General features: G+C 62.4%; 202 protein-coding genes and 19 pseudogenes (1 of these 221 running past the window's edge). 113 read left to right on the top strand and 108 right to left on the bottom strand.

Annotated features, from left to right (window positions below):
• The 4 genes and pseudogenes from rpoD to AC0L15_RS01580 form a co-directional block, all read right to left on the bottom strand.
• A protein-coding gene (rpoD, locus tag AC0L15_RS01595; protein ID WP_023799750.1) for an RNA polymerase sigma factor RpoD crosses the window boundary here: on the bottom strand, nt 1–664 show its start. It extends 1,358 nt beyond the left edge of the window; 664 of the gene's 2,022 nt are visible here — the first part of the coding sequence; it begins with the start codon at nt 662–664; the stop codon falls past the left edge of the window.
• A 386-nt stretch (nt 665–1,050) separates the two neighbouring features.
• A pseudogene (locus AC0L15_RS01590) lies at nt 1,051–1,248 on the bottom strand (DNA primase); the annotation flags it as partial.
• A gap of 9 nt (nt 1,249–1,257) precedes the next feature.
• Nucleotides 1,258–3,162, bottom strand: a complete 1,905-nt coding sequence (gene dnaG, locus AC0L15_RS01585; protein ID WP_287246468.1) for a DNA primase — start codon at nt 3,160–3,162, stop codon at nt 1,258–1,260.
• A 231-nt stretch (nt 3,163–3,393) separates the two neighbouring features.
• A complete protein-coding gene (locus AC0L15_RS01580; protein ID WP_473495823.1) occupies nt 3,394–3,759 on the bottom strand; it encodes an RcnB family protein in 366 nt (121 codons plus the stop codon).
• 385 nt (nt 3,760–4,144) lie between these two features.
• Between AC0L15_RS01580 and AC0L15_RS01575 the strand changes: the two genes are divergently transcribed.
• Together AC0L15_RS01575 and AC0L15_RS01570 are read left to right on the top strand one after the other, a co-directional pair.
• Nucleotides 4,145–5,809, top strand: coding sequence for a Na/Pi cotransporter family protein (locus AC0L15_RS01575; RefSeq protein WP_287246467.1), 1,665 nt, complete (start codon nt 4,145–4,147; stop codon nt 5,807–5,809).
• Nucleotides 5,810–5,963: 154 nt separating this feature from the next.
• Entirely contained in the window at nt 5,964–7,145 is a 1,182-nt protein-coding gene (locus AC0L15_RS01570; protein WP_287246466.1) for an MFS transporter, read from the top strand.
• Nucleotides 7,146–7,155: 10 nt separating this feature from the next.
• Here AC0L15_RS01570 and AC0L15_RS01565 read toward each other — a convergent pair.
• Nucleotides 7,156–7,657, bottom strand: a pseudogene (locus AC0L15_RS01565) (GNAT family N-acetyltransferase).
• 109 nt (nt 7,658–7,766) lie between these two features.
• Here AC0L15_RS01565 and AC0L15_RS01560 point away from each other — a divergent pair.
• Both AC0L15_RS01560 and AC0L15_RS01555 read left to right on the top strand, forming a co-directional pair.
• On the top strand, nt 7,767–8,276 hold the full coding sequence (locus AC0L15_RS01560) for a DUF1801 domain-containing protein (protein ID WP_287246465.1): 510 nt from the start codon (nt 7,767–7,769) through the stop codon (nt 8,274–8,276).
• A 310-nt stretch (nt 8,277–8,586) separates the two neighbouring features.
• Nucleotides 8,587–9,039 (top strand): DUF1801 domain-containing protein, encoded by a 453-nt coding sequence (locus AC0L15_RS01555; protein WP_287246464.1) that lies wholly within the window; start codon nt 8,587–8,589, stop codon nt 9,037–9,039.
• A 77-nt stretch (nt 9,040–9,116) separates the two neighbouring features.
• On the opposite strand, the gene AC0L15_RS01550 is transcribed toward AC0L15_RS01555, so the two are convergent.
• Complete coding sequence (locus AC0L15_RS01550; RefSeq protein ID WP_287246463.1) at nt 9,117–9,566, bottom strand: GatB/YqeY domain-containing protein; 450 nt, start codon at nt 9,564–9,566, stop codon at nt 9,117–9,119.
• A gap of 36 nt (nt 9,567–9,602) precedes the next feature.
• On the opposite strand from AC0L15_RS01550, the gene AC0L15_RS01545 reads away from it, so the two are divergent.
• The 3 genes from AC0L15_RS01545 (at nt 9,603) to AC0L15_RS01535 (ending at nt 11,426) form a co-directional block, all read left to right on the top strand.
• Nucleotides 9,603–9,734: a hypothetical protein gene (locus AC0L15_RS01545; protein WP_287223484.1), complete on the top strand. Its 132-nt coding sequence runs from the start codon at nt 9,603–9,605 to the stop codon at nt 9,732–9,734.
• Nucleotides 9,735–9,842: 108 nt separating this feature from the next.
• Nucleotides 9,843–11,060 (top strand): glutamine-hydrolyzing carbamoyl-phosphate synthase small subunit, encoded by a 1,218-nt coding sequence (carA, locus tag AC0L15_RS01540; RefSeq protein ID WP_287246462.1) that lies wholly within the window; start codon nt 9,843–9,845, stop codon nt 11,058–11,060.
• Between the two features lie 42 nt (nt 11,061–11,102).
• The gene (locus tag AC0L15_RS01535; protein WP_287067710.1) at nt 11,103–11,426 is read left to right on the top strand and encodes a helix-turn-helix domain-containing protein; all 324 of its coding nucleotides are present in this window, start codon (nt 11,103–11,105) and stop codon (nt 11,424–11,426) included.
• Between the two features lie 137 nt (nt 11,427–11,563).
• Here the strand turns inward: AC0L15_RS01535 and AC0L15_RS01530 are convergent, their stop codons facing one another.
• The 4 genes and pseudogenes from AC0L15_RS01530 to AC0L15_RS01515 form a co-directional block, all read right to left on the bottom strand.
• Nucleotides 11,564–12,814: a TCR/Tet family MFS transporter gene (locus AC0L15_RS01530; protein WP_287246461.1), complete on the bottom strand. Its 1,251-nt coding sequence runs from the start codon at nt 12,812–12,814 to the stop codon at nt 11,564–11,566.
• A gap of 180 nt (nt 12,815–12,994) precedes the next feature.
• Nucleotides 12,995–13,927, bottom strand: a complete 933-nt coding sequence (ypfJ, locus tag AC0L15_RS01525) for a KPN_02809 family neutral zinc metallopeptidase (protein WP_023799764.1) — start codon at nt 13,925–13,927, stop codon at nt 12,995–12,997.
• A gap of 203 nt (nt 13,928–14,130) precedes the next feature.
• A complete protein-coding gene (locus AC0L15_RS01520) occupies nt 14,131–14,319 on the bottom strand; it encodes a hypothetical protein (protein WP_023799765.1) in 189 nt (62 codons plus the stop codon).
• 81 nt (nt 14,320–14,400) lie between these two features.
• Nucleotides 14,401–14,537: pseudogene (locus tag AC0L15_RS01515) on the bottom strand (manganese-binding transcriptional regulator MntR); the annotation flags it as partial.
• Between the two features lie 93 nt (nt 14,538–14,630).
• Here AC0L15_RS01515 and AC0L15_RS01510 point away from each other — a divergent pair.
• Together AC0L15_RS01510 and AC0L15_RS01505 are read left to right on the top strand one after the other, a co-directional pair.
• A complete protein-coding gene (locus tag AC0L15_RS01510; protein WP_287067725.1) occupies nt 14,631–15,464 on the top strand; it encodes a protein-L-isoaspartate O-methyltransferase family protein in 834 nt (277 codons plus the stop codon).
• 146 nt (nt 15,465–15,610) lie between these two features.
• Complete coding sequence (locus AC0L15_RS01505; RefSeq protein ID WP_473495822.1) at nt 15,611–16,255, top strand: dihydrofolate reductase family protein; 645 nt, start codon at nt 15,611–15,613, stop codon at nt 16,253–16,255.
• 101 nt (nt 16,256–16,356) lie between these two features.
• Here AC0L15_RS01505 and AC0L15_RS01500 read toward each other — a convergent pair whose 3' ends face one another.
• Nucleotides 16,357–17,535, bottom strand: coding sequence for an MFS transporter (locus AC0L15_RS01500; RefSeq protein WP_287195912.1), 1,179 nt, complete (start codon nt 17,533–17,535; stop codon nt 16,357–16,359).
• A gap of 192 nt (nt 17,536–17,727) precedes the next feature.
• On the opposite strand from AC0L15_RS01500, the gene AC0L15_RS01495 reads away from it, so the two are divergent.
• From AC0L15_RS01495 to carB, 4 genes are all read left to right on the top strand, one after another.
• Nucleotides 17,728–18,084: an ArsR/SmtB family transcription factor gene (locus AC0L15_RS01495; protein WP_287067720.1), complete on the top strand. Its 357-nt coding sequence runs from the start codon at nt 17,728–17,730 to the stop codon at nt 18,082–18,084.
• A 357-nt stretch (nt 18,085–18,441) separates the two neighbouring features.
• Nucleotides 18,442–19,200, top strand: coding sequence for a metallophosphoesterase family protein (locus AC0L15_RS01490; protein ID WP_287246459.1), 759 nt, complete (start codon nt 18,442–18,444; stop codon nt 19,198–19,200).
• A 93-nt stretch (nt 19,201–19,293) separates the two neighbouring features.
• Nucleotides 19,294–20,397: an SH3 domain-containing protein gene (locus tag AC0L15_RS01485; RefSeq protein ID WP_473495821.1), complete on the top strand. Its 1,104-nt coding sequence runs from the start codon at nt 19,294–19,296 to the stop codon at nt 20,395–20,397.
• 203 nt (nt 20,398–20,600) lie between these two features.
• Nucleotides 20,601–24,098 (top strand): carbamoyl-phosphate synthase large subunit, encoded by a 3,498-nt coding sequence (gene carB / locus AC0L15_RS01480; protein WP_023799773.1) that lies wholly within the window; start codon nt 20,601–20,603, stop codon nt 24,096–24,098.
• Nucleotides 24,099–24,209: 111 nt separating this feature from the next.
• Here carB and AC0L15_RS01475 read toward each other — a convergent pair whose 3' ends face one another.
• Entirely contained in the window at nt 24,210–24,674 is a 465-nt protein-coding gene (locus tag AC0L15_RS01475) for a hypothetical protein (protein WP_287064133.1), read from the bottom strand.
• Nucleotides 24,675–25,064, bottom strand: coding sequence for a DUF6152 family protein (locus AC0L15_RS01470; protein ID WP_023799775.1), 390 nt, complete (start codon nt 25,062–25,064; stop codon nt 24,675–24,677). It lies immediately after the preceding gene.
• Between the two features lie 374 nt (nt 25,065–25,438).
• Here AC0L15_RS01470 and AC0L15_RS01465 point away from each other — a divergent pair, with 374 nt between their 5' ends.
• Complete coding sequence (locus tag AC0L15_RS01465; protein ID WP_031255188.1) at nt 25,439–25,759, top strand: DUF1476 domain-containing protein; 321 nt, start codon at nt 25,439–25,441, stop codon at nt 25,757–25,759.
• 114 nt (nt 25,760–25,873) lie between these two features.
• Here the strand turns inward: AC0L15_RS01465 and AC0L15_RS01460 are convergent, their stop codons facing one another.
• From AC0L15_RS01460 to AC0L15_RS01440, 5 genes are all read right to left on the bottom strand, one after another.
• Nucleotides 25,874–26,425 (bottom strand): DUF4142 domain-containing protein, encoded by a 552-nt coding sequence (locus AC0L15_RS01460; RefSeq protein ID WP_287239973.1) that lies wholly within the window; start codon nt 26,423–26,425, stop codon nt 25,874–25,876.
• A gap of 263 nt (nt 26,426–26,688) precedes the next feature.
• The gene (locus AC0L15_RS01455) at nt 26,689–27,432 is read right to left on the bottom strand and encodes a DUF899 family protein (protein ID WP_287239974.1); all 744 of its coding nucleotides are present in this window, start codon (nt 27,430–27,432) and stop codon (nt 26,689–26,691) included.
• 154 nt (nt 27,433–27,586) lie between these two features.
• Complete coding sequence (locus AC0L15_RS01450) at nt 27,587–28,033, bottom strand: lysozyme inhibitor LprI family protein (protein WP_287246458.1); 447 nt, start codon at nt 28,031–28,033, stop codon at nt 27,587–27,589.
• Between the two features lie 157 nt (nt 28,034–28,190).
• Nucleotides 28,191–28,679: a GNAT family N-acetyltransferase gene (locus AC0L15_RS01445; RefSeq protein ID WP_287246457.1), complete on the bottom strand. Its 489-nt coding sequence runs from the start codon at nt 28,677–28,679 to the stop codon at nt 28,191–28,193.
• Between the two features lie 5 nt (nt 28,680–28,684).
• Entirely contained in the window at nt 28,685–29,548 is an 864-nt protein-coding gene (locus tag AC0L15_RS01440; RefSeq protein WP_473495820.1) for a transglycosylase SLT domain-containing protein, read from the bottom strand.
• 178 nt (nt 29,549–29,726) lie between these two features.
• On the opposite strand from AC0L15_RS01440, the gene AC0L15_RS01435 reads away from it, so the two are divergent.
• Entirely contained in the window at nt 29,727–30,296 is a 570-nt protein-coding gene (locus tag AC0L15_RS01435; RefSeq protein ID WP_287246455.1) for a methylated-DNA--[protein]-cysteine S-methyltransferase, read from the top strand.
• A gap of 11 nt (nt 30,297–30,307) precedes the next feature.
• On the opposite strand, the gene AC0L15_RS01430 is transcribed toward AC0L15_RS01435, so the two are convergent.
• Entirely contained in the window at nt 30,308–30,634 is a 327-nt protein-coding gene (locus tag AC0L15_RS01430) for a hypothetical protein (protein WP_287064137.1), read from the bottom strand.
• 329 nt (nt 30,635–30,963) lie between these two features.
• Between AC0L15_RS01430 and AC0L15_RS01425 the strand changes: the two genes are divergently transcribed.
• Nucleotides 30,964–31,176 carry a cold-shock protein gene (locus tag AC0L15_RS01425; protein WP_023678332.1) on the top strand — a complete coding sequence of 71 codons (213 nt, stop codon included), beginning with the start codon at nt 30,964–30,966 and terminating at the stop codon, nt 31,174–31,176.
• A 489-nt stretch (nt 31,177–31,665) separates the two neighbouring features.
• Here AC0L15_RS01425 and AC0L15_RS01420 read toward each other — a convergent pair whose 3' ends face one another.
• The 3 genes from AC0L15_RS01420 to AC0L15_RS01410 all read right to left on the bottom strand — a co-directional run bounded on the left by AC0L15_RS01420 (nt 31,666) and on the right by AC0L15_RS01410 (nt 34,178).
• Nucleotides 31,666–32,277 (bottom strand): glutathione S-transferase family protein, encoded by a 612-nt coding sequence (locus AC0L15_RS01420; RefSeq protein WP_287246454.1) that lies wholly within the window; start codon nt 32,275–32,277, stop codon nt 31,666–31,668.
• Between the two features lie 114 nt (nt 32,278–32,391).
• The gene (locus tag AC0L15_RS01415) at nt 32,392–33,246 is read right to left on the bottom strand and encodes an EAL domain-containing protein (RefSeq protein WP_023799788.1); all 855 of its coding nucleotides are present in this window, start codon (nt 33,244–33,246) and stop codon (nt 32,392–32,394) included.
• The gene (locus AC0L15_RS01410; protein ID WP_287064140.1) at nt 33,243–34,178 is read right to left on the bottom strand and encodes an EAL domain-containing protein; all 936 of its coding nucleotides are present in this window, start codon (nt 34,176–34,178) and stop codon (nt 33,243–33,245) included. Before AC0L15_RS01410 ends, AC0L15_RS01415 begins: the two co-directional genes overlap by 4 nt.
• A gap of 205 nt (nt 34,179–34,383) precedes the next feature.
• Between AC0L15_RS01410 and AC0L15_RS01405 the strand changes: the two genes are divergently transcribed.
• Nucleotides 34,384–35,586, top strand: a complete 1,203-nt coding sequence (locus AC0L15_RS01405; RefSeq protein WP_023799790.1) for a pyridoxal phosphate-dependent aminotransferase — start codon at nt 34,384–34,386, stop codon at nt 35,584–35,586.
• A 61-nt stretch (nt 35,587–35,647) separates the two neighbouring features.
• Here AC0L15_RS01405 and AC0L15_RS01400 read toward each other — a convergent pair whose 3' ends face one another.
• Both AC0L15_RS01400 and AC0L15_RS01395 read right to left on the bottom strand, forming a co-directional pair.
• Complete coding sequence (locus AC0L15_RS01400) at nt 35,648–37,171, bottom strand: DHA2 family efflux MFS transporter permease subunit (protein WP_287246453.1); 1,524 nt, start codon at nt 37,169–37,171, stop codon at nt 35,648–35,650.
• Nucleotides 37,172–37,242: 71 nt separating this feature from the next.
• Nucleotides 37,243–37,650, bottom strand: coding sequence for a (R)-mandelonitrile lyase (locus tag AC0L15_RS01395; protein ID WP_287246613.1), 408 nt, complete (start codon nt 37,648–37,650; stop codon nt 37,243–37,245).
• Between the two features lie 349 nt (nt 37,651–37,999).
• Between AC0L15_RS01395 and AC0L15_RS01390 the strand changes: the two genes are divergently transcribed.
• Together AC0L15_RS01390 and AC0L15_RS01385 are read left to right on the top strand one after the other, a co-directional pair.
• On the top strand, nt 38,000–40,051 hold the full coding sequence (locus AC0L15_RS01390) for an elongation factor G (RefSeq protein ID WP_287246452.1): 2,052 nt from the start codon (nt 38,000–38,002) through the stop codon (nt 40,049–40,051).
• 744 nt (nt 40,052–40,795) lie between these two features.
• On the top strand, nt 40,796–41,296 hold the full coding sequence (locus tag AC0L15_RS01385) for a methyltransferase family protein (protein WP_287246451.1): 501 nt from the start codon (nt 40,796–40,798) through the stop codon (nt 41,294–41,296).
• A gap of 45 nt (nt 41,297–41,341) precedes the next feature.
• On the opposite strand, the gene AC0L15_RS01380 is transcribed toward AC0L15_RS01385, so the two are convergent.
• Entirely contained in the window at nt 41,342–42,238 is an 897-nt protein-coding gene (locus AC0L15_RS01380) for a LysR family transcriptional regulator (protein WP_023799796.1), read from the bottom strand.
• 72 nt (nt 42,239–42,310) lie between these two features.
• Nucleotides 42,311–43,285, bottom strand: coding sequence for a thioredoxin-disulfide reductase (trxB, locus tag AC0L15_RS01375; protein ID WP_287246450.1), 975 nt, complete (start codon nt 43,283–43,285; stop codon nt 42,311–42,313).
• Between the two features lie 261 nt (nt 43,286–43,546).
• On the opposite strand from trxB, the gene AC0L15_RS01370 reads away from it, so the two are divergent.
• Nucleotides 43,547–44,032, top strand: coding sequence for an Lrp/AsnC family transcriptional regulator (locus AC0L15_RS01370; RefSeq protein WP_287246449.1), 486 nt, complete (start codon nt 43,547–43,549; stop codon nt 44,030–44,032).
• Here the strand turns inward: AC0L15_RS01370 and AC0L15_RS01365 are convergent.
• The 4 genes and pseudogenes from AC0L15_RS01365 to AC0L15_RS01350 all read right to left on the bottom strand — a co-directional run bounded on the left by AC0L15_RS01365 (nt 44,029) and on the right by AC0L15_RS01350 (nt 47,540).
• Nucleotides 44,029–44,694 (bottom strand): D-glycero-alpha-D-manno-heptose-1,7-bisphosphate 7-phosphatase, encoded by a 666-nt coding sequence (locus AC0L15_RS01365; RefSeq protein WP_287246448.1) that lies wholly within the window; start codon nt 44,692–44,694, stop codon nt 44,029–44,031. The two genes, AC0L15_RS01370 and AC0L15_RS01365, sit on opposite strands and share 4 nt — an antisense overlap.
• Nucleotides 44,687–45,259, bottom strand: a complete 573-nt coding sequence (locus AC0L15_RS01360; protein ID WP_287246447.1) for a D-sedoheptulose-7-phosphate isomerase — start codon at nt 45,257–45,259, stop codon at nt 44,687–44,689. Before AC0L15_RS01360 ends, AC0L15_RS01365 begins: the two co-directional genes overlap by 8 nt.
• Before the next feature lie 7 nt (nt 45,260–45,266).
• The gene (gene rfaE1 / locus AC0L15_RS01355; RefSeq protein ID WP_287246446.1) at nt 45,267–46,757 is read right to left on the bottom strand and encodes a D-glycero-beta-D-manno-heptose-7-phosphate kinase; all 1,491 of its coding nucleotides are present in this window, start codon (nt 46,755–46,757) and stop codon (nt 45,267–45,269) included.
• A 151-nt stretch (nt 46,758–46,908) separates the two neighbouring features.
• A pseudogene (locus tag AC0L15_RS01350) lies at nt 46,909–47,540 on the bottom strand (LysE family translocator).
• Between the two features lie 166 nt (nt 47,541–47,706).
• Here AC0L15_RS01350 and rfaD point away from each other — a divergent pair.
• From rfaD to waaC, 3 genes are read left to right on the top strand one after another with little or no spacing between them, the layout of a single operon-like run.
• Nucleotides 47,707–48,657, top strand: coding sequence for an ADP-glyceromanno-heptose 6-epimerase (gene rfaD, locus AC0L15_RS01345; RefSeq protein ID WP_287246445.1), 951 nt, complete (start codon nt 47,707–47,709; stop codon nt 48,655–48,657).
• Nucleotides 48,630–49,637, top strand: a complete 1,008-nt coding sequence (gene waaF / locus AC0L15_RS01340) for a lipopolysaccharide heptosyltransferase II (protein ID WP_287246444.1) — start codon at nt 48,630–48,632, stop codon at nt 49,635–49,637. The genes rfaD and waaF overlap by 28 nt, the downstream gene beginning before the upstream one ends.
• Nucleotides 49,634–50,608 carry a lipopolysaccharide heptosyltransferase I gene (gene waaC / locus AC0L15_RS01335; protein ID WP_287246443.1) on the top strand — a complete coding sequence of 325 codons (975 nt, stop codon included), beginning with the start codon at nt 49,634–49,636 and terminating at the stop codon, nt 50,606–50,608. Before waaF ends, waaC begins: the two co-directional genes overlap by 4 nt.
• Nucleotides 50,609–50,848: 240 nt before the next feature.
• Here the strand turns inward: waaC and greA are convergent, their stop codons facing one another.
• Both greA and AC0L15_RS01325 read right to left on the bottom strand, forming a co-directional pair.
• Complete coding sequence (greA, locus tag AC0L15_RS01330) at nt 50,849–51,322, bottom strand: transcription elongation factor GreA (RefSeq protein WP_023799806.1); 474 nt, start codon at nt 51,320–51,322, stop codon at nt 50,849–50,851.
• 285 nt (nt 51,323–51,607) lie between these two features.
• The gene (locus AC0L15_RS01325; RefSeq protein ID WP_128247258.1) at nt 51,608–52,147 is read right to left on the bottom strand and encodes a tetratricopeptide repeat protein; all 540 of its coding nucleotides are present in this window, start codon (nt 52,145–52,147) and stop codon (nt 51,608–51,610) included.
• Nucleotides 52,148–52,344: 197 nt separating this feature from the next.
• Here AC0L15_RS01325 and AC0L15_RS01320 point away from each other — a divergent pair, with 197 nt between their 5' ends.
• From AC0L15_RS01320 to AC0L15_RS01295, 6 genes are all read left to right on the top strand, one after another.
• Nucleotides 52,345–52,770, top strand: coding sequence for a DUF3775 domain-containing protein (locus AC0L15_RS01320; protein WP_023799808.1), 426 nt, complete (start codon nt 52,345–52,347; stop codon nt 52,768–52,770).
• 75 nt (nt 52,771–52,845) lie between these two features.
• Nucleotides 52,846–53,838: an extensin family protein gene (locus AC0L15_RS01315; protein WP_287246442.1), complete on the top strand. Its 993-nt coding sequence runs from the start codon at nt 52,846–52,848 to the stop codon at nt 53,836–53,838.
• A gap of 192 nt (nt 53,839–54,030) precedes the next feature.
• The gene (locus AC0L15_RS01310; protein ID WP_287246441.1) at nt 54,031–54,831 is read left to right on the top strand and encodes an extensin-like domain-containing protein; all 801 of its coding nucleotides are present in this window, start codon (nt 54,031–54,033) and stop codon (nt 54,829–54,831) included.
• Nucleotides 54,832–54,920: 89 nt separating this feature from the next.
• Nucleotides 54,921–55,628 (top strand): LssY C-terminal domain-containing protein, encoded by a 708-nt coding sequence (locus AC0L15_RS01305; RefSeq protein ID WP_031255203.1) that lies wholly within the window; start codon nt 54,921–54,923, stop codon nt 55,626–55,628.
• Between the two features lie 231 nt (nt 55,629–55,859).
• Complete coding sequence (locus AC0L15_RS01300) at nt 55,860–57,170, top strand: hemolysin family protein (protein ID WP_287240008.1); 1,311 nt, start codon at nt 55,860–55,862, stop codon at nt 57,168–57,170.
• 5 nt (nt 57,171–57,175) lie between these two features.
• The gene (locus AC0L15_RS01295) at nt 57,176–57,712 is read left to right on the top strand and encodes a methyltransferase (RefSeq protein WP_287246440.1); all 537 of its coding nucleotides are present in this window, start codon (nt 57,176–57,178) and stop codon (nt 57,710–57,712) included.
• On the opposite strand, the gene AC0L15_RS01290 is transcribed toward AC0L15_RS01295, so the two are convergent.
• The 3 genes from AC0L15_RS01290 to AC0L15_RS01280 all read right to left on the bottom strand — a co-directional run bounded on the left by AC0L15_RS01290 (nt 57,702) and on the right by AC0L15_RS01280 (nt 60,544).
• A complete protein-coding gene (locus tag AC0L15_RS01290) occupies nt 57,702–58,592 on the bottom strand; it encodes an alpha/beta fold hydrolase (RefSeq protein ID WP_287246439.1) in 891 nt (296 codons plus the stop codon). The two genes, AC0L15_RS01295 and AC0L15_RS01290, sit on opposite strands and share 11 nt — an antisense overlap.
• 36 nt (nt 58,593–58,628) lie before the next feature.
• Entirely contained in the window at nt 58,629–59,561 is a 933-nt protein-coding gene (locus AC0L15_RS01285) for an alpha/beta fold hydrolase (protein ID WP_287246438.1), read from the bottom strand.
• 110 nt (nt 59,562–59,671) lie between these two features.
• Nucleotides 59,672–60,544, bottom strand: coding sequence for an NmrA family NAD(P)-binding protein (locus AC0L15_RS01280; protein ID WP_287246437.1), 873 nt, complete (start codon nt 60,542–60,544; stop codon nt 59,672–59,674).
• A 115-nt stretch (nt 60,545–60,659) separates the two neighbouring features.
• Between AC0L15_RS01280 and AC0L15_RS01275 the strand changes: the two genes are divergently transcribed.
• Nucleotides 60,660–61,592, top strand: coding sequence for a LysR family transcriptional regulator (locus tag AC0L15_RS01275; protein ID WP_353813036.1), 933 nt, complete (start codon nt 60,660–60,662; stop codon nt 61,590–61,592).
• 123 nt (nt 61,593–61,715) lie between these two features.
• Here AC0L15_RS01275 and AC0L15_RS01270 read toward each other — a convergent pair whose 3' ends face one another.
• The 3 genes and pseudogenes from AC0L15_RS01270 to AC0L15_RS01260 all read right to left on the bottom strand — a co-directional run.
• A complete protein-coding gene (locus tag AC0L15_RS01270; protein WP_128169596.1) occupies nt 61,716–62,093 on the bottom strand; it encodes a VOC family protein in 378 nt (125 codons plus the stop codon).
• Between the two features lie 286 nt (nt 62,094–62,379).
• Nucleotides 62,380–63,256 (bottom strand): annotated as a pseudogene (locus AC0L15_RS01265) (AraC family transcriptional regulator).
• A 121-nt stretch (nt 63,257–63,377) separates the two neighbouring features.
• A pseudogene (locus tag AC0L15_RS01260) lies at nt 63,378–63,818 on the bottom strand (SDR family NAD(P)-dependent oxidoreductase); the annotation flags it as partial.
• 32 nt (nt 63,819–63,850) lie between these two features.
• Between AC0L15_RS01260 and AC0L15_RS01255 the strand changes: the two are divergent.
• The gene (locus AC0L15_RS01255; RefSeq protein WP_473495819.1) at nt 63,851–65,116 is read left to right on the top strand and encodes a tetratricopeptide repeat protein; all 1,266 of its coding nucleotides are present in this window, start codon (nt 63,851–63,853) and stop codon (nt 65,114–65,116) included.
• Nucleotides 65,117–65,493: 377 nt separating this feature from the next.
• Nucleotides 65,494–65,805, top strand: a pseudogene (locus AC0L15_RS01250) (alpha/beta fold hydrolase); the annotation flags it as partial.
• A 7-nt stretch (nt 65,806–65,812) separates the two neighbouring features.
• Here AC0L15_RS01250 and AC0L15_RS01245 read toward each other — a convergent pair.
• The 6 genes from AC0L15_RS01245 to AC0L15_RS01220 form a co-directional block, all read right to left on the bottom strand.
• Nucleotides 65,813–67,057, bottom strand: coding sequence for an adenylate/guanylate cyclase domain-containing protein (locus AC0L15_RS01245; RefSeq protein ID WP_473495818.1), 1,245 nt, complete (start codon nt 67,055–67,057; stop codon nt 65,813–65,815).
• A complete protein-coding gene (locus AC0L15_RS01240) occupies nt 67,054–67,443 on the bottom strand; it encodes a response regulator (RefSeq protein WP_287064162.1) in 390 nt (129 codons plus the stop codon). The genes AC0L15_RS01245 and AC0L15_RS01240 overlap by 4 nt, the downstream gene beginning before the upstream one ends.
• Entirely contained in the window at nt 67,440–71,567 is a 4,128-nt protein-coding gene (locus tag AC0L15_RS01235) for a GAF domain-containing protein (protein WP_473495817.1), read from the bottom strand. The genes AC0L15_RS01240 and AC0L15_RS01235 overlap by 4 nt, the downstream gene beginning before the upstream one ends.
• A 229-nt stretch (nt 71,568–71,796) precedes the next feature.
• Nucleotides 71,797–73,032 (bottom strand): SAM-dependent methyltransferase, encoded by a 1,236-nt coding sequence (locus AC0L15_RS01230; protein WP_287246428.1) that lies wholly within the window; start codon nt 73,030–73,032, stop codon nt 71,797–71,799.
• Nucleotides 73,033–73,187: 155 nt separating this feature from the next.
• Nucleotides 73,188–73,700: an OmpA family protein gene (locus AC0L15_RS01225; protein WP_473495816.1), complete on the bottom strand. Its 513-nt coding sequence runs from the start codon at nt 73,698–73,700 to the stop codon at nt 73,188–73,190.
• 10 nt (nt 73,701–73,710) lie between these two features.
• Complete coding sequence (locus tag AC0L15_RS01220; RefSeq protein ID WP_287246426.1) at nt 73,711–74,370, bottom strand: L,D-transpeptidase; 660 nt, start codon at nt 74,368–74,370, stop codon at nt 73,711–73,713.
• A gap of 388 nt (nt 74,371–74,758) precedes the next feature.
• Here AC0L15_RS01220 and AC0L15_RS01215 point away from each other — a divergent pair, with 388 nt between their 5' ends.
• The 6 genes and pseudogenes from AC0L15_RS01215 to AC0L15_RS01190 form a co-directional block, all read left to right on the top strand.
• Nucleotides 74,759–75,757: a hypothetical protein gene (locus tag AC0L15_RS01215; protein WP_473495815.1), complete on the top strand. Its 999-nt coding sequence runs from the start codon at nt 74,759–74,761 to the stop codon at nt 75,755–75,757.
• Nucleotides 75,690–76,484 carry a hypothetical protein gene (locus tag AC0L15_RS01210; protein ID WP_287246424.1) on the top strand — a complete coding sequence of 265 codons (795 nt, stop codon included), beginning with the start codon at nt 75,690–75,692 and terminating at the stop codon, nt 76,482–76,484. The genes AC0L15_RS01215 and AC0L15_RS01210 overlap by 68 nt, the downstream gene beginning before the upstream one ends.
• A complete protein-coding gene (locus tag AC0L15_RS01205) occupies nt 76,481–76,765 on the top strand; it encodes a hypothetical protein (protein WP_287246423.1) in 285 nt (94 codons plus the stop codon). The genes AC0L15_RS01210 and AC0L15_RS01205 overlap by 4 nt, the downstream gene beginning before the upstream one ends.
• A gap of 214 nt (nt 76,766–76,979) precedes the next feature.
• Nucleotides 76,980–78,275, top strand: a complete 1,296-nt coding sequence (locus tag AC0L15_RS01200) for an FAD-binding oxidoreductase (RefSeq protein ID WP_287246422.1) — start codon at nt 76,980–76,982, stop codon at nt 78,273–78,275.
• A gap of 396 nt (nt 78,276–78,671) precedes the next feature.
• Complete coding sequence (locus AC0L15_RS01195) at nt 78,672–79,733, top strand: alpha/beta fold hydrolase (protein ID WP_473495851.1); 1,062 nt, start codon at nt 78,672–78,674, stop codon at nt 79,731–79,733.
• A gap of 155 nt (nt 79,734–79,888) precedes the next feature.
• Nucleotides 79,889–80,218: pseudogene (locus AC0L15_RS01190) on the top strand (SAM-dependent methyltransferase); the annotation flags it as partial.
• A 261-nt stretch (nt 80,219–80,479) separates the two neighbouring features.
• Here the strand turns inward: AC0L15_RS01190 and AC0L15_RS01185 are convergent.
• Nucleotides 80,480–80,866 carry a YybH family protein gene (locus AC0L15_RS01185; protein WP_287246420.1) on the bottom strand — a complete coding sequence of 129 codons (387 nt, stop codon included), beginning with the start codon at nt 80,864–80,866 and terminating at the stop codon, nt 80,480–80,482.
• Between the two features lie 29 nt (nt 80,867–80,895).
• Entirely contained in the window at nt 80,896–84,300 is a 3,405-nt protein-coding gene (locus AC0L15_RS01180) for an adenylate/guanylate cyclase domain-containing protein (protein WP_473495814.1), read from the bottom strand.
• 92 nt (nt 84,301–84,392) lie between these two features.
• Here AC0L15_RS01180 and AC0L15_RS01175 point away from each other — a divergent pair.
• Nucleotides 84,393–84,512 (top strand): annotated as a pseudogene (locus AC0L15_RS01175) (tyrosine-type recombinase/integrase); the annotation flags it as partial.
• Between the two features lie 292 nt (nt 84,513–84,804).
• Here the strand turns inward: AC0L15_RS01175 and AC0L15_RS01170 are convergent.
• Nucleotides 84,805–89,384 (bottom strand): annotated as a pseudogene (locus AC0L15_RS01170) (RecQ family ATP-dependent DNA helicase).
• Between the two features lie 42 nt (nt 89,385–89,426).
• Here AC0L15_RS01170 and AC0L15_RS01165 point away from each other — a divergent pair.
• Together AC0L15_RS01165 and AC0L15_RS01160 are read left to right on the top strand one after the other, a co-directional pair.
• The gene (locus AC0L15_RS01165) at nt 89,427–89,624 is read left to right on the top strand and encodes a hypothetical protein (protein WP_473495813.1); all 198 of its coding nucleotides are present in this window, start codon (nt 89,427–89,429) and stop codon (nt 89,622–89,624) included.
• Nucleotides 89,625–90,143: 519 nt separating this feature from the next.
• On the top strand, nt 90,144–93,281 hold the full coding sequence (locus AC0L15_RS01160; protein ID WP_287246418.1) for an ATP-binding protein: 3,138 nt from the start codon (nt 90,144–90,146) through the stop codon (nt 93,279–93,281).
• Nucleotides 93,282–93,363: 82 nt separating this feature from the next.
• On the opposite strand, the gene AC0L15_RS01155 is transcribed toward AC0L15_RS01160, so the two are convergent.
• Entirely contained in the window at nt 93,364–93,546 is a 183-nt protein-coding gene (locus tag AC0L15_RS01155) for a hypothetical protein (RefSeq protein WP_287057087.1), read from the bottom strand.
• A 703-nt stretch (nt 93,547–94,249) separates the two neighbouring features.
• Between AC0L15_RS01155 and AC0L15_RS01150 the strand changes: the two genes are divergently transcribed.
• Nucleotides 94,250–94,507 (top strand): terminase small subunit, encoded by a 258-nt coding sequence (locus AC0L15_RS01150; protein ID WP_287246417.1) that lies wholly within the window; start codon nt 94,250–94,252, stop codon nt 94,505–94,507.
• 624 nt (nt 94,508–95,131) lie between these two features.
• Nucleotides 95,132–96,886 (top strand): peroxidase family protein, encoded by a 1,755-nt coding sequence (locus AC0L15_RS01145; RefSeq protein ID WP_287246416.1) that lies wholly within the window; start codon nt 95,132–95,134, stop codon nt 96,884–96,886.
• A gap of 115 nt (nt 96,887–97,001) precedes the next feature.
• On the opposite strand, the gene AC0L15_RS01140 is transcribed toward AC0L15_RS01145, so the two are convergent.
• From AC0L15_RS01140 to AC0L15_RS01125, 4 genes are read right to left on the bottom strand one after another with little or no spacing between them, the layout of a single operon-like run.
• Entirely contained in the window at nt 97,002–98,501 is a 1,500-nt protein-coding gene (locus tag AC0L15_RS01140) for an ABC transporter substrate-binding protein (RefSeq protein WP_287246415.1), read from the bottom strand.
• A 48-nt stretch (nt 98,502–98,549) separates the two neighbouring features.
• Complete coding sequence (locus tag AC0L15_RS01135) at nt 98,550–100,226, bottom strand: dipeptide ABC transporter ATP-binding protein (RefSeq protein WP_287246414.1); 1,677 nt, start codon at nt 100,224–100,226, stop codon at nt 98,550–98,552.
• On the bottom strand, nt 100,223–101,071 hold the full coding sequence (locus tag AC0L15_RS01130; RefSeq protein ID WP_287057094.1) for an ABC transporter permease: 849 nt from the start codon (nt 101,069–101,071) through the stop codon (nt 100,223–100,225). Before AC0L15_RS01130 ends, AC0L15_RS01135 begins: the two co-directional genes overlap by 4 nt.
• Nucleotides 101,068–102,006, bottom strand: a complete 939-nt coding sequence (locus AC0L15_RS01125; protein ID WP_287246413.1) for an ABC transporter permease — start codon at nt 102,004–102,006, stop codon at nt 101,068–101,070. Before AC0L15_RS01125 ends, AC0L15_RS01130 begins: the two co-directional genes overlap by 4 nt.
• Before the next feature lie 392 nt (nt 102,007–102,398).
• Here AC0L15_RS01125 and AC0L15_RS01120 point away from each other — a divergent pair.
• Both AC0L15_RS01120 and AC0L15_RS01115 read left to right on the top strand, forming a co-directional pair.
• Nucleotides 102,399–103,041, top strand: a pseudogene (locus AC0L15_RS01120) (helix-turn-helix transcriptional regulator).
• 55 nt (nt 103,042–103,096) lie between these two features.
• Nucleotides 103,097–104,659 carry a D-aminopeptidase gene (locus AC0L15_RS01115; protein WP_287246412.1) on the top strand — a complete coding sequence of 521 codons (1,563 nt, stop codon included), beginning with the start codon at nt 103,097–103,099 and terminating at the stop codon, nt 104,657–104,659.
• 327 nt (nt 104,660–104,986) lie between these two features.
• On the opposite strand, the gene AC0L15_RS01110 is transcribed toward AC0L15_RS01115, so the two are convergent.
• Entirely contained in the window at nt 104,987–105,967 is a 981-nt protein-coding gene (locus AC0L15_RS01110; RefSeq protein WP_287246411.1) for a quinone oxidoreductase family protein, read from the bottom strand.
• Nucleotides 105,968–106,070: 103 nt separating this feature from the next.
• On the opposite strand from AC0L15_RS01110, the gene AC0L15_RS01105 reads away from it, so the two are divergent.
• Complete coding sequence (locus AC0L15_RS01105) at nt 106,071–106,502, top strand: winged helix-turn-helix transcriptional regulator (RefSeq protein ID WP_287246610.1); 432 nt, start codon at nt 106,071–106,073, stop codon at nt 106,500–106,502.
• 97 nt (nt 106,503–106,599) lie between these two features.
• On the opposite strand, the gene AC0L15_RS01100 is transcribed toward AC0L15_RS01105, so the two are convergent.
• Nucleotides 106,600–107,205 (bottom strand): NADPH-dependent FMN reductase, encoded by a 606-nt coding sequence (locus AC0L15_RS01100; protein WP_128176248.1) that lies wholly within the window; start codon nt 107,203–107,205, stop codon nt 106,600–106,602.
• A 92-nt stretch (nt 107,206–107,297) separates the two neighbouring features.
• On the opposite strand from AC0L15_RS01100, the gene AC0L15_RS01095 reads away from it, so the two are divergent.
• A complete protein-coding gene (locus tag AC0L15_RS01095) occupies nt 107,298–107,666 on the top strand; it encodes a winged helix-turn-helix transcriptional regulator (protein ID WP_031255233.1) in 369 nt (122 codons plus the stop codon).
• Between the two features lie 460 nt (nt 107,667–108,126).
• Here AC0L15_RS01095 and AC0L15_RS01090 read toward each other — a convergent pair whose 3' ends face one another.
• Nucleotides 108,127–108,522, bottom strand: a complete 396-nt coding sequence (locus AC0L15_RS01090) for an acyl-CoA thioesterase (protein WP_027151084.1) — start codon at nt 108,520–108,522, stop codon at nt 108,127–108,129.
• A 112-nt stretch (nt 108,523–108,634) separates the two neighbouring features.
• Here AC0L15_RS01090 and AC0L15_RS01085 point away from each other — a divergent pair, with 112 nt between their 5' ends.
• From AC0L15_RS01085 to AC0L15_RS01075, 3 genes are all read left to right on the top strand, one after another.
• Entirely contained in the window at nt 108,635–109,207 is a 573-nt protein-coding gene (locus AC0L15_RS01085; protein ID WP_473495812.1) for a GNAT family N-acetyltransferase, read from the top strand.
• A gap of 162 nt (nt 109,208–109,369) precedes the next feature.
• Entirely contained in the window at nt 109,370–110,986 is a 1,617-nt protein-coding gene (locus AC0L15_RS01080) for a GMC family oxidoreductase (RefSeq protein ID WP_287246609.1), read from the top strand.
• Nucleotides 110,983–112,194 carry a mandelate racemase/muconate lactonizing enzyme family protein gene (locus tag AC0L15_RS01075; RefSeq protein WP_287246409.1) on the top strand — a complete coding sequence of 404 codons (1,212 nt, stop codon included), beginning with the start codon at nt 110,983–110,985 and terminating at the stop codon, nt 112,192–112,194. Before AC0L15_RS01080 ends, AC0L15_RS01075 begins: the two co-directional genes overlap by 4 nt.
• A gap of 152 nt (nt 112,195–112,346) precedes the next feature.
• On the opposite strand, the gene AC0L15_RS01070 is transcribed toward AC0L15_RS01075, so the two are convergent.
• From AC0L15_RS01070 to AC0L15_RS01060, 3 genes are all read right to left on the bottom strand, one after another.
• Entirely contained in the window at nt 112,347–113,285 is a 939-nt protein-coding gene (locus AC0L15_RS01070) for a diacylglycerol/lipid kinase family protein (protein WP_287246408.1), read from the bottom strand.
• Between the two features lie 710 nt (nt 113,286–113,995).
• Nucleotides 113,996–114,955 (bottom strand): hypothetical protein, encoded by a 960-nt coding sequence (locus AC0L15_RS01065; protein ID WP_473495850.1) that lies wholly within the window; start codon nt 114,953–114,955, stop codon nt 113,996–113,998.
• 133 nt (nt 114,956–115,088) lie between these two features.
• A complete protein-coding gene (locus AC0L15_RS01060; RefSeq protein ID WP_287246407.1) occupies nt 115,089–116,129 on the bottom strand; it encodes a CapA family protein in 1,041 nt (346 codons plus the stop codon).
• A gap of 154 nt (nt 116,130–116,283) precedes the next feature.
• Between AC0L15_RS01060 and AC0L15_RS01055 the strand changes: the two genes are divergently transcribed.
• From AC0L15_RS01055 to AC0L15_RS01030, 6 genes are all read left to right on the top strand, one after another.
• On the top strand, nt 116,284–117,534 hold the full coding sequence (locus tag AC0L15_RS01055) for a hypothetical protein (protein ID WP_473495811.1): 1,251 nt from the start codon (nt 116,284–116,286) through the stop codon (nt 117,532–117,534).
• 111 nt (nt 117,535–117,645) lie between these two features.
• Nucleotides 117,646–120,885: an excinuclease ABC subunit UvrB gene (gene uvrB, locus AC0L15_RS01050; protein ID WP_287246405.1), complete on the top strand. Its 3,240-nt coding sequence runs from the start codon at nt 117,646–117,648 to the stop codon at nt 120,883–120,885.
• Between the two features lie 367 nt (nt 120,886–121,252).
• Nucleotides 121,253–122,782, top strand: a complete 1,530-nt coding sequence (locus AC0L15_RS01045; RefSeq protein ID WP_287246404.1) for an ABC-F family ATP-binding cassette domain-containing protein — start codon at nt 121,253–121,255, stop codon at nt 122,780–122,782.
• A 104-nt stretch (nt 122,783–122,886) separates the two neighbouring features.
• The gene (locus AC0L15_RS01040; RefSeq protein ID WP_023799860.1) at nt 122,887–123,072 is read left to right on the top strand and encodes a hypothetical protein; all 186 of its coding nucleotides are present in this window, start codon (nt 122,887–122,889) and stop codon (nt 123,070–123,072) included.
• A 190-nt stretch (nt 123,073–123,262) separates the two neighbouring features.
• Nucleotides 123,263–123,691, top strand: a complete 429-nt coding sequence (locus AC0L15_RS01035) for a VOC family protein (RefSeq protein WP_287246403.1) — start codon at nt 123,263–123,265, stop codon at nt 123,689–123,691.
• A 186-nt stretch (nt 123,692–123,877) separates the two neighbouring features.
• Nucleotides 123,878–124,231 (top strand): DUF1428 domain-containing protein, encoded by a 354-nt coding sequence (locus AC0L15_RS01030; RefSeq protein WP_287233122.1) that lies wholly within the window; start codon nt 123,878–123,880, stop codon nt 124,229–124,231.
• 7 nt (nt 124,232–124,238) lie between these two features.
• Here AC0L15_RS01030 and AC0L15_RS01025 read toward each other — a convergent pair whose 3' ends face one another.
• Complete coding sequence (locus AC0L15_RS01025) at nt 124,239–125,873, bottom strand: tetratricopeptide repeat-containing sulfotransferase family protein (protein ID WP_473495810.1); 1,635 nt, start codon at nt 125,871–125,873, stop codon at nt 124,239–124,241.
• Between the two features lie 195 nt (nt 125,874–126,068).
• Complete coding sequence (locus AC0L15_RS01020) at nt 126,069–126,263, bottom strand: hypothetical protein (RefSeq protein ID WP_287194311.1); 195 nt, start codon at nt 126,261–126,263, stop codon at nt 126,069–126,071.
• Nucleotides 126,264–126,646: 383 nt separating this feature from the next.
• Between AC0L15_RS01020 and AC0L15_RS01015 the strand changes: the two genes are divergently transcribed.
• The 4 genes from AC0L15_RS01015 to AC0L15_RS01000 all read left to right on the top strand — a co-directional run bounded on the left by AC0L15_RS01015 (nt 126,647) and on the right by AC0L15_RS01000 (nt 129,070).
• Nucleotides 126,647–126,913, top strand: coding sequence for a hypothetical protein (locus AC0L15_RS01015; RefSeq protein ID WP_287246400.1), 267 nt, complete (start codon nt 126,647–126,649; stop codon nt 126,911–126,913).
• A complete protein-coding gene (locus tag AC0L15_RS01010) occupies nt 126,910–127,158 on the top strand; it encodes a hypothetical protein (RefSeq protein WP_128169625.1) in 249 nt (82 codons plus the stop codon). Before AC0L15_RS01015 ends, AC0L15_RS01010 begins: the two co-directional genes overlap by 4 nt.
• A gap of 50 nt (nt 127,159–127,208) precedes the next feature.
• Entirely contained in the window at nt 127,209–127,346 is a 138-nt protein-coding gene (locus AC0L15_RS01005; RefSeq protein WP_023799867.1) for a hypothetical protein, read from the top strand.
• Between the two features lie 170 nt (nt 127,347–127,516).
• Nucleotides 127,517–129,070, top strand: a complete 1,554-nt coding sequence (locus AC0L15_RS01000; RefSeq protein ID WP_473495809.1) for an EAL domain-containing protein — start codon at nt 127,517–127,519, stop codon at nt 129,068–129,070.
• Between the two features lie 87 nt (nt 129,071–129,157).
• On the opposite strand, the gene AC0L15_RS00995 is transcribed toward AC0L15_RS01000, so the two are convergent.
• Nucleotides 129,158–129,559: a Kazal-type serine protease inhibitor family protein gene (locus tag AC0L15_RS00995; protein WP_023799870.1), complete on the bottom strand. Its 402-nt coding sequence runs from the start codon at nt 129,557–129,559 to the stop codon at nt 129,158–129,160.
• Nucleotides 129,560–130,078: 519 nt separating this feature from the next.
• On the opposite strand from AC0L15_RS00995, the gene AC0L15_RS00990 reads away from it, so the two are divergent.
• The 3 genes from AC0L15_RS00990 (at nt 130,079) to AC0L15_RS00980 (ending at nt 131,428) form a co-directional block, all read left to right on the top strand.
• Nucleotides 130,079–130,291 (top strand): cold-shock protein, encoded by a 213-nt coding sequence (locus AC0L15_RS00990; RefSeq protein WP_023799871.1) that lies wholly within the window; start codon nt 130,079–130,081, stop codon nt 130,289–130,291.
• A 267-nt stretch (nt 130,292–130,558) separates the two neighbouring features.
• Entirely contained in the window at nt 130,559–130,771 is a 213-nt protein-coding gene (locus tag AC0L15_RS00985) for a cold-shock protein (RefSeq protein ID WP_006202521.1), read from the top strand.
• 240 nt (nt 130,772–131,011) lie between these two features.
• On the top strand, nt 131,012–131,428 hold the full coding sequence (locus AC0L15_RS00980) for a BA14K family protein (protein WP_287246398.1): 417 nt from the start codon (nt 131,012–131,014) through the stop codon (nt 131,426–131,428).
• 113 nt (nt 131,429–131,541) lie between these two features.
• Here the strand turns inward: AC0L15_RS00980 and AC0L15_RS00975 are convergent, their stop codons facing one another.
• The 3 genes from AC0L15_RS00975 to AC0L15_RS00965 all read right to left on the bottom strand — a co-directional run bounded on the left by AC0L15_RS00975 (nt 131,542) and on the right by AC0L15_RS00965 (nt 133,804).
• Entirely contained in the window at nt 131,542–132,183 is a 642-nt protein-coding gene (locus AC0L15_RS00975) for an MBL fold metallo-hydrolase (RefSeq protein WP_287064193.1), read from the bottom strand.
• Nucleotides 132,184–132,446: 263 nt separating this feature from the next.
• A complete protein-coding gene (locus AC0L15_RS00970; RefSeq protein ID WP_027151066.1) occupies nt 132,447–132,764 on the bottom strand; it encodes a hypothetical protein in 318 nt (105 codons plus the stop codon).
• Between the two features lie 146 nt (nt 132,765–132,910).
• A complete protein-coding gene (locus AC0L15_RS00965; RefSeq protein ID WP_128186640.1) occupies nt 132,911–133,804 on the bottom strand; it encodes a branched-chain amino acid aminotransferase in 894 nt (297 codons plus the stop codon).
• 243 nt (nt 133,805–134,047) lie between these two features.
• On the opposite strand from AC0L15_RS00965, the gene AC0L15_RS00960 reads away from it, so the two are divergent.
• From AC0L15_RS00960 to AC0L15_RS00945, 4 genes are all read left to right on the top strand, one after another.
• A complete protein-coding gene (locus AC0L15_RS00960; protein WP_031255243.1) occupies nt 134,048–134,581 on the top strand; it encodes a MarR family winged helix-turn-helix transcriptional regulator in 534 nt (177 codons plus the stop codon).
• Nucleotides 134,568–135,287, top strand: a complete 720-nt coding sequence (locus AC0L15_RS00955) for a response regulator (protein ID WP_287057208.1) — start codon at nt 134,568–134,570, stop codon at nt 135,285–135,287. Before AC0L15_RS00960 ends, AC0L15_RS00955 begins: the two co-directional genes overlap by 14 nt.
• Before the next feature lie 52 nt (nt 135,288–135,339).
• Nucleotides 135,340–136,752, top strand: a complete 1,413-nt coding sequence (locus tag AC0L15_RS00950; RefSeq protein WP_287246397.1) for an ATP-binding protein — start codon at nt 135,340–135,342, stop codon at nt 136,750–136,752.
• Between the two features lie 218 nt (nt 136,753–136,970).
• Complete coding sequence (locus AC0L15_RS00945) at nt 136,971–138,056, top strand: glycosyltransferase family 4 protein (RefSeq protein ID WP_287246396.1); 1,086 nt, start codon at nt 136,971–136,973, stop codon at nt 138,054–138,056.
• Between the two features lie 239 nt (nt 138,057–138,295).
• On the opposite strand, the gene AC0L15_RS00940 is transcribed toward AC0L15_RS00945, so the two are convergent.
• From AC0L15_RS00940 to AC0L15_RS00925, 4 genes are all read right to left on the bottom strand, one after another.
• On the bottom strand, nt 138,296–138,739 hold the full coding sequence (locus tag AC0L15_RS00940) for a YybH family protein (protein WP_023799881.1): 444 nt from the start codon (nt 138,737–138,739) through the stop codon (nt 138,296–138,298).
• Nucleotides 138,740–139,076: 337 nt separating this feature from the next.
• Complete coding sequence (locus tag AC0L15_RS00935) at nt 139,077–139,436, bottom strand: tRNA-binding protein (RefSeq protein WP_287246395.1); 360 nt, start codon at nt 139,434–139,436, stop codon at nt 139,077–139,079.
• A gap of 17 nt (nt 139,437–139,453) precedes the next feature.
• Nucleotides 139,454–139,954 (bottom strand): type III secretion system chaperone family protein, encoded by a 501-nt coding sequence (locus tag AC0L15_RS00930; RefSeq protein WP_013893499.1) that lies wholly within the window; start codon nt 139,952–139,954, stop codon nt 139,454–139,456.
• Nucleotides 139,955–140,265: 311 nt separating this feature from the next.
• Nucleotides 140,266–140,568, bottom strand: a complete 303-nt coding sequence (locus AC0L15_RS00925; protein WP_287246394.1) for an accessory factor UbiK family protein — start codon at nt 140,566–140,568, stop codon at nt 140,266–140,268.
• Between the two features lie 175 nt (nt 140,569–140,743).
• Between AC0L15_RS00925 and AC0L15_RS00920 the strand changes: the two are divergent.
• The 7 genes and pseudogenes from AC0L15_RS00920 to AC0L15_RS00890 all read left to right on the top strand — a co-directional run.
• Nucleotides 140,744–140,881, top strand: a pseudogene (locus AC0L15_RS00920) (type II toxin-antitoxin system ParD family antitoxin); the annotation flags it as partial.
• Between the two features lie 126 nt (nt 140,882–141,007).
• Nucleotides 141,008–141,862, top strand: a complete 855-nt coding sequence (gene lgt / locus AC0L15_RS00915) for a prolipoprotein diacylglyceryl transferase (RefSeq protein WP_287246393.1) — start codon at nt 141,008–141,010, stop codon at nt 141,860–141,862.
• Entirely contained in the window at nt 141,859–142,947 is a 1,089-nt protein-coding gene (locus AC0L15_RS00910; RefSeq protein WP_287246392.1) for a class I SAM-dependent methyltransferase, read from the top strand. The genes lgt and AC0L15_RS00910 overlap by 4 nt, the downstream gene beginning before the upstream one ends.
• Before the next feature lie 111 nt (nt 142,948–143,058).
• Nucleotides 143,059–143,853 (top strand): peptidoglycan editing factor PgeF, encoded by a 795-nt coding sequence (pgeF, locus tag AC0L15_RS00905; RefSeq protein WP_287246391.1) that lies wholly within the window; start codon nt 143,059–143,061, stop codon nt 143,851–143,853.
• Nucleotides 143,853–145,004 (top strand): M24 family metallopeptidase, encoded by a 1,152-nt coding sequence (locus tag AC0L15_RS00900; RefSeq protein ID WP_287246390.1) that lies wholly within the window; start codon nt 143,853–143,855, stop codon nt 145,002–145,004. Before pgeF ends, AC0L15_RS00900 begins: the two co-directional genes overlap by 1 nt.
• Before the next feature lie 54 nt (nt 145,005–145,058).
• Complete coding sequence (locus tag AC0L15_RS00895; RefSeq protein ID WP_023799889.1) at nt 145,059–145,688, top strand: hypothetical protein; 630 nt, start codon at nt 145,059–145,061, stop codon at nt 145,686–145,688.
• A 167-nt stretch (nt 145,689–145,855) separates the two neighbouring features.
• Nucleotides 145,856–146,791: a ribose-phosphate pyrophosphokinase gene (locus tag AC0L15_RS00890; RefSeq protein WP_023799890.1), complete on the top strand. Its 936-nt coding sequence runs from the start codon at nt 145,856–145,858 to the stop codon at nt 146,789–146,791.
• A 95-nt stretch (nt 146,792–146,886) separates the two neighbouring features.
• On the opposite strand, the gene AC0L15_RS00885 is transcribed toward AC0L15_RS00890, so the two are convergent.
• Nucleotides 146,887–147,753, bottom strand: a complete 867-nt coding sequence (locus AC0L15_RS00885; protein ID WP_023799891.1) for an AraC family transcriptional regulator — start codon at nt 147,751–147,753, stop codon at nt 146,887–146,889.
• A gap of 130 nt (nt 147,754–147,883) precedes the next feature.
• Between AC0L15_RS00885 and AC0L15_RS00880 the strand changes: the two genes are divergently transcribed.
• Nucleotides 147,884–149,134, top strand: a complete 1,251-nt coding sequence (locus AC0L15_RS00880) for an MFS transporter (RefSeq protein ID WP_287246388.1) — start codon at nt 147,884–147,886, stop codon at nt 149,132–149,134.
• Nucleotides 149,135–149,177: 43 nt separating this feature from the next.
• On the opposite strand, the gene AC0L15_RS00875 is transcribed toward AC0L15_RS00880, so the two are convergent.
• A complete protein-coding gene (locus tag AC0L15_RS00875) occupies nt 149,178–149,855 on the bottom strand; it encodes an ArsR/SmtB family transcription factor (RefSeq protein WP_473495808.1) in 678 nt (225 codons plus the stop codon).
• Nucleotides 149,856–149,956: 101 nt separating this feature from the next.
• Here AC0L15_RS00875 and AC0L15_RS00870 point away from each other — a divergent pair, with 101 nt between their 5' ends.
• The 7 genes from AC0L15_RS00870 (at nt 149,957) to AC0L15_RS00840 (ending at nt 155,731) form a co-directional block, all read left to right on the top strand.
• Complete coding sequence (locus AC0L15_RS00870) at nt 149,957–150,460, top strand: DUF2938 domain-containing protein (protein ID WP_287246386.1); 504 nt, start codon at nt 149,957–149,959, stop codon at nt 150,458–150,460.
• A gap of 317 nt (nt 150,461–150,777) precedes the next feature.
• On the top strand, nt 150,778–151,419 hold the full coding sequence (locus AC0L15_RS00865) for a 50S ribosomal protein L25/general stress protein Ctc (RefSeq protein ID WP_287246385.1): 642 nt from the start codon (nt 150,778–150,780) through the stop codon (nt 151,417–151,419).
• Nucleotides 151,420–151,441: 22 nt separating this feature from the next.
• Nucleotides 151,442–152,167, top strand: a complete 726-nt coding sequence (gene pth / locus AC0L15_RS00860) for an aminoacyl-tRNA hydrolase (RefSeq protein WP_128186612.1) — start codon at nt 151,442–151,444, stop codon at nt 152,165–152,167.
• A gap of 97 nt (nt 152,168–152,264) precedes the next feature.
• Nucleotides 152,265–153,368 carry a redox-regulated ATPase YchF gene (gene ychF / locus AC0L15_RS00855; RefSeq protein ID WP_287246384.1) on the top strand — a complete coding sequence of 368 codons (1,104 nt, stop codon included), beginning with the start codon at nt 152,265–152,267 and terminating at the stop codon, nt 153,366–153,368.
• A gap of 316 nt (nt 153,369–153,684) precedes the next feature.
• Nucleotides 153,685–154,659: a magnesium/cobalt transporter CorA gene (gene corA, locus AC0L15_RS00850; protein WP_287246383.1), complete on the top strand. Its 975-nt coding sequence runs from the start codon at nt 153,685–153,687 to the stop codon at nt 154,657–154,659.
• Between the two features lie 125 nt (nt 154,660–154,784).
• Nucleotides 154,785–155,264: a MaoC family dehydratase gene (locus tag AC0L15_RS00845; protein ID WP_287246382.1), complete on the top strand. Its 480-nt coding sequence runs from the start codon at nt 154,785–154,787 to the stop codon at nt 155,262–155,264.
• Nucleotides 155,261–155,731, top strand: coding sequence for a MaoC family dehydratase (locus AC0L15_RS00840; protein ID WP_287246381.1), 471 nt, complete (start codon nt 155,261–155,263; stop codon nt 155,729–155,731). Before AC0L15_RS00845 ends, AC0L15_RS00840 begins: the two co-directional genes overlap by 4 nt.
• 161 nt (nt 155,732–155,892) lie before the next feature.
• Here AC0L15_RS00840 and AC0L15_RS00835 read toward each other — a convergent pair whose 3' ends face one another.
• The 4 genes from AC0L15_RS00835 to petA form a co-directional block, all read right to left on the bottom strand.
• Nucleotides 155,893–156,438 (bottom strand): adenine phosphoribosyltransferase, encoded by a 546-nt coding sequence (locus AC0L15_RS00835; protein ID WP_473495807.1) that lies wholly within the window; start codon nt 156,436–156,438, stop codon nt 155,893–155,895.
• Between the two features lie 225 nt (nt 156,439–156,663).
• Nucleotides 156,664–157,536: a cytochrome c1 gene (locus tag AC0L15_RS00830; protein WP_287137019.1), complete on the bottom strand. Its 873-nt coding sequence runs from the start codon at nt 157,534–157,536 to the stop codon at nt 156,664–156,666.
• A gap of 89 nt (nt 157,537–157,625) precedes the next feature.
• Nucleotides 157,626–158,930, bottom strand: a complete 1,305-nt coding sequence (locus AC0L15_RS00825; protein ID WP_473495806.1) for a cytochrome b — start codon at nt 158,928–158,930, stop codon at nt 157,626–157,628.
• 17 nt (nt 158,931–158,947) lie between these two features.
• Nucleotides 158,948–159,508, bottom strand: coding sequence for a ubiquinol-cytochrome c reductase iron-sulfur subunit (petA, locus tag AC0L15_RS00820; protein WP_027151039.1), 561 nt, complete (start codon nt 159,506–159,508; stop codon nt 158,948–158,950).
• 346 nt (nt 159,509–159,854) lie between these two features.
• Between petA and AC0L15_RS00815 the strand changes: the two are divergent.
• The 6 genes and pseudogenes from AC0L15_RS00815 to AC0L15_RS00790 form a co-directional block, all read left to right on the top strand.
• A pseudogene (locus AC0L15_RS00815) lies at nt 159,855–160,490 on the top strand (DUF2189 domain-containing protein); the annotation flags it as partial.
• A gap of 365 nt (nt 160,491–160,855) precedes the next feature.
• Entirely contained in the window at nt 160,856–161,464 is a 609-nt protein-coding gene (locus AC0L15_RS00810; protein ID WP_287246379.1) for a P-type ATPase actuator domain-containing protein, read from the top strand.
• Nucleotides 161,403–162,260, top strand: a complete 858-nt coding sequence (locus AC0L15_RS00805) for an HAD-IC family P-type ATPase (protein WP_287246378.1) — start codon at nt 161,403–161,405, stop codon at nt 162,258–162,260. Before AC0L15_RS00810 ends, AC0L15_RS00805 begins: the two co-directional genes overlap by 62 nt.
• Before the next feature lie 179 nt (nt 162,261–162,439).
• Nucleotides 162,440–162,553 (top strand): annotated as a pseudogene (gene ccoS / locus AC0L15_RS00800) (cbb3-type cytochrome oxidase assembly protein CcoS); the annotation flags it as partial.
• 402 nt (nt 162,554–162,955) lie between these two features.
• Nucleotides 162,956–163,510, top strand: coding sequence for a hypothetical protein (locus AC0L15_RS00795; protein WP_287064213.1), 555 nt, complete (start codon nt 162,956–162,958; stop codon nt 163,508–163,510).
• Nucleotides 163,507–164,742: an HlyD family secretion protein gene (locus AC0L15_RS00790; protein ID WP_287246377.1), complete on the top strand. Its 1,236-nt coding sequence runs from the start codon at nt 163,507–163,509 to the stop codon at nt 164,740–164,742. Before AC0L15_RS00795 ends, AC0L15_RS00790 begins: the two co-directional genes overlap by 4 nt.
• 145 nt (nt 164,743–164,887) lie before the next feature.
• Here AC0L15_RS00790 and AC0L15_RS00785 read toward each other — a convergent pair whose 3' ends face one another.
• From AC0L15_RS00785 to AC0L15_RS00765, 5 genes are all read right to left on the bottom strand, one after another.
• The gene (locus AC0L15_RS00785; RefSeq protein WP_287246376.1) at nt 164,888–165,241 is read right to left on the bottom strand and encodes a hypothetical protein; all 354 of its coding nucleotides are present in this window, start codon (nt 165,239–165,241) and stop codon (nt 164,888–164,890) included.
• Between the two features lie 147 nt (nt 165,242–165,388).
• The gene (locus AC0L15_RS00780; protein ID WP_473495805.1) at nt 165,389–166,225 is read right to left on the bottom strand and encodes a universal stress protein; all 837 of its coding nucleotides are present in this window, start codon (nt 166,223–166,225) and stop codon (nt 165,389–165,391) included.
• A 79-nt stretch (nt 166,226–166,304) separates the two neighbouring features.
• The gene (locus AC0L15_RS00775; protein WP_287246374.1) at nt 166,305–167,255 is read right to left on the bottom strand and encodes a DUF2950 domain-containing protein; all 951 of its coding nucleotides are present in this window, start codon (nt 167,253–167,255) and stop codon (nt 166,305–166,307) included.
• 48 nt (nt 167,256–167,303) lie between these two features.
• Nucleotides 167,304–168,716 (bottom strand): DUF3300 domain-containing protein, encoded by a 1,413-nt coding sequence (locus tag AC0L15_RS00770; RefSeq protein WP_287246373.1) that lies wholly within the window; start codon nt 168,714–168,716, stop codon nt 167,304–167,306.
• Between the two features lie 30 nt (nt 168,717–168,746).
• On the bottom strand, nt 168,747–168,974 hold the full coding sequence (locus AC0L15_RS00765) for a hypothetical protein (RefSeq protein ID WP_287246372.1): 228 nt from the start codon (nt 168,972–168,974) through the stop codon (nt 168,747–168,749).
• Nucleotides 168,975–169,898: 924 nt separating this feature from the next.
• Here AC0L15_RS00765 and AC0L15_RS00760 point away from each other — a divergent pair.
• The 4 genes from AC0L15_RS00760 to ydiK all read left to right on the top strand — a co-directional run bounded on the left by AC0L15_RS00760 (nt 169,899) and on the right by ydiK (nt 172,799).
• Nucleotides 169,899–170,081, top strand: coding sequence for an aspartate-alanine antiporter-like transporter (locus AC0L15_RS00760; RefSeq protein WP_287246371.1), 183 nt, complete (start codon nt 169,899–169,901; stop codon nt 170,079–170,081).
• Between the two features lie 25 nt (nt 170,082–170,106).
• On the top strand, nt 170,107–170,493 hold the full coding sequence (locus tag AC0L15_RS00755; RefSeq protein WP_287246370.1) for a potassium channel family protein: 387 nt from the start codon (nt 170,107–170,109) through the stop codon (nt 170,491–170,493).
• Complete coding sequence (cax, locus tag AC0L15_RS00750) at nt 170,465–171,553, top strand: calcium/proton exchanger (RefSeq protein ID WP_287246369.1); 1,089 nt, start codon at nt 170,465–170,467, stop codon at nt 171,551–171,553. Before AC0L15_RS00755 ends, cax begins: the two co-directional genes overlap by 29 nt.
• A gap of 145 nt (nt 171,554–171,698) precedes the next feature.
• Nucleotides 171,699–172,799 carry an AI-2E family transporter YdiK gene (gene ydiK, locus AC0L15_RS00745; protein ID WP_287246368.1) on the top strand — a complete coding sequence of 367 codons (1,101 nt, stop codon included), beginning with the start codon at nt 171,699–171,701 and terminating at the stop codon, nt 172,797–172,799.
• 90 nt (nt 172,800–172,889) lie between these two features.
• Here the strand turns inward: ydiK and AC0L15_RS00740 are convergent, their stop codons facing one another.
• From AC0L15_RS00740 to AC0L15_RS00725, 4 genes and pseudogenes are all read right to left on the bottom strand, one after another.
• On the bottom strand, nt 172,890–173,543 hold the full coding sequence (locus tag AC0L15_RS00740; RefSeq protein ID WP_123149732.1) for a VIT1/CCC1 transporter family protein: 654 nt from the start codon (nt 173,541–173,543) through the stop codon (nt 172,890–172,892).
• 269 nt (nt 173,544–173,812) lie between these two features.
• Nucleotides 173,813–173,986 (bottom strand): annotated as a pseudogene (locus AC0L15_RS00735) (protein-S-isoprenylcysteine O-methyltransferase); the annotation flags it as partial.
• A gap of 79 nt (nt 173,987–174,065) precedes the next feature.
• On the bottom strand, nt 174,066–174,737 hold the full coding sequence (locus tag AC0L15_RS00730) for a hypothetical protein (protein WP_287246367.1): 672 nt from the start codon (nt 174,735–174,737) through the stop codon (nt 174,066–174,068).
• Between the two features lie 148 nt (nt 174,738–174,885).
• Nucleotides 174,886–175,032 carry an ABC transporter gene (locus tag AC0L15_RS00725; protein WP_077380058.1) on the bottom strand — a complete coding sequence of 49 codons (147 nt, stop codon included), beginning with the start codon at nt 175,030–175,032 and terminating at the stop codon, nt 174,886–174,888.
• Between the two features lie 221 nt (nt 175,033–175,253).
• Here AC0L15_RS00725 and AC0L15_RS00720 point away from each other — a divergent pair.
• Nucleotides 175,254–175,409, top strand: a pseudogene (locus AC0L15_RS00720) (IS6 family transposase); the annotation flags it as partial.
• Between the two features lie 228 nt (nt 175,410–175,637).
• Here the strand turns inward: AC0L15_RS00720 and eutB are convergent.
• Nucleotides 175,638–177,992: an ethanolamine ammonia-lyase subunit EutB gene (gene eutB / locus AC0L15_RS00715; protein WP_287246366.1), complete on the bottom strand. Its 2,355-nt coding sequence runs from the start codon at nt 177,990–177,992 to the stop codon at nt 175,638–175,640.
• A gap of 399 nt (nt 177,993–178,391) precedes the next feature.
• Here eutB and adhP point away from each other — a divergent pair, with 399 nt between their 5' ends.
• Nucleotides 178,392–179,417 (top strand): alcohol dehydrogenase AdhP, encoded by a 1,026-nt coding sequence (gene adhP / locus AC0L15_RS00710; protein ID WP_077380032.1) that lies wholly within the window; start codon nt 178,392–178,394, stop codon nt 179,415–179,417.
• A gap of 202 nt (nt 179,418–179,619) precedes the next feature.
• Here the strand turns inward: adhP and AC0L15_RS00705 are convergent, their stop codons facing one another.
• The 5 genes from AC0L15_RS00705 to AC0L15_RS00685 all read right to left on the bottom strand — a co-directional run bounded on the left by AC0L15_RS00705 (nt 179,620) and on the right by AC0L15_RS00685 (nt 189,681).
• Complete coding sequence (locus AC0L15_RS00705) at nt 179,620–183,537, bottom strand: GH36-type glycosyl hydrolase domain-containing protein (RefSeq protein ID WP_473495803.1); 3,918 nt, start codon at nt 183,535–183,537, stop codon at nt 179,620–179,622.
• Nucleotides 183,538–183,617: 80 nt separating this feature from the next.
• Nucleotides 183,618–184,187 (bottom strand): histidine phosphatase family protein, encoded by a 570-nt coding sequence (locus AC0L15_RS00700; protein ID WP_287246364.1) that lies wholly within the window; start codon nt 184,185–184,187, stop codon nt 183,618–183,620.
• Between the two features lie 361 nt (nt 184,188–184,548).
• Nucleotides 184,549–185,565 (bottom strand): class I fructose-bisphosphate aldolase, encoded by a 1,017-nt coding sequence (locus AC0L15_RS00695; RefSeq protein WP_287246363.1) that lies wholly within the window; start codon nt 185,563–185,565, stop codon nt 184,549–184,551.
• Between the two features lie 244 nt (nt 185,566–185,809).
• Nucleotides 185,810–187,129 carry a glucoamylase family protein gene (locus AC0L15_RS00690; protein ID WP_287246362.1) on the bottom strand — a complete coding sequence of 440 codons (1,320 nt, stop codon included), beginning with the start codon at nt 187,127–187,129 and terminating at the stop codon, nt 185,810–185,812.
• Nucleotides 187,130–187,212: 83 nt separating this feature from the next.
• Nucleotides 187,213–189,681 carry a phosphoketolase family protein gene (locus AC0L15_RS00685; RefSeq protein ID WP_287246361.1) on the bottom strand — a complete coding sequence of 823 codons (2,469 nt, stop codon included), beginning with the start codon at nt 189,679–189,681 and terminating at the stop codon, nt 187,213–187,215.
• A 240-nt stretch (nt 189,682–189,921) separates the two neighbouring features.
• Between AC0L15_RS00685 and AC0L15_RS00680 the strand changes: the two genes are divergently transcribed.
• From AC0L15_RS00680 to AC0L15_RS00665, 4 genes and pseudogenes are all read left to right on the top strand, one after another.
• Nucleotides 189,922–190,104 (top strand): hypothetical protein, encoded by a 183-nt coding sequence (locus tag AC0L15_RS00680; protein ID WP_287246360.1) that lies wholly within the window; start codon nt 189,922–189,924, stop codon nt 190,102–190,104.
• Nucleotides 190,105–190,147: 43 nt separating this feature from the next.
• Entirely contained in the window at nt 190,148–191,113 is a 966-nt protein-coding gene (locus AC0L15_RS00675; RefSeq protein ID WP_473495802.1) for a phosphate acetyltransferase, read from the top strand.
• A 2-nt stretch (nt 191,114–191,115) separates the two neighbouring features.
• Nucleotides 191,116–192,348, top strand: coding sequence for an acetate/propionate family kinase (locus tag AC0L15_RS00670; protein ID WP_287246359.1), 1,233 nt, complete (start codon nt 191,116–191,118; stop codon nt 192,346–192,348).
• 67 nt (nt 192,349–192,415) lie between these two features.
• Nucleotides 192,416–192,763, top strand: a pseudogene (locus AC0L15_RS00665) (SDR family oxidoreductase); the annotation flags it as partial.
• A 229-nt stretch (nt 192,764–192,992) separates the two neighbouring features.
• Here AC0L15_RS00665 and AC0L15_RS00660 read toward each other — a convergent pair.
• On the bottom strand, nt 192,993–194,069 hold the full coding sequence (locus tag AC0L15_RS00660) for a CHAD domain-containing protein (RefSeq protein WP_473495801.1): 1,077 nt from the start codon (nt 194,067–194,069) through the stop codon (nt 192,993–192,995).
• Nucleotides 193,996–194,544, bottom strand: coding sequence for a CYTH domain-containing protein (locus AC0L15_RS00655; protein ID WP_473495800.1), 549 nt, complete (start codon nt 194,542–194,544; stop codon nt 193,996–193,998). Before AC0L15_RS00655 ends, AC0L15_RS00660 begins: the two co-directional genes overlap by 74 nt.
• A gap of 91 nt (nt 194,545–194,635) precedes the next feature.
• On the opposite strand from AC0L15_RS00655, the gene AC0L15_RS00650 reads away from it, so the two are divergent.
• Both AC0L15_RS00650 and ppk2 read left to right on the top strand, forming a co-directional pair.
• Nucleotides 194,636–196,315, top strand: coding sequence for a SulP family inorganic anion transporter (locus AC0L15_RS00650; protein WP_473495799.1), 1,680 nt, complete (start codon nt 194,636–194,638; stop codon nt 196,313–196,315).
• A gap of 71 nt (nt 196,316–196,386) precedes the next feature.
• Complete coding sequence (gene ppk2, locus AC0L15_RS00645) at nt 196,387–197,220, top strand: polyphosphate kinase 2 (protein ID WP_128247200.1); 834 nt, start codon at nt 196,387–196,389, stop codon at nt 197,218–197,220.
• A 37-nt stretch (nt 197,221–197,257) separates the two neighbouring features.
• On the opposite strand, the gene AC0L15_RS00640 is transcribed toward ppk2, so the two are convergent.
• The 7 genes and pseudogenes from AC0L15_RS00640 to AC0L15_RS00610 form a co-directional block, all read right to left on the bottom strand.
• A complete protein-coding gene (locus AC0L15_RS00640; RefSeq protein ID WP_128178093.1) occupies nt 197,258–197,734 on the bottom strand; it encodes a histidine kinase in 477 nt (158 codons plus the stop codon).
• 275 nt (nt 197,735–198,009) lie between these two features.
• Nucleotides 198,010–198,519 carry a BA14K family protein gene (locus AC0L15_RS00635; RefSeq protein ID WP_473495854.1) on the bottom strand — a complete coding sequence of 170 codons (510 nt, stop codon included), beginning with the start codon at nt 198,517–198,519 and terminating at the stop codon, nt 198,010–198,012.
• A gap of 256 nt (nt 198,520–198,775) precedes the next feature.
• Nucleotides 198,776–199,016: pseudogene (locus tag AC0L15_RS00630) on the bottom strand (calcium/proton exchanger); the annotation flags it as partial.
• 257 nt (nt 199,017–199,273) lie between these two features.
• Nucleotides 199,274–199,588 carry a DUF6665 family protein gene (locus AC0L15_RS00625; protein ID WP_236369102.1) on the bottom strand — a complete coding sequence of 105 codons (315 nt, stop codon included), beginning with the start codon at nt 199,586–199,588 and terminating at the stop codon, nt 199,274–199,276.
• Nucleotides 199,589–199,618: 30 nt separating this feature from the next.
• Nucleotides 199,619–201,502 carry an ABC transporter ATP-binding protein gene (locus AC0L15_RS00620; RefSeq protein WP_287246354.1) on the bottom strand — a complete coding sequence of 628 codons (1,884 nt, stop codon included), beginning with the start codon at nt 201,500–201,502 and terminating at the stop codon, nt 199,619–199,621.
• Between the two features lie 25 nt (nt 201,503–201,527).
• Nucleotides 201,528–203,402, bottom strand: coding sequence for an ABC transporter ATP-binding protein (locus tag AC0L15_RS00615; protein WP_473495849.1), 1,875 nt, complete (start codon nt 203,400–203,402; stop codon nt 201,528–201,530).
• On the bottom strand, nt 203,386–203,856 hold the full coding sequence (locus AC0L15_RS00610; RefSeq protein ID WP_287064227.1) for a hypothetical protein: 471 nt from the start codon (nt 203,854–203,856) through the stop codon (nt 203,386–203,388). Before AC0L15_RS00610 ends, AC0L15_RS00615 begins: the two co-directional genes overlap by 17 nt.
• Nucleotides 203,857–204,273: 417 nt before the next feature.
• On the opposite strand from AC0L15_RS00610, the gene AC0L15_RS00605 reads away from it, so the two are divergent.
• Both AC0L15_RS00605 and soxR read left to right on the top strand, forming a co-directional pair.
• Entirely contained in the window at nt 204,274–204,732 is a 459-nt protein-coding gene (locus AC0L15_RS00605) for a tRNA (cytidine(34)-2'-O)-methyltransferase (protein WP_287064228.1), read from the top strand.
• A 169-nt stretch (nt 204,733–204,901) separates the two neighbouring features.
• Entirely contained in the window at nt 204,902–205,348 is a 447-nt protein-coding gene (gene soxR, locus AC0L15_RS00600; protein WP_287064229.1) for a redox-sensitive transcriptional activator SoxR, read from the top strand.
• Here soxR and AC0L15_RS00595 read toward each other — a convergent pair.
• Nucleotides 205,345–205,602, bottom strand: coding sequence for a hypothetical protein (locus AC0L15_RS00595; RefSeq protein ID WP_006202578.1), 258 nt, complete (start codon nt 205,600–205,602; stop codon nt 205,345–205,347). The genes soxR and AC0L15_RS00595 overlap by 4 nt on opposite strands.
• A 105-nt stretch (nt 205,603–205,707) precedes the next feature.
• On the opposite strand from AC0L15_RS00595, the gene hemF reads away from it, so the two are divergent.
• The 3 genes from hemF to AC0L15_RS00580 all read left to right on the top strand — a co-directional run bounded on the left by hemF (nt 205,708) and on the right by AC0L15_RS00580 (nt 207,560).
• Nucleotides 205,708–206,622, top strand: coding sequence for an oxygen-dependent coproporphyrinogen oxidase (gene hemF / locus AC0L15_RS00590; RefSeq protein WP_287246353.1), 915 nt, complete (start codon nt 205,708–205,710; stop codon nt 206,620–206,622).
• A gap of 245 nt (nt 206,623–206,867) precedes the next feature.
• Nucleotides 206,868–207,128: a DUF1344 domain-containing protein gene (locus AC0L15_RS00585; RefSeq protein WP_287280436.1), complete on the top strand. Its 261-nt coding sequence runs from the start codon at nt 206,868–206,870 to the stop codon at nt 207,126–207,128.
• Nucleotides 207,129–207,374: 246 nt separating this feature from the next.
• Nucleotides 207,375–207,560, top strand: a complete 186-nt coding sequence (locus AC0L15_RS00580; RefSeq protein WP_023799945.1) for a DUF1059 domain-containing protein — start codon at nt 207,375–207,377, stop codon at nt 207,558–207,560.
• Between the two features lie 5 nt (nt 207,561–207,565).
• Here the strand turns inward: AC0L15_RS00580 and AC0L15_RS00575 are convergent, their stop codons facing one another.
• The 3 genes from AC0L15_RS00575 to AC0L15_RS00565 all read right to left on the bottom strand — a co-directional run bounded on the left by AC0L15_RS00575 (nt 207,566) and on the right by AC0L15_RS00565 (nt 210,186).
• Nucleotides 207,566–208,834 carry a CCA tRNA nucleotidyltransferase gene (locus AC0L15_RS00575; RefSeq protein ID WP_473495797.1) on the bottom strand — a complete coding sequence of 423 codons (1,269 nt, stop codon included), beginning with the start codon at nt 208,832–208,834 and terminating at the stop codon, nt 207,566–207,568.
• The gene (locus AC0L15_RS00570; protein WP_128169702.1) at nt 208,831–209,463 is read right to left on the bottom strand and encodes a CoA pyrophosphatase; all 633 of its coding nucleotides are present in this window, start codon (nt 209,461–209,463) and stop codon (nt 208,831–208,833) included. The genes AC0L15_RS00575 and AC0L15_RS00570 overlap by 4 nt, the downstream gene beginning before the upstream one ends.
• A 93-nt stretch (nt 209,464–209,556) precedes the next feature.
• Nucleotides 209,557–210,186 carry a DUF1285 domain-containing protein gene (locus tag AC0L15_RS00565; RefSeq protein ID WP_287064243.1) on the bottom strand — a complete coding sequence of 210 codons (630 nt, stop codon included), beginning with the start codon at nt 210,184–210,186 and terminating at the stop codon, nt 209,557–209,559.
• Nucleotides 210,187–210,331: 145 nt separating this feature from the next.
• Here AC0L15_RS00565 and AC0L15_RS00560 point away from each other — a divergent pair, with 145 nt between their 5' ends.
• From AC0L15_RS00560 to AC0L15_RS00545, 4 genes are read left to right on the top strand one after another with little or no spacing between them, the layout of a single operon-like run.
• On the top strand, nt 210,332–211,336 hold the full coding sequence (locus AC0L15_RS00560) for an AAA family ATPase (RefSeq protein ID WP_023799949.1): 1,005 nt from the start codon (nt 210,332–210,334) through the stop codon (nt 211,334–211,336).
• The gene (locus AC0L15_RS00555) at nt 211,336–212,250 is read left to right on the top strand and encodes a DUF58 domain-containing protein (protein ID WP_473495796.1); all 915 of its coding nucleotides are present in this window, start codon (nt 211,336–211,338) and stop codon (nt 212,248–212,250) included. The genes AC0L15_RS00560 and AC0L15_RS00555 overlap by 1 nt, the downstream gene beginning before the upstream one ends.
• Nucleotides 212,247–215,072, top strand: coding sequence for a DUF4159 domain-containing protein (locus AC0L15_RS00550; protein ID WP_473495795.1), 2,826 nt, complete (start codon nt 212,247–212,249; stop codon nt 215,070–215,072). The genes AC0L15_RS00555 and AC0L15_RS00550 overlap by 4 nt, the downstream gene beginning before the upstream one ends.
• A 3-nt stretch (nt 215,073–215,075) precedes the next feature.
• Nucleotides 215,076–217,163, top strand: coding sequence for a hypothetical protein (locus tag AC0L15_RS00545; protein ID WP_287246348.1), 2,088 nt, complete (start codon nt 215,076–215,078; stop codon nt 217,161–217,163).
• Nucleotides 217,164–217,334: 171 nt separating this feature from the next.
• Here the strand turns inward: AC0L15_RS00545 and clpS (AC0L15_RS00540) are convergent.
• The 6 genes and pseudogenes from clpS (AC0L15_RS00540) to AC0L15_RS00515 form a co-directional block, all read right to left on the bottom strand.
• Nucleotides 217,335–217,451 (bottom strand): annotated as a pseudogene (gene clpS, locus AC0L15_RS00540) (ATP-dependent Clp protease adaptor ClpS); the annotation flags it as partial.
• Between the two features lie 3 nt (nt 217,452–217,454).
• A complete protein-coding gene (locus AC0L15_RS00535) occupies nt 217,455–218,102 on the bottom strand; it encodes a VOC family protein (RefSeq protein ID WP_287246347.1) in 648 nt (215 codons plus the stop codon).
• Nucleotides 218,103–218,296: 194 nt separating this feature from the next.
• Nucleotides 218,297–218,602: an ATP-dependent Clp protease adapter ClpS gene (clpS, locus tag AC0L15_RS00530; RefSeq protein ID WP_023799954.1), complete on the bottom strand. Its 306-nt coding sequence runs from the start codon at nt 218,600–218,602 to the stop codon at nt 218,297–218,299.
• Between the two features lie 194 nt (nt 218,603–218,796).
• Entirely contained in the window at nt 218,797–219,978 is a 1,182-nt protein-coding gene (gene choV, locus AC0L15_RS00525) for a choline ABC transporter ATP-binding protein (RefSeq protein ID WP_287246346.1), read from the bottom strand.
• Nucleotides 219,975–220,829 carry a choline ABC transporter permease subunit gene (gene choW / locus AC0L15_RS00520; RefSeq protein ID WP_023799956.1) on the bottom strand — a complete coding sequence of 285 codons (855 nt, stop codon included), beginning with the start codon at nt 220,827–220,829 and terminating at the stop codon, nt 219,975–219,977. The genes choV and choW overlap by 4 nt, the downstream gene beginning before the upstream one ends.
• A 161-nt stretch (nt 220,830–220,990) precedes the next feature.
• Nucleotides 220,991–221,938, bottom strand: coding sequence for a choline ABC transporter substrate-binding protein (locus AC0L15_RS00515; RefSeq protein WP_287233213.1), 948 nt, complete (start codon nt 221,936–221,938; stop codon nt 220,991–220,993).
• Nucleotides 221,939–222,174: 236 nt separating this feature from the next.
• On the opposite strand from AC0L15_RS00515, the gene AC0L15_RS00510 reads away from it, so the two are divergent.
• The 4 genes from AC0L15_RS00510 to AC0L15_RS00495 all read left to right on the top strand — a co-directional run bounded on the left by AC0L15_RS00510 (nt 222,175) and on the right by AC0L15_RS00495 (nt 227,207).
• Complete coding sequence (locus AC0L15_RS00510) at nt 222,175–222,786, top strand: thymidine kinase (RefSeq protein ID WP_023799958.1); 612 nt, start codon at nt 222,175–222,177, stop codon at nt 222,784–222,786.
• A 222-nt stretch (nt 222,787–223,008) separates the two neighbouring features.
• A complete protein-coding gene (locus tag AC0L15_RS00505; protein ID WP_287068528.1) occupies nt 223,009–224,097 on the top strand; it encodes a hypothetical protein in 1,089 nt (362 codons plus the stop codon).
• 29 nt (nt 224,098–224,126) lie between these two features.
• Complete coding sequence (locus tag AC0L15_RS00500) at nt 224,127–225,272, top strand: hypothetical protein (RefSeq protein ID WP_287246344.1); 1,146 nt, start codon at nt 224,127–224,129, stop codon at nt 225,270–225,272.
• Between the two features lie 24 nt (nt 225,273–225,296).
• Nucleotides 225,297–227,207 (top strand): AAA family ATPase, encoded by a 1,911-nt coding sequence (locus AC0L15_RS00495; protein WP_287246343.1) that lies wholly within the window; start codon nt 225,297–225,299, stop codon nt 227,205–227,207.
• The last annotated feature ends 223 nt before the right edge of the window (nt 227,208–227,430 follow it).

The following is a 227,430-nucleotide window of genomic DNA, read 5'->3' as shown; positions in this document are numbered from 1 at the left end:
AACGGCGCGGCTTGTCGTCGGTCTTGGCTTCCTCGATCCGCTCCACCACCGGCGCCTGCTTGGCCTCCGGTCCGGCATAGGTCGCTTCGAGGTCGATGATCTCGCGCAAGAGGATCTTCGATTCGTTGAGCTCGTCACGCCAGATGATGATGGCCTGGAAGGTCAGCGGGCTTTCGCACAGGCCCGCGATCATCGTCTCGCGGCCAGCCTCGATGCGCTTGGCAATCGCGATTTCGCCCTCGCGCGACAGAAGCTCGACCGAGCCCATCTCGCGCAGATACATGCGAACCGGATCGTCGGTGCGATCGGTCGGCTCTTTCTTGGTGGTCGTCGCAGCAACGGCGGTACCGGTCTGCTCGGCCAGTTCGTTGGCGTCTTCCTCGGCGTCGGCAGCCGCGTCGGCGGCTTCGGGCTCCTCGCCCTGCTCGTCGTCCTCGACCACGTTGATGCCCATGTCGGAGAGCATGGCCATCGTGTCCTCGATCTGCTCGGAGGTGACTTCCTCCGAGGGCAGCACCGAATTCAGTTCGTCCATGGTGACATAGCCGCGCTTCTTGGCGGCCTTGATCATCTTCTTGACAGCATCGTCGGAAAGGTCGAGCAGAGGGCCATCGGTGGCGCCTTCACGTTCGGTCTCGACCTCTTCCTTTTCTTTTGTCGCCATTCTTTATTTTCTCCAAGCGACCAGGTATCTAGCCGCATAAATATCAAGCCGCGTAAGCTGCCGTACCGGTTAAATCAGATGCGCTCTCGCTAGAACGCGTTTCCCCGGGCCAGTAACTGCATCTCTCGTTAAGTCCAGATTAACCCTGGTAACTGTGTCAGGCTGACCGCCTGTCCAGTGACCGGTACCTCACATCGCTGCATTTCCGTCGACGCCGGCGCGGGTTAACGTTTCGAATCGTCCTGATTCCGTCATTCTGCCAGAAGGTCAAGCGCCTCTCGCATGATTCGCATGAAAAAAGCGAATCAATTACCCGACTTAAAGCGCCGCGGCTGATTCGACGCGCAAGCACGGTTCTGCACTTTCACTCTTTCGTAAGCTTCGACCTACACCCACCCGGCCTTGCCCGAAGACACGCCGAACCCTTCACTCAGCGCTTCCGTTGCCTGCACATCACGAAATTGCGCCTGGATCTCGACGAGATGCCGGTAGTTTTCGTCCGTAGGATCGCTGGCGAGCGCTGCTTCTGCCTGTTTCAGCTCCTTATGTAAGGTGCGCGCGCTGCGCTGCAAGTGGAGCGCCTGATAGGACCGCTATGCAGCCAAAAATTGATGCCTGCCAGCCAGTGCTTGATATTCCTGATCTAATTCGAGTTCGGATTCGGCTCTCGCAGCTTCAATCGCATCGAGTTGGCGTTGTATCGATTCGAAACCTGCCTGGTCAAGTTCATGAGCTACCGAAAGACAATGATCGCGGAACTGTCGAACTTCGATTTCCAAAAATAGGTGCTCCAATGTCTGCTTGATGGTTTCATATGGTGGTTCGAAACGCAGCATTGGAAAAAGGGTGCGTAGCTTGTGGCCACGAGTCACCTGATATTCGTAAAAGGTACCGTGGCGATTTTCACGAGTTTTAATGATCTTTTCAGAGCCATGAATAGCCTCAAGAACGAACACAAATCGCTTGTCGATTCGCTCATACACAGCTGCCACAGTTAAATCGCTGTACTCGACGTAGAGCCTATGCAGCTCTTTAGCAAAGAGTTGAAATTCAGAGTTCGAGAATTCAAGTGCAGTGAGCTGCTCGACATAGTCCGTAAGCAACCCAGGAAACTCAACGCACAATCCGAGCAGGATGCGTTGAAGCCTGTTAATCCCAAGCTTATCAAGCGAAAGCCGCGCTCTGGCGTTCACGTCAGCTGGGGGCCGATGCGTGCGGCCAAACATCTCATAGAGACGTAGCCGCAAATGCGAACGATAGTACCGCTTAACTGTCGGGTCGCCAATTTTGTCAACATCGGCGTACAAATCCATTTCGGCTTTCGCCATTTGCTCGGGGGAAATGTCGGACCCCATTTGTCTACGACGGAGAATAAAGAACTCATGTAGAGGAATGGCGGAACCAAGGTGCTTGTAAAATGCGTCTCGCCCGACTGATTTGATGAGATCATCAGGGTCTTTTCCATCCGGCAAAGCAGCGAATTTAAGGCTATAACCAGATTTAAGTTTGGGGAAACATACGTCAATGGCACGGAGAGCAGCCCTACTGCCAGCAGCATCCCCATCAAAACACATAATTGGCTCAGGGCTTATTTTCCAAAGAAGCTCCAACTGATTTTCGGTTAAGGCGGTACCAAGAGGGGCAACCGCATTGTCGACGCCAGCCTGCGCCAAAGAAATTACATCCATATAACCTTCAACAACCACGACGGCACCACCGTTGTTGGCGGAATTTCTTGCTTTCGCAAAATTGTAAAGAAGGTTTCCCTTGTGAAAGAGTTCCGTCTCTGGTGAGTTTAGATACTTCGCCGACACCTCAGATGAAAGCGCGCGCCCTCCGAAGGCAACCACCCGCCCCCTTGTATCCTCAATTGGAAAAATGATGCGGTCGCGGAAGCGATCATAAGACACGGGAATGTCGTCACCAAAAACGACCAAACCGCAGGCTTCCAGTTGAGATTTTTCGACACCTTTTCCGGCCAAATATTCCTTTAATGCGTTTCTATTGTCCGGTGCATAGCCGAGACGAAATTTTTGGATCGTAACGGACGTCAGACCGCGATCCCGCAGATAGGCACGAGCCCTGGCCCCGGAAGCGGCCTGTAGTTGCTCTTGAAAAAATCTCGTTGCCAGTTCCATCACGTCGTGGAGTGTCGCACGTTGTTTTTCGCGTTTCTCCGATTCCGGGTCGCGCGCCGGCATAGGCACGCCAGCCATGTCGGCGATCTTTTCGACCGCTTCGGGAAAGCCTATGCCGTCGAGCTCGGTCAGGAACTTAAAATGATCGCCCGAAACTGAGCAGCCGAAACAATGGTAGCGGCCCTTCCTATCTTCACAGTGGAAAGAGGGTGACTTCTCGCCGTGAAATGGACAGCAGGCCCAATAGTCGCCGCGCGAAGCATTGGTCTTCTTTCGATCCCACGCCACGCGTTGACCGATCACCGATGAAATCGGCACGCGATCGCGTATCTCATCGAGAAAGGAATCTGGAAAACGCATCACTTACTCTGGGGTGGGGCCGATTGAGGACTCGGCAGCATATCATACCTAGGACAAAAAACCTAGGATGTTCGAGGCCCGATTATAGATGTCAGGCTGAACTTGGCCACGCCTGTTTTTCGATGAAAGAGAGGATATCGAGGAAAAGAATGATTTTGGCCATGTACGGGATTGCATTTGGCGGAAGGCGGCCGTTGCAGGCCGCCTTCCTGTGGCGCTAGTCAAGATAGTTCAGTGCGCGGCTATCGCGCCGAAGATGATGCCGGAGACGACGCTGACCAAGAGATAGTCGTTGCCGACGCGGATCCATTCCTGGCCACGGCCCGGACGACGCAGGCCATAATGGCGATAGTCGCGGACCGGCTGGTGGCGCCTCCAGCTCGAATATCTCTGGCCGTTGCGCCAATGGTTCCTCTTCACGACGACTTTTTTCTTCACCACGACACGCGTCTTGACGTGCCTGTCCGGCTTCTTCCAGTCGATCTGGCTGTAGGTCGACTGCGGTGCATTCGGCGCGTTCAGCGGCGCTGCCTGGCCCTGCAGGGACGTCGCAGCCAGCATGGCGACGGCGATTGCGGAAAGGGTGATGCGTTTCATGACGGGTACTCCTTGGTTGTCGATGCCCAAGCAATAGAGCCCGAAGGATGAACCGAAACTGAACACGCGGATTACGTTTTTGTAATGATTTCAGATATTTATAACAGCTAACTCAACACTCGGCTCAAACCTGATCTGAAGCGGTCGTCGGCACTTGAACGCGCGACCCTCAAGAAGCCGGCCGGCGATGCAACCATTTTGCTATCCATCCATTTCCGACACGCCCTGTCGCGCAACAGCCGGCCGAATTGGGCAAAATTTATTAACCGGCTAAAAGTAATCGGAGTAATATCGACCTTTGCAATGTCCTTGATTCGCCCCCTCTTTTGCCTCTTTGCCGTCACGGCTCCCATATTGCTGGTGGCTGGCGGAATGCGAGCCTGACATGAGCGGTTCGGTCGTTTTGCTGCATCTTGCCGGCGCGGTGGCGCTGATGCTGTTTGCCACCCGCTTGGTGAAGACAGGTGTCGAGCGCGCCTATGGCGATCTGCTGCGCCACAAGCTGCGCGCCACCATGCGCAATCCTTTCATGGCGGTTCTGGCCGGCTGCGGCCTGGCGATCGCCCTGCAAAGCTCCACCGCCGTCACCTTGCTGGTCGGGTCCTTCGCCGGCGCCGGCATCGTCAGCGGCATATCGGGCCAGCTTGCCGTGCGCGGCGCCGAGATCGGCTCGGCGCTGGTGGTCAAGCTGCTCACCTTCGACCTGTCGCTGCTGGTGCCGGTCTGTCTTGTCGCCGGCACCGTCATGTTCATGGCCACCGAGCGGCGCGACTGGCGCCAGTTCGGCCGCATCCTGGTCGGCATCGGCCTGCTGGTGTTGTCGCTGGAAATGATCGGCCAGGCCTCGGAGCCGCTGCGCCAGAGCACGCTGATGCCGGTCGTCGTCGACTACTTCTCCAGCGATCCGGTCACCGCCTATCTGCTGGCGGCGCTGGTCACCTGGCTGTTCCATTCCTCGATCGCCGCGGTCCTTTTGATGGTGATGCTCGCCGGCCGCGGCTTCATCCCGCCCGAACTCGGCATCGTGCTGGTGCTCGGCGTCAATCTGGGTTCGTCGATCATCGCGCCGCTGCTCACCCGCAATGCGGAGCCGGGCGTGCGTGTCGTACCGATCGGCAATCTCCTGATGCGCGGCATGGGCTCGCTGGCCACGCTGATCCTGTTCCTGTGGTTGAAGCCGTCGGTCGCCTTTCTCGGCGCCACCGTGCCCGACCAGATCGTCAACGCCCATATCCTCTTCAACATCCTGATCCTGGTTGCCGGCCTGCCATTGGCCGGCCTCGTCTACCGCGTTTCGGAAAAGATCGTGGCGCTCGGCACCAAACCGGCGTCGGCAGAAGCGCTCGACGTCGTCGAGTTGTCCGCGCTCAACGACAGCGCCCTCGATGTGCCGAGCCAGGCGCTGGCCAACGCCACCCGTGAGGTGGTGCGGGTCTGCGAGACGGTCGAGATCATGCTGAAGCGCATCATCGAGCTCTATGAAAGCGCCGACGCCGACAAGATCAAGGCGCTGGCCGCGCTCGACGACCGCGTCGACAAGAAACATGCGTCGATAAAGCTCTATCTGGCCAAGATCACCAGGAACCCGCTGAGCGAGGACGAGGCGCTGCGCTGCCAGGAGTTGATCGGCGCCTGCGTCAAGCTCGAACAGGTCGGCGACATCATCGTGCGCAACATGCTGGTGCATGTCAGGAAGAAGCTCGAGCGCGGGCTGGAGTTCACGCCCGAGGGTTGGCGCGAGCTTAGCGGCTTCCACGCTTCGGTGCTTGCCAACGCGCGGCTTGCCTTCAACGTGCTGGTCTCGCGCGATCCGGAGACCGCCCGCCAGCTGGTGCTGGAAAAGGATCGGCTGCGCGACCGCGAGAAGGAGACCAGCGCCAGCCATTTCGTGCGGCTGCGCGACGGCACCGCCAAGAGCGTCGAGACCAGTTCCATCCATCTCGATACTATCCGCGATCTGAAGCAGATCAATTCGCTGCTTGCCTCGATAGCCTACCCCGTCCTCGAGGAACGCGGCCTGCTCACCGGCTCGCGGCTGAAGGCCGGGTGATCCAGAGCCTTGTCCTTCTCCCCTGGGGGAGAAAGGACAAACCGCCGCGCCAGTCCGATCAAGAAAACCTAAAGCGGCGTCGAGAATTTCTGGATTGCCCGCCGCTCTCGTTCGTGGTTTGAGCCATCTCATTCAAGGATCGCCTTCCCGCGCCATGCTTCCCCTCATCGCCCTGTTCATCGCTGCGTTCGCATTCGGCACCACCGAGTTCGTCATCGCCGGCGTGCTGCCGCAGGTGGCGGACGGCCTTGGCGTCTCCATCCCGACGGCCGGCTATCTCGTCTCCGGCTACGCCGGCGGCATCGCGATCGGCGGACCGCTGTTGACGCTCGCTACCAAGACAATCTCCCGCAAGGCGTTGCTGCTTGGCCTTGCCGCAGCCTTCGCCATCGGCCAGGCCGCCTGCGCCCTTGCGCCGGACTTCGCCTCCATGTTGCTGTTGCGGATTGCAGTGGCCGTGGCGCACGGCGCCTATTTCGGCGTCGCGATGGTGGTTGCGGTCGGCCTGGTCCGCCAGGATCAGCGTGGAATGGCCGTGGCGCTCATCCTGTCGGGCCTCACGGTCTCCAATGTCATCGGCGTGCCGGCCGGCACGGCGATCGGCAATATTTGGGGGTGGCGCGCGACGTTCTGGGTGATGTGCGCGCTTGGTGTGGTTTCCATCGCCGCCATGGCCGCCCTCCTGCCGCGCCGGACGGGATCGTCGCGCCGGCCCGTCAGTTTCGGCAGCGAGGTCCGCGTGCTCGCTCGCCAGCAGGTTTGGACGTCGCTAATCCTCATGCTGATGCTGATGATCGGCCAGTTCGGCCTGTTCACCTACATCACGCCGACGCTGCTTGAAGTCACCGGCCTCGGCGAGGGCCTGGTGCCCTGGGTGCTGCTACTCAACGGTGTCGGCGCGACGATCGGCGTCTTTCTTGGCGGGCGGCTCGCCGACTGGAAACTGATGCCGTCGCTCATCACCATGCTTTTCATGCAGGCGGTGACACTTGCCGTCATTTACGCCGCCAGCCCGTACCCGGTGCCGATGGTCGTGGCGATCACTATCTGGGGTGGTCTCAGCTTTGCCATCGGCACCCCGATCCAGACCCGTATCCTGACCTGGACGGCGGACGCCTCCAATCTCGCCTCATCGCTTATCCCGGCCGGCTTCAATGTCGGCATCGCGCTGGCCGCCTCGCTCGGCGCCGCCATGCTCAATGCCGGTTATGGCTATCGCAGCCTGCCGGTGGTTGGCGCCATGGCCATGCTGGTCGCCGTGGCGGTCGCGCTCGCCTCACATCTCTGGGAGTGGCGCCGAAACACGATGCCGCCGCTGCCGGCCGCTGCCGAATAGTCGGCGGGCGCTACAGGTCGATGCGATAGCGCAGGCTTTCGGCGCCGCCATAGGCAGCGTCCTCGAAGAATCGCCCGACGGTGATCTCGACGAAGGGCATGCCGAGCGCCCTCGCCTCGCCGAGCATAAGCCTCACTGCCTCTGTCGCATGGCCGCGCCGCCGCTTCCATGGCACTACGGCATAGCCGATGTGGCCGAGCACATGTGGCGGCAGCTCGGCGGTGCCGCGCTGCCAGCGAAGGCCGATCGAGCCGGCGACTTCGCCGTCCCAGATCCAGCGCCGGAATCCCGGCAGGCGCGGCACTTTCGTCCCATCAGGCAAGGTGATCGGACCACCCTTGGCATCGGGGTCGTCGAGATCGGCGAGGGAAGGCCGTCGGATTCTTTTCGATGGCCGCAAGCTGCTCGCGCGTCGCCTCCATCAGCCGCACATTGTCCGGCGACCAGCCGCGCTCAAGGGCGGCCTTGTACGACGGCAGATGTTCAAGCGCCGGTTTGACGAGTTCAACCATGGGGTACCATCGCTCCCCTGCCGCCCTCAGATTCTGAAGTTGATCTTCAGGGGCGGCTTTCTAAAATCAAGTGTCATCGATTGGTTCCACCTCCTTTGGAGTGAACACAATGGCCGACCACAGGTCCGAGAAGTCGGCGAAGGCCGCCGCCGAGCGGGTCGCTACGAAACCGACCAAATCGCGCGAGGCGACGCCGAAGTCGCTATCCCGCAAGAAAGCGAAGCCGGCACTCCTCGCATGCGGCAACCCCCAGATCGCCAAGGCCGAAGGTGACGCCCCGGTGCAGGCCTACATCGCGGCCATGCCGGGCTGGAAAAGCGACATCGGACGGCGCCTCGACGCAATCATCATGCGCACCGTCCCCGGCGTGCACAAGGCCGTCAAATGGAACTCGCCGTTTTACGGCATCGAGGGCCAGGGCTGGTTCCTGTCGTTCCATGTCTTCACCCGCTACGTCAAAGTGACCTTCTTCCGGGGCACGTCACTGCGTCCTGTGCCTCTCGGCGAGTCCAAGCACAAGGACGTGCGCTACCTCGACATTTATGAGGACCAGCTCGACGAAGCTCAATTTGCCGCCTGGGTGAAGCAAGCCAGCCAATTGCCCGGCGAGCGAATGTGAGATGCATCGCGAATTAGCCAAGGGCGTCTGCCATCGGGACGGTGCAACATCGCCGTGACCCCTCATGGTTCGGCCTCGGCTCGCGAGCATCTCTGCGAGCCCATGTCGCCGAAAGATCGCCGGCGCCGGTGGCGGCGCCGACAATGTTCAACAAGCGCCGCCAAATCGTAGCTCCATTTTCGTGTGATCCCAATTGCAAATCGGGTCCGGAGGGACGAAGGTTCCTCCGCGATGTTGAGAGTTGTCCCCCGGCATTGGAACGAAGCCCAGACGCCGGACGCCGACGTGCACAAAGCCACTGGGACCAATCATGACCAAAGCGACAACAGCCATGAAGAAGAGCGCCTCGACGGAGGGAGAAGGAGGAGACACTCCCTCTCAGTTGATAGATGCGAGAATCAACGAACTGAGCGATTGGCGGGGCGGGATGCTCGCTCGGATCCGAACCCTCATCAAGCAGGCCGATCCCGAAGTGGTCGAGGCGTGGAAGTGGAGAGGGGTTCCGGTGTGGGAACACGCCGGAATCATCTGCACCGGTGAGACCTACAAGAATGTCGTGAAAATGACTTTCGCCAGGGGCGCCACGCTGGAGGACCCATCTGGCCTCTTCAACTCCAGCCTCGAAGGCAACACCAGGCGCGCCATCGACATCCATGAGGGCGACAAGATCGATGAAGAGGCGTTGAAGGCGCTCATTCGCGCCGCCGTGGCACTGAACCTGTCGGTGCGAGCTACTCGCTCTCGGAAACCAAAGAACGCTTGAGGATCATCCGGCCGGGCTGGCTCCTCGCGCTCGCCTCTTCGAGACCTTTTTGTGTATCGCTGCAGCGGGGAAAATCCCTACTGCAGCAGTCCCTTGACGATGCCGCTCGCCCTGGAGAAATCCATCTGGCCCGCGTATTTCTCCTTGAGCACGGCCATCACCTTGCCCATGTCCTTTACGCCGCTGGCGCCGGTCTCGGCGATGGCGGCGCGGATCGCCGTTTCGGTCTCGGCCTGCCCCAGTTGCGTCGGCAGGAAATCGCGGATGATGGCCATCTCGTCGCGCTCCTGCGCGGCAAGCTCCGGCCGCTTGCCGTCGGCGAAAGCCTTGGCCGACTCTTCGCGCTGCTTCACCATCTTGGCCAGTATCTGCAGGATCTCGTCGTCGCTGGCCGGCTCCTTGCCGGCGCCGCGATTGGCGATGTCGCGGTCGTGAATGGCCGCCTGGATCAGCCGCAATGTCGGCAGCCGACGCTTGTCCTGCGCCTTCATCGCGCTCTTCAGGGATTCGGCGATTTTGCCGCGCATGGTTGCTTTCTCCTTCGAATCCGACGGACAATAGCCGTGCCGAATGCCCAAGGCAAATTCGACGCGCCCGGCAAACCGCTGATATTGCTCGACGAAATAAATCGCGCCTGCGGGCGTCGCATCATTGACCGCTTTGGCGCCTTCCCCTATGTACTGGGCCTTGCATGAACTGATTTTTTGTTGCGCGCGCTGGCTGCGAAATCGCCGCTGCGCGCGGTTTGCTGCGCAGAATGGTCGCCGGACCGATTGAAGGGCGCAGCCTTTAGGAGTGCCGCCATGGCAACGATGACCGCCGCGTCGACCCCCACTTGGGCCACCGAGAAGCCGACCGCCCTGCTGGTGCTGGCCGACGGCACCGTCATCGAGGGCCGCGGCCTTGGCGCCACCGGCTCCGCCGTCGCCGAGGTCTGCTTCAACACCGCGCTGACAGGCTATCAGGAAATCCTCACCGACCCGTCCTATGCCGGCCAGATCGTCACCTTCACCTTTCCGCATATCGGCAATATCGGCACCAATGACGAGGACATCGAGGATCTCAATCCGGTTGCCCGCGCCGGCGCCGTCGGCGCCGTGTTCAAGGCCGACGTCACCAATCCGTCCAGCTATCGCGCCGCTTCTGGTCTCGACCAATGGCTGAAGAAACGCGGCATCGTCGCGCTTTCGGGCATCGACACCCGTGCGCTGACCGCGCTGATCCGTGAAAAGGGCATGCCCAACGCCGTCATCGCGCACGCGCCCGACGGCATGTTCGACATCGACGAGCTGAAGCGCCGCGCCGCCGCCTGGTCCGGCCTGATCGGGCTTGACCTGGCCAAAGACGTCACTTCCGGTCAGTCCTCGGTCTGGCGCGAGACACCCTGGGTCTGGGACGAGGGCTTTGGCGAACAGATCGATCCGTCCATGCATATCGTCGCCATCGACTACGGCGTCAAGCGCAACATATTGCGCCTGCTCGCCGGTCTGGGCGCCAAGGTCACCGTGGTGCCGGCCAACACCGGCGCCGAGGAGATCCTCGCCATGCGGCCCGACGGCATCTTTCTCTCCAACGGTCCCGGCGACCCGGAAGCTACCGGCGACTATGCCGTTCCGGTCATCCGGGACCTGCTGAAGACCGACATCCCGGTCTTCGGCATCTGCCTCGGCCACCAGATGCTGGCGCTGGCGCTCGGCGGCAAGACCGCCAAAATGCATCAGGGCCATCACGGCGCCAATCATCCGGTCAAGGATCACACCACCGGCAAGGTCGAGATCGTCTCGATGAACCACGGCTTTGCCGTCGATGCCGGCTCGTTGCCCACGGGCGTCGAAGAAACCCATGTCTCGCTGTTCGACGGCTCGAACTGCGGCATCACCCTGACCGGCAGGCCGGTGTTTTCGGTCCAGCACCACCCCGAAGCCTCGCCGGGCCCGCAGGACTCGCATTATCTGTTCCGCCGCTTCGTCAATCTCATCCGCGAAAAGCGCGGCGAGCCGGCGCTTGCGGAGCGCGCCTGATGGATCGCGCTCAAAAGCGCGGCGCAGTTTTGGGATAACAACATGCGTGATGACAGAGACCTGCACGCGGCCGAAGAGGCTCTTGAAGACGCTGCCGATGTGGCGATCTACGACGAGCGAAAGGCTGATCTCAAAACGGAAAACCCGCTGCCTGCGGACGTGACCATGGAAATTTTGCGGGGCTCCAGCCGGCTCAAGGCGCTGCGCAACTGGCGGCGGCTGACGCAGGCCGAATTGGCGACCACGATCGGTGTCAGCCAGGGTTTCCTGTCGGATCTTGAGTCCAATCGCCGAAAGCCATCGGCGCAGACCAGGGCGCTGCTGGCGAAGGCACTGGATATTCCGGGGCAATGGATTGAACCCTAGGGCATGCGCCAATGCATAGCGCGCAAAAGCATGGCCTCGGGCCTAACCCGAGAGTGCGCAGCGGTTTTGCGATAACGACAAGCATCAAAACCAGAACTTAAAGCGCGTCGCATGAATCCGTTCAAACGCGACACGCTTTAGGCCACCGTCGCAGTCGTGACGTCTTTCACCGCGGCCGGCCTTTCGACCCTGAGCACGAAAACCACCAGCGACAGAGCGAGAAAGATACCGCCGAGCACGAAGGGCGCGCCGCCGAACGTCACCGGCGCGCTCGGCCCGGTGAACCAGGCGAAGATCCCCGTATAAAGCAGCGGCGTTATGATGCTGGTGATCGAAAATACGCTCGTCATCGCACCTTGCAATTCGCCTTGCGCGGAGGGCGGCACCTTGGCCGCCGTCAGGCTCCGCAGCGGCGGGTCGGCCAGCGCCTCGAGGCAGGTCGCCACGATCACTGCATAGATCATCCAGCCCTTCCACGCCGCGGCATAGCCGAAGGCGGCGAGCGCGGTAAAAGCCAGACCGATGGCGGCGGTCCGCCATTCGCCGAGCCGTGGGATGACGCGCGGCAGGACAAAACCCATCACCAATGCCCCGCCAAGGCCGAAGACGCCGAGTGAGAAGCCGATCTGCTGTTCGCTCCAGCCGTAGCGGTAACTGCCGACGAACGACCACACGGCAGGGTACATCATGTGACCGAGCGTCATCAGGAAGAACACCAGCCCGATCCAGCCGATCCCCTTGTAATTGCGCATCTGCTTCAGGGCGCCGAGAGGATTGGCGCGGCGCCATTCGAAGCGGCGCCGGTGATGCTGCTCCAGCGTTTCCGGCAGGAAGAACCAGCCGACGATGAAGTTGATCAGAGCAAGCACCGCCGCGCCCCAGAACGGCACGCGCGGCCCGAATTCGCCGAGCAACCCGCCCAGCACCGGACCGATGACGAAACCGACGCCGAAGGCGATGCCAAGCAGGCCGAAATTCTTCGCCCTGTTCTCGTCGGTGCTGACATCGGCGATGAAGGCGGAGGCGGTCGAGTAGCTGGCGCCGCTGATGCCGGCCAGCACCCGGCCGATGAACAGGACCCAATACGACCAGGCCACCGCACAGATCAGATTGTCGACGGCGAAGGTCAGCACCGAGGCCAGCAGGATCGGACGGCGGCCGAAGCGGTCGCTGAGATTGCCGACCAGCGGCGCGAACAGGAACTGCATGGCCGCATAGACGAAGAACAGCCAGCCGCCTTCGATCGCCGCTTCGCTGACCCCGACGCCGGTCAGTTCCTGCAGATAGGCCGGCAGCACCGGCATGATGATGCCGATGCCGGTGATGTCGAGCAGCAGCGTGGTGAAAACAAGCGCAAGGCCCCGCCTGGCGGTTTTGGCTTCGATCATGACGGTATCGACTCCTGGAGCCGCCTCGCAGCGAAGGCGGAAGGGCCTTTTATAGGCGAGTCAGCCACACAGAACAATAAGGGAACAGGCCAGGAATTTTCATCCTGACATCAACTGTCGACATGAGCGCGGCTGCATCGCCGCCGCTTTCAACGCCATTTCAACGAGAGCCCAAACACCTCAGATCGGGGTGTTGAACGTATCGCAGTCCGACAGCTTGCCGCTCTTGTAGCCGCGTGCCAGCCAGGTTTGACGCTGCTGCGAGGTGCCATGGTTGAAGCTTTCCGGCACGACATAGCCCTGCATCTTCTTCTGCATCGTGTCGTCGCCGATCTGCTGGGCGGCGTTCAGCGCCTCGTCCATATCGCCCTGTTCCAGAATGCCTTTCTGCCCGGTGAAATGCGCCCAGACGCCGGCGAAGCAATCCGCCTGGAGCTCGACCTGCACCGACATGTGGTTGGCCTCGGCCTCGCCCATCTGCTGCCGCATCTGGTTGAACTTGGGCAGGATGCCGGTGAGGTTCTGGACATGGTGGCCGACCTCATGCGCGATCACATAGGCTTGGGCAAAATCGCCCGAAGCGCCGAATTGCTGATCGAGCTGCTGGAAGAAGGTGGTGTCGAGATAGACCTTGCGGTCGCCGGGGCAGTAGAACGGGCCGGCCGCGGACGAGGCGAAGCCGCAAGCCGAACGGATCTGCCCGCTGAACAGGACCAGCTTGGGGTCCTCGTAGGTCAGGCCCTCGGCCCGGAAAATGCCGGTCCAGGTGTCCTCGGTCTCGGCCAGGACAGTCGAAACGAACTGCTTCATCTCGTCGGAGGCGGGTGCCCCGGTGCCACCGCCCTGTTCTCCGCTGTTGTCGGTGATCTGACCGCCGCCACCCGGCACCAAGCCGCCACCGGCCAGGATCTGAAGCGGGTCGATGCCGATGGCCTTCAGCCCGAAATAGAGGACCACGAGAATGATGATGGTCGACAGCGACATTCCGCCGCCGGAGCGGCCGCCGATCGGGATGCGGAGACGGCCGGGGCCGCCGCGCGGCAGGTTGAGCCCGCCGCCCTGGCCGCGTTGGTCCTCGACATTGTCACTTTGACGACGACCTTTCCAGAGCATGGCAACTCCCCGCGATGCACGTATCGGTACCTTGCCGATCTCATGGCCCGATCCGACCCAACAAACAATTATCCCAATGGTTGCGCCAAGTCACAGTATTTTTCGCATGACGGGGCCGCCGGCTCTGGGGTCAGTCCGTGCACGACACCCGCGGCTGAGAGCCCTGCCGGCGCTTTTTTTGGTCTGGACTTGGTCAGTCACGCTCAGATCTTCTGCTTGGTGCCCGCGCTCTTGCCGTCCGAGCTTTTCGAGCGCTCCTCGAAGCGGGCCCCGCCCTTCTTGAGCGGGCGTCCAGTATCCGCTTCGGTCTTGCGTTCGTCCTTCGCCGCAGCCTGCTTCAATCCCTTGGCCGCTTGCTTGCCCTTCGCTGTCGGTGCCTGTTCAACGCCCATCGTATCCTCCTCGGTCTCGCGCCAATTGCTGGCACGATCTCAAACGCCGCGGCAGCGCGGCGGTTCCGGCAGGACTGTCGGCCGCGTCAGCATCTTGGCCACCGTCGGCTGGGCGACGCCGAGCCGCGCCGCGATGTCGACCGGGCCTCGTTGCCGTTCTCGATCAGGTCGGCGACAAGCTGCATATAATCTTTGAGCAGCGCACGGCGCCGCGCTTCGCCGCGTCGGCTGAGGGTTTTCTCGACTATGCATTGAGTGAGCTCGTGGGGCTGCGCGACAATTCGGTCAATCGCGCTATCTTCTCACGCGACATGACCAGAATTGCCGACGCCAGAAAATTCTACGCGCGACTGATGGCTGCCAATGCAGGTTCGGCCGATCCGCGTCTCGAGGACGTGTTCGCCGCGGTGCCGCGCGAAGCTTTTCTCGGGCCCGGGCCGTGGACGGTCGTCGCCGGCAACGGCAAGGTAGAAACGCCGAGCGCCGATCCTGTTCACATCTATCAGAACGTGCTGGTGTCGCTCGACGCCGAAAAGGGCATCAACAATGGCGAGCCGTTCCTGCATGCCATGTGGTTCGGCAAGGTGGCGCCAAAACCCGGCGAGGCCGTCACTCATGTGGGCGCCGGCACCGGCTATTACACAGCTCTGCTGGCAAAACTGGTTTCGCCGGGCGGCGCAGTCACCGCTTTCGAACTGGATTCCAGTCTCGCCGAACGTGCGATCAAGAATCTCGAAGCCTACGGCAATGTGACCGCCATCCATGGCGATGCGGTCGTCGGCGGCCTGCCACCGTCCGACATCATCTATGTCAATGCCGGCGTTGCGGCACCCCCAGCCGAATGGCTGAAGGCGCTGAAGCCCGGCGGCCGCATGGTCTTTCCGTGGCGTCCGGCCGAGCGCATTGGCCTCGCGGTGATGGTGACACGCACGGATAAGGGGTTTGCCTGCGATCCGTTCATGCGATCATGGTTTATCCCTTGCATCGGCGCCTCGGCGGCCTCGACAAAAATCGACCGCGACAAGGCGGCACGCAGCCGAAAGATCTGGCTGACGGCCGACAAGGCACCGGACCGCACCGCCACCGCCGTCATCGGCGACGTCTGGTTCTCGTCGCAAAGTGTTGGCGGCAGGCGGTCGCAATGACGTCGCCGCGTCGAGGCGTCCCGTGCTTGCCGCTCGACATGCGCCGGAGCCCAGAAATTTTCCGGCCCTGTCGGACAGGCGTCCGCTCGCACGTCCTTTGGCCGAAATCCGGCGGCAACGGCTCGGATGATTAAAGGGAGAATCCAATGAGGAAGATCACCACTGCGACATTCGTCAGCCTCGACGGCGTCATGCAGGCGCCCGGTGGGCCGGAAGAAGACCCGGTCGGCGGCTTCGAATTCGGCGGCTGGACGTTCCATTACTGGGACGACGTGGGGGGCGCCTTTATTGGTGAGACCTTCGCAAAACCCTTCGCGCTGCTCCTCGGCCGCAAGACCTACGACATCTTCGCCGCGCACTGGCCGTACCAGAAAGACGATCCGATCGCCGATCGTTTCAACGCCGTCACCAAATATGTGGCCACCCACCGGCCCGACACGCTGTCCTGGCAAAACAGCCAGTCGCTTGGCGACGACGTCGTGGCCACACTGCGCCAGCTCAAGCAGGAGGACGGCCCCGACCTGCTCATCCAGGGTTCGAGCGAGTTGATCCAGACCTTGCTCGCCAACGACCTGATCGACGAGATCAGCCTGCTGACCTTCCCGCTGGTGCTGGGCAAGGGCAAGCGGCTGTTTGGCAGCGGCGCAATCCCGGCGGCATTCAAGCTGAACCACTCACAGACCGGCGTCATCATAGCGATCTATGAACGCGCCGGTGAGATCAAGACTGGATCCTTCGCCCAGCAACAGCCGTCCGAAGCCGAGATCGAGAGGCGCCGGACCTGGAAGTAATGTGGGTTACAGGACCTGGGTTCCTTGCTCGGCTAGATGTGAGTGGGGGAGGTCTGCCCGGCAGCGCGATGAGGACAGCGCCACGCTTCTGCGATCTTCCTTTACTCCGCCGGCATGGCTACCGCCCGGGCGGCCCGGTGGCCGGCCAGCATGACGCCAAGACCCAGGATCGGGAACACCGCTGCGACCAGGCCGAGATCAGCCGGCGCGCCATAGCGCAGCACCGCGCCGCCAACGACGGCGCCGAGCGCCACGCCGAGATAGAGCGCCGACCCGTTGAGCGACAGCACGATGGGCGCTGCATCGGGCGCCAGCCTGATGATGCGGCTGGCCTGCGCCGGCGGGAAGGCCCAGCCGACGATGCCCCACGGCACCATCATCGCCATCAGCGCCGGCCCGGCGATGCTGTGCGGCAGGAAGGCCGGGATGACCGAAAGCATCACCAGCATGACCGCACTCAGCGCCAGCGACCAGCTGACGGTGCGCGTCGCGCCGAAGCGGTCGGCTGCCTGCCCGCCGGCGATGTTGCCGATGACGGCGCCGACGCCGAAGGCAAGCAGCATGCCGGGCAGCGCGATCGGGCTCAAGCCGCCGCCTTCGATGGCTAGCGGCGCGACAAAGGCAAAGACAGTGAAGGCGCCGGTGAGCGCCAGCAGTGTGGTCAGCAGGATCGATGGCACGCCGGGGCGAAGTGTTGCCGCCAGCCGCTGCCTGAGCGGCAGCTTGGTGCCGACGATGCCGCGCGGCAGCCGGTACCACAGGATTGCGCCGGCCAGTGCGCCGAGCCCGGCGATGGCAAAGAACGTGCCGCGCCAGCCGGCAACGGTCGCGACAAGCGCGCCGAGCGGTGCGCCGACCGCCACCGCCACCGTAGTGCCGCCGACGACGACGGCAATGGCGCGGGCGCGGTGATGATCATCGACAAGCGCCACGGCCGTACCCTGCGCCGTCGCCGCAAACAGGCCGGACGACAGCGCCATGACGATGCGCGCGATCAGCAGCAGTTCGAAGGAGGAACTCAGCGCCGCCGCCAGGTTGCCCAGAACGAAAAACACCAGCGTCCACAAGATGACGCGCCGCCGGTCCCATTCGCCGGTCAGCGTCGCCAGGATCGGCGCGCCGAGCGCATAGGCGAGCGCGAAGGCGGTGATCAGCGTCCCGGCGAGCGGGACCGAGATGCCGGCATCCCCCGCGATGTCGGGCAGCAGGCTGGAGATGACGAAGCCTTCGGTCGCGATCGTGAATGATCCGAGCGCAAGCCAGATGAGGCGCTTGTCCATGAACTCTTCCTTAGTTCAAAAGTTATTGAACAATTGTACATAATGAGGCATGGTGTCAATGAGGCCACCCGAAAATAGCCGAACTCTGCTGACAGCTCTATGTTAGGACAAGGGGGCTGGAGGTGGAAACTGCTTGCATCCACCAGGAGGAGATGCGTTGAAATCGGCCCTGATTGCGCTTAGTTCTCCGGCATGACGCTGCCCCACCCAACCGCCGACCAGATCAGCCTGTCGAATGTGCTTGCCGTGCTCGGCGATCCCACCCGGCTGGCCATCGTGCGCTATCTCGCCAGCAAGGAAGGCGTGCCGCTGAATTGCAGCCAGTTCCTCAACCTCGGCTCAAAGACCAATCTCAGTTACCACCTGGCCAAATTGCGCGAGGCCGGCGTCACCCGCACCGAGGTCGTCGGCACCAGCCGGCTGATCACGCTGCGCCGCGACGATCTCAATGCCCGCTTTCCCGGCCTGCTCGATAGCGTCATTGCCGCGGCCGTCGACGACCCGGCACTGCCCGCGGTCGGCGCCTCCGAGATCGAAGTCCGCGCCTGAGGCCGTAACTCGCCCCCGGTGTAGCAGGCAGGGCAATCGCATTTTGGATTCTTACGAACGTGGACCCCCACCCTAACCCTCCCCACAAGGGGGAGGGAACGCCGCGCGGCGGACACGCCAACGTCACCGCTGAATGCCACGCCAAATTTTTGCAGAACTTGACGCACACAACCAACTATCAGCGCCAGCGGAAGTCTCCCTCCCCCTTGTGGGGAGAGTTAGGGGTGGGGGTACATCGTAGAGCGAAAGCCTCGGCTTTCCAGCTGCGATAGCCCTGGTGTAACAGAGGAGAGCAACCAAAGTCCTGCCAGGTCCGCCCTTCCCGACGCGTCATTCGTCGACCCAACGGAGCTTCCCATGCGCATTGCCGTTCTCGCCGATATCCACGGCAACATCCTCGCCCTGGACGCCGTGCTCGACAATCTGCGGCAGCGCGGTGGTGCTGACCTCATCGTCAATCTGGGCGATTGCGTCTCCGGCCCGCTCTGGCCGCGCGAAACCGTGGAACGGCTTGAAGCGCTCGCCCTGCCGACAGTGCGCGGCAACCACGACCGCCGCGTTGCCCGCGATACCGCGGATGAAGCCATGTGGCCGTCCGACCGCTATGCGCAGGAACGGCTGACATCGGTCCAGCGCGAGGCACTATTGGCCTTGCCGCTCGCGCTGGAGGTCGCCCCAACCGTGACCGCCTTTCATGCCCGACCCGACCATGACGAAAAATACCTGACCGATACGATGGCCGACGGCCGGCTGGTGCGCGCGCCGCTGGGCGCCATCAAGCGGCGGCTGGCCGCGCTCGATCCCGCTTGCCGCATCGTGCTGTGTGGCCACAGCCACCGCAGCGAACTGATCCGTATCCCCGACGGCCCGGTGGTCTTCAATCCGGGCAGCATCGGCTGCCCCGCTTATGGCGACGACACGCCACCGGCGCATGTCTCCGAGCAAGGCTCTCCGCATGCACGCTACGGCATCGTCGAATTGGGTGGGCCGGGCCGCTCCGACCGCTTCGAAGCCATCGCCGTCGACTATGACCATGAGGCGGCAGCGCGGCAGGCCGAACAGGCGGGACGGCCGGAATGGGCCTACGCGCTGCGCACCGGATTTATGTCCGACTGAACGCGCAACGCGTTCATGGCGGATTGAACGAGGGAACGAGTTCATACCCCAGGCTGAACGCAACGCGTTCATGCCGCCCGGCTGAGCTTGCGCATGCCGCGGACCGAACACCATTCCCCGGCCGCATTTTCCGGCTTACATAGCGCCATGTCGTCGCCTATAAAATCGTCCTGGAATGCGGTGGCGATTCGGTGCTTGGCCGCGCCTTCGGAAATGCTTCTATCGCCCACGGCCAAAATGATGAGGCGCACAGTTACGCTCCGAACGACGCTGCTGATTGCCGCCCCTCTCCTGCTGACGGCGCTGCTGCCGGCCAGGGCCGAGGAGGCGCCTTTCGTCTCCATCGTGACCGACCTCGCTCCGGGCGATCTCCTGAACGTCCGCGCCACGGCATCGGCGATGGGCAAGATCAAGGCTCGGCTGCCGAATGGCACGAGCGTCAACAATCTGGGCTGCAACGACGTCAATGGCTATCGTTGGTGCAAGGTCGCAGAAATTGACAACCCGCAACTGGCGGGATGGGCTCCCGCGCGCTACCTGAACCCCGAGAATCCGGCGGCAGTTGCGGAGGTGGATATCGAAGCGACCGGCGAAAGCACGGCCGCTGCAGCCGGCGACTCGAACCCGGCAACTGCAGATCAGCCACCTCCGGACCTGACGGCGCGCCTGGATGCGACCGGTCGCGAACCCACGATGACTGCCGTTGAGGCAATCGGCAGAGTGGCCATCGAGGATGCTTACCGCCTGGCGCTTTTTGCCAGCGAAAATCCTTCGGCCGGCGAGACGCAGGCGCCCGCGGCAGCGGACAAGCCCATCCGCAATCGCGCCGCCAATGCGGCGCCTCCGGCCAACGCGCAAACCGTTGCGCGGCTGCAGCCGCCAGGCAGGCCCGCGCCGGCCCTGGGTGCCCGCAACGAGATTCCTTGCGCGCGCCATGTCGGCCAGCCGATGACCAGTTGCAAGGCAGGCGTTGTCCACACGGGCGACAAAGCCGAGGTCACCGTGACCTGGCCCGATGGCGGCACCCGCGTCATCAGATTCCAGGCCGGTCGGCCCGCCGGCTCGAACGCATCAGGTGAATTCCGCTACACTCGCGAGGGCAGCCTGAACATGATCCGTGTCGGCGTTTCCGAACGCTTCGAGATTACGGATGAGTTGGCGCTGGGGGATGAGTGGCTAAGGGGAATAAGGCAGTAGTGCAGTAGGGCAATTTGTTTACTGCCCTACTGCCCTACTCCCCTACTCCCCTACTCCCCTACTCTCCGCATTTTAGGGGGTTACATCCGGCAAAACTCTTCCCTATAAGGCCCTCCTAGCCTGATACCAGAATCGCGAGCACAACCGGCCGGGTCTTCCCGTCCGGTTTTTCGTGCAAGCCGCCTGCCGAACGGACCCTCGATATGCCAAGACGCACCGACATCAAGTCGATCCTGATCATCGGGGCCGGCCCCATTGTCATCGGTCAGGCCTGCGAATTCGACTATTCCGGCACCCAGGCCTGCAAGGCGCTCAAGGAAGAGGGTTTTCGCGTCATCCTGGTCAATTCCAACCCGGCCACCATCATGACCGACCCGGAACTGGCCGACGCCACCTATATCGAGCCGATCACGCCGGAAGTGGTGGCCAAGATCATCGCCAAGGAGCGGCCGGACGCGCTGCTGCCGACCATGGGCGGCCAGACCGCGCTCAACACCGCCCTGTCGCTGCGCCGCATGGGCGTGCTCGAACGCTACAATGTCGAGATGATCGGTGCCGACGCCACGGCAATAGACAAGGCCGAGGACCGGGCGCTGTTTCGCGAGGCGATGAAGAAGATCGGCCTGGAAACGCCGAAATCGATGCTGGCCAACGCCACCGACGTCAAGAATGCCGACCGCAAGACGCACGAGGCCGAACGCGCCGCGCTGAAGGCCGAGAAGCCCGAAAACCTCGACGCCGCGCTCGACGCGCTCGAAACGCGCTGGAACCTCGGCGAGGGCGACCGCAAGCAGCGCTACATCAGCCATGGCATGGCGATCGCCGCACAGGCGCTCGACCATGTCGGCCTGCCCGCCATCATCCGCCCGTCCTTCACCATGGGCGGCACCGGCGGCGGCATCGCCTACAACCGCGCCGAATTCTACGAGATCGTCCAGTCCGGCCTCGACGCCTCGCCGACCACCGAAGTGCTGATCGAGGAAAGCGTGCTCGGCTGGAAGGAGTACGAGATGGAGGTTGTCCGCGACAAGGCCGACAACTGCATCATCGTCTGCTCGATCGAGAACATCGACCCGATGGGCGTGCACACCGGCGACTCGATCACCGTCGCCCCTGCCCTGACCTTGACCGACAAGGAGTACCAGATGATGCGCAACGCCTCGATCGCGGTGCTGCGCGAGATCGGCGTCGAGACCGGCGGTTCCAACGTCCAGTTCGCCGTCAACCCGGCCGACGGCCGCCTGGTGGTGATCGAGATGAACCCGCGCGTCTCGCGCTCGTCGGCTCTCGCCTCCAAGGCGACCGGCTTTCCGATCGCCAAGATCGCGGCAAAGCTCGCCGTCGGCTACACGCTGGACGAGCTGGAGAACGACATCACCGGCGGCGCAACGCCCGCCTCGTTCGAGCCGTCGATCGATTACGTCGTCACAAAAATCCCGCGCTTTGCCTTCGAGAAATTCCCCGGCGCCGAGCCGGTGCTGACCACCGCGATGAAGTCGGTCGGCGAGGTCATGGCCATCGGCCGCACTTTTCAGGAATCGCTGCAGAAGGCGCTGCGCGGACTGGAAACCGGCCTCACCGGCCTCGACGAGATCGAGATCCCCGGCATCGCGCACGGCGCAGCCAGCCACGCCGACGACCGCAACGCCATTCGCGCTGCCCTCGGCACGCCGACGCCCGACCGGCTGCGCATGGTGGCGCAGGCGATCCGCATGGGCACCTCTCTGGAAGACGTGCACGCCATGTGCAAGATCGACCCGTGGTTCCTCGAACAGATCGCCGGCATCCTCAACATGGAAGCCCGCATTCGCGAGCACGGCATTCCCGAAGACGCCGCCAATCTGCGCATGCTGAAGGCGATGGGTTTCTCCGATGCCCGCCTCGCGTCCCTGGTCAGGAAAGACGTCGAAGAGGTTCAAAAGATACGCGAAAAGCTCGACGTTCATCCGGTTTACAAGCGCATCGATACTTGCGCCGCCGAGTTCGCCTCGCCGACCGCCTACATGTACTCGACCTATGAGGTGCCCTTCGCCGGCGCGCTCGCCAACGAGGCGCAAGTCTCGTCGCGAAAAAAAGTCGTCATCCTCGGCGGCGGCCCGAACCGCATCGGCCAGGGCATCGAGTTCGACTATTGCTGCTGCCACGCCGCATTTGCGCTGCGCGACGCCGGCTTCGAGGCGATCATGGTCAACTGCAACCCGGAGACCGTGTCGACCGACTACGATACCTCGGACCGGCTCTATTTCGAGCCGCTGACGCCGGAGGACGTTTTAGAGATCCTGCGCGCCGAGCAGGCGTCGGGCGAGCTGGTCGGCGTCATCGTCCAATTCGGCGGCCAGACGCCGCTGAAGCTGGCGGATGCGTTGGAGAAGGCCGGCATCCCGATCCTCGGCACTTCGCCCGACATGATCGATCTCGCCGAAGACCGCGACCGCTTCCAGAAGTTGTTGCACAAGCTCGGCCTCAGCCAGCCGAAGAACGGCATCGCCTATTCGGTCGAGCAGGCCCGCCTCGTCGCCGGCGAGCTCGGCTTCCCGCTGGTGGTGCGCCCGTCCTATGTGCTCGGCGGCCGCGCCATGCAGATCATCCACGACGAGAGCATGCTGCAATCCTATCTGCTCGACACCGTGCCCGGCCTGGTGCCGGAGGACATCAAGCAGAAATACCCCAACGACAAGACAGGCCAGATCAACACACTGCTGGGCAAGAACCCGCTGCTGTTCGACACCTATCTCTCGGGCGCCATCGAGGTTGATGTCGACTGCCTGTGCGACGGCAAGTCGACCTTCGTCTCCGGCATATTGGAACACATCGAGGAGGCCGGCATCCATTCGGGCGACAGCGCCTGCTCGCTGCCGGTGCACTCGCTGCCGTCGGAGCTCGTCGACGAATTGGAGCGCCAGACGGCCGCACTTGCCCGCGCGCTCAATGTCGGCGGCCTGATGAACGTGCAGTACGCGATCAAGGACGGCACTGTCTATGTGCTCGAGGTCAACCCGCGCGCGTCGCGCACCGTGCCCTTCGTCGCCAAGACCATCGGCCGGCCCATCGCGAAAATTGCCGCCCGCATCATGGCCGGCGAGAGCCTGGAAGACGCCTTCGCCCATTACGGCGCCATGCCCGACCCCAGAAATCCCGGCCATATCGCGGTCAAGGAAGCAGTGTTCCCCTTCGCCCGCTTCCCCGGCGTCGACATATTGCTCGGGCCGGAAATGCGCTCGACCGGCGAGGTCATGGGCCTCGACCGCGACTTTGCGCTGGCTTTCGCCAAGAGCCAGTTGGGAGCGGGTGTTGATCTCCCCCGCGCCGGCACGCTGTTCGTCTCGGTGCGCGACGAGGACAAGAAGGGCATCCTGCCGGCGGTCAAGCGCCTCGCCGGCCAGGGTTTTAAAGTAATGGCCACCTCAGGCACCGCCCGCTTCCTCGCCGAGAACGGCGTCGCTGCCGAGAAAATAAACAAGGTGCTGGAAGGCCGCCCGCACATCGAGGACGCCATCCGCAACCGCCAGGTGCAGATCGTCTTCAACACCACGGACGGCCAGAAGGCGGTGTCGGACTCAAAATCGCTGCGCCGCGCCACGCTGATGCAGAAGGTGCCGTATTACACGACGCTCTCGGGGGCCGCTGCGGTGGCCGAGGCTATTGCGGCGCTGCGGGCGGGGAGCCTGGAAGTCAGGCCGCTCCAGGAGTATTTTGCCTGAAGCAATTAGCTGATCCCCCCAAGTGGGGAGATGGCCGGCAGGCCAGAGGGGGGCGCGTCCCGCCAACGCTGCGCACCGTGATCCGTCCAAAGCACGCTGTGCCGACGCCGCTCAGTTCAGAAATCCAATAAACCGCCCCGCGAACAGCACCGACGTCCACAGCACCAGCGACAGCAAAGCCAGGATGGTGACGGTCCCGCCGGCCGGCTCGTCGCCGCCTTTTGCGTGGCGCATGAAAATGAGAAAATTGGCGCCGGCGAGGAGTATGAGCGTCATCTTGGTGAGGAAAATCGGCCTCGCCGCATACTCGCTCGCCCTGATTGAAAAGAGCAGCGATCCCGTGATTAGTGCGCCGGCGAACGCGGCCAATGCGGTGCGGCGCAGCAGCGCGATGAACGCCGCCTGCGGCAGCGAGCGGAAGGCGCCCAAGATCCGGAGGTCCATGAGCCAGACGCTGGTCAGCAGCGCGCCGATCGACATGATGTGCAGCGCATTGACTATGGGATAGGCGATGAAGGAGGCCTTCAGCCCCCTTACGATGGCGAGTTGCTCGATGCCGGCGAGGAACTCGTCCATTCAAGCCGGCGGCACGCGGTCGGGATAGACGTCATAAGCCTTGCCGTTGACGATGACGCGGGCTGCTTTCATCCACTTCTCGGTCTCGTCGCGCGAGCGGTGGCCGATCGCGGTCACCTCGTCGCCGACCTTGGCGACTTCCTCGGTGAAGCCGGCGGCCATGGTGCGGGACGGCGGCGCCAAATCCACCCGCCAGGCCTCTCCGTCGGCGTCGACATCCAGCGTGGCGTGCGGATTGCCGATATAGATGGCTGTGATCTTGCCCCGGAGCTCAAAAAACCCATCCTGGGTCCAGGACCAGCCGTGATGGGCGTAAGCTGCGGTGCCAGCGGCAAGGATCACTGCCGCTGCCAGCGTGACGCTCCGAATCCCGTTGAAAGGTGACTGCATCGCTCGCCTCCTCGGCTCATCCCGCCAATCGAGACTAGGTCACGGCGCGGCAACGTCAAATCACATCGGTGCGAAGGCTCTGGGCGAAGCTATCGGTTGTCGATGTCGGCGCCGCCCCTCATCTGCCTGCCGGCATCTTCTCCCCGTCAAGAACGGGGAGAAGGGACCTAGCCGCAACGCTGGCACCCCCTCTCCCCGTCCTTCACGGGGAGAGGGTGAGGGTGAGGGGCAGCGCCAACCAGAAGCGATTGCCCCGCGGAATGAACGGTCCGGTCTTGCTTATGACATCCATGCACGCCATGTTCGGCCCCTACCCGCCGCCCTTCTTCTCCATTGAATGAAGGTCGGAGACTCACATCTGAACGAGGCACACCATGAGCAGTATGAGAGACCGTCAGGAAGGCTTCGAAAAGAAGTTTGCGATGGATGAGGACACGAAGTTCAGGGCCATGGCGCGCCGCAACAAGCTGCTTGGCCTATGGGCCGCCGAAAAGCTCGGCAAGTCAGGTGAGGACGCCGACGCCTATGCGAAAGAGGTGGTGCGCGCAGACTTCGAAGAGGCCGGGGACGACGACGTGTTGCGCAAAATACGCGCCGATTTCGACGCGGCGGGCGTCGCCCAGTCGGATGTTCAGATTCGCGGCGTCATGAACGACCTGCTGGCGACGGCGGTCGAGCAGATCAAAAACAGCTGAGAGAGCGCCAACTTAAAGCGCGACGCGACGCGCTTTACGCTCTCTTTTATGCGTTTCCCAAAACCGCTGCGCATCTCGGGTCAGGCCCGCGGGCATGCGTTTGGGTGACATGCATTAGCTGTGGGCTGCCACCAGATCCTTTAAGCGCTCTTCGTGCATCCGCAGCGTCGGTAGCATCTTCTTGGCGAATTCCTTCAGCGCCGGATCTTCGCCCGACTGCGCATAGGTTGAAAACAGCGCCAACGCCTGCTTGTGCGCCTCGGTCTGCAGGAGGATGAATTTCGCCTGGAATTCATCGCCATCGAGGTTCTTGAGCTGGTCGAGCATCGCCTGGTCTTTCGGCAGCAAAGCCGGGCCGCTCGCTGTCACCGAAGCCGTGATCTGGCTCTGTTCGAGAGCTGCCTTGAAATCCTCGCCAGCCTTGGTGTGATCCCTGATCATCTGCGAGGCGAAATCCTTCACATCGGCGGCGACATTCTTTTGTTCGGCCAGCTTGCTGGTTTCAATCTCGAACCGGTTGGCGCTGGGGACCGTTCTGGAGAAGGTCTCGGTGTCGATCTTGGTTTGGCCGACAGCAGGTATATCGGCCGGCGTGGCGGATTGGGCTAGGGCCGCTGGCGTGCCGGCAAGCAAGGCGACCATGGCAAGCGTGAGATTTGTTTTCACAGGAAATCTCCGGGTTTGTGATCCTCGGAGAGTCCAACGCGACACCAGCGGCGAAGTTGCGCCTTTCCTTCTCCCCTTTGCGGGAGAAGGTGGCCGAGCGAAGCTCGGTCGGATGAGGGGTGTTCCAGCTTGGCGGTACACTTGATGAGCAGCCATCAGCACAGAGACGGTGCACATTTGCCAACGCCTATTTCTTCCAGCACCCCTCATCCGTCTCGGCGCTATGCGCCGATCCACCTTCTCCCACAAGAGAAGGCAAGACCTCAGTGGCAGCACACGCCGTTATACTGCAGCTGCTCGTCCCAGTTCGGCCGGCCCTCCGGTGTGAAATCCATCAGGTTCCACAAGGGCTCGCAAGTGCCGATGGCGCGCGGGTCCTGACCGGGTTCGGACGGCGCGAAGCCAAGCTCCGAGCTCCAGAAATGCCGGATGCCATTGGCGTCGCGATGGAACACCGACAGCATCGGAAGTTGCGCGCCGTCGTCGGCCTCGGCGTGGTAGTCGCGCTTGAAGCTGTTGCCGGCCGAGGAGAGCAGCCGCATGTTCGTCCAGCCGCGATCGCGGCCAAGCGTGATCAGGTTTTCAAGCGCGGTCTTGCCCACAACGGCAAAATTGAAGCCGGCGGCCTCGAGATGGCCGATGGCGCCGTCGAACTGGTCGAGCAGCGCCGTGCAGGACGGGCATGGCTGGTCGGCCCGCGCGAGCTTGGCAGTGCCGCCGCTTGTCGCCACGTCGCGCGTCTCCTGCGGGTGGCGCGGAAACATCATCGAGTAGACGATCAGCGTGTCCTTGCCGGGTGAAAACAGCTCCGACAGTTTTATGCGGGCCGGCTTGCCGTCGGCGCCAGGCCCGTCGAACACATAATCCTGAGGCACCAGCCCGCCCGGCGGCAGTGCACGGCGGGCGACGGCCACATCCTCCATGGCGCGGCGCAGCTCGATTTCCTTTTGCAGCAGCGTTTCGCGGGCGGCGCGATATTCAGCGGATTCGTTGGGAAAGGTGATCATCGTCGTCTCCATCAGCCGTGCTTGTGGCGGCGCGCTCCCTACGCGGCAGCGCACCTTGCCTCTCAAGGACGCATGGCGAGGCAGGGTTCCGACATTTTGCACGCCTGGCCCGGCGATAAGGCCTTAACGGCTCCGCCTTCGCCAGCGACAGAGGCTACTGCGGCGGCACTGGGCAGCTCGTATCGCCCTCCTGGCAGTTGAGATAGCCCTGAAAATCCTTCAGCCGGTCGTTGGTGAGGCTCTCCTTGCAGCCGGCGATAACCATCGGATACATGCTGCCTGCCATATCGGGCGGGCCGCCCTGGAAAGCGCATTCGGCGTCGCGAAAGGCGACCCAGGCGCGCTGCGCGCCGACCAGCAGCTTCTTCGTCGCCGCGTCGTCCTTCAGCCTGCCCTCGATCTGCCTGTAGGCGTGGTTGAGCTTCTTGTCGGCTTCGGTGAACGACTTGCCGGCGCATTTGTTCATGGTCGCCTGGTCCTGTGCGTCGGCGCATTCGTCGGCACGCGCGACGCCCGCAAGAAGCGGAAGGGCGAGGATCACCAGACCCGTTTTGGCCAGACTGGTTTTGGCCAGACCCGGTTTGAAAAGTAAAAGCCGCATCGTGTTTCTCCGGTTTCGGTCGAGACCCCGCCCGCGGCACGAAAGCCGCAGGATCGCAGCTTAACTTCCGAACGGTTGCCGGCAAGATGCAGCCTGCCGCCTTGGTGGACACTTCGTTTCCGCACAATGCTCGCTGATCGGCTTCGCCAACCGCAGCTCACCCCGCCCAGTCGACTTCGAACATCCCCAGCCGCTCGTAAAGCCTGACGGCGGCAGCATTCTCAAACGTGTTGGTTTTGAGATCGACATGCGCAGCGCCGCGTGCGTGAAAGGTGGTGAAGACGTGCCACATCAGCGCTTCGGCGATGCCTCGGCCGCGCGCCTCGGGGTGGACGGCAAGGTCTTTGACGAACGCCCTCGTCCAGCACAATGCCGCGCCTGCCAGCCGACCCTTGCTGTCGATGACCAGGAAACACAAGGCAGGGTCGAATTCCGCGTCGCTTGAAATACGCGGCCACCATTCGTCGAACGGCCCGTCGGCGCCATCGTCGAAGACGGTGGTCAGCAGCGTATGCAAAGCCAGCGCGTCGGCGGCCTCAAAACCGCGCATGACGAAACCTTCCGGCCAGCGCGGCGGGGCGAGCGTGTCGTCGAGGATCTTGCGCAGCCTTATGTCGTTCGGCGCCGGCGGGCGCGGCTCAGGCATGGCGTTCAGGCGTCGGGCTGCAGGCGACGCCGACTGCGGTCGCGGCCCAGGCCGGTTTGTTCCAGCATGCCCTTGCGCTTGGCGTCGTAATAATAGCCGCTCTGGTAGAGCCGGTCGGCGCGCTTGGCGTTGCCGCCGGCCACCAGCCAGGCGCCACGCAGATATTTCACCGCATATTTCAGATTGGTCTCGGCGTCGAACAACCCGCTCGCCGGCCCGTCATAGCCCATGCCGCGCGCCGTCGCATGCTTGATCTGCATCAGCCCCCAGTGGCCGCGATTGTAGGCCTTGGGATTGAAGGTGCTCTCGCGCTTGACGACGCGGCGCACCAGATCGACCGGAACTTGATAGAGGAGGGCATATTTCTCGATCAGCCGCTCGATCTCGCCGCGCGGTCCCGCGGAATACTGTTTGGCAGGGCTGGTCGAAAGCAGGGCGGACGGATTCTCAGGCAGGGTGTAGGCGACCTGCTGGACGCCGGGCATCGTCTTGCCTGTCTCGCCGGTGACCGGCATCGCAACGGCGGCGGTAGCATAGACAGGCGCTGTGCCGGCTGGCGCGGCATCGGCCGTCATGGCTGCAGGCGCAGTTGCGGCCAACGGGGTCGGGCCGGCAAAGGCCGCTGGCTGGACAGGCGTCGCGGCGGGATCGACGGCCAGCGCCGCGGTCTGGACGGGCGTGACGCCGGACGATTCCGGCAGCACCGAAACCGTGTCGGGCAGCGCCAGCGCATAGCCGGCATCGCTACCAGCTGCGGCGGTTTCAGTCAGGGAAGGCACGGCCTTGGTCTGCGCGGTCGAAGTGCAGCCGCTGAGACCGGCCGCAGCGAGCATCACGCCGATCGCGGGAAAGATGATTTTTGCTGGCAAGCCGCGCTCGGGTCCGGTTCGTCTGTTAAGAAGTCCTTACACCACGGCCTTTCCCCCGGCAATCCGCAGCCAGTTGGGATTTCCAATGGTTTTCGGGTGGCAACAGACCCCTGAAAATGCGATATCCGTTCTCGATATGTACTGGATTGCCATTCGTTCCTTCGGAAAGGAGCACATCATGGAAGGCACCTCTCAAGCCATCGCCGGTCACGCCGTCTTCGAAACCGCGATCGGCTTCATCGGCATCGCCTGGAGCGAGGCCGGGCTGACGAGGCTTTGCCTGCCCCAGCGCAGCCGCGACGCCGTGGAACGGCGGCTGCTGCGCCATGCCGGCAACGCCGCTTCGAGCGCCCGACCGCAATGGGTTGCCGAGCTGATCGCGTCGATAAAGGCCTATGCCGCCGGCGAGGACGTGGATTTCTCCGGTGTGCCGGTCGATCTCACCGGTGTCGACGATTTCCGCCTCGCCATCTACGACGCGGCGCGCAAGCTCGTCTATGGCGAGACCACCACCTATGGCGAACTGGCCAGGCGCGCCGGCCATGCCGGGCTGGCGCGAGAGACAGGCGCTGCGCTCGGCGCCAACCCGGTGCCGCTGGTCATTCCTTGCCATCGCATTCTTGCCGCCGGCGGCAAGATCGGCGGTTTTTCAGCGCCAGGCGGCTCGACCACCAAGGAGAAGATGCTGGCGATGGAAGGCGTGCGCGTCGGTCCGCCGCCGCCGGCGCAGGTCTCTTTTGGATTTTGAGGCCGGCATTGCTAGTCCGGAAAGATGCGTCGGCGGAAATGCCGGTCTGTTTCCACGCGCTTGCACTTGTAGACGATGCAGGAGTTGGTATCGGCGCTCGGCACCGTAGCCCGTGCCCTGACCTCGCCCATGTTGCAGAAACTCTGGCTCCGCACATAACGGTCGTAGAGCGGCAGCCCCGGCGTGCGTGTCGACTGATAACGCAGGATGACGGCGCCTTCGCGTGCGATCGTCGCGCGCACCGTGCCGCAGCTCATGCGGCTCGGGTCATAGCGCGAGATCGCCTGCGCCTGGGCGGCGACCAGCGTCAGGCAGGCGGCAAACAGGACAGTTTTCATGGTCCTCTCCCCAAACAGGACCGGACGCTCGGAGGCGGCACGATCCCTTCCCGCAGCGTGCGCCATAGGCCATGCGACCCGGCAACGCCCGACGCTGCAACGCTTTCACGCGATTGGGACGGCCATTGGGCAGCGCCGCATCAGCACCTTTTTTCGTGCAGTCTTGTTTTTTGCGGAGAAGCGGACTATATGGGGTCCATTGATATTTCGGCCGATCGATCCGGGCCTCGCGATATTCGCGTTTGCTGACGTCTATCTCCAAAATCTCGATACAAACCGGCTGGACTTCGGTTCAGTCAAGCTAAAGCAAACGTATAAGGACTATCGAAATGGCAACAGGTACGGTCAAGTGGTTTAATTCCACCAAGGGTTTCGGCTTCATCCAGCCTGACAGCGGCGGCGCGGACGTTTTCGTCCACATCTCCGCAGTCGAGCGCGCTGGGCTGTCGACCCTGGTCGAAGGCCAGAAGATCAACTTCGAGATCGAGCAGGACCGCCGCACTGGCAAGTCGTCCGCTGGATCTCTGAGCAAGGCAGCCTGATTTTGCGAATGGCGCGCGCCGGGCGATAGCTCGGGGCGCGCGGCAAGTCACGGATGTACTGACGGTCGCGCGAGAAGCGCGCCGGAGCGGAAAGAACCCGACAAGCCGAAGCAGCAGATTGCTGCCGGCCCGGCCAAAGCGCTCCCGATCAGGCTACCAAGCATGGGAAGGCGGGATTTTGTCCCGCCTTTTTGCTGTCCGGATTTTAGACACCGACAATTGGCGAAACCGGCGCTGCGGCGTCCTTCTCCCCGTCACTATACGGGGAGAAGTGCCCGGCAGGGCGATGAGGGGCACCGCGACGCATCAGGATTAGCTACCCATCGCAGAGCCAAGCACGACATTGCGATAGAGGCTGGCGCCGCCCCTCATCTGGCTGCCGCCATCTTCTCCCCGTATAGAGACGGGGAGAAGGACGCTTTGTCCGAACCTTTCGCCAATCGCCAATCTTGCTCAGGAGAATCGGCGAGCAGCATCTTCGATGGATAACTACCCCAGCCACTCCATCGGCACATGCCCAGGATCAGTCTCGACCCGTTTCAGCCAGGCCGCCACCGCCGGGTAGGCGTCGAACTGAAAACCGCCCATCTCGGCCGTATGCGTATAGGCGTAGAGCGCGATGTCGGCGACGCTCAAGGCCTCGCCGGCAAAGAACGCACTGTCCGCCAGATGCTTGTTCATCACGCCGAGCGCCTTGTTGCCGCGCTCCAGCGTAACCGCCAGCCGTTCCGGCGTCGCGTCCTTGGCCCGTTCGGGAAAGGTCAGCAGCGCCTTGCGCACCGCGATATAAGGTTCGTGGCTGTACTGCTCGAAGAACAGCCATTGATAGGCCAGTGCCCGCTCGTATCTGTCGGCCGGCAGCAACCGCGTGCCTTCGGCGAGATAGAGCAGAATGGCGTTGGATTCGGCAAGCCGCCGGCCGTCGTCGAGCTCGAGCAGCGGCACCATGGCGTTCGGGTTCTTGGCGACATAGTCTGGCTTGCGCGTGTCGCCGGTGTGCGAGCTGACCTCGACATTGGTGAAAGCGATGCCGAGCTTGGCCATCAACAGACGCGGCTTGTAGCAATTGCCGCTGTCGATCATTCCATAGAGTATGGTCATTCTTGCTCCCATCGCCGCTCCCCTCGGCGGAGCCGCCTTTATCGGCAATTATCCTGGCAGCGACGGCTTCATCCAGTGATTTGTTTTGGCGCAACCATCAGCGCCGGTGATGGATCACCCAAACAACGGCACGACGTTGTTGGCCATGCCAAGCAGCCTGTCGATGGGCAGCGGCTCCTCGTCGAAGACCGTGCCGGCCAGCGCCGGCCGGGCAAGGTAAAATCCTTGCATCAGGTCAACGCCGCCGTCCAGCGCGACGCGCAGATGCGTGGCTTGCTCGATGCCTTCGACCAGCACTTTGGCGCCGCGGTCATGCAGCGCGGAGACCAGCGGCCGGAAAAACCGTTCGGCGGCGGCATGGCGGCAGAATTCCGCGAACCAAGTGCCGTCGATCTTGACGATGTCGGGCTGGACAAGAGCGACCCGTTCTTCCGTCGAATGCCCGGTGCCGAAATCGTCGATGGCGATGCGGATGCCGTCACGCCGCATCTCGCGCGCCAGGCTGACGAGCACCTTGTCTTCAGCCGCCTGCTCGGTGATCTCGCAGACCAGCATGCCGGGGTGGAGGTCGAACTCGGCGAGACGCCTGGTCATCAGCCTGATTTCTGCCAGCGCTCGCCCGGGGTCATCATTGATCAGCGGATTGTAGTTGAAGAACAGGTCGAGCCCGCCGACGCCGATGTTGCGGAAATTCCTGAGATGCAGTACCCGGCACATCGTCTCGACGAACAGGCGATCCGCCACGGGGATGCCCTCGAAGAATACGCGCGGCGCGACCGGCCTGCCGGCGCGGTGCGGCTCGATCAGGCCTTCGACGGCGACGGCCTTCAAAAACCTGCCGCGCGGCGCAAAGATCGGCTGGTAGGCGCTCCTCAGCCGGAACGCGCCATAGACGCCATATTCGATCCCGACTTCGTCGGCAAAGATTGCCTCGCCGACATTGCGCCGCCTGTCGGGCCGCCTGGTCATGGCACCACCTTGCGCCCGAAAGCCCGTTTCGGCCGCGGCGAAGGCGAGACGGTCGCAGGCGCCGCGCCGGCGTCAGGCGCCGTCACCGGCATCTGCCTTTCCTTGCCGAAGACTTGGCTTTCGTTGCCGAAGACTTGGCTCTCCTTGCCGAAGACGTGAAAGCTGGTTGGTGCAAGCTCCGGGCGCGCCAGCGCGAATCCCTGCACCATCGAGGCTCCCGATTTCTCGGCCAGTTCAAGCTGCCAGCCCTCCTCGATGCCCTCGAACACGGTGCGGATGCCTTGTTGTTCGAAACTTGCCACCATGGCGGTCAGCAGCGCGAAGCCGGCGCCGGACTCCATCAGTTGCATGATCCAGTTGGCGTCGAATTTCACGATGTCAGGCCTAAGCTCCTTGATCCGGTTGATATCGGACTCTTCGGCGCCGTAGTCGTCGACGGCGATGCGAAACCCGTTGGCCCTGAGCGCCTCGACGAAATTGTAGAGCGTTTCCTGCGACGCCGACTTTTGCTCGGTCACCTCGCAGACGACGCGGTTCGCATCGATCCCGGCCTCATGCAGCACCAGCCGCATGTCGCGCAGCGCGCTGTCGGCGATGCTGCGATCGGTGAACACCGACGGATCGAAGTTGATGAAAATGAATGCCTCCTGCGGCAGGCAGGCGCCGGCGTTCAAAAGGTGCAGCGTCCTTGTCAGCGCCTCGATATGCAGGCGGTCGACCGTCGGACAGGCGTTGAAAAAAGTCACCGGCGTCTGCGGCTCGGCGTCGCGGAACGGCCGGATCAGGCCCTCGAATCCGGTGATGGACAATTTGCCGTTGCTGAAGGCAAAAATCGGCTGGAACGCGCTTTGCAGCGTATAATTGCCCCAGACACCGCTGGCGGTGCCGTCATCGTGGCGGACGATATGGGCAAGCCCGATGCTGCGCGACACGGTTCCTCCCGTTGCGAGACTGGTGGAATGGGTCGTGATCCAGCCGACCGGAGTTTTACCGCGTGTAAGTGAATTTATTGTTGCCGGATTTGCCGGGGATTTGAGGTCTGGCTCATCCGACAATGCTTGCGCTTGGCGGGATGATGCGACATGAGAGACGCCGCGGTCGGACTCACCGCCAAGCCTACAAGGAGACAACGCCGTCATGGCCTTTCTTGCCGACGCCCTTTCCCGCGTAAAGCCTTCCGCGACCATCGCAGTGACGCAGAAAGCGCGCGAGCTGAAAAACGCCGGCCGTGACGTGATCGGGCTGGGTGCCGGCGAACCGGACTTCGACACGCCGGACAATATCAAGAACGCTGCGATCGAGGCCATCCGCCGCGGCGAAACGAAATATCCTCCGGTGTCCGGCATCGTGCCGCTGCGCGAGGCAATCGCCCAAAAATTCAAGCGAGAGAACAATCTCGATTACCGGCCGGAGCAGACCATCGTCGGCACCGGCGGCAAGCAGATCCTGTTCAATGCCTTCATGGCGACGCTGAACCCCGGCGACGAGGTCATCATTCCGAGGCCGTACTGGGTCAGCTATCCCGAGATGGTAGCGATCTGCGGCGGCACCCCGGCATTTGCCGACACCTCCATCGACAACGGCTTCAAGCTGACGGCGGCGGCGTTGCAAAAGGCGATCACGCCGCGCACCAAATGGCTGTTGATGAACTCACCGTCGAACCCGTCGGGCGCCGCCTACAGCGAGGCTGAATTGCGCGCTCTGGCCGACGTGCTGCTCGAACACCCCAATGTCTGGGTGCTGACCGACGACATGTACGAGCACCTGATCTACGGCGATTTCGTCTTCACGACCATCGCCGAGGTCGAGCCGAAGCTTTATGAGCGCACCCTGACCATGAACGGCGTGTCGAAGGCCTATGCGATGACCGGCTGGCGCATCGGCTATGCGGCCGGGCCGGTGGCGCTTATCAAGGCGATGGACATGATCCAGGGCCAGCAGACCTCCGGCGCCTGCACCATTGCCCAGTGGGCATCGGTGGAGGCGCTGAACGGTCCGCAGGATTTCATTGCGAAAAACAAGGCGATTTTCCAGGCTCGGCGCGATCTCGTCGTGTCGATGCTCAATCAGGCGCGCGGCATCACATGTCCGTCTCCCGAAGGTGCTTTCTACGTCTATCCGTCCTGCTCCCAGTTGATCGGCAAGAAGACCAAAGCCGGCAAGCTGATCGACAGCGACGAAGCCTTCTGCTCGGAACTGCTCGAGGCCGAGGGCGTGGCGGTCGTGTTCGGTTCGGCATTCGGCCTCGGCCCGAACTTCCGCATCTCCTATGCCACGTCGGAGGCGTTGCTCGAAGAGGCCTGCGCCCGCATCCAGCGCTTCACCGCCTCGCTGACCTGATCAAGCGCATCTCGAACACCAAACCCGGCTCGCAATCGGGTTTTGGCGGTCGGCGCCAGTCTCATCCCTGGCGACTGTGATTGGTTTCGCGCGCCGAACGAGCCTCGGCCGGCGCCAGAATAGCGGCCACAAACCCGGCCGTGACGAACGAAACGATGGCGGCCGTCAGCATCGCCGCATGGAAGCCCCCGGCATAGGCGGCTGCGAACAGATCGCGCAGGCCGTCCTTGCCCATAGCCGCATCGGCTGCGAAATCGTGCCTTGAAACCGCGGCGCGGGCCACCGCTCCGGCATTGGCGACACCGGCATTTTCAAGATGCGCCGTCAGCAGGGCTGTTGCCCGCATGCTCATCAAGGCGCCGAGCAGGGCGATGCCGATGGCGGTGCCGCCCTGGCGGGTTGCGTTGATCACCGCCGACACCACGCCCGAACGCTCGCGCGGCGCAAACGACATCGCGGCAGCGCTGCCGGTCGGGATGGACAGCGCGTTGCCGAGACCGCCGACGGCAAACAGCAGGCCGATCGTCACATAGGGTGTCGAGGGTCCAACCCAGCACATGCCCAGCATGGAAAAACCGCTCGCAAGATAGCCCGATGTCATCAGCGCCGAGTGTCCGTAGCGCTGACTGAGCCTGCCGATCGCCGGCGACACGACCATTTGGACGAGGAACAGCGGTGCCATGTGCAGGCCGGTCTGTGTCGGCGACCAGCCCTGTGCCTGCTGCAGGAACATCGAATAGAGGAAGACGCTGGTGTAGGAGGTGAGGCCGAGCGCGAACGAGGCGACATTGGCGACGGCGAAGCGAACGTCGCGGAACAGGCCAAGCGGCAGCATCGGCCGCGGCGTGCGTGCCTCGAAGACAAGGAATGCCACTAGGCCGGCGAAGCCGACGACAAGGGCGATAACAGCCTCTCGATCGCCCCAACCGTTTTCGCCCGCCGAGATCAGACCGAAGGTCAGCGCGCCCAGCCACAGAATGCTGAGTGCCAGGCCGACAAGATCGAGATGGGCATGCTCGGGGTGTGAAGTCTCTACGATCGAAGCCGCACCGAGCGCGATCGTGGCCAGGCCGAGCGGCAGGTTGATCAGGAAAATGCTCTGCCATCCGGCGGTTTCGACCAGGATGCCGCCGACGACCGGGCCGGTGAGCAGCGAGACGGCTGCGAACGACGCCCAGCCTCCGATAACGCCGGCACGCTCGCGACCGTCGGGAAACGCCTGCGTCAGAATCGACAGCGCACCCGGAATGATCAGCGATCCGGCTATCCCTTGCACCACCCGGCCCACCAGCAGCACCGACAGGTTGGGCGCGATTGCACATATGGCAGACCCAGCCACGAAGATGCCGATGCCTGCCAGCCAGGAGCGCTTGCGCCCGTAGCGGTCGCCGATCAGGCCTGCCGACAGCATGAAGGCCGACAGGCAAAGCGTGTAGGCGTCGATCACCCATTGCAGCCCGGCGAAATCGATGCCGAGCGCAATCTGGATCGTCGGCAGGGCGACGTTGACGATGCTGATGTCGAGCAGTGCGACGAATGTGCCGAGATAGACTGCGGCAACAAGAGGCAAGCGACGGTTCGACATGAAACCCAAACCTAAGCGTGGAAATCACCTACAATGATCAGACGCGACCAATGATCAGACGAGACGCGCTTTTAGGTCCGATCAACGCCGCCATACTGCTCGTCGGTCACCTTCTCCAGCCAGTCGGCATGGACGCCGTCGAGCGCCTCCTGCATGGCGATATGGGCCATCGCCGATTTTGGACCGGCGCCGTGCCAATGCTTTTCGTCAGGCGCAAACGAGATGACGTCGCCGGCCCTGATTGCCTGTATCGGCTCGCCCCAGCTTTGCGCCAGGCCGGCGCCTGACACGACATAGAGCGTCTGGCCCAGCGGATGCGTATGCCAGTGGGTACGCGAGCCGGGCTCGAAACCGACCATGACGGCGCGTAGCCGCGCCGGCGCTTCCTTCTCGATGATCGGCGTCTGCCACACGCGGCCGGTGAAGTACTTTTCCGGCGCAATGACGGTCGGCACGCTGCCGCAAGCAATGATCTTCATCGTCGCAAAGTCCTCAAGCTGATGGCGGATCGGTCGGCGACGACCGTTCCTTTTTGTCGCAGGAAGCGGCACTTTCATCCGATAACCATCATGGCGCAACCGCTTTTGCGGCTGTTCGGCGACGGACCCTGTCACGGCATTGACGGAAAGCCCAGGCCCGCATTCGACGGCTTCGCCGATCATGGCTCAACATCCGCGACATCAGGCGATCCTGGTCTCAAATCACTTGCCCTCCCGCCTAACCCGTGGGACGATGCCTTTGGGTAGGCGGCAAACTGAAAAAGCCCCGCCCGCGACGGTCGACAGGCCGGCCGCCGCTCCCAGGGAAACGCCTGAGTGGAGGTCAGTCATGGGAAATCGCGCCGGAGGACGACGCACGGGACCGAAATGCATTGCCATAGTCGGTCCCTTTGCAAGCGGTAAGACGACACTTCTCGAAGCCATATTGGCCCGCACGGGCGCCATCCCCCGCCAGAATCCGGTCTCCTCGGGAAACACAGTTTCCGATCATTCGCCCGAGGCACGCGCCCACGCTATGAGCGTTGAGGCGACGTTTGCCACCACCGACTTCATGGGCGAGCAACTCACCTTCGTCGATTGTCCCGGCTCCATAGAATTCTCCTTCGAAGCCGAACCGGTTCTGGCCGCCTGCGACCTCGCCGTGGTCGTCGCCGAAGCCGACGAGAAGAAGATCCCTGCCCTGCAACTGATCATGCGCAAGCTCGACGATCTCGGCGTGCCGCGCATCATGTTCCTCAATAAAGTCGACAAGGCGATATCAGGCGTGCGCGACACGCTGAAGATGTTGCAGCCGGCGAGCTCGGTGCCTTTGCTGCTGCGCCAGATTCCCCTGCGCAAGGACGGCGTGGTGATCGGCTCGATCGATCTGGCGCTGGAGCGCGCCTACATCTATCGCGAATATGCCGAAAGCGAAGTCGCCCAGATTCCCAGCGACGACAAGGCGCGCGAGCTCGAAGCGCGCTTTTCCATGCTGGAGACGCTCGCCGACCATGATGATCAACTGATGGAGCAGCTGCTCGACGAAATCGAGCCGCCCAAGGACGCTATCTTCGACGACCTGGCCGCCGACTTGCGCGATGGTGCCGTGACGCCGGTGCTGATCGGCACCGCCGAGAAGGGCAATGGTGTGCTGCGGCTGCTAAAAACGATCCGCCACGACGCGCCCGATGTTGAAGCAACACACAAGCGCCTCGACGCACCTGACGGCAATGCGACCGTGGTCCAGGTGATGAAGACCATCCACACCGCGCATGGCGGCAAGCTGTCGATCTCGCGCATCCTGTCCGGCCAGCTTGCCGACGCCTCCGAGCTCTTCCTTTCGAACGGCGCGACGGCAAAGGTCTCCGGCATCTACAGAATGCTCGGCAAGGACCAGACCAAGCTCACCTCGGCCCCGGCCGGCGACACGGTCGCGCTCGGCAAGATGGACGAGGTCACGACCGGTCAGGCCTTGAGCTCGGTCAAGGGCGGCATCAAGCCCTTGGTCACGCTGACGCCGCCGCAACCGGTCTTTGCCTTTGCGTTGCGACCGAAGGAACGCAAGGACGAGGTCAAGATGTCGGCCGCCATCCAGCGCCTTGCCGAGGAAGATCCCTCGCTCAGCGTGCGCCACAATCAGGATTCGGCTGAAACCGTGCTGTCGGGCCATGGCGAAATGCATCTGCGTGTCGTGCGCGAGCGGCTGGAGGGCAAGAACCAGATTCCGGTCGAAGGCCATCCGCCGGCTGTGCCTTACCGCGAGACGATCCGCAAAGCGGCGCAGCAGCGTGGCCGTCACAAGAAGCAGTCGGGCGGCCATGGCCAGTTCGGCGACGTGGTGATTGAGATCAAGCCGCTGCCGCGCGGCTCCGGTTTCCAGTTCACCGACACCATCACCGGCGGCGCCGTGCCGAAAACCTATATCCAGTCGGTCGAGGCCGGCGTACGCGATTATCTGAAATCGGGCCCGCTCGGCTTTCCTGTGGTCGACGTCGCCGTCAACCTGTCCGACGGCTCCTATCATTCCGTCGATTCGTCGGACATGGCCTTCCAGATGGCGGCAAAGCTGGCGATGAAGGAAGGCATGGCCGCCTGCTCGCCGGTGCTGCTTGAACCGATCATGAAGGTGGAAATCGTCACGCCGTCCGACGCAACATCGAGAATCATCGCCCTGATCCCGCAGCGGCGCGGCCAAATCCTCGGCTATGATGCGCGGCCCGGCTGGCCGGGATGGGATGTCGTCGAGGCGACCATGCCGCAGGCCGAGATCGGCGATCTGATCATCGAGCTGCGTTCGGCCACCGCGGGCGTGGCCAGCTATCGTGCCAGCTTCGACCATATGGCCGAACTCACCGGCCGCCTGGCCGATGAGGCGTTGAACGCCAATGGCAAGGCCGCCTGACACTGGAACTTGGCGACAGTCAGGCTGCAGAACACAAGGAAACGGCGTCCGGACATGATCCGGACGCCGTTCTCTTGCGGACCGTCTTCGTGGGAGGCGAAATGGCAGGTCCGCCGCACATGCCGCCAATGCTTGACAGCCTCAGCGGAAGAATAGTTCGGACGCGGTAGCCGCCTGAGCCCGGATCGTCCGAGTGATGCCCCCATCTCCCGCACGAACCACACCGCGTCCTATGATCTGCTTAGTCGATGCTGCGCGCCCGCGACATGTTACCTGAGGTTACATGTCACTGTTACATGACAATTTCGGTCGGCTTTGCGTCAGCGCCGGCAGGGTTCGGGATACAAAAAAGCCGGATCAACGAAGATCCGGCTGAGTTTGATTGGAAGTGCCTGTTAAGGCTAACCTCCAGAGGGGAACACTCGAGGGCGCTAATGGGAGGAGAACGCGCCCAGGAGATGATCCATATATGTGGCCATCCTGCCCAAGAAACAAGCATCTATTTTGCAACACTCGCATGCAAAATGACACAGGCTGTGGTCTAAGCCGTTGCTTGGCCTCGTAGGACCAGAAGAAGCGCGAAATGCGGTGCGCAGCCAGTCAAGAATCACTGCGAAATAGCGAACCAGCGCCGATTTTCGGTTCAGAACGCAGAAAACAACGAATGATGGCGAATCAGGCAGCGCGCGTTTATTTTTGCGGCAGCCATGCATCGGCCCGAAAATCGCGACCAAGGAAGCCCCGATGAGGACCCGTCAGGCGATCGCCGGCAGAGCGCTGTTCTTCATCGCAGCGCCCGGTGTGGTTGCGGGATTGCTGCCTTGGCTGTTGGCCGATCGCTATCGTCTGCCATGGTCGACCCTGCCCGGCCTGGTCCCGGTCGGCTGGGTCCTGATTGTCGTCGCAACGGCCTTGCTGCTTCATGCCTTTGCCCGTTTTGCTCTCGAAGGCCGAGGCACGCCCGCTCCGGTCGCCCCAACCGATCGACTGGTTGTCGGCGGCATCTACCGCCATGTCCGCAACCCGATGTATGTGGCTGTGCTGGCGATCATCCTTGGCCAGTCGCTTCTGTTTTCGAGCGCGGCTCTCGTCGCCTATGCCGCTATCGCCGCCGTCGCCATGGTCTCGTTCGTGAAATTCCATGAGGAACCGACGCTTGCCCGCCGCTATGGCGCCGAGTACGAGGCCTACCGCCATGCCGTTCCAGGCTGGCTCCCCCGCCTGACGCCATGGCGCGGCCAGTAGGAGAGGATCGTCCGCAATGCATGGTGGTAAGGGATGTGCAGAGGTTTAGAATGACCAACTACGCGCCTTGGCGATGATGAAATCGCGGAAGACGTGCAGCTTCGCCTGGTTCTTCATCGCATCGGGATAGGCGAAATAGGTGTCGAAGGACGGCACTTCGGTCTCCGGCAGCAACTGCACCAGCCCTGAGTCCTTGCTGACCACATAGTCGGGCAGCATGGCGATGCCGGCGCCACCCTGGACCGCGCGCTTGATCGACAATATGTCGTTGATCTGCAGCGTCGGCACCCTTTGCCCGCCTTCGAAATCGCCGACCGTTTCCAGCCAGTTCAATTCCGACAGATGCGCCGGCACCGGCACGCCGAAGGTGACGATGCGATGGCTCTTCAGCTCGGCGATCGACGCCGGCTTGCCATATTTGTTGACGTAGGAAGGGGCGGCGTAGAGATGGAAATGCACCGTGAACAGGCGGCGCTGGATGAGATCGGGCTGCTGCGGCTGGCGCAGCCGGATCGCGCAGTCCGCCCGGCGCATGGTGAGGTCGAGTTCCTCGTTCGCCAGGATCAGCTGCAGGCTGATCTCGGGATAGAGCTCGATGAATTCCTGCACGCGCTCGGTCAGCCAGCCGGCACCGAGCCCCACCGTGGTCGTCACCCTGAGCACGCCGGAAGGCCTATCCTTGGCTTCGGTCAGCCGCGACTTGATCGTCTCCAGCTTCATCAGCACGTCATGCGCCGTGCGGAACAGCATCTCACCCTGCTCGGTCAGCACCAGGCCGCGGGCATGGCGATTGAACAGCGGCACGCCGACATCATGTTCGAGCGCGCTGACCTGCCGCGAGATCGCCGATTGCGACAGATGCAGTGTCTCGGCGGCATGGGTGAACGACCCAGCTTCCGCCGCAGCGTGAAACACGCGTAGCTTGTCCCAGTCCAACGCCATGATGTCCCCATTCTGTTTTCTGGCGTCTGAATGAAAAATCAGGCTTTTGCGCGGCTTTTCTCGGCCGCTTGTCTACTCCGCAGCTTCGCGGTGAACTTCGATCCCGGCGAGGTACTTTTCCGCCTCGAGCGCGGCCATGCAGCCGAGTCCCGCCGCCGTCACCGCCTGGCGGTAGATGTCGTCGGTGACGTCGCCGGCGGCGAACACGCCCGGCACGTCGGTGCAGGTCGAATCCGGCGCCGTCCACAGATAGCCGTTCGGCTTCTGCTTCAGCTTGCCGGCGAACAGCTCGACCGCCGGCGCATGGCCGATCGCCACGAACACGCCGTCGACCATCAGATGCATCTCCTGGCCGGTCACCAGATTGCGCAGCTTCAGTCGTTCCACCGACGGCGGCAGCGGCATCTTGCCGGCCTGACCGGTGATCTCGTCGACGACGGTCTCCCAGATGACGCGGACATTGTCCTTCTTAAAAAGCCGCTCGCTGAGGATGCGCTCGGCGCGGAAGTCGCTGCGCCGATGGATGACTGTCACGCTCTTGGCCAGGTTGGAAAGGTAGAGCGCCTCCTCCACCGCCGAATTGCCGCCGCCGATTACCGCGACATCCTTGCCGCGATAGAAGAAGCCGTCGCAGGTGGCGCAGGCCGATACGCCGAAGCCCATAAAAGTCTGTTCGCTCGGGATGCCCAGCCATTTCGCCTGCGCACCGGTGGCGATAATCAGCGCGTCGGCGGTATAGGTGGCGCCGGAATCGCCCTTGGCACGGAACGGCCGCACGTTGAGGTCGACCTCGATGATGATGTCGTTGATGACGTCGGTGCCGACATGCTCGGCCTGTTTCAGCATTTGCTCCATCAGCCACGGACCCTGGATCGGATCGGCGAAGCCCGGATAGTTTTCGACATCGGTGGTGATCATCAATTGGCCGCCCTGCTGCAGGCCGGCGACCAGCATCGGCTTCAGCATGGCGCGGGCGGCGTAGATTGCCGCCGTATAGCCGGCGGGACCGGAGCCGATGATGAGAACGGGTGCGTGCTTGGACGTCATATCAGGGCTTTCACAACAACCGGACGCGAATGAAGCGCCCGGCACAAGGCTCGATTTCGGCCCCTAATCTAGGTGTTGCAGGCGACGCCAGCAAGACGACCTGGCCTTCGTCCCCGGAAAGCTTCCCCGCAAACAGACGACCCATGAACATCTTGCGCGGGCGACTGTCCGAAAATCAGCGACTGAAGGGATGGAATGGACACCAAAGTCGTTTAATTACAAAATCACGAAAGATTCTTGCGTGAAGCGCCGAAGGTGTCCATGCCGCTCAAAGCCGATCTCGACGCCATCGACTGGAAGATCCTGCGCGAGCTTCAGCACGACGGGCGCATGACCAATGTCGAATTGTCCGGCCGCGTCGGCATTTCGGCGCCGCCATGCCTGCGTCGCGTCAGGCGGCTGGAAGAGACCGGCATCATCCGCGGCTATCGCGCCTTGCTCAATGCGCGGGCGCTCGGCCTGGACGTCGTCGGCTTTTGCCTCATCGGCCTGCATCATCAGGCCGATGCGGAGCTTAAAACCTTCGCCGAACGCACCCGCGGCTGGCCGATCGTTCGCGACGCCTGGATGGTGTCGGGCGAATCCGACTTTTTGCTGCATTGCGTGGCGAGCGACCTCGGCGCCTTCCAGACCTTCGTCATCGAGGAACTGGCCTCGGCGCCGAATGTCGACACGGTGCGGACGGCACTGACCATCCGCCGCGTCAAGGACGAGGGCCTGGTGGCCTTCAGCGAAGTGAGACCTTAATCCCGGCCGAGCTCGGCGATGGCGTCGCAGAGTTTGCTGTGATCGTTATCGGTCGTCAGATTGCGCGTCCTGAACATACCTTCGCCGGAAGTCCGATTGGATCTGCCGTTCACCAGCCAACCCTCGCAAAGCCCGGCTCGCCGCCCGGCTTCCATGTCATCGGCCTTGTCGCCGACGATGATCGAACGGCTGTTATCCACGCCCAGCAGATCGCGGGCGCGCAGAAGCATGCCCGGATTGGGCTTGCGCATCGGATGATCACCTCCTGCCAGATCGCCCGTCCCGCTTGAATGGTAGGCGCAGGCGAGCACCAGATCGATCCGGCAATTCTGCGCTTCGAGAAGCGCCAGCAGCCGGGCATTGACCGCGGCGAACTCCGGCCAGCCGAAATAGCCGCGAGCTATGCCTGACTGGTTGGAGACCACGATTGCCGGAAGGCCAGCGATGTTGGCCGTTCGGATCACCGGCAGCATCTGCGGCCGCAGCACGATGTCAGCCGGATCGCTGGGGTAGCCGCTATCGACATTGATGGTGCCGTCGCGGTCGAGGAACAACGCCGGCGTGCCAGCTGGAAAAGCCGGGCTACCGACCCGCTCGACCCACAGGCCCGGCGCTTCGAGCGGGTAATGATCAGACCTCACGACCGGGCCGATGTCAGCCATCACAGAGGTGCGCTTCGACCATTTCGCACAGATGATGATAGAGGCACAGATGCCCCTGCTGGATGATCGGCGTCGAGGTCGAGGGCACGTTGAGCAGGATATCGGAGAGCGGCTTGAGCTTGCCGCCGCTGTCGCCGGTCAGGCTGATTACCGTCATGTCCATCATGCGCGCCTGTTCGGCGGCGGCGAGGATGCTGGGCGAGTTGCCGCTGGTCGAGATGGCGAGCAGCACAGCGCCCGCGGCGCCATGCGCCTCGACCTGGCGTGAGAACACCGTGTCGAAGCCGTAATCATTGCCCCAGGCGGTCAGCACCGCCGCATTGGCTGGCAGCGCGATGACGTTGTAGGCCTTGCGCTCCTTCAGGAAGCGGCCGACCAGTTCGCCGGCGATGTGGATGGCGTCACTGGCCGAGCCGCCATTGCCGCAGATCAGCAGCGCCTTGCCCTGCGAAAGCGCGGCGACGACGGCGGTAACCGCCCGCTCCATCTCGCTGGTGAGGTCGCGCTCGACCATCGCGGTGATCGCGGCCGCCGAGCGGACCAGGTAGTCGTTCAGTTCGGACATGAAAACCTCAGTTTGTGCTGCCGGCGCGCAACTTGCCGATGGTGCCGGTGGTGCTCTTGCCGGCGACGAGATCGACCAGCACGACGCGGCCGCCCGCCTTCTGCACGATTTCGGCGCCGACCACCTGATCGATCGTATAGTCGGCGCCCTTGACCAGTATGTCGGGCTTCAGCGCCTCGATCAGCGCGAGCGGCGTGTCTTCCTCGAAGACGACGACGGCATCGACCGAGGCAAGCGCCGCCAGCACGCAGGCGCGATCATGCTCGTCGTTGACCGGGCGCCCCGGCCCTTTCAGCCGGCGCACCGAGGCATCGCTGTTGAGGCCGAGCACCAGCCGGTCGCACTGGCTGCGCGCCGCATGCAAAAGGCTGACATGGCCGGCATGAAGGATATCGAAGCAGCCATTGGTGAAACCGACGCTCAGGCCTTCGTCCTTCCACGTCGCCACCAGCCGTGCGGCGGCAGCCGCATCGAGGATTGCATCCTTGTGGGCGATCGGTCCATGCGAGCGAAACAGCGCGCCGGTGAGTTCCTCGACCGTCAGCCGTGCGGTGCCGCGCTTTCCCACCACCACGCCACCGGCCGCGTTGGCGATGGCCGCCGCATTGACGCGGTCGGCGCCCGCAGCCAGGGCCAACGCAAACGTAGCGATGACAGTGTCGCCGGCGCCGGAAACGTCGAACACCTCCCGCGCCTGCGTGGAAATGTGGCGGGCATCGTCGGCGTCGACGACGCTCATGCCTTTTTCGCTGCGCGTCGCGACGACGAACTCGAAGCCGTGTGCCGAGATCAGCTCACGCGCCGCGGCGACGATCTCGTCATCGGCAAACACCGCGCGTCCGACCGCCTCGCCAAGTTCCTTGCGATTGGGGGTGATCGCCGTCGCACCGGAGTAGCAAGCATAGTCGCGGCCCTTGGGATCGACCAGCACCGGCTTGTCCGCCTCGCGGCAGATCGAGATCAGTTCGCCGGCGACGCCGTCGAGCAACATGCCCTTGCCGTAGTCGGACAAAATGACGATGTCGGCCTGCGCCAGCGCCGTGCGAAAATGCCGGATCAGCGTCGTCCGCTCGGCGTCGCGCAGCGGCTTGATTTCCTCTTCGTCGAAGCGCAGCACCTGCTGGTTGAGCGCGCTGAAGCGGCTTTTCGACGAGGTCATCCGGTTGGCGTCCTGCGCGAGACCGCCAGTGTCGACGCCAAGTCCGGTGAGCATGCGCATGAGATTGTCGCCGGCCGGATCGGCGCCGATCACCGAAACCGGTATCGCGGCGGCGCCGAGCGAGACGATGTTGGCGACGACATTGCCGGCGCCACCCATCGCCGAGATTTCGCCACGCCCGCGCAGCACCGGAATGGGCGCTTCAGGCGAAATCCGCTCGATGACGCCGTTGACGAAACGGTCGAGGATGAAGTCGCCGACCACCAGCACGGTGACGTTGCCGAACCGCGAGATAGCGCGGTGAAGCGGTTCGGGAGAAGGCAGGTATTGCTCGCTCATGTCATCTTCGACGTGCAATGAGAGCCGGTCCCGATGCTGTGAAACCGCTGGACTGGCAGGGCTGGTCGTTCATGGCGAAGCCGATATACCGCAATTCGGCTCAGCGCAACGGCAGGCGCCGAACCGACCACAGCCAACGCCGGTTGGCGGATCAACTTTTTTGCAAAGCCACATGAACACCCAATCCGACCAGCACCGCGCCGCCCGCACGCCGCATCAGGCGTTGCGCGTGGCTCGAGGGCCGCAGCCTGGTGATCAGCGCACCCGCCAGCACCACGCACATGACATCCGCCGAGGAGAACATCAGATTGACGATCGTCCCGAGGACAAGGAATTGCAGCCAGATGGGAAACGTCGCCGATGCGTCGATGAATTGCGGCAGGAACGCCATGAAGAAGATTGCCGTCTTGGGATTGAGCACCTCGACGGTGATACTCTCGAAAAAGGCGCGGCGGGCGGATTTCGGCTCAATACCTGAGATAACAGCATCGTCTTGCGCCTGGCGCGGAACAGCGACACACCCAGCCAGATCAGATAGAGCGCGCCGGCCAGCTTGACCGCCATGTAGAGCGTCGGCACGGCATGGAAAAGCACGGACAGTCCCGCAGCGGCAGCGACGACGTGCACATAGCCGCCAAGATGGATACCCAACGCCGCCGTCAGGCCGGACCAGCGGCCGCGCGCCATGGTTTGCGCAGCAGCGTAAAGCATCGCCGGACCGGGGATGTAGGCAAAGATCGCCGTGGTGGCGAAAAAGGCGATAAGCAGTTCGGTCGACGGTATTACCCTTGCTCCTGTCGTGCTTCGCCGGTGGATCGCCGACTGAAGCGAAAGCTGTGCGGCGGCACTGAGGTCTGCAGCCAACCGCCGGATTGCGACCTGCTTTATCGACAGCCCCGCAAGCCTCCCCTATAAGGGCCGGAATCGGCACAAGATACCAGAGGCTTTCATGATCATCGTCACGGGCGGCGCCGGCATGATAGGCTCAAACATCGTCGCCGCGCTCAATGCCGAAGGGATCAGCGACATTCTCGTCGTCGACGACCTGACCGACGGCCACAAGATCGCCAATCTCGCCGACCTGCAGATCGCCGATTATCTCGACAGGGACGATTTCCTGCCGCGGATGGAGGCCGGCGACCTCGGCCGCATCGAGGCCGTCTTCCACCAGGGCGCTTGCTCGACCACCACCGAGTGGAACGGCAAGTTCATGATGGACGTGAACTACGCCTATTCGAAGCGGCTGCTGCATGCCTGCCTGGCGCTGCGGCTGCCTTTCCTCTATGCCTCCTCGGCTTCCGTCTATGGCGGCGGCGCCGAGTTTCGCGAGGAGCCGGACTGCGAGCGCCCGCTCAATGTCTATGCCTATTCAAAGAAGCTGTTCGACGACTATGTCCGCCGCACCGTCTTCGAAACCGACCATTCGCCGGTGGCAGGCCTGCGTTACTTCAACGTCTATGGGCCACGCGAGGCGCACAAGGGCGCCATGGCCTCGGTCGCCTACCATCTGTTCAACCAGGTCGAGCAAGGCCACAACCCAAAGCTGTTCGGCGCCTATGACGGTTTTGGACCTGGCGAGCAGAGCCGCGACTTCATCCATGTCGGCGACGTTGCCGACATCAATCTATGGTTGTGGAAACGCGGCTCGAGCGGCATCTTCAACTGCGGCACCGGCCGTGCCCAGCCGTTCCGCGCCATTGCCGAAACGGTGATCGGCGCGCTCGGCAAAGGCGAGATCGAGTTCATCGACTTCCCCGATCACCTCAAGGGCAGCTACCAGAGTTTTACGCAAGCTGACATGTCCCGGTTGCGCGCCGCCGGTTACAATGGTCAGTTTCGCACAGTGGAAACCGGCGTCAGAGACTATGTCGAATGGCTGAAAGCCCAACGATCCTCGTGATCGGCCCACGCTGGGTGGGCGACATGGTGATGGCGCAGTGCCTGTTCTCGGCGCTGAGAGAGCTTCACCCGAACGCGGCGATCGACGTGCTGGCGCCGGCATGGGCGGCGCCACTGGTCAAGCGGATGCCCGAAATACGCCGGCAGGTCGATCTGCCGCTGAAATCCGGAGCGCTGGAATTCCGCATGCGAAGGCGCTTCGGCCGCCTGCTGCGCGGCCACTACGACATCGCCTATGTCATGCCTGGAAGCTGGAAGTCGGCGCTGGTCCCGTTCTTTGCCCGCATTCCGCGCCGTGTCGGCTACCTCAAGGAAATGCGCTACGGGCTGCTGACCGATATCGTAGCCTTGCCCGACGATGTGAAACGGCGCACGGCGCAGGCCTATTTCGGCCTCGCGCAAGGCGGCACGTTCCATGCTCCCAAGCTCGCCGTCGAAGCGAAAAACCAGGCGGCATTGCTGGGCCGCTTCGGGCTGGAGGCGAAAAAATTCGTCGCGCTGATGCCCGGCGCCGAGTTCGGGCCGGCCAAACGCTGGCCGAGCGACCGCTATGCCGGCCTTGCCCGCGACATGATGGCTAAAGGTTTTGCGGTCGCGCTGTTCGGATCGAAGAACGACGCTGAGGTGACGGCGGAAATCGCCACGCTTGCACCTGATGTTGTCGACCTCGCCGGCCAGACGCGGCTGGAGGACGCCATCGACCTGATCGCCGCAGCCAGGCTTGCGGTGTCGAACGACAGTGGGCTGATGCATGTTGCGGCCGCGGTCGGCACGCCGATCGTAGCCGTCTACGGATCGACCTCGCCGCACAATACGCCGCCGCTCGCCGAGCAGCGCGAACTGGTCTGGCTCGGCCTGTCCTGTTCGCCCTGCCATCGGAAAATCTGCCCGCTCGGCCACCTCAACTGCCTGAACACGCTTGAGGTGGCGCAGGTCGCGGCAGCGGCGGAAAGGCTGCTGGAAATGCCGGCCGCCGCATGAGGGTGCTGATCGTCAAGACATCTTCGATGGGTGACGTCATCCACAGCTTTCCGGCTGTCGAGGATGCGCGCCGCAAGCGGCCGGACGTGTCGTTCGACTGGTGTGTGGAAGAGGCTTTTGGCGGCATCGTGGCGTTGCATCCGGCGATCGCAACCATCCACACCGTGGCAATCCGGCGCTGGCGCACAAGCCCGCTCGGCCGCGGCACATGGCGCGAGGCAGCGGCATTGCGCCGCGCCTTGCGGGATTGCCGCTACGATCTCGTCATCGACGCGCAAGGATTGCTGAAGTCGGCCGTGGTGGCGAAACAGGCCGCGGCGCCGATCGCCGGCTTCGACCGGTCGAGCGCTCGCGAGCCTTCGGCGACCTTGTTCTACGACCGCGGCTATGCTGTGCCGCGCGATCTGCACGCCATCGAACGCACAAGGCGGCTGTTCGGGCTGGCGCTCGGCTACGAACCGGATTTTTCCGGGCTCGACTCCGGCATCGTGCCGCCGGCCAGCGGTTCGACCTTTGTCGGCGAAAAAGCCGCCTTCCTGTTGCACGGCACCAGCCGCGAGGACAAGAAATGGCCGGTCGGCGACTGGATCGAGATTGCCCGGCTTCTCGTCGAAAGAGGAATGACGCCGGTCACCACCTGGTCGAACGACAGGGAAAAGGCGGTTGCCGAGGCGATCGCCCAAGCCGTTCCACAGACCGTGCTGGTGCCGAAATCACCGCTTGCCGAGATCGCCGCGATCATCGGCCGGTCGGTGCTGATCATCGGCGCCGATACCGGCCTTACCCACCTCGCCAGTGCCTTCGGCCTGCCGACCGTCGCGGTGTTTGTGGCGACAGAACCCGGCCTGACCGGCCCGCGCGGGCCGTTCTCGTCGACGCTGCTGGCCGCGCCCGGCAGTCGTGTCGCGCCGATAGAGGTGGTGGCGGAGGCAGAGAAGCTGCTGGCGCTCAAATCGCAGGCCGCGACATAGGACCTTTTCAGAATTCGCTCTGGCGAGTCGAATAACGTGGTTTTCGAGAACCGGAGCGGAGCGTACTTAAAGTACGTGAGCTTCGCGCATGACCCCGAAAATCGGAATCGATTTTCGGAAAGGATCATGCGCAAATCAAAAGTCCTACAGCGTCCTTTGCGCGTCCAAAAGACGCGCGGCGCTGTAGGAAGCGCAGAAAACCGCGCTAGTCGGCCGCCAGAGTAGAATTAACAAAAGGCCCTAAATGAACTGCACCTGGACGATCTCATAGCCCCGCGCGCCGCCTGGCGCGTTGACCTCGATGGCATCGCCGACTTCCTTGCCGATCAGCGCCCGCGCGATCGGTGAGGAGATCGAGATGCGGCCTGACTTTACATCCGCCTCCTGGTCGCCGACGATCTGGTAGGTCTTCTTCTCTTCCGTGTCCTCGTCGACCAGCACCACGGTCGCGCCGAATTTGACCTTTTCGCCGCTGAGCTTGGTGATGTCGATCACCTCGGCGCGGGCGATAAAATCCTCGAGCTCGTTGACGCGGCCCTCATTGAGACTCTGCGCCTCTTTCGCCGCGTGGTATTCCGCGTTTTCAGAGAGATCGCCGTGCGAGCGCGCTTCGGAGATTGCTTCGATGATGCGCGGCCGCTCTTCCTGCTGGCGCCAGCGCAGTTCTTCCTTCAATGACGCGAACCCCTCGCCTGTCATCGGGACCTTGTTCATAATGCCTGACCTTTCCTGCCGCCGCCCCCGCATTCCGGGAGCGACCTTGTCGATGGGTACAAAAAGAAAACGGTCCGGCAGCCTCGGGCTAACGGAACCGTGTCACCGCAATTTCCTCCAATATAGCAATCTTCGTGGGTTTTTCACGCCAAAAAATCGGTTTTGAAAAATTCGCCCGCCATTTGCGGAAATCCCGTCATGGCAGCCCGGCTGGCCGGGCGCGCCGCAATAAAACCGGCTGCGATTGCTCACAGCCGGTGGTGAGGCGGTGTTCGGGCTTTCTATTCAGCTCTTCATGAAACGGTCTATCTGCTCGGACAGCATGCCGTATTCACGAGATCCCTTGCCGATGCGTTTCTCGATCTCGCGGAGCTGTTCCCGGGCGCCGGCGAGATCGCCGATCTGCAGGTGCGCCTCGCCGAGATATTCGCGTACCAGCGTGTAATCAGGATCGATGCGCAGCGCTTCCTCATAATAGCCGAGACCGACGGTGACGCGTCCGGAATGGCGGTGCGAGTAGCCGAGGTAGTTGAGGATGCGAGGATCTTTCTTGTCCGCAGCCAGGCTGAGCACGGCAATCGCCTCGTCATAACGTCCTGCCATCGCCAGCGCGCGGCCGGCTTCATAGATGTTGTCGTCGTCCAGCATGCCGTGCTTGGGCGCGACGCACTTCTTCAGCTTCTTGTCCCAGACCTTGCCTTTCTTGCACTGTGTCGTCTGGCTGCCATCGCCACCGCCTCCACCTTCACCGGCCGAAAACACCGGAACAGCAAACAGCGGCAGGGCGGCAACCGCCAGAACCTGGATCAGCAATCGTCTGCGCATCGAACTCTCCCTGAAGCATGACAATGCAAGACTAACGCCGGGCAAAAGCGGTTTCATCCCGGAAAAAAGCCACGGCCAGTGAAAGCCTTTTCAACGGCCCGCGCCAGTCGGAAAATGGAAGCGCCGAACAAAACGTGACGAGCGCTGCAAATCCGCTATCATTCAGCAAACGCCAACGGAGTATGCGGAGACGGCCAGTGCAGCGGCGCCTTGAAAAAGAATGGGAGCTTTCGATCGGTCCCGACACCGTGCGCCTGTTCATCCTCAAGGCGAAGGCGTTGAGCGCCGCCGTCAACGAAGACTATGCCGATGGCGCCGAGCACGAGGTAGAACTCGATAGCGAGGCGCATGACAACCATCATCATGACGGTCTTGTCGAGGAACGTTCCGAGGACCTCACCGAAGAAGAATTGCGCGAACTGATCAACGATCTCAATGTCGACGAGGCGGCCGAACTCGTCGCACTCGCCTGGGTTGGCCGCGGCGACTATGACGCCTCGGAATGGGCGGACGCGCTGACGGCCGCGCGCGAGCGCGCCAACAAGCGCACGGCGAAATATCTGCTCGGCATGCCGCTGCTGGCCGACTGGCTTGAGGAAGGGCTGGAAGCGATCGGTGCGTAACAACGCGGTCACGGTTTGTGATCGGCCAAAACCCTCGTTCAGGCAACTTCCGCATTCGCCCGCCGTTAAGGGCAAATGGCGGCGCTGACCCCTCCTACATCGATCAGATTGGCCACATCGATCAGATTGAGCAAATTGGCGCTGCCTTTGGCGGCGGCGATGCTGTCCGCAGGAGCGGCCCTGGCCCAAGCTCCGGAACTGCCCGATAACGTGCCCGTCCCGGAGCTCAATCAGCCGCAATCGGCGCAAGAAGCCGCGCCTGCCGACGTGCCGATCCCCGAGCCGCGCCCTGCGGATGCGCCAGAGCCTGATCAACCGGCGATCGACACGCTGAACCAGCAGAGGTCGGACCGGCATCAGGAAGCCCAGCCGCAGCCTCCGGCAGTCGCTCCGACGCCGACCGAAAAGCCCGCCAAGGCTAAACCATCGGCCGCCGCGCCAAAACCACCGGAGAAGCCGGCGCAGGCGCCGGAGAAAAAAATCCCTCCCGACCCGCGCTCGACCGCTGTGCCGCAGGAGAAAATGCCGGACGAGGAACTGGCCTGCCGCCGGCGGCTGAAGTCGATGGGCGTCGACTTCGAGGAACGCAAAGCCGAGCACGATGCGGCGGTCGGCTGCTCTATCCCCTATCCGATCGCACTGAAGACGCTGGGCAAGTCATTGGATATCAACCCCGAATCCGAGTTGAATTGCCAGATGGCCGAGGCCGCCGCGCGCTTCGCCGCCGATATCGTCCAGCCGGCGGCCAAGGCCGAGCTCGGCGCCGAACTCAAGTCGGTCGGCCAGGCATCCGCCTTCGTCTGCCGCCACCGCAATGGCGGCGGGAAATTGTCGGAGCACGCCTTCGGCAACGCGCTCGACATCGCCAGCTTCACGCTTTCGGACGGCAGGAGGATCGACATCCGCCCGGCGCCGCCGGAAAAGGACGCGAAATTCCTGAACGCAATACGCAAGGCAGCCTGCGGACCGTTCAAGACCGTGCTTGGCCCGGGCAGCGATGCCGATCATTCGCTCCATCTCCATCTCGATCTTGCACCGCGCCGCAACGGCGGCACCTTCTGCCAGTGATATGGTTGCGGACCGACGCGCCGCAATTTGGCCGCAGCCGTAAACGCAGCCGCTGATTTTTCCTTTACTGTTGGCGGGTAAGCTCCGTTTCATCTGATCATGACCCCGAAAAGTGGGATCCGGTTTTCGGAGAAAGATCATGATCAAACGATGACATGGAGCCTGATCGGCTCGGGGACCGGGAACCTGCCAATGGCCGGGATATTTCGCGCCGCGTCTGTCGCCGTGCGGCAAGTGAGACGCGCGCGCATGATTGCCGGCGGGCTTGCCATCGCAGCGATCTCGGCCTGCACCACCGGCAGCGTGCTCTCGCTGGAACCGGCCGTCGATGTCGGCAGCCAGACATCAGCTGTCCCAGAGTACGCTGGAATGCAGCGCCTCGTCCCATCCAACCCTTACATGACCGCCGCCTATCCGCGCATGGACGAGCCGATGGCGCCGACCGAACAGATGCCAGCCAGCGAGGTCGAGTGCCGCAAGGATTTGAAGCGCCTGGGCGTCGTCTACACCGACGTTGCGCCGATCCGCGAAGGCCAGTGCGGCATCGACTACCCGGTCAAGATCTCGGCCATCGGCCGCATCGCGATGAAGCCGGCCGCGACGCTGACCTGCGACATGGCCGCCACCTTCGCCGGCTGGGCCAGGAATGAACTGGTCCCGTCCGCCCGCTGGCGTTATTTCTCCGGCGTCAGGACCATTCGCCAGGGCTCGAGCTATTCCTGCCGCAGGATCGCCGGCGAAGGCACGCTGTCGGAGCACGGCAAGGGCAACGCGCTCGACCTCATGAGCATCGAGCTTAGCAATGGCAAGGAGATCGACGTGCGCAAGCCCGGCCTGTTCGCCTTCCGCACCCGCGGCTTCCTCAACGCTGTGCGCGCCGACGGCTGCCAGTATTTCACCACCGTGCTCGGCCCCGGCTACAATTACGACCACCGCAACCATTTCCATTTCGACATCAAGAACCGCAAGAACGGCTACCGCGCCTGCCGCTGAGCCCGATCGCGTGCCCACTGCCCAAGGTGTGCGCCGCCGCGTAGAATGACGTCACATAAGGTGAGGTCATATCACCACGGTGGTGTCGCATGAGCCGACGAAGCCTTCGACGACGCGCAACGATCTGGCTGGTGGCGTTCTGTGCCGGCTACCTCGTGCTCGCCTATTTCGCCGCGCCGGAATTCTGGACCCTGCGCGACCGCAACTTCCGCACGCAGCGCTTCGAGATGGTGACGCACACGCCGCAAGGCATCGCCGGCGATCCGATCAATGTCGGCCTCGTCGGCACCAAAAAAGAGCTGGTCCACGCCTTCGCCGTCGCCGGATGGGACACGGCCGACGCTCTCACGCTGGAGACGGCGATCGAGATCGGCGAAAGCGTGCTGTTCGATCGGCCCTATCCCGACGCGCCGGTCAGCCGGCTGTTGTTCGAAGGCCGTGCACAGGATCTGGCCTTCGAGAAGCCGGTCGGCGACAGTGCCGACCGGCGCCATCACGTCCGCTTCTGGCAGACCGATGCGACCGGAGACGATGGCCGGCCGCTCTGGCTGGGTGCGGCAAGCTACGATCGCGGCGTCGGCCTCAGCCACGACACCGGCCAGATCACCCACCATATCGGTCCCGACATCGACGCCGAGCGCGACTTCCTGATCCGCGACCTGTCTGCCGCTGGCATGCTGATCTCGACCAGCGAGATATCGGGCATCGGTGCGACAAAGACCGGGCGCAATGGCGGCGGCGATCCCTATTTCACCGATGGCAAGGCGGTGGTTGGCCTGCTGCGGCAGCTGCCGTAGGCACAAGACGAAGAGACGGTCCTGTCGGACTGTCTCCTCGAAGACGTCGTCATGCGCGCCATCTGGCCGGTGACGCGCAGCCTGACGCCAAAAGTCCGTGTCGTCGTCGACGCCCTGATCGAGCATTTTTCGTCGCCGCCATGGGATGCCGCATGAGATGGTGCGCCCGCCGGCATGAAAAATGACGGCCGTCTATTTTCGAAGACCGCGCCGCAATGCTATTGACCGCGCATGCTTTACGCTGAAATCGCTATCGTGGTCGTCCTCATCTGCGTGAACGGCCTTTTGGCAATGTCCGAGCTTGCCATCGTCTCGTCACGGCCGGCCCGCCTCAAGGCGATGATCGACCGCAACGTCACCGGCGCCGGACGCGCCTTGGCGCTCGGCTCCAATCCAGGCAAATTCCTGTCGTCGGTGCAGATCGGCATCACCCTGGTCGGTGTTTTGTCCGGCGCCTTTTCCGGCGCCACGCTCGGCGAGCGGCTGTCCGTGTTCCTGGCATCGACCGGCATCCGCGAAAGCCTTGCCGACCCGATCGGAGTCGGCATCGTCGTCGCCCTCATCACCTACTTCTCGCTGATCATCGGCGAACTGGTGCCCAAGCAGATCGCGCTACGCGATCCCGAACGCGTCGCCGCCAGGGTTGCTCCGGCGATGACCATCCTCGCCACCGTTTCGGCGCCGCTGGTCTTCCTGCTCGACATTTCCGGCCGCGCCATGCTGTGGCTGCTTGGCCAGCGCGGTGAAAGCGAGGAGAAGGTCACCGACGAGGAGATCAAGATGCTGGTCGCCGAGGCCGAGCATCACGGCACCATCGAATCCGACGAGCGGCGCATGATCGCCGGCGTCATGCGGCTCGGCGACCGCGCCGTCCGCGCGGTGATGACGCCGCGCACCGAGGTCGACTGGATCAACCTGCAGTCCGACGACGCGGCGACCCGCAAGCTGTTGATGGAGACCCAGCATTCGCGCCTGCCAGCCGGCGATGGCAGCGTCGATGCCATGATCGGCGTCGTCCAGACCCGCGACGTGCTGGCCGCGATGCTCGGCGGTCGCGCGCTCGACCCGCGCCGGCACGTGCGCACCGCTCCCATCGTCCATGACCAGGCCGACGCGCTGGATGTCCTTTCGACGCTCAAGGAATCCAACGTGCCGATGGCGCTGGTCCATGACGAATACGGCCATTTCGAAGGCATCGTCACCCCGGCTGACATACTGGAAGCCATCACCGGCGTGTTCCGGGCTGACCTCGACGCCGGCGACGAGGAAAACGCCGTCAAGCGTGACGACGGCTCATGGCTGCTCGCCGGCTACATGCAGGCTGACGAGATGGCGGACGTTCTCGGCATCGACCTGCCCGAGAACCGCGACTACGAGACTGTCGCCGGTTATGTGCTGGCGCATCTGCACCATCTGCCGACGACCGGCGAATGCGTCGATGCGCAGGGCTGGCGCTTCGAGGTCGTCGACCTCGACGGCCGCCGCATCGACAAGCTCATCGCCACCCGCCTGCCCGGCGGCCATCGCGAAATCGTACGGTAGCAGGGTTGCAAGGCAATCTCTCGGCGATCGGCTCGGTCATCGACATCGGCGGCGGCCCCGGGACCATTCTCGTCGGACTTCGCGAGCGGCGTCCGCAGATTGCGGCGACGCTGATGGAACTCCCAACGGTCGCAGCGGTCGCGAAAGATATCCTGTCAGAATACGGTGCCGACGACGTGATTGTCGAAGAGGGGGACATAACCGTCGCGCCATCGATCGGTCGGCACGATCTGGCGATCCTGAAGGCCGTCGTCCAGGTCCTTCCGCCGGACCAGGCGCGCAGTTCGATCCTGAACGCGGCGCGTTGCCTCACACCCGGAGGCGAGATCGCAATTGCGGGGTGGGGTGTCGTCGATGACGACCGCCTCGGCCCGCCTGAGGGTGTGTTTCTGAATCTCACCTTCTTGAACCTCTATCGCCACGGCGAATCGTACACTGAAGGTCAGTATCGCGCGTGGATGACCGAGGCTGGATTCCGGGATATCTCCAGGTCGCGCCTGCCGGACGGCTCCACCTTGTTTCGTGCGCGCCTCACGGGCTGATCGTGGCTGAATGGCCAATCGCAATCTGCGTTCGCTCAATAAAGTCGGTCATCAGCGCGGCTGCCGCCTCGGCGTGGGTTTCGAGCAGGAAGTGGCCGCCGTCGAAGATGTGCGCTTCCATACGTGGAAGGTCTTGCATCCACGACAGTGTTTCGGCGATGTCGAAGAACGGGTCGTGGCGGCCCCACAGCATGAGCGCCGGCGGCTGCCGCGTTTCGATATAGTCGGAGATGACACTGAAGCGAGCGGCATGGTTGGCGTAGTCGGCGAGGAGTGCGCGTTGTGTTTCCATACCGCCAGGCTGATTCATCACCCTCCACTCCTCGACCCAGGGTTCGCCTTGGACCCGGGCGGCGACATCCTCCGGCAAGCCGCCCAAATATTGCTCGCGGGTGCCTTCCAAAGTCAAAAACGCGGTAGCCTCCCTTTCGTTCTCTTCTGTGGGGTTTGACCAGAATTCGAATGTCGCTTGCCATTGCGGTCCGAACCCTGTGCGGTGTGCGTTGGCGCCCTGAATGATGAGGCCGCAGACGAGGTCGGGGGATTGCATAGCGACCTGGAGACCAACAGGCGCGCCCCAATCGTGCAGGTAGATGAAGCGCCGATCGATCGCGAGATGAGTTAGGAGCTCTTGGATTGCGCCGCTGAACGCTACGAACGACGCCGCGGGCAACGGCGCCGATTGGCCGTAGCCAGGCAAGTCGGGGGCGATGACGAAGGCGACCCGCGCAAGGCCGGGAATGATGCCCTGGAAGGTGCGCGACGAGCTCGGGAAGCCGTGCAGGAGCAGCAGCGCGGGATTGGACGCATCTCCCGCGGTGATGAAAGAAAGCTCGGTCCCGCCGGACAGGCGCAGCCGCTGTTGCGTGGGGGATGTCATGCCTGCACTCCTCGAACTGGTCCGGGATGGGCTCAATCAGGGTGCATCTCCTGTGTTCGCTTGATGAACTCGATCATCAGCGAGCGCTGGTTCGGCATGCGTCTCAAGCAGGAAGTGCCCGCCGTCGAAAACATGCGCCTCCATACGCGGCAGATCCTGCATCCAGGACAGCGTTTCGGCGATATCGAAATAGGGGTCGTGACGGCCCCACAGCATGAGGGCCGGCGGTTGCCATTGCTTCAAATAAGCGGCGATCGTATCGAAACGCCCGGCATGGCTTTTGTAGTCGCGGATAAGCGCGCGGTGGGTCTCCATGCGGCCGGGAAGATTCATCACCCTCCAGTCCTCGACCCAGGGGTCGCCCCTGATCGTGGCGGCGACATCCTCTGGCAGGCCGCCGGTATATTGCTCGCGCGTGAACTCAAAGGTCAGGTCGGGGGTCGCGGCCGCTTCGTTCTCCTTTGTCGGTTCTGACCAGAATTTCAACACGGCGTCCCAGACAGGACCGAAGCCGGTTCGATGCGCGTTTGCGTTCTGGATGATGAGACCCGAAACCAGCTCGGGCGCCTGTGTGGCGATCTGCAGACCCACGGCGGCGCCCCAGTCATGAATATGGATGAAGCGGCGCCCAATCGCGAGGTGGGTCAGCAATTCGGAAATCGCCTCGCTGATTGCGGCGAAGGATGGTGTCGGCGGGACACCGGACTGGCCATGGCCCGGGAGGTCGGGCGCGACCACATAGGCTGCGCCCGCCAGACCTGGAATCACATCGCGGAATGCATTTGCGGAGCTGGGAAACCCATGCAGGAGGAGCAAAGCGGGGTTGGATGGATCGCCCGCAGTGACGTAGGCAAGCTCGGTTCCACCGGAGTGACGCATTTGGCGTGAGGCAGGCAGTCTCATGTTCAGGATTCCCTTTTTGCCGTCCGGAATAGAGTTAAGTCCAAACGAGTGGCGCGAGTTCCGCACGTCGCCGACAGCGTTGGTCGGCGAGATGCGGGGGTATTGCGGCCGAAAACGTTCCCTGCAAGTGGCTGGAAGCCCGTGATCCGTTTCGGCCGTCGCTACTCGGCCGAGGATCAGCGGCCGGCTGGTGTTGCGACAACGCGCTCTATCGCCGTCGCCAGGAAGGTCGTGCCGCGCCGGTGCTCGCTGCTGTCCTGGCGCATAAACAGGCCGTTGGCGATTCCCTCATACATACCGAGCAATGCATCTGCCACCTCGCCCGGCACGCCTTCCTCGGCAAGCAGCGCGGCACGCTCCTCCGGCGCAACAAGCACAGGCGTCACCGGCCGGCCGAGAACGTCCGCGAAGGCCGATGCCACCTCGCCGGCGCTCCAGTCTTCCGGTCCGCCCAGCTCCACGACCCGCTTTCCAGTCCACTCCTCGCACAGCACGGTCGCTGCCGCGCGCCCGACATCGATCGTGCTCACCATCGGGATTTTCTGCGACGGCTCGATAAAGGTCGGCAGTATGCTTTGCGACAGGACCGGTTGCGCCACCTCGCTCCAGGTTTCGACAAAATACCCCGACCGCAGGAAGGCGGTGGCCGGCGCCACGCCGTCGAGCAGCGCCTCGAAGCGGTTGAGGGTGGCGATGACGCCGGTGCCGGAGGCATGCTGCGCGCCGATGGACGACAGGACGACGGCCTTTGGCAGACCCGCACGACGTGCCGCATCGGCAAGCGCGGCGCCGATTTCTTCCGTGCGCTGATAGGGATCACCGCTCACCGGCGGCGGGTTGAGCAGGAACGCGGCCCGCGCGCCGGTCAGCGCAGCGGCCATGGCGCCGGCATCCTCCATGCTTGCGACGGCCACCTCGGCGCCGAGGGCCGTCCATTTTTCGCCCTGTTCCTTGCGACGCAGGACGACGCGCACGGCTTCGCCGCCTGCGATCAGGGCGCGCGCGACCTCGCCGCCGGCCCGTCCGTTTGCTCCAAGCACGACATACATTCTTCTTCTCCTTCATCTCGCCTGACCTTCATCCCGCTTGACCTTCATCTCGCGTGACGGGGGAACGATAGGCGCAGGCTTTCCATGCGTCCAATGCATGGTATATATAGTTGCCATGCACGAAGTGGATTTACGCCGGATCGACCTGAACCTGCTGGTGGCGCTCGAAGCGCTGCTGGACGAGAAGAACGTCACCCGTGCCGCAAGCCGGCTCGGCATGAGCCAGCCCGCCGCGAGCCGAGCGCTCGGCCGATTGCGCGCGCTGTTTTCGGATGCGCTGCTGGTCGATGGACCGGGCGGCTACGTCCTCAGCGCCCGTGCGGAAGAGGTGCGCCCGGTGCTGCGCGGCATCCTGGCGGGTGTGCGAGAGATGGTCGAGGCCAACGCGTTCGATCCCGCCACCGCCACCGGCCGAATCCGGCTGCTGATGCCCGATCTCCAGGCCGCCGTGCTGGCGCCGCACCTGCTCGCCCGCCTTGGACGCGAGGCGCCGTCCCTCGATCTCGATATCGTCGCGCCGGGCACGGACGCGATCGAAGCGCTGGAGCAGGGTAGCGCCGATGCGATGGTGGCGCTGGTCGACGAAGCCCCGGCCGGCATCCGTCGGCGCGGCCTCTATGACGAGACGCTCGTGACGCTGATGCGCGCGGAGCACCCGGCGCTCGCCCGAAAGCTGACGCTCGAGCGTTTCCTGGCGCTTGAGCATATCGTGGTGAGCGTCACCGGCGTCGGGCCTGCGCCTGTCGACGAGGTGCTTGCCCGCATCGGGCGAACGCGGCGGGTGAAGCTGCGCGTGCCGAACTTCTTCGCGGCGCTCGAGATCGCCGCCCGCTCCGACCTCATCATGACCCTGCCTTCGAGCCTGGCGCGAGCGGCCGCCAACTTGAAGCGCTTCGTATCGTTGCCGCCGCCCCTCGATCTTGGCAGCTTCACGATGAGCCTTGTCTGGCACGCGCGCCAGCAGGACGCGCCCAGGCACATATGGTTGAGACGTGCCATTGTCGCGGCGGCGGCGGACATGTCGTCGGCGATCGACGTTGGAAACTGAGGCCGCAAGGCGGCTCTCTGGAGCACAACGCCTCGAGCCGACCCGCGTTCAGGAAAGATGCTCTAGAAGGATCTCAACCGAAGCCCAGGTTCAGCGCTTGCGTTTCCGCCTGCTCGGGTGCCTTTAGTCACGGTCGGCCCCCTCCGCCTGCCAGAGCTGGATCGGGTTGCCCTCCGGATCTGCAAGCCGGGCGAACCAACCATTAGGGTAATGTTCGGTGTCGACCTCAACCGCAATTCCGGCTGCCGTGAGCTGTGCGACCATGGCCTGGAGGTCGCGCACGCGGAAATTGATCATCCACGGCTGGTCGGCGCGACCGAAATAGTCACTATCCGCAGCAAACGGTGCGAAGACGGTTGCGCCCTGCTGTTGCTCCCACGAGCGTTGATCGTAGCTTTCTGGCGGCAGCGCCACGCCGAGATGGTCGGCATACCATCGAGCGAGCGCATCGGGCTCCTTCGCTCTGAAGAAGAAGCCACCGATGCCGAGCACCTTTTCCATTGTATCTCCTTACCGACTCGGTCGCGGTGATGACCGGCCCAATCCATATACGCGATGTCAGGCGCTGCCGGGCTTCTTGGTTCAAAACGACTGACAATGCCGCTCTTTGGAGTCCTGAAGGCGCCTGTCTGCACTGTGCAACCGCTCGTGTTTGTTGGCGAACCATTCTGGAGGTCGCGGTGCGGACCAAGCAGACATCAGCTCGGCGCGGAATTTAGCTGTCTCCAGTGGTGATTTGACCCACGTTCGACTGTAGCGGAGATGACCGCCATTGGAAGGTCAGCAATCACACCAATGGCAGGAAGATGTCGGTGATGGCTTCGTGCTCGGCAACCATCGGAACAAAACTCACCCGCTGACAGTAGAGGGGAAAATCCCGAAGGGCCTCACCGCTTGCCGGCAACCAGTCGCGATACAGGAATTCGATCGCCGGCTCGACATTTTCTGCGTCGATTGCGCGAAGCACGGCACATCGTCCGGCCGGAAGAACACCGGCTTCCACGCCCTGGTCGTTCATCTCGATTTTCCGATCGGTCGCAGCACAGATGTCGAGGCGAAATTCGTCCGGCGGCGTTATGTCGGAATCCGAATGAAACACATTGTAGGTTGCACTGGACGCCGCGCTCAAACCTGCAGCCCTTCGCCAGGCGATGAATTTCTGGATAGTCTCGGCGACCAGGGCCGGATTGCCTCGGTGCTGCAGGACGGCGACGGGTGTTTCCGGCACGTCGATGATGTTGACGTCAGCCAATGAATACGCCGTTTTCATGAGCTTGCTCCTCGCGTTGGTCAATGGCCACAGGCTGGCAAACCACACCTCCCAGTCGGGCGTGTCCCGAAATGCGGAAGGCAATTGCCCAAAGCTTTTCCGAAACGCGCGGGCGAGGCGTCGGGCGCATCGTAACCGACGTCCAGCGCGGTTTCGGTCACGCTCGCCTCGTCCTTGAAGGCAAGCACCTGTCCCGCCCGTTTCATGCGAATGAGTTGGACGTAGCGATGAATTATATGCCGAAATATCCTCTGAATTGGCGGTGGAAATGGTACTTGGACAAGGCCGCAACGGCACTAAGCGTGTCCAGGCCAAGATCATCCTCAAGATGCCGGTCGATGTAGCTCAACACCCGTTTCATGCGCGCGTGGTAGGGATCTTGCCGCGTCGTCATCATGCTCTCCTGTGCGAGAGCAATCTGCCAGCTTGCGAGACAGCGCGCTCGACAGTTCTTGCTGAACCCCCCTGTTCACTTCGATGCGAAGCCGTTGGCGGTGGAGCACTGCTAACCGGGTTCAGACCGGCAGGCGGAACTGTTTGCGCAAGCTCTTGTCGAACATCTTTGCGGGGGCAAAGCGGCGCAGAATGCTGACCTGGCGCGCTGCCTTGCCGGCGGTATAGCGACGCCGCGGGCGGAGATCGGTCGCCGCCTTGACCACCACATCCGCCACCACTTCCGGCGGATCGGCTTTGGGCATCACATCGCCCAGCAGCGCCTTGAGCCCGGCGCGCGCCCGATCGTATTCTTTCAACACCGAATCCGGCTCGATCCCGTTCTGGTCGAAAACGGTACGCACGAATGCCGGCTCGATGACCGAGACGCGAATATCGAAAGCACGAACCTCGTGATCGAGCGATTCCGAATAGCCTTCAAGCGCGTGCTTGACCGCAGAGTAATGAGCTGAGTATGGCGCCGGCACCAATCCCAGAATCGAGCCGATATTAATGATGCGCCCTACGGGGCAAGGGCACTCATGTCTTCGATGACATGGGAGAGGTCGAACTCAAGAACATTTCCAATCCGGTGCGCGTGTTCAGAATCGTGAACGGTGTGGCGCCGGCGCACGCCGGGCCTGCGCTGCCGCTTCCCGACAAGCCGTCGATCGCGGTCCTGCCTTTCACGAACATGAGCGGCGATCCTGAGCAGCAATATTTCTCCGACGGCATCACCGAGGATATCATCACCGAACTATCACGCTCCCGCGCGCTGTTTGTCATTGCCCGGAACTCGTCGTTTCAGTATCGCGACAAAGCCGTCGACGTGCGCCGGGTCGCGCGCGACCTTGGCGTGCGCTACATCGTCGAGGGCAGTGTCCGCAAAATGGGCGGCCGGATTCGCATCACGGCGCAGCTGATTGACGCCGTTCCAGGTAATCATCTGTGGAGCGAGCGTTTCGACCGCAGCATCGAGGACCTATTCAAAGTTCAGGACGAGTTGACACATACCGTCGTCGCAACCGTGGTGGGCCGGCTGGAGGACGCCGAAATCAGGATAGCGTCAAACAGGCGGACCGACAGCCTGCCGGCCTATGACTGTCTGCTGCGCGGTATTCAGCAATTGCGTGGGTTCGGCATGGAAAACAACCATCGTGCTCGCGAGTTGTTCGAGCAGGCCGTTTCTCTCGATCCGCAATACGCTATGGCCCACGCCTATCTGGCGTTGTCGCTTCTGGTCGAAAATAACTACGGCGCCGCGTCAGATGCGATCAAACAACGGGCATTGGAGGTGGCCATGACTGCGGTCCGGCTGGAACCGCGCGAAAGCCGATGCCACACGTTCCTCGGGCAGATCCACCGATTCCGCGATGAGTACGATCTGGCGATATCGCACCTCGAGAATGGTGTCGCGCTCAACCCCAACGACGTGGTCGGCATTGTCCACTTGAGCGCGGCGTTTGGCGTGTCCGGTCGCGCCGAAGAGGGCATTGAGCTGGCTCGCCGGGCCATCAGACTTGATCCTTACGTCAAGTTCGCCTGGGGTACCCTTGCCTTTTGCTTATACGCCGTGAGGCGCTATGAAGAAGCTTTGGCGGCAAACCGGAAGCTCGGGCACGAGTTGTCCCCGTGGATGATGGCGCGCGAAGCAGCGTGCCTGGCGCAGCTTGGGCGTCTCGACGAAGCCCGCGCCCGGGCCGCGGAGGTGGTCCGCCGCAAGCCCGGTTTCAGCATTCGGGCGGAGATGCCGCACTACAGATACCCTGCCGATGCCGAGCACCTACGTGAAGGCTTGCTGAAGGCAGGTCTTCCCGAATGAGTGAATGTCCACCTCGGTCCGCCCCGGCAGTCGAGCATGAGCGGCGGCTATTGAGAAACACGGGAATGACTGGTTTGGCGCAAAGCCGATGACGGCAAAGCGGCCGAAGGCTGCCAGTCCGCTTTGCGCAGCCAAGGTGGAATAGCAGATATTCGCCTGGACGAGGCGGCCGCCCGGATCTGACCCAAGTCGGACGCGCTGGAAGAAAAAGCCCCGAGAAACGATAGAGAGAGGGCGGCGGCACTCGTTCAACGAGCGCTGCTAATTCGGAATGGGCAACGATTGACGCTTCGCCTCATCCGAGGCCGGATTTGCGAAATCCTTCGATGGAGATTGCCCGGTCCTCCGGACGGTGCTTCTAAACCCGGGCTCGCTCGCAAGGTGTCGCTGTCATACGCTTCGACTTCACGGGTTTGGGATCGAGCGAGGGCGAATTCGCGCCGACGAATTTCTCCTCGAATGTGGCCGACCTCCTTTCGGCCGTCGACTATCTGAGCGATCATTACCGCGCACGGTCCTTGCTGATCGGCTATTCGATCGGAGGTGCGGCAGTCCGCGATGGCCAAGGATGTTCCCAAGGTGCGCGCCATCGCCACGATCGGCGCGCCAGCCGATGCCGTCATGTATTGAAGAATTTCGGAACGAGCCTCAAGGAGATCGAAGTGAGCGGAAGTGGACATTTGAACGTAGGCTCGATCAATCCATGTTGATCCGCGGACCTGTCGCGCCGTTCAGCAATCGCTTCAAGTGGAAGCTCGCAAGCTGGTCCTCTGCGCGCCTGCCTACCTCAGCAGCGAACGAGGTGACCGCACTAGGGTCGCCGGCTTCCAGCTTGGCGAAAGCCGCGAGGTAATCCTTCGTCGCGAGGTCATCGCATTGTTCAGGCCGCAGTGGCTCGAAAGCGCGCAGCGACTCCGTTCGTCCTCTCAACACGAGGTCACCCACCGGCCGCCCTCGGAAATTCGCAACCTGTCTCGCGACGCTCTCGCTCACGCAAATACGGGTGCCGAGTTGCTTGTTGGCGGCTTCCAGCCGCGCCGCGATGTTGATGGTGTCGCCATAGGCGGAGTAGTCGAAGAAGCGGGCGCCGCCGAAATTGCCGACGATCGCCGGCCCGGCGTGGACGCCAATGCGGGTGGGACCGAGCGCCACGCCCCTGGCGCGCCAGCCGGCGCGGAAGTCTTCCGAAAAGTCGTCGAGGTCAAGCGCGCAGGCGACCGCGCGGGCGGCATGGTCGGGCTGCTCGCCCGGCGCGCCGAAGAGCACATGCAGTGCGTCCCCGACGATCTTGGCCACCGTGCCCTCGTGGTGGAAAACGATGTCGGTCATGCCGGCGAGGTACGCGTTGAGGAGTTCACCCAGTACCGCCGGGTCGAGCGTTTCCGCCAGCGCAGTGAAGCCGGCGATGTCAGTGAAGAGCGACGCCACCTCGCGTCGTTGCCCGGCAAGCTCGCCAGCGTCGCCGGCGAGCCGCTCGGCGAGGTTGGGCGAGAAGTAGCGCGACAGCGAGGCGTGCGCGCGCTCGGCCGCCACCTGCTTGCCCCGCGCGTCGCGCAGAAGGGAAAGGTGCCTCAGCGTCTTGGCGATAGTCGTCTCGAGGTCGGCGAAATCGATCGGCTTCATCAGGAAATCGAAGGCGCCGCGGTTCATTGCGGTCCGGATATTGGCCAGGTCGCCATAGGCCGACACGATGATGGTCGACAGCCGCTCCTCGGCGTCCTGGAGCTTCGCAAGAAGCGACAGCCCGTCCATGCGCGGCATGTTGATGTCGGTAACGACCATTTCGATGTCGGGATTGGCGGCGATCAGGTCGAGCGCCTCGACGCCGTCGCGGGCGAAGATAAAGCTCACGGCGCCGTCGCGGATTTGGTGGCGGAATTTCTGCAGGACCAGCGGCTCCAGGTCCGGCTCGTCGTCGACGACCAGGATCAGCGCCGTCATGCCGCGAGCCCGACGCGAACGTCAATCTCGCCGCGTAGCGCGACGAAATCGAGCGGCTTCGTCAATAGCGCCTCGGCGCCGTTTTCGAGTGCGTTCCTATTGGTCTCTGCGTCGCTATAGGCGGTGATCATGATCACGGGCACATCGGGACGCAACGCCTTCGCTTTCGGCAGAAGCTCCAGGCCGCTCATGCCCGGCATGTTGATGTCCGACAGGATGAGGATCAGCGAAGCGCTTTCCGCAGCCTCGATCAGCGCCAGCGCCTGCGGCGCCGAAAGCGCGAACGCCATCTCGAAGCGCCCGGTTCTAAGATCTCGCCGGAACTGCTGCCGGAACAGCACCTCGATGTCGGGCTCGTCGTCGACGACCAGGATGAGCAGGCTCAAGCGTTGCCTCCTGCTTTGGCGAGCGTCGCGGCGCCGCGCGGCAAAACGATGCGGAACTCGGTGAAGGCGCCCGGCTCGGTCTCCACCTCTATCGTGCCGGCGTGCTGTTTCACGATGATGTCGTAGCTCAAGGACAGGCCAAGCCCCGTGCCCTCGCCCGCCGGCTTGGTGGTGAAGAACGGGTTGAACATTTTTTCCTTCACGTCCGGCGGGATGCCGGTGCCGTTGTCGCGGATCCTGATCTCGACCGCATCGCCCAGGCTTTTCGTCGATGCCGCCAGCACCGGCTCGTAGCCGGTTTCGCCTTCAGCCGCCGGCCGTTTCGTCGTCGCGTAAAAGCCGTTCGAGATCAGGTTCAACAGCACGCGCGTGATTTCCTGCGGAAAGAGATCGACCTCGCCTGCGCTCGGGTCGAAATTCCTTTCCAGCGTGATGTTGAAGCCTTTCCCATCGGCGCGCGCGCCATGATAGGCGAGGTTCAGGCTCTCCTCCACGACCGCGTTGATGTCGACCGGCCGGTGCTCGCCCGAGCCCGAGCGCGAGTGGAGCAGCATGTTCCTGACGATCGAATCGGCGCGCTTGCCGTGTTGAACCACCTTGTCGAGATTGCCTTTCAACATCTCCGATAGTTCGTCCACTTCCGCACGTGTCTTGTCGTCCAGCACGGCGCCTTGCAGTGTCTCACGCAGTTCCGTAATCAGGTCGCCGGAGAGCGAGGAAAAATTGTTGACGAAGTTGAGCGGATTCTTGATCTCGTGCGCTATTCCCGCGGTCAGCTGGCCGAGCGAGGCGAGCTTTTCGGTCTGCACGAGCCGATCCTGGGCTTTGCGCAGGTCGTCCAGCGAGCGCGACAGTTCCTCGGTGCGCGCCTGCACTTCATCGAACAGCCGGACGTTCTCGATCGCAATGACGGCCTGATCGGCGAAAGTCTCGACCAGCTCGATCTGCTTTGGCGAGAAGGGCCCGGGCGCCTTGCGCATAACCAGAAGCAACCCCATCAGTTCCGTGCCGCGCAGGAGCGGAACACCGAGGATGCAGCGAACGCCGCGCTGCCGCGCCACCTCGGTGAAGGTGAATTCGGGATCGGCTTCGAAATCCGGTACGAGAACGGTCTTCTGTTCCAGGAGAACGCGCCCCGACACCGATCCGCGCCCCGGCTGACGCATGATCTTGGTATGGGCAGGGGCCGCTTCCGGATCGCGGCTGAATGTCGTGGTCCACTGAAATCCGTCGTCGACCAGGCGATAGAAATCGGCGATGTCCGCCTCGCAGAGGTGCGCGGCGGACTCTGCCAGGGTGTCGAGCACGTTCTGCAGGTTGAAGGCCGAGCGGCTGATCACTTTTAACACGTCCGCTGTCGCCGTCTGCTGCTGGAGCGACTCGCTGAGCTCCGCCGTGCGCGCCTGCACCTCGTCGAACAAGCGGACATTCTCGATGGCGATCACGGCCTGGTCGGCGAAGGTCTTCAGAAGTTCGACTTGCTTGGCGGCAAGAAAGCCCGTCTCAGCACGCCCGACTGCTATGCAACCGATGGGCAGGCCGTCACGCAGCATCGGCACGGCGACAGCGCTGCGCAGGCCCGAAAAAGCCGCAGCGGCGCGATGCGTGAATTCACTATCCAAGGTGAGGTCCGGGATCTGCGCCACGTCAAGATAGAGAATTGCCCGTTCGGCGGCGCTGCCGCGAGTAGGTGCCACGGGAAAAGTGTTGCGCACGATCTCAACGCTTTCTTCGGTGATGCCGTGATGCGCGACGAAATGCAGAAGCTGGCCATCATATCTGTAGACAAAGCAGAACTGCGCTTCGCACAGGCGGGCGGCACTTTGCGCGATCATGTTGAACACCGGCTGCACATCAGTGGGCGAGCGGCTGATGACGCCAAGCACATCGCTGGTTGCCGTCTGGTACTCTAGCGCCTCGGTGGCCTCCCGCGTCCGCTGCTGCACTTCCTCGAACAGGCGGACGTTCTCGATCGCGATGACGGCCTGGTCGGCGAAAGTCTGGACGAGTTCGATCTGGCGCTCGGAAAACGGGCCTGGCTTTGCACGCGCCATCGAGAAGACACCAATCGGGATGCCTTCGCGCAACAACGGCACCGATAACCCAGCTGCGAACTCGCCTATTTTTGGCACATCTAGAGTATCATACTCGAAGTCCAGGGTCACGTCGGGGACATGAACGACCGCCCTTTCCAATGCGGCGCGACCAACCCAGGAATCACGGCCAACGCGATTGGGATGGGCTTCCTCATGGGCTCTTAACTCAGGCGAGTGCCCATGCGAAGCGGATATGTGGTAAACGTCGCCGTCGAGCATATATATGCCACCCAATTCGGCGCCCCCTAACTTCACCGCGGATTCTATCAGCGTCTGAAGCACCGCCTTGAGATCGAATGTCGAGGCACTGATAACCTTGAGCACGTCCGCCGTCGCGGTCTGCTGTTCCAACGCTTCGGTGAGTTCTGCCGTGCGTGCCTGAACCTGCTTGAACAGCCGGGCGTTCTCGATCGCGATCACCGCCTGGCTGGCGAAGCTGGTGACCAGCGCGATCTGCTTGTCGGTGAAGGGCCGCACCTCCTGGCGGTGCAGCGTGATCGCGCCGATCACGACATCGTCCTTGACCAACGGAACGGAGAGCATGGTGCGCGCCTTGAACAGCGGGACCACGCGCGTTCTCAGCGGATCACCTTCGGCAAAGGCCGGATCGTTCGTGACGTCGTCGATATGGGCGTAGCGCCTGGTCGCGAGCGCCTGGCCGAGCGCGGTGTTCGGGCCGGGCTGCATCAGGCTCCCGCCCTTCTTGAATTCTTCCCACTCCTCGGTCGCGCCGTAGGCGGCGACATGGCGGAAGCCATCGCCCTCCCGGAGCGCAAGATTGCCGAAGTTGGCGTCGCAGATGCGAGCGGCATTTTCCAGGATTACCTCGAAAACCGGCTCAAGCTCGACGATCGAACGGCTGATGACGTCGAGCACCTCCGAGGTCGCGGTCTGCTGCCGCAAGGCCTCGCTGAGCTCGGCCGTGCGCGCCTGAACCTCATCGAACAGGCGCACATTCTCGATCGCGATGACGGCCTGGTCGGCGAAGGTCTGGAGCAGCTCGATCTGCTTGTCGGTGAACGGCGCGACCGACTTGCGCGCCACCAGGAGAACGCCGATTGGCGTGTTTTCCCTGAGCATGGGCACGCCCATCATCGTGCGAAAACCCGCGCGCCGCTGGTTTTCAAGGAACGCATATTCAGGGTCCGCGAGGACGTCTGCGACATGGACGTAGGTGGCGTCGAGGAGAACGCGTCCGACGACGCTGCCGCGCCCGATATCCAGGCGGTTCACTCTGTTGTATTCGACCCAGCCGGACGGGAAGCCATGGCTGCTGGCGAAGTAAAAGCCATTATCCTCGCTTCGGCAAATTCCGGACATGTCGGCGTCGCAGAGACGAGCCGCCGACACGGTCAGCGTATTGAGCACCGTTTGCAGGTTGAAGGCTGACCGGCTGATCACCTTGAGCACGTCGGCCGTCGCGGTCTGCTGAGCCAGCGCTTCGCTGAGTTCGGCCGTCCGCGCCTGCACTTCTTCGAATAGCCGCACGTTCGAGATGGCGATCACGGCCTGGTCGGCGAAGGTCTTCAGAAGCTCGATCTGCCTGTCGCTGAACGGTCTCACCTCTCTTCGCCGCAGGCTAATCGCACCGATCGCTCTTCCATCGCACACAAGAGGTGTCGCCAGAATGGTGCGAAAGCCGAACTGAATGGCCATTTCCCGGCCTGCCGCAAATTCGGCCCCGGCCTCGGACAGATCTTCGACCTGCACGGTTCCCGCATCGATCACCGACCGCGCCATTACCCGGTCGCGCTCCAGCGGCCACGGCGCCTCATCGACCGCGATCGGACCCGAATGGGCACCGAGATGGAGCATATCGTCCTTCTTGAGCCGGATGATCACGTCATAGGCGTCGCAAAGACGGGCGGCGCTCGCCGCCACGGCGTCGAGGACCGGCTTGATATCGGTCGGCGACGAGGCGATGACGCGAAGCAGCTCGCCGGTCGCCGTCTCGCGTTCGCGCGCTTCGTTGAGCTCGCGCGTGAGAAGCCCGATCCTAGCTTCGAGTTCGCAGTGTAATTCCCGCATGTGCAGGTTCTAGCCCTCGGTCGCAGCGCTGCCCTCTAGGTCGAGACGCAAAACCATAGGCAGAATAACACTAAAAATACTAGGTCACCGGCAGTCGAGCGATTCGTCCCCCATTCGCAGCGAGGAAAATCGGCAGCCGGACTCTCGACGTTTTTTCCACCAAAAGAGCGGTTCGCCAGTAGTCAGAATCGTTAGCTAACCAGCGGACCGGCCCGTGTAGATAGGGAAACTACGCATTCGTCTGCATCGAGCTCAGTAGGCGTCGCTCTTCTTCGACAATATAATCGCGGATGATTGGGACATCGTCACGGCGAGCCGAGATCAGAATCTGGAAGACAAAATTTGAACCGTTTAGGAAGCCGAGTTCGGCCGACGCCAGATAGAAATCCCACATACGGCAGAAGCGTTCGCCCATCATGGCGACTGCCTCCTCGCGCCTGGCCTCATAACCGAGACGCCAATCGTGGATCGTCCAGTAATAGTGCAGCCGCAAATTTTCGCAGTCGGCGCACCAGATCCCCGTGCGCTCCAACGAGGCAAACACCTCTGACAAAGCCGGCACATACCCACCTGGAAAGATATACTTGCGGATGAACGGCGCCGTCGTACCAGGCGGTGACATGCGTCCGATCGCATGAACCAATGCGAAGCCGCCCTCCTTCAACAATCTACTGATGATTGTGAAATAGCTGTCGAAATGAACGACGCCCACGTGCTCCATCATTCCGATCGAGACAACACGGTCGTACTGTCCGCTGACCTCGCGATAGTCGACCTCGCGAAAATCGATCTGATGAGCGACCCCGGCCTCGATCGCTCGAAGCCGAGACGCCGCCAATTGCTCCGTCGAAACGTTGATCGCCGTGACCTTCACGTCGCAATACTTGGCGAGATAGATGGCGAGAGTGCCCCAGCCTGAGCCGATTTCCATCACATGCATGCCCGGCTCTAGCTTGAGCTTCGCGGCAATGTGGCGATGCTTGTCCATCTGCGCTTGCTGCAGATTGTTATCCGGTGCCGTATAATAGGCGCACGAATAGGTCATTGTCTCGTCGAGCCATAGCTCATAAAATTTCGTCGGGATGTCGTAGTGATGCTGAACGTTTTTGGCGGCGAGACCGAGCTTGTTGTTCTGCTGGCGCCGGCGCAACGCACGCCAGACTTTCCGCAGCGCCTTCTGAACAGGGTGGGCTGCCAACCCGGTGCGGTTGACGGAAAAAAGTGACAAGAGGTCAAATGCTTGGCCACCGTTCTCGATCACCAAGCGGCCATCCATGTAGGCTTCGGCCGCCTTCAGTTCCGGATTGAAGAAGATCTCGCGTTCGACCGCTTTGTCGGTTAGGCGGATCGTCACGTCGGGCCCATCCTGTCCATTGCCGAAGGCTTGCCTGAAACCGTCCTCGAATATGACAGTCAGGCGCCCGTTTTTTACAAAACGGGAGAGCAGATTTGGCAGCAGACGCATTGTGGCTCGTTTCTCGTTACTTGCCCCGCAAGTATGACTGCCCGGTGTCGGTACATCAATACCGATCTGGGGGCGGAGAGGGATCGGACTTCAGAAGTCTCCTCCCAATGCCGACGTAGCGACCCATCCGGGGCAGCCTGCAGAACAGCAGCCCCCTACGGCTCGTCCCTCAAATCGCGCAAATTAGACACAACGCGGCGGTTCTGCGACCTGCAGGCGGTGTCGGGGCAGTCGCGGACGAGCCTGGCCTTGCCGTAGCCCTTGGCCCACATGCGGTTGCGGCCTATGCCGCCGGCGGCGAGGTAGTCCATCACCGCATCGGCGCGCTGCTGCGACAGCGCCGTTTCACTCGCGCCGGGATCGTCGGCGAAACCCTGCAGCTTGAGCAGCCAGCGCGGATGCTTTGCTAACCAGGCGATCTGGGTGTCGAGGGTGGCCTTGGCGACAGAATCGAGCGCGGCCGAACCTTGCGTGAAATAGGTGCGGCGGCCGACATTGAGGATAAAATCCTCCTCGCTGCCCGGCTGCACGTTCTGGAAGCCGGCAACCTCGGTGTTGGTGATGTCGGGCGTGGAAGGGGCCGGTGTGTTGCTGGTCGAGCAGGATGCGGCCAGCACCAGCAGGCCGGCGGCGAGCAGCCGGCGCATGTTTTCAATCATGCGGTTCATGAGGCGCCAATCATTCGACAGTGGTGGAAGCGGGCGCCTGGTCGGCGATGTGCGGCAGGACCTGCACCGCGGTGCCGATCGGGCAGCGCTGGTAGAGGTCGATGATGTCTTCCGGGAACATGCGGATGCAGCCGCTGGAAGCGTCGGTGCCGATGCTCCATGGCTCCAGCGTGCCATGCAGGCGGTAGCCGGTGTCGGCGCCGTTGCGGTGCAGATAGAGCGCGCGCGGCCCGAGCGGATTGTTGGAGGCGCCGCCTGCGACCATGTGCGGTAGGTCCGGCTTGCGCTTACGCATTTCGGGGGGCGGGACCCATTGCGGCCACAGCGCCCGGCGGTCGATCGTCGCGCGGCCGTACCATTTGAAGCCGTCCTTGCCGACGCCGACGCCGTAGCGGATGGCGGTCTTGTTTTCCATGATGACGTAGAGGAAGTGGTGGCGGGTATCGACCACGACGGTGCCGACCGGCTCGCTGCTGAAATACTTGACGATCTGGCGATGCCATCTCTTGTCGATCTTGGCGAAGTTGGTCTTGCGATAGACAAAATTGTTGTCGCTGGCGGTACCGGCGAAAAAGGATTTTGCCGCCGCGGCTTGAGAAATATTGCTGGTTGCACCCACCGCGGCCAGCGCCAGGCCGCCGAGCACGACATCCCTGCGTGATAAAACCATCGGCAATATCCCCCCATGACAAAAGCCTGGCGGACCATAGTTGAGAATTACTTCGCCTCAAAGTGGAAAATGCTGCGTTGCTTCAGTCCGCCGGACATTCGGCAATTTGGCGGCGAGTGACCGAATTGTGACGATCTTGCCGAGGACGAACATCTAACCTAAACCTCATCCAGGACCTCAATCAAATTGGTGCGACTGTTTGGGACCGGGCGTAGTTGATGGAGGCGCCAGAGCCTCCAAAGGCGGACGATCGACAGCTTTTTGAGGTGAGCGTAACGAGATTCGTCAACGGGCGGATCCCCAAAAGCGGCACCGACCCGAGACCAGTGGCTTTATCATTTTTTGAGTCCTGCGCGGTAAGGTTCCGCGCATGTGGTTGAAGACTTACTTGATCATCACCGGCGTCGGCGCGTTTGTGGCGCTGACAATGCCATGGCTGGTCATCATCGGCAGTTTCCTGATTATCCCGGGGCTCATCCTCGCGTCGATGCCAACGGCCTTCATGTATGGCGTCGCCTTCGCGCTCTTCCGCTTGCTGCTCGGAAGTTTCGTTTCAGGCGTTCCTCTGAACGGCATATCGGGCGCCGCGACGCTGGCATTGTTCTGGACCATCCCCCAGCCAGGCCTCACCTGGGCGAGAGGCATGCTGGCCAGCCTGGAGGAGCCGGACATTCAGTCGAGCGCACCGATTGCGCTCAAGGGCGACATTCTCCTCGCCCGCCCGTTCGAGGGCCGTTGCGATGCATTGTGCGCGGCCTTGCTCAAGACCCCGGGCGTCAATTCGGTCCGCGTCCAGACCCTTCGCGGTCATTCCAATACTTATCGCGTCGTGCCGGACTCGACGCCCGGCAAACGAAGCACCGTTATCGGGCATGGCCTGCTGGAAGAGCGGCGCTACGATGCCTCCGATCCACTCGCCCCTCAGCGCGCGCTGGAAGCCGAATGGAACCTGATGATGTCAGAGGGCAAGGCGCTGCTGCAAAGCGACGACTCCCCCGAACCCGGCTTCACCATCGCGATCGAGGACGGCCCTGCCGTGCCCGATTCCAAGCCCCGGTCGGGACGGGTGGATTGGTCGCTCGAACCCTCCGCACCCCACCGCAAGGCGCTCACCATCACCGACGCCGGTGAACAGGTGCTGCTGCGGCAGTCGATCCTGTCGATCTTTGCCCCGGCGGCGCCGTTGCTGATCGGGACTTCGGGCGGGATCGAGAACTTCCGGTTCGGCTGGGCGCGTCGGCGGCTCGGTGACGGAAGGATGTACGCCGAGGTTCCGGGTCAACCGGCTGCTACTCGACCACACCAGCGTTTCGCGCGGCGTGGATATCGAAGCGGCGAAAACGAGAACGCGCGAGGAACTTGCCAGAGCGCTCGACGATCCGCTTAAGCCGGTGAGCGATCCCGCGTTCGCGCTCGCCAATCAGTGGATGGACTCGTTCCGCGCGAACGACCAGCCGCTCGGCGAGAGCGACCGGCGTCTGCTGGTTCGCATCTTGGAGGACCCGCGGGTGCGATCCTCAGACGGGCTGTGGGCGATCATCAAACAGGTCGATGGCGACTCCGCCGATCTGCGGCGGCTCGCCGCCAGCCGCTACCTCGCGGCCACCGACAAGAAGGAGGCGCGCCACTGGATCAATGCCCTGGCCGGCCTCCCTGTAGGTGCATACGCCGATCCTCTGCCGGAAGAGCGCGCGATTCTCGCAGATCCGGCGGTCAGCCGCTTTGCCACCGGCCTGATCAAGCGCCAGGGCGACCGCGGCGTCGATGCCGTCCCCGACCTGTTGCGGCTGCTGCGCGAGTACTCCGTCTACGATCCGGGCAAGTATGGCTTCAGCGACCTGACCGCGGCTACCGATGCCGTGCGAAGCGGCTTTCGCCGCATTGGCCCTGCGGCCTCTTTCGTGCGGCCTGAGATCGAGCAGCTCCTGGCTTCGCCGGGTCTGGAGTACCGCTACAAGACGCTCGGCCCGGAAGAATGGGACGCGCTGCTGGTCGTCCTTGGGACGCCTGTCGAAACGCTTACCAAGCCGGAAAACCGAAGTGGAACCGACGCGCGGTACCGCGAGCGCGTCGCTAAACGAGCCGCCAGGCCTTACGATCCGCGCCGGGATTGATCGCCGAAGCGGGACGAGAACCTCGCCAATTTATTGCATGCGGATTCCGCTATTTCGGCCTAATCGTTCAAGCGATTGATCGTGCTTCGAAACATCCTGCTTTTTGGAAGAGTGTGCCGCCGCTCAGAGGCAGAATCTCAGCGCAGAGTAACGTCAATGGTTTGATTCAGCCCTTGTCCGCGATGGCGGGATCGTTGGTTACTGCCGCAACCATGATCTCCAGCGTGGTCGTTGGCTATGTCTGCTTTCAGGAAACGGCAAAACTGATCTCAACGACCTGAATTAGGCGCAGGGCCGACCGACACAAGGTGTAGGGTCTTGTCGGAGGCTTGTGAGAACGCTGATCGGTGGTCTCGAACGCTTTCTGAGGTGCTAACTGCAACGATTGCGGGTAGCATGCGCCGCGGTGATAGGTTCGGCGGTCGCTTGCGACGAGGGGCTCATATGTCCGACTTGCTATTGAAGCAACTCGCCTCGATCGGGTGTCGCGGACCTGTGATCACGCCCGGCAGCGCGGATTATGATCGAGCCCGGCAGGTATGGAACGGTGTCTCCGATCGCAGGCCGGCCGCGGTATTGCGTGCGGCGGATGTCGATGACGTGCGGAAGGCGATCGACGTAGCGGCCAATTGCAATGCGGTCCTGGCGATCCGAGGCGGCGGACACAGCCTGCCCGGCCTTTCGACGTGCGACGGCGGACTTTTGCTCGATCTCTCGCAGCTCAATTCAGCCCGGCTGGACATATCCGCCGGAACCGTGGAAGCCGGCGGCGGCGCGCTTCTTCGCGATCTGGATGCAGCGACGGTTCCAACCGGGTTCGTGGTTCCGGCGGGCGTCGTTTCTCACACGGGCGTTGCCGGTCTCACCCTCGGCGGTGGCATGGGCCGCGTCAGCCGCGCCTACGGGCTGACGATCGACAGCTTGATCGGCGTCGAGATCGTAACGGCCGACGGCAGCGTGAACTGGATCGATGCGACAATAGATCCTGAGCTTTTTTGGGGTATCCGCGGTGGCGGTGGGAATTTCGGTGTCATAACCCGCTTCAGGTTCCGGCTGCATAAGCTCGGCCCGGTGGCTGTCGGCCATTGGACGTACCCGATGGCCAACGCGCAACGTGCAATCACGGGCCTCGGCGATTTGGCCCGACAACGCCCGCGAGAATTCTCCGTCGCTTTCACTCTCACGCGAGGAGGCTTGAGCGTGACTGCGGTGTGGGTGGGCGACATCAGGCGGGCGGATCAGATGCTCTCGCCCTTCGGAGACTTTGCAGGTGTGGGTGAAGGAGAGATGGGCGCCATGCCGTTTCTTCACCTGCAAAGTCGCAACGACGCTCATTTCGCCTGGTCACGCCGGTATTACGCGAAAGGTGGTTTCTGGTCGGATATCACCGGTGACGTAGTGGACGCTATGCTGCAGCAGATTGCCTCGGCACCAACCAAGGATTGCGAGTTCTACATAACGCAGCTTGGAGGCGCCGTTGCCGACGTGCGGGACGAAGACACCGCCTATTCCGGAAGGCAGGCCGGCTATTACTGGATTGCGGAGCCCGTATGGGACGATCCGGCAGTCGACGAGCGTTGCATCGAATGGGGCAGGTTCGCAGCAGGGCGCGTGGCCGATCGGTCCATAGCCGCCAACTATGTCAACGAGCAATCCGATACTGCCATTGCTTCGGGTGCCTATGGAGCCATCAAGTATGATCGGCTCAGACACTTGAAAACTCGGCTCGATCCCTCCAACCTGTTCCGCCTCAATCAGAATATCTTGCCGTTCGCGGCCACGCCGGAGTGATCTGGGCACCGCATAGGCCGGCGCGGCCTGCCGCGCACCGGCTGCGCGCTATAGGCTGACCCTAAACGGCTTAAGCCGGACCGTCGCAATCTTGCGGCCATCAAGTGGAAGCGTACGAGCGGCGCTGCAATCGCAAATCATTCTGCATCGGAGTGTCTTGCGACGACTCCCAGCGTGACAGTACCAGCAAGGTGCCACGGTGGGCGGTCCACCTGGCGCAAGGGCTGCCTGCGCCGCTGCAGTAGCCATGTCCGCTTTTGGCGAATGGGCTGGACGACAGAAATGACTGCCATGCGGCGCAAAGCGGACGCGTTCCACGATTGGCCGGTGCGCAGTCAATCGACGACACCAGACTCCGGCCTGTCGCGTGACCTTGCGTCGCGCTATCATGGCGCCGTGAAGCTTAGTCAGCGCATACGGTTCTGTACCTCTGCAGACGGCACCCGCATCGCCACGGCGTCATGCGGCGAGGGGCCGGTTATCTTGCGGACAGCGCACTGGCTAAGCCATGTCGACTATGATCTTGAAAGTCCAGTGTGGCGGCCGTGGCTCAGCGAACTGTCAGCGCGCAATTGTTTCGCGCGCTACGATCCGCGCGGTTGTGGGCTGTCGGAGCGGCACGTCGCAGACCTGTCCGTCGACGCGTGGCACGCGGACCTGGAGGCCGTGGCCGCATCAATCAAGGAGCCGCGCTTTGTCCTGCTCGCCCTGTCGCAAGGCGGTGCGTTGGCCATTGCCTACGCCCTGAAGCATCCCGAGCGCGTATCGCATCTGGTGCTCATGAACGCCTACGGTCTGGGCGCGCGGGCTCGCGCCCAAACCGACACCGATCGTCTGGAGGCCGAGACACTGGTCAATTTCATCCGCATCGGCTGGGGCCGTGACAATCCTGCGTTCTGCCAGTTCTTCACGAACCTCTTCATTCCGGACGGGAAGCCGGAGCAGCACCGCTGGTGGGGTGATCTGGAGCGGGAGACGGCGACAGCCGAGGTCGCCGCGCAACTGCTATGGCAGATGCAGGGGATCGACGTGATGGACCTTGCCGCCGCCCTGCGTGTCCCAACCTTGATAGCACACAGCCGTGGCGATATGCGTGTTCCATTCGACGAAGCCTGCAGGCTTGCTGCCACGATTCCTGGCGCCCGCTTCGTTCCGCTGGAAAGCAAGAACCACGTGCTGTTGCCGGACGAACCTGCCTGGCCCGTCTTCTACTCTGAACTCGGCAGGTTCCTCGGGCAGGATCGGGCCGCGCAACCCAGCGGCGCCGTCCGCGATGCCGGCCTGACGCCCGCCGAAACTACGATTCTGAACCTCGTCGCGGAGGGGCTGGACAACCGTTCGATAGCTGAGCGGCTCGGCAAGAGCACAAAGACGGTCCGCAACCAGTTGTCGGTGATCTTCAGCAAGCTGGGCGTGCGCAGCCGCTCACAGGCGATCGTCAAGTCGCTGTCCCGCTAGGTCGTCTCACATCTGCCGGTGCGGGACAGATGTCCCTCGACGAAAGCCGGATTTCGGCTGCCGTGAGGGACAGTTGCCTCATGCCAGCAGGCAAACTTGGCCTCATCCTCGAACTGACTGGCGCGGGATGCTGCTGGAGGCGAGGAGAAATCGACATGACCCAGGTTGACGAAACGAAGCTGAATGAACTGGTCGGGCGCGTGCTTGGAGACCTCGGCGGCGCTGTCAGCGTGCCGCTGGTACGGATCGGCGATTCCCTTGGGCTATACGAAACCTTGAACCGGATCGGACCCGCTACGGCCGAAGAACTCGCCGCTGCGGCAGATTGCGCGTCCCGCTATGTGCGCGAATGGCTCGCTGCGCAGGCGGCCTCCGGCTACGTCCAGCACGAGCGCGGAAGTTTCTGGCTGACACCTGAGCAGGCGTTCGTGTTCGCGGAACCGAACAGTCCTGTCAACATGATCGGCGCTTTCGACACCGCCGCCCTGAACAGATAGCAAAGCGACGAACATCAAGCATCTGTCAATTGACGGCTCGGAAGATCGTGGTCGGAGCGGCCTGCTGTGTCAGTTTGCGGCAGGGAGCGGTGGTCCCCGCTGCCAGGCCCTTTCGTGCACCTGCCTGGAAAACGCATCTTCGGCCGTCGAAGTGAAGTGCGGAGGCGGGCGTCACCGAAAGGGGACAAAAACCGGCTGCGGCCGTCAGGCCGCAAAACCGCGACGGTCCGGATGCGCGACGGCGCAGCCTCAGTTCCAAGTGTGGAGGCAGGCTCTCCAGGATTCATCGCCCTGGCGCCTGAAGATCGTGACGATAGTTCCCTCATAGCGCTGCGTTTTACCGCCTTCGCCCAAAGCGTTGGCCGACCATTTCCCTGTTGCATAGGCAATGTCGCCGACAGCCTGCGTATCGATCATCTCGATGCGATGATCCTTCACTCCAGCCGAGATCAATCCATTCCAGAAGTCTTTGATTGCGCTCGTTCCCCTGACGACTGCGTGAGTGGATGGCAACACGACCGCGTCCTGTGTATACAGTGCAGCTACTGCGTCGGCATTGCCGCTGTTGAAGGCCGAATTCCAGTGGTCGTTTGCCCGCTGAATTTCGTCGCTGATATTGTCAGTTGATTGTGTCATGGCGTCCTCCTTGTTTATCGCCTTTTCAATCAGTTCGCGGCCCGAAGGCCTTCCTTCGTTGTTGCGAGCGTCTGTGCAGCTTGCAGGTCAGGCAACGTCAGGCCCTCAGTGAACCCGGAATAAATCAGTGCGAGCTGCTCGCGCGCGCCAGGCGCGGTACAGTCGGCTCGCACGAGGCTCAGTGCAGCACGCAGTTCCCAGAAACGCGCGCCCTGAGCCCGGGCCGTCGCCAGTGCGTCCAGGAGGCGATCCCTCGAATCTCCGGCCTTGTCCTCCCCAAGTTGCAGCAGTACCTCCCCCTGCAGACGCAGTATCTCGGCCGCAAACCAACGCTCTTTGGTGCGCTCAATCCCTGCTTGCGCTGCTTCGAGCAGAAGGCGTGCAGCATCAGGATCGCCGGCTCTGACCTCGATTTGCGCCTGAAGGGCAATGAAATAAGGAACCATGAATTCTGCGCCGGTCGCGCGCCACTCAGTAAGACCTCGTTGGAGTTCCAGGCGGCCACGATCGAAATCGCCCGCCTCGGCGATCGCCCAGGCGCTTAAGATTGTGGCGCCGGCAAGCCAGAAGCGAAATCCGGCTTCGCTGGCAACGCGGGTTAATTCTGCGCACCGCTCCTGGACGCCTTCGCGATCGCCAATGATCTGGCGGATGACGCCGCCGAAGAATAGTGGCAGAGCCAGGCTGTTGCGATGACCCACACGATGCGCTTCAGCAACCGCCTCGTCGTTGGCCGCCAGAGCCTGATCGGGAAACCCAAGCGGCAGTAATGTGCGGGCGAGATAGTCCAGGCACACGACGCGCGGATCGAAGGCGTAAACAAACGCCGGCGATCTGTGCGCTCGGGGATCGTAAAGGGCAAGCGCCTCCTCCAGATGTATCCGGGCGCGGGAGAACTCGCCGGCAGGCAACGCGCTGACGCCGGCGGCCCGATGAGCAAAGAAGGCGAGCCCGATATCGTTGTTAGCTTCCGCCAATTCAAGCAGGCGGTCTGCTGCGCTACGTGCTTCCGCCAATTCGGCTGCATAGAGGTGGTAAAGGCACAGGCCGTACAGCACCGGAAAGAGCTGACGCGTCTCGCCCAGCTCTTCACAAAGTTCGCGAGCCCGACCGTAGGCCTCCGCGGTTGGAGGTGCGGCGAAGCCATGTGCCGCAACATGCGCGCTGCCGAGCGCCAGCCGGATTGATAGTTCTCTGCGCGAACGTTCCTCGGACGGGGGCATCGCCGAAAGCCCGCTTAAGGCGTTGTCGAATCGGGCGAGCGCCTCCGTCAGGACCGAGCGCGAAAGCGCTCGGCGACCGGCCAGTTCATTGTACTCGACAGCCTTTTCCAAAAGGCCCGCCTGACCAAAGTGGTGGGCAAGCAGTTCGGGCTCCGTGGCTACGATTTCGGGGAAGCGCTCCTCGAGAATCAAGGCGATCCGAGCATGCAACTGCTGACGGCGGCTGTGCAGCAGACTGCTGTACGCCGCATCCTGCACGAGTGCATGTTTGAAGGCATAGCTCGCTTGAGTGTCACTGCCACGGCGGAAAACAAGGCCCGACGTGACCAGCTGGTTCGTTGCGCGCTCAAGTTCCAATTCAGGAAGGCCCGTGGCTGCGGCAAGCAGCTCGTGCGTGAATTCGCGCCCGATCACTGCTCCGACCTGCGCCACGTCCCTGATAGAATCCAAACGGTCGAGGCGGGCCATCAGCGAGTCGTGGAGCGTCGCTGGAACCGCCAGCGGAGGTAGCGGGCCAGCCAGAACCAGCTCTCCATCGCGCATTTGAAGCAGGCCTGATTCAAGGACGACCTTGGTCAGTTCTTCGACAAACAGCGGAACGCCCTCGGTCTTGGACAGAATCTGGTCCAGCACTTCGGTCGGCAACTGCTTGCCCCCTGTCATCGCTGCAATGATAGAGGCCGCCTGGGCGCGGCTGAGCCGATTGAGCGTCAAAAATGTCGCGTGCGGGAGACCACTCCAGCGGACTGCGCCTTCCGGACGCGAAGTTGCAATCAGCAGTACAGGTAGTTGCTGAATCCGGCCTGCGATTTGGTCGAATAGCTCGGCCGAGGTCGGATCCAGAAAATGCGCGTCCTCAAGCAGCATCAGCACTGGTTGGCTGCGGGCAAGAGCCTCTAGTTGCTCGATCAGCAACTCGAACGTGCGCGTCTTCTGTTTTTGCGCCATAAGATCAACCTTGGGATAGCGCCCCTCAGTCGGGATGGACAGCAATGCGGCGATCAGCGGTATTGCCTCGTTTGGATACTTGGTCGAACCGGCGAGAAGTTGCTCGAGACAGTCAAGCTGACGGTCGGGCGGGTCGGTCCGCCTTATGTCCCCGGCTCGGAGTAACTGATCCGTGACAGGATAAAGGGCGGTTTCTACGTGATAGGGGGAGCAGTAGTACCGCAGTCGCGTGTGTGCCTCGTCTTTCAAGTGCTCCCGCAGCTCTTGCAGAATACGGGACTTGCCAATGCCAGCCTCGCCGAACAGCTCGACGACTTGTCCTTCACCGGACGCCGCGAGCCGCCACCGGTCGAGCAGCAAGGCGACATCGTGTTCGCGCCCGGCAAGCGGCGCAGATTCGTCTGCATGAAGTGCTTCGAACCGACTCTCTGCGGGGCCCTCTCCAATCACTTTGAATGCGCTGACGGGCGTGTCGAACCCTGCCAGCTTCTGCGGCGGAATGCTGGTCACCTCGAACAGGTTTCCGATAAGTCGATAGGTGAGCTCAGAGATGACTACCGTTCCCGGCTCGGCGATGGCCTGGAGCCGCGCGGCAAGATTGGGAGTCTCTCCCACGACCGCGTTCTCCTGCGCTGAGCCGATGCCAATGAGGTCACCTACGACCACCACCCCGGTCGCGATCCCGACACGGACTGAGAGTTGCTGACCGCCCGTGACGGACAGACCGCTGATAGCGCTCACTACCGCGAGCGCCGCACGGACGGCGCGTTCGGCTTCGTCTTCATGCGCCTGCGGCCAACCGAAATAGGCCAACGCTCCGTCGCCCATGAGCTTCGCGACGTGCCCCTGGAAGCGAAGGACTTCGCCAGCCGTGGTATTCTGGAACTGCCTCAGGAGGTCGCGCATCTCCTCGGGGTCAAGCCTCGTCGCGAGCGCCGTAGAACCGACGAGATCCACAAACATGACCGTCAGTTGCCGCCGTTCCGCCTCCCGGGGGCGACCGGGTTCGCCGAACCGCTCAACCGAAGCCGACATCGGAACTGGTGAGGCAGAAGCCGGTTTGGCCGACACTACCTCCGGCTGGCCTTCCATCGCGGCAATCGCCTCAAGTATTCGCTTGCGATGGCCAAGCGCGCCAACCCCAATTTCTTTCAGGTCTTCGGCGGTGAGGCGGGGCAGGATTTCGGCATCGATTGCGTTGTCATCGAAAACCGGGACATATTGCTCCAGGCCCAAGCTCTTGAGCCAAACTGCAATATTCATTTGGCCCCTCACGGCCATCGGCCCTCCTTCGGCGGGGAACAAGTTTATCACACTGACATTGCGATAACACGCTCCTTCGTGCACCCACTACGACGGGCAACATCCGCGCCGTCCAGTTGCTACTCGGTCACACGAAGTTGGAGAGCACCGTCCGCTACGTCGGGATGGAGGTCGATGACGCGCTGGCGATTTCCGAGCTAGTCGAACTATAGACGACTCGGGGCGACGCTGATGAAGCGTCGCTCCGTGACCCTATGCAGACACCTCGCCGCCGGCCAACGTCCGCTTTGGACGTGATTTTGTTGAAGAAGTCCGGCGCATCCCAAAGCGAACGTCGCCAGCAGTGGTTTCGCAATACGTAGGAAGCGGGCTGTCTGCCAAGGGTGGCTTTGCCGTGGAGGGTGCCCTTGCCGCTGCCCATGTGCAGACTTCGCCAACGGCGACGCTGCAAGTCGCGGCGCGGACCAGGCCGACTTTCGACCCACCGTCCCTGCGGGCAAACCGTCAGCCGAATACAAGCTCCGGCAGAACCGCTTCCCAGACATCTCGGTGAAGGTGCACCCGGAACTCTTCCTGATTATCGGACTTGCGCCAGCGCACAATGGCGCCGACCTCGCCGCGCAGGAAGCTGAGGCCTTCGGGAGGCGACCAGCTTCTGGCCATGCGTCCGAGGGCCTGCCCTTGTTTGTCCTGTATCATCCAGAGCGGGGCATCGCGCACGATCTGAATCGGATCTCCTACCTTCGCCGCCGAGATGGCGGCGAGGGAGGGATCGCCCGGCCTGAGACGCCCTGCCCATGACAGGTCCACGGTCTTAAGGTTCGGCACCTGGTAAAGCACTGTCGGAAGAGCGACGCCGTCGGCGACAGCCGGCGCGGCTCGGCGCAGCACATGCTCTTTGTCCTGCTGGACGAACGGATGCTGCCCTTGAGCAATGATCGCGAGGCTGCGTCGCGCCCGGGTCATGGCGACATAGAACAGGCGGCGCGGCGCATCGGGGTCCTCGCCCTTGGACGGATTGTCCCAACCGCCATTCAGGATGATGACGGCCTCGAATTCCAGGCCTTTCGATCGATGCGCCGTCAGCAGCAGCAGCGCGCGCTGATCGCTGCGGGCATCATAGGCCCACTCAGCGAACCACTCGACAAGGTCCGGCACGGGCATGGTCTTGCTCGCAAGCTCCTTTGCAAGCGCGGCGATGCCTTCGGCGATCAGATCCGTCCAGTGGTTGGACGGTATCGCGTTCAGCATATCCACCAGGTCATGGACGGCCAGCAGACGGGTGCTGTCGCGGCGCAGTGTGTCGATGAACTGCTGCATCTCGCGCAGGCGCCAGATGCTGGGCAGGCTCTCGTTTGCCATCTCCACTGGGATGCCAAGCGTTTCGGCATAGGCCCGCACCGGAGCCAGCCGCCGCCAGTCGCGCGCGATGATCGCGGCGCGCGACCAGTTCCACTCCGGATCAAGGCGCGAAAGCCGGACGAGTTCATCCACCGCGGCCATGGCCTGCGCCACGTCACCGGCCCGGCAGTCCAGCACATGCACTCGCCCTTGCGCAACCGGATCGAGCGCCGCCATGTCTCCGCCGGGCGGCGCTACGCTGCGCTTGCGATCTATGGCAATGTCGTGTCCCGCTTTCATGCGGTCAGCGGCGGGCGCAATGACTGCGTTGGCCGCCGCAATGATATGTCCCGTTGAACGGTAATTCTCGACCAGGAATTGCGGTCGTGCACGATAGTCGGCCTCGAACTGCCGGATGAAGCGGATGGACGCACCGGCGAAGGCGTAGATGTTCTGATCGTCATCGCCCACCGCAAAAAGGCTGAGCCGAAGCTCCGGATCGTCCAGGGAGCGGCCCGCAACGGCCGAGATCAGCGCGTATTCCTCAGGGCCGATGTCCTGATACTCGTCCACCAGAATCCAGCGATAACCCTGGATCAGGGTGTCGCGTTGTGCCTCCGCCTCGGGCTTGCTGAGCCCTTCGCCGTTCAACTGACGCACGGCCTCCATGACGATCCCGTCGAAGTCGTGCGTCGTCTCGTTCGCACTTCCGGCAAAGCTCGCCCCCACCAGCCGCATGGCGAGGGCGTGGCATGTGGATATTGTCACCGCATTCGCGTCATCGCCGATCAGGTGGCGGAGCCGGATGCGTATCTCGGCGGCGGCATGACGGTTGTAGGTCAGCACGAGGATGCCGCGCGGATCCTCGCGACGGACCCGGATGAGATAGGCGATGCGGTGCACCAGAACGCGCGTCTTGCCCGAACCTGGTCCTGCCAGGACCAGGACGCTGGTCTTTTCGCGGTCGTCGGCGACGATCTCTTGCTGAACTGGGTTCTTCAGTGCCTCAACGATCGCTTTCCACGAGGTGCCGGTGGTTTGACGCCGGATCTCGCCGCCCTTGCCGGGCATCCAGCGGCGCAGGAACGCGTCGCGCTCGAGCACGAAGTAGTCCTCGGACAGCCGCAGCGCCTGATCCATCGCGGCAAGGCCTTTTTCGGCATAGGCCGCCATCACATGGGTCTGGATCGTCTGCTCGGCGTAGTGTTCCTCGAGGGGCACAAAATCCTTCGCGGTGAACTGGCCGCCCGAAGGGTTCAGATGGACCGTCATCGCCGGCCGAAAGATCGTCAGCCCCTTGCCTAGCGTCACCACCTCCTGCTCGTGCAGCCACAGAAGTGCGCGGTCCATCAGCTTGGTCATGTCCTGAATGCCGCCGCCGCGCAGCAGGGCGTCTCCGGTCAGGGTGGCGAGCAGATCGCCCATCGTGATTTCGACCTGGATGTCCTTGCCGCGGCTGCCATTCGGCAGCTTGCCCAGAAGATGCCCCAGCAAAAGTTCGGCGCCCTGCTGCCGCAGGCTTGCCGTCTGTTTCAGTGCCTGCCAGGTCCGTTGCAGTGTCACCATCAATGTGTTGCGCGAAGCCTTGCGCAGCCGCAGGTTGCCCTTGCCACCATCCTGATCGCGCCCGTCACGGCCCATGCTGCGCAGCAGCTTTTCCACGATGTCTGGTCGCACTGCGCTGTGCCCCTGATTGCGGAGCGCCTGACAGGTTTCGGCCAGATGCAGGGGAATGCCTCCGGCACCTTCGGCATCGGGGGCGGCCTCGCGCATCAGGGTGATCAGCGCGGTTTCAAGCCGTGCGACCTGCGCCAGCCGCTGCTGCGAATGCCCCTCGACGGCGACATGGACAAAGACCGTGACCACGACGTCGTTGCGGGCGATCCCGAGCGCCTCGAGATCCGCCATCGCCTTGTTCAGCATTCCCCCTGTCAATCCGCTAATCCCGGCCAGCTCATCTGTGGAAATGCCATGATCGGGGGGCGCGTTCATCAGGTGGCGGGTGATGTCCAGAAGCTGCTTGCGACGGGTGCCGGTGATCGCGGCCTTGGCCAGGATCGCCTCGACTTCTTCCAGGTTGCGGATCCTGAGGGATGAGGGGAAGACCTGAACCCGGTTCTCCTCGCGGCTCAGTAGCGTGGCCTCTTCCAGCCAGGACACCGCGGTTTTCACCCTGGTATCGTCGGTGGTGCTGTCGCGCTCGAACTCCTGATCGCGTTCGGCTCGCACGACTTCGCCCGAGGTGGCGACCACGGTGCCGGTCTTCTTCATCCGCTCGTCCAGCCGCCGCAGGGCCTTGAGGATGGCGCCGATCTCGTGCCGGGCCAGGCGCGAGCGCGCCGAAAGCGAGAACTGGCGCTCGACATCCTCAGCGGCGAACAGCAGCACGCAATTGGCATGCGCGCGATCGCGGCCCGCTCGCCCGGCTTCCTGCAGGTAATTCTCCAATGACCCGGGAATATCGCCATGCACCACCAGCCGAATATCGGGCTTGTCGATCCCCATGCCGAAAGCGTTGGTCGCGGCGATGATGCGCAGTTCGCCGATGCGGAAGCGTTCCTGAGTGTCACGCTTTTCCTCGGGCGCCAGACCGGCGTGGAACCGTTCCGCCGACAGACCCTGCTGTTTGAGGAAATCGGCGACGCGTTGCGTATCGCTGCGGGTGGCACAGTAGACCACCGCGCCCGAAGCGCCGTCCTGTGGCAGCTTGGCCTCGATCACGTCGAGGATATCGGCCAGCTTGGTGCCGCGCTGCGTCGGCCGGACCTCGAAGCTCAGATTGGTGCGCACCGCGCCGCCGTCCAGCAGCATTAGTTCGCGCTCCAGACGTGACTGGAAATGGTGACGGATGTCGCGCACCACTTCGGGCTTGGCGGTGGCGGTCAGACAAAGCACCGGGGCAGCAGCTTCATCCCCTGCGGATTCCTTGATGAAGCGGCTGATATAGCGGTAGTCGGGCCGAAAATCGTGGCCCCATTTCGACACGCAATGCGCCTCGTCCAGCACCCAGAGTCCGATTTCACGCTGTGCCAGAACCGAGCGGACCGAGTTGCTGCGCAATTGCTCGGGCGAGATCAGCAGCATTGCCGCCTCGCCCATACGCACACGGTCCAGCGCATCCTGCCGCTCGGGCATCGACAGCATTCCGTTGACGGTTACGGCCGAGGAAATGCCCGCCCGCGCCATGCCCTGCACCTGATCGGCCATCAGCGCGACCAGCGGCGAGATCACCACTGTCAGCGCCCCAGTCTTGTCGAATTTCGACAGGGCGGGGATCTGGTAGCAGACCGATTTGCCGGTGCCGGTCGGCAGAATCCCGAGGACGCTCGCCCCGCGTATCGCCTCATCGACGATTCGCTCCTGCAGGGGGCGGCCCATATCGTCCACCGGCTCCGCGCGGAAGGCATTGAACCCGAACCAGCGCGACAGCGCGCGGACCGGGTCGTTTTTCTCGCACACCAGGCGCAATCCGGGCTTTCGCAATTGGTATCGCGCAGGTGCCGCACGATCAGTGCGGCCTCGCGGAATTGCGCCCGCACCCAGGGCGGCATGACGGAATCCCCGCCCGCAACCAGGATCCAGGACAAAGCATAGGCCATGGGCCATCCGAGAAGCGGGTTCGAAAGGCGGCTCAGCGTCTGCTCGACCCGCCTCTCGCAGGCACGCCCCGCCAGCAGCCGGGAAATCGCTTCTCTCGCCGCAAGAGGACCCGGCGCAGGAGCTCCCCGAACCTCCTGGAACACTGCGTCGAACCCACCTGGGTGTTCCATTCTCGTCGTAAGGAAATGAAAGGCTGCTACGGCATCGGGCTGGTCGGCATTCTGCTGCGTCAAAGCCGCCAGTTGATTGCGCAGCACCTGAAACACCAGTCGCGCATCCATTTCCGGATCGTTGACGTGGCCCGCTTGCAGGCGCCCGTCATGGTAGTGCTTGACCAGGTGGTGGTAGGGATTGCGCGGAAATGCGAGCGGATTGAGCCATAGGGTGTCGATCGGCGATCGAAAAATATTCGCGAGACCAGGCCGCAATGCGACCAGATGAGGCAAGTCATGTCGAATGATGTTGTGGCCGAGCAGATGCTCGGCCGCGGCAGACCCTGCTTCCAGACGGTCAAGGGCCGCATCGAGATCGCGTTTCTTTGCGAGGATTGAGGGACGAGCGTCATCACGCACCGCCGCAAAAGCGAAAATGGTAGCGGTTGCAGGATCCACTTCCAGATCGACCGAAACGCAACGCTGCAAAAAGGTTTGGAAAGGCTCAGTCATATTGCAACGCTATACTCACGGGATGAAACGGTCAGGGTGCACGCCGCTGGAATGCTAGGGGAACGGGTGCTAGCGTACCCCACGAGCCCTCGAACAGATCGAAGGCTCACATGGAGTTTAACATCCCGGAGCTTATGATAAGCTTGAAATCCGCCGAGGCGGAAGTGCGCGAGTTGGTGGAATGGCTAGCGATCAGACAGCCGAGCGCGAAATCTTACCAAGCCGAAGGCCATAGTGATGGCCGGGCCTGAGCCTGAGCAAAAGCCGGCACAAGACGTTCGGAAGACGATAACAATTCTCTTCGCCGACATCGTAGATTCGTCACGCCTTAGCCTCACCCTCGATCCGGAGGCGCTCCAGAACCTGCTCGCCCGATACTTTGACGAGATGAGCTCCATTATCCAGCGGCACGGTGGAATCGTGGAGCGGTACGTCGGTGACGAGATCATGGCCGCGTTTGGCGTGCCGATGCTTCACGAGGATGACGCCCTACGGGCGGTATCCGCCGCTGTCGAGATGCGCGACACACTTGCGACACTCAACCACGAGCTTGAGACGGTTTGGGGCGTTCAGCTGGCTCATCGGATTGGCCTCAACACCGGGGAGGTCTTTACTGGCGCCGACAGGCAGGGACATCGATTTCTCACTGGCGAGGCTGTGCGTATTGCCAAGCGTCTGCAGGAGGCCGCGGCGCCCAACGAAATCCTGATTGGAGAGGCAACCCATAAGCTGGTAGGCCACGCCGTTGTTGTAAAGTCTAGCAGCCCGCGCGCGCTCAAGCACGGCGAGAAGTTCCCTGCCATTGTCGTGGTAAATGTCATCGCCCGCGCCGCCGGCTTTCAACGCCGCTTCGAGGCGCCGTTCGTCGGACGCAAGCGCCAGCGTGCGAGGATCGAGACCATTTTTCGTCGGGACGTGTTCGAAAATAAAACCTGCCGTCTGTTGACCGTGCTGGGCGAGAAGGGCGTAGGAAAGTCGCGGCTTGTTTCGGAATTCGCCGGAAGTCTTTCGGACGATGTGATTGTCGCGCGCGGCCGCTGCCTGCCCTACGGCGAAGGCATCACCTATTGGCCGCTTGCAGATATTATTCGGGATATCACGGGAGCTGAGGGTGTGGACCCTCGCAAGCAGTCTGCGGCGAGGATTGCAGAGAGCCTCGGTGGGGGCGACGAGGCCGAGCTCATCGCCGAGCGCGTAGCTGAGTTGCTCGGGTTCGGCGGCCAAGAACCAGCGTTCAGTGAGGAGACTTTCTGGGCCGTCCGACGACTATTCGAGGTGCTAGCGGGAGAACGACCGCTGGTGATCGTGGTGGACGACCTCCACTGGGCCGAGTCGACGTTCCTAGACTTGATCGAGTATGTCGTCGATATCTCAGTCGATTTCCCCATAATGATCGTCGGCATGGCACGAGAAGAATTGCTCAAAAAGCGCAACGGCAAAAAGCGCAAAGGTTGGGGTGCCGGGAAGCCGAACGCGACGACAATCAAGCTTGAACCGTTGAGTGAAGCGGAATGCCACGAAATGATCTCAAATCTACTCGACCATGTGCCGCTATCACCCGCAGTCGAGTTGAAGATCACAAGCGCCGCCGAGGGTAACCCGTTCTTTGTAGAAGAACTCGTGGCAATGCTCGTTGATGAGGAGCTGATCACACGCAAGGAGAACTGCTGGGTCGCTCGCTCGGATCTCTCCGAGCTGCCAGTCCCGTCGACAATTAGCGCGCTCTTAGCCGTCCGTCTCGAGGGCCTCCCAGTCGATGAACGAGCGATCTTGACGACGGCAGCTGTCGAAGGCGCGGTGTTTCATCGGAGTGCAGTCGCCGAGCTCGCTCGCCCGGCTCTCGATCCGGTGCTTGATGATGGCTTGCTCGCGCTTGTCCATCGCGATTTAATCCGCCAAGACGCTTCGGACCCCTCCGGTGAGGAGGCCTACCGCTTCCGTCATGTTCTGATACGTGATGCTGCGTATAACTCACTGTCGAAGAACGTGAGGGCCGACCTGCACGAACGCTTCGCCGCCTGGCTTGAGATGGAGCCAAGGGAGCATCTGCGGGAATCTGACGAGATTGTTGGCTATCACCTCGAGAAGGCCATTGAGTGCCGCTCCGCGCTTAAACCGCGCGACTCGCGCGTTGCTTCGCTCCGGGCCCAGGCAGCCGCGCGGTTCGAGGCCGCGGCCCGGCGGGCATTCGCCCGCGGCCACCGGTCCGCCGCGATTGCCCTACTGCAGCGAGTGTGCGAACTGCTCAGCGAGGATTCACGGCAAAGAATGGTTCTTCCCGAACTAGCCGCAGCACTGATCGAGTGCGGGCGGCTGGCCGAAGCTGAGGACGTGCTCGGGAAGGCGGAGAAGCTGGCTGCTGTCGCAAACGATGAGCGCGCAGCGTCGCACGTGCTCGTCCAGCAGCACTTACTCCGGCTCCTCCACGTCGAGAAGGGCGGGATAGAGGAAGCTGCGCGGGCAACGGGCTTGGTGATTCCGGAATTCGAGCGCTTCAAGGACAGCCTTGGCTTGTGCCATGCGCGGCGGCTCGAAGCATTGTTCTATTGGAACGAGGCACGCGCCGAGGCGGCAGCGGAAGCGTGGAAACGCGCGGCCGTGCACGCTATGGTTGCAGGCAATAGGCATCTCTACAACGAGATCCTGACGTGGATCGCGTCCTCGCTGTGGTTCGGTCCGACACCGGCCGACGAAGGAATTCGGCGCTGCGAGCTAATGCGCGAGGACGTCCGTGAGAGCCCAGAGTCCGAGGCGGCGATCCTCCGTCACCTGGGTGGTCTGCAAGCGATGGTTGGCCGCTTCGACCTCGCCCGGCAGCTGCTTGCAACGAGCAATGCCGTTTACGCTGACCTCGAGGTCACGCTCGACGCGGCAACATCCCAGAACGAAGCCGTCGTCGAGCTGCTCGCCGGGAATCCAGATGCGGCCGAGGAGAGCCTGCGCAAGGGATATCTGGCGCTTCAGGAGATGGGCGACCGCATGTTTCTGCCGACAACCGCTGCGTTCCTCGCGCGGGCCGTCCTGGAACAGGGGCGCGACGAGGAGGCCGAGGACCTGGCGAAGCAGAGCGCTGAACTGGCCGCGAAGGGCGACCTGCTCTCGCAGATCCTTTGGCGCGGCGTTCGTGCTCGAGTGCTTGCGAGGCGTGCGCAGCTCGAGGAGGCCGAGGCGCTCGCTAGCGAGGCTGTGGTGCTCGCCGAAGCGACCGACTTCATCAACCACCGGGCGGACGCGCTGATGGACCTGTCGCATGTGTTCAAGGCTTCAGGACGCCGGGACGAGGCGGTCAATTCCGCCTCCGAGGCGCTGCGTCTCTACCAACTCAAGAGAAACCTCGTCTCCGCATCCGCGACTCGGTTATGGTTAGAGGGATAATTGCTCAGGCTGGAGCCTTCGGAAAGCACCATTCGACTGCCCTCGGCATATCGTTCTCGTTAGAACGATTGCCGCGAGCCAGCTATTCGAGATTTCCGAAGATTTCGTCGAGCTTCTCTTTGACGTCGTTCTTGTTGTCGAAAGTAAAGAAGGAGTCATTGCCTTTCGACCCCTTGGCATTTTCCTCGGTCTCAGTGTCATCGTTGACTATCATACGATAGCCGCCTTTTTCCGACTTCACCATTGTAATCGTTACATCTTTCATTATGCATCCTCCTCTTCCATGTCGGAGACTGGGCAGACATGCGGCTGGTGACGAGCGGATTAAAGTCACTGAGCCGCCTATCCGAAGCCGCGACTCGTCCTACACCGACACCTGTGCCTACTGCAGTTCAATTGGATCTTCAGACCACCAGAGGTACCCTTTACTACTGCTATTGGTGTCTTTCCAATAAACAAGAGCTATTCCCACTGCTGGTCCCGGCAGGAATGTTCCCCGGTTGTAGAGTCGGACGTTCGCAATCCAGTGGCCCGCCACCGCAAAAGCGCCGCTGCCTCTCGATCCGTGGTAGGTCTGGGCGCTACCCGTGCTCGACTGGACAATCCAAGCGTCGACCCACCTCGGCGTCGGGTTGCCAGGAAGGCCAGAAAGATCCAACGGCCCTGTTGAAAAGTCCACGCGTCCACTAGTTATATTCTGTATGGGGTCCCAATTGCCTCCTGCCATGATATCCCTCCAATCGCTGCCCGCGGCTCACGGTTCAATGGGCGGCAGCAGATCTCACCGCTCGCTAACTATGTCTCATCTTGTCCAACTCGCCTAGTAAACCGCTTGGGCTAGCTCTGCTGTGTGCAGTTATTAAAGGATTCTTCGCATACGCAGTCACATGATGCCATTCCTGGCAACGTCATGACAACACAACTGCATGCTTCATGCGTACTCAGCACTGTTTGTTAGGTGGTAAGGAATGCGTCCTGAAAACGCGCGACACGAGGTGTTTGCCCAAGCGCTTAGTAAGGGTAAGTCACAGGCCAAAGCCTACGCCGAAGCGGGCTACAAGCCATCAGTGGCGCTCGCGTCTCGCTTGGCAACGAATACCATAGTAATGACCCGTGTTGCCGAGCTGCAGGCGGAGGCGGCTCAGAAGGCAACCGACGCCCTCTCCTTCGAAGCCGTCGACCTGTTCCGGCGTTTTGAGAGGGACATTGCAGAAGGCCGCTGGTGATCGACCCGTGAAGGGGGCAGGATCCAGGTGTCACAGGACTCTATGAGCGGCTCAAGGACGGGTTTGTTCTCGAACTGCGCGGAACGCTCGAAATCAAAGGAAAAGGCCGGATGGTCACCTGGTATCTGATCGAGCGCAGGCTGACATAGGGATTCTGATCACCGTCGTTCTCCGCGACCTAGTGCCCAAAGGAACCCTGGTTCAGTCCGCAGTTTGGCAAATGGCACACCTGCCTCTGCCGGGTGGCTCAAACAGGGGCCGCGTTCGCACGGTGCCGGAGGCACTCCGGTGCATATTCAGAGGCCCACGCATCCTCCATTCGGAGGAAAGCCGCCTCTATTTTCAGGAGAGCCGCGGAAGATGGCTCGGTACGCTAATTGTGGTATCTTAGTTGAGAGGCAGTTGCTCATGCGTCGGCTGCGACATGAGCTTTGAGGAGTTCCGGGGCATCGGCTATCGAAGATGCAGTCTCGTCCCAGGCGCTGTCGAAGCTAACTGGGTTGGCTTACGACCGCACGCTTGATACGTCGCTCCGTCGGACAGGAGGGTCAGATAGCGAACAAGTCTCGAGTCCCCAGCAAAACACCGCGCGCTGCAAAACCAAAGGGTGTTCAGGCCTTTACGGTGAACGGCATCGAGAGTCCGCAGCCGTTTCTCGCGGCTCAGCTCTCGGACTCAGCCTCTCCGTCCGGCGCCGCGAGAAAGGCCGCGATGTCGCCCGAGGAAGTGTCGGCGCGCGTCCGCGAGTTCAACCTGAAGCCGACGGTCAGCGAGGCGCAACTGTATGCCGCGGTGAACCGCATCAGCGACGCGGCGGTCCCGATCGCCAAATTGCCGGAAGACATCCGCGAGACCATCGCCACCCTCAAGCCGGCAATACGCAGCTTCCACGGCGCGAAGATGTCGCTTGCCTGGTTCCCGCTTCTGCCACTTGCCTCGCCGTGTGCGGACAAATTCGGTTATATGTCGTCCTGGCTGACGAGGGCGGCGACGCGGTTGCAATTTACGCCGGCGAACCAGGCGCTTCTCGACACCCTGGGCGACTTGATGGCCGATCCCGGCCGCGAGACATCGCCGGATTCGGTCAATCCGGCAGGCTTCACATACGTCGGGCAGTTCGTGGATCACGACATCACGCGCGACGTGTCTTCGCCCCTCGACGCAGCGACCGACGCCGAGACCATTCACAATATGCGGACGCCGGCGCTGGACCTCGATTCGCTGTACGGAGACGGACCAGCGTTGCAGCCATTCCTCTACGTCTTTCCCTCGTCGGGTCCCCCCCCGACAGCAATCAGATTTGAACTCGGCACAAACCGCAACGCCGGGCCCGGCGGCCCGGCCGGCAACATAGGCCATGAAAGCGGCATGCAAGTGCAAACGGACTTCGACGTGCCACGTGTCCACAACCCGCTGAATCCCGGGGGGTCCTCCAACACGGCGATCATCGGCGATCCCCGTAACGATGAGAACCTCATCGTTACGCAGTTCCATCACGCAATGCTTCGATTCCACAATCAAGTCGTCGATCTGCTCGTCGCCGCGAACTTCGCCGGCGATATCTTCACCGAAGCCAAGCGGCTCGTGACACATCACTATCAGTGGGCTGTAGTTTACGACTTCCTGACGCGGATTTGCGGCAGCGCGACGGTGACCAACGCAATCAACGCTGTGAGCGCGCCGATCAACAGCCCGTTCCGCATGCCCGTCGAGTTTGCCGTGGCCGCCTACCGATTCGGCCACAGCATGGTCCGTGACAATTATTGGGTGAGCTTTCGATTCCAGAACGCCACCATGGCGCAAGTGTTTAAGTTTGCTCGAAATCCGAACTTGCCGGTGCTGTCAAGTTGGGTCGTGGACTTCAACGCGTTCTTCGACACGGGGGTACCCGTGCCGATGAACAATAAGGCCCGCCGCATCGACAGCGTGCTCGCGTCCGAACTCGAGAACCTGCCCAGCTTTACCGGGATCATGAAGGTCCTCGCACGTCGCAACCTGCAGCGCGGACTAGCGCTCGGCTTGCCGAGCGGTCAGGGCATGGCGAAGCACTTCCGAGTTCAACCAATGACATCGGCGCAGCTCACGCAAGGTCTACCGGCCAACGAAATCGCCGCGTTGAACGCGGGCGGCCAAGTGCTGCTCAAGAAGACGCCGCTCTGGTACTACGTCCTGCGTGAGGCCGCAGTGCTTGGCGGCGGCGACCGCCTCGGACCAGTCGGCGGCCGCATCGTTGCCCGGACATTCGTCCGTATGCTGAAGCGGGACGGCAACTCGTTCCTGAATGTGAATGACGGATTCACGCCAATCCTGCCGTCGAAGGTGTCAGGGACGTTTACGTTCGCCGACTTGCTTATCTTTGCAGGCGTCACGCAGCCTTGAAAAGCTCACGCTTGTACGGACCAATGGCAGGCTAAAGGTCCGCTGCAATTTCTACCGCCTCTGGCCAGCACCCAGCGGCGCTCGGAATGAAACCGCCGCGCAGCAGGGTGCAATCTCAGTTCTTGACCGTGTCTTCCAGAAAAAACCGGCCGAGCGGATTCTGGTAGAAGTTCTCGATGTTATTACGCGAGACGTTGATGAACGGGCTGTAGTACAGATCGATCCAGTTGACGTCCTCTTTGGCCATCTTCTGCAGATCGGTGTACATTTGCTCGCGCTTGGCCGGATCCATCTCGACGCGCGCCGCCGCGACCAGTTCCTTGACCTTCTCGTTGTTGTAGCGGGTCATGTAATTCATGTTCGCGTCGTGGCCGAGAACGAAGGTGGTCTTCTGGTCTGGGTCGAGGATGTCGTTGGTCCAGTAGTTGACACAGACGTCATAGTCGCCGGCCACCAGCATGTCCCATTCCTGGCTCGGGTCGACCTTCTGGATGTTGACGGTGACTCCGGCTTTGGCGAGTTGCTGCTGCAGCAGCACGGCCGTCTGCTCGACGATCTCGTCGCCGGCCCGCACGACGTAGTTGAGCGTCAGGTCCGAGGCCCCGGCGTCGGCCAGCATCTGCTTGGCCTTTTCCGGATCGTAGGGCCGCTTCAGATTGTCGGCGTAGTAATAGAGCGCGCCCTTCGGGACGTAGGAGTTTGCGACCTCGCCGTAGCCGAACGTCACCGTGTCGACCACAGCCTGCTCGTCGATGGCCATGTCGAGGGCCTGCCGAACCTCCTTCTTCGCCAGCGCGCCATGCTCGTGGTTGATCAGCAGGTGATCCTCGCGGGTCGACGGGTCGAGATGGACGGTGAGGTTGGAATCCTTCTGCAGTTCGGCGACGCGTGAGAACGGCACAAAGATCGCGGTGTCGAGCTGGCCGGCCTGCACGTTCAGCATGCGGGTGTTATCGTCCGGCACGGAGATCCACTCGATGCCGTCGAGGCTGACACGATCGGCCTCCCAGAAATGCGGGTTTTTCGCCAGGATGACACGGTCGCCGCGCCTCCATTCCGTGATGGTGAAGGCGCCAGAGCCGATGGGTGTTTCGGCGTATTTCTCCGGACCGAGCGTCTCGAAGCCCTTCTTGGAAAGAACCGAGGCGATCGGGAAAGCCAGCGTCGCCAGGAACGGCGCGGTCGCCTGCTTGAGTTTGATCGTGACGGTCTTTGGATCGGTTGCCTCGACCGTGTCCATCACCTTGAAAGGATCCGCCCACAGCGAGCCCTCGTCATCCCTGATGCGGGTGAGGCTGAACACCACGTCGTCGGCCGTCAGGTCGGAGCCGTCCGAGAACTTCGCGTCGCGCAGCTTGAGCGTATAGGTGAGGCCGTCCGGGCTGACCTCCCAACTCTCGGCGAGACCGGGCTCCAGCTTGGTGCCCGTCTTGTCGACGCGGATCAGCACGTCATAGACGTTGGCGAACACCCATAGGTCGATGTTCTGGGCGGTCTTGATCGGATCGAAGGTGGTCGAGTCTTCGCGCCGGCCAATCGTGAGTACGCCGGCGGCTTCTGCGAGCGTCGCCCCCAGGGACAGGCTGGTCATAACGGTGACCAAGCCGATGCGCATCCATTTGCTTCTTAACATCGGTATTCCCCTTCTGGTTTGCCTTTGGTTTCAGTTTGCGACCCCGTCGGCCTGCGGGGTCGCCATCTTCGAGGGAGCAAGCAGCGGCTTGTCCGGATCGATATGCGGAACGGCGGCAATCAGCGCGGCGGTGTAGTCATGCTTCGGCCGGGAGAACACTTCCTCCGACCGACCTTCCTCGACGATCACGCCACGGTGCATCACCACAACACGCTGGCAGAGATTGCGAACGATTGCGAGATCGTGGGCGATAAATATCAGCGTGAGCGACATACGTTCCACCAATTCGCGGAACAACGCCACGATCTGCGCCTGGATGGTGACGTCGAGGGCGGCCACGCACTCGTCCGCAATGATAAGTTTCGGGTCGACGGCGAGCGCGCGAGCTATGCCGGCCCGCTGGCATTGGCCGCCGCTCATCGAGCGCGGCTTGCGGTCGAGGAACGCGCGCCCCAAGCCGACCAGGTCGAGCAGTTCGCTGCAGCGTGCCGGAATTTGCGCGGTCTCGATCTTGCCCTGTACCCGCAGGACCTCGGCCAGCATCTTGCCAACGGTGAGATGAGGATTGAGGGCGTTGTAGGGGTCCTGGAAAACCATGGCGGTTTGACGTCGCAGCATGCCGAGGACTGCGCGACCCGACGCGATGTCCGTACCATCGAACCGTATCGTGCCTGACGAGACCGGCGTAAGTCCAAGGACGGCGCGCCCCAGAGTACTCTTGCCGCTTCCGGATTCGCCGACAATGCCGACCGTTTCGCCCGGCATGACACGGAGTGTGATCCCATTGACGGCATCAACCGCGCCTCGCCGGAACAGGCCGCCCGTGGCGAAGCGCACGTGCAGCTTCTCGATGTCGACCACCGGCACCGCTCCGGGTGTCCGGAGCTTCTCAGCCTTTGCCGGCATGTCCTCCTCCGGCAGCGAGGGATGACTGGCGATCAGCGAACGGGTGTAGGCATGCGCCGGCGTCGCAAGCAGACCGCGCTTCTCTCCAATCTCCACCAGTCGACCTTGCCACATCACCGCGATGCGGTCGCAGACTTGGGCGACGATGCCGAGATCGTGGCTGACCAGGATCACCGAGAGTCCACGCCTGGCGCGGATGTCCATCAGAAGTCGCAGGATCTGCGCCTGTATCGTCACGTCGAGTGCCGTCGTCGGCTCGTCGGCGATCAGGATCCGGGGATTGCTCGATAACGCCGCGCCGATCATGGCGCGCTGGCGCATGCCGCCGGAGAATTCGTGCGGGTAGCTATCGTATTGCCGAGCCGGATCCGAAAACCCGACCTGGGCGAGGATATCCACCGCCGCGGCGCGCGCCGCCTTGGCGTCCAGCCGCTGGTGAAAGCGGATGCCCTCGGTAATCTGGTCGCCGATCCTCATGACCGGGTCGAGATGGCTGCTCGGATTCTGAAAGATCATGCCGATTTCACCGCCGCGCACCGCGAGCATCTCGGCTTCCGGCGCGGTCGTCAGCTCACGCCCGGAAAGTGTGATCGAGCCACCGCTGATCCTGAGCCGGCTCGATGGCAGCAGCCTAACGAGTGAGCGGCAGAGCAGGCTCTTGCCCGACCCGCTCTCGCCGACCAGCCCGAGCACTTCTCCCGGGGCGAGATCGAGCGATACGGCATCAAGCAGGGTACGCTCCCCGCCGTCACCGTCATGGACGACCGTCAGGTCGGTGACCTTGAGCAGCGCCGCGATCACTCGTGAACCCCGAACAAATCGGCCAGCCCGTCGCCGATCATGCTGAAGGCGAAGGCGAGCGTCACGATCGCAAGCCCCGGGAACAGTGTAATCCACCAAGCGGTGGTGACGAAGGCTTGGCCTTCCGCCACCATCACGCCCCACTCAGCGACTGGCGGCTGCACGCCCAGCCCGAGATAGCTAATGGCCGCGCCACTCAGCAGGACGAGGACCGCGTCGGACATCGCGAAGACGACCGAGCCGGCAGCGGCATTGGGCAGGAGGTGACGGAACATGATGCGCATGCGGCTGAAGCCGAGGCTGACCGCCGCAACCGCGTAGTCGTGGTTCTTGAGCACGAGCATCTGGGCGCGGATGAGCCGCGCGTAGGAAACCCAGCCGACGAGGGCCATGGCGATGTAAAAACTGGCCAGGCCAGGCCCGAGGATCGCAATGATCGACAGCATCAATACCAGGAACGGGAAGGCCAAGATGACGTCGACCAGCCGCATGAAGATGGCGTCGACAATCCCGCCGAAGAAGCCGGCTACCGTGCCCAGCGTGGTGCCGATGAGAAAGGGGAAGATAACGCCGATGACGGCGATCTTGAGGTCGATGCGCGTACCCCAGATGACGCGCGAGAGGATGTCGCGGCCGAAATTGTCGGCCCCGAACGGGTGCAGCCAGGACGGCCCCTGGAGCCGTGCTGTCGCGTCCTGGGCGATCGGATCGTAGGGCGCGATCAGCGGCGCGCCGAGCGCGAGGACGACGAACGCCCCAAGCAGGAAGACGCCGGCCGCCAGCGTACCGCGGCGGCGAAAGCGGCCCTTCCTGCCGAGCGCGGGCGCGGCCAAGGGCTCGCTCACAGCTTCACCCTCGGATCGAGAGCCACCGTGACGATGTCAGCCAGGAAGTTGATCAGCACGGTGGCGCAGGCGAAGACCATCGCCACGCCCTGCACGACCATGTAGTCGCGCGAGAAGATGGCGCGCACCAGCAGCTGGCCCATGCCGGGCAGCGCGAAGACGGTCTCTACCACGACGGTGCCGCCTAGCAGCCAACCTATGTTTACGGCGAGAAGGTTGACGGTCGGCACCAACGAATTTGGCAGCACGTGGCGCCAGAACACGATGCTCTCCGGCATGCCGCGCGCGCGCGCGGCAGTCGCCACGTCGGACTTCAAGCCTTCGACCATCGCCGCACGCAAGCTGCGCGCCAGAACGGTCGACAGCGACAGCGAGACAGTGAGGCTCGGCAGCACGAGATGTGCAAGCTTTTCAGAAAGCGTGTTGCCGTAACCGGACACCGGGAGAATGGCGAGTTCGACGCTGAACAGGATGATCAGCATCAGGCCGAGCCAGAAGGGCGGGAAGCCGATGCCGAAGGTGGAAACGATGCGGATAACTTGGTCGGCCAGCCTGCCCTGATTGCGCGCCGCGATCGCCGCCACCGGCACGGCGATCAATACCGACAGCACAACGCTGCAAAGCACCAGCGTCATAGTGGGCTCGATGCGCGTGGCGATCAGCTTCAGCACATCGATCTTGTAGAGGATCGAGCGCCCCATCTCGCCGTCCGCGAGGTTGCGCAGGAAGTAGAAATACTGGGCGAGCATGGGCTCATCGAGGCCGTACTGGGCGCGGATGCGGGCGATCGCTTCGGGGGTGGCGCGGGCGCCGAGCAGAACGCGGGCGGGGTCGCCAGGAATGAGCCGGACCAGGACAAAGGTAACCACGCTGACGCCGAACAGGACCGGAAGAAGCTGGATCGGGCGATAGAGGACAAACTTGTACCGATGCATGTCTCACCGTTCCAATGTTCAGTGCTTCATGTCTTCGCCCCGTGACGCGACAGGAAGTCGATCAGCACGCGGTAGTAGTCCTCAGGGTTCTCATAGAAGGGCATGTGGCTGGATTCGCGCATCATGCTCACTTCCGCTTTGGGATGGCAGTGTTCTCACCCTTGCCGAAGTAAGCCCTGATCCTATGGCCATCGACACGGATGTCGACCTGATTGTCGGGGCTGATATCACGCCACATGGTTTATCCCCATTTCATGAAAGACGCAGTGTATCCGCCGACGGTCCGCCACCCTCGGCAGTTTATTCCTAAGCCATCCTTTCGCAACTATAAGGTTCGAGGTCATCTCGTCAGAGACAAATGAGACTGGCAACAGGCATGCCGGATTGAAACGATGAGGCACCAATTCACACGGCATGAGACCCTCGACGGGCGCATTGATCACGCCTTTGAAGCCGTGAAGAACTTCGGCGCCATGACCCGGTCTAACTGCTGGCCGCACGCACCTCGGTGCCCTTCTTCTGGAACTACCAACCAGGAGCCGAAACACGCATCAGCCATTTCCTGACGTCGGAAGCCGAACCGGTGGCTATCTGCTCGACCATGACATGCCGGCCGGCGTGACGGTCCCGATCCATATGCCGCAGGCGGCTACGTCACCGTGACGGGGACGCTGGCGCCCGGCGCCACCGCGCGAGACCATGCAAAACATCGCCGATTTTGGCCTGCTGGCGCAGGTCTTCCACGAGGTGGCGTACCAAGCTTATGCGGCTACGGTGCAGGATCTGGCATCGGTCCACCTCACCGCGCCGGAAAAGGCAGTGTCTCGGCCACTGTGCAAACGGCTACTCGGCGAAGGAAATCTCGCGTCTCATTGGTCGTTCGGCCCAACGGTCGTGCTTCACTTGAGCACGGCGGCAAAAAAGCTGGGGGCCCGAAACCGCACCCAGGCGGCAGCCATGGCGGTCCGCCTTGGCCTGCTGAGCGAGTCCCAGGCCGCTAGCGACTACGCGACGGTCGCCAAGACGAGAAGTTGACTTCCGGCGCCCGGTATCGACTATACGCTCCGTCTCAGGCAACAGGAGTCCCGCGGTGGCGAGCAAGGTCCATCTTTCATCCCTGAAGCGGTCGCTCGACGCCCTGCCTGAAAGGTTCAAGGGTCCGGGCGGCGTCGTGGGCGTCGTGGCCGACGGCGAGGTGCTGGCCCGGCAGGCATGGGGATATGCCGACCTGGCGAGCGGCCGAGCAATGACGACGGCCACCCGGCTGCCGATCTGCTCGATCAGCAAGCAGTTCACGTGCGGCGTGCTTCTGGATCTTGTGGGCGACCCTGCTCGCTTCGACGACCGTGTGAGGGAGTTCCTGCCGCGCCTCGAGGGCCGGTTGCCGCGTGTGGCGGACTTCTGCAACATGCAATCGGGCCTGCGGGACTACTGGGCGCTGACCGTCGTGCATGGCGCGCAGCCCGAAGGCGTCTTCGGCCGCGACGACGCCAAGCCGCTTCTCGCCCGCATGCGTACCACCCACTTCGAGCCCCGCAGCAGCTATTCCTATTCCAACAGCAATTTCCGCATCCTATCCGACCTGCTGGAAAATTTCGCGGGCCGTTCGCTGGCTGAGCTTTACGCCGACCGGTTGTTTGGACCTGCGGGCATGGAAACCGCGCTTCTGACTGCCGACACCAGCAAGCCTGTGGATGGCGTGATTGGCTACGAAGGCACCGACCAGGTCGGCTTCTTTCCCGCCACGAATCGCATCTTCTGGACCGGCGATGCCGGCATCTCGGCTTCGCTGGACGACATGCTGGCGTGGGAGCGCCATATCGATGACACCCGCGACGAGGATGACGGCCTCTATCGGCGTTTGTCGCTGCCGCAGACGTTCAGCGACGGCGCACCTGCGCGCTATGGCAATGGCCTTGCGCACGAGACGGTGGACGGCGTCGCCGTGACGGGGCACGGGGGTGCCTTGCGCGGCTTCCGCCTGCAGCGCATGCATGCGGCGTCGAAGCGGTTGTCGGTGGTCGTCCTGCTCAACCATGAAGCCGATGCCCATGGGGCGGCGCGCATGGTGCTCCGCGCGGTCCTTGGTCATGATGAGATCCCGGCTTCCGACCACCCAGCCGATCCGACCTGGAACGGCCACTATTTGGACAAGACGAACGGCCTTCTGCTCAGTGTAAAGACGGATGGCGCATCGCTCGATGCACACTATGCCACCGCGTCCGACCGACTGCGTCTCAACTCCAAGAACAGTGCCGAGGCGCCCTCGATGACGTTGACGCGTGATGGCGACGCCGTCCGGTTGAACCGCGCAGGTGAAAATCTCAGCGCCCGTGCGGTCCGCGTCACTGGGGAGGCCAGCCCGGGGCTTGAAGGAAAATACTTCTCCAGCGAACTGGACGCTTGGCTGGAAATCGACAGGGCCGGCACCGCGCTGTTTGGCCGCTTCGAAGGCCTGTTGGGTCGCGGCCCCATGCACACGATCTACCCGGTGGGGCGGGATGTCTTCGTCCTGTCTTGCCAGCGTTCGATGGACGCTCCCGCGCCTGGCGACTGGACCATCCAGATCGTACAGGACTCTGCAGAACGCATTCGCGGCCTCGTCGTTGGCTGCTGGCTGGCCCGGAACATCGCCTACGGGAAAGTCCACTGAAGGCCCTCTTTAATGGCGTTTTTGAAAGATCCGACCGATTGTCGTCGCGCGAGCGACATGGATGATCGGACCGTCCGCGAAGCGACGACCCATCGGGGCGGCGGAATGCATTCAGGAAGCTGAACATTCGAGCGTACTCAGAACTCCCCGGAGCCGGAGACGGAAGCTGACTTCTACGACCGGGAGGAGGCGTAAACCCGACCTCAGACTACGCTAGCCGGAATGTCCGCTTCCAGGGGAAAGCAAAGTTTGCCTCAACGGCCGATATCAGGCGCTAAGCGGACAGGTTCCACGATCAGCCAGTGCGCAGTTAATCGACCACACCACTCAAGGTATCAGCACGACCTTGCCGGTCGAGCGGCGCTCCTCCAGCAGGCGGTGCGCTTCGTTGGCCCGGTCAAGCGGATAGCGGCCGCCTTGCGTCACGGCAACCTGGCCGCCGGCGGCCAGTTGGAAAAGCTCCGACAGGCTGGCCCTGAGGCCGTCGGCGGAGTGCAGCGGAAGCAGGGAAAAACCTCGAAGTGACTGGTTTCGGGTGATCATCGCTTCCAGTTCCGCAGCGCCGATCGCGTATCTGCCCAGCGCCGCAAAGACCAGCTCTCCACCTGGCGCGAGAACCTCCAGCGATGCCGCCGTCATCGCGCCGCCGACAATGTCGTAGACGACATCGACGCCGGCGCCGCCAGCCGCCTCCCGCACTCGCGCGGGCCAATCCGACGTGCTGTAATCGACCGCGGCATCGGCTCCAAGCGACAGGGCAAGATCGAGCTTGGCCCTGCTGCCGGCGACCGCGATCACGGCGCTTGCGCCCTGGCGTTTGGCGAGTTGGACCAGCAGGGACCCGACACCGCCTGCAGCTGCAGTGACCAGCACGGACTTGTCGGCGGGCGGGCTTTGCCGCAGCAGATGAAAGGCCGTCAGCCCCTGCACCATCAAAGCCGTCGCATCTTCGAACGAGAGCGCGTCCGGCAGTGGAACGGCCAGCGTTGCGTCGATCGTCACATAGTCGGCATAGCCGCCATACGGGTGCGTTGAAGCGAACAGCGGCGCAGCTATGCGTGTCTCGGCCAGCGAGATGTCGACCCCGTGACCAAGCGCCTCCACGATGCCGGCAGCCTCGACGCCGAGAACCATCGGCAATTGCGGCGTCACCGCGTAGCGATCCCCGCGCATCAACACTTCGAAGAAATTCACGCCGGCCGCATGAACGCGGATCAGCACCTCGCCTGTTTGCGGCTCTGGCTTCGGCATCTCGACGACGTCCAGGACGTCGGGACCGCCGAAACGGTTCAGCTGAATGGCTCTCATGGCATGCATCCATCGCTATGGCATCGGCTGCTGTTTGCCACTATCTGCCTGATCGCGACTACACACTCATTTGTCCCCTGCTGACCAGGAGGTGACCATGGCAATGCCGACCAAAACGGGGCCGACCAAAAGGGAGCCGACCAAGAAGCTGCCAACCAAGAGACTGCCGCTGCTGCCGGCGGAACGCGCGCTAAAGGTGATCTCGGGCCGATGGAAGGCTGTCATTCTCTACCATCTCTTCGACGGCCCCCGGCGGCTGTCGGCGCTGAAGACGCTGGTGCCTGATATCACCCAGAAAGTGCTGATCCAGCAGCTTCGCGAAATGGAGGAACACGGCCTTGTCAGACGCGAGATCTTTGCCGAGATCCCCTCACGCGTCGAATATTCGGCGACGCGCCTCGGCCTCAGCCTCGAGCCTGTCCTTCTGGCGCTCTGTGAGTGGGGCCAGCACTATGCGGATGAGCTGAACGAAATGGACCGCGTTACCGATTGCATCATCAGGCCTCGGCAGGCGCGCCCGTCAGCCATCGCCTGAATACCAGCCACTGCCTGAATCAAAAGGGGCGACGCAAGCGCCGCCCCCGAAATCCTTCTAGGCATGAATCCTTGTGAGGATTGTCCTGGTCTGCGGTTCAGGCCGCCTTGACTTCCTCGGCCACCGCGTCGGCCTGGCGCGCCGCCTTCAGCACTTTGGCCCACCATGCAACGTCGTTGACCAGCGCGGTCGCCGCCTGGTTCAGGTGCTCGAGCTCCTCGAGCTTCTTTTCACCTTGCCGGACGGCAAGGAAATCGCCCCAGGCAATATGGACTGCCGACTTGACCGGCGCCATCTGCAGCTCGACCGCATGCAGCCTCAGCTGCTCGACGGCACGCGCGCCGCCGACGCTGCCATAGCCGACGAAACCGGCCGGCTTCTTGTTCCATTCATTGGCGGCGTAGTCGATCGCGTTCTTCAGCACGGCGGTCGGGCCATGGTTGTATTCGGCGGCGGTGAAGATGAAGCCGTCGAACTCGGCGACCTTCTTCTGCCAGCGCTTTGCCACTTCATTCTGCGACGGCGCCCAGGCGGACGAGGCGACCTCGTCGAAGAACGGCAGCGGGAAGTCGCGCAGGTCGACCACTTCCACGTCGATGTCGGCATGCGACTTGGCGATCTTGGCGATCCACTGGGTCGGAACGTCGGCGAAGCGAGCGGCGCGGGTCGAACCGACGACAATGGCGATTTTGGGTTTGGACATAGAGGGGCTCTCCTTCAGGCGAATTTCTGGTATCGTTTAGATACCTGAGCTATATGAGTGACTGCGCCGACGAGGCGCAAGGAGGCACCTTTTTGATACCAAGGCACCCGCACCGCACCGAGGACTGCCGCGCCATCTCGGAAATCCTGCAGCGCGTCGGCGACAAATGGACCGTGCTCGTCGTCGGCAAGCTCGGTGACGGGCCGCTGCGCTTCAACGAATTGCGCAGCGCCGTCGGCGGCATTTCGCAAAAGATGCTGACCACCACGTTGCGCGGGCTGGAGCGCGACGGCTTCGTCACCCGCACCGTGTTTCCGACCATTCCGCCACGCGTCGACTATGAGCTGACCGACCTTGGCTACGAGCTGCTTGTGCCGGTCGGCGCGCTCGGCGAATGGGCGCGCAAGAACACCGAGCGGGTCAAGGCCGCTCGCGCGAGGTTCGATGGGCTTCATGCCTGAAACTCTTGCGCTGCAAGGGTTTGCGCAGGCGCGTAGCGTAGACGAATTCTACGGCTGCATCTGCATTCCGGCCCGCACGGCTTCTGTCCCGTTTCGATTTCGGGCTCGGTTGACCACCTTGCCGTCGATGGCGCCCCTCGCCGCAATTGCTTACGCTCCTCGCGCCGGTGTCTTACGTCGCGTCGCAGGCAGATTTCGCAGCTCGGCACTTGCCGCTTGAGGGTGCGGTTTTCGGACCGCAACTGGCTGCGGCCTCGTCTCGTTTGACCTCGCTCAGGCGGTCGCGGCCATCAAACAGAACAAGGCGAAGCGCGCCTGCCAATGCGCCGTTCAGCAATCATTGACGCATTGTCCATGCGCTGCCGGATATGGTCACGGCAATGTGCAAACGCGACGCATCGCCATTCGCATGCAGGAGGCTGGCAGCGGCGCGCCGATTAAGCTGACTGCGTCCAGCCGGTCAGCTTTCCGCCGGAACGGCCTTCGGCTTGCCTTCGCCGTCCAGCGCCACCATGACGAAGTCGGCGTGGGTGACCTTCTCCATCAGGTCGGAGAGGTAGCGCTGCGCCCATGCCTCGACCTTGAGCGTCATCGAGGTGCGGCCGACGCGCTCGACATGCGTATAGATGCACAGCGTGTCGCCGATCTTCATCGCCTTGGCGAACGACATTTCCTTCACCGCTGCCGTCACCACGCGGCCCTTGGCGCGCTCGGCGGCGCGGATGCCGCAGGCCAGGTCCATTTGCGCCATCACCCAGCCGCCAAAAATGTCGCCCGCCGCATTGGCGTCCGAAGGCATGGCCAAGGTCCTCAGCGTCAGATCGCCGATCGGCCGCCCGTCCGCGTAATGCACCATGCGCCAAAATCCCCTCGATATCGATCTTCTCCCGTATCGGGATGGCACCGATGCGTCAACGCGCACTGCCAAGTGCTAGACTGCGCACAGTGAGTTGAGAAAGGCAGCTGACATGGAACTAGCCTCTCGCCCTCTGACATCAGATCGATGGCCCACGCTCGAGGAGCTGTTCGGTGAGAGCGCCGTCTGCAGTCGCTGTTGGTGTATGTACGGGCGTATCGGCAGTTCTTATCGAATGCGACCAGGCGAGGAAAACAAGGCGGCGTTTCGACAAGCCGTCGAGCATGGTCCGCCTCCAGGCGTACTTGCTTTCGACGGCGTTACTGCTGTCGGCTGGTGCCAGGTGACACCGCGCGATGCCGTGCCCTGGCTCGATCGGCTGTGGCAGTTGAAGCGGGTGGATGATGCGCCGGTCTGGTCCTTGTCCTGCCTCTACGTGCGAAAAAAATACCGCCTGCAAGGCATCACGTCTCACCTGATCGCAGCGGCGCTGCAAGCTGCAAGGCGCGCAAACGCCCCTGCACTCGAGGCCTATCCTTTTGATGCCGGCGTATCGCCGAGCGCTTCCGGCAGCGGATACGCCTCCACCTTCGCTCGCGCCGGGTTCAGGGCCGTCGCCCGCAGGGTGCCAGCCCGCCCGATCATGCGTTATGATTTCACGCAAAATGCTGATGATGGCGTGTAATGCTGGACCGCTTGGTCACGCGGCAAAGGCCGCTTCGGGCAGGACACCAACTGCAAATGAAGTGCCGGTCGCTTTTTTCACAGGCGATGCCGGAAGCTCCGGTGATCGCGGCGGCTTGCGGCGTCTAGGTTGAGCGAGAATTCGGAGCTGGCCGCAGCCATCATGCAGACCTATGATTTCATCATCGTTGGCTCCGGCTCGGCCGGCTCGGTCGTGGCCGAAAGACTGTCGGCTTCCGGCCGCTTCTCGGTTCTGGTGCTCGAGGCCGGCGGCAGCGACCGGCGTTTCTACGTCCAGATGCCGCTCGGCTACGGCAAGACCTTCTTCGATCCGGCGGTCAACTGGAACTACAAGACCGAGCCGGACCCCGGCCTTGCCGGCAATGTCGACCACTGGCCGCGCGGCAGGTTGCTCGGCGGCTCGAGCTCGATCAACGCCATGGTCTGGATTAGGGGCGCGCGCGAGGATTTCGACGCTTGGGCAGCGGCCGGCAATCCCGGCTGGGGCTTCGACGATCTGCTGCCCGTCTTCAAGGCGCTGGAGGATAATCAGGCCGGCGCCGATCAATGGCGCGGCGTTGGCGGTCCGCTGCATATCACCGACTGCTCGACCTCGGTCCATCCGCTGACCAAGCGCTATCTGGCGGCCGCCAATCACGCCGGCCTGCCGTTCAATCCGGATTTCAACGGCGCCTCCCAGGAGGGCGCCGGCATCTATCAGATCACCACCAAGAACGGCCGCCGCATGTCGGCGGCCCGCGCCTTCCTGCGCCCGGCGATGAAGCGCAAAAACCTCCGCGTCGAGATCAATGCGCTGGCGACCAGGATCCTGTTCGAGGGCAAGCGCGCCGTTGGCATCGAGTACCTGCAGAACGGTGAGACGAAAAAGGCCCGCGCCGGCCGCGAGGTCATCCTGTCCGGCGGCTCGATCAATTCGCCGCAATTGCTGCAGCTCTCCGGGGTCGGCCCGTCGGCGCTGCTCGGCGCGCTCGGCATTGCCGTCGTCCACGCCAATGAGAATGTCGGCGCGAACCTGCAGGACCATGTCGGCATCAACTACACTTTCAGGGGCAGGCTGCCGACGCTCAACCAGATCCTGCGCCCGTGGTGGGGCAAGCTCATGGTCGGCATGCAATACATGCTGATGCGCTCCGGCCCGCTGTCGCTGTCGATGAACAATGCCGGCGGCTTCTTCCGCACCGATCCGGCGACGGCACGGCCCAACATGCAGCTCTATTTCCAGGCGTTCTCGACCGTCATTCCGAAGAGCGGCGAGCGCCCGATCCTGACGCCCGATCCGTGGCCGGGCTTTTCCATCGGCCTGTCCAACTGCCGTCCATCGAGCCGTGGCGAGATCATGATCCGCTCCGCCAATCCGCGCGACTATCCGAAGATCGTCGCCAACGCCTTTTCGACCGAGGCTGATGTCGCCGAGATGCTGGCGGCGGTGAAGTTCATCCGGAAGATCGCCGCAATGCCGGCAATGGCCGAGATCATCGAGGAAGAGGTGTTGCCGGGCCTGTCAATCACCTCCGACGCGGATATCATCCAGGATTTCAGAAAGCGCTCGGGCACTGTCTACCACCCGGTCTCGACCTGCCGCATGGGGCCGGACGCCACCGCCGCTGTCGTCGACCCGCGCCTGCGGGTTCACGGCCTCGCCGGCTTGCGGGTTATCGACGCCTCGATCTTTCCCGATAACATCACCGGCAACACCAACGCCGCCGCGATCATGACCGGATGGAAGGGCGCCGAACTGGTTCTGGAGGATCAAAAATGAAAATCACCGACGTCAAAACCTGGGTTGTCGGCAATCCGCCGCCCGGCATCGGCGGCAAGTATTTCATCTTCGTCAAGCTCACCACCGACGGCGGCGTGGTCGGCTATGGCGAGGCCTACAACGCCACCTTCTCGGCCCATGTCACCGCAAGAATGATCGAGGACATGGCCGAGCGCTATCTGATCGGCCGCGATCCGCACGACATCGAGAACTTCTTCCGCCGCGCCTATTCGTCCGGCTTTACCCAGCGCCCGGACGTGTCCGGCATGGGCTGTTTTTCGGCGCTCGAAATCGCCTGCTGGGACATCATCGGCAAGGAGGCCGGCAAGCCGGTCTACAAGCTGCTCGGCGGCCAGGTTAACGAAACGCTGCGTTCCTATACCTACCTCTATCCGCACAGCGGCAGCGTCCATTCGGAAGATGCCCGCGGCAACAACGTCTACAACGACCCCGACCTGGCGGCCGAATGCGCGCTCGAATATGTCGAGCAGGGTTTTAATGCCGTCAAGCTCGATCCGGCCGGACCCTACACCGCCTTTGACGGTCACCAGCCGCGTCTCGTCGACATCGATCTCTCCGCCCGCATGGTCAAGGCGATCCGCGAGGCGGTCGGCACAAGGGCCGACATCCTGTTCGGCACGCATGGCCAGTTCACCGCATCGGGCGCGCTGCGCATGGCCCGCGCCATCGAACCTTACGATCCGCTGTGGTTCGAGGAACCGGTGCCGCCCGACATGCCCGAAGTGATGGCGCAGGTGGCGCGCGGCACGTCGATCCCGATCGCCACCGGCGAACGGCTGACAACGAAATTCGAGTTTGCCCGTGTCATCGAGAACCGCGCCGCGACCATCCTGCAGCCCGACCTTGGCCGCTCCGGCGGCATTCTCGAAACCAAGAAGATCGCCGCCATGGCCGAGGCCTATCACATCCAGATCGCCCCGCACTGCTATTGCGGGCCGATCGTCGGCGCGGCCAACATCCAGCTTGCCGTGACCTTGCCCAATTTCCTCATCCTGGAATCGCTGAAGCAGTGGGACGGTTTTCACGAAAAACTGCTGAAGAAGAAGATCGAGTGGCAGGACGGCAACGTCGTTCCGTCGAAGGAGCCGGGCCTTGGCGTCGAGCTCGACGAAGCCGTATGCGAAGCGCATCCCTGGACCGGCACGGAGCTGCATTTGCAAATGATGCAGACGCCGTTGACGCCGTGAACGCGCGCGAGAGTCACGCGTTCATCGGCCGCGGGGTCTCCCGGCCAGGCTCAAGCTATGCCGTCAGGTAATTGTCATGCGATTCCAGCATGTTGTCCTGGCCGCCTAAATCACGATCGAAGCGACCGGAACCAAGGTCTCAACAGCTTGATTCAATACCTCAGCGTCAGCGCGCCGGGCAGGATCTCGAAGGTCGCCGGTATGCGCCCCGGCGACTCGCCGTCTATGTCGACCAGCGCGCCGTTCTTTTTCACATCGCCGAGCGGTTCGACGACGACTTTCCTGCCGCGCAAAATGGTGATTGCCGGATGGTTGCGATGCCGGCCGCCATAGAGCAGACGGATGTCCCAGATCAGCTTCAGCTTGCCAGCCGCGCGCAGGATGACGATGTCGAACTGGCCGTCGTCCAGTTGGGCATCCGGCGCGATCATCATGCCGGCGCCGAAGAATTTTCCGTTGGCCACCGCCACCAGCGCGACGCGCGCCTCGACCGGGACGCCGTCGTCGACGGTGATCACGACGTCCTGGAACCGGTAGCGCATGAATTCCCACAGGGTGCGCCAGTAGAACAGCGCCTTGGCCGACACATTGCCCTTGCGCTTGTCGGCGTTGACCGCGCGGTCGGTGGCGCCCGACAGGCCGAGGCTGGCGATGTTGATGAAATGGCGGCTGGCCAGCGCGCCATGGTCGTCGACATAGGAGATGCGGCCGGCATCGACCCGGCGGGCCTTGGCCTCGGCGATGCGCTTCAGCGTCAGGTCGACCTCGTCCGAAAGGCCGAGCCCGCGGGCGAAATCGATGCCGGCGCCGCAAGGCAGCAGGCCGAGTTCGGCCGTCCGGCCGCTTTCCGCAAACGCCTGCAGCAGCCCGTCGGCGACTTCGCTGGCGGTGCCGTCGCCGCCCGCCGCGATCACCAGGTCGCAGCCGCTGGCGGCAAGGACCAACGCCAGCCTTTCGCCGTCGCCGGTCGCCTGCGTCTCGCGCAGCTCGAAATCGCCGAAATGTTTCCTGAGCGAAGCGCTGACCTCGGGCCAATGCCGCTTGAGCCAGCCGCCGCCGGCAATCGGATTGAGAACCACCCCGACCTTCAAGAATGCCTCCCCATAGGATAGCAACGACACTGCTGTCCTAAAATCCTTCGCCGGCATTGAAGCCCGCGCCGTAGTGTGGGGCAAGAGCAGAATCCTGCAGCTCGCCGCAGGATGGGCGTGTCCCGCCCCGCATCTCGGCAAAATAAACGCGCCGATGCAGGCGCTGATCCCCGATAATCCCGCAATCCACAGGCTCGCAGCCGTTTCGCCAAACGCTTACCTCCCGTACATTAAACCCATCTCAGGCGGCTACCGATTGCCAAGTCGAAAGGCGAAGCGAAACGGAAGATTTCCTGAGGCCCGTACAGCCCCGAACGCAGGCTTGCCTGTTTTGAGGACCGAGACTACGGGGCCGCGGAAAGCGTGCGAACGCCTACGGCGGACCGATGCTGCCATGAAGGACGGCAAAAACCTTCGATGGCGCGCTGGACGAAGCTTGCAAAGGTGGAGACTGGCGAGGTCCCGAACGGACGCTGCCCTCGGGCGGTGGCTGGCAGGACCGTCAACATCAAGGCCGGCATGGCGCGACGTCTTTACGGAAGTTGCTGCCGCGACCGTGTCCTGATCTGACAGGGAGGCGCTGGGAGAAATCCCGGCGCCGACTGTTTTTGGGGCTGCTCTCGCGATTTGACCGCCTGTCTCTCGCGGTTCGCCCGGAGCGAAGCTTCCTGGTGTTGATTCAGAAACTGGCAGCAGACCTCAAGTTCGGGCTAACCCGCCGCCGCGTCCGTTGCGCCGATCTTGCGCACCAGCGCCGCCGTCGCCAGCATCGCCCCCATGTCTGATATCATCGGCGCAACATGCTTGGCGTAGTCGAGCGGCACCGAGATATCAGGCAGCTCGAAAAAATTCCTCGTCTGCGGCAGGAGTAAAAAGCCGTCGCTGCCATTGAGCGCGACCCGCGCCGGATCATCAGGCCATGTCTCCTTGAGCCATGTCAGTGCCTGCGCCAGCCGGCCGCTCACCAGCGGCTGCGCCGCTTCGACATTGTCGCTGCGGAAGTCGTAGGCGGCATCGAGTTCGGGCACCCCGCATGACAATTCCTGCATCTTGCTGGCGAACATGCCGCGGAAGAACCCGACGGCCATGTCACTCCGGCGGGCGGCCACCAATATGCCGGGGAACGGCACCAGGGTCTCGAAGGCAACGACGATCCCCTTGAATGCTATCGTGCCGCCCGTGCCTTGCCGGAGATCGGCTTCGTAAAGCTCGAACGGAAATCCCTCGTAGCGGCCGGATACGATGTCGTCGAAGCGCTTGGCGTTGAACGTGCCGATCGTCTCGCGCGGCAGCCGGTCGAACGAATTCGGTGTCACCTCATGCTCGTAGCGCAGGTCCCTGATGAAGCCGAAGATGATCGGCAGCAGTGTCTTGCGGTGCTGCAACCTGCTCGTCGGCTTGATCACCTGGAAATAGAGCAGGATCGCCGCCACCAACCCGACGACATAGAGCAACACATGCGGCGTCGAGAACCATTGCTCGTAGGGATCGGCGATCCTGTTAAAAAGCCAGGCGACAAGCGCCACGAACACCAGCACCAGGCCGATGAACAGCGGCACCCGCCAGCGGACTTGCCGGTAGGCCGAAGCCCTTTCGGCGTCATAGGCCGCGAGATTGCTCCTGATGCCGGCGATGTCAGTTTCATCAGGCATGAAATCCGCTGCTTCCATCGCCATCCCACCGTCGAAATGATCGAACACCCAGCTCGGACAATAGCCGGTTTTGCGGAAAGTCGCGCGACTACAGCGTTGGGATGGTGGTGAGCCCACACGATTTATCCGAGCCATCAGTCAACTGTGGCCATCAATTCCCGTTACCAAAAACCGCAACGAAACGGTCCGTAACGTTTTGCCTTAATGCGCCCTCCAGCGCCTCAATGGGAACCAGCCGCTCATGGTCGCCGGCGCGCAGCCGCATGAAGGGATGCAGCCGGTAGGCGGCAATGGCGCCACGCGTGTCGGCGTCGGCGCTGATATCGACGGTCAGGATGCCCCCGATGCGGCCGGGCCATGGCTGGCGGGCAAAGGCGGTGCCGAGGAAATCGCCGAGCCCATAGGCGACGAGCGCCTTGCCGATCCGCTCCACCGGCTGCACGACATGGGCATGGTGGCCAGCGATCAGCCCGACGCCCTGCGCGGCCAGACGCCGGCTCAGCGCCCGCGTTTCAGCCTGCGGAAAATGCCGGAATTCCCAATCCCAATGTGGCACGGCGCAGGTAAGGTCGACGGCGTCGCGGCGCGGCCATCGTGCCGGGTCGCCTTGCATCGACACACGGCCGGCGAACGCCGCCGCGCCGGCATTACGCCACAGCGTGAAGGCGGCAAAGCCTATTGTCAGCGGCCCGACAGCGAGGCGTTCGACCGGACCGGCGGCCGCGGTACCGATGCTGCGGATGCCAAGCCGTTCCAGCGCTGCCACGGTCTCGTCAAAACCCTCGACGCCCTGGTCGAGCGCATGGTTGTTGGCGAGCGACAGCACCAGTTTATCGCGCGAGATGCCGACGGCGGCCAGCGCCTCGGCAAGAAACCGCTCGGTCATGGCATGACGAGTGCCAAGCTTTGTGCCCATCGCCGCGCTCGGTCGCTCCAACACCGGGCTTTCGCAATTGCCGATCACCAGATCGGCAGAGCCGAGCAGCGTGGCGATCGCCGGGTCGCATTGCGGCGCGATGCGATTGGCCACCGCCGAGATATCGCCGACAAAGGCGAACCGCACCGTCCGCGCCGGTGGCGGCTCGATCATGATTCCTGCCGCCGGCGCAAAGCCTTGGCGATCGCCGCTGAGCGAAGGCTTCAAGAAGCGTGGCAGCCAGGACAATTTGTAGGGAAGCGGATAATTCGACACGCGCAGCCTGCACCGGGATGAATGACCACGGTAAACGATGCGGCCGATATAGCGAAGCGCCTCCGTTCGCAATCGAGCGGCCAGATGCCCGCAGTAGGCGCAACACACAGGATGAGTATATTGTTGCCGCCGAACGGCATACCGGAGGACCAAAATGACGCGATTTTCGAGCCTGCTCGCATCCGCCCTTCTTCTGCTGCTGCCGGTTGCTTCCGCCGGTGCCGCGGCCCCCGAACCGGCCGCCCTGTTCGAGGCAAAAACCGTAGCCGACCGCGACAGCACGCTTGCTGCGCTGGAAGCCGCTGCGCCCACTGATCCTGCGTCGGCCTACGCCGCCGGCGCCGGCCAATTCTTCACCGCGCTGGAGATCCTGGCCGGCGGCCTGCACCGCCACGGTTTCGAAAGCCCGCAATCGTTCATGCTGCCGCTGATGCGGCTGCCGGTGCCGGACAATCCCAATCCCGAGCCACTGACCTACGACGGCTTCCGCGCCATCCTGGTCGCCTTCCGCGATCGGCTGGAAAAGTCCGCAGCCACGCTTGGATCCGTGCCTGCCGATGCCGACATCGGCATCGAGGTCGACCTCACCCGTCTCGGCATCGACCTCAACGAGGACGGCCAGATCGCGCCGGACGAAAGTGCCGCCGCAATTATGGCGTCCCTGTCACGCGGCGGTGCGCCAGACCCGGCCGCACCCGCCCTCACCTTCCGCTTCGACCGCGCCGACGGCTACTGGCTGCAGGGCTATGCCGAATTCCTGATGGCGCAGGCGGATTTCTGGCTGGCGCATGACTTCAGCAACGCCTTCGACGGCTCGTTCCACATGCTGTTTCCGCGCGCAAAACTGCCGCTGCAGGACACGCTCGTGCCGCCGGACGGCGGCATGAGCGGCGGCATGTTTTCGGCCGAGTGGCGCATCGCCGACTTCATCTCGCTGGTTCATCTGGTCAATTGGCCGGTGGTCGAGCCGGAGCGCCGCCAGGCGGCGCGCCGCCACCTCATGGAAATGATCCGGCTGTCCCGCGAAGACTGGAAGGCGATCCGCGCCGAGACCGACAACGACCGTGAATGGCTGCCCGGCCCGCAACAGAAAGGCGCCAGCCCGCTCACCGGCCTGGAGGTCGGCGAGGAGCAGGTCCAGGCCTGGCACGCCGCGCTTGATATGGCTGAGGACCTGCTCGAAGGCCGCACCTTGCTGCCGCATTTCCGCTTCGCCGACAAAGGCATCAACATGAAGCGCTTCTTCGACGAGCCAAAGCCCTTCGACCTGGTGCTGTCGATCACCGGCCCGGCCATCGCGCCCTATCTCGACAGCGGAAAGATCCTCACCAGCGAAGAGTTCGACCAGATCCGGCGCCAGTTCGGCGGCGCCGGGTTTTTGACCTTTGCGCTGTGGTTCAACTGAGGGCGCGTTCGACATCGCTCCTGACACCCTTGTGTCAGCAGCCTGGTTTCCTCTCGCGCCCCTGGCCACTCCGCTCTTTCCATTTTGGCCGATACCTCCCATATTTGGGGCATGGCCAAACTTCCCGACAAAAAGACGCCGCCGCCGGCGCGTGACGATCGTGCTTCGCCGCCCAAGCGGCGCAGCCCGTTGACCGATTTCCTCGATGCGTCCGAGCCGCTGCACAAGCGCGGTTTTGCCGAGGCGCCGCAGGCTGAATTGTCAGGCACGCCGCTGACCGGCTCGATCGCCGATTGGGCCGAGCAGATCGAGCAGGAAGCCGAAAAGGAAGGGCGCCAAGTCTCCCCCCTTGAGGGAGAGATGTCGCCGAAGGCGACAGAGGGGGTCGGCAAAGGAGGCGCTCAACATGAGGGCACGTCGAGCCCGGCCGCACCGACCCCACCCGGCGGCTCCGCCGCCACCCTCCCCTCAAGGGGGAGGGAAGTCCCCAAGGCGAAAAAGATCCCTGAACGCTCCTCTTCCCCTGGCCGCACGGCGCGCGGCACCTCGATGGGCGGCGCGGCTTCGGCGCGGGAGCGAACCGCGGCCGGCCTCAATCCGGTTGCCGGCCTCGATGTTTCTCTGGAGGAAGCCGAGACCATGGCCTCCGGCGGTGTCACCGCCACGGTGGCGGCGCTGTCGGCGCTGATCGAGTCCGGCAACCCGCTGCACAAGGACGGCGTGCTGTGGACGCCGCACCGCCCGGCCCGGCCCGAAAAATCCGAAGGCGGCATTGCCATCAAGATGGTGTCGGATTTCGAGCCGGCCGGCGACCAGCCGACGGCGATCAAGGACCTTGTCGAGGGCGTCAACGACAACGACCGCACCCAGGTGCTGCTCGGCGTCACCGGCTCGGGAAAGACTTTTACCATGGCCAAGGTGATCGAGGAGACGCAGCGCCCTGCCTTGATCCTCGCCCCCAACAAGACGCTGGCCGCGCAGCTTTATTCCGAGTTCAAGAAATTCTTCCCGGAGAATGCTGTCGAGTATTTCGTTTCCTACTACGACTACTACCAGCCGGAAGCCTATGTGCCGCGGACGGATACCTTCATCGAAAAGGAATCGTCGATCAACGAGCAGATCGATCGCATGCGCCATTCGGCGACGCGCTCGCTGCTGGAGCGCGACGACGTCATCATCGTCGCCTCGGTGTCCTGCATCTACGGTATCGGCTCGGTCGAGACCTACACGGCGATGACCTTCCAGATGCAGATCGGCGACCGGCTCGACCAGCGCGCGCTGCTCGCCGATCTCGTCGCGCAGCAATACAAGCGGCAGGATGTCAATTTCGTGCGCGGCTCGTTCCGCGTGCGCGGCGACACGATCGAGATTTTTCCGGCCCACTTGGAAGACCGCGCCTGGCGTATTTCGCTGTTCGGCGACGAGATCGAGGCGATCACCGAATTCGACCCGCTGACCGGCCAGAAGACCGGCGAATTGAAGAGCGTCAAGATCTACGCCAATTCGCACTATGTGACGCCGCGCCCGACCTTGAATCAGGCTATCAAGTCGATCAAGGAAGAGCTCAAGCAGCGGCTGGTCGAACTCGAGCGCGCCGGACGCCTGCTCGAGGCGCAGCGGCTGGAGCAGCGCAGCCGCTTCGACCTCGAGATGCTGGAAGCCACCGGCTCCTGCGCTGGCATCGAGAACTATTCGCGCTATCTCACCGGCCGCCAGCCGGGCGATCCGCCGCCGACCCTGTTCGAGTACATCCCCGACAATGCGCTGGTCTTCATCGACGAAAGCCACGTCACCATCCCGCAGATCGGCGGCATGTATCGCGGCGACTTTCGCCGCAAGGCGACGCTGGCCGAGTACGGTTTCCGTCTGCCGTCCTGCATGGACAACCGGCCGTTGCGTTTCGAGGAATGGGACGCGATGCGCCCGCTTTCGGTCGCGGTTTCGGCGACGCCCGGCGCCTGGGAGATGGAGCAGTCCGGCGGCGTCTTTGCCGAGCAGGTCATCCGCCCGACCGGCCTGATCGATCCGCCGGTCGAGGTGCGCCCGGCCAAGACCCAGGTCGACGACGTCGTCGGCGAAATCCGCGAAACGACGAAGGCCGGCTACCGCACGCTGGTCACCGTGCTGACCAAGCGCATGGCCGAGGACCTGACCGAATATTTGCACGAGCAGGGCATTCGCGTCCGCTACATGCACTCCGACATCGACACGCTGGAGCGCATCGAGATCCTGCGCGACCTGCGCCTCGGCGCCTTCGACGTACTGGTCGGCATCAACCTTTTGCGCGAAGGCCTCGACATCCCCGAATGCGGCTTCGTCGCCATTCTCGATGCCGACAAGGAGGGTTTTTTGCGCTCCGAAACCTCGCTGATCCAGACCATTGGCCGCGCCGCCCGAAACGTCGACGGCAAGGTCATTCTCTACGCCGACCAGATCACCGGCTCGATGGAGCGGGCGATGGCCGAGACCAACCGCCGGCGCGAAAAGCAGATGGAGTGGAACGCGGCCAACGGCATCACCCCGGAATCGGTCAAGTCGCGCATCTCCGACATCCTGGACTCGGTCTACGAGAAGGACCACGTCCGCGCCGACATCTCGCAGTTCACCGACAGCGCCGGCGCGATGATGGGCAACAATCTGAAAGCCCATCTCGATGCCATGGACAAGCAGATGCGCGACGCAGCCGCCAATCTCGATTTCGAGAAGGCGGCCCGCATCCGCGACGAGATCAAGCGGCTGCGCGAGATGGAGCTGTCCATCTCCGACGATCCGCTGGCCAAATATGCCGACATGGAAAGCCCGGTTTCGGGCCGCGAAAAGGGCAAGCACAACAAGGGCCGCGCCATCCACCGCACGGTCGACGATGACGGCAAGGGTCTGTTCCGCAAGCCCGCGCTCGACGAGATGGGCGCCGACGGCGCCGTGCCGGTCAAGAAGCCGCTCTTCGCAAAACCCTCGCTCGACGCCATGGGTCCGGGCACTGACATGCCGACTCCCGCCGGTGCGGTGTCCCGCTCGCTGTTCAAGAAACAGTCGGCCGAAGAGGCGCACGGCTCCGATTTCGGCATTCCCGGCGAGCCGATCAAGCCGCTGTTCAAGAAGAACTCGCTCGACGAAATGACGGTGCGACGGACTGAAAAGCCTGTTGAGGGAAAAGTGCCGGCCAAGCCACAGCCGATCTCCCGCCAAACGGGGGAGATGCCCGGCAGGGCAGAGGGGGGCGCGAAGGAACGCAACGATTCCGGTAAGCCAATCGTCCGCCAGCGCAGTGGTATCGGCTCCTACGAGGATCCGGCCGACGCTCGCCGCGAAAAGCGTCGACCCGGCAAGACCGGCCGGCCGGGACGGTAGCGTTCCTTCGCGCCCCCCTCTGTCCTGCCGGACATCTCCCCCGCATGGGGGGAGATTGGCAACTTCAGCGCTTAGCTCACTTTTACACGCCCACTTGCCATCGGCCCCTCCCCTGGTGTAGCCAGTTTCCATAACTCGAACGTCTTGAAAGGAGGGCTGCGTGTCTTTCGACCACCACCGTCAGCGCGGCCTTGTCCCTGCCCTGCGAGCTCGCTTGCAGGGCTGACCAGAGACGGTCCGGGATCTCCCGCTTCGATTTTCTTGGTCTGCCCTTCGTGGTGCTGCAACGCCGAGCCTGATGGCCTGCCTGCGCGCCGTCAAAGTGCATCGAACCGGAATTCATTCCGGGCAGACCAGAGAAACCAACATGGCCCTGATCAGCCTCAAGTCCCTCGGCGTCACCATGAGTGCGCCGCTCTTTTCCAACCTTGACCTCAGCATCGGCACCGGCGACCGGCTCGGCATCGTCGCCGCCAACGGCCGCGGCAAGTCCACCTTGCTGAAGTGCCTGACCGGCGAGATGGAGCCGACATCCGGCGACATCACCCGCACGCGCGGCCTGCGCGTCGGCTATGTCGAGCAAGCCATTCCCGCAGCATTGGCGGAGCACGGCTTTCAGCAGGTGGTGGCCGACGCCTTGCCGGTCGAGCAGGCCGAAAGCGAGCAATGGCGCGTCGACGTCGTTCTCGATTCACTCGACGTGCCGCAGCCGATGCGCGAGCGGCCGATGCGGGCCTTGAGCGGCGGCTGGCAAAGGCTGGCGCTGATCGCCCGCGTCTGGGTCACCGATCCCGATGTGCTGCTTCTCGACGAGCCGACCAACCACCTCGACCTCGCCAAGATCAGCCAGCTCGAAACCTGGCTGAACGCGCTGCCGCCCGAGGTGCCGGTGGTGATCGCCAGCCACGACCGGGCATTCCTCGACGCGACGACCAACCGGACGCTGTTCCTGCGCCCCGAACAGTCGCCGGTATTCTCGCTGCCCTATTCCAGGGCACGCGATGCGTTGAGCGAAGTCGACGCCTCGACCGAGCGCAAATTCCAGCGCGACATGAAGGTGGCGCAGCAATTGCGCCGGCAGGCGGCCAAGCTCAACAACATCGGCATCAATTCGGGCAGCGACGTTTTGACGGTCAAGACCAAGCAGCTCAACCAGCGCGCCCAGCGCCTCGAAGAGGTCGCAGCACCGGCGCACCGCGAAAAATCGGCGGGCGCGATAAAGCTCGCCAATCGCGGCACCCATGCCAAGGTGCTGATCACGATCGACGACGTGGCGGTCGAAACGCCTGACGGCACGCTGCTGTTCAGGACCGGCAAGCGCCACATCTGCCAGGGCGACCGCATCGTGCTGCTCGGCCGCAACGGCGTCGGCAAGTCGCGGCTGATCAGCCTGATCAGAAATGCCGTCGTCGAGCTAGAGACGGCAACACAAGGCGTGAAGGTGACGCCGTCGACGGTGCTCGGCTACAGCGACCAGGCATTGTCGGGCCTCAGCGGCGACGACACGCCGCTGGCGATGCTCTCGCGCAGATTCGATGTCGGCGAGCAGCGCGCCCGCTCGCTGCTGGCGGGCGCAGGCGTCGGCATCGACATGCAGGAGCGCAGGATCGGCGTGCTGTCGGGCGGGCAGAAGGCGCGGCTGATGATGCTGGCGCTCAGGCTTGCCAATCCCAACTTCTACCTGCTCGATGAGCCGACCAACCATCTCGACATCGACGGCCAGGAGGCGCTGGAGGCGGAATTGCTCGGCCATCAGGCGAGCTGCGTGCTGGCATCGCACGACCGCTCCTTCATCAGGGCGATCGGCAACCGTTTCTGGCTGATCGAGAAGCGGCGGCTGGCCGAGATCGACAGCCCGGAAGACTTCTTCCGATCGGTGGCAGAAGCGGACGGTTGAAGCTTTGCGGCAAAAAAATCCGACGCGCTGTCGGATCATGGCCGCGTGCCACGTCCTTGGGATGCCGACACCGTGATGCCGGCGCCAATCGAGGAGAGAGCATCATGTCCATTCTGTCATCCGTTGGTCGCATCGCGACCCGTTACTCGGCGGCTCGCGCCCGTTACCGCAGCGAGCGCGCCCTGCTTTCATTGCCGATCGAACTGCGCAAGGACATCGGCTGGCCGGAGATCGTCGTCGACGCGCAAAACAGCCGTCGGATTGCAATCTCCTTGTCCGAGGCAAGATGATAAGTTGAAGAGACCAACCGGCCGCAGCGGCGCCGTCATAAGCCTTGCGCGTCGCCCAGGGTCACTCCGCCGGCGGCCCGGCGCATCTGGTCCCGGCATTAAAAAAATGCGTCTGACGTGTAGGAGCGCGGCCGCTTCATTCGTCCTGTGGGTCCGCAAGGTCAAACCAAACGCAGAGAGGAGCAAAGAGATGAACGATCAGCCCCAAACCCAGCCTAAAGCGAAAGTCCTCGGCGGATTGACGCCCTACCTTCAGCTGGACGGCGCCTTCAAGGCTTCGGAATTCTATCAGAAGGCGTTCGGCGCCGAGCAGGTCTTCTTCTACCCGCCGGACGAGCAGGGCCGGACGATGCACATCCATCTCCACATCAACGGTTCGACCTTGATGATTTCCGACTTCTATCCCGAGCACGGAATGGCCCCTGTGAAGCCGCAGGGCTTCACCATTCAACTGCATCTCGGCAGCGACGACATCGACGCCTGGTGGCAGCGCGCAGTCGACGCAGGCTGCACGGTCGGCACGCCGCTGCAGGTGATGTTCTGGGGCGACAGCTGGGGCCAGCTTACTGATCCCTTCGGTGTCGAGTGGGCAATGAACGCGCCCGTGAAGGCGACGTAGCCTCCTTTCCTTCTCCCCTTGCGGGAGAAGGTGGCCGAGCGAAGCTCGGTCGGATGAGGGGTGTTCAAGATTGCGATGACGGCACTCCGTCCAACACCCCTCATACGTCTTGGCGCTGCGCGCCAATCCACCTTCTCCCACAACAAGGGGAGAAGGAAAACCCTACCCAACCCAAGGAGAACCACAATGTCCTATGTCGATGGTTTCGTACTCGCCGTGCCCAAGGCGAATCTCGATGCCTACAAGGAAATGGCGCGGCTGGGCGGCACTGTCTGGATGGAGCATGGCGCGCTTGCCTATGTCGAGTGCATTGGCGACGACGTGCCCTATGGCGAAATGACCTCGTTCCCGCGCGCCGTGCAGGCCAAGGACGACGAGATCGTCGTCTTCTCGTGGGTCGTCTATGAATCGCGGCAGAGCCGCGATGCGGTGATGGCCAAGGTGATGGCCGATGAGCGACTGAAGTCCGACTGGTCGGCGATGCCGTTCGACGGCAAGCGCATGATCTTCGGCGGCTTTCAGCCCTTCCTCGAGCTGTAGGCCCGCATTACGCCAGCCGGTCGAGCAGCGGCTTGAGCCGGTCGCCATAACGCTTCCACAGATCGACCGAGCCCCGGTACATTGGCTGGCGCACCTGCGCCGCCGACGCCGTGCGCACCGGCCGGTCGGTCTCGTGGAACGACAGCACTGCATCGTCCCATGGCAGGCCGAGATAGGCGATCAGCGCCCGCGTCTGCCCTTCCTGGTCGGCAACGAAATCCTCGTAGCGCACATCATGCACGACATCAGGCAGAACGGTGCGCCAATGCGCCATGATGTCGGTGTAGAGATTGTGGAAATCGGCAAGCTCGCCGAGGTCGTAGCCGTAGCGGTGGCTGTCGCCGCGGAAATGCACCTTGTAGATCGACAGGCAGGTCGCCGCCGCGTCGCGCGCGCAATGGATGATCTTGGCCTTGGGCAGCATCAGATGGATGAAGCCGACCAAAAGGAAATTGCCGGGCATCTTGTCGGTGACATGCCGGAAACCCGGATAGCGGGCGTGCAGCAGGTCCAGATAGGCCTGGCCTGCCTCGGCAAAGGCCTTGTCGGGCAGGTCGGCGATCCCGCTGGGGAAACCGCCCTTCATACCAGGCGGAAACTGTTTTCCCACCGCCGTCTTCAATATGCCGAGCTCGCCCGCGCCATAGACTTGGCGGTGGCTGGCGATGATCTGCTCGACCAGCGTGGTGCCGGAGCGCGGCATGCCGACGACGAAGATCGGCGTGTCGTCGGCAATCCCGCTCGGTCTGTGCTTATCGAAGAAGGCCTTGTCGAACACCGCCTTCATCGTTTCGAATTCGGCGCGTGTCTTGTCCGCGTCATAGTCGATGCCCATGCGGCGGATAGCATTGCCTTCGGCGAAATAATCGAAGGCACGGCCATAATCCTTGAGGTCGTCATTGGCCTTGCCGAGGCCGAACGAAAGCTGCATGCGCGCCAGGCTGCCTTCCGGCGCCTTGGCGTGCTGCGCCTCCATCCCGGCAAGCTCGGCGTCGCGCTCCTGCTGGCGCTTGACCTGGGTGAGCATCAGCCAGGCCCTGGCCATGCCGGGATCGACCGCCAGCGCCTGCCGGAAATGCTCCGCTGCCTCTCCGAGACTGCCCTTCTCCATCAGCCCGACGCCCAGACCGTGCAGCAGGTCGGCGTCCTTCGGCCGAATTGCCAATGCTTCGCGGAAGACGGCGAGCGCCTCGTCGAGCCGCCCAGCCTCCTGCAGCGTTTCGGCAAGCCCGATGCGGGCGCGGACATGGAACGGGTTGCGGCCGATGGTGCCGCGATAGATCTCCTCCGCGCCCTCGAAGTGGCCGAGTTGCTTCAGCGAGGAGCCGAGATTGTCGCGCGCCGCGAGTTGCTCCGGCCGGATTGCCACCGCGCCACGGAAGAAATCGACGGCTGCACCGACACGGCCGAGGTCGCGCATCACCGTGCCGAGATTGTTGAGGAAATCTGGATTCTTGGGTTGCAGACGCACCGACTGTTCGAGGAGATCAAGTCCTTCGGCGCTGCGCCCGGTCTGGTGCAGAAGCAAACCGAGGAAATGTGCTGCCGCCGCATGATTGGCCTTTTGCGCCAGCACCTGCCGGTAGAGCATCTCGGCTTCCTGCCGGCGCCCCGCCTGATGCAATTGCAGTGCCTGCTGCACGCGCTGGTCGAGCCCCAGCGGCGGCTGTCCGCCTGAGCCGAAATTGCCGCCCGCGCCTGCCGGTCTTCTCGGATCTCTGTTGATGGGAAACCTGCCGTGTTTTGTCCGCCTGCCGCGATCTAGGCCATCGGCGCGGCAGGTTCAAGGGTTCGCAGGCCAGCTTGCCGGAAATCCTGGGTTCATGGGCCGGCCGTGTCAGATCAAGCGGTTGGTCTCCGCAACCTGTCTGGCCCGCCGCAGCGTGCCGTCGGTATCGGCGATCTTGCGCCTTGCTGCCTCGTCACTTCGTATCGTCAGCCGTGCCGACACGACTTTCGCAGGCCCGGCGACCTGCTTGACAATCGGCTTGATTGTTACGGTCGAACCATCAGGTGTTTTCACAGAAAACATGATTTTTCCTTTCAGATGTAAATAAAAATCGATGCCGGGATGAATTTTTCCGGCACAATCTCAAACAATTCTTGTGAAGTTTCCGGACCGTATCACCATTTCCCAAATAGCCCTAGAAAAGTAAATTTACGACAAGGTCGGCGACGGGCGGGAATCTTCTTGAATAAACCGCATTTTGGGATTAGTGAATTGAGATCGTTTTTTGGGCCAAGCTTGGCATCTCGCGGCGTCAGAAGTTCTCGACCCGCCAAACTCATTCCAGATCGCCGATACCCAAATTGCCGATACCCAAATTGCCGAACAGGGACCCACGATCTTAGGTCCCGGTGCCGCGAAGTGGGCACCACCCAATCGGATCCAAGACGACACTTCGAGGCACGAGAATGTCTGGCCGAACTACCCATTCCATCGCGCATTTCGAGGCACCCTTCATGATTGGCGGCCTGGAAGGACAATTGCCGGCCGGCGACTACGACATCGACCACGATGAGGAGCTTGTCGATGGCATCTCGTGGCTTGCCTGGCGCCGTGTCGGCACATTCATCCACCTGCCGGCAAGGACGGTGAGAAGCCAGACCAGCCAATTGGTCGCCATCGACTTCGCCGAACTCGAAACCGCGCTGAGGCGCGACCAGGAGAATGCCGCATGATCCGCTTCCAGCAGAACGCGCGCCCGCGCACCGACACGCCTGCGCATCTTTTCGCGATCGGCCAGACCGTTCGCATGAAGAGCCGCACCGGCCTTGTTCAGAAGACCGCCGAGCTGTTCCAGATCAAAAGCAGGCTGCCGGTCAAGGACGGCTCGCCGCAATACCGCATCCGCAGCAACGAGGAGACCCATGAGCGGGTCACCACGGAAGACAATCTCGAAGTGGCCGACGATCCAAACGGCTAGCCGCCCATCAACCATCGCCACCATGTTCATCAATCACGAGGGACCAGGAAATGGCCAAGGGTCAACAGCGCAGCAACCGCGAGACACGCAAGCCCAAGAAGGACAAGACGGCAGCAAAGCCGGCCTCGCCCTTCGGCTCGGCTGTCAAGCAGGCGGAAGCCGGTTTGAAACCGAAATCCAAGGGCTAGCGGCAAACGGATGAGCAGCCCTGCATTCATCCAGCCACCGCGGGCCGGATTAAAGATCACGTAATTTCGAAGCCCTATAAGGTCCGCTGGAACCGGGCCCGATCACAGTTGGCTGCCTGGCGGGCCGCGCGCGAAATTGTCGCTCGCAGCCGAAGGCAGGGAGAGCGCACATGGACAGGTCGCGCATCATCGTGACTGCGGTGGTGCTGGCCTTGCTCGGCGCGATAGTGCCCATCGCGGCGATGTTCCACTTTTCATGGGTCCTGGCGGTTCAAGAAGAACACGAGCGGCTGGAGCTGTTCGCCAACCGCGCGATCGCCAGGGCCAGCATATCCCTCAAGGATGCAGCCGGCGCGTTGCGGGAGATCGACCGGTTCACCGGCGACCGCTGTTCGGTGGACCACATTGCCCGCATGCGGCGGCTCACCATCAACACGCGCTCGATTGAAGAAATGGGCTATTTCGAAAACGGCCTGCTCAAATGCACATCCTGGGGACCGACCGAAGGACGCATTACGCAAGCCGCACCCGATTTCACCGCTGCAGACGGCGTTGCCGTCACTGCCCGGATACGGCCCCTGGCCAACCTGGACCATCCGCTGATGGCCCTGCAGTACAAGCGCCACAATGTCCTTATCGACCCCCTGCGCTTTGTCGACATCGTCGTCGATCCCGACGTTCAGCTTGCCCTGGCGACAAACACGGGCGTCCTGCTCAGCGCGCTGAACGGGCCTGATCCTGCCCGCATCGGCAAGATCATCGCCGACCCGGGCAAAGGCCTGGATGACGGTCATCTGTTTGCCGCGGTGCGCGGGACGGACTGGATCGCCGTCGCCACCGAACCGGAAAGCCAGATTGTCGACAGCGTGCGCAGGCGGCAATTGCTGTTGCTTCCCCTCGGCGCTTTCATCGCCGCCTTCATCATCGGCATGGTTGTCTGGCTGTCACGACGGCGGCTGTGGCCGCTTGGAGAATTGCAGATTGCCGTGCGCAAGCACGAGTTTATCGTCCACTATCAGCCGATCGTCGCGCTCAGGACAGGCAATTGCGTGGGTGCCGAAGCGCTGGTGCGCTGGAGACGACCCAACGGCTCGCTGGTCCGGCCCGATCTTTTCGTCCCGCTGGCCGAAGAGAGCGGCCTGATCGCGGCAATCACCGACCAGATCATCGCCCTTGTTGTTTTGGACCTGAAAAAACTTCTTGTCGCCAATCGTTCGCTCCACATCGCGATCAATCTCAGCCCGGCGGACGTCAGAACGGCAAGGGTCCTTCCGGTCATCGAAAAGGCCCTGCAGCACACCGGAATTCAGCCTCGGCAGATCTGGCTGGAGGCGACGGAGCGCGGTTTCGTCGACGTCGATTCAGCGCGTTCGACCGTCATTCGCGCCCGCGAGCTTGGCCATGCGGTCGCAATCGACGACTTCGGCACAGGCTATTCGAGCCTGTCCCATCTCGAGGGCCTGCCGCTCGATGCGCTGAAGATCGACAAGTCGTTCATCGACACGATCGCTACGGATTCCGCCACCAGTTCCGTCACGCCGCATATCATCGACATGGCCAAGACGCTGAAGCTGAAAATCATTGCCGAGGGCGTGGAGACGCAGGCACAGGTCGACTACCTGATGGAACGCGACGTGGACTATGGTCAGGGTTGGTTGTTTGCCAAACCTATGCCCGCGGCCGAGTTCATCGCCTATTGCCGCAAGGCGAGGCTGCCGGCGTAGGGGCAAGAGCCGCCAGCTGCGCTCGCGCGGCTGCGCCCAGTTGATGGATGAGCCTCCCCGCCCGGAGACGGGGAGTAAACCAGCCTCTCAGCAGGGACCATCGTCTACGATGCGATAGTCGGCGGCGCGAGCCTCGCAGGCGTTGGGGAAGGTGCGCAACTCGCCGCCGCGGCGGGCGCAGACCGGGCGGTATTCGCGCGTGCAGAACGTCTGCTCTCCATCACCGCCACCGTCGCGGCACCGGCCGCCGCTGATGATGCGATATCCGGCCCGCTCGGCAAGGCAGGCATTGGCGAAGGTCTGGCGGTCGCCACCGCGCCGGGCGCAGACCGGATCATATTGTCTGGTGCAAAATTGCGGCTCGGGCCGAGGCGGGCGGTACCCCGGTCCGTCCTCCTCCACCACCACCGCGGTACAGGCTGCAAGAACCGCCGACAGCAACAGGATGGCAAAACCCTGTCGCGAGAAGATTGCCGCAGGAAATTTCATCACCAGACCTCCCTCGAGCCCCCGCTCCAATGCACGTCACCCAAAAGCATGCCCACGGGGCTCCGAGCCGGTGCGGGCGTTTGGGACGACGGCATGCGCAAAAATGCAAAATGCGTCCCAGCCGATCCTCGCCATCCACCCGCCGAATGCAACCCCTGTTTGCAGGCTCCCGGCCGGCTGGACCATGCGTGGCCGGGCTATGGCTTATGACTACCGGGCGAGCACCCCCGCTTTGTCGATACCATGTGTGCGAAGGCGCCCATGAGCGACCGTTGGCGCTACCTTGCAACCACCGCGTTTCCGTGCGATAAATTTTGTGTTCGGGCATTTGCGACCCGGAGAGCGGAACGTTTTGGACGACCTTTCCCCGATACTGTGAATCTCTGACGGCCCCGTTTTTCGGCGGGGGTTCTAATCATGCGCCAATGCATGACTGCCGAAGCAACCACCGGGAACTTGCCCACGGCGTCAGGCGGCGGGCAAACCACAAAGACTGACACGGGTGAAGGAGTTTCCCCAATGGCCCAGACCGGCACCGTTAAATTCTTCAACGCTACCAAAGGCTTCGGCTTCATCACGCCAGATGACGGCGCCAAGGATGTGTTCGTCCACATCTCCGCGATCGAGGCTTCGGGGCTGCGCACGCTCGTCGATGGCCAGAAGGTCACGTTCGATGTCGAGCCCGACCGCATGGGCAAGGGACCGAAGGCGGTCAATCTCCGCGCGGACTGAACCGTCAGCGCTCACTCCAGCCCGGACGTGCCAGGCCGGAGGTGCCAGGAATGACCCCGAGGCCCCTCCAAAGGCCTTGAACCGGCTTTCAGCGCCGGACCCGAGTTTCGAAGGCGCGGCGGTTTCGTCGCGCCTTTTTTCGTGGCAGGGCGGCAAGCCACTGCTCGCAAAACTTTCTCTTGCCGATGGCGCTAAAATAAACGACAAATTTCCACTCGGGCATTTGCCGGCCCGAGACTGGACTTGATGGGATCAAAGGAGCTTCCCATGCCGCAGACCGGCACCGTCAAATTCTTCAATCATGCCAAAGGCTTCGGCTTCATCACGCCGGATGATGGCGCGAAGGATGTCTTCGTCCATATTTCGGCCGTGCAGGCGTCGGGTCTTCCCGGTCTTGAGGATGGGCAGAAGGTAACATTCGACACCGAGCCGGACAAGCGCGGCAAGGGTCCGAAAGCCGTCAACCTGTCGATCGGCTGAGCCGAGTTCGAGACAGCGTCGGACGGTCCGCTGGCGCAGCTCCGCTCGTTGAGCGTATGATATTTGTGCCTTGCGCCATGCCTGATCGATGAATCGACTGGTCCCAGCCCGCCAATTTCGTTCAGCCCCCGCTCAGCCACGGTCGCCTATTAATCTTCGGTAAAGCCGGACCGCATCCCCCAGATTACCCACAGATTACCCGGGCCGAAGATTACCCGGGCCGGCATGAAGGAGACCGAGATGAACCGAAATTTCAAGACCGCCGTCCTGTCCGCCACAATTGTTGCAACCACGCTCGCGACCTTGCCGGCGGCCAGCGCAGGTGACTGGCGCCACCGGCACCACCATCGTGGTAATGGCGATGCGATCGCGGCAGGCGTCCTTGGCCTCGCGGCCGGCGCTCTGATCGTTGGTGCGCTCAACAACCCGCAGCCCAGCTATTACGACCCCGGCTACGACGATTATGGTCGCTATCCACGGCCCGCCCCTTTGCGCCGCTACTACGCGGAACCGCGGGTCGTCTACAATGACGGCTATGCCGAGCCATGGACCCGTGGCTGGTATGACTATTGTTCGGATCGCTATCGCTCTTTCAACGCCCGCACCGGCACGTTCACCGGCTATGACGGCGAACAGCATTTCTGCACCGCGAACTGAGGCTTCCCTGCCCCCCAAAAAAGCGCTGTCCGCAAGGCCAGCGCTTTTTTGTTGTCGGCATATCAAGGCAAGAGACCGATGCGCGTCGCGTGAAGCTCCGCAGCCACGACGCGTTAAATCAGGAAGGGATTGCTCCGGCGCTCCTCGCCGAAGCGGCCGCCGGGACCATGGCCGCAGATGAAGCCGATGTCGTCGCCGAGCGGCAGGAGCTTGTCCTTGATCGAGGCGATCAACGCGGCGTGGTCGCCGCCCGGCAGGTCGGTGCGCCCGACCGAGCCGCGGAACAAGACGTCGCCGACATGGGCGAACTTCGCAGCACGATTGTAGTAGACGACATGGCCGGGCGCGTGGCCGGGGCAATGAAAGACTTCGAACACGTGCTGGCCGAACGAGACGGTATCGCCTTCGCTGAGAAAGCGGTCGGGCACGCAGTTGCGCACCGGATCGGTGATGCCGTAATGTTTCGCCTGCTTCTCGAGATTGGCGAGCAACGGGCGGTCGGCCTCATGCGGACCGATGATCTCGATGCCGAGGGCCTCCTTCAGCTCCATGGCGCCGCCGGCGTGGTCGATGTGACCATGCGTGATCCAGATCGCGCCGGCATCGATCGCATTGTCCTTGAGCACTGCCAGCACCTTGTCGATGTCGCCGCCGGGATCGACGACGACGCCTTGCCTGTCGTCCATGTCGAAGAGGATGGTGCAGTTTTGCTGGAAGGCCGTGACCGGCACGATGCCGGCGTTGAGCTGACCCATGATCGTCCTTTCGCTGTGTCGCTTCTGATTTAGAGACACACGCGAACGTCGTCCACCGCATCCGGCTGTCGCGACAACGCAAAAATGAAATGGGCGGCCGAAGCCGCCCACGCAAAACCCGGAACCGCTAAAGCGCGTCGCGGCTGAATGGATTCATGCGACGCGCTTTAAGTTAATTGTTTTTATGCATGTCGTTATCGCAAAACCACTGCGCACCCTCGGGTCAGGCCCCAGGGCATGCTTTTGCGCGACATGCATTTGGCTTACTTCTTCGTCGCGTTCATGACCGCGCCGATGATGGCCGTCAGAATGGCGCCACCACCGGCACCGCCGAGGATGTTCTGCACATTCAGCGCGCTGCCCAATCCGCCCGTTGCCGCTGCGGCCGCAGCCGGATCGATCGTGCCGCCGCCGAGCAGGCTGCCGAGGATGGCCGCACCGCCGACGCCGCCAAGGGCGCCGCCGAGGATTTTGGTAAGCTGCCCCATTGCCGCTGTCTTGAGCGCGGCGCCCACCGCCTGGCCACCAATGACACCCATAATCACCTGAACAATGATCTGAAGAAGCGTGTTCATGTCCATATTACCAGTCCCTCCATAGCTGCCAGCCTCCCGGGCCGACAGCATCATGAGACGCCGAACTGGACGAAAGTCAAATGCCGAGGTGCTTAAATAAAAGGGGCAGTCCGAAAACCGCCCCTACTTGTTAAAAAAAGTTGTGACTTTCGTTATTCTGCGGCAATCGCATGCTTGGGTTGAACGGCTGCAGAATAGTCGTTCATCAGAGTCTTGGCGATTTCGCCCACCTCGAATCGGTATGGACCGATCTCTGAAACGGGCGTCACCTCGGCCGCCGTTCCGGTGAGGAAGCACTGCTGGAAGCCTTCGAGTTCTTCCGGTATGATGGTGCGCTCGATCACCTCGAAGCCGCGATCCTTGGCAAGACCAATGACTGTACGGCGGGTGATGCCGTCGAGGAAGCAATCGGGGGTGGGTGTGTGGATCTTGCCGTCCTTGACGAAGAAGATGTTGGCGCCGGTTGCTTCCGCAACCTGGCCGCGCCAGTCGAGCATCATGGCGTCGGCATAGCCTTTGGCTTCGGCGGCATGCTTGGACATGGTGCAGATCATGTAGAGGCCGGCAGCCTTCGATTTCGACGGCGCGGTGCGCGGATCGGGGCGGCGCCATTCGGCCAGATCGAGGCGGATGCCCTTCAGCTTCTGTGCCGGATCGAAATAGCTGGGCCACTGCCAGATGGCGATGGCGCAGTTGATCCGGCTGTTTTGCGCCGAGACGCCCATCTGTTCGCTGCCGCGCCAGGCGATCGGCCGGACATAGGCATCCTGAAAACCCTGCTTCTTCAACAGCGTGCGGCAGGCGTCGTCGATCTCGGCAACCGAATAGGGAATCTTGAAGCCGAGCAGGCGTGCCGATTCGTGCAGGCGCTCGCTGTGGTCGGTCAGCTTGAAAATCTCGCCGCCATAGGCGCGTTCGCCCTCGAACACCGCGCTGGCGTAGTGCAGGCCATGGGTCAGCACGTGGATCTTGGCGTCGGCCCATTGGACGAACTCGCCGTTCATCCAGATAAAGCCGTCCATTTGGTCAAAGGGAACGGATGCCATGGTAACCTCCCGCGGGCGGCCGCCCGCACATTATCTTTGCGCGTTTCCTGTCAGCCGCATCGAGCGGCCGGCATCTCGAAGCGTAGGCGGATATATAAGGTCTGGCAAACACAGGAAGTTCCGGAAAAATGGCTTTCCCTTGCCTTTTCATTCGCAATCCGCCGAAAAGCTTGTCAAAAATTACCATTGCCGGGAAATTACGTCAATAGTACTGACATAATTTCCCTTTCGCACGGAGAAATGATGACGGATCGCAGCCACCCAGCCGGAAAACCGATCAGGACGGCGATCACCGACGAGGACGGCATCGACTTTGCCATCATCGAACTGTTCTTCTTCGCCTATCGCGATTTTACCTCCGATCCGGACCAGATCCTGTCCGACTATGGTTTCGGCCGCGCCCATCACCGGGTCCTGCATTTCGTCAATCGCAGGCCGGGCCTGACGGTCGCCGAACTCCTCGACGTGCTGAAGATCACCAAGCAGAGCCTGGCGCGCGTGCTCAAGCAACTGATCGATACCGACCACATCGTCCAGTTGCAGGGTCCGCGCGACCGCCGCCAGCGCGAGCTCTATCCGACAGCCAAGGGTCGCGCCCTGGCGCTGGCGCTGGCACGGCCACAGTCACGCCGCATCCATGCTGCATTGGAAGATTCCGGAGCCACCGAACGCGCCTTGATCGAGCGCTTCCTGGAAGCGATGGTCAATCCGGAACTAAGGGCGCAGATCGACATTGTGCCCGCAAAAACGTCAGGGAAAAGCCATGGAGACCATTGACAGGGTTGATCAACCGGCAGCACCGGACGACGATGCGCCGCATCTGCTGGTGATTGATGACGATACCCGTATCCGCAATCTTCTCAAACAATATCTGACCGAAAACGGCTTTCGCGTCACTGTTGCCGGAAATTCCGGCGAAGCGCGGCGCAAGCTCGCCGGCCTCGATTTCGATCTGCTCGTGCTCGATATCATGATGCCGGGCGAAACCGGCGTCGATCTCGCCAAGGCATTGCGGGCAACCAAGAACGTGCCGATCCTGATGCTTACCGCGCTGTCCGAGACCGACAGCCGGATCACCGGGCTCGAGGCCGGCGCCGACGACTATCTGCCGAAGCCTTTCGATCCCCGAGAATTGATCCTGCGCATCAACAACATCCTGCGCCGCGGCGGTCCTGCAACGACGCCCAAGGTCGAGCAGCTGGTTTTCGGGCCTTACACGTTCCAGATCGCCAGGCGGGAACTCAAGCGCGGCGGCGAGGCTCTGAAGCTGACCGACCGCGAGCAGGAGATCCTGGCGATCTTCGCGGCCCGGGCCGGCGAAACGATACCGCGTCATGAACTTGTCGGCGACGAATCCGAAGTCGGCGAGCGCACCATCGACGTCCAGATCAACAGGCTGCGCCGCAAGATCGAGCGCGATCCGTCCAATCCGGTCTGGCTGCAGACCGTGCGCGGTATTGGGTATCGGCTCAGCGTGGAATAGACTGCCGCCCGCAGCCCCTTGTCGAGTGGCTGCGGATGAGCAAAAAGGGCGAATGGCGACCACGCAACTGGAACGGCCGGGAGATCGCGGCTTGAGCGCTCGCGCCAGGCGGGCGCTGAAGGCCGTGCCGCTTGCCTGGAAACGGTTCTGGCGCCTCGTTTCGCTTTACATGCCGAAGCGGCTCTATGCCCGCTCGCTGATCATCGTCATCGCGCCGATGATCCTGCTGCAATCGGTCCTCGCCTTTGTCTTCATGGAACGCCACTGGCAGACCGTGACGCAGCGCCTGTCGCAGGCCACGGTCCGCGACATTGCCGCGATCGTCGACCTGGTGGAAACCTATCCGCACGACGCCGACTATGCCAACCTCATCCGCATCGCGCAGGATCGCATGCAGCTGAAGATCGACTTGCTGCCGCCCGATCCTCTGCCGGCGCCCGGTCCAAAGCCGTTCTTCTCGATCCTCGACGAAATTCTCTCGTCCGAGATCACCCATCAGATCAACCGTCCGTTCTGGATCGATACGGTCGGCAATTCCAATATCATCGAAGTCCGCGTCCAGCTCGAGGGCAAGGTGCTGCGCGCCTTCGTGCGCCGCAGCCAGGCCTATGCCTCGAACACGCACATTTTCCTGATCTGGATGGTCGGCACCTCGCTGGTGCTGCTGATGATCGCCATCCCGTTCCTGCGCAACCAGATCCGGCCGATCCTGACGCTGGCCGAGGCCGCCGAAAGTTTCGGCAAGGGCCGGCCGATGCCGCTCGATTTCCGTCCGCGCGGCGCCGAGGAGGTTCGCCGCGCCGGCTTTGCCTTCATCCAGATGCGCGAACGCATCGAACGCCAGCTCGAACAGCGCACCGCCATGCTGAGCGGCGTCAGTCACGACTTGAGGACCATCCTCACCCGCTTCAAGCTGCAGCTTGCGCTGACCGGCACCAAGGCCGACACCGAGGCGCTCGGCCAGGACATCGACGACATGCAGTCCATGCTGGAAGGCTATCTCGCCTTTGCCCGCGGCGAGGCAACGGAAGACGCCGGCCGTTTCAACCTTGAAGCCTATTTCGACAAGCTCGGCGAGGAGGCGACGCTGCGCAAGCGCAAACTGTCGACCTCGCTCGCCGGCGATCCAAATGTGCATGTGCGGCCCCACGCCTTTGCCCGGCTGTTGTCCAATGTCGTCGGCAACGCCTTCCGTTATGCGAAGACGGTTGAGATCAACGCCAACCACGGCCGCGGCTCGCTGCTCGTCACCATCGACGACGACGGTCCGGGCATTCCGCCTGAAAAGCGCGAGCACGTGTTCAAGCCTTTCGTGCGACTTGACGAAGCCCGCAACCTCGATGCCAGCGGCACCGGCCTTGGCCTTGCCATCGCACGCGACATTGCCCGCAGCCATGGCGGCGACATCATGCTCGACAAGAGCCCGCTCGGCGGCTTGCGCGCCGTCATCAAGGTTCCTGCCTGATTAGAGTGACGTGCGTCCAATTGGACGCACAAAGCACGCTCTAACACTTTGAACTTACGCATCGTGCTTTCAGGTGTTGTAGACGGCCATCGGCTATGCCTTCATCGGCCCGTCATGAAACCATGCTGAAGAGCGCGCATGAAGCGCGTGATCCTGATAGATTCGGCCTTGCGGCCCCGCATCAAGGAAACCGACGACCTTTCAAGCAAAGGCCTGCTATGCGCATCCTGATGGTCACCGACGCCTGGCGCCCGCAAGTCAACGGCGTTGTCCATACGCTGGAACGGCTTTCAGAAACCCTGAAATCCTTCGATGTCGAGACGGACTTCCTGACCCCGAATATCTTTCGCACCTTGCCGCTGCCGACCTACCCGGACATCCGGCTGGCGCTGACGACGCCAAGCCGCGTGGCGCGCCTGATCGAAGCGCGCAATGCCGATCATATCCATATCGTCACCGAGGGCCCGCTCGGCATCATGGCGCGGCGCTATTGCCGCAAGGCCGGCCGGCCGTTCACCACAAGCTATCACACGCGCTTTCCGGAATATCTGAGCGCGCGGCTGCCAATACCGGAAGCCTGGGCCTATCGCTGGCTTCGCGATTTCCACAATTCCGGGCAAGGCACGCTGGTCGCCACCCAGTCTTTAGCGGACGATCTGGCGGCGCGCGGCTTCACCAAGCTCAGGCCATGGACGCGCGGCGTCGATACCGACCATTTCCGGCCGGACAAGAAAAAGGATATGGGGCTCAAGCGACCGATCTTCCTCTGCGTCGGCCGCGTCGCGATCGAAAAGAACCTGGCCGCCTTCCTCGACCTGAATTTGCCCGGCAGCAAGGTGGTCGTCGGCGAGGGACCTGAGTTGGCCAGGCTCAAGGCCAGATATCCCGATGCCCATTTCCTTGGCCACCGCCCGAACGACGAACTGGCCGAAATCTATGCCTCGGCCGATGTCTTCATTTTTCCCAGCCGCACCGACACGTTCGGCAATGTCATCATCGAGGCGCTGGCCAGCGGCACGCCGGTCGCAGCCTATCCGGTGACCGGGCCGATCGACATTGTCGGCGACGGCGTCGGCGGAGCCGTATCGAACGATTTGCGTGAGGCCGCGCTCGCCGCGCTCGATGTCGACCGCGCCGAAGCGCGCCAACGGGCAATGCGCTATAGCTGGAAGGCCTGCGCGGAGATGTTCCTGGAAACGGTTGGAGAGGCGCTGGGCACCCAGCGAAAACTGACACCACCTTTCGTCATCCACGGGCGAAGCGGCGGCAACGCCGGCGCGCAGACACGAGGATCCATTTCGTGACCTGCGAGCGGCCCCTTCGGTGAAGAACTTGTTGGGTTGAGGCGGCGGCGGGCCGCACTTGCTCCACAGGTTCATCCGGAACGCGTTGCCGAAAACAGGGAAGCGGAGGCGCTGATCGATTTCAATTACTTGCGCGAGCCAGGGTCCAGCTCATGGCGTCCGTCTGGATCGTGACTGCGCAGCTGAGGCAGCGACCCGGGAGCGCACCCCTCCCGTCGGAAAGCAGAGAACGCCGTTGATTAGTTGAAGGTGTGCAGCCGGAGTTTCAGGCTGCCATCTGCCTGCTTTTCGAAGACGTGGGTTGCCACCCCGGCCCACGGCTGATCCGCACCATTGGCGTCTTTACCCTTGGCCGACCATTTCGCCGTGCCAAACAGCAGGTTGCCGTCACCTCCTGCTTCGATCAGTTCGAGCTTGTGGCCTGTCACTCCCATGCCGAAGAGGCCGCCAAAGAATTTCTCGACTCCGTCCGGTGCCTTGATGACGTCATGGGTGGCGGGCAAGAAGATCGCGTCGTCGGTGTAGAACGCCGCAACCGCCTTTGCGTCTGCTTTGTTGAACGCAGCGTCCCAGGCCACGTAAGCGGCTTTCACCTGATCGTCGACGGGGTCAGCGTTGGCGGGCGACCACGAAAAGAGGCAAAGGGAAAGCACAGCGAAAATCGCAGTCAGCAGTCGAACCATCGTATCCTCCCGAGAATTGGCGGCACAGCCCGACAGATGCCGCGTCAAAACAATACGCCTGGGCCGTTGGGCTGTCGACTAGTCCGTTTGGGGTGGCCGCCCACAACGAAAACCTCAAATCGATGTTGTCGCCGAGAACGGCAATCACGTGCAGGTCAAGACTGCGGGCACCCTTGGTTCATTTCGCGGGCATTCGGCGTGGTCGCGATACTGCGGCCGAGGTTTCTGGTGATCACGACTTTTGGGGAAACCACGCGCTTCTTGAGATCAAACCCTGGAGCAGCCAAGGAAAGTCTGCGCGTCGGCTTCGCTCCCGCTCCGCCCGTGGATGACGAAGCTAAAACAGTCGGCCGCCGTCAGGCACCCTGCGTTCGATCGCGCCGAGGACGACCGCACCCTCCCCGTCGGGAAAGCCAAGCGTCAGCACTTCCGACATGAAGGGGCCGATCTGCCGCGGCGGAAAATTGACCACCGCGAACACCTGCCGGCCGATCAGCGTCTCGGGCGCATAGTATTTGGTGATCTGCGCCGACGATTTCTTCACTCCGATGTCGGCGCCGAAATCGATCTTCAGCTTGATCGACGGCTTGCGCGCCTCCGGAAACGGCTCGGCCTCGACGATCGTGCCGGCGCGAATGTCGACACGGTCGAAATCGGCGAAGCTGATCTCGGGCTCGCGCTGGCTGCTCGAACTCATGGAGGGAAGGTCCTGGATCAGGCGTTTCCGTAGGTCTCGAACAGGACGCCGGCCAGCGCATCCTTGGCCGAGGTTCCCGACCAGACGACGAACTGGAACGCCTGGAAGTAGCATTCGCAAGCTTCCAGCGCCGACGACAGCAGCACCTCGACCTGCTGGCTCGACGGCTCGACCCCGCCGGCGAGCAGCAGCGACTGGCGGAACATGATCGCGCCCTCCTGCTCCCAGAGGTCGAAATGGCCGAACAGCATCTGCTCGTTGATCAGCGAAAGCAGCCGCATCACTTCGAGCGCGCGCGTCTCCGGCACCTTGATGTCGAAAGCGCAGGCCAGGTGCAGCGCCTCGAAATCCTCCATCCAGGAAAATGAGACGTGGTAGTCGGTCCAGCTTCCGGCAACCGAAATCGAAATCTCGTCGTCGCCGGCCCGCTCGAAGGACCAGTCGTTGTTGTGCGCCACCTGCTCGATAACATCCACCGGATGGATTTCGCGCGAGAATTCGAGTTCGAGAAGTTCCATGAATGCTTCCTGTCGTTCCTTCGCCTCGGCCGGCGGGGCACCCACAACGAACAATTTTGTCTAGAACTCGGACGGCCGGGACTTCGTCAACGCACAAAGACCCCAGACCGGACCCCACCGCCCGGCGCATGACCCTGCTCCGAATCATGCAACAAATTCAGTCTATTGATCGGGAGTCGCGTGACCAGCCCAATTTTTCGCACTGCGTCATTCGCATGTGGAAAGCCGCTGTCACAAAGATTCACGCAATGCCGGTAAGCGATTCACGACAAAGCGCTTTTTGCGATTGTGCTTTGTGGAAAAGTTTAACGTTATTTTTTTAACCTGGGCTTTGCCGCAGCCGCAGGCGCGGCCTTCCCGGTCAGATCGGCGAGCTTTGCCTCAAGCGTCTCGATGCGCGCAGCGAGACGGGTGTTTTCTTCCCTGGCTTTTACCGCCATGTCGCGGGCGGCCTCGAATTCTTCGCGCTGCACCAGGTCCATCGAGTTGAGAACACGCTCGGCCTGCCCCTTGAAGGCGGTTTCCACTTCGCGGCGCACGCCTTGCGCGGCACCCGCAGCGTCGGTCATCAGCTTGGCGAACTCATCGAGAATGCGGTTCGGTCCGGTCGACATGGCAAATCCTCGCTTGCTCGATTTGACGTAGTGGCGCGCGACGCGGAATGCAAGAACGTTGAGGCTGCTGCGTCATCAAGTCGATGCAATTTGACCTAGTCTCGCAAGCCATAGCTGGTACCATCCAAGGAAGAGCATTCTGACGGGGACTGCAATGGCTTTCAGTGCGAATTTGGACCAGCGTCTTGCCGCACGCGACGCCGCGCTCGCCAAGGGCCTCGGCGATGCCGACGCAGGGCGGGTGAAGCCTGCGGAAGAGGTGCTTGACCGCCTGGAGGCCAAATACAGGGCATTGGCCGGGACCAAGCTGTGACGCGGCAGTACCGGCACGATCAGCCTGCTTCCCGAAGCCGTATTTGCCGCGCCAGCGTCGCCTTGACCGGGCCAAAACCCTGCCGCATGGTCCGCGCCCGAACGTGATCGCAACCGGGAGATCCTGTTGAGCGAATATCTTATGCTGCCGCTGGCCGCCCTGCCCTTCCCCAACATCGACCCGGTCATCGTCCAGATCGGACCGCTGGCGGTGCATTGGTATGGCGTCGGCTATATCGTCGGCATTCTCTTCGCCTGGTGGTATGCCAAGCGGCTCGTCACCAATGCAAGGCTCTGGCCCGACGGCACCGTGCCCATGAAGCCCCAGGATCTCGACGACTTCATCGTCTGGGCGGCTATCGGCGTGGTGCTTGGCGGGCGTGTCGGCTACGTGCTGTTCTACGACCTGCCGCGCTACATCGCTCAACCCTTCGATATCCTTGCCGTCTGGCAGGGCGGCATGTCCTTCCATGGCGGGCTGCTCGGCGTCATTCTCGCCATGACGCTGTTTTCCTGGTCGCGCGGCATCCGCACATGGTCGCTGTTCGACGTGGTGGCGGCCGGCGTGCCGGTCGGCCTTGGCCTCGTCCGCATGGCGAATTTCATCAACTCCGAACTCTGGGGCCGGCCGACCGACGTGCCATGGGCGGTCGAATTCCCAAATGGCGGGCCCTTTGCGCGCCATCCGAGCCAGCTCTACGAGGCGCTGCTCGAAGGCCTGGTGCTGTTCCTGGTCCTGCGCTTCCTCACCCATTCCAGGCTCAAGCTGAAGACGCCGCGCTTCGTCGGCGGCGCCTTCATCGCCGGTTACGGTCTCTCGCGCATCCTCGTCGAATTCTTCCGCGAGCCCGACCAGCAGCTCGGCTACCTCCTCGGCACCAACTGGCTGACGATGGGCATGGTGCTGTCGCTGCCGATGCTGCTGGCCGGCATCTGGGCGATGGTGACTGCAAAGCCGGTAACACAGCCACAGCCGGTATGACCCGACTGAAAACCCGCATCGTCGAGCTGATCGGTGCGGCGGGGCCGATCCCCGTCAACCACTACATGGCGCTCTGCCTGTTCGATCCGCTGGACGGCTATTATACGACGCGCGATCCGTTCGGGGCTGCCGGCGACTTCGTCACCGCGCCGGAGATCAGCCAGATGTTCGGCGAGCTGATCGCCGTCTGGCTCTACGAAGCCTGGCTGGCGACCGGCCGGCCGATGCCGGTCACCATCGCCGAGATCGGCCCCGGCCGCGGCACGCTGATGAAGGACATCCTGCGCACGCTTTCGCGGCTCGATCCGGCGCTGACCGCCGGTGCGTCGTTCGCCATGATCGAGACCAGTCCGCGACTGGCCGATGTCCAAAGGCAAACGCTTGTCGCCACGCCGGCCGCGATCGGCTGGCACGAAAGCATCGACACGCTGCCGCAGACCTCGCTTTTCATCGTCGGCAACGAATTGTTCGACGCGGTGCCGATCCGCCAGTTCGTCCGCGCCGGAACAGGCTGGCGCGAACGGATGATCGGCCTCGATGGCGCCGACCAATTGCACGTCTTCGCCGGCGCCGGCTCGGTCGATCCAACACTGTTGCCGGACGATGCCGAAAACGCGCCACAGGGAGCGATCGTCGAGGTCGCGCCGGCCCGAGCCGCGCTGATGGCGACCATCGCCGAGCGCTTGGCCGGGCTCGGCGGCGCCGGCCTGTTCCTCGACTATGGCTACCTCCAGCCAGGGATCGGCGACACGTTGCAGGCCTTGCGCAAGCACGATCACGAAGATGTGCTGGCCAATCCGGGCGAAGCCGACCTCACCGCCCATGTCGATTTCGCCGCCCTTGCCGCGATAGTGCGGGGGCATGGCCTCAATGCCCATCTCTCCACGCAAGGCGAATTCCTGGTGGAAATGGGGCTTCTCGAACGCGCCGGCCAGCTCGGCGCCAATGCCAATGAGGCGGCTCGCGAAAAGATTGCGGGCGAGGTCGAACGCCTCGCCGGCCCGCAAGCCATGGGCGACCTGTTCAAGGTGCTTGCCGTCCTGCCTGCCGGCATCGCCGTTCCGCCCTTTGCAACGGCGGATTGACTTTTCACTGCCGCCTCTCCCACTCTCCCGCCTTCCGACTGTCGCCGTTGGACTGTCGCCATCTTTCGACTGTCGCTTGACGAAATCGCTCTCACGGACAACAACGCAGCCATGCTGAATCAGACCAAACCGGATCCCGTTCGGTCGCCCTTGCTGGAGAAAGCGCGGGCGCAAGGCATTCGCCACGGCTATTTCACCCGCGTCGGCGGCGTCTCCAGCGGCATCTATCAGGGCCTCAACATCGGCACCGGCTCGAGCGACGACCAGACGCAGGTCGCCGAGAACCGCCGCCGCGTCGCCGACTGGATGGGCGTGCCATCAAGCCGTCTGTTGACCGCCCACCAGATCCATTCGCCCGATGTCGTCATCGCAAGGGAGCCCTTTCCCGGCGAGCGGCCGAAGGCCGACGCCGTCGTCACCGACCGGCCGGGGATTGCGGTGGGCGCCTCGACGGCCGATTGCGGACCGGTGCTGTTCGCCGATGCCGAGGCGCGAATCGTCGGCGCAGCCCATGCCGGCTGGAAGGGCGCCTTGTCAGGCGTGCTGGAAAACACCATTGCGGCGATGGAAAGCCTCGGCGCCCGGCGCGAGCGCATCGTTGCGGTGCTCGGTCCGTCCATCGGCCCGGAAAACTATGAAGTCGGCCCGGAATTCATCGCTCGTTTCATCGAGGCCGATGCCGACAATATCAGCTATTTCGCGCCATCGGCGAAGCCGGGACATGCAATGTTCGACCTCAACCGCTATACGGTCGATCGGCTGACCCGGGCCGGCGTCACCGCCGATGGGCTCGGCCGCTGCACCTACGCCGAGGAGGATCTGTTCTATTCCTACCGGCGCAGCACCCATCGCAAGGAGCCGGATTACGGGCGGCAGATTTCGGCAATCGTTTTGGAGACAAAATAATGGCGCTGCATTTCGAACGGTCGGAATTTGACGCGCGGCGCGATCGGCTGATGATCGAGATCGCCGAGAAGAAGCTCGATGCCGTCCTTTTGTTTGCGCAGGAGAGCATGTACTGGCTGACCGGCTACGATACGTTCGGCTTCTGCTTCTTCCAGTGCCTGGTGGTGAAGGCGGACGGCTCGATGATCCTGCTCACGCGCTCGGCCGATCTGCGCCAGGCGCGCCACACCTCGATCATCGACAACATCGTGCTGTGGACCGACCGCGACGGCGCCAATCCGGCGATCGACCTGCGCAATTTGCTCAACGACCTCGACCTGCTCGGCGCCCGCATCGGCGTCGAATACGACACCCACGGCCTGACCGCCTACAATGGCCGGCGCCTGGACGAGCAATTGCAGACCTTTGGCCAGATCGCCGACGCGTCCGGCATCATCAGCCGGCTGCGCCTGTTCAAGAGCCCGGCCGAGATCGCCAAGGTGGAAAAGGCCGCAAATCTCGCCGACGACGCTCTGGACGCGGCCCTGCCGCTGATCAAGCAGGGTGGCGACGAAGCCTTGATCCTCGCCGCCATGCAGGGCGCGATCTTTGCCGGCGGCGGCGACTATCCGGCCAACGAGTTCGTCATCGGCTCTGGCGTGGACGCACTGCTTTGCCGATACAAGGCTGGCCGCCGCAAGCTGAGCAAGAACGACCAGTTGACGCTCGAATGGGCCGGCGTCTTCCACCATTACCATGCGGCGATGATGCGCACCGTGCTGACCGGCAAGGTGTCGAAACGTCACCAGGAGCTGTTCGATGCTGCGCGCGCCGCGCTTCTGGCGGTCGAAAAGGCGATGACGCCCGGAAATACCTTCGGCGACGTGTTCGACGCGCATGCCCGCACGCTCGAAACCCACAATTTGACCAAGCACCGGCTCAACGCCTGCGGCTATTCGCTCGGCGCCCGCTTCACCCCATCATGGATGGACATGCCGATGTTCTATCAGGGCAATCCCGAACCGATCGCGCCGAACATGACGCTGTTCGCCCATATGATCATCATGGACTCCGAAACCGAGACGGCAATGACGCTTGGCCGCACCTATCTGACGACTGAATCGCAGCCGAAGCCGCTGTCCCGCCATGATCTCGACTTGATTGTGCAATGAATCCATAATGGTAAGAATGCAAGAGGCGTTCATCGCCAGGGAGTTTTGAGGCAAATGAGGCGATCGCATGCGACGACCGTGTCATTGCTCGCGGCGCTGGCGCTGGCCGCCTGCACCAACGCGAAGGACGTTCTCGAACCCTCGGCCATCGCCCCGCAGTCGACACAGACCGTGCCAACGGCCGGAAGCGGCACGGCTGCAACACCCACCGCACCTGCGACGACCGCGCAGCCTCCCGCAGCAACACAGCCTTCCGCGCCTGCGCAGCCTGCAACCACGACCGCGCCGCCCGCAAAGAGCGCCGCCGTCATCGCACGAACCCGCCTGCAGGTAGCGCCGATCGTCGGCGCCTCGGTGGAAGCCGCGACACCGCTGACCGCGGCGCTTCAGACGCGAGCCAAGCAGCGCGGCATCACCTTGGCAGGCAGCGCCGGCCAGACCCCGACGCACGTGCTGAAAGGCTATTTCTCGACGATGTCGGAAGGCAAGGATACCACCGTCATCTATGTCTGGGACGTCTATGACCCGGCAGGCAACCGGCTGCATCGCATCAACGGCCAGCAGAAGGCGGCCTCGGTCAATGGTGGCGAAGGGTGGGCTGCGGTCGCGCCGGAAACCATGCAGGCGATCGCCGACCAGACGATCGACCAGTTCGCCACATGGCTTGGCGGCCAAGCGGGCTGACCGGCGGGCTGACATGTTGCCGGCTTCCCTCGCCGTCGACGTTTATTGAGATTAGCCCGCGGATTCCCGATCACGACGCTTGCAATACCGGCACGGGCCGCTAAAAGCCCCGACTAAGGGGCTCAAGAGAGTCTGCCAGAGTCTCCATCCTTCACCAGGAACGGTGCATGAAGCTTTTCGCGGGCAATTCCAACAGGGTGCTGGCCGAAGCGGTCGCCCGCTATCTCAACATCCCGCTGGGCAAAGCCAGCGTCAGGCGCTTCGCCGATCAGGAAATCTTCGTTGAGATCCAGGAGAATGTGCGTGGCGAGGATGTCTTCATCCTGCAGTCCACCTCGTTCCCGACCAACGATCACCTGATGGAACTGCTCATCATGATCGATGCCTTCATGCGCTCGTCGGCCAAGCGCATCACCGCGGTCATTCCCTATTTCGGCTATGCAAGGCAAGACCGCCGCGCCTCGGGCCGCACGCCGATCTCGGCCAAGCTGGTCGCCAACATGATCACGCGGGCCGGGGTCGATCGCGTCTTGACGCTGGATCTCCACGCCGGCCAGATCCAGGGCTTTTTCGACATCCCGACCGACAATCTGTTTTCGGTGCCGGTCATGGCCCGCGATGTGAAGGCGAAATACAAGCGGCTTGCCAATGTCATGGTCGTGTCGCCGGATGTCGGCGGCGTGGTCCGCGCCCGCGCTCTCGCCAAGCGCATCGACGCCCAGCTTGCCATCGTCGACAAGCGTCGCGAGCGCCCTGGCGAATCGGAAGTCATGAACGTCATCGGCGACGTGCGCGGCAAGGATTGCCTGCTGATCGACGACATCATCGATTCGGGCGGTACCTTGTGCAATGCGGCCGATGCACTGCTTGCCGCCGGCGCCACCAGCGTCACCGCCTACACCACCCATGGCGTTCTGTCCGGCGGCGCCATCGCCCGCATCGGCGCCTCGAAGCTGCAGGAACTGGTCATCACCGATTCCATCCAGCCGACCCAGGCGGTGCTCGACGCCAGCAACATCCGCGTCGTCTCGATCGCCGACCTGATGGGTGAGGCGATCTCGCGCACGGCGACCGAAGAGTCGGTGTCGAGCCTGTTCGACTGAAATCTGCCCGCGATACAGCGCCGCGCGTCCAGAGACGCGCAAGGACGCTGTAGCACCTTGATTTTGCGCATGATCCTCTCCGAAAAGGTTCGGGGTCATGCGCTAGCGTTCGACACCCTGATGTTGTCCCTAGAGCCGCGCATATAGCCGCGCGGCGATGCCCCCAGCATGCGCTTGAACATGGTGATGAAGGCCGGCACGCTGTCATAGCCGAGATCGAGCGCTACCCTTGTGATCGGCTCGCCGTCGGCCAGCCTCGGCAAGGCCGCGAACAGGCAGGCCTGCTGGCGCCATGTCGACAACGACAATCCGGTCTGGCGATGAAAGGCGCGGGTGAAGGAACGCCGGCTCATGCCGACGATATCGGCCCATTCGTCGATCGTCGCGTGCGGCGAGGGTGCTGCGACGAAGCGCCGGCACAGTGCCGCAAGCCTTGGATCTGATGGAAAAGGCAGGCCGAGCGGCCGTTCCGGCAGGTTCGGGATTTCGTGCAGCAGGAGGCTCATGATCAGCCCGCCGCGCCCCTCAAGCTCGGCACCCTGTGGCAGCTTTTCCGATTCCACGATCAGGCTGTGCATCAGATCGGTGATGCCGACGACGCGTAAGCCATCCGGCAGCCCGGCGATGGCGTCGGGCATCACATAGACCGAGCGCATGCTGACGTCGCCAAGCATCTCGACGGAATGCTCGGTGCCGGCAGGAATCCACATCGCATGATCGGGCGGCACCATCCAGCGCCCATGCCGCGTCGTCACCAGCACGACGCCGACAAGCGCATGCAGCAATTGACTGCGGCTGTGACGGTGCTGCGGCACGTGATAGCCGTCGGGATATTCGGTCGGCAGGGCCACCGCCGGCCCGACAGCCTGCTCCAGCCATTGCCAGCGGCGCAACAGCCCGAGATCGGTGAACTGGCCGAGATCGGTGTCGCCCGCTTTGAGGATTTTGGTGCCATGCGGCATTGGTAATGGCCCACTCGCGAAACTATTGGACCAAACCACGAAAGAAGTCGCCCGGCAAGTAACTTATAAGGCAGCGGGGCCACAAGGGCCGCCGGCGGGAGCGTCCGCTAACAAGACCATGGAGCCTGCGTTGACCGATACGACAGCCACCTCCGCCGCCACGCCGGCGACGGCCAGCCACACTTCGGCGCAAGCGACGGCCTTCACCGTCATCCTTGCGGTGAGCTTCTGCCATTGTGTCAACGACATCATGCAGTCGCTGCTGTCGGCCATCTATCCGCTGCTGAAGGACAATTACCATCTCGATTTCTGGCAGATCGGTCTTTTGACCTTCACCTTCCAAGTGACGGCGTCATTGCTGCAGCCGCTGATCGGCATGGTCACCGACAAGCGGCCGATGCCCTATTCGCTGCCCTATGGCATGGCGTCCTCGCTGATCGGCCTGGTCGTGCTGGCCTATGCCGGACACTATTGGCTGCTGCTGATCGGCGCGTCGCTGATCGGCATCGGCTCGGCGATCTTCCACCCGGAATCCTCGCGCATCGCCCGCTTCGCCTCGGGCGGCAGGTTCGGCCTGGCGCAATCGCTGTTCCAGGTCGGCGGCAATCTCGGCCAGGCCATCGGGCCGCTGCTGGCCGCCTTCATCGTCGTGCCGTTCGGCCAGACCAGCATAGCCTGGTTCGCAGCCGGATCTCTGATCGGCATCGTCGTGCTGTGGCGGGTCGGCGGCTGGTACAGCCGGCTGCGCGCCTCGCTCGCCAACCGCAAGGCGGCAGGCTTCGTCTCGCCCTTCCCGCGCCGCAAGGTGATGGGCGCGCTGGCGGTGCTGACCTTGCTGGTGCTGACAAAAAACGCCTACGTGGCCAGCCTCGCCAGTTACTACACCTTCTACGCCATCGATAAATTCGGCGTTTCGGTGCAGATGTCGCAGGTCATGCTGTTCCTGTTCCTCGGCGCCTCGGCGCTGGGCATCCTGCTCGGCGGCCCGTTCGGCGACCGCTACGGACAGAAGCCGATGATCTGGTTCTCGATCGTCGGCGTGCTGCCGTTTACGCTGGCCCTGCCCTACGCCAATTTCGAATGGACGATGATCCTGACCGTGCTGATCGGCCTGATCCTGTCCTCGGCCTTCTCGAACATCGTCGTCTTCGCCCAGGAACTGGTGCCCGGCCGCGTCGGCATGATCGCCGGCATCTTCTTCGGCTTCGCCTTCGGCATGGGCGGCATCGCCGCCGCCGTGCTCGGCGTCGTCGCCGATATGAAAGGCATCGACTTCGTCTTTCAGATCTGCTCGTATTTGCCGCTGCTCGGGCTGCTGACGGTTTTTTTGCCGAACATGAAGGAGGCGAGGAAGCTCGAAGCTGGAACCACTATCGGGTGAACCTTGAGTTGGCTTGCCCCGGCGACGCCAGCGTCGGCTTCTGTCAGCCGCTTTCGTAGTTCATGCCGTCGACATCAAGGTCTGAGGCCAGCCACTCGGGAAAGCCACCTTCGAACCGGCGTGATGCCCAGCCTCGCGCCCTTAGGATTGCCAGCGCGTCGGCAGAGAGAACGCACTGGACACCACGCCAATAGGCGACGATGACCTTCTCTCGTGGAAGCTCGGCAAGTCGTTCTTCCAGCTCACCCACGGGGATGTTGATCGCACCCGGCAAATGCCCGGCCGCGTATTCCTCTTGCGGCCGGACATCGAGCAGCACGATTTCGTCGTCCCGCATGCGGCGCACCAGTTCCTCGCGCGAGATGTTCTCCAGCCTGTCCGGCCGACTCATTGTGTCATCGATAAGCTCGCGGATTTGCTCGCGCCTGCGGTTCGCAAGGCTGCGCAAGGCCCCAAGCACGTTTTCGATTGGGCCATCGGCCAAACGATAAAGCACGCGTTTCCCGTCTCGCCGGGTCTGCACCAGGCCGGCCCGCTTGAGCTGTTGAAGGTGCTGCGACGTGTTGGCCAACGCGATTCCGGAAAGCTGCGTCAGCTGCTCCACGGCCAGTTCGCCGTCGGCAATATGGCGCAGAAGAACCAGCCGGTGTGCATGCCCCAGCGTGCGGGCGAGATCGGCTATCTCGTCAAAGATCGGATGATGGACATCTGCGTTTTTCATACTGCAGGGCTATCATGAATCAATCAATTAATCAATTAATCAATACATTGAATGAATGATCTAATTCGGCTAGTGTCGGGCGCCAAGACAGGAGCAAAACCATGAACGAGCAGTTGGAGTTCGTTGTCCGCGCAGCCGCGATCGGAACGGCGGCGACGGCGGTGATAGATCATTGGGGATTGTTTCTGAAACGAGCGTTCGCGATTCCGCCGCTTGATTATGCATGGGTCGGCCGCTGGATCGGCCACTTTCCGCGAGGACGTTTCGCGCATGCGAACATCGCGCAGGCTCCCCGAATTCGCGGCGAAACGCCGATTGGATGGGTCGCGCATTACGCGATCGGCATCGTCTTTGCTGCCTTGCTGATGGCAGTATGGGGCCTCGACTGGGCACGACACCTGACATTGCTTCCCGCCCTTGTTGTCGGCATGTCCACTGTCGTCGCCCCGTTCTTCGCAATGCAGCCAGCCTTCGGAGCCGGAATTGCAGCCTCGAAGACGCCCCATCCGAACACTGCGCGTCTGCGCGGCCTCATCACTCACCTGTCCTTCGGGGTCGGGCTGTACGGCGCTGCGTTGCTTTCCGCACACCTGTTCCCGATCTGACACTGGTCGATCGCGGTCGGCTTTCAGGACACAACCCCAAATTTTGAAAATGGAGAGCAAGCACAAATTTAAAAGCTTGACACTGCCGATCCGCCTTTGGCCACCCGCCTTTGGCTTGCACCCCGCCCCACCTTCCGCTATAGAGCCGCCACCCGCGTAGACACCCTTGGAGGCAACGCGGCGGAAGGCTGTCCGGCCTCACGTGATCCCAAAAAGATTTTGGACCAGATCATGTAGGGCCATGACGGCTTTCGACGTTTACGGCCCAGGCATCTCGCCGGCCGCGAACGCTCCAGAACAACGCGAAAGGAAATGTCATGAGCCAAGCTTCTTACGAGCTCAAGGCCGAAGCGCGCGAACAGGTCGGTAAGGGGTCCGCCCGTGCAGTTCGCCGCAACGGTAAAGTGCCTGCAGTAATCTACGGCGACAAGCAGCCTCCCCTGGCGATTGCGCTGACCTACAAGGACATCTACTACAAGATCCATGGCGGCGGGTTCCTGACCACGATCGCCACGATCGATGTCGACGGCAAGAAGATCCAGGTCCTGCCGAAGGACTACCAGCTCGACCCGGTCAAGGATTTTCCGGTCCATGTCGACTTCCTGCGCATCGGCAGGGACACCGAAGTCAATGTCGACGTGCCGGTCCACTTCATCAACGAGGACAAGTCGCCCGGCCTCAAGCGCGGCGGCGTGCTCAACATCGTGCGCCACGAAGTCGAGTTCCACTGCCCGGCCAATGCGATCCCGGAATTCATCACCGTCGATCTCACCGGCACCGATATCGGCGATTCGATCCACATCTCGGCGGTCAAGCTGCCGGCCGGCGTCAAGCCGGTGATCTCCGACCGCGACTTCACCGTCGCGACCATTGCCGGCTCCTCGGCGATGAAGCCGGAGGCTGAAGAGACGGTCGAAGCGGCTGAACCCGAAGCGGCTCCTGCCGACGAAGAGAAGTAATCCTTTCCGCCCGGAGGTGACGATGCTGCTGTTTGCAGGCCTCGGCAATCCGGGCGCGAAATACGCCAACCACCGGCACAATGTCGGCTTCATGGCGGCGGACGCAATCGCCCGCCGCCATTCCTTTTCGCCCTGGTCGAAAAAGTTCCAGGGCCTGATCGCCGAAGGCACGCTTGCCGGCGAAAAAATCATCCTGATCAAGCCGCAGACCTTCATGAACCTGTCCGGCCAGTCGGTCGGCGAAGCCCTGCGCTTTTACAAACTCGACGCTTCGGCGCTGACCGTCCTTTATGACGAGATCGACCTTGCCGCCGGCAAGGTGCGGGTCAAGGTCGGCGGCGGTTCCGGTGGCCACAACGGTATACGCTCGCTCGAGCAGCATGTCGGCAAGGATTTCCGCCGTGTGCGCATTGGCGTCGGCCACCCCGGCGTCAAGGAAATGGTGCATGGCCATGTGCTTGGCGATTTCGCCAAAAGCGACCGCGAGTGGCTGGACGTGCTGCTCGACACCATCGCCGACGCTGCCGGACTGCTTGCCAAGGGCGACGACAATTCCTTCATGAATCGCGTGACGCTGGCATTGCGCGACAAGCTCACACCGACGGGCGACGACGACCGCCCGCCACCCAAGGCGCCGAAAGCACAAAGCCACGTTCGCCAGGCGCGGCCGCAGCAGCCGGCGGCCAAGCTGCCCGAAACGGGCCCGATGGCCGCCATGCTGAAGAAGCTGTTTGGCGGCAAGGGTTGAGCCTGGCCACGGATCGGGGCTGCAGGGCTTGACGTTCGTCACCCGTTTCGCCCATAGCCCTCATCAAATTTCGATTTCCCGATAGGACCGGATAAAAATGGGTTTCAAATGTGGCATCGTTGGCTTGCCCAACGTCGGCAAGTCGACGCTTTTCAACGCGCTGACCAGGACGGCGGCGGCGCAGGCTGCCAACTATCCGTTCTGCACCATTGAACCGAACACCGGCGAAGTCGCGGTGCCCGACCCGCGCCTGCAAAAAATCGCGGCGATCGGCAAGTCGAAGGAGATCATCCCGACCCGCATCTCGTTCGTCGACATCGCCGGCCTGGTGCGCGGCGCCTCGAAAGGCGAAGGGCTGGGCAACCAGTTCCTGGCCAATATCCGCGAGGTCGACGCCATCGTCCATGTGCTGCGCTGCTTCGAGGATGACGACATCACCCATGTCGAGGGCCGCATCGATCCCGTCGCCGACGCCGAGACCGTCGAGACCGAGCTGATGCTCGCCGACCTCGACAGCCTCGAGCGCCGCATCGTGCAGTTCCGCAAGCGCGCTTCCGGCAAGGACAAGGAGGCGCTGACCGTGCTTCCGATGATGGAAGCCGCCCTTGAGCTCCTGCAGGCCGGCAAGCCGGCCCGCATCCTGCTCAAGAACATCTCTGCGGAGGATCTGCGCATCCTGCAGGGGCTGAACCTGCTGACATCGCACCCCGTGCTCTATGTCTGCAATGTCGCCGAGGCCGATGCTGCCACCGGCAACGCGTACACCAAAGCGGTCGAACGGATGGCTGCCGCGCAAGGCGCCCGCACCGTGGTGATTTCGGCGGCGATCGAAGCCGAGGTCGCGCAGCTCAGCGACGAAGAGGAAATGGAATTTTTGGCGACCCTGGGCCTCGACGAACCCGGCCTGAACAAGGTGATCCGCGCCGGCTACGAGCTGCTGCAGCTCATCACCTATTTCACCGTCGGGCCGAAGGAGACGCGCGCCTGGACCGTGCACAAGGGCGCCAAGGCGCCGCAGGCTGCAGGCGTCATCCACACCGATTTCGAGCGCGGCTTCATCCGCGCCCAGACCATCGCCTACAACGATTTCGTCACGCTGGGCGGCGAAGTGGCGGCCAAGGAAGCCGGCAAGGCGCGCGACGAAGGCAAGGAGTATGTCGTCCAGGACGGCGACATCATGCTGTTCAAGTTCAACACCTGAGCCGACCGACGGCGCATTCTTCCTTCTCCCCTTTTTGGGAGAAGGTGGATTGGCGCGCAGCACCAAGACGGTTGAGTGCTTGCCGGGGCGCTGTTGGTGCCAAGCTGGAACACCCCTCATCCGACCTCGCTTCGCGAGGCCACCTTCTCCCACAAGGGGAGAAGGAAGAGCCTCTCCGGCGCGGCTTGACTGCCCGCAAGGCGCGGTCTAAGGGGCGTCTGCACCCGGCCCCTGCTTTCGTCGAAAGCGCCTGTCCCGTGCAATCCGCAACGACGCTCGAACCCATCCTTTTGGCCTCAGCAAGGGAGACCCGGCGATGATCAAGGCATTCGTCGTCGACAATGATCGCCTGCGCCTTGCCGACGATCTCCTGGCAAACAGCGACCAGGTCGTCTGGGCCGACCTTGTGAGCCCGACAAAGGAAGAGGAAGCGGCCATCGAGGCCTGGCTCGGCGTTGCCATTCCGACGCGCGAGGAGATGGAGGAGATCGAGATTTCGAGCCGCCTCTATGTCGAGGACGGCGCCTATTTCATGACCGCCATTCTGCCGGCCCAGACCGAGGCCGACGATCCCCTGATGTCGCCGGTCACCTTCGTGCTGGCCGGCAACAGGCTGATCACCGTGCGCTACCACGAACCGAAGGCCTTCAAGACGTTTCCGCAGCGTGCCGAGAAGGTGGCGACCGGCTGCACCAGCGGCGACACCGTCCTGATCGGCCTGCTGGAGGCTATCGTCGACCGCCTCGCCGACATTCTGGAGCGCGCCGGCCGCGACATCGAGGCGATCTCGCGCGACATCTTCCAGCCAAGCTCGACCAAGGCGTCGAAGCGCAATCGCGATTTTCAGGAATTGCTGAAGGCGATCGGCCGCAAGGAGGACATCGCCTCCTCGATCCGCGACAGCCTGATCTCGCTGCAGCGGCTCGCCGGCTTCCTCACCCACGCCTCGACCCAGACCAAGATGAGCAAGGACATCCGCGCCCGCATCAAGACCTTGTCGCGCGATGTGCTGTCGCTCGCCGACCACGCCACCTTCCTGTCGCAGAAGATCAACTTCCTGCTCGACGCTACGCTCGGCATGATCTCGATCGAGCAGAACGCCATCATCAAGATCTTCTCCGTCGCCGCGGTCATCTTCCTGCCGCCGACGCTGGTCGCCTCGATCTACGGCATGAATTTCAATGTCATGCCCGAACTGACCTGGAGCTTAGGCTATCCTTTCGCCATCGGCTTGATGATCCTCTCGGCGATCCTGCCCTTCTGGTATTTCCGCCGCCGCGGCTGGCTGTAGAGGCTTCGGAGCTTCCATTGCCTTGGGCGTGATGGCCTGGCGCACCAGAAATGACTTGACCGCCCCGCCTGCATCCGGGAAACCGATCCGTGGCGATCGTACAATCTTGAACCGGATTCCAGACCATGACCGGAAAGAACGCAAAGACTTGGGCCTATGAGGATTTCGTCGAGGGCGCCTCGCTCGACCTCGGCACGAAGCTGGTGAGTGCGGCCGAAATCATCGAATTCGCGCAGGAGTTCGACGCGCAGCCGATGCATCTCGACGAGGCGGCGGGCAGGGCCAGCATCCTTGGCGGGCTGGCGGCCTCCGGCTGGCACACCTGTGCGATGTTCATGCGCATGCTGTGCGACGCCTTCCTGCTGGATTCGACCTCGCAAGGCGCCCCTGGTGTCGACCAGGTCCGGTGGAAGAGGCCGGTGCTGGCCGGCGACATCTTGACCGGCAGCACCACCGTCCTTGCCAAGCGTCTGTCCAGGTCCAAGCCGCAGCTCGGTCTCGTCACTTTGCGCAGCGAGCTTTTCAACCAGCGTGGCGAAGGCGTCTTCGAACTCGAGAACACGGTCATGTTCCTCGCCCGTGATGCCGCACAGGACCGCTCATGACATTGGACGAGTTCTTCTGCATCGGCGTCACCGTCACCCTCGGCTCGCACAGGTTCGAACCCGAGGCGATCAAGGCGTTCGCCAGGAAATACGATCCGCAGATATTCCATCTCGACGAAGAGGCGGCGAAGAACAGCGTGTTCGGCGGCCTGTGCGCCTCCGGCTGGCACACAGCTGCAACCTGGATGAAGCTGAACCTCGAGACCGGCGTGGAGGCCGAGGGCGCCCGCTGGGCCGGCGCTGGGCCCGCCCCCGAGTTCGGCCCCTCGCCCGGTTTCAAGAACCTCAAATGGCTAAAACCGGTCTATGCCGGAGAAACCGTGACCTTCACCCGCACCGCGCTTGCCCACCGCCCCATCGCATCGCGGCCGGGCTGGCGAGTGCTGACGCTGCGCTCGGAAGCTTTCGATTCGACCGGCGACAAGGTCATCGAGTTCGAAAGCGCCGTGCTGGTGAAGGCGGAATAGTTTCTTCCTTCTCCCCTTGTGGGAGAAGGTCGATCGGCGCGTAGCGCCGAGACGGATGAGGGGTGCTCCAGCTTGGCACTGCGGCACTCCGTGCAGCACCCCTCGTCCGACCTCGCTTCGCGAGGCCACCTTCTCCCACAAGGGGAGAAGGAAAAAGCACTTCAATGCCCTTGGAACCCGATCAGCGTCCTGACCGGCACGCCGAGCGCCTCGAGCTTCTCGCGACCACCGAGGTCCGGCAGGTCGATGACGAAGCAGGCGGCGAGGATGTCGGCGCCGATCTGCCGCAGCAGCTTGACCGCTGCCTCTGCCGTGCCGCCGGTGGCGATCAAATCGTCGACGAGGATCACCTTCTCACCCGGAGACACGCCATCCCTGTGCATCTCCATCTCGTCCAGCCCGTATTCGAGGCTGTAGGCGACGCGCACCGTCTCGTAAGGCAGCTTGCCCTTCTTGCGGATCGGCACGAAGCCGGCCGAGAGCTGGTGGGCGACGGCGCCGCCAAGGATGAAACCGCGCGCCTCGATGCCGGCGATCTTGTCGACCTTCTGGCCGGCATACGGATGCACCAGTTCGTCGATGGCGCGGCGGAATGCGCGCGCATTGCTTAGCAGCGTGGTGATGTCGCGAAACAGGATGCCCGGCTTGGGATAGTCCGGAATGGTGCGGATCGCGGCAACCAGCGTGTCTTCGAGCGAAGGTTTCATGGGGCGGCTCTCCGGGCGTTCGTCCGACTTGAAGACGTGAGGGGAATTTTGGCCGATCGTAACCCGGCGCGGCCGGCGACGGCTACCGCGATGTGGCAGCTGGAAGAAAATTGTCCGGCAAAGGACTGGAGCCGGCGGCCTTCGGAGGCGGTCTTCGGAGGCAGTCCTTAGACATGCAAAAAGGGCGCCCTTCGACGCCCTTTCGATCTCGTGGTTTTCCTTAGCTCAGTGCGCCACGCCAGCCCACACCTTGCGCTTGGTCAGATAGACCAGCGCGCCGAACAGCAACAGGAAAACCAGCACGCGAAAGCCGGTCTTCTTGCGGGCTTCCAGATGCGGCTCGGCCGCCCACATCAGGAAGGCCGACACGTCGCGGGAATACTGGTCGACCGTCTGCGGCGAGCCGTCGTCATAGGTCACCTGATCGTCGGAAAGCGGGTTGGGCATCTTCAGCGAGACGCCGGCTATGAAGTACGGATTGTAGTGGGTGCCTTCCGGTATCTCCATGCCCGCCGGCGGCTGCTCATCATAGCCGGTCAGCAGCGAGTGGATGTAGTCGGGACCGCCCTGGGCGTATTGCGTGAAGATGTCGAAGACGAAACGCGGAAAACCGCGCGTGACGCCGCGCGCCTTGGCCAGCAGCGACATGTCGGGCGGCGCAGCCCCGCCATTGGCGGCCGCTGCTGCCTGATCGTTGGGGAACGGCGCTGGGAAATGGTCGGACGGTATGCCGGGACGCTCGAACATGTCGCCGGCATCGTTGGGACCGTCGTTGATCGTGTACTCGGCGGCCAGCGCCTTGACCTGCGCCTCTGAATAGCCAAGATCTTCCAGCGTGCGAAACGCCACCAATTTCATCGAATGGCAGGTGGCGCAAACTTCCTTGAAGACCTTCAGCCCGCGCTGCAACTGCGCCTTGTCGTAGGTGCCGAAAGGCCCGGCGAAGCTCCAGTCCATCTCCTTCGGCTGGTGTATCGGGAAATGCGTCGGCGCGGCTTCGCTGTGCGCCTCCTCCTGGGCGATCGCCCCGGTGGTCGCGGCCGCGGTGCCTGCCAGCACAAGGCCGAGCAGCGCCAGCGAGGTGAGAATCGTCTTCATACCAAATCCCCTTGAGATTCTCTGGCGCGCTGTCGTCGTCTCGAGCATGATCTTGTCCGAAAACCGGTCTCCACTTTTCGGGGTCATGCTCAGCCCTTGGTTTCCGGCGCGGCTGTCGCGCGAGCCGGATGCCCGCCACCGCCACCCTTGCTCTTCTCGAGAACTGCCTCGGTGATCGAGTTCGGCAATCGCCGCGGCTTCTCGACCAGGCCCAGCACCGGCAGCACGACCAGGAAGAAGGCGAAGTAGAACAATGTCGCCATCTGCGCCATGAAGACATAGCTGCCCTCGGCCGGCTGCGAGCCCAGCCAACCAAGCAGGACGGCATCAATCACGAACAGCCAGAAGAACAGCTTGTACCAGGGCCGGTAGACCGCCGAGCGCACCTTCGAGGTGTCGAGCCACGGCACCAGGAACAGCATGGCGATGGAGCCGAACATCGCGAGCACGCCACCGAGCTTGGAGTTGATCGGCCCGATATTGAAGGTGATGGCGCGCAGGATCGCGTAGAACGGCAGGAAGTACCATTCCGGCACGATGTGGGCCGGCGTCTTCAGCGGGTCGGCGACGACGTAGTTGTCCGGATGGCCGAGAAAGTTCGGCAGGTAGAAGACGAAATAGGCGAAGATGAACAGGAACACCAGCATCCCGAACGCGTCCTTGATGGTCGCGTAAGGGGTGAAGGCGACGGTATCGGTCTTCGATTTGACCTCGATGCCGGTCGGGTTCGACTGGCCGACCACATGCAGCGCCCATATATGCAGCACGACGACGCCGGCGATCATGAACGGCAGCAGATAGTGCAGTGAAAAGAAGCGGTTCAGCGTCGGGTTGTCGACGGCGAAGCCGCCGAGCAGAAGCTGCTGGATCCATTCGCCGACCAGCGGGATGGCGGTGAAGAAGCCGGTGATGACGGTCGCGCCCCAGAACGACATCTGTCCCCAGGGCAGCACATAGCCCATGAAGCCTGTCGCCATCATCAGGAGATAGATGATGCAGCCGAGGATCCACAGAAGCTCGCGCGGCGCCTTGTAGGAGCCGTAATAGAGGCCGCGGAAGATGTGGATGTAGACGGCGACGAAGAAGAACGACGCGCCGTTCGAATGCAGATAGCGCAACAGCCAGCCCGAATTCACGTCGCGCATGATCTTCTCGACCGAATCGAAGGCGAGACTGCTGTCCGCCGCGTAGTGCATGGCCAGCACGATGCCGGTCAGCATCTGCGCCCCCAGCATGAGCGCCAGGATACCGCCGAAGGTCCACGCATAATTGAGGTTGCGCGGCACCGGATAGGCGACGAAGCTGTCATAGACCAGCCGCGGCAGCGGCATGCGGGCGTCGACCCAGCGTCCGATACCGGTCTTGGGCGTATAGGTCGAGTGTCCCTCGCTCATCGAAATGTCCCCTCGCCTCAGCCGATACGGATCTTGGTGTCGGAAATGAACTGGAATACCGGCACCGACATGTTCTCCGGCGCCGGTCCGCCGCGGACGCGGCCGGCGGTGTCGTATGTCGAACCGTGGCACGGGCAGAACCAGCCGCCGAACTCGCCTTCCTGGCCGAGCGGAATGCAGCCGAGATGGGTGCAGACCTGGACCATCACCATCCAGGCCTCCTTGCCCGGCATGGTGCGGTTGGCGTCGGTCGCCGGCGCATCGGCCGGCAGATTGGCGTTGCGAGCGAGCGGATCCTTGAGCTCGGCCAGATTGACCGCCTCGCCGTCCTTCATCTCTTGTTCGGTGCGGTTGCGCACCACCACCGGCTTGCCGCGCCATTTCACGACAAGCGACGTTCCCGGAGTCAGCGAGGAGACGTCGACCTCTACCGAGGCCAGCGCCAGCGTCGAGGCATCCGGGCGCATCTGGTCGATAAACGGCCAGGCGACGGCACCCGCGCCGACCACCGCGGCCATGCCCGTGGCGACGTAGAGAAAATCACGACGGTTGGGATCCTGGATGTCGGTTGCGCTCACGGGTGCCTGATCCTTTCGCCTCTTCCGTGCCGGTGGCCGAGGCTGTTCCCCGCTCTTTCACGCCAACCCGACAGCGCATGGCGAACAGGCTAGCGAATTCCTCCGGCAATTGGCCTTCGGTTTATGCGTGAAGCCCGTTTTTGTCCAGACGGGTGAAGGCACAAGGGCAGATTGTCGCGGGGACGCAATTCGACGGCGGACGGCGTGGCGACGGGCACATGTCGAACACGGCGAAAACGAGCGAAATCAACCCGCGAAGCAGCGCCGGCGTTTGTCTCGACAGGAGAGGAGGAGTGAGACGAGCGAGACCGACAAGTCGTATTGGCTACTCAGCGAGACCTCGGGCATTGGCGAAACGCGCGACCGGCGCCTCGACCGGGGACTGCCGCTTTTCGAGGGACTCCGCTGGCTCTCTGCGGGCTGGCGGGATTTCTGGATCCGGCCCGCGTCGAGCCTGGCCTATGGGATTGTCGTCTTTCTCCTGTCCGTCGCCTTCGTTTGGACGCTTGTCGGATTCGGTCGTGACTACATTCTGTTTCCGGCGCTTGCCGGGTTCATGATCGTGGCCCCCTTTTTGGCGCTAGGCCTGTATGAAAAGAGCCGGGCAATAGAGGAAGGACGCGCCATCGGCCTCGCCTAGATGCTCCTGGTGCGCCCCACCGGCGGCGCACAGGTCTTCTTCACGGGCCTACTACTGTGTTTGCTCCTGCTTCTGTGGACGCGTGCGGTGGTGCTCCTCTGGGCGCTCTTCTTCGGCGTGACGCCCTTTCCCGGATTCGACCGCATAGTCGGAGTGCTCTTCGGCACCGCATATGGGTGGGTGATGATTGCTATCGGGACGGCGATAGGAGGCCTCTTCGCGGCCTTCGCTTTCGCCATCAGCGTCTTTGCAGTGCCGATGCTGCTCGACCGGCGCGTGGACGCGCTGACGGCTATGGCTATCAGTGCGAAACTGGTGTGGAACAACCTTCCGCCGATGCTGGCCGATGCCGAGTTGTCGCGGCTGCTGCGGGCCACAGCCGTGGCGGGATTCGCCGCCATGAACATCATGTTGCTGTCGGTGTCCGTCTGGTCTGGCGCAGATCAGGGAACTCGAAATGCATTTCACTTGATCTCGGCGCTGCTGGCCGTCCCCACCGTCTCCTATTCCGGACGGATATTCTTCGTTTCGGCGTGGAATTTGGCGATGAAGTGCACCGCCGGCATGGACTTTCCCATCTCAGTCGGAATCCTGCTGGCTCTGGGTTTGAGCCTCTACGACACGTCTGTCGGAGGACCTCACGCCTATTTCGATGCGGTAACGTCGTTGATCTTCTTTTGCTTGTCGGGCGCACGCTTGACCATGCGATGAGGCGGAAGGCGCGGAACGCCGTCACCGGTCTTGCCCGCTTGATGCCGAGGGGGGCGGCGGTGGTCGGGACGGACGGAAGCCTCGAGTTCCGCGACCTGACAGAAATCGAGCCGGGTGACATGATATTGGTAGCCCCCGGAGAACGCATTCCGGTGGACGGGACGGTTGTCATGGGCGCGGGCAGCCTCGACGTTTCGATGGTGAGCGGTGAGTCCAAGCCCGAACGCGCGCAGCCGGGCAGCGCCGTTCTTTCGGGAGCGTTAAGTCTTGGTGGCGCGCTCACTGTCCGTACCGAGCGGCGTGCACGGGATTCCTTCCTCGCCGACGTGGTCAGGCTGATGGAGGCGGCTGAGCACGGCCGCGCCCGCTATCGTCGCATCGCCGACCGCGCGGCCGCGCTCTATTCCCCTGTCATCCATCTGCTGGCGCTTGCGACTTGCGCCGCCTGGATACTGCTTACCGGCGACTGGCATCGATCGGTTACGATTGCGATTTCCGTCCTCATCATCACCTGCCCCATGCGCGCTCGGCCTTGCCGTGCCGATGGTCCAGGTCGTGGCGGCGCGCCGGCAGTTCGATCTCGGCGTCACCCTCAAGGATGGTAGCGCGCTAGAGCGCCTTGCCGAGACCGACACCGTGGTCTTCGACAAGACGGGCACGCTCACGACGGGCGCCGCCCGCGTCGAACGGCACACGGTAGCTCCGCAAGATGTTGCGGCCGCCGCAGCACTCGCCTCCTTTTCCAGGCACCCGGTGGGGCGCGCGGTGGCCGCGATGACAGTCGCAAGAGTGGCTATCGAAGGGTTCCGCGAAGTTGCCGGGTACGGGATCGAAGGGCGCGTTGGCGAAGCGTTTTACAGGCTAGGAAGGAAGGATTGGGTCTCCGCAAGCGTGGCCAACGTTCCGAGTGAAGCCGCCACGTGGCTTTCGAAAGACGGAAAGCTTGCGGGTTCATTTGCGATTGCCGACGAAATCCGTCCTGGCGCGACGCGTGCCATCCGAAAGCTAGCTGACCTCGGGTTGGCGACAGAGGTGCTGTCCGGCGATCGAGTGGAGGAGGCTTGCAGGGTGGCGGCTGCGTTGGGAATCTCGGAAATCCGCCACGGTGCGCTTCCCGAGGACAAGGTCGAGCGTCTGGAGGAGCTGGCGCGGCCCGGCCGCCGCATCCTTATGGTTGGAGACGGGCTGAACGATGCCCCCGCGCTCGCCACCGCGCATGTCTCAATGGCGCCCTCGTCGGCGGCAGACATCGGGCGGAATGCTGCCGACCTTGTCTTCCTGGGCACGAGCCTGGAGGCCGTACCACATGCCATAAGAGTCGCCCGGAACGCATCCCGGCTGTTGCGGCAGAACCTCGCCCTTGCCTCGCCTACAACGTTCTGGTCGTGCCCCTCGCTGTGATGGGCCATGTTACGCCCCTTATGGCCGCTGTCGCCATGTCGACGTCATCGATTCTCGTGGTCGGCAACGCATTGCGCCTTCCGGGAAAGCCTCCGCCCGCAGGATCTCCGGCTCTTCGCAGGCTCGACTTGGCGGAGGCGGCATGAACTATCTCGTCTGGCTTTCCAATTGCCTTGGGCATGGGCGTCGCGGGTCTCGCGGCGTTCCTGTGGTCGATGCGCAGCGGCCAATATGAAGATCTCGACGGAGCCGCCGAAAGGGTGCTGGTTTCAGACGCCGCGGACGTTCCCCTTCGTCAGTATGGATGGAAAAGCGAGGCGGCCGCTCATGAGGCTCGCCCCAAGGGCGGGAAGGCGCCGACCGCCGACGGCGTTTTCTCAAGGAGCAGAACGGACGGAAGGGTTTAACAATGTCTCAAGCTGGTGACAGGCCGTACGACTGGGTGGCGGCGTTGGCTTTCTACTCGGGAGCCGCCGTGCTTGTCCCAAGCCTCGCCGCCTTGGTCGTTAGCCTTCTGGCGGTTGCCTTGGCATTGCTATAGCAACGAGATGGCTGTCCTGCGTAGGGCGGCGGCTCCGAGACTGCTGGCCTCTTCAGTTGCATTCGGATGCGGACGGAGTATCCTTAAGTTTGGGCGCGTTGCTGCGCCTAGTGCTCGGGCGTCCTCGCACGAGCGAAATTGGGGAGTGGCAGGCATGTCCGAGGCAATGCATTCGGCGGCGCCGCATCATCTTCCGCCTTTCATAACGGCCCCCGGCGAGACCGATGTGTTGTTCACGGGGTCGGTCATCTTCCTTGTGCTGGCCGTGATGGGGATTGGAAGTTTGTACTTCTGGCTCCATTCCTTGCCGGAGCGCATGTCCCACGGCGGCAGTCAGATCCAGTTCCAGCTTGTGGCGGTGCTGTCGCTGCTGGCGTTGTTCACCCACATCCATGCGTTCTGGATTGCCGCGCTGTTTCTGGCGCTCGTCCCCGTGCCCGACTTCTGGACGCCCCTGGCCAGCATGGCCGACTCGCTCGCCAGGATGGCGACGGGGCGGTTTCGATCCCCCGCCGCCGAGGCGCCGTCTGAGCCGGCTCCCGAGGTGCTTGCCAACTATACGCCGGTCAAAGTGGAGGCCGTACCTCCTCCGACCCCCTTGGAGAAAGCCCGAAGCGACCCCCGCGACGAAATCGCCAAGACGCATGCGCCGGAGCCGTCCGACCGCCATCAGCGCCAGCCGGTGTCGGTGGGAGGTCATGAACGATGATCGAAGTTCTGCTTTGTTCGGTCCTGACCGTCCTGCCCGATTTTCTCGTCCGCCGCTTCGTACAGGGAAAGAGGATTGGTCACGAGATCACGCTCTATTCTGTATGGTATGAGCTGCGATACGGAATAACGGCGTGCATAGCTCTGACAGTGATTCTGCTGACGCTCATTCTCTACTATCATCCGTCGACGTCGAGTGCGATTTCGTTCTTTCGCACCATTCCCATCCTCCCCGAAGGCTCCGGCCGCGTCGAGGAAGTCTATGTGGGCATAAGGGACAAGGTCGAGGCTGGCGAGCGCATCTTCAGGCTTGACAGCTCGGAGCAGGAAGCGGCGCTCGAGACCGCGCGACGGCGCATATCGGAGATAGACGCGGCGCTCGAATTGGCAAAAACCGAGCTGGTAGGGGCCGACGCCCGCATTCAGGAAGCGCAAAGCTCGTACAAGCAGGCCTTGGACGAACTCGAAACCAAGACCGAACTTCAACGGCGAAACGCCAGCACGGTCGCGCAGCGCGAGATCGAAAAGCTCGCCAACATAGTGGAAGGGCGGCAGGCCGCCATTTCCGCCGTCATGGCAAGCAAGCAGTCCGTCGAATCGCAGATTTCGTCCGTGCTGCCGGCGCAGAAGAAAAGCGCCGAGGCGGCGCTTGCCCAGGCCCAGGTCGAACTGGACAAGACGGTCGTCTACGCCGGGGTCGCCGGCACGCTGGAGCAATTCACCCTGCGCAAGGGAGACATCGTCAACCCCTTTATGCGGCCCGCCGGCGTTCTCATACCGGCGGAAGCCGGACGGAAGGCTCTTATAGGGGGCTTCAGCCAGCTCGAAGCCCAGGTCATGAAGGTCGGCATGGTTGCCGAAGCGACTTGTATTTCGATGCCTCTGACGATCATTCCAATGGTGGTCACCGAGGTTCAGGATCTCATCGCGACCGGTCAGGTTCGGGCCTCGGATCAGTTGATCGACGCCCAACAGGTGGTCCGGCCCGGAACGATCACCGTCTTTCTGGAGCCGCTGTTCGCGGGAGGGTTCGATGGCGTGCCTCCAGGCAGCAGTTGCATCGCCAACGCCTACACCAACAATCACGACCGACTTGCCGAGGAAGATTTGGGCACAGCGCACTGGCTGTTCCTGCACGTCATAGATACGGTCGGGCTGGTGCATGCGATCATATTGAGATTCCAGGCGCTCCTTCTTCCGGTGCAAACACTCGTATTTTCGGGCGGGCATTGAGGAACCGACGCGCCGTCGAACATGCGGCCAAAGAAAATACCGTCATGTGCACCAAAGTGCGATCTAAGCTCGCGATGGCCGTTCGTGATTAAATGAACGGGATTTGAACCGACATAACGCGGAGCAACAACGACGTCTCAAGGGATCAATGCGGCAAGTCATACGCTTGGCCTGCCGACCTTAGTTGCTCAAGTGTTTTTCCGGCGCAACTTCCCGACCAATCTCCGCCAACTGGCTCGGCCTTGCCTCGCATGGTGATTGTGCCGGCCTGATTGTCGGGGGTTATATAAACGGCAACCCCGTCTGGACCAATTTTGGACAAGTAGTAAGCACGAACGATGCCGCTTAATTCACAACGCACCAAGAAAGGAAAGTCCTCGAACGATCCCTCTTGGGCATGTGCTTCAGGGCTATACATGCAGGCAAGCGACAATTGCGCAATGACAGCGAAAGCTGCCCCTGTAAACAGCCAACGCGCCTTCCGGCAAATATTTTCCATTGATTACCGTCCCTTGAGCACCCGGTTGCAATTAAGCCCCGACAACCGCACCTGCTCAATAGCGATCGTCAACTCAACTTCATTCATTTGATCCCGACAAGGCAATACGCCATAGCTCCGTTTCGCTCAGTTAAATCACCGACACGATCAATGCGAAAGCATTATCGGCAGCCGGACGTCCGACAGGATGCCTTTCGTAGCCCCACCGAGCACGAAATCCCTCAGTCTGGTGTGACCGAACGCTCCCATGATCATCAGGTCGGCGCCGATTTCGATCGCTCGCTCCTGAAGCGACACCTCGACCGGGCAATCCTCGGATACGAATGGCATGGCCTCGGCTGACAGCCCGCGTAGGTTCAGCCCTTGAGCCATGCGTTGGGCGGCGTCCGTCTCCTGCAGGGACTTCTCGCCCGTCAAGGTGAGCACCGTAATCTTGGAAGCGCGGCGCAACACCTGATGTGCATCCGCCACGGCGCGAGCCGCAACACGGCTGCCGTCCCAGGCAATAGCAACGCTGTGCAGCTTCGTGACAGGCTCGACCTCTGGCAGAAGGATCGTCGGCCTTCCCGACCCGAAGATAATGGCCTGCGCGGTCGTCCTGCTCGTGGGGTTGTTCGCCTCCCAGGCGCAGAGAACGAGATCATAGTAACGCGCTTGAATTGCAGCGGTGTCATTCAGCAAGGGAGCGTTCGACGCGACCGCGCCGGTGGTTGTGTCGACACCTGCCCGTTTCGCTTCCAGCACAACCTTTGCTAGAAACGCTTCGCCGCGATCCCGGCACAGCGCTTCGGCCTCCCGCGTCATTTTGGGGACGTCGACCAGCCTCCGCGACAGCGCATTCGAGATGTTTCGGATCTCTACGTTGATGGCCAACGCATGCAGTTGCGCACCGAGCGCCGCCGCCATCGCGACCGCCCTGGGCACTACCATTTCAGGGTTGGGTTCGGGATAGGTGATAACAGGAAGCAGGGCTATCGTTTTCACTAGGGGCCCCCTTCTGAATGCAGGGTACGCGACAGCCGTCTAGTCCCAAGGCACGCATCCGCGATGTGCATGGGCCTGCTCACTCGCCCGGATCGTTGACCACGGCCCAACTGTCGTCGGGATCGAACGCCGTGATCTTTTCGGCGAGCGCCGCCGTATCGGGCCCCAGGTCCTTTTCGTAGACTGTGCCGTACTGGTTTACGACGAAGGTCATGATGCCTGTGCGGTCGTATTCGGCAGGCATCGCGATCAGCCCAAAGCCGGCGATCATGTTGCCGTTGATGACGTAGTCGTACTGGCCGCCGGCGACGTTCGCGCCTTGGCCGTTCAATATGCGGTAGCGGTATCCGAAATAGCCGTCCTCGGCGGCCGTCGCCAACTCGGCCTGGCTGATCAGCGAACCGAACGGGCTTTCCGGCACGCCGTCGCCGGGTTCCCAGTAGAGCCCGTCATATGTCCCGGGCGTACTGATCAGCTTCTGAGCATATTCGCCGACGCCATCCTCATCCCAGTCGGTTTCCTTGTAATCCTCCTGGTGTTCGACATAGGCGCGCAGGTTGGCGACGGTGGTCAGCTCGTTCTCGCCGATCCTGCGGTTGATGACTTCTTCCAGCCCGGCGATGGTATCGAACGCCCATTTGCCCTCTGTCTGCACGACAGGGAATGGAAACGGCCATACCTGGTTACCAAGAAGAAGCGAGCGGCGGTCGGGTGCCAGTTCCTTGACGGCGATGCCCTTCGCCGCCTCTTCGCGGATTTCCGGAAAGCTCGCCTCCACTTCCTTCGACTTCAGCACTTCGCTGGGCGACAGTCCGAGAAGCGAGGCGACGGCCTCCTTGTCATCTTCCTCCAGTGCTTTGCGGAACGCCTCGACGAGTTCGTCGACTGTTGCGAACGGCGTGGGCGTCTCGCCGATGAAGGCATCGAAATCCTGCGTGGTGCTGGTCTGTGCTTCCTGGGCGCCGCCGGCCGAAAGTGCGGGAACGCCGAGCGAAAGTGCGAGAGTTGCGGTAATGAGGTATCGGATCATGATCATGTTCCTGAAATAAGCCGGATGTCGCACACGATACGGCAGTTGCTACCGGCGTCCTCCGCCTCGTCCGCCTCCGCCTCGTCCGCCTCCGCCTCGTCCGCCTCCGCCCCCTCCTCTTCCACCTCTGCTCTGCACCTGGCGATGGCCGCCACCCCGGCTATAGGCACCGCGGTTCGAATGGTTGGTCGCAACCCTGCCAGGTCGCGGATTCCCCATCGCCGACGGCTTGCGCGGACGATTGTCGGCGCGCGCAGCCGGCTTTTTCCTGGATGACTTCTTCTGAGCGACTTTCTTGGCCGCAGGTTTGTTGGCCGCCGGTTTCGCCTTCCTGTGCTGGTCCGAGACGCGTTTTGCATCGGGCCGCTCGGTCCCCGACTTCGGCAGCTTGGCCTGCGGCCGGTCCTTCAAACCTTCGGCGACATTCTTGCGGACATCCTTCCCCTTGAGGTCATGCGCCCGCGCCTGCTTGCCCTTGCCCGACTCCCGGCGGTCCTTGGCCTTGCTGGCAATGTTGTTGAAGTCCTTGCTCTTCAGGTTCTGCTTGAGCTTGTCGCGGTCGATGTTCGCGTTCTTGAGATTGATCTTGTCGCGGTCGATGTTCTTGAGGTCGAGGTCCTTCAGCCTGTCGATGTCGATATTGTCGATGTCGATATTGTCGAAATCGATATCGATGTTGTCGCCGATATCGACGTCGAGATCCACGTCGCCGCCCCAGGTTCCCCAGTCGTCCCAGTCGACCACTGCGGCCCACATCGCACCGGTAGCAAGCGCGGCCCAGTAGGGCGCTGTCGGATAGTAATAGGAGGGGTACGGGTCGTAGGCGATCGGGTCGCCCGCTATGACATAGTCGGGCTCATACAGCATTTCGGGGGGATAGGTCGGGATATAGACGGTCTGCGGATCGGCAGACCTGATCACGACATTGTCGCCTTCGTTGACAACCTGCACCTGCTCCGTCGTCTTCAGGTAGTCCTTGGCGACCGCCTCGTCGCGCAACTGCTGGATGGCGACGAGCAAATCCTTCTGCTGGTTGGCGGCCGCATTGCCCAACTGTTCGGTCCACTCCAGATCGTCGTTCATCATCTTCACGATCTTGGGATAATTGAGCAGCGAGATCACGCTGCCATCCCATTTGTCGCTCGGCTCGAGGTCGGGAGACTTCGCCTTTTCGTCGAGAAAGCGGGCCGCCTGCACGATCTGTAGCGGATAGAGCGAAGCCGCGATGGTGAGCGCGACGACATCGTCGGGATAAAGCGCGATCGGCGCGGTCAGGACCTTCAGTTCGTCGAGCGTGAGAGGAGCAGGCTCCTCAGTGACGGCGGCCGGTTCGCTGTCGGCCGCCGGCCGCGGAGTCGGAGTGGGGGTCTGGCCGTAGGCAGGCGCACCGAACGGCGCGGAAAGAAGCAGAAGGGCCGCAAGGCCGACTGAAACGAGGCCGAACCTGGACCAATGGGTCATCTGGCTGCTCCTACAGTTGCGATCGCCAAGCTATTTCTTTTGCGCGGCGCCGAAAGGGTCGACGTAGCTCCGCCCAACCGCGCGGACGGCGCGACCTATGTCGTCATGGATATCGTCCTGGAGATTGACGATGGAGACACGCACGCTCCAGTTGGGAGCATCGAAACCCCCGCCATTGAGCAGCACGATCGAGTGGTCCTTCGCCAGGCGATAGACCAGGTCCAGTGGATGAACGTTCTTCTCCAGCCATGTAACCATTTCCTCGCCTTGGTATTTGCGCAGCCAGAATTCGAAATCGAGGGGTTCCGATAGTAAGCCGCAAAATTCGCGTTGGGCTGAACATCCAGAGGCGGTCCTTGCGCGTCCGATCTGCATCTGTCCAGCATTCCGCCCGCGCCACCGCTGTTGGAGACGCGAATATGGCTTGCACTGGAAACCGTTTGCGCGGCATCGGTATGGTTTAACCGGTCACACGGGGTGAGCCGTCCCTTCAAGCTCGGAACAGAGCCAAACTCACTGGAAAATTGATGCGCCACAGGAACATCCCTTCAATGGCCCTCAACTCTCTATTGTCAAACTACTTTCTCGCGCAGTTCTTAGACACACCATAATTAAAATGAGCTTTGAATTATCGTCCCTCAGCGCTCGCTCACGTCTGCTGTTAACATGTAACCATAGCAGTAGTCTACGTCAAAAAATCGAGACTTCGATAGCATAGCGATGCAGTCATGATAACACCTTGAAATAAGGCACGCAAGGGTGTATTGTACGACTTCAAATTAACTGACATTGCAATCAGCGGTTTCATAGATAATTATCATACAATTTACCTTAGCGGCGGAAGCAATCGGAGAACTTCTGGCCGCGTCTTTTAGTATTGAACCTGCAACAGGAGGGTATCATGGTTGAATGGGTTCGTGAGCACAGCTTCGCAGCTGTCCTGAAATCGCGACCTTCATGTCTCTAGCCATTTGCTATTATTTCTGCCCCTTTATGGATGAAGATCTCGGCTTAGGAGCGGTGACAGCGACCCCATTGCAGCCGTCATCGTTAGGCAGCTTGGGATCACGATTTCTCCGTCGCTGAGGGCGCTGCTGGCAGGACTGGTCGTCGGGCATCTGCGTATGCGCTTCCCTCTCTTCGGTGGGACCGGGACTGTACCTCGGGCACGACCTGCTCCGTATGAACCCCATACTGCTCCTGGGAGGACTGGCTGGGGCGCAGACCATGGCCGCCGGCATGGCGGCGGTGCAGGACCGCTCGGGCAGTCCGGTTGCCGTCCTTGGCTATACGCCGGCGGTTCCGATCGGCCACATCCTGCTCACAACCTGGGGGACGGTGATCGTGGGCGTGATGGCGAACTGAAATCCGACCTGAGAAAGGGACTTCGGTGGCAGTAGGATTACCCGGCAAGCCCCGATCGCGGCAGTTGAGACGCGGCTTCTTTTATGCGCTCGTGCAGCAGCTTCGCGTGGTCTGGCCGATCTTCTCCGGCATCCTTCTCGCCATGGGGGGATGCGGGCTGATCATCGGGCGTATCGAAAATTGGCGCGTCGACGAAGCTCTGTACTTCACCTTCGTAACGGGTCTTACGATCGGCTACGGCGATTTCTCGCCGCAGCACCTTCTGACGCGGTTACTGGCGATAGCAATCGGTTTTGCCGGCATAGTGATGACAGGCCTCGTTGCGGCGGTCGCCGTGCAGGCGCTGAGGGCGGCTGAGCGCAATCTCCTGAATGAGGCTGGAAATGGGCCCCTTGATCAAAGAGATCCGTAGCAACGTCGTTCTCTGGCTTTTGGCGTTTGTTCCGGTGGTATTCGTCGTCCAGCAATTGGAGCCGGAAGCGCACACGCTGCTCTTTGTGCTCTCTGTGCTGGCGATTGTACCGCTGGCCACCTTGCTGAGCGCGGCTACCGAGTCGGTCGCGTCCAAGACGGGCGATACGGTCGGCGGGCTGCTGAATGCCACGTTGGGAAACCTGACGGAACTGGTCATTGCGCTGGCTGCGCTGCAAGCCGGCCAGTACACGTTGGTGAAGGCTTCTATCGCCGGAGCAATCGTCGCCAATACTCTGTTCATGTTGGGCGCCTCGTTCCTGCTAGGCGGTATCAAGTATCATGTGCAGGAGTACAACAGGGTCAGCGCCAGGCTGCAAACCAGCCTGCTGTTCCTCGCTACGATCGCGATGGTGACCCCGTCCATGGTGGCGCAAGTCGATTCCGTTGCCACGTCCGCGTTCACCCAGCAGTTGAGCGTTGGATTGTCGGTGCTGCTCATCAGCGCCTACGCGATGGGCCTGATCTTCTCACTGAAGACCCATCGAGAACTTTTCAGCGGAACAGCCCATGCGGAAGAAGGCGAAGCGTGGCCGATGGGCCTGGCTCTCGGAACGTTGGCAGCGGTGACAGTGCTTGTTGCTCTGGTAAGCGAAGTGTTCGTCGAGTCGGTGCAGGAGGCTGCGGTGGCGTTCGGCATGACGCCGGCCTTCGTGGGTTTCATCGTCGTTGCGTTGGTAGGCGGTGCTGCCGAGATGGCGGCGGCGTTTGCCGGCGCGCGAAGGGACCGGCTGGACCTGAGCGTGGGCATCGCGCTTGGGGCCGCATCACAGATCGCGCTTTTCGTCGCCCCGATGATGGTGCTCCTCAGCTATGTTATCGGCCCCGCTCCGATGGACCTGCTGTTCTGGCCGGGCGCGGTCGTGATGGTGCTTATCGCGACGATCACGGCATTTCTGATGACCAATAGCGGACGTTCCGCATGGTTCGTCGGAGTGCTGCTGCTGATGGTCTATCTGATCTTCGCCATGACGATCTACCTTCTGCCACCGCAAGTTTAGGAAGGTGGGTGGAGCGTGGTTCCGTCAGGGCGAATACCATACGTGAACACCAAGGATGGGCTGACCGCAGGTTTGGGCGCGCCAGGAGCGGACTTGGAGAACATGACGTGAGAAAGATAGGCGAGCGGCGTTGGGAGGGCAGATAATGGATTCGGACGGTTCGCGTCCCCTCGTCCATCCTCGTCAGGATCTCACCCGCGTGACGCTGGCGGTGCTGTTCATCGGCAGTCTTCTCATCGCCAGCATCTGGGTGATGCAGCCGTTTCTGCCGGCGATCGTATGGGCCACGACGTTGGTGCTTGCCACCTGGCCGCTCATGCTCTGGTTGCAGCGCCATACCGGCAACCGCCGCGGCCTTGCCGTCCTGATCATGACGCTGACCTTGCTGCTGCTTGTGATCGTGCCCTTCTGGCTGGCGCTCAGCACGGTCATCGCGAACATCGACAAGGTTGGCGACCTGGTCCGGACTATCCTGTCGATGCGACTGCCACCGCCACCCAGCTGGCTGGAGGGAGTGCCCCTGGTTGGAGCACGCGCTGCCGAAGCATGGCAGAAACTGAACTCGGCGGGCGCTCAGGAACTGGTCCAAAGACTGACCCCTTATGCCGGAACGCTGACCTACTGGTTCGCGTCAGCCACCGGAAATTTGGGTGGCATGTTCATACATTTCCTGCTGACGACCGCGATTGCCGCGATCATGTATTCGGGCGGTGAACGGGCCGCCGCCACCGCAATTCTCTTCGGTCGCCGGCTGGGCGGCGTTCGTGGAGAGACCGCGGTAAAGCTGGCCGGTCAGGCGATCCGAAGTGTGGCCTTAGGCGTAGTGGTTACCGCCGTTGCGCAAAGCGCTGTAGCGGGTATCGGGCTGGCCGTAGCCGGCGTGCCCTATGCCGCCGTGCTCATGGCATTGATCTTCATTTTGTGTCTGATCCAGCTCGGTCCGGTCCTGGTAATGGCTCCGGCAGTGATCTGGATGTATTATTCGGGCGACACGCTTTGGGCGACGGTGTTGCTGGCCTTTACCATCATCGCCGCGACGATGGATCAATTTATTCGCCCTGTTCTCATCCGCAGAGGCGCCGACTTGCCTATGCTGCTTATCCTGGCCGGGGTCATCGGCGGCCTGGTAGCGTTTGGCATACTGGGCATTTTCATTGGCCCTACGGTGCTCGCGGTCGCCTACACGCTGCTCAATGCGTGGATGGCGGATGGCGATGATAGAGAACCTCCTGGGGAAACGCGATGAAGCCGGCAGGCGTTGCTGCTTTTAAGCTAGGCGGCAGCGCCGCGAGCCAAATCGGCTAGTAGGGTGGACTCAATGCGCACGCCCGGCAGTTCACCCTCCAAGCGCTATAGTCGTAACTACCAAGACGCTACCGATTGCCGCCATGGCCAGAGCCATCGGCCAAGGGCTTCTGCCCATATATTTGCCGAGCCGTGCGCCGATCAAAAACAGCATGGCGACGGCTACCGCGTTCGACGCGCGCATCGCCGTCGGCAGATCGTCGATGAACAGGAACGGCATGCTGGGTGGAAGCGTCGATAGGATGACCAGCAAGCAGATTGAAACTGCAGCTCTGACATCCCGAATGTTCACAATGCGCCGATTGTCGGATGCTGGAAGAGATCTGATGCGCGTGACGATACTTTCGGCGTCGGCCTCGGATGTGACCAGGCGGACGTCCTTCGGCAACTCGGAGAGGAAGACGCGCCGCGCCTCTGCCAGGGGCATCACGCGGATGGCCTCAAAGAAATTTAGGCGCTTCACCCGCTCCACAGCTGTCGTCAAGGCAAACATGACGCCGTCGACAATTCCCCAAGCGAGGTTGCAGCCCAGGGCAGCCATCAGCACGGCCCCCACCTTGTCGCCTTCGCCAACCGCGACGCTCATGGTGCCCGTGAAGGAAAGCGCCATCAATAGTCCGAAAATTACCTCCGACAGACGGTCGATGGGGTCGAGCACGGGTCTAACGGGATCGGGACCGTTCATGGCAGGACAACCGGCACATGACAACACTTGAGCAATCGCACCTTACAGCAAGCGATTTCCGTTTGGAGTCTAATTCCGCTTGCCGAGTTCCCGAGCTTGGGCAGAGGCGAACGAGTGGCTCCGCTTCAGCATGGTGGCGCGGCGGTGTAGAACCTGTCCCATAGCGCATCCTTTGATTCGGATGGCAATGATGCGCCATTAAAGTCCGGGAGGCCCATGCCGCGCGCGGCCAGGGCGAAGATGATAGCCCCGAGCGCGACCGCCCATCATCTCGCCGTAAAGTCGGCTGACTCGGGGATTCCGGTCGCGACATAGAAGCCGGGCAGAATCGCCAGGCCGAAGAGCAGCACGCGCTTGGCCCGGTGCTCGAAAGGATATCGAATCACATGCCAGCCGACGATCCCGAACACCCATACGATCTCGCCGACTGAACTCGCTTCCATGCTCAATCTAGCTCACCGGCGCCCTTACGGCGGTATGGACGTCTTGAGGAGCCGCGGCCGCCTCGACATTCTCGATCTGCTAACGGGGGGCCGTTGCGGCGGCGGCATTTCCGGATTCAACCCCCGGCGGGCCGGTATAGCCGATCGCATTCGGCCCGCCATTCATCTGTCGAAGCTTTGTGATGAAATCACGCGGCATAAGCCAGATACCTGGCGTCTTGTAGCCCATGAAGCTTGCGATGTCGGCCACGAAGGCGTTGCAATTGTAGAGCGACGCGTGCCAGAGCGGCGACTTGGCCTGCAGCTTGCGTATATATGCCACGACCCTCCTGTATTCAGGTTCGGTAAGCGGAACTGTCCAGCTCGCCGACCGGTAGGCGATTTCCAGATCGCCGTCGGTCCATCCGGTCGAGGCCGGCACCGGCGCGAGATGGCCGAGCATATAGATATTGGGATCGTTGGATTTCGGCGCGAGCCCGGCGACTTCGGAATTGATCATCTTTCCCGATTTGTCCATGCGCCCGAAAATCACGAAGGAGTGCCCGTATGTATAGGCGTAGCGGGAGCGGAACTCGATGAAGTACCGCCCCTCTGCTGAATTCACCGTGCTCGTCGGCGCCCCGGCAGCCGCCAGGGTCCGATCATCGGACGTGAAATTCAGTTGAGGTTTATCCTGCGATTGCGATTGGCATGATGCCGCCGCGAGCGCGAGCAGGGCCACGGACAGTGAACGGCCACTTACAAGCGTCATTTCATTCCCGAACTCCGAGGAGCGCAGATCAAAAGCGGGTCCTGCCCGCCACTGGTGACCTCACGACCGAGCCGAAGAGTCGCCCGATCCGGATTGCTGGCTGATGGGGAAAGACCAGCGGCCCTTCCCCATCCCGACCTAGGCCGGTTTACTTGTACACGGGCGCCGGTGCAGGCTCTTCGACGACGACAGGCGGCGGAGCCTTCCCCTTCCCTTTGCCGATGTCCATATTTGCGCAGCCGCTTAGGCTGGCGACGGCGAGCGCCGCGACCACTGCGATTAGAATTCTGCTCATCACATATTCCCCTCGGGCGAATCGGTTCAAGCTACAACACGCAAACTAACGGGGGACTACACCGCAGCTAGTGCAGGAAAGACACACCTAGCCAGTTTAACTGTCGGTTGATGGTTGGGAGAGGCATTCTGTCGGGTTCCGTTGCAAAATTGGGCTGTGTTGCAACGTTTTCGGTAACCAGGCGCATGGCATGGCCTCTGGTGTTTCGCCGGAGAGTTCAGATGTTCAAGGGCCGCCATTTCGACCAGTCCATCATTCTGCTTTGCGTTCGCTGGTATCTGGCCTACGGCTTGAGCCTTCGCGATTTGAAGGAAATGATGGCCGAGCGCGGCATCAGTATCGATCATTCGACGATCCACCGCTGGGTCGTTCACTTCCCGCGAAGCGCGTCCAATGGCTGTGCCGTCGCGGCGTTTCCCTTCCGAAGTCTACTGCATACTCACCCAATAGCTTGCCTCTGCTACTCCATTGGCGGATTTCGCCGCGTTGCCGCAATTGGCCCTTCTGGAAGGGTGCCGGGATCGACGAGTTCGATCATGATGGCATCCGGACCCCTAACGTAGATCACACGTCGTTCCGCCCAAGGACATCACCAAGGCAGCAAACTATGTCCCAAAACGTCGGCTGCCGCTCACACCCTTGCCAACGACTTCCCTGATAATCGTTAGGGTTTCCCGTGCAGCCTCCCTGGGCGGCAGGGCTGTATCTGCAATATTACTCACCAGTTTTGTAATGTCATGGTCTATTTTCTTTTCGGACCATTGCTTGCCGTTGGCTACAGTAATGTATACCGAGTAGGCATGGTGTGTGGTTCCCGGCCGTTCGCCGATGATGTGAAGAATCCCTCTGAAACTCTTGGGATCTGCGTTCTGAAAGAGCACCTCGCCGATCCGATAACCGGCCCGGACCCTTCCGCTTGTAACCAGGACGTTCTTGTCGCTCATCGGGACATTGGCGTCGGCAAGCAACCTGCGCATCTCTTCGAGATAGGGTGCTAGATGTCCCTCGTCCATGATGGCTTTGGCGTTTAGGCCATCCGAGATAACGATCTGGCCTTTCGGCAAGTCGTCGCCCCAAGAATCCCTTATTCTTTCAATTTCTGCAATCGCTTCCGGGCTTAGTGTTTCACCAGTATTCGGGTGAGCTATATAGTCATTGCGGTCTTTGGATAGCGTGCGGACCGGCACCACATCGGGTATGGCAGCGACAAACTCGGGCGTTAATTCGGCCCAGAGAGACTGCTTGGCGTCATCGTATAATCCCTTCACTTTGGCTGCGAGCTTTGGGTTCAGATCCCAGATATTCTCGCCGTGTCCAATAGCGAGGTCGACGCCTCTCCCTTCAACCTCCTCAATCTTCTGCCTGCCTTCCGCGTAGACGACGTCTTTAGGCCGCTTTTCGCCCTTCGCGAGGCGGTACTGGTAGTACACCCAGAGAGGATCGCCATAGTTCGTGGTGTAATTGTTGTTCTGATCAACAATCCCGATCCGCTTGTAGAAATCCCACATCGCGTCATTGACTTTGAAGCCGAATTTTTCCCTCAACCGGACGTGATCCTGGAAGGACGTCGTGAGATAGCTCAACATCGGGTCGTTTTTGGTGGGCAGCGCAATCAGGTAAACAGGATTGGCAGGCATTATCTGGTCCTGGCACCAATCCAAGTCTTCAAGGCTGACCGTCATGTGTAGGGTCGTGCAGATATCCAGGCCGATCGTCAATCCGTGGAGTTTGCCCATGACCATATCTTCGAGGCAGCACCTCACCAGTTGTTCGCGGTTCTTGAATACCTCCGGACCAATGAATCCGGCAACATCGTTGACATGAAGCCACGGCCCCCTGGGCTGCACCTTTGCGAGTTCAATTCCAACCGCCCTGCTGAAGCCGTATTTTCGGGACTCCAGTACCATCATATCGACGCCGTTTGCCGCGCCATTTGTAAATTCGGAGCCCTGCCCAGTTTCGAAGTAGAGGCCATATCTTTCCCCTTTCTTCGCGCTTGCATACTTCAGTATTGTCTCATTCGTGATATCAAAGATCTTGTTGCAGTCATCTGTTCCAGCAAGGCTCTGGAACATCGTGGCAACTGTTCCAGGATACATTTCGCTTACCTCTGCCTGCACGTCGATATGCGCAAGCACACACCAAGGGATCACGTCGTCCAGCTTGAAGGTATTGACGATGTCTCTAAGCGCCCCTTCAACGCCCACGACGCTGTTGACCGTGCTGTCGACGGGGTTTGTCCCGATGACAATGTCGCCCGTTGCATAGGAGAACGCGTCGAAGACCTGCCAAACCACGTCATCGGGATGATCTGTAGGAGAATTGGGCTGGATTCGTGCACCCATGTATCCCTTTGCGCCCATGTTGGTGCCCGGCAACACATTGAAGATTTTCTGACTCAGGGCGATCAGCTCTTCATTACTCATCAGTTTCGGGACACAGCCGATCGTGTCGCTGGTGAGTCCGTGCATTACGCCCTTAATCGTCGCCTCTGGCTCAGTCAGGAGAAAATCTTTCAAATGGCCCATGGTCCAATCTTTGACCTTTGCGTACTGGGCCTGGTCGGTGGTCTGCCATATCAATCGTTGAAGGTCGTCCTCGAGCAATGGGTACTGGTGGAGATCCCCGATCTTCGTATTTGTCAAAAGGGCGCGGGCATTTTTCCGTGTTGCCTCATCCACAGCGCCCACTCCAATGGTCTGATCTCCTTCCTTAAAGTCATTCGCAGCGCCAATCACTTGCTGGTAAACTGTTTGATCAAAGTCTCCTTTGACCCTGTTGATATACGCAAAGACGTCTTCTCCCGGCTGGACCTGGTCGATCGCAATGTTTGCTTGGCCGGGTGCCGCCTTGGCAGCATCGCTGTAGCTTGCAAGGCCCCCAGCTGCTGCTCCCACCATTAAGAGCAGTTCTCTTCTCGAAACTCCTTCATTCTCCTTCGAGGGTAAGCTCTTGTTCATGGCTATCTCCTTGTTGCAAAGGACCAGGGCGATCAGCGGTTTCGCGCGCGCGGCGACCGCGTCAATGGCTGACTGAGGTCTGGAACTGAAAGCATTCTTGGATTCTAGCTTCGGAACGGCAGTCTTCGGAAAGATGGATTGCATAGCTTCACCAATTCGGCTCGGGCGATGTTCCAGGGCTGCAGCGTGGGGTCGAACTCTGCAACCGCGCCAACGCTCGATAAGTGCCTCGCACCTCATCACGCCAATCCCAGTTGTCCAACCAGCCCAACCGGTTTATCGTACCTTAAAGACCTATAAAGTTCGATCCATTTTGGAAGCTTGAGCCTAATCGAGCATGATGCCCGCGGGACGAAACCTTGGCTGCATTCCCTTCAAAGACACAACGGGAGAAGCAACATGGCACGTCATATGAAAGCAGCGATCGTTCGGGAATTTCGCGCGCCTCTGGTCATTGAGGAGATGGAGATCCCAACTCCTGGCCCGGGTCAAATCCTGGTGAAATACGAAGCGACGGGCGTCTGTCACACGGACCTTCATGCCGCAAGCGGCGACTGGCCGGTGAAGCCGACACTACCATTCATACCAGGACATGAAGGGGTCGGTTTTGTCTCCGCGGTCGGACAGGGTGTCAAGCGAGTCAAGGAAGGTGATCGGGTTGGAGTTCCGTGGCTTCACACCGCGTGCGGCTACTGCCCCTATTGTCGCACCGGCTGGGAAACCCTCTGTGCATCTCAGTCCAACACTGGATATTCGGTGAACGGAACCTTCGCCGAGTTCGGCCTGGCAGATCCCGACTTCGTCGGAAGCTTGCCGGACAGCCTCGAATTCGGGCCGGCGGCGCCTCTGCTTTGTGCCGGGGTGACCGTCTATAAGGGTCTCAAGGAAACCGAGGTTCGTCCTGGCGAGTGGGTCGCAGTCTCAGGCGTAGGCGGGTTGGGACATATGGCGGTCCAATACGCCAAGGCGATGGGCATGCATGTCGTTGCGGCAGATATTTTCGACGACAAGCTGGCCTTGGCGAAACAGCTTGGCGCCGACGTTACCGTCAACGGAAAGGACAAGGATGCCGTCGAGCAGGTTCAGAAGGCGACAGGCGGTGTTCACGGAACCCTCGTCACGGCGGTTTCTCCGCAGGCGATGGAACAGGCGTTCGGGTTCATGAGGTCGAAGGGAACGATGTCTCTCGTCGGCCTCCCGCCAGGGAAGATCGCGCTGCCGGTCTTCGAAACCGTCCTGAAACGCATCACGGTGCGCGGTTCGATCGTTGGTACGCGTCAAGATCTGGAAGAGTCGCTGCAGTTTGCGGCGGACGGCAAGGTGGCATCCCATTTCTCATGGGAAGATCTTGAGAACATCAACGATATCTTCCACCGGATGGAACAGGGCAAGATAGACGGCAGGATAGTGATGCGGCTTCACTGATCGGATATACACGCGCCGCAAACGCTTCGAAATTATTTCAACTGGGAACGCATCTGTTCGAAGCGGCGGTAGCTTCTTCTAGGTATCGACGAGGCCAGACGCTTTATCGGCGGAAGGGTGATCTTTTCATCGGTATCAAAGCCGACAATGTGAAAGACCTCCTTGCCGATATCGACGCCAATCGATTGTAGCTGGTAATAATCTAACCAATTACGACGCGGACGTCGTGCGTGAGCCCGTCGTCAGTGAGTGGCACATTTCCGTCAGTCAAAAGAGTCCCGTCCATCATTACGGATTGCACTCCCCGGCCGACACTCTTTGAGTTGTCGAAACGGATCCGGTAGGACGCCGATCCGTACCTGTAGCTTAACCCATAATCCGGCCAGCGTGTAGGAACGCACGGCTCAAACCGAAGGATGGGACCGTCCCGTCGAAGGCCAAGAATAGCCTCCAGCCCTGCTCGATATAACCAGCTGGCTGAACCCGTGTACCATGTCCAACCACCACGTCCCGTATGCGGCGGCGCGCCATACACGTCGGCGCTGACCACAAATGGCTCTACCATGTAGCGTTCGACCTGATCTCTCGTCGCTCCGTGGCAAATCGGATTGATCAAGTTCCACAGATGCATGGCGCGATCACCATCGCCCTGCAAGGCTGTGGCCCAAACAACCCACGCGGCTGCATGGGTGTACTGGCCGCCATTCTCGCGGATACCGGGAACATAACCCTTGATATAGCCAGGTTGCAGTGGGCCATTGTCAAATGGGGGCTCGAATAGCGCAATCAGCTTGTCCTCCTGTCGCACAAGCCTTTCGTGAACCGCGTGCATTGCCGTTGAAGCACGTTCCACATCGGCCTCGCCGGAAATGACAGCCCAAGCCTGTGGAATGGCATCGATCTGACATTCATCGTTGAGCGACGACCCGAGCGGAGTGCCATCGTCGAAATAGGCTCGGCGATACCAAGTACCGTCCCAGGCGTTGGCTTCCAAGGCCACGCGCAAGGTTTCGGCTCTTTCGCGGCACCACGCGGCGCAGCTCTCATCCCCACGAGCGGCCGAAATCGTGGCAAACGACTTCAGGACTGTAAGAAAGAACCACCCGTTCCAGACGCTTTCACCACTGCCCTCCGCGCCGACCTTGTTCATGCCGTCGTTCCAGTCGCCCGTTCCCATGAGCGGCAAGCCGTGGCGGCCTAGACGGAACCCGTGTTCCAGGGCTCGAATGCAGTGCTCATAGATTGCAGCGATTTGTTCGCTGGTGTCCGGCCGGTTGAAGTCCTCGTCCTGGTCCTTCTTCAGGAGGGGGGACCTAATGAACGGAATCTGTTCATCGAGCAAACCGATGTCGCCGGTTGTCGAAACATAGTGGTGAACGACAAAGGGAAGGAAATATAGATCGTCGGTCATGCGCGTGCGCACGCCAATGCCGGACGGAGGATGCCACCAGTGCTGAACGTCACCTTCCTCAAACTGCCGTGCCGCCGCTCGCAGGATGTGTGAGCGGGTTTCGTTCGGCGCGCAGTGGACCAACGCCATGACGTCCTGAAGTTGGTCGCGAAAGCCGTACGCGCCCCCCGACTGGTAAAAGCCAGAGCGCGCCCAAACGCGACAAGACAGGACCTGATAAAGCAGCCACCGGTTCATCATCAGATTGAAGCCAATGTCCGGCGTTGAGACCTGCGTTGCATTTAGGATGTCGTCCCACTGACGAGATAAAGCGGCGAAACTTTCGCGAGCGCGGTCGACGTCTGCATGTTCGCGAACAAGTCGGCGGACCTGCTCGAGGCCGGCAGCTTGTCCAAGAACAAAAATAACGTCCTTGGTGTCGCCAGGCTCTAACAAAATGTCCACCATCAGCGCGGCGCAGGGATCTTCCAGGGTTCCGAATCTTTCTGCCAGACTGGTCCGCTGCAATGCAGCGGGCCGAGACACCGAGCCGTATTTGCCAAGAAACTCCGCGCGATCGGAAGTGGCTGAACTCGCAACCTGACTGGCGGCCACGAACGCTAGTTTCCCTGCAAAATCACCGCCCCATGCGTTGTGCGCCACGATGGCTCCCGATTCGACATCGCGTTCGCAGACGACTTGCATCGCAGCGTCTTCACGATGTGTCCCCAGAACCCACTCGGCGAAATATGTTGCCGATATTTGGCGAGGTCGAGAGTCATCGTTCGTCAATTCGAGATGCACGATCTTGATCTCACCGTTAGGCGGGACATACACCGTCAACCTGTGATCCAAAGCTCGGCTGATACTTTCATACCGGCTGTAGCCTTGGCCATGGTGAACGGTCACGACGGCTCGATGTCCCAGTGGCAAGGGCGTCGGCGTCCAGATCTCTCCGGTTTCTTCGTCCCGCAAGTAAACGACCTCACCAGGTGTATCTGAAACCGGGTCATTCGACCAAGGCGTCAGCCGGTTCATCTGGCTGTTGCCCGACCAAGTGTACCCAAGCCCGGCTTCAGTCGTCAGGCAGCCAAAACTCGGGTTTGCGATGACGTTGCTCCAAGGCGCCGGCGGCAGGGACGGCGCTTGCGAATTGACGCCGTCGACCACAATGACGTACTCGCGCCCGTCAGGGGCGAAGCCCCCGAAACCGTTCCAATACAACAAATCCTTGGGCGGGATCGCAGCAGGGCGCGTGAGTGTCTCGCCCGCTCGAGCCGCGGATATTCGACCCGGAGGCGTTTCAACTTCAACTGCGTATGGTCGATCAAGCTGATTGGCCAGTGAACCAGAGTTGCTTGAAAGGATGACACGCGCAGCGGCGGCGATCGCTGTGATTTGATCGTCTGAGGCCGTGCCCGCCGACAAGACGAAGATTCCTCCTGGTTTGCCTAGCGTTTCGGCTGCCTTTCCGGCTTGCAGTCTCTTGAGCAAATGCTTTGCGCTACTGGCGCCACGTGTATCAAGCAACACAAGGTCAAATTGCAAACCTCTGCGGCGGATAAACCCGTGCCCCTTTGTCACTTCGCGAACGAGAGTCTTATCCCCGTTGCCTTCGATGCGAACCAGCACGATCGGAAAGTCACCGGATATCCCGTGCGACCAAAGAGCTGCGCGATCGAAGAAGTGATTTTTCTTGAACGCCGTCGCCTGCCGCAAAGCCGGATTTGCAAATGCGATACTTCCAACCAGGCGATTAAACAAAGAGACCTTGTCGCGAGTCAGCTTTAGGTCGTGAAGCTCAGCTTGATAAGTTTCCGATGCCTCGCGGAACGTCTTATCGACGGCATCGATACTTGAGAATCGCTCTGCGATCGCGCGGACCGCCTGATGGTTGTCGCCGGCGCCCGTCACAAAGGCTACGCGCGCCGTATCACCCGCTTCCAGATGGACCGTCCTTCGCAGGCAGAAGACGGGATCGAGAACCGGGCCGGTCGTGCCGGATAGCGCTGCCCCCGCGTCAAATATGGTGGGATTTTCTGCCGTGCGGCCGCGTCCAAGGAATTTGCGTCGATCAGTCTCATACTCGACCACTTGGCCGACCTGTTGACTCGACGACGAAACATGAACCGCCCAGATCGGTTTTTCTTTCGCATCGCGCGGCCTGCGACGCGCAAACAAGGCGCCGGTCGCCTCGTCGTACTGCGTTTCCACGAAGAGCTTGGCAAACGTCGGATGTGCTCTGTCCGCGCGGCGATTGTTCAGACAGACCTCGGAATAGCTGGTTAGTTCGAGGGTTCGTGCCTTCCTGCCATGGTTGACAATCGTAAGTGCCCGCACTTCTGCGTCGACATCTGGTGCGACGCATACTTTCCAGGAAATTTCGATGTCTTCGGCTCGACAGCGAAACTCGGCCCTGTCTCCATGAAACGTATGCGTGTAGATATTATGAGGTCGGAAAAGTGGTTGCTTGCCGATGGACCATGGAGTGTTGTCCGCCTGGTCTCGGACGTAGCAAAACTGGCCCCAACAATCGCGGGTGACATCCTCTCTCCACCGGGTAACGTCAAGGTCCTTCCATGTGCCCCAACCGGCTCCTGTAGCAGTGAGCATGACACTGTAGCGACCGTTAGAGAGCAAAGCGACGGTGGGGGCCGGATCCATCGATTCAGGAGCGCTACTGTGTCTCGTCGGCTCGGGCGCGCTATCGCTGTGGATTGATTTTGCCATCAACGTTTTCCCACTCAAGCGACGACACCGGCTTCGAAGGCAATCGTCACTGCAACCACCGCCGACAACTTTCCCGCGGCCTAATCGGCGACATGTCCATTCCAGATCCTTACTGCGGGTATCTCCCGATAGTAAGTGAGAACGCTCCACGTACCGGTATTCAGAAGAAAATGTTGTCCGGCTCGCGGTGGAAGCCCGATCCAACGCGCCGCAAGCACGCGCAGCACGTGCCCATGCGCGAACAGAGCAACGTCGCCGTTCGCAGCCCGCGCCCGCGTCACGACTTGATCCACACGCGCGCCAACTTGCCTCGGCGTCTCGCCCCCCGGGCATCCATCCCGGAAAATCAACCAGCCCGGTCTCTTCGCCTGGATTTGCTGAGGCGTCAGCCCCTCGTATTCGCCGTAGTCCCACTCGATCAAGCTTGGGTCGACGATGGCGCCGGCGCCGAGACCCACCAACTCACAAGTCTCCCGTGCGCGCTGTAGTGGGCTTACGAGAACGAGCGCGAACGTCTGCCGCGCCAACGCCGGACGCGTCCGTTCTGCCTGTCGTCGTCCGTTGTCGGTCAAGGGGAGATCTGTTGTACCTGTGTGTTGCCCGCTCAGGCTCCACTCGGTCTCCCCATGCCTGATCACGAATACGTTCACGTCCAGCTCTCCTGGCTTAGACGCTGTCAGCCGCCGTCGATCGCAGCGCTCCCAAGGCCGTTGCTTGTCCCGACACTCCGCCCGCGATTTCGGTCAGGTCGCCGCCGTGTAATGCGATGTACCCCCTGTGCTCGATCAGATCGTGACGGATGGCCTGCTTGAAGTAAGCGGCTCAAGCTGCCAGCCGCGGCAACCGGTCGATGACGTCGCCTGGCCCATGGAAGCGGGTCAGGTCGTTCACGACGGACATATCTAAAGGCATGGGGGCATCTCGATCAGCTTCGCTCCCTCGAGGTAGTGCGGCTTGTGCCCATACTCCACCGCCCGGCTGGTCGTGATGCGGCGGACTACCAAAGCCCACCTATGCCGCCTCCATCTCATCGGTGTACGTCCCAAGACTAGCCGCGCCGTTACAGCGAGCCCGGTGGTAAAGGGCCTGTTGGCCCATCTTTAGCTCCTCGTCGCGTCCATGCCACGCCTCCAGCGCCGGATCCTGGAGTGCGCGCCCGTAGGAGAAACTGATCTTCCAAGGCTTTGGCCCGGGCAGTTGGTTGATCGCGTTGAGGTGGGCGGTGGCCACCCGGTCGTCCTGACCACCCGACAGGAACACGATGCCGGGGACCGCCGCGGGCACGTGCCGGCGCAAGCAGCGGAGCGTGGCGCCTGCGACGTCCCGCAAGGGAACCGGACGAGAGTAGTTCTCACCCGCGATCACCATGTTGGGCTTGAGCAGCATGAACTCCAGCACGACACGCTGTTCGAACAGGGCACGGAACACGGCGTGAAGGACCACGCCAGTGACATCCTCGCAGCGCTCGATCGTGTGCGATCCCTCCATCAACACCTCCGGTTCAACGATTGGCACGAGTTGCTGCTCCTGGCAAAGCGCGGCGTACCGCCCTAAGGCGTGTGCGTTGGCACTCACGCACGCGGCGCTCGGCAGCGTCTTTGCAATGCGTATGACTGCCCGCCACTTCGCGAAGCGGGCGCCCATGCCGCGGTATTCGGAGAGGCGATCCCGGAGCCCGTCGAGCCCTTCGGTGACTGTCTCCTCGGGAGAGCCGGCAAGCGGCTTCGCGCCTGTGTCAACCTTGATCCCGGGCAGGATCCCCTGGCTGGAGAGGACCTGAGTGAGCGGCGTCCCGCCGGAACTCTTCTGGCGGATGGTCTCGTCGTGCATGATGACGCCGCTGATGAACTCGGCCGCGCCCGCGGAGGTGAAGAGCATTTCACGGTAGGTGCGCCGGCTTTGCTCGGTGGAATGGATTCCGAGCGCATCGAACCGCTTGGTCAATGTGGGCACGGTCTCGTCCGCCGCCAAAATACCCTTCCCCTCGGCGACTAGCGCCGCTGCGATGCTCCCCAGATCGTGGGTCATCGTGGGCCCTCCCGTTTGCTCTCCGTCGTACTCGTGCACCCTTTATCCGAACAAGAAATTATATGGCGCAAGTCAGATGAGATCAAGAGTACGAGAAAGAGTGTCGCAACAAGTCAGCGGGTTTCCCAAACAGGATTGACTGCCTCAACCGTGTTGGCGGCAGTCCGGTCGCTGCTGAAGTGTGCCTCGCTCTCTGCACCCGACAGCTCAGTGCGCTCGCATGCCCTGATGTTGTCCTACGGCGCTACAGCCATCCTCCCGCGAAACCTGCTCGACGCAATCCCTCTACCACCGGCGAACAGCGGCGCATGAGGTTCCAGAGCAAGCCAGTCCGGTAGTTTTCGATCATAAGCACGACCGGTCCCTGGTCGATCCCAAAGTGGTACGGGGACACCCACCATCCCGTGGGACTTTCTTCTATCGTGAATGACGGATTGAAGGACGGTTTGAATCCGTAAAGCCGTGTCATGCCGAGATTCATCCGGGCAAAATTGCGGGCAGTGGGGATAACGATCTCTGGCGCGAATGGCAGCGAGGCTATGACAACCCAAGGTGCGACCGTCCCGTCGTCGGGCCCGAACGGAGCGCCGCGGGCAATATAATCGAAGAACTGCCGCTCAAGGCCATTGACCGTTCGCGTGATCCAGCCCGGCCCGTCGCAGGCCGTGAACCCCCAGCAATGTTGGCCATAGCCGGCGAACTCCATCGGGTTTCGAATTGCATACTCCTGCTGCACGAAAGTTGCTTGCCGGCTGTTCTCGAAATAGTCGCTGTCGTGGTGACGCATGAACGCATCGCGGATGCCGCGAAAGTCCACCCACATGTGCGACAGCTGATGAGTAAAGAGCGGGCCTGAATAAAGCAGCTCGCGGCCGTAGATTTTCTTCCATTCGTAGGTTGAGGTGTAGGCGGCATAGCTCTGCGGGTGCAACGGGTGGGTCGGCGAGCCAAGGCCGAGGATGTAGAGTAGCAAGCCCTCATCGTAACCCCGCCACCGATGCGGGATGAATCCGCTTTCCGGGCGCCAGCCATGCGTCAGCGAAAGACCGCCATTGCAGGCCCAGTTCCAGTCGGCACGCTCATACAGCGTAGTAGCGAGGTGGCGGATTTCCGCTTCATCCGGAGTGTCGCGATCGAAATAGGTAGCAACGGTTAGGGCACCTGCAAACAGGAACGCGGAATCGATCGTGGACAACTCGCACTGCCAAACGCGGCGACCCGTCTCGATATCCAGAAAATGATAGAAGAAGCCTTTGTAACCAGATGTGTTTGGCTCCGGTCCCTGCGGACAATCCGTCAAGTATCGCAATCGTTTGCGGGCGATCTTTGCCGCGAATTCGCGGATAAGAATTCCTCGTTCTACAATGACGGGAATTGTCGCGAGCGCCATGCCGATTGCGGCGATGCTTGCCGGAGCATTCGGTTCCGTCTTGTCGCGTACCAGCCCGTTGTCGGGGTTCGTCTCATGCAGATAGTACAGCAATGTCGAGAACTGCAACCGCGCCAGGTCTTGATCGGTCGGCAACCGATCAAGCTCGGCATCCGTCGACAGCGTGTCGGGCATAGCGCGTAAGTGCTCCGTTAACCGAGGTTTACCGGGGCATCGGGCATGTTCGCCTCAAAGACTGATTTGGATTGCAGCTCAACTCAAATATTGTCGCTTTCCGTTGACGTCCGTCGAGACTCGCCGCCCTTGTCCATCAAGCCCCATTTCCAACCGCTGATGTCCGGCAGATCATCACCATACTTCTCGATGTACTGTCTGTGTTCGATCAGCTTCTCGTGAATAGCCTGCTTGAAGTAAGCGGCGCGGGCGCCCAGTTGCGGCAGGCGATCGATTACGTCCTCCACCAGATGGAAACGATCGAGGTCGTTCAACACCACCATATCGAAGGGAGTAGAGGTCGTGCCTTCTTCCTTGTAGCCGCGGACGTGCAGGTTGTCGTGGTTGGTTCGGCGATAGGTCAGCCGGTGGATTAGCCAGGGATAGCCGTGGAAGGCAAAGATGATGGGCTTATTCTTGGTAAACAGCGCATCGAAATCGCGACCCGGCAAGCCATGCGGATGTTCTTCCGGCGGCTGCAGCTTCATCAGATTCACCACGTTCACCACCCGCACCTTTAATTCCGGTAAGTGCTCGCGGATCAACGCCACTGCAGCCAGCGTCTCCAGGGTCGGGACATCGCCGCAACACGCCATCACCACGTCGGGCTCGCTGCCCTTGTCGTTGCTGGCCCACTCCCAAATGCCAAGACCTTGAGTGCAGTGCTTGACGGCTTGGTCTATCGTCAGCCATTGCGGCGCGGGTTGCTTGCCGGCGACCACGACATTGACATAGTTGCGACTGCGCAGGCAGTGATCGGTCACCGCCAGGAGGGTGTTGGCATCGGGCGGCAAATAGATCCGGATCACTTCCGCTTTCTTATTGGCGACATGATCGAGGAATCCCGGGTCCTGATGGCTGAAGCCATTGTGGTCCTGGCGCCAGACATGCGAGCTGAGGAAGTAGTTAAGCGATGCGATTGATCGGCGCCAGGGAATCTCGTGGCAGACCTTCAGCCACTTGGCGTGCTGGTTGAACATCGAGTCGATGATGTGGATGAAGGCTTCATAGCAGGAGAAGAAGCCATGCCGGCCGGTTAGTAGATAGCCCTCCAGCCAGCCTTGGCACTGATGTTCGCTGAGCACCTCCATCACGCGGCCATCTGGCGCCAAATGGTCGTCCTCCGGGTAGATTTCGGCCATGTAACATCGGTTGGTAACCTCCAACACGTCCTGCCAACGATTGGAGTTGTTTTCATCCGGGCTGAACAGGCGGAAATTGTTGCTTTCCAAATTCAATTTCATCACATCCCGGAGAAACTTGCCCATCAGCCGTGCCGACTCGACCGTGGTTGCGCCTGGGCTGGGCACCGCCACTGCATAGTCCCGGAAGTCTGGCATCTTAAGGTCGCGCAACTTCAAACCGCCATTGGCGTGCGGATTGTCGCTCATTCGGCGATGCCCCATCGGAGCCAGCGATGCCAGTTTGGAATTGAACCGGCCATCTGCATCGAACAGCTCGTCAGGCCGGTAGCTCTTCATCCACTTTTCAAGAATCCGGATGTGCGCCGGCTTGTCCATGTCGCCCATGGGAACCTGGTGGGCGCGCCAATAGTCTTCACACTTCTTGCCGTCGATTTCCGGCGGGCAAGTCCAACCCTTCGGCGTGCGGAAGACGATCATCGGCCAAGCCGGGCGTTTCAGGTTGCCGTTGTTTCGGGCATCAGCCCAGATTTGTTCGATTTCCGCCACTGCGGTGTCCAGCGCGTCAGCCAACTGCTGGTGGACGTCCTCCGGGTCGTGTCCCTCGACGAAGTAAGGCGTATAGCCCATGCCCTCGAAAAACTTTTGCAATTCGTCCTTCGGAATGCGCGCTAAGAAGCACGGGTTGGCGATCTTGTACCCGTTGAGGTGAAGAATGGGCAGCACGCAGCCATCGCGGGCCGGATTCAGGAATTTGTTTCCATGCCAGCCGGTCGCGAGAGGCCCGGTCTCGGCTTCGCCGTCGCCAACGACACAGGCGACGATCAGGTCCGGGTTGTCGAAGGCCGCACCAAAGGCGTGGCTCAAGGCGTAACCGAGTTCCCCGCCCTCATGAATGCTGCCGGGCGTCTCCGGGGCAACGTGACTGGGAATGCCACCGGGAAAGCTGAACTGCTTGAACAGTCTCTTCATACCCTCCGCGTCTTGGCTGATATTTGGGTATACCTCGCTGTAGGTACCTTCCAGATAGGCGTGAGCAACCAGGGCAGGGCCGCCGTGTCCCGGTCCGATGATGTAGATCATGTTGAGGTCGTCGCGTTTGATGACCCGGTTTAGGTGGACATAGAGCATGTTCAGACCGGGCGTCGTGCCCCAGTGGCCGAGCAGGCGAGGCTTGATGTGCTCGCGTTTCAGCGGCTCCTTCAACAATGGGTTGTCGAGAAGATAGATCTGGCCAACCGACAGATAGTTGGATGCCCGCCAGCAGGCGTCCATCGCCTGTAATTCGTCAGTCGAGAGGGCGCTAACGGCCGCCGCCGAAATTTCGCCAGAACGACCTTTCTTTTTCGTTGCGGTCTTAATCGATGCCATCGTTCGCTCCTCTTCCAGAACGGGACCGGTCGCGTTGACACGGTCTTGGCAAGCCGCAGTTACTGCGCAGTTGGCATGGATATGAGCACGATGAACCGATACGGCTTATCCGAGGCCGACTTGGACGCTAGTATAGACCAAAATGGGCAAGGATGCTCGCGATTTCGCCTGGCGTTCTGACCTTGGCGGGACCGCGGGTGTCGTCACAAATCTGCCATCACCGGCACCGCATAGTTCTCATTGACCCGCCGCGGTGGCCTCGCCGCGCTCCACGAGGTGCTCAGTGCACGCGGTGACATGTCCGGGGAGGCGGCGGAGCGGTGGCAGCGAATTATCGGCCTGTTCGGCATCGACGCGGAGGCGGCCGTTTCCGAACTGTCGGGCAAAGCGATCAAGCCAGCCCGACTGGTCAAGGTATCCTAGCGACGGGGGAAGCCCTCAAAGGACTGTCACGGAGGACACGCTTTTGGTCCAGATTGACTCAGACAAAGCCGAAACTGCTCACGAAAAATACGAGCGCTTGATTGCGCGCGCGAAGCTTGTGCCGGCAACGAAGACCATCGTCGTGCACCCTTGCGACGAGACTTCATTGCGTGGCGCTGTTGAGGCTGCCGACGAAAGCCTGATCGTACCGATCCTGGTGGGACCATGCCGCAAAATCCGCGCGGTGGCGGAGGAACACAGTCTCGACATCGGTCGTTTCGAGCTTGTCGACATGGCGCACAGCGATGCCGCGGCCGCAAAGGGTGTTGAACTGATCCAGGAGGCGAAGGGAGAGCTACTGATGAAGGGCAGCCTCCACACCGATGAGTTGATGCGGGCCGTCACCGCGTCCGCAACGGGGTTGCGCACGGCGCGGCGGATCAGCCATGTGTTTGTGATGGATGTGCCAGCCTATGCCGAGACATTGTTCATCACCGATGCGGCGATCAATATCTTTCCCGATCTCGACGCCAAGCGCGACATCATCCAGAACGCCATCGATCTCTTCACTCAGGTCGGTCTCGGCGAGCCGCGTGTCGCTATACTTTCCGCCGTGGAAACCGTCACCTCGAAAATACCGTCAACCATCGAGGCCGCGGCGCTGTGCAAGATGGCCGATCGCGGCCAGATCACGGGCGGCGTGCTGGATGGTCCGCTCGCCTTCGACAACGCCATTGACCCGGAGGCGGCTAGAATCAAGGGCATCCGGTCCGTCGTGGCGGGGCGCGCGCAGATCCTGGTGGTCCCCGATCTCGAAGCCGGCAACATGCTTGCCAAGAATCTAACCTTCCTTGCCAAGGCGGACGCCGCCGGCATCGTGCTCGGCGCGCGCGTCCCGATCATCCTCACATCGCGGGCTGATTCCATTCGCACGCGGCTGGCTTCCTGCGCAGTCGCAGTGCTCCTTGCCGACGCGCGCCGTCGCTCGGCAGCCTTGCCGGCAACGTAGCCATGGATGCGATCCTGGTCCTCAATGCCGGCTCCTCGAGTCTGAAGTTCCAGGTATTCGGATTTGACGGGTCGGGCGGTCTGCAAAGGCAAGTCAAGGGTCAGATCGATGGCGTCGGCACATCACCGCGACTGCTTGCCATCGGGCCTGACAAGAAGCCGTTGGTAGATCAAGCCTATTCCCCAGGCGATGTCCCGGATCTTCCCGCCGCCACAAACGTCGCGGGAACCTGGCTGCGGAAGACGAAGGGATTCAAACTCACCGCTGTCGGCCACCGCGTCGTTCATGGCGGGCCGGACTATGCTGAGCCCATACAGGTGGACGAGGACGTCCTACGAAATCTTGAACGTTACGTCCCGCTTGCTCCGCTGCACCAGCCGAATAACCTGGCGCCTATCCGCGCCCTGTTCGAGCGACGTCCGGAACTGCCGCAAGTTGCCTGCTTCGACACGGCATTCCATCGAGGCCACAGCGCGTTAGCCGACCACTATGCGATTCCTGAGCGCTTTTATGCGGAGGGGGTGCGGCGGTACGGGTTTCACGGACTGTCCTACGAGTATGTCTCCGGACGTCTGCGCGAGATTGCACCCAATATCGCGAGCGGACGTGTGATCATCGCGCACCTCGGAAGCGGCGCCTCCATGTGCGCGCTATCAGAAGGCCGCAGCGTTGAAAGCACGCTTGGATTTACGGCGCTCGACGGATTACCGATGGGAACGCGCTGCGGACAGATCGATCCGGGCGTGATCCTCTACCTCATTACGGAAAAGGGCATGACGGCGGCGCAGGTGCAGGATTTGCTGTACCGTGAATGCGGGCTGAAGGGGCTGTCTGGAATCAGCAATGACGTTCGCGACCTGCTGAAGAGCGATGATGCCAACGCCGCCTTCGCATTGGACTATTTCGTTTACCGTATCGGCCTGTACGCAGGCACGTTGGCGGCAGCGCTGGGTGGTCTCGACGCCTTCGTATTCACGGCAGGGATCGGCGAGAACTCGGCCGAGATCCGGGCGCGCATAGTCGAGAAACTTGGCTGGCTTGGCGCCGAGCTGGATCAAGCCGCCAATATAGCCGGAGAGTTAGTGATCTCGAGCGAGGCAAGCCGTATTGCGCTGTTCGCGGTCCCGACAGACGAAGAACTGATGATCGCGCGTCTCACACTGGAACTTATCGGGGCGGACAAAAAGGACGGTCTGGGCGAAAGCACGCGTATCAGTGCGGAGCGTTCGCCCTAGAATCACTACTGTCGATCGCAAAGTAAGGCTTGCCGGCCGGCAAGCCCACGGAGGAAAGGCCCGTCGCATGATTCCCGTCGCAAAAGCGCAATTGCTTGAAGGCAAGAAGGGGCTCATCGTTGGCATCGCGAATGACCAATCAATCGCGTGGGGCTGCGCCAAGGCTTTCCGCGCACTGGGTGCGGAGCTCGCTGTCACATATCTGAATGACAAGGCGAGAAAGTACGTCGAACCGCTAGCTCGGGAGGTGGAAGCGCCGATCATGATGCCGTTGGACGTCGGTGTGCCGGGTCAGATAGAGGCGGTCTTCGAGCGCATTGAGAAAGCCTGGGGCGAACTCGATTTTCTCGTCCACTCGATCGCCTTCTCACCGAAGGATACACTCCAGGGCCGCGTGGTCGATGCGCCAGAGGAAGTCGCCGCCATCGGCGAGTGGCTCAAGCGCGAAGGCACCTGTCTGCTGCTCGCGCCACACCACGATGTCGGTTTCATCTCTTCCGAGAACGTGCCTATCTTAGGCTAGTGCCCGTTATGCCGGGCGGTCAGAGGTACGGTTCGGCATCAAGCTGCGATTGCTGCTCATTGTGGCCTTGCCGGTGTTCGGAAAGTCACCACATAGCAGCATCAGGCAACAAACCAGCCCGTCACTTCCAGAAGGGGCGGGTCTCGTCGAGGCTTCCCCACAAGGTTTTTGCGCCAGCCCAGCCAAATTCGGCGCGCGCCTGACTCGCTCCGATCACCCATCCGATGGCGCGTTGCGCGGCCGGATCGCCGGCGTCGGGCGCTTCCGCTCCCGTCAACATGGCTCTGGCGACCGCCGCGTCGTTCAGATCGCCGAAGACCGCCTGAAGTTTCTTCAATTGCTTCAGGAACGGTTCAGCACGTTTCGCCGGGTACAAGGGAGAGAAGAACTCAACCGCATAGCGCAGCTTCTTTAGTTCCTTGCGCAACTCGTGGCGCTGCTCCACATCGAGAGTCTCCAGTCCACGTGCGTGCTTGCTAACTTTCTTCCAGCGCTTGCTGAGTGCCTTGCCAGCCAACTCGACGACCGGCGCTGCAAGCCGCTCGGTCTGGCCAAAATCTTGAGGAACGAGCCAGCCTCGCGCCTCCACGAAACGCCCCAGGTCGATCAGGAACGCCTGCACGCGCGCGTCGGGGAGAACCTTGCGAAGGTGATCGCGCAGTCCCCCCGCCTGCCTCGAGAGAACATCGGCAAGGGGCGGCAGACCCGGTTCATCCGCGTGGGCCTCGGCCTCCCGCCGTACGATATTGTTCGTCACCATATCGATATCCCTGAGACGCCCGACCTCCTGGCCAAGCCAGCGGGCTTCCATGCTGAGCCGCGTCATTTCCGGGCTCTTCAGAACGGAAGCGCAGACAGAGAACGCGCTTCGCAATCGGCGCAGGCCGATCCGCAACTGGTGCGGCCCTTCGGGATCGCCCAGCTCCCGGATCACTACGACATTCGTGGCGACCTGATCGAGGCACTCGCGAAGGACGTCCCGTGCCGCCTGCTCGGCGATCTGAGCCCGATCGAGTGCAACGTCCTCGGCATTGCGGGGCGCGAGCGGCGGGTCGATCCGTCCCTGTTCCGCGAGCAGATAGCCGCGCGCCGCCTTGGAAAGGCGGGAGAACCTCAGGCCCCCCTCAGGAAACAGTAGATGTGCAATGTCGAACAGTCCGCCCAGGCTGCCCTCGATGGAGTTCGATCTCGAGTTCATGCAACTCGGCCGAGCGCGCCCCGGCGTGGATTTCGCCGATGTTTATTGCCAGTTCCGCACGCGTGCCGTCCTCAAGGGACAACTCGCTGGCGGAACGCCTGATCACGGTCTCGCAGACGAACTCAAGCGGCGCGCCGTTCACGCGGCGAACGACCTCCTCTCGGACCGCTGCGTCCGGAATCGCTTCGAGACACAGCCGCCCGCCCGGAGCCGGGTTCTCCACCTCGCCAACCTGCGACAGACCGCCATGCTGCTCTGGCTTGGTCTTAACGGTCTGTATCCAACGCCGCCCGTCGCGCCGGAGTCTGAGCGCCATTCCTGCCTTCTTCAGCGCATGATCAGGGGTGTCGAGATAGATGCTTTTGAGCGTCCTGGTTTTCGGGCGGCCAGTAACCAGCTTCAACGCCTTCGCGCGCACGCCCAGTTGGCTCGACGTCAGTTCGTCGAGGAGAAATTTTAGCTCGATCTCGCTCATGGCCGAGTGTTGTAGTGTTGTCAGGCCCGGTGCAAGACTATAGAGTAGCTGAAGCTGATAAAATAGCTATGCCAGCTAAGGATTCAACCCGGTGGGCTTGCGCCTTCCCGTGCTTACGAGCCTTTCCGTTTATCAACCGGGCTGGGTGCGGAGCGATGTCTCTGCCGGGCTTGCAGTTGCCGCGGTTGGGCTTCCCAGTGCTATCGCCTATCCTGCGATAGCGGGCCTGCCGCCTGAGACCGGCATCTACGCGAGCATCGCGCCGCTGGTTGCCTACGCGATCTTTGGCCCCTCGCGTCAGCTCATAGTCGGTCCGGACGCGGCTACGATGACGGTGCTTGCGGGGGTTTTGGTCGCGGTTACCGCGAGCGTGCCAGTCGGGCTCGAAGTGGACCGAACTGCGATCGCAGCAATCCTCGCGCTTGGCGTCGGTTTGTTTTGCCTGGCGGCGTGGGTGCTTCGGCTCGGCGTTCTTGCAACCTTCCTGTCGCGTCCCATCCTGACGGGGTTCTTCATCGGCATCTCGCTTTCGATCCTGATCGGCCAAATCGGTCGCTTCACCGGACTCAAGATCGAGGCGGAAGGCCTGCTCGCACCGGTCCTCGAACTTCTGCGCAAGGCCGGATCGATACATTGGCCGTCTCTTCTGCTGGCCTTGGGGATGTTCGGTTTGTTGCAGATCGCGCGGGCCATGCGTTTTCCGGTTCCCGGGCCAGTGCTGGTCGTGGTCCTCTCCGTAGTGCTTTCGGCCGTTTTCGACTTTGAAGGACGCGGCATCGCCGTAGTCGGCGATATTCCGACAGGGTTGCCCTCGTTGTCGTTGCCAGCGATCGCTGACCTTCCGATCCAGACATTGGCCCTCGGCGCCGCGGCGATCTTCCTCGTGAGCTACGGCGCCGGCATCATTACGGCCCGCAGCTTTGGGGCAATAGGCGGCTACCCGGTCGATCCAAACCGCGAACTCATCGGATTTGGCGCTGCGAACATAGGGGCGGGCCTTTTCGGCGCCTTCCCGGTGACGGCCTCCGACTCGCGCACGGCGGTCAACCTTACCGTTGGCGGACGCTCGCAGGTGACGAGCATCGTGGCTGCCGCGACCCTGATCGCGACACTGCTGTTTCTCGGTCCGACCCTAAGGATTATCCCGATCCCTGCGCTCGGGGCGATTCTTGCGGCTACTGCAATCAGCCTGATAGATCTCGCCGCCCTTAGGCAGATTTGGCGCATCAGCCGCATGGAGTTCGTCTTCGCCCTTATCGCGATGTGGGGTCCGATCGGTCTGGGCGTCCTTAACGGGGTTGTCATCGCGATCGGCGCGACGCTGGTCTATGTTTTGCGCAAGCTGATGTTTCCCCGCGACGCTATGCTCGGCCGTGTTCCAGGCCATGACGGTTTCTACAAACTGCATCGAACGCCCGAGGCCCGTCAGGTACCCGGCCTCGCCGTATGCCTCATTCAAGGCAGCCTGCTGTTCTTCAACACCGACTACATCGCATCGCGGCTGCGGTCCATTGCCCAGGAATTGCCGGCCGACACACGCTGGCTGCTGATTGATGCAAGTGCAATTTCCCAGATCGACAGCTCGGCAGCGGCAATGCTGGACGAGCTATGTGACGAATTGCGCAATCGCGGGATCAGGCTTGGCGTAGCGGAGCTTCACGCCGAAGCGCGCGATATCCTTGTTCGCGCCGGCGTGATCGAGCGCATTGGCTCCGACATGGTCTTCGACATTCCCGAAGAGGCGTATCATGCGTTCGAGGCCCAAGCGTGACAGTTCAGGGACTCTCCTGCTGTCACTAACTGTCATTTTAATGGCTGCGTGCCAGTGGAGTGGAGGAAGACATGAGTAAGAAGAATAGAGACAGGGCGGCGGCTACGATATCCGAACCGGCGGAGGAAGCGAAATCGGGAGGAAAAAAATATGCGAAGGAACTCGCCCGGTTGCAGGTCGAGCTTTCCCACCTTCAGGCCTGGGTAAAGAAGTCTGGTGCCCGCATCTTGATCATTTTCGAGGGCCGTGACGCCGCCGGGAAAGGCGGCGTGATCAAGCGCATCACCGAGCGCGTCAGCCCACGCGTGTTCCGCGTCGTCGCCCTGCCGGCTCCGACCGATCGGGAGAAGACCCAGATCTACATTCAGCGCTACGTCCAGCACCTGCCCGCCGGAGGCGAGATCGTGATATTCGACCGCTCCTGGTACAACCGTCCTGGCGTTGAACGCGTCATGGGCTTCTGTAGCGAGAAGCAGGTGCGGCGCTTTCTCGAACAGGCGCCAGGTTTTGAAGCCACCCTTGTCGAAAGCGGCATAACGTTGCTCAAATACTTCCTCGATGTGAGTGAGGAAGAACAGGAGCGGCGTTTCCGACAGCGGGCCGACGACCCCCTTCGACAGTGGAAACTGAGCCCGATGGATGTCGAATCGTACAACCGCTGGTGGGATTACACCCGCGCTTACGACGAGATGATCCGTGCAACAGACACAAGGCATGCGCCCTGGTGGATTGTGCCGTCAAACGACAAGAAGCGCGCGCGCATCAACTGCATTTCGCACATTCTGAGCTCCATCCCCTATGAGCGCGTCGAGTTCGAAAAACCTAACTTCAGCAAACGCCAGAAGCGGCCCGACAACTTCGTGGACGATGCAACTCCGCGCAACGTGGTGCCGAACGTGCTTTGACCCAGCTAGACACGCAGTTCAGAACCATTACCGGTTCCTATTTGGTTTCGGGCTCCCAATTTAAGAAGAAGCCGACGTCGCCAGGGATTCCGCCGGGGAAGTTAATAATCATGGCCTTAAGCTTATAACCCTGCGGCTTCGCATTCTTCTGGTAGCGCTCATAGAACTGCTTGGCCTTGCCCTGGAGCGTTTCGGGCCATTGCGGATCAGCGCTGTTGATGGCTCGGCCGCTGTCAGTGCAAAGGGCCGACGGAAAACTATATACTAGTGCTTCGTACTTGCCGTTCTTGACAGCGTTCATCACCAGGCGGCGGACCATCGCGATTTCATTCTCGTTCACCTGGTCCTTGAGGAAACTTTCTGTGAACTTCGTGAGCTCCTGATTTTTTTTCGCCCGCAGCTTTTCCTGCTTGTCTGCCTCCGCCATCTGCTCCTCTAGGAGAGCCATTCGCAGTTGCTCAGCGCTCGGCGGCGCCGCATTTATGTCTAAAGCTGTGTCTTTGATGTTGGCCATTTTCTCCTCCACTCGAAACCGTTCGAGAATAGAACACAGAGGCAGATCGACGTCTTGCCAATCTCGTTCGTTGGGCTCAATTCATGCCCACCCAACCGCAAGACGTAAATCAGCAGGGTAGTCGACTGAGGCAGGCTTCCAGCCGCACGTTGAAGGAATCGGCCGCCGCGGCAAGAAGTCTTGTCTTCGCAGTCCAGCTACCATTCCATGATGCCATGTGGGCACATCAAGGTCAAATTCGCGATAGGCGGTAGAATGTGTCGCGACAGGCCACGCTAGTAGCAATTACCGGAATCGGCTTCCCGGGGCGAGCATGGGCGATAGGACCTGTTTGAGTGATACCCATTGCCATAATACCGGTCGCCATAATACCGGTTGCGGTAATACCGGTCGCGGTAATACGGTTCGCCATAATAAGATCCGCCATAATAGGATCCGCCATAATAAGGTCTGCCGTAATAGGGTCCGCCGTAATACGGATCGCCGTAGAAGCCGCTTCGGTAATACCCGCCGTAGTAGCCGTTGTTGTTGGCGATCATGCTGCCGAGCAGCGCTCCAGCGACAAATGCGCCGGCGGGAAACCAAAAGTCGTTGTGCCTATGGTATCCCGGACGATAGTGGCGATAGCCGCGATAACCCCTGTACCAGCCATCTCGAATTTGGATGACATCGGACTGCGCGCTTTGTGTCCTGGGCACGAAGATCGGTGCGGCATCAACTGGAACAGTGCTTGTAAGTGCAAAAGTGGCGACCAGGGAGGTCGCTATGCCTGACAGGAACCTCATGATCGCGTCCCCTCGCTGGTGGCAATGTTTGCCGTATGCGAAACGTCGTCATTAACTGAAAGAAACGTCGTCGATCCAAATTTGTTCCCGACCGGCAAATTGTCTCAAGCCGCTCCGAACCTTTGACGGTCAGACAGGCCGCCGTCCCCAGAGCTACGGGCGCCGGCAACATCGATTCGCCTGCGTCCGGATGGGGATTCCCGCCGCCGAAAAACTCCCGATGCGTTTTAAGCGAGAATACCAGACCCAGTGAGTAGATGATCAGTTCGGTGAGGTTGCCCAGCGTCGCATTGAGAAGGCCGCCCACCAGTATCGCCCGTCTTGGTCGCCATCGACTCGGTGGCGTAGCTCAGCAGCGCAGCCAGCGGCACGATCGCCAGCACGGAAAGCACAAAAAGCAGCGTGTGTGCTTCGGGCTCGAGTGCTTGGGCGACAAACACCGCAGGCACAAAGGCCAACAACCAGAGAACGGGATTGTCACGGATTTCTTTGAGCAACGGGGGCCATGGATACGATCAGCGAAATACTGCTTGTCTTAGAACGAGTGCTGGCTGGTCCATGGCTTCAACCCCGCTAGTAGGCTTCCGAGCCATCAGTGCTGGTTGCCAAAAATGTCAGCTATCAGGCAGCGAAATGGGCTGATGAAGGGCGGCTTCGGGTCAACTTATTCCGTAGCGCGAGCGATCTGAACGACTGGAACGGGGTCGAAATCGGTATTTCGTCTTCGGTACCATCAGATTTTCAACACTATTGTCTATTTGGCGCCGAGCCTGGCCAGCACGGCCTTGGGGATGTTGTATTCCCGGATCACCGCGTCGTGCTTGCGCAAGCCGCACAATTCGCGCTGGATGAAGTAGGCGTGGACCGCCTCGGCCGCGTCCCTGAGCAGCCGGGCACGTTGATCGCCATCGTCGCCATGTTCACGCAATCTCGCCAGCGTCTCATCCACGCGCCGGCCGGCGCGGCCGAGCGCCGCCGCCTTTTCCCCGAGGATTTCATGGCCGAGCAGGTCGAGCGCGCTTTCCTGCGCCCCCGACCGTCCGAAATTCGATGGCATTCGCACCGACATGATTCACTCCGGTTTTGCTGAAATCTGGTCCTACTCCGCCGGCCGAGTCTCCTCCAGCACGCTCTCCTCGTTGAACAGGAAGCCGCCGGACTGCCGCTTCCACAGCCGCGCATAGAGCCCATCGAGCGCGACCAGCTCGTCATGCGTGCCTTGCTCGACGATGCGGCCTCCGTCGAGCACCACCAGGCGATCGAGTGCGGCGATGGTCGACAGCCGGTGCGCGATGGCGATGACCGTCTTGTTCTCCATCAGCCGCACCAGATTTTCCTGGATGGCCGCCTCGATGTCGGAATCGAGCGCCGACGTCGCCTCGTCGAGTATCAGGATCGGCGCGTCCTTGAGGAAGACGCGGGCGATCGCCACGCGCTGGCGCTGGCCGCCAGACAATTTCACGCCGCGCTCGCCGACAAAGGCCTCATAGCCCTGGCGATCGCGATTGTCGCGCAAGTCGAGGATGAAGTCGTGCGCCTCGGCCTTCTTCGCGGCCGCGATCACCTCGGCGTCTGTTGCTTCCGGCATGCCGAGCTTGATGTTGTCGCGCAAGGAACGGTGGAAAAGCGCGGTATCCTGGCTGACGACGCCAATGTTGGCACGCAGCGAATTCTGCGTCACCTTCGAGACGTCCTGGCCGTCGATGGTGATCTTGCCGGCCTCGAGCTCGTAGAGGCGCAGGATCAGATTGGCCAGCGTCGTCTTGCCGGCGCCGGACGGACCGACCAGTCCGACCTTCTCGCCCGGCCGCACGACAAGATCGATGCCGTTGAGCACGCCAAATCCCTTGCCGTAGTGGAACTCGACGTTGTTCACTTCGATCCGGCCGCCGGTCACGACAAGCTCCTTGGCGTCGGGCGTATCGGTCAGGCCGAGCGGCTGCGAGATCAGCGCCTTCGAGTTTTCCAGCACGCCGAGATTCCGCAGGATGCTGTTGAGCTGCATCATCAGCCGGCCGAGCAGCATGTTGAGCCGCAACACCAGGGACAGCGTGAAGGCGACGGCGCCGACGGTGATCGAGCCTTCGAGCCAGAGATAGACGGCAAAACAGGCGATCGCGGTGATCATGATCCCCGACAGCGTCGTCAGCGCCATGCGCACGCCGGTCAGCCTGCGGGTGAACGGGCGCAGCGCATCGAGATAGATGTTGAAGCCGCTCCTGATGTATCGGTCGTCGCCATCGGCGGAGAACAGCTTCAGCGTCTGCACGTTCGAGTAGGAATCGACAAAGCGGCCGGTGATCATCGAACCGGCCTCTGCGGTTTGCTCGGCATGCTTGCGGATCGCCGGCAGATAGCGCCTGGCCAGCCAGCCGAAGGCGGTGATCCAGATCACCACCAGCGCCGCCAGCCGCAAGTCGAGGCCGGCGACCAGCACCAGCGTCGTCACCGTATAGACGACCATGAACCAGACGACCTCGATGAAGCTTTGCATCAAATCGCCGGTCGCCTGCCCGGCCTGCCAGACTTTTGTTGCGATGCGGCCGGCGAAATCGTTCTGGAAGAAGTTGTAGGACTGGCGCGAGACATGGCGGTGCGCCTGCCAGCGCACCAGATTGTAGAAGCCGGGGGTGATCGTCTGCTCGTCGACCAGCGCCGCCACGCCTACGACGATGGTGCGGACGACCAGCACCACGGCGGCCATGAAGACAAGTTCGGGACCGGCGGCAGTCCACAGCGCATCCCAGCTGCGCTCGCCAGGGAGCTGGTCGAGAATGTCGACCAGCCTGCCGACGAAGTAGAACAGCCCAGCCTCGACCAGCGGCGCAATGCCGCCGATGACAAGCATGGCGAAGAAGGCGACCTTCGCCTGGCCGACATAGTGCCAGAGGAAACCGCTGACGCTGACCGGTGGCCGAAGGCTCGCGGGCTCCCTGAACGGATAGACCCAGTTCTCGAACCAGCGATAGACGGCAATCATCATTCTGGTGCCATCATTCTGCGGCCCATCATTCCGCTGCTTGACCCTTCACAATGGCATCGTTGGCGGCCGCACGCTCGTCGAGCAGGAAGCCGCCCGACTGACGCTGCCAAAGCTGCGCATAGAGCCCGCCGCTGGCGACGAGTTGCTCATGCGAACCCTCCTCGATGACGCGGCCCTTGTCCATAACGACGAGCCGGTCCATCGCCGCGATCGTCGAGAGCCGGTGCGCGATAGCGATGACGGTCTTGCCTTGCATGAGCTTGTAAAGGTTCTCCTGGATCGCCGCCTCGGCCTCTGAATCGAGCGCAGACGTCGCCTCGTCGAGGATGAGGATCGGTGCGTCCTTCAGCATAACACGGGCAATCGCGATGCGTTGCCGCTGGCCGCCTGACAATTTGACGCCACGATCGCCGACATGCGCATCGAAACCGGTGCGGCCACTGGCGTCCGAAAGCCTTGATATGAAATCAAGCGCCTCGGCGCGGCGTGCTGCCTCGACCAGCATCTCGTTGCTGGCGTCCGGTCGGCCATAAAGGATGTTCTCGCGCACTGAGCGATGCAGCAGCGAGGTATCCTGCGTGACCATGGCGATCTGGGCGCGCAGCGAATCCTGCGTCACCGCCGCGATTTCCTGGCCGTCGATCAGGATCTTGCCGCTTTCAAGGTCGTAGAAGCGCAACAGAAGGTTGACCAGCGTCGACTTGCCGGCGCCCGAGCGGCCAACGATGCCGACCTTTTCGCCCGGCTTCACTGTCAGCGACAGGCGTTCGATCATGCCTTTCTGCTTGCCGTAGTGGAAGCGGATGTCTTCGAAACGGATCTCGCCCTTGGTCACGACAATGTCCTTGGCGCCAGGCCTGTCTTCGACGACGCGCGGCAGCGAGATCGAGCTGATGCCGTCCTGCACCGTGCCGATATTCTCGAACAGGGTGGACATCTCCCACATGATCCATTGCGACATGCCCCAGAGCCGAAGCACGAGGCCGATGACTAGGGCGACGGCGCCGATCGTCACCACCTGGCCGAGCCAAAGCCACAGCGAGATCGCAGTGACCGAAAACAACAGCAGTGAGTTGAGGACGTAGAGCAGGCCGTAGAGCTGCGTCACCAACCGCATCGATCGGTAGACCGTATCGAGAAAGCCGGCCATGCCTTCCCGGGCGAAGGACGCCTCGCGCCGCGCATGCGAGAACAGCTTGACCGTCTGGATGTTGGAGTAGCTGTCGACGACGCGGCCGGTCATGGTCGAGCGCGCGTTGGCCTGCTCCTCGCCGACCTTGCCCAACCGCGGGATGAAATAGCGCAGCAGCAAGACATAGCCGGCAAGCCAGACGGCAAGCGGTGCCGCCAGCCGCCAGTCGGCCGAGCCGACAATGAACAGCATGCCGAGGAAATACACCACGACATAATTGAGCACATCGATGAGCTTGATGACGCATTCGCGCACGGCGAGCGCCGTCTGCATCAGCTTGGTCGCGATGCGTCCGGCGAACTCGTCCTGGTAGAAGGCCATCGACTGCTTGAGCAGGTAGCGATGCACCTGCCAGCGGATACGCATCGGATAGTTGCCCATCAGCGTCTGCTGGTTGAGGAGCGCATGGAACCAGACCGTCCCCGGCAGCGCGAAAACCACGATGAAAGCCATGCCTGCGAGCTTCCATCCCTCGGTTTGCAGGAATGTCTCGCGATTCTGCACCGACAGCCAGTCGACGATCCTGCCCATGAAGCCGAACATCCACACTTCGGCAAGGGCGATAGCCGTCACCAGCATCGCATCGATTGCGATGTAGGGCCAGGCGCCGCGCGTATAGTGGACGCAGAAGGCGATCAGCGTCTTCGGCGGCTCGACCGGCTCCTCGGCAGGGAACGGATCGAGCCTTGTTTCAAACCAGCGGAACATTGTCTTGGTACTCACATGCTCGTTTTCGCTCTCGCCGCGCGGGAGCGTGTAGCGTCCTGGGAGCGCATGGCGTCATGGGTCGCGTGGCAGCAAGGACCGGCGTCCCGGAATCACCCGGGCCGCCGATCCTGCTTCGCGCAATATAGGATGTCGCGGGCTTTTCGCCGACAGGCTCGTTTGACGATCCTGACAGCGCTGCGTCGACGACCCGGAGTTTCGCGCCGGATTTCGCGCCAGGGCGGATCAGCCTGATAATCCGGCGCACCAGCGACGGCCGGCTGCGGTCGGGAACCGCGCGCGAGAAGTCGACGTCCGGCAGCATGCCGCGATGCGGGCGCCGGCGGGTTTCGGCGTGAACCGCCGACGAGTAGGTTTCGCCGACCAACAGCGCCCAGGTCGCCATCCTGCGCTCGTGCAGGTTTCTTGAACCGGGAATTTTGCAGGGATCGAACATCGGTCCGTCCTCCATGTGAAAATAGGGAGAAAAATCCGGCCTGTTCGCAGCTGAATGGCCAGCGAAAGGCGGGGGTTGAACAGCGGCGTGCTCAGGCGGGGCGTTCAGCCCCTTCGACAGCTTGAAAAACATCGCAGGATTCCTTCGAAGACCGAAAAAGGGTTTCGGCTAAGAATCGGTGCGATCGAAGTCTAAAAGGTCAGGAGAATCGTCGAACCGAAACCGCCGGCAGGCTGGTAAGCCCACATGAGGGGCGCTGGATGTGCATGATCATCATGAATTACCCCTCCATCGGTTCGGGTTGACAATGCCCGGCGTATAACCGACTTCGCAGAAAATGACCACCCGCCGGTCCAGAAATTTCCAAAACCGCGAACCTGTTGTGGCCGATCTGCCACTTATTAGAAGGATGCGGAAATGAACAACCGTCTCCGCATCGCGCTCTACCAGCCGGATATCGCCGGCAACACCGGGACAATCCTGCGCTTCGCGGCTTGCCTCGGTCTCGGCGTCGACATCATCGAACCGGCCGGCTTCCCGCTCTCCGACCGGGCGCTGAAACGGGCCGGCATGGATTATCTCGAAATGGCGGCGCTGACCCGGCATGTCGAATGGCAAGCCTTCGAGCACTGGCGCAGAGGCGAAGCGCGGCGGCTGGTACTGCTGTCGACCAGAGCCGCGACCGCCTACACCGATTTCGCCTTCGCCGGTGCCGACATTCTTCTGTTCGGCCGCGAATCCGCAGGCGTGCCTGACCCTGTCCACGAGGCGGCGGATGCGCGACTGATCATCCCGATGCAGCCGGGCGCGCGCAGCATCAACGTCGCGCTTTCCGTCGCCATGGTGGCCGGCGAGGCGATCCGACAGCTCGGATAGGATTTGCAGATCCTCAGCGGGTGCAGCGATTGTGGCGGCTTTCTCGCCGACGACCGCACCGCCACTTGTCATTCTCACCCAGGCGCACATCGCCTTCTCCTGCGGTTTGCATTTCAAGGGTTTCTTCGTTACAAGCTCAACTTAACTTGAGGTCAAGCGGAAAATTCGAATGGCTGCGGTGACGGAACTGACGGTCGGCCAGGTGGCCACGCGCAGCGGGGTGGCAGTGTCGGCGCTGCATTTCTACGAGGCGCGCGGACTGATCCGCAGCCACCGCACATCAGGCAACCAGCGGCGCTACGGCCGCGACGTGCTGCGGCGGGTGGCGATCATCAAGGTGGCACAGGAGGTCGGCATCTCGCTGGCCGAGATTGGCGAGGCATTGGCATCGCTGCCTGAAGGCCGCACGCCTACGCGCGAGGACTGGAATGTGCTTTCAACCGCCTGGCGCGACCAGCTCGATCGCAAGATTGCCCAGTTGAAGAAGCTGCGCGACGGGCTGACCGACTGCATCGGCTGCGGCTGCATGTCGATCGACAAGTGCCCGCTGCGCAACAAGGAAGACCGGCTGAGCGCCCAAGGCCCGGGAGCAAGGCGGTTGTTGGTCGCTCGCTAATCCGCCGCCGGCAATCGCCTGATGGTGAATTCGATGACGTCGCCCGGCCGCTCGAACCAGCTTTCGATCTCGGTCCAGTAGGCCTGCTTGGGAAAGCGCTCGAACCACTCTTTCGCCTTGAGCCGCGCATCGGAGCGCGGCAGGACGAAGGTCTCGCGCAAAAACCCGTCGCGCGGCATGCGCTCGCGCTCGGCGCGCGAACGGTCGAGCCTCTTCTTCAGGCCATCCAGCGGCGGTCTTGCCGGAGTGCGCACGAAAGGACTCCATTCACACTTGACCCTTGCACCTAAGAGATTAGGGATCGCGGCCGGAAAAAACGAGTCATTTGTCGGGGTACGCCCGACAACAGGAGACAGCATTTGCAACGACCCGAAATACCGGCGGGGCTGCCGGCCGACATCGAACAGAAGAAGATGAAGGCGCGGCTGTGGTACGAGACGCTGCGCGAGCGCATCTGCGCCGCCTTCGAGCAGATCGAGCAGGACCTGCAGGGGCCGCAGGCCTCGTGGTCGCCCGGCCGCTTCGAAAAGACGCCGTGGCAGCGCGACGCCGGCAAGGGCGGCGGCGGCACCATGTCGATGATGCGCGGCCGCGTCTTCGAGAAGGTCGGCGTCCACACCTCGACGGTCTATGGCGAGTTCTCGCCGGAGTTCAGGAAGCAGATGCCGGGCGCCGAGGAAGACCCGCGCTTCTGGGCGAGCGGCATTTCGCTGATCGCCCATCCGTGGAACCCCAACGTGCCGGCGGTGCACATGAACACGCGCATGGTCGTCACCGCGCGCCAGTGGTTCGGCGGCGGCGCCGACCTGACGCCGGTGCTCGACCGTCGCCGCAGCCAGGAGGACCCGGACACGGTCGCCTTCCACCGCGCCATGCAATTTGCCTGCGAGAAGCACGCTGGCGTCGCCGACCACGCGAAATTCAAGGCCTGGTGCGACGAGTATTTCTATCTGCCGCACCGCAACGAACCGCGCGGCACCGGCGGCATCTTCTTCGACTGGCTGCATTCGGACGAGGACAAAGGCGGTTGGAACGCCGATTTCAACTTCGTCCAGGATATCGGGCGCACTTTTCTCGTCGTCTACGGGCATTTGGTGCGGGCCAATTTCAACGACAACTGGACCGAGGGCGACCGCGAAGAACAGCTCATTCGCCGCGGCCGCTATGTCGAATTCAACTTGCTTCACGATCGCGGCACCATCTTCGGGCTGAAGACCGGCGGCAACGTTGCCGCGATCCTGTCCAGCCTGCCGCCAGAGGTGAAATGGCCGTAAAATCTCGGTGAGTTGGACGTGAGTCGCAATCGGTCCAAATCGCAGGATTCTGGCGGCGAATGTGGCGCGCAGAATATCTTTTTCGTCTAATATCCATTTGAAAAAGCAAGACTATTTTTCGTTACGGGCCGGGAAACGCCGGCGGTTCTCGCCTCCCTGGAACCGCGACCCGACGCGACCGGACGGCCCATGATTGAGTGGGGCACCTCCGAAAAATGGTGCCTTCATTTCCAGGAGAGCATGCCATTCGCAAGCTTATTATGTCGGTTGCGGCTGCCGCCGCTCTTGCCTCTGGTGGCGCTGCCTTCGCAGCGGTCAAGCACACCACGGGCACGATCAAGACTTACGATGGAACGGCCATGAGCCTTGTTCTGGATAACGGATCTACCTTTACGCTGCCCAAGGCCTTCAAGAATCCTGGCCTGAAGGCTGGCGAAAAGGTCCGGGTTTCGTGGGACATGAGCGGCAAGCACAAAATTGCCGAGGCAGTCAGGATCGTGAAGTGATAGCCTGCCCGCTGGAGCAAGACGAGGTCTTGCCTCCGGGGTAGCGTCAAGAGGGCGGAGCAGCGATGCTCCGCCTTTTTCGGTCTCTGCAGCAACCAAAACCATCCGATCGTGTTATGCTGGTTCCGCCAGCGCATGACCCGAAAACCGAACCGGTTTCCGACAGAGATCATGCGTCGATCAAAGGTGCTGGAGCTTCCGTGTCAGAGCAGATGCGGCACTCCGAGGAGGAAAGGGAGAAATCCGATGAAGGAATTCCACTGCGGCTCGCTGGTTCCGGGTTGTGACTGGCATACGCGCGCCGACGAGGAAGCCGAGATCATGCGTCGTGCCGTCGAGCATATGCGTGAGACGCATGGCGAGACGATCATTCGCGAGACGATGATCGAAGCGATCCGTTCGCGCATCGAAAAGGCTCGCGACGCGGCCTGATTTGCCTAATTTTCGAGTGCTTCTGCGGCGCGCTTGAGAAGTGCGCCGCGATCCAGCGCAAAGCCGGACTCGATCCACTCGTTTTCGAGGTCCTTCAGGGTTGCGCCGAGTTTCGGCCCGGGCGACGCGCCAAGCCTCGTCAGATCGGCGCCCTTGAGCGGAAAGTCGGGCTTTTTCCATTTTCCGGCAAAGGCCAGCAGCCGCGAAAAGCCGCCAGCTTCGAGCAGCGCGTCGTTGTCCTCGACGGCGCGGGCTCGAGCGGAAGCGAGCGACAGCCGCAAGCGATCGACAAGACCCTGACGATCGCCGCGATAGAGCCGTTTTGCGAGTTCCGCTTCGGTCGTCTTCGGCCCGACGGGCGCTGTCAGCGCCCACTGCCTGAGGCGACCGGCGTCGCTGACGGAGAACCTCAACCGCTCGGCGAGCGTCTTCATCCGCGCTGCGTCCGGCGGCACGATCGCTTCCAGCCTGAGCAGCGGGTCCGGCATCCAGTCGAGATCCTTCTCCGCCCTGGTCAGCGCATGGATCGCATCGATGCCCCATTTCTCGCTCTCCGGCAGAACGCTGGTGAGCACGCCCGCCTGGCGCATCCACAGCAGGGCGCGCGATGGATCGGGGGCCGACAGCAGCTTCTTCAGTTCGGACCAGACGCGCTCGACCGAGAGTTGGCCAAGCCCCTCCTTGAGCCGGGCGCAAGCCTTCAGCCCTTCGGCATCCGGCCGGCCGTCGCCATACCAGGCGAAGAAGCGGAAAAAGCGTAGGATGCGCAGATAATCCTCGCGGATGCGCGCCTCCGGATCGCCGATGAAGCGCAGCCGGCGCGCCTCGATATCGGCAATGCCGCCGACCAGGTCGACGATCGTGCCGTCGGCCTCGGCATAGAGCGCGTTGATGGTGAAATCGCGTCGTTCCGCATCGGCCCTCCAGTCGCGCCCGAACAACACTTTTGCCCGCCGTCCGTCGGTCTCGATGTCGGCGCGCAGCGTGGTCACCTCGAATGGCTTGCCGCCGGCGACAATCGTGATGGTGCCGTGCTCGATGCCGGTCGGCACCGCCTTGAAACCCGCCGCCTTGGCGCGGCGGATGGTCTCGTCAGGCACGGTTGTGGTGGCGATATCGACGTCGGCAACCGGCTGGCCGATGAGCGCATTGCGTACCGCACCGCCGGCGACGCGCGCCTCCTCGCCGCCATCCGCCAAAGCCGCCAGCAGGCGCTGCAAATGCCGTTCCCCGAGCCAGTCGGCTTTGCCCGCGAGCGACACCCGGCCGCTCACGTATAGAGCCTTTCATAGAGCGTGCGAATGATGCCCGCGGTGACGCCCCAGATGCGTTGTCCGTCATAGGGCATTTCGTAGAAGACCCATTCGAGATCGTTCCACATGCGGCTGTCGCGGCCGTGGTTGGCCGGGTCCATCAGAAAGCGCAGCGGCACTTCGAAGGCGGCGTCGACCTCCTCGGAATTCAGCGTCAGTGAAAAGTCCGGCCGCACTATTCCCAGCACCGGGGCGATCCGGTAGCCGCTGCCGGAGACGTAATCGGGCATGCGGCCAATGATCTCGACCCGATCCTGGCCAAGCCCGATCTCCTCGAATGTCTCGCGCAATGCCGCCGCCTCCGGGCTCGGATCGGTAGGATCGATCGTGCCTCCGGGAAAGGCCACCTGCCCCGAATGGCTGCGCAGCTTTTCCGCCCGCTTGGTCAGCAGAACCGTTGCATCGCGTCCATGATCGACCACCGGGATCAGCACGGCGGCATCGCGCAGCGCCTTTGCGAGCTTCAAACGCGGATGTCCCGGGTTGAAGCGATGGTCGCCATAATCGTCGGCGGCATGCGCCAGCGGCTGCGCCGCGACGCGGGCGCGAAAATCCGCGGCCGAAAACGGCGCCGGCGTCACTTGGTCCATAGTGTCACCTGGTTCATCGCGTCACCTGGTCCATCATGCCCCGGTTCATTTGGCCCCGGTCCATTTGGCCCCGGTCCATTTGGCGTCGCCCGCTCACGCGCTCAGCCGCTGCAGTTTTTCCGCCGGCATGATCGGATAGACCGCACCCTTCGAGCGGACGGCAAACATCCTTCGGCCGCCGACCTCGATCTCCTCGCCATGCTCGACCAATTCATACATGACCGGCCGCGCCAGCAGCGCCTCCAGCCGTCCGCGCACCAGCACATAGGGTTTCAGGCCGCCGGTTGCCTCCTCGTCGACAAAGCGCAGCGGATGCTCCGGCCCGGCCTCGACCACATCGCCGACATTGGTACGAAAGGTGATGACCTGGCCATCGCCGGTGCCGCAAACATCCATCTCGACGGCTATGAAGGGCGCGTCGACCACGCGGATGCCGACCCTTTCCACCGGCGTCACCAGGTAGGTCCTGCCGTCTTCGTCCTTGCGCAGCACGGAGGAAAACAGCTGCACCAGCGGCATGCGGCCGATCGGCGTGCCCTGGTAGAACCAGGTGCCGTCCTGCCGGATCTCCATGTCGAGATCGCCGCAAAAGGCCGGATTCCAACGATTCACCGGCGCCGGCCCGTTGCCCGCGCGGGCGGCACGCGAGATCAGCGCCTCCAGTCCGCGCGCCTCGGTCGCTGCCGTCAAACTTCCTTCACGATCGTCGGCGCGTTCTGTCATGGTCACGAAATAGTCACTGTTGTTCCGCTTGTCAGCCTAAGTCAGTGATTTAAGTTCAAAGCGGGCGCCACGCGAGGCCGAATCGCGGCACTCTGTGGCGTCGAAGCTGCGAGCCGGTATTTCCAACGAGAAGGATCGATGCTGCATGAGCGTGATGATCAAGGAAAGCCCGATCAGCGAAGAGGACATGATCGCCCTGGCCGAGACGGCGCTGGCCGACATTTCCAGGGTTCGCGAGGGCGTCGGCCGCGTCATCTTCGGCCAGGAAAGCGTCGTCGAACGCACGCTGGTGGCGCTGCTCGCAGGCGGCCATGCGCTGCTGGTCGGCGTGCCCGGCCTCGCCAAGACCAAGCTGGTCGAGACGCTGGGCATCGTGCTCGGCCTCGATTCCCGCCGCATCCAGTTCACGCCCGACCTGATGCCGTCCGATATTCTCGGCTCCGAGGTGATGGAGCAGGACGAATTCGGCAAGCGCTCGTTCCGCTTCATCTCCGGGCCGATCTTCGCGCAACTGCTGATGGCCGACGAGATCAACCGCGCCTCGCCGCGCACCCAGTCGGCGCTGCTGCAGGCGATGCAGGAATACCACGTCACCATTGCCGGTGTCCGCCATGACCTGCCGGCGCCCTTCCACGTGCTGGCGACGCAGAACCCGCTGGAGCAGGAGGGCACCTATCCGCTGCCCGAGGCGCAGCTTGACCGTTTCCTGATGCAGGTCGACATCCTCTATCCGGAAATCGAGGCGGAGCGCCGCATCCTCCTGGAGACCACCGGCATTGAGGACGCCAAGGCGCAGAACGTGTTGCAGCCGGCGCGGCTGAAGGAGATCCAGACCCTCATTCGCCGCATGCCGGTGCCGGAAAGCGTCGTCGAGGCGATCCTCCAACTGGTGCGCTCGGCGCGCCCCGGCCAGGGCAATGCCGAGACCGACAAGCACGTCGCCTGGGGCCCGGGCCCGCGCGCCAGCCAGTCGCTGACACTGTGCGCCCGCGCCCGCGCCCTTTATGACGGACGGCTGGCGCCGTCGATCGACGATATCAGAGCGCTGGCCGAGCCGGTGCTGCAGCACCGCATGGCGCTGACCTTTGCCGCCCGTGCCGAGGGCACGACCGTGCGTGACGTGGTGGCGAAACTGGCAAAAGGCATCTGATGGCGCGTATAGGCGAGGCCCAGGCTCCGGCGGCGACGCGTAACGCGCTCGCCCGCGGCCGGTTGCGGGCATCGCTGGTGCCGGACCTGCTGGTCGAGGCGCGTCGCATCGTCAACACGGTGATCGCCGGCTGGCACGGCCGCCGCAAGCGCGGCATCGGCGAGAATTTCTGGCAGTTCCGGCCCTATGTCGAGGGCGACTCCTCGCGCATCGACTGGCGCCGCTCGGCCCGCGACGACCACATCTATGTGCGAGACCGCGAATGGGAGGCCGCCCATACGGTGTGGCTGTGGGCAGATCCCTCGCCTTCCATGCTCTACAAATCGACCGGCGCCACCGTCTCGAAGGAGTCCCGCGCGCTGGTGCTGGCGCTGGCCATGGCCGAGCTTCTGTCGCGCAGCGGCGAGCGCATCGCCTGGCCCGGGCTGACCGATCCGTTCACCGCCCGCAACGGCGCCGAGCGGATCGCAGCACAACTCAGCCATGCCGGCGAATTGCCGGCAAAGCCCGACCTGTCCGCCATCCGCCGCTTCTGCGACATCGTCATCGTCAGCGACTTCCTCGATCCGGTCGAGGACACCATCGCCTGGCTTGACGTGCTCGCCCGCCACGGCGTGCGTGCCCATCTGATCGAGGTCGCCGACCCGGCCGAGGAGAGATTCCCCTATGCCGGCCGCACCGAATTCACCGATCCCGAGACCGGCGACAAGCTGACCGCCGGCCGCGCCGAAACGCTGGGCGATGACTACCGACTGCTTTACATCGCCCGCCGCCAGGAACTGACCGACTGGTGCAAGCGCCTCGGCTGGAGCTTTACCGTCAACCACACCGACCGGCTCGCCTCCGATGCGCTGGTGCGTGTCCACATGGCGATGACCGTCGATGGCAGCTCAGCCGGGAGGATCCGCGCATGAGCTGGCTGCCGCTCTCCTTCGGAGCGCCGATGGTGCTGTGGGGCCTTCTGGCCCTGCCGGTGATCTGGTGGCTTTTGCGGTTCACCCCGCCCAAGCCGCAGACTGAGGTCTTCCCGCCGCTGAAGATCCTGGCCCGCGTGCTGAAGCGCGAGGAGACGCCGCAACAGAGCCCGTGGTGGCTGACGCTGCTCAGGCTGCTGATGGCGGCCCTTATCGTTGCGGCGCTGGCCGAACCTGTCTTCAACCCGCGTGAAAGACTGCCGGCCGAGGGCACCGCTCTTGCGTTGGTCATTGACAATGACTGGGCAAGTGCCGCCGACTGGGGCCAGCGCGTCGCCACTGCCGAACGGCTGATCGCCGATGCCAGCTCCAACGACGTGCCTGTCATCATCGCCTTCACCGCCGAAAAACCGAATGCCGAGATCGGCCCGTTCGACGCCGCCACCGCGCTCGACCGGCTGCGCGCGGCAAAGCCGCGGCCGATCCCGACCGACCGCCCGGCCGTCTATGCCCGCGTCGCGACAACCCTGGAGAGCTTGCCGGGCGCCAGCGTCGCCGTGCTCGCCGATGGTCTGGCGGCGGAAGGCGACGAGGCCGCCTTTAACACGCTTCTGTCGAAGAACGCCGCCCGTGTCGTCTGGGCCGCCTCCGACCGGCCTGGCCTGATCGGCCTGACCGGCGCCGACAACCAGGTGGACGGCTTCGAGCTGACCGCCATCCGCGCGCCGGGCGATCCGGCGCCGGCTCAGGTGACCGCCGGCGCCTTCGACGACAAGGGCCGCCGCATCGCCGACGCCACGCTGACCTTCTCGCCGGGCGAATCCACCGCCACCGGCACGATGGCGGTGCCTTTCGAGCTGCGCAACGACTTCGCCTCGATCACGCTCGACGGTCAGCGGCAGGCCGGCGCCGTTCGCGTGCTCGACGAGAGTTCCAAGCGCCGCCGCGTCGGACTGCTGTCGCAGGCCGAAGCCGACCAGGCGCAGCCGCTTCTGTCGCCGCTTTACTACATCCGCCGCGCGCTGCAGCCCTTCGCCGATCTGGCCGAGCCGTCGAGCGCCGACCTTGCCGACGCCATCCCGCAGCTCCTCGACCAGAAGCCGGCGATGATCGTCATGGCCGATGTCGGCACCATTCCGCAGCAGGTGCGGCAAAGGCTGGTCGACTGGGTCGACAATGGCGGCACGCTGGTGCGATTCGCCGGCTCGCGGCTGGTTGCCGCCGGCAATGACGACGACCTGCTGCCGGTCAGGCTGCGCACCGGCGAGCGCTCGCTCGGCGGCGCGCTGTCGTGGACGACGCCGCAGCCGGTCACCGATTTTCCGAAGACCGGCCCCTTCGCCGATCTCGCTCCACCGGCCGAGGTCACCGTCACCAGGCAGGTGCTGGCCGAGCCGACGCCCGATATCGTCGAGCGCAGCTGGGCCACGCTTGCCGACGGCACGCCACTGGTGACCGGGATGAAGAAGGGCAAAGGCACGCTTGTCCTGTTCCATGTCACGCCGGAGGCGACCTGGTCGAACCTGCCGATCTCCGGCAGTTTCGTCGAGATGCTGCGCCGCATCGTGCAACTGTCGCGCAACCAGGGTGCGGCGGTCGCCAATGCCGAAGCCGCCGCCGCCTCGCTGGCGCCCTACCGCATGATATCAGCCGATGGCACGCTGGTGCCGCCGACGCCGGATGCACGGCCGCTGGTGCCGGGTGCCGGCCCGCTGCCGGTGACGTTCGAGAATCCGCCCGGCCTGTATGGCTCCGACACCGGCGTCATCGCTCACAATCTGCTCAATGCCGAAAGCCGCTTGGCGCCGCTGGTCCGTCCTCAGATCACCGTGCCGGTCACCGCCGTCCAGTACGCTTTCGACGAATCGCACAATTTGAAGGGCCCGCTGGTGGCGGCAGCTCTCCTGCTGATGGTCCTTGATACGCTGGCGGTGTTCTGGATGGGCGGCCTGTTATCGCGCCGGCCGCGCCGCGCCGGCACGGCCGCCGCAACCACCGTCGCCCTGGTGATTACGCTCGGCGCCCTGGTCGGCCACACCGACATCGCCCGCGCCGACGATGCCAAACCCGGTGATGAGCGGGCGATCGAGGACATTTCGAAAACCCGGATCGGCTATGTGCAGACCGGCGACCGGAGCGTCGATTCGATCAGCCAAGCCGGGCTGGAGGGCCTGACCCGCTTTCTGATCGAGAAGACCGCGCTCGAGCCGGGGGCGCCGGCCAGCGTCGATATCTCGAAGGACCAGCTTGCCTTCTATCCGCTGATCTATTGGCCGATCGATCCTGCCGCGCCGATGCCGAGCCAGGCCGCGATCGCCCGCGTCGACGCCTATATGCAGCAGGGCGGCACGGTGCTGTTCGACACGCGCGACCAGTTCGCCACCGGCATCGGCGCGGAGCAGGCCAGCCCGGCGACGGAGCGGCTGCGCGACATCCTCGGCAACCTCAACGTGCCGGCGCTGGAGCCGGTGCCGTCGGACCATGTGCTGACCAAATCCTTTTACATCCTGCCTGAGTTTCCCGGACGCTTCGCCGGTGGCCCGCTCTGGGTCGCGGCGTCGCTCGAAGCCAGCAACACCGAGAACCGCCCGGTACGCACCGGCGACGGCGTCTCGCCGATCATGATCACCGCCAATGATCTCGCCGGCGCCTGGGCGGTCGACGAGAATGGCGACCCGCTTTTGCCGACCGTGCCGTCGGATCCGATGCAGCGCATTTATGCGCTGCGCGGCGGCGTCAACATCATGATGTACATGCTGACCGGCAACTACAAATCCGATCAGGTGCATGTGCCGGTGCTGCTCGAACGGCTGGGGCAGTAAGCCATGAACTTGTCGCTCGCCTTCGAACCGCTCATCTCCTGGCCGCTGCTCGGCCTGGTGCTGGCGCCGCTGTTGCTGCTGGCATTGGTCGGCCTGTGGTTCCGCCAGCGCGGCGCGGTCTTCCGTTTTGCCGCCCTGCTGGCGCTGACTGCTGCCCTGCTCAACCCGGTGTTGCTCGACGAAGAGCGCGAGGCGCTGAAAAGCGTCGTCGCCGTCGTCGTCGACCGCAGCCAGAGCCAGGACATTGGCGAGCGCACCAGGCAGACCGACGAGGCGCTGGCCGGGCTTCAGCAGCGCCTCGGCCGCTTCAAGCAGTTCGACGTCCGCGTCGTCGAGGCCGGCAAGTCGGAAGCCGCCGAGGAGCGCACCGAAACGCGGCTTTTCGGGGCACTTGAGAGCGCTTTCCGCGACGTGCCGCCTTCGCGTATCGGCGGCGCCATCATGATCACCGACGGCGAGGTGCATGACGCCCCAGGCGGAACGCCCGACTTCAACGCCCCGCTGCACGCGCTGATCACCGGCAACGACCAGGAAAAGGATCGCCGCATCCGCTTCGAGAATGCGCCGCGCTTCGGTCTGGTCGGCAAGCCGCTCGAAATGACCTATCGCGTCATCGGCACCAACAACGAGGCGGGCTCGGTCGATGTGCGCGTCTCGGTCAATGGCGAGCAGGTCTCGGTCGAGCGCGCCACCATCGGCCAGGCCATGCCGCTGCAGGTGACCATTCCCGGCGCCGGCCGCAACATCGTCGAACTCGCCATCGATCCCGAGCCCGACGAACTCACCGACACCAACAACCGCGCCATCGCGCTGATCGACGGCATCCGCGAGAATTTGCGCGTGCTGCTGGTCTCCGGCGAACCGCATGCCGGCGAACGCACCTGGCGCAACCTTCTGAAATCCGACGCCTCGGTCGATCTTGTCCACTTCACCATTCTGCGGCCGCCGGAAAAGCAGGACGGCACGCCGATCAACGAATTGTCGCTGATCGCCTTCCCGACGCGCGAACTGTTCGTCGAGAAGATCAAGGATTTCGACCTGATCATCTTCGACCGCTACCAGCACCGCGACGTGCTGCCGGTCCTCTATTACGACTACATCGCCGAATATGTTGAAAAGGGCGGCGCGCTGCTGATCGCGGCAGGACCCGAATATGCCGGCGAAAGTTCCATCGCCCGCACGCCTTTGATGTCGGCGCTGCCGGCGATGCCGACCGGCGAAGTCGTCGAAAAGGCCTTTTATCCGCGCCTCACCGAGCTCGGCCAGCGCCATCCGGTGACGCGCGGGCTTGACGGCTCCGCCACCGAGCCGCCGCACTGGAGCCGCTGGTTCCGCACCATCGGCGTCGAGAACCCCGGGGGCGAGGCGGTAATGAAGGGCGCCGACAACCGTCCGCTGCTGCTGCTCGACCGCAAGGGTGAAGGCCGCGTCGGCATGTTTTTGTCCGACCAGGGCTGGTTGTGGGCGCGCGGCTTCGAGGGCGGCGGCCCGCATGTCCAGCTCTATCGCCGCATCGCCCACTGGCTGATGAAGGAGCCCGAACTCGAGGAGGAGCGGCTGACTGCCGACGGCCGCGGCATGATGCTGGAAATCCGCCGCCAGACGATGAGCGACGATCCCGGCCCGGCGCAGATCATCACCCCGTCCGGCAAGGCGATGACCGTCAAGCTCGAGAGAGCCGAACCCGGCGTCTTCCTCGGCAGCATCGAGACCAGCGAGATCGGCCTCTATCAGGTCGGCAATGGCGACCTGAAAGCGCTTGCCCATGTCGGCCCGGTCAACGCACCGGAATTCACCGACGTCGTCTCCACCGAGAACCGGCTGAGAGCCCCGGCCGAGGCCACCGGCGGCAGCGTGCGCCGGCTGGCGCAATCGTCCACCCTTGGCAATCTCACAAGCGGCGTGACGCTGCCGTCGGTCGTCCCGGTCCGCTCCACGGGCGCGGCGGCCGGCAACGACTGGATCGGCCTGCGCACCACCGACGACAGCGTGCTGAAGGCCGTCTCGCGCGTGCCACTGTTCGGCGGGTTCCTCGGCCTCGGCCTGCTGCTGCTGGCATTGGGCTCGATGTGGTACCGCGAGGGGCGGTAGCGACGCCGACTTTCCTTCTCCCCTTGTGGGAGAAGGTGGCCGAGCGAAGCTCGGTCGGATGAGGGGTGTTCCAGCTTGGCAGCGACGGCTCCGTCCAGCACCCCTCAACCGTCTTGGCGCTGCGCGCCAATCCACCTTCTCCCACAGGGGGGAGAAGGGGAAGCGGGCGCGCTACTCCTCCGGTTCCGTCGTGAACATCAGCGGGTAGCCCTTGGCCTTGCCGGCATCGGTCGCCCGAGTCGCCTTGGTCTCGACGACGTCCCTGGTGAAGACGGCGACGACGCAGACGGCTCAGTCGCCCGGGCCAGCAAACAAAATGAGATTTCCGTCTGGATCCATAACAATGAAGTTTCTGGCACCCCAGGGTTCTTTCCTGAGGACTTGGTGAAAGGGCACCCCTGCGGCCTGAAAATTCAGAAAGAGTTGTTTAATCTCGTCTGCAGTATCGACTGTGATCCCGGCGGAGAGCAGGTGTTCACGTTGCCGTATATCGCCAACGAACACAGGTTCGCAAACCAACCTCAGCGCGAGTTGCGCATTGTCACGTGTCACCTGGCCGTAAAATGCCGGGTCGCCGTAAACAAAGTCGACTCCGAAGCCGAGCTTGGTGGTGAAGAATTCGAACGACGCATTGATGTCGGTGACGAACAACTGCGCTGAGGTTGAACTCAGAACGGGTGCAGGCACGGTCTGTTTTTTCTGATCTGTCATGGCTGGGGCTCCTGTCTTGAGCGCCTGCCATCCCTCGAACCCCGATTGACGCGCGATCAGTTCCTGCGCGTCGCCGAGCTTGAAATTTGCGTCCAGTACCTGATTGTCATCGAGATGCTGGAAGCGTGGCAACGCAGCCCTGATCTCGGCTGCGACCGGATAGTACCGTTCGCGGTGCCACCGCAAATATTGTTTGGCCTGCTTTTTGAGGTTTTCGAGATTCGGCATGGGCGCAACTGTGGTACAGTATGGGCGGGCATTGCCCTTTCGACGTTACACCGATGCGCCCTACGCAGCGCTGCGAACGTGCCTCGGCGATGAGCAGTTGTCAATCACCGCACTCCGTCCAGTACCCTCAACCGTCTTGGCGCTGCGCGCCAATCCACCTTCTCCCGCAGCAAGGGGAGGAGGGGAAGCCGGCACTACTCCTCCGGTTCCGTCGTGAACATCAGCGGGTAGCCCTTGGCCTTGCCGGCATCGGTCGCCCGTGTCGCCTTGGTCTCGGCGACGTCCCTGGTGAAGACGGCGACGACGCAGACGCCGCGCTGGTGCGCGGTGATCATCACCCGCCGAGCCTGGTCCTCGCTCAGCTTGAACTCGCCCTTGAGCACCGTCACCACGAACTCGCGCGGCGTGAAATCGTCATTGAGGAGGATGACCTTGTAGAGCTTCGGCCGTTCGATCTTCGGCTTCGTCTTGGTGCGGGGTTTGGTGACGATCTCAGGCATCGGAACCGGCAACTGCGCGCAAGAATTTCGCTTTTATTCTGACATGAACGAAAGCAACCGTCCATTTTGAACCGCCCGCAAACCGCCTTCCTGGCGGGGCGCCGCCGTTCACAAGTCCATGCCTTATGTGGGACCGCCGCTAAGCCGCGCAGAGACCGCGAAGAAACGATACGGGCCGTTTCGTTTAGAAATAGCTACCGCCGCAACACCGCCGACAACACATCCCTGATGCCGATGGCGCCGACGAAGCGCGACTGCTCGTCGAACAGCGCCACCGGTGCGGTCTGCGAGCGGTGCATGGCCAGCATCACCGTCTTCAGCGAGGTGCCGGGATTGGCCCAGAATACCTGCGTCGTCTCCTCCGGCTGCGCCTCGACATCGGCGCACGACACCCAGAACGCCGGCTTGCCGTCGCGCTCGGCCGCTGCCACCAGCCCGTGCTCGTCGATCTTGAAACGCGTCGTCTTGCGGCGGTCGAGCCACACCCAGCCGTCCTCGCCGTGGTCGAGATCACGGCGGTCGCGCATCACGTTCCAGGCGGTCAGCACCGAGAGCGGGTTCACATTGGCGATGAAGTCGCGGACATAGTCGTTGGCGGGGCGCAGCACGATGTCTTCCGGCGCGCCGGTCTGCACGATGCGCCCGCCTTCCATGATGGTGATGTGGCTGCCGATCTTCAGCGCCTCCTCGAGATCGTGGCTGACGAAGACGATGGTCTTCTTCAGCTCGGCCTGAAGCTGCAGCAATTCGTCCTGCAGCTTGGTCCGGATCAGCGGGTCGAGCGCCGAGAACGGCTCGTCCATCAGCAGGATCGGCGCTTCGGTGGCAAACGCGCGCGCCAGCCCGACGCGCTGCTGCATGCCGCCGGAAAGCTCGTGGGCGTATTTCGACGCCCACTGGTCGAGGCCGACGAGCTTCAACTGGCGCTCGACGCGCGCCTTGCGCTCGGCTTCGGGCACGCCGGAAAGCTCGAGGCCGAAGCCGACATTTTCCGCGACGGTGCGCCAGGGCAGAAGGCCGAACTGCTGAAACACCATGGCGACCCGCGTCTGTCGGATGTGGCGCAGCGTGGCGGCGTCGCAGGTTGCGACATCGACCATGCGGTCGCCGTCCTTGACCATGACGTTGCCGCGCGCCGGCACGTTGAGCAGGTTGACGGCGCGCAGCAGCGTCGATTTGCCGGAGCCGGAGAGGCCCATCAGGACGGAAATCTCGCCCTCGTTGACGGTCAGATTGGCACCGGCGCAGCCGAGCACGGCGCCGGTCTTCTCCAAAATTTCCTGACGCGTCGCGCCCCTGTCGACGAGCGCCAGCGCTTCCTTGCGCGCCGCGCCGAAGACGATGTCGACATTCTTGAAATCGACCGCAGCGCTCATTTGGCGGCTCCCGTGCCGATGCGGCTGATGCGGTCGAGGATGATGGCGAGCACGACGATGGCGAGGCCGGCTTCGAGGCCGAGCGGGATGTTGACCGAGTTCAGCGCACGCACCACCGGCTTGCCGAGGCCGTTGGCGCCGATGAGCGCAGCGATCACGACCATGGAGAGGCAAAGCATGATGCACTGCGTCAGCCCCGCCATGATGGTCGGCAGCGCCGCCGGCAGCTCGACTTTCCACAGCAGCTGGCGTTTTGTCGCGCCGAAGGCTTCGCCGGCCTCGATCATCGGTTTCGGCACCGAGGTGATGCCGAGATGCGTCAGGCGGATCGGCGCGGGAGCGGCGAAGATGACGGTGACGATGAGGCCGGGTGCGATGCCGAGGCCGAAGAGAATGAGCACCGGGATCAGGTAGACGAAGGTCGGCATGGTCTGCATCAGGTCGAGGACCGGCTGAAGATAGCGGTAGCCGCGCTCGTTATGCGCCGCCCAGATGCCGATCGGCACGCCGATGGCCATCGAGGCCGCAGCGGCGCCCACGACCAACACCAGCGTCTCGACGGTTTCCTGCCAGAGATCCTGGTTGACGATGAAGAGCAGGCCGAGCGCGACAGCAAGCGCCAGCTTCCATGATTTCTGCAGGTACCAGGCAAGCCCGGCTATGGCAGCGACCAGGAGGACCGGGGGGACGAGCAGCAAAAGATCGACGAGCCCGTCGAGAACGACGGTGAGCCCGTCGGCGATACTGTCGAAAAACCACTCGAAATTGGTGGTCAGAAAGTCGAAGAAGGTCTTGCCCCACCGCCCGATCGGGATCTTGAAGCTCGAAATCAGTTGCGAAACCGGATCCATGGCAAATGTCCCCTCATTCTTCTTCACCTCTCCCCTGACGGGGTGGGCCGAACCGCGCAGCCGAGCCGGGTGGGATGGTCACGGTTATGCTCCGTTCCGAACCATCCCAACCGCGGCGCGTGCCGCGCCGAACCTCCCCACACGGGGGAGGTGTAAGTTTGCTACGAACCCAGTGCGGTTTTCACCGCGGCCGCGGCGTCGCCGCCGTCGAAGGTCGTCACGCCGGCGAGCCATGGCGTCATCGCGTCCGGATTGGCCTTGAGCCATTCGGTGGCCGCGGCTTTCGGGTCGGCACCGTCATTGAGGATCGCACCCATGATCTCGTTTTCCATCTTGAGCGAGAACACCATGTTCTTGAGCAGCGCGCCGACGTTCGGGCATTCGGTGGTGTAGCCGGCCCGGACATTGGTGGCGACGGTTGCGCCGCCGAAATTCGGGCCGAACACCTCGTCGCCACCCGACAGATAGGCCATCTTGATGTTGGCGTTCATCGGATGCGGCTCCCAGCCGAGGAAGACCACGTCCTCGCCCGATGCGGCCGCTTTCTGCACCGCCGACAGCATGCCGGCCTCGGAGCTTTCGACAAGCTCGAAATCCTTCAGGCCGAACTTGTCGGCGGCGATCATGTCGAGGATCAGGCGGTTGCCGTCATTGCCGGCTTCGATGCCGTAAATCTTGCCGTCGAGCTTGTCCTTGAATTTGGCGATATCGGCGAAATCCTTCAGACCGGCATCATAGGTGTGCTGTGGAACGGCGAGCGTATATTTCGCGCCTTCCAGGTTGGTCACGACCGTCTCGACCGACTTGTCTTCGAGATAGGGTTTTATGTCGGCTTCCATGGTCGGCATCCAATTGCCAAGGAAGACGTCGACGTCCTTGTTCTTCAGCGAGGTGTAGGTGACCGGAACCGACAGCACCTGCACGTCGGGCTCGTAGCCGAGCGCTTCGAGGATGACGCTGGCGGTAGCGGTGGTGGCGGTGATGTCGGTCCAGCCGACATCGGCAAAACGCACCGGCTTGCAGCTTTCCGGCTCGGCGGCGAGTGCGCCGCTCGCCGAAAGAAATGCCGCCAGACCAAGGCCGGCGGCGAGTAGTTTCATACGCGACATCTGTATTCTCCCATTGTGATCTGTCGGCGAAGCGAAATTGCGGTTTTGTCTCCGCCTTGTTTCGTCAGCCAAACACCATTCTGGTGCGGTTTCAAGCGATAAGACAATCGCGATCAACGGCGCGGGCTGGCCGACCAGCGACAGATTCGCCGCTTTTCCGGTGGCCAGGCGCTTTTCCGGTGGAACGTCGGGACGCCCCCTCCCCGCGTTGGGACAACTCGGCTTAAAAGGGCGGCATGGCCAAGCTGTACTTCCACTATGCGACGATGAATGCCGGCAAGACGACGATGCTGCTGCAGGCCTCCTACAATTACCGCGAGCGCGGCATGACGACGATGCTGTTCGTCGCCGGCCACTACCGCAAGGGCGACACCGGGCTGATCTCGTCGCGCATCGGCCTGGAGACTGAGGCTGAGATGTTCCGCGACGGCGACGACCTGTTCGCCAGGGTCGCCGAGCATCACGACCACACGACCGTGCATTGCGTCTTCGTCGACGAGGCGCAGTTCCTCGAAGAGGAGCAGGCGTGGCAGCTTGCCCGCATCGCCGACCGGCTGGACATCCCGGTGATGTGCTACGGCCTGCGCACGGATTTCCAGGGCAAGCTGTTTTCCGGCTCGCGCGCGCTCCTGGCGATAGCAGACGATCTGCGCGAGGTGCGCACCATCTGCCGCTGCGGCCGCAAGGCGACGATGGTCGTGCGCCTCGGCGCGGACGGCAAGGTGGCGAGACAGGGCGAACAGGTGGCGATCGGCAAGGATGTTTATGTCTCGCTCTGCCGCCGCCATTGGGAAGAGGAAATGGGCCGCGCCGCGCCCGACGATTTCATCGGCTTCACCAAGGCCTGAGCAGCGCCGTCGGCGACGCTGCCGATCTCCCCCCTTGCGGGCCCTTGCGGGGGAGATCGGGTGCGGCTTCGGCTTTTCGCCAATCACCAGCGGTGGAAGGCAGGCCGATGGGGTCGGGTTTTGTTTGAGGTATCGCGGCATCTTCCGCCTTTCCTTCCCCCCTTGCCATACATATATTCGCGGCGTTCGCGACACGAACAATTGCCGAAGCGGGAGGCTCCTATGGCGACATTGCAGAATTTCGATGCCGAAATTGCCAAGACCAATCAGGTCGTGCAGGACATGCGCACCAAGATCGAGCAGTCCGGCGCCGTGCTCGACACGCTCGCCAGGACCGACAAGAAGATCGGCGACGCCAATTTCGACCTCGAGAACGCCCGCATCGAGGATGTGCTGAAGCAGCAGAAGGTGATGGAAGGCAACATCGCCGACCTGATCATCGGGCTGGAGGACGCCACAAACGTCTTCGGCGCCGAATTCGAGAGCATGAAGAACTACACCGGCTGGGAAAGCTTCGTCGGCATATTTTCCGACCAGAGCAAGCAGCGCATGCGCACCGACCGCGTCCGCAACATGTCGCTGGCCGGCAATCTGCAGGAGCTTCTGGCGAAATCCGACACCATCGTCGGCATCCTCAAGGCGCAGAAGCAGATCCTCGACCAGCGTTACAAGACCTCCGAGGCCAGCCTGTCGCAGGTGATCGAGCGTCGCAAGGCGACCATGTCGAATCTCGAGACAGTGCAGAAGCGCATCGAGGAGCTCAATCCGATGCTGCTCGACATCGAGAACAAGATCGCCGCCTCGACCAGCCAGAAGGAGCGCACCGAGCTTGAGGGCGAGCGTTCGAAACTGGCCACCGAGTACAACGAGAAGCAGGCCAAGGAGCAGGAACTGCTGGCCGAAAGCCAGACGCTGGAGCGCTACACCTCGATGTTCCAGACCTTCGTCGATTCGCTCAACAACCAGATCGCGGCGCAGTCGACGCTGATCAACAAGCTGACCATCGATACCGAGCAGCGCATCGTGCTCTACAAGGCCCTGGAAGATTCGCTGAAGACCGCCGCCCAGCAGGACGTCGCCCACAAGATCAACACGTTGGGCAGCCAGGTCGACAACACCGCCGAGGAAACCATGGCCGGCATCGGCGCGGCCTCGCAGAAGCACATTGGCGATCTCCTCGAAATGCACGAGAAGAACATGGTGGCGACCGCCGACATCCAGCGCCGCAAGAAGCTGGCCGACGATGCCTTTGCCCGCCGCTTCGACGACGTGCTGAAAAAGCACAATGCGGCAAACTACGTGCAATCGTAATTGCTGCACTCGCTCCAAGGGCTGGCTGCATGACCCCCGAAAACGAAGCGGCAACGCGTTATTTCTCGGCGATCACCGCGGCACTCAGCGGCCTCGAAGTGTTCATGCGCGACGATCGCTCGCCGCTCTACCGGCACGGCATCGTCGCCAAGATCGTCGCCGAATACATTGCGCGGCTCGACAACTCGTTTTCCTGCTGGCGCAACCGGCTGGGCTTCATGGAGACATTCCGCATCTCGCGCGCCGAAAGCGGCTTTCCGGTCTTCCAGAACGTGCTCGAACTGGAAAACGACCGCCGCCAGGCCGATACGCGTCTCGCCAACATACCGCTGGCCGACGAGTTGCGCGAGGAAATGGCCGACTTCATCCTGCGCCACAAGGAATTCCCCGAGGCGCTGCAGAAGTCGATGGCCGAGCGGCTTTATCTGGAAGGCGTCAGGAGCGAGACGACCTTCGGGCCGTTCACCTTGGCGCAGACGGCAAAAGTCTCGGTCAATCCGAAGACCAGGCGGCCTTACTACCTCGCCCATTGGGCAGCCTTCGACGGCAGCGCCAACCTGCCGCTCGTCTACATGGTGACGGTCGAGGATTCCTCCGAAGAGATGATCGGGCAGCTTGTCGACCGCAATGGCAAGCTCAACGAAAAGGTCGACATTCCGCTTCCGGTTGAAGGACTGCTCAATCCCGAGCTTGCCCACCGCTTCGACGACTTCACCGAGAAGAACTCCGCCTATACGCTGTCGCCGGCTACGATCGCGGTCAACCTCGACAAGGATTTCGAGCAACTCCACCCCAAGCAGTTGCGCCGCGTCGTGCTCGGGCCTTTCTATTCGGCCGGGATCACCGACAACAATTCGACGGTGACCGACATTCTGGACAAGGTGCGCAAGCCGGAAAACGCCTGGCTGCTGACCTGGACCATCCAGGAGGTTTATTCGAAATCCGAAAAGCCAGGCCGCAAGGGGTTGTTTTCGAGCGAGAAGGCGACGCAGGAATTCTTCATCGACACCGACGATCTGGAGGCGGCGCGACAAGGCGTGTCGAGCTACGAGAAGCACGCGCTGATCCCGCATGAGGCCTATCAGGCGCTCTACGCCGCCGGCGAGGCGCAGAAGATCTTTTCCGGCTACAAGGTCCACATCCTGTCCAACGGACAGGTCATCAGTGACGTCTGACAGTCAAACCGCGGAGCATCCTTCATGGACACCGGCCTGACCACGATTTCGGAAGCGGCAATCGAAAAGCACCGCGCCACCGCGCAGAGCTTCATCACCCGCATCGTCGTGCTGGAGGACCCGTCGCGGGAATCCGGTACCGCACTGGCCGGCACCAACCGCCGCTTCGTCTCGACCGTCTCGGTCGGCTCGGTGCGCCGCACGCGCGAGGTCGAGCTTTCCAAGACCGTCGCCGCCGTCCATCCCGACGACCAGCTGCTGAGCATTGCACAGCACATGCTGCTTTATCGCACCCGGCGTGGGCTGGCGATCGCGCTGGCCATCGCCGATGTCTTCGCCGAAGGCTCAGATCTCGAGAGCCTGAAGGGGAAAAACGCCCGCGCGCCGCTCGAAGGCGACGAGGCCGCCGCCTTCAAGAAGCTGCTGTCGGCCTCGGCCTATATTTCGGCCTTCAGCCTCGCCTCCTATCTGTTCCAGCTGATCGACAGCGACGGCGAGGCGCCGAACGACACGCCCGAGCCGGACTTTTTGTTCGACACGCCGCAGGACGCGGTGAAATCGATCGTGGCCGGCCTCGACAGGGCGATAGCAGGCGCGAAGGACGACGCCGAGCTTATGACCCGGGCGCGCGCATTCGCCCGTGTCGTCATCGACGGGCTTTTGGCGCGAAAGGGCCGCTTCGACGGCATCGGTCCGTTTGAGAATGCGCATGTCCGCATCGACGTCGACGACTTCACCCTCGACGGCTTCGACGTCGCGCCGGGCAAGCGGTCGAAGCCGCTGGTGATGACCTTCAAGAAGCCGGAAGAGGTCGTCGGCAACCACATCGCCAAATACCAGTCGGTCAAGCTCGCCAAGATGCTGATGGCATACGATTTCGAGCGCGAGCTGAACCCGTTCGTCGAGCTCGGCGGCTTCCTGTTCACCTTCATCGGCGACGGCGCGCCCGGCACCGGCAAGACGACGCTGATCCAGATGATCGCCGGTCTCGTCAACGGCTACTGCCAGGTCGCCGGCTATCCCTTCGCCTACGAGAATTTCGGCGTCGACCAGATCTCCTCCTACCAGGGCAAGTCGGGCCAGAGCTGCCGCCAGTTCATCAACAATGTGCTGAACCCGCGCGTCATCGGCTTCGGCACCATCGACGATATCGACCAAGTGGCGGCCCGCCGCTCCGACGATCGCGCCTCGGCCGGCCAGCAGGAAATCACCGGCGTCCTGATGGACGCATTCGGGGGTGCGGCCACGGTGGTGCGCGGCAACTGCTCCTTCGGCATGTTCTCCAACTATCCCGAAAACGTCGACGATGCGCTGCGCCAGCGCGCCGGCGCCCGCTGGCTGGTCGATGGACCACAAACGCGCGACGACTATATCGACATCTTCGTGCTGCTCGCGGGGAAAAACCACAAGATCCCGCTCGGCGACCACAAGCTCTACGCCGCCCAAGAAATCCAGCGCGCGGTGATGGAGGCCTATGAAGAGCACGAGAAGCCCAGGGAAGACGGGCTGATGAAGGTCTATGAGCGCTACATGAAGGAGAACGGCGCGCCGAAGTCGATGGCCGACATCGGCACCTATCTGCACATGATCAAGGAGGCCGAGCCGCGCTTCACTGGCCGCGCCATCAAGAACGTCACCGATGCGATCAAGATGCGCGCCATGGACATCGAGCTGCCGGACGAATGGTTCGAGAAGCCTGAAGTCTTCATGCACAAGAGCTACGACGACAAGAAGGCGATGATCGAGGAACTGCGCGGCCCGTTCTCGATGGACATGGTCATGCAGGAGGTCAACCGCTACGCCGATTCGGAGTTCCGCTATTCCGACAGGTCCGACGACGCAGCGGTGACCAAGATGATCCGCGACACCCGCCTGCGCGACCGCGCGATGCGCGAGATCGAGGAGTTGAAGAAGAAGGGCTTGTGGAATGCGTGAGACGCGCCGACGCTCCCTTCTCCCCTTGTGGGGTCCGGAGGACGGGGCGAGACCAGTGGCTCGCCCCCGGGCGGTGGGGGGGGGGGGGGGGGGGGGGGGGGGGGGGGGGGGGGGGGGGCGCCCCCCCCCCCGCCCGGGGGGGGGGGCGGCGGGGGGGCGGGGGGGGGGGGGGGGGGGGGGGGGGGGGGGGGGGCGGCCCGCCGGGGGGGGGGCGGGGGGGGCG

It is taken from the genome of Mesorhizobium sp. WSM4846 (assembly GCF_055811415.1).
The sequence above is the reverse complement of the archived record's forward strand: the minus strand, read 5'-3'. Positions and strand labels throughout refer to the sequence as shown.

Coding starts and splice junctions, on each gene's coding strand:
- AC0L15_RS00580 (WP_023799945.1), top strand. CDS start 207,375: ATGAAGGAATTCCACTGCGGCTCGCTGGTTCCGGGTTGTGACTGGCAT.
- AC0L15_RS01400 (WP_287246453.1), bottom strand. CDS start 37,171: ATGTCGAACCGTCGCTTGCCTCTTGTTGCCGCAGTCTATCTCGGCACA.
- clpS (WP_023799954.1), bottom strand. CDS start 218,602: ATGCCTGAGATCGTCACCAAACCCCGCACCAAGACGAAGCCGAAGATC.
- AC0L15_RS00835 (WP_473495807.1), bottom strand. CDS start 156,438: ATGAAACCTTCGCTCGAAGACACGCTGGTTGCCGCGATCCGCACCATT.
- AC0L15_RS00730 (WP_287246367.1), bottom strand. CDS start 174,737: ATGACGCTTGTAAGTGGCCGTTCACTGTCCGTGGCCCTGCTCGCGCTC.
- AC0L15_RS01160 (WP_287246418.1), top strand. CDS start 90,144: ATGGCCGGGCCTGAGCCTGAGCAAAAGCCGGCACAAGACGTTCGGAAG.
- AC0L15_RS00770 (WP_287246373.1), bottom strand. CDS start 168,716: ATGACCCATTGGTCCAGGTTCGGCCTCGTTTCAGTCGGCCTTGCGGCC.
- AC0L15_RS00790 (WP_287246377.1), top strand. CDS start 163,507: ATGATCGAAGTTCTGCTTTGTTCGGTCCTGACCGTCCTGCCCGATTTT.
- AC0L15_RS00660 (WP_473495801.1), bottom strand. CDS start 194,069: ATGAACTCGAGATCGAACTCCATCGAGGGCAGCCTGGGCGGACTGTTC.
- rfaD (WP_287246445.1), top strand. CDS start 47,707: ATGATCATCGTCACGGGCGGCGCCGGCATGATAGGCTCAAACATCGTC.
- AC0L15_RS00625 (WP_236369102.1), bottom strand. CDS start 199,588: ATGTCGGTGCGAATGCCATCGAATTTCGGACGGTCGGGGGCGCAGGAA.
- AC0L15_RS00845 (WP_287246382.1), top strand. CDS start 154,785: ATGACCGGAAAGAACGCAAAGACTTGGGCCTATGAGGATTTCGTCGAG.
- AC0L15_RS01035 (WP_287246403.1), top strand. CDS start 123,263: ATGAACGATCAGCCCCAAACCCAGCCTAAAGCGAAAGTCCTCGGCGGA.
- AC0L15_RS01455 (WP_287239974.1), bottom strand. CDS start 27,432: ATGATCACCTTTCCCAACGAATCCGCTGAATATCGCGCCGCCCGCGAA.
- AC0L15_RS01390 (WP_287246452.1), top strand. CDS start 38,000: ATGGGAAATCGCGCCGGAGGACGACGCACGGGACCGAAATGCATTGCC.
- AC0L15_RS01300 (WP_287240008.1), top strand. CDS start 55,860: ATGCTTTACGCTGAAATCGCTATCGTGGTCGTCCTCATCTGCGTGAAC.
- AC0L15_RS00825 (WP_473495806.1), bottom strand. CDS start 158,930: ATGAGCGAGGGACACTCGACCTATACGCCCAAGACCGGTATCGGACGC.
- AC0L15_RS00990 (WP_023799871.1), top strand. CDS start 130,079: ATGGCCCAGACCGGCACCGTTAAATTCTTCAACGCTACCAAAGGCTTC.
- AC0L15_RS00635 (WP_473495854.1), bottom strand. CDS start 198,519: ATGAGGTTCCTGTCAGGCATAGCGACCTCCCTGGTCGCCACTTTTGCA.
- AC0L15_RS01015 (WP_287246400.1), top strand. CDS start 126,647: ATGTCTGGCCGAACTACCCATTCCATCGCGCATTTCGAGGCACCCTTC.
- AC0L15_RS01535 (WP_287067710.1), top strand. CDS start 11,103: ATGCGTGATGACAGAGACCTGCACGCGGCCGAAGAGGCTCTTGAAGAC.
- AC0L15_RS01495 (WP_287067720.1), top strand. CDS start 17,728: ATGACGCTGCCCCACCCAACCGCCGACCAGATCAGCCTGTCGAATGTG.
- AC0L15_RS01125 (WP_287246413.1), bottom strand. CDS start 102,006: ATGCATCGGTACAAGTTTGTCCTCTATCGCCCGATCCAGCTTCTTCCG.
- ppk2 (WP_128247200.1), top strand. CDS start 196,387: ATGAGTAAGAAGAATAGAGACAGGGCGGCGGCTACGATATCCGAACCG.
- AC0L15_RS00890 (WP_023799890.1), top strand. CDS start 145,856: ATGAAGCTTTTCGCGGGCAATTCCAACAGGGTGCTGGCCGAAGCGGTC.
- AC0L15_RS00640 (WP_128178093.1), bottom strand. CDS start 197,734: ATGGCCAACATCAAAGACACAGCTTTAGACATAAATGCGGCGCCGCCG.
- AC0L15_RS00560 (WP_023799949.1), top strand. CDS start 210,332: ATGAGCGTGATGATCAAGGAAAGCCCGATCAGCGAAGAGGACATGATC.
- AC0L15_RS00610 (WP_287064227.1), bottom strand. CDS start 203,856: ATGTTCGATCCCTGCAAAATTCCCGGTTCAAGAAACCTGCACGAGCGC.
- AC0L15_RS00900 (WP_287246390.1), top strand. CDS start 143,853: ATGGCGCTGCATTTCGAACGGTCGGAATTTGACGCGCGGCGCGATCGG.
- AC0L15_RS01185 (WP_287246420.1), bottom strand. CDS start 80,866: ATGACACAATCAACTGACAATATCAGCGACGAAATTCAGCGGGCAAAC.
- AC0L15_RS00840 (WP_287246381.1), top strand. CDS start 155,261: ATGACATTGGACGAGTTCTTCTGCATCGGCGTCACCGTCACCCTCGGC.
- AC0L15_RS00515 (WP_287233213.1), bottom strand. CDS start 221,938: ATGTCGCGTATGAAACTACTCGCCGCCGGCCTTGGTCTGGCGGCATTT.
- AC0L15_RS00615 (WP_473495849.1), bottom strand. CDS start 203,402: ATGTTCCGCTGGTTTGAAACAAGGCTCGATCCGTTCCCTGCCGAGGAG.
- uvrB (WP_287246405.1), top strand. CDS start 117,646: ATGGCCAAACTTCCCGACAAAAAGACGCCGCCGCCGGCGCGTGACGAT.
- AC0L15_RS01165 (WP_473495813.1), top strand. CDS start 89,427: ATGAAAGGCTGCTACGGCATCGGGCTGGTCGGCATTCTGCTGCGTCAA.
- AC0L15_RS00510 (WP_023799958.1), top strand. CDS start 222,175: ATGGCCAAGCTGTACTTCCACTATGCGACGATGAATGCCGGCAAGACG.
- eutB (WP_287246366.1), bottom strand. CDS start 177,992: ATGAACAAGAGCTTACCCTCGAAGGAGAATGAAGGAGTTTCGAGAAGA.
- AC0L15_RS00550 (WP_473495795.1), top strand. CDS start 212,247: ATGAGCTGGCTGCCGCTCTCCTTCGGAGCGCCGATGGTGCTGTGGGGC.
- AC0L15_RS01000 (WP_473495809.1), top strand. CDS start 127,517: ATGGACAGGTCGCGCATCATCGTGACTGCGGTGGTGCTGGCCTTGCTC.
- AC0L15_RS00605 (WP_287064228.1), top strand. CDS start 204,274: ATGAACAACCGTCTCCGCATCGCGCTCTACCAGCCGGATATCGCCGGC.
- AC0L15_RS01490 (WP_287246459.1), top strand. CDS start 18,442: ATGCGCATTGCCGTTCTCGCCGATATCCACGGCAACATCCTCGCCCTG.
- AC0L15_RS01510 (WP_287067725.1), top strand. CDS start 14,631: ATGACCAGAATTGCCGACGCCAGAAAATTCTACGCGCGACTGATGGCT.
- AC0L15_RS01360 (WP_287246447.1), bottom strand. CDS start 45,259: ATGTCCGAACTGAACGACTACCTGGTCCGCTCGGCGGCCGCGATCACC.
- ypfJ (WP_023799764.1), bottom strand. CDS start 13,927: ATGCTCTGGAAAGGTCGTCGTCAAAGTGACAATGTCGAGGACCAACGC.
- AC0L15_RS01270 (WP_128169596.1), bottom strand. CDS start 62,093: ATGGAAAAGGTGCTCGGCATCGGTGGCTTCTTCTTCAGAGCGAAGGAG.
- AC0L15_RS00865 (WP_287246385.1), top strand. CDS start 150,778: ATGAGCCAAGCTTCTTACGAGCTCAAGGCCGAAGCGCGCGAACAGGTC.
- AC0L15_RS01555 (WP_287246464.1), top strand. CDS start 8,587: ATGACCAAAGCGACAACAGCCATGAAGAAGAGCGCCTCGACGGAGGGA.
- adhP (WP_077380032.1), top strand. CDS start 178,392: ATGGCACGTCATATGAAAGCAGCGATCGTTCGGGAATTTCGCGCGCCT.
- AC0L15_RS01505 (WP_473495822.1), top strand. CDS start 15,611: ATGAGGAAGATCACCACTGCGACATTCGTCAGCCTCGACGGCGTCATG.
- AC0L15_RS01110 (WP_287246411.1), bottom strand. CDS start 105,967: ATGAGAGCCATTCAGCTGAACCGTTTCGGCGGTCCCGACGTCCTGGAC.
- pth (WP_128186612.1), top strand. CDS start 151,442: ATGCTGCTGTTTGCAGGCCTCGGCAATCCGGGCGCGAAATACGCCAAC.
- AC0L15_RS01140 (WP_287246415.1), bottom strand. CDS start 98,501: ATGCGCATCGGCTTGGTCACCGTTATGACCAGCCTGTCCCTGGGGGCG.
- AC0L15_RS01055 (WP_473495811.1), top strand. CDS start 116,284: ATGACGCGATTTTCGAGCCTGCTCGCATCCGCCCTTCTTCTGCTGCTG.
- AC0L15_RS01235 (WP_473495817.1), bottom strand. CDS start 71,567: ATGCGGGAATTACACTGCGAACTCGAAGCTAGGATCGGGCTTCTCACG.
- AC0L15_RS01420 (WP_287246454.1), bottom strand. CDS start 32,277: ATGACCATACTCTATGGAATGATCGACAGCGGCAATTGCTACAAGCCG.
- AC0L15_RS01450 (WP_287246458.1), bottom strand. CDS start 28,033: ATGCGGCTTTTACTTTTCAAACCGGGTCTGGCCAAAACCAGTCTGGCC.
- AC0L15_RS01230 (WP_287246428.1), bottom strand. CDS start 73,032: ATGCGTCTGCTGCCAAATCTGCTCTCCCGTTTTGTAAAAAACGGGCGC.
- AC0L15_RS00955 (WP_287057208.1), top strand. CDS start 134,568: ATGGAGACCATTGACAGGGTTGATCAACCGGCAGCACCGGACGACGAT.
- AC0L15_RS01315 (WP_287246442.1), top strand. CDS start 52,846: ATGGCGGCGCTGACCCCTCCTACATCGATCAGATTGGCCACATCGATC.
- AC0L15_RS01550 (WP_287246463.1), bottom strand. CDS start 9,566: ATGCGCGGCAAAATCGCCGAATCCCTGAAGAGCGCGATGAAGGCGCAG.
- AC0L15_RS01470 (WP_023799775.1), bottom strand. CDS start 25,064: ATGCAGTCACCTTTCAACGGGATTCGGAGCGTCACGCTGGCAGCGGCA.
- AC0L15_RS00620 (WP_287246354.1), bottom strand. CDS start 201,502: ATGATGATTGCCGTCTATCGCTGGTTCGAGAACTGGGTCTATCCGTTC.
- AC0L15_RS01530 (WP_287246461.1), bottom strand. CDS start 12,814: ATGATCGAAGCCAAAACCGCCAGGCGGGGCCTTGCGCTTGTTTTCACC.
- AC0L15_RS00695 (WP_287246363.1), bottom strand. CDS start 185,565: ATGACCCACGATCTGGGGAGCATCGCAGCGGCGCTAGTCGCCGAGGGG.
- AC0L15_RS01415 (WP_023799788.1), bottom strand. CDS start 33,246: ATGACCAGGCGGCCCGACAGGCGGCGCAATGTCGGCGAGGCAATCTTT.
- AC0L15_RS01275 (WP_353813036.1), top strand. CDS start 60,660: ATGCACGAAGTGGATTTACGCCGGATCGACCTGAACCTGCTGGTGGCG.
- AC0L15_RS00910 (WP_287246392.1), top strand. CDS start 141,859: ATGACCCGACTGAAAACCCGCATCGTCGAGCTGATCGGTGCGGCGGGG.
- choW (WP_023799956.1), bottom strand. CDS start 220,829: ATGGATCCGGTTTCGCAACTGATTTCGAGCTTCAAGATCCCGATCGGG.
- AC0L15_RS01425 (WP_023678332.1), top strand. CDS start 30,964: ATGGCAACAGGTACGGTCAAGTGGTTTAATTCCACCAAGGGTTTCGGC.
- waaC (WP_287246443.1), top strand. CDS start 49,634: ATGAGGGTGCTGATCGTCAAGACATCTTCGATGGGTGACGTCATCCAC.
- AC0L15_RS01305 (WP_031255203.1), top strand. CDS start 54,921: ATGAGCCGACGAAGCCTTCGACGACGCGCAACGATCTGGCTGGTGGCG.
- AC0L15_RS00980 (WP_287246398.1), top strand. CDS start 131,012: ATGAACCGAAATTTCAAGACCGCCGTCCTGTCCGCCACAATTGTTGCA.
- AC0L15_RS00705 (WP_473495803.1), bottom strand. CDS start 183,537: ATGGCAAAATCAATCCACAGCGATAGCGCGCCCGAGCCGACGAGACAC.
- AC0L15_RS01560 (WP_287246465.1), top strand. CDS start 7,767: ATGGCCGACCACAGGTCCGAGAAGTCGGCGAAGGCCGCCGCCGAGCGG.
- AC0L15_RS00725 (WP_077380058.1), bottom strand. CDS start 175,032: ATGAGCAGAATTCTAATCGCAGTGGTCGCGGCGCTCGCCGTCGCCAGC.
- choV (WP_287246346.1), bottom strand. CDS start 219,978: ATGAGCGCTGCGGTCGATTTCAAGAATGTCGACATCGTCTTCGGCGCG.
- AC0L15_RS01445 (WP_287246457.1), bottom strand. CDS start 28,679: ATGCCTGAGCCGCGCCCGCCGGCGCCGAACGACATAAGGCTGCGCAAG.
- AC0L15_RS00760 (WP_287246371.1), top strand. CDS start 169,899: ATGAACCCCATACTGCTCCTGGGAGGACTGGCTGGGGCGCAGACCATG.
- AC0L15_RS01405 (WP_023799790.1), top strand. CDS start 34,384: ATGGCCTTTCTTGCCGACGCCCTTTCCCGCGTAAAGCCTTCCGCGACC.
- AC0L15_RS00555 (WP_473495796.1), top strand. CDS start 211,336: ATGGCGCGTATAGGCGAGGCCCAGGCTCCGGCGGCGACGCGTAACGCG.
- carB (WP_023799773.1), top strand. CDS start 20,601: ATGCCAAGACGCACCGACATCAAGTCGATCCTGATCATCGGGGCCGGC.
- ydiK (WP_287246368.1), top strand. CDS start 171,699: ATGGATTCGGACGGTTCGCGTCCCCTCGTCCATCCTCGTCAGGATCTC.
- AC0L15_RS00805 (WP_287246378.1), top strand. CDS start 161,403: ATGGTCCAGGTCGTGGCGGCGCGCCGGCAGTTCGATCTCGGCGTCACC.
- AC0L15_RS01580 (WP_473495823.1), bottom strand. CDS start 3,759: ATGAAACGCATCACCCTTTCCGCAATCGCCGTCGCCATGCTGGCTGCG.
- AC0L15_RS01570 (WP_287246466.1), top strand. CDS start 5,964: ATGCTTCCCCTCATCGCCCTGTTCATCGCTGCGTTCGCATTCGGCACC.
- AC0L15_RS01030 (WP_287233122.1), top strand. CDS start 123,878: ATGTCCTATGTCGATGGTTTCGTACTCGCCGTGCCCAAGGCGAATCTC.
- AC0L15_RS00875 (WP_473495808.1), bottom strand. CDS start 149,855: ATGAAAAACGCAGATGTCCATCATCCGATCTTTGACGAGATAGCCGAT.
- AC0L15_RS00505 (WP_287068528.1), top strand. CDS start 223,009: ATGGCGACATTGCAGAATTTCGATGCCGAAATTGCCAAGACCAATCAG.
- AC0L15_RS01365 (WP_287246448.1), bottom strand. CDS start 44,694: ATGGCTGACATCGGCCCGGTCGTGAGGTCTGATCATTACCCGCTCGAA.
- AC0L15_RS00565 (WP_287064243.1), bottom strand. CDS start 210,186: ATGACAGAACGCGCCGACGATCGTGAAGGAAGTTTGACGGCAGCGACC.
- AC0L15_RS00500 (WP_287246344.1), top strand. CDS start 224,127: ATGACCCCCGAAAACGAAGCGGCAACGCGTTATTTCTCGGCGATCACC.
- AC0L15_RS01575 (WP_287246467.1), top strand. CDS start 4,145: ATGAGCGGTTCGGTCGTTTTGCTGCATCTTGCCGGCGCGGTGGCGCTG.
- AC0L15_RS01085 (WP_473495812.1), top strand. CDS start 108,635: ATGGAACTAGCCTCTCGCCCTCTGACATCAGATCGATGGCCCACGCTC.
- AC0L15_RS01150 (WP_287246417.1), top strand. CDS start 94,250: ATGCGTCCTGAAAACGCGCGACACGAGGTGTTTGCCCAAGCGCTTAGT.
- AC0L15_RS01010 (WP_128169625.1), top strand. CDS start 126,910: ATGATCCGCTTCCAGCAGAACGCGCGCCCGCGCACCGACACGCCTGCG.
- AC0L15_RS00950 (WP_287246397.1), top strand. CDS start 135,340: ATGGCGACCACGCAACTGGAACGGCCGGGAGATCGCGGCTTGAGCGCT.
- AC0L15_RS01040 (WP_023799860.1), top strand. CDS start 122,887: ATGTCCATTCTGTCATCCGTTGGTCGCATCGCGACCCGTTACTCGGCG.
- AC0L15_RS00670 (WP_287246359.1), top strand. CDS start 191,116: ATGGATGCGATCCTGGTCCTCAATGCCGGCTCCTCGAGTCTGAAGTTC.
- AC0L15_RS00740 (WP_123149732.1), bottom strand. CDS start 173,543: ATGAACGGTCCCGATCCCGTTAGACCCGTGCTCGACCCCATCGACCGT.
- AC0L15_RS00930 (WP_013893499.1), bottom strand. CDS start 139,954: ATGGAACTTCTCGAACTCGAATTCTCGCGCGAAATCCATCCGGTGGAT.
- AC0L15_RS00785 (WP_287246376.1), bottom strand. CDS start 165,241: ATGGAAAATATTTGCCGGAAGGCGCGTTGGCTGTTTACAGGGGCAGCT.
- AC0L15_RS00970 (WP_027151066.1), bottom strand. CDS start 132,764: ATGGACATGAACACGCTTCTTCAGATCATTGTTCAGGTGATTATGGGT.
- AC0L15_RS01255 (WP_473495819.1), top strand. CDS start 63,851: ATGGGAGAGGTCGAACTCAAGAACATTTCCAATCCGGTGCGCGTGTTC.
- AC0L15_RS00655 (WP_473495800.1), bottom strand. CDS start 194,544: ATGAGCGAGATCGAGCTAAAATTTCTCCTCGACGAACTGACGTCGAGC.
- AC0L15_RS00925 (WP_287246394.1), bottom strand. CDS start 140,568: ATGTCGACCGGACCGAACCGCATTCTCGATGAGTTCGCCAAGCTGATG.
- dnaG (WP_287246468.1), bottom strand. CDS start 3,162: ATGCGTTTTCCAGATTCCTTTCTCGATGAGATACGCGATCGCGTGCCG.
- AC0L15_RS01465 (WP_031255188.1), top strand. CDS start 25,439: ATGAGCAGTATGAGAGACCGTCAGGAAGGCTTCGAAAAGAAGTTTGCG.
- AC0L15_RS01065 (WP_473495850.1), bottom strand. CDS start 114,955: ATGGAAGCAGCGGATTTCATGCCTGATGAAACTGACATCGCCGGCATC.
- AC0L15_RS00495 (WP_287246343.1), top strand. CDS start 225,297: ATGGACACCGGCCTGACCACGATTTCGGAAGCGGCAATCGAAAAGCAC.
- AC0L15_RS00535 (WP_287246347.1), bottom strand. CDS start 218,102: ATGCCGAATCTCGAAAACCTCAAAAAGCAGGCCAAACAATATTTGCGG.
- AC0L15_RS01075 (WP_287246409.1), top strand. CDS start 110,983: ATGAAAATCACCGACGTCAAAACCTGGGTTGTCGGCAATCCGCCGCCC.
- AC0L15_RS01220 (WP_287246426.1), bottom strand. CDS start 74,370: ATGGTTTTATCACGCAGGGATGTCGTGCTCGGCGGCCTGGCGCTGGCC.
- AC0L15_RS00945 (WP_287246396.1), top strand. CDS start 136,971: ATGCGCATCCTGATGGTCACCGACGCCTGGCGCCCGCAAGTCAACGGC.
- AC0L15_RS01325 (WP_128247258.1), bottom strand. CDS start 52,147: ATGCGCAGACGATTGCTGATCCAGGTTCTGGCGGTTGCCGCCCTGCCG.
- AC0L15_RS01180 (WP_473495814.1), bottom strand. CDS start 84,300: ATGAATATTGCAGTTTGGCTCAAGAGCTTGGGCCTGGAGCAATATGTC.
- AC0L15_RS01020 (WP_287194311.1), bottom strand. CDS start 126,263: ATGTTTTCTGTGAAAACACCTGATGGTTCGACCGTAACAATCAAGCCG.
- AC0L15_RS01385 (WP_287246451.1), top strand. CDS start 40,796: ATGAGGACCCGTCAGGCGATCGCCGGCAGAGCGCTGTTCTTCATCGCA.
- soxR (WP_287064229.1), top strand. CDS start 204,902: ATGGCTGCGGTGACGGAACTGACGGTCGGCCAGGTGGCCACGCGCAGC.
- AC0L15_RS00895 (WP_023799889.1), top strand. CDS start 145,059: ATGAGGCGATCGCATGCGACGACCGTGTCATTGCTCGCGGCGCTGGCG.
- AC0L15_RS00685 (WP_287246361.1), bottom strand. CDS start 189,681: ATGGCATCGATTAAGACCGCAACGAAAAAGAAAGGTCGTTCTGGCGAA.
- AC0L15_RS01090 (WP_027151084.1), bottom strand. CDS start 108,522: ATGGTGCATTACGCGGACGGGCGGCCGATCGGCGATCTGACGCTGAGG.
- AC0L15_RS00795 (WP_287064213.1), top strand. CDS start 162,956: ATGTCCGAGGCAATGCATTCGGCGGCGCCGCATCATCTTCCGCCTTTC.
- AC0L15_RS01485 (WP_473495821.1), top strand. CDS start 19,294: ATGCCGCGGACCGAACACCATTCCCCGGCCGCATTTTCCGGCTTACAT.
- AC0L15_RS01290 (WP_287246439.1), bottom strand. CDS start 58,592: ATGACATCCCCCACGCAACAGCGGCTGCGCCTGTCCGGCGGGACCGAG.
- ychF (WP_287246384.1), top strand. CDS start 152,265: ATGGGTTTCAAATGTGGCATCGTTGGCTTGCCCAACGTCGGCAAGTCG.
- AC0L15_RS01395 (WP_287246613.1), bottom strand. CDS start 37,650: ATGAAGATCATTGCTTGCGGCAGCGTGCCGACCGTCATTGCGCCGGAA.
- AC0L15_RS01520 (WP_023799765.1), bottom strand. CDS start 14,319: ATGGGCGTTGAACAGGCACCGACAGCGAAGGGCAAGCAAGCGGCCAAG.
- AC0L15_RS00935 (WP_287246395.1), bottom strand. CDS start 139,436: ATGAGTTCGAGCAGCCAGCGCGAGCCCGAGATCAGCTTCGCCGATTTC.
- AC0L15_RS00870 (WP_287246386.1), top strand. CDS start 149,957: ATGAACGAGCAGTTGGAGTTCGTTGTCCGCGCAGCCGCGATCGGAACG.
- AC0L15_RS01005 (WP_023799867.1), top strand. CDS start 127,209: ATGGCCAAGGGTCAACAGCGCAGCAACCGCGAGACACGCAAGCCCAAG.
- AC0L15_RS00960 (WP_031255243.1), top strand. CDS start 134,048: ATGACGGATCGCAGCCACCCAGCCGGAAAACCGATCAGGACGGCGATC.
- AC0L15_RS01430 (WP_287064137.1), bottom strand. CDS start 30,634: ATGAAAACTGTCCTGTTTGCCGCCTGCCTGACGCTGGTCGCCGCCCAG.
- AC0L15_RS00690 (WP_287246362.1), bottom strand. CDS start 187,129: ATGCCCGACACGCTGTCGACGGATGCCGAGCTTGATCGGTTGCCGACC.
- AC0L15_RS00570 (WP_128169702.1), bottom strand. CDS start 209,463: ATGGACCAAGTGACGCCGGCGCCGTTTTCGGCCGCGGATTTTCGCGCC.
- AC0L15_RS00765 (WP_287246372.1), bottom strand. CDS start 168,974: ATGGTTACATGGCTGGAGAAGAACGTTCATCCACTGGACCTGGTCTAT.
- AC0L15_RS01045 (WP_287246404.1), top strand. CDS start 121,253: ATGGCCCTGATCAGCCTCAAGTCCCTCGGCGTCACCATGAGTGCGCCG.
- AC0L15_RS01100 (WP_128176248.1), bottom strand. CDS start 107,205: ATGTCCAAACCCAAAATCGCCATTGTCGTCGGTTCGACCCGCGCCGCT.
- waaF (WP_287246444.1), top strand. CDS start 48,630: ATGGCTGAAAGCCCAACGATCCTCGTGATCGGCCCACGCTGGGTGGGC.
- AC0L15_RS00985 (WP_006202521.1), top strand. CDS start 130,559: ATGCCGCAGACCGGCACCGTCAAATTCTTCAATCATGCCAAAGGCTTC.
- greA (WP_023799806.1), bottom strand. CDS start 51,322: ATGAACAAGGTCCCGATGACAGGCGAGGGGTTCGCGTCATTGAAGGAA.
- AC0L15_RS01080 (WP_287246609.1), top strand. CDS start 109,370: ATGCAGACCTATGATTTCATCATCGTTGGCTCCGGCTCGGCCGGCTCG.
- pgeF (WP_287246391.1), top strand. CDS start 143,059: ATGCTGAATCAGACCAAACCGGATCCCGTTCGGTCGCCCTTGCTGGAG.
- corA (WP_287246383.1), top strand. CDS start 153,685: ATGATCAAGGCATTCGTCGTCGACAATGATCGCCTGCGCCTTGCCGAC.
- AC0L15_RS01280 (WP_287246437.1), bottom strand. CDS start 60,544: ATGTATGTCGTGCTTGGAGCAAACGGACGGGCCGGCGGCGAGGTCGCG.
- AC0L15_RS01380 (WP_023799796.1), bottom strand. CDS start 42,238: ATGGCGTTGGACTGGGACAAGCTACGCGTGTTTCACGCTGCGGCGGAA.
- AC0L15_RS01105 (WP_287246610.1), top strand. CDS start 106,071: ATGCCGACCAAAACGGGGCCGACCAAAAGGGAGCCGACCAAGAAGCTG.
- cax (WP_287246369.1), top strand. CDS start 170,465: ATGGGCCCCTTGATCAAAGAGATCCGTAGCAACGTCGTTCTCTGGCTT.
- AC0L15_RS00885 (WP_023799891.1), bottom strand. CDS start 147,753: ATGCCGCATGGCACCAAAATCCTCAAAGCGGGCGACACCGATCTCGGC.
- AC0L15_RS01435 (WP_287246455.1), top strand. CDS start 29,727: ATGGAAGGCACCTCTCAAGCCATCGCCGGTCACGCCGTCTTCGAAACC.
- AC0L15_RS01155 (WP_287057087.1), bottom strand. CDS start 93,546: ATGAAAGATGTAACGATTACAATGGTGAAGTCGGAAAAAGGCGGCTAT.
- AC0L15_RS01475 (WP_287064133.1), bottom strand. CDS start 24,674: ATGGACGAGTTCCTCGCCGGCATCGAGCAACTCGCCATCGTAAGGGGG.
- AC0L15_RS01370 (WP_287246449.1), top strand. CDS start 43,547: ATGCCGCTCAAAGCCGATCTCGACGCCATCGACTGGAAGATCCTGCGC.
- AC0L15_RS00940 (WP_023799881.1), bottom strand. CDS start 138,739: ATGGTTCGACTGCTGACTGCGATTTTCGCTGTGCTTTCCCTTTGCCTC.
- AC0L15_RS00975 (WP_287064193.1), bottom strand. CDS start 132,183: ATGGGTCAGCTCAACGCCGGCATCGTGCCGGTCACGGCCTTCCAGCAA.
- AC0L15_RS00965 (WP_128186640.1), bottom strand. CDS start 133,804: ATGGCATCCGTTCCCTTTGACCAAATGGACGGCTTTATCTGGATGAAC.
- AC0L15_RS00995 (WP_023799870.1), bottom strand. CDS start 129,559: ATGAAATTTCCTGCGGCAATCTTCTCGCGACAGGGTTTTGCCATCCTG.
- AC0L15_RS00830 (WP_287137019.1), bottom strand. CDS start 157,536: ATGAAGACGATTCTCACCTCGCTGGCGCTGCTCGGCCTTGTGCTGGCA.
- rfaE1 (WP_287246446.1), bottom strand. CDS start 46,757: ATGAGCGAGCAATACCTGCCTTCTCCCGAACCGCTTCACCGCGCTATC.
- AC0L15_RS00810 (WP_287246379.1), top strand. CDS start 160,856: ATGAGGCGGAAGGCGCGGAACGCCGTCACCGGTCTTGCCCGCTTGATG.
- AC0L15_RS01500 (WP_287195912.1), bottom strand. CDS start 17,535: ATGGACAAGCGCCTCATCTGGCTTGCGCTCGGATCATTCACGATCGCG.
- AC0L15_RS01310 (WP_287246441.1), top strand. CDS start 54,031: ATGGCCGGGATATTTCGCGCCGCGTCTGTCGCCGTGCGGCAAGTGAGA.
- AC0L15_RS01245 (WP_473495818.1), bottom strand. CDS start 67,057: ATGACGGCGCTGATCCTGGTCGTCGACGACGAGCCGGACCTGGAGCCG.
- AC0L15_RS01225 (WP_473495816.1), bottom strand. CDS start 73,700: ATGAACCGCATGATTGAAAACATGCGCCGGCTGCTCGCCGCCGGCCTG.
- carA (WP_287246462.1), top strand. CDS start 9,843: ATGGCAACGATGACCGCCGCGTCGACCCCCACTTGGGCCACCGAGAAG.
- AC0L15_RS00545 (WP_287246348.1), top strand. CDS start 215,076: ATGAACTTGTCGCTCGCCTTCGAACCGCTCATCTCCTGGCCGCTGCTC.
- trxB (WP_287246450.1), bottom strand. CDS start 43,285: ATGACGTCCAAGCACGCACCCGTTCTCATCATCGGCTCCGGTCCCGCC.
- AC0L15_RS00775 (WP_287246374.1), bottom strand. CDS start 167,255: ATGATCCGATACCTCATTACCGCAACTCTCGCACTTTCGCTCGGCGTT.